Annotated in this window: 225 protein-coding genes, 1 riboswitch and 1 other annotated feature (2 of these 227 running past the window's edge); of the genes, 31 read left to right on the forward strand and 194 right to left on the reverse strand. The window is 50.3% G+C overall.

Features of this window, described 5'->3' with window-relative positions; all coding sequences use genetic code 11:
* The 13 genes from plsY to NYE70_RS26010 form a co-directional block, all read right to left on the reverse strand.
* Window positions 1–328, reverse strand: partial view of a glycerol-3-phosphate 1-O-acyltransferase PlsY gene (plsY, locus tag NYE70_RS07185; protein ID WP_213654035.1) — the 5' portion only. The gene continues 284 nt to the left of window position 1, outside the view; the window shows 328 of its 612 coding nt (coding positions 1–328); the start codon lies at window positions 326–328; its stop codon lies off the left edge, out of view.
* A 15-nt stretch (window positions 329–343) separates the two neighbouring features.
* On the reverse strand, window positions 344–1,666 hold the full coding sequence (gene der, locus NYE70_RS07190; RefSeq protein WP_211020901.1) for a ribosome biogenesis GTPase Der: 1,323 nt from the start codon (window positions 1,664–1,666) through the stop codon (window positions 344–346).
* A 184-nt stretch (window positions 1,667–1,850) separates the two neighbouring features.
* Window positions 1,851–3,086 carry a 30S ribosomal protein S1 gene (gene rpsA, locus NYE70_RS07195; RefSeq protein ID WP_211020902.1) on the reverse strand — a complete coding sequence of 412 codons (1,236 nt, stop codon included), beginning with the start codon at window positions 3,084–3,086 and terminating at the stop codon, window positions 1,851–1,853.
* A 116-nt stretch (window positions 3,087–3,202) separates the two neighbouring features.
* Entirely contained in the window at window positions 3,203–3,784 is a 582-nt protein-coding gene (locus NYE70_RS07200) for a lysophospholipid acyltransferase family protein (protein ID WP_211020903.1), read from the reverse strand.
* Window positions 3,781–4,488 (reverse strand): (d)CMP kinase, encoded by a 708-nt coding sequence (cmk, locus tag NYE70_RS07205; protein ID WP_211020904.1) that lies wholly within the window; start codon window positions 4,486–4,488, stop codon window positions 3,781–3,783. The genes NYE70_RS07200 and cmk overlap by 4 nt, the downstream gene beginning before the upstream one ends.
* 118 nt (window positions 4,489–4,606) lie before the next feature.
* A complete protein-coding gene (locus NYE70_RS07210; RefSeq protein ID WP_341045533.1) occupies window positions 4,607–4,816 on the reverse strand; it encodes a hypothetical protein in 210 nt (69 codons plus the stop codon).
* Window positions 4,817–4,902: 86 nt separating this feature from the next.
* Complete coding sequence (locus tag NYE70_RS07215) at window positions 4,903–5,556, reverse strand: flagellar brake protein (RefSeq protein ID WP_213654032.1); 654 nt, start codon at window positions 5,554–5,556, stop codon at window positions 4,903–4,905.
* 142 nt (window positions 5,557–5,698) lie between these two features.
* Window positions 5,699–7,060, reverse strand: coding sequence for a germination protein YpeB (gene ypeB, locus NYE70_RS07220; RefSeq protein WP_341045534.1), 1,362 nt, complete (start codon window positions 7,058–7,060; stop codon window positions 5,699–5,701).
* Window positions 7,061–7,171: 111 nt separating this feature from the next.
* Complete coding sequence (locus tag NYE70_RS07225) at window positions 7,172–7,321, reverse strand: hypothetical protein (RefSeq protein ID WP_213654031.1); 150 nt, start codon at window positions 7,319–7,321, stop codon at window positions 7,172–7,174.
* A 74-nt stretch (window positions 7,322–7,395) separates the two neighbouring features.
* The gene (prsW, locus tag NYE70_RS07230; RefSeq protein WP_211020908.1) at window positions 7,396–8,085 is read right to left on the reverse strand and encodes a glutamic-type intramembrane protease PrsW; all 690 of its coding nucleotides are present in this window, start codon (window positions 8,083–8,085) and stop codon (window positions 7,396–7,398) included.
* Window positions 8,086–8,163: 78 nt separating this feature from the next.
* Window positions 8,164–8,784, reverse strand: coding sequence for a genetic competence negative regulator (locus NYE70_RS07235; protein ID WP_213654030.1), 621 nt, complete (start codon window positions 8,782–8,784; stop codon window positions 8,164–8,166).
* A gap of 187 nt (window positions 8,785–8,971) precedes the next feature.
* Window positions 8,972–9,331 carry a hypothetical protein gene (locus NYE70_RS07240; RefSeq protein ID WP_341045535.1) on the reverse strand — a complete coding sequence of 120 codons (360 nt, stop codon included), beginning with the start codon at window positions 9,329–9,331 and terminating at the stop codon, window positions 8,972–8,974.
* A 59-nt stretch (window positions 9,332–9,390) separates the two neighbouring features.
* A complete protein-coding gene (locus tag NYE70_RS26010) occupies window positions 9,391–9,885 on the reverse strand; it encodes a hypothetical protein (RefSeq protein WP_445323840.1) in 495 nt (164 codons plus the stop codon).
* Between NYE70_RS26010 and NYE70_RS07245 the strand changes: the two genes are divergently transcribed.
* Together NYE70_RS07245 and NYE70_RS07250 are read left to right on the forward strand one after the other, a co-directional pair.
* Entirely contained in the window at window positions 9,778–10,314 is a 537-nt protein-coding gene (locus NYE70_RS07245) for a polysaccharide deacetylase family protein (protein WP_445323832.1), read from the forward strand. The genes NYE70_RS26010 and NYE70_RS07245 overlap by 108 nt on opposite strands.
* Window positions 10,315–10,433: 119 nt before the next feature.
* Window positions 10,434–11,342, forward strand: coding sequence for a polysaccharide deacetylase family protein (locus tag NYE70_RS07250; RefSeq protein WP_445323751.1), 909 nt, complete (start codon window positions 10,434–10,436; stop codon window positions 11,340–11,342).
* 306 nt (window positions 11,343–11,648) lie between these two features.
* Here NYE70_RS07250 and serS read toward each other — a convergent pair whose 3' ends face one another.
* From serS to NYE70_RS07265, 3 genes are all read right to left on the reverse strand, one after another.
* Window positions 11,649–12,950: a serine--tRNA ligase gene (gene serS / locus NYE70_RS07255; RefSeq protein WP_341045538.1), complete on the reverse strand. Its 1,302-nt coding sequence runs from the start codon at window positions 12,948–12,950 to the stop codon at window positions 11,649–11,651.
* A 268-nt stretch (window positions 12,951–13,218) separates the two neighbouring features.
* Entirely contained in the window at window positions 13,219–13,587 is a 369-nt protein-coding gene (locus NYE70_RS07260) for a hypothetical protein (RefSeq protein WP_341045539.1), read from the reverse strand.
* Complete coding sequence (locus tag NYE70_RS07265) at window positions 13,584–14,177, reverse strand: CPBP family intramembrane glutamic endopeptidase (RefSeq protein ID WP_211020915.1); 594 nt, start codon at window positions 14,175–14,177, stop codon at window positions 13,584–13,586. Before NYE70_RS07265 ends, NYE70_RS07260 begins: the two co-directional genes overlap by 4 nt.
* A gap of 697 nt (window positions 14,178–14,874) precedes the next feature.
* On the opposite strand from NYE70_RS07265, the gene serA reads away from it, so the two are divergent.
* Complete coding sequence (gene serA / locus NYE70_RS07270) at window positions 14,875–16,464, forward strand: phosphoglycerate dehydrogenase (protein ID WP_290406189.1); 1,590 nt, start codon at window positions 14,875–14,877, stop codon at window positions 16,462–16,464.
* 106 nt (window positions 16,465–16,570) lie between these two features.
* On the opposite strand, the gene NYE70_RS07275 is transcribed toward serA, so the two are convergent.
* From NYE70_RS07275 to ribD, 18 genes are all read right to left on the reverse strand, one after another.
* Entirely contained in the window at window positions 16,571–18,013 is a 1,443-nt protein-coding gene (locus tag NYE70_RS07275) for a HAMP domain-containing sensor histidine kinase (RefSeq protein WP_213654025.1), read from the reverse strand.
* Entirely contained in the window at window positions 18,014–18,730 is a 717-nt protein-coding gene (locus NYE70_RS07280) for a response regulator transcription factor (RefSeq protein WP_211020918.1), read from the reverse strand.
* 72 nt (window positions 18,731–18,802) lie between these two features.
* A complete protein-coding gene (ccsA, locus tag NYE70_RS07285; protein ID WP_211020919.1) occupies window positions 18,803–20,065 on the reverse strand; it encodes a cytochrome c biogenesis protein CcsA in 1,263 nt (420 codons plus the stop codon).
* A complete protein-coding gene (gene resB, locus NYE70_RS07290) occupies window positions 20,062–21,732 on the reverse strand; it encodes a cytochrome c biogenesis protein ResB (protein WP_211020920.1) in 1,671 nt (556 codons plus the stop codon). Before resB ends, ccsA begins: the two co-directional genes overlap by 4 nt.
* Before the next feature lie 21 nt (window positions 21,733–21,753).
* A complete protein-coding gene (locus NYE70_RS07295) occupies window positions 21,754–22,281 on the reverse strand; it encodes a peroxiredoxin family protein (protein WP_211020921.1) in 528 nt (175 codons plus the stop codon).
* A gap of 265 nt (window positions 22,282–22,546) precedes the next feature.
* Complete coding sequence (locus NYE70_RS07300) at window positions 22,547–23,311, reverse strand: pseudouridine synthase (protein WP_211020922.1); 765 nt, start codon at window positions 23,309–23,311, stop codon at window positions 22,547–22,549.
* Between the two features lie 69 nt (window positions 23,312–23,380).
* Complete coding sequence (locus NYE70_RS07305) at window positions 23,381–24,388, reverse strand: DUF2167 domain-containing protein (protein ID WP_341045543.1); 1,008 nt, start codon at window positions 24,386–24,388, stop codon at window positions 23,381–23,383.
* 211 nt (window positions 24,389–24,599) lie between these two features.
* The gene (locus NYE70_RS07310; RefSeq protein WP_280520360.1) at window positions 24,600–25,133 is read right to left on the reverse strand and encodes a spore maturation protein; all 534 of its coding nucleotides are present in this window, start codon (window positions 25,131–25,133) and stop codon (window positions 24,600–24,602) included.
* Between the two features lie 7 nt (window positions 25,134–25,140).
* Window positions 25,141–25,773, reverse strand: a complete 633-nt coding sequence (locus tag NYE70_RS07315) for a nucleoside recognition domain-containing protein (RefSeq protein ID WP_211020923.1) — start codon at window positions 25,771–25,773, stop codon at window positions 25,141–25,143.
* A 62-nt stretch (window positions 25,774–25,835) separates the two neighbouring features.
* Window positions 25,836–27,023, reverse strand: a complete 1,188-nt coding sequence (locus NYE70_RS07320) for a D-alanyl-D-alanine carboxypeptidase family protein (RefSeq protein ID WP_213654023.1) — start codon at window positions 27,021–27,023, stop codon at window positions 25,836–25,838.
* Window positions 27,024–27,186: 163 nt separating this feature from the next.
* Window positions 27,187–27,672 carry a GerW family sporulation protein gene (gene ytfJ / locus NYE70_RS07325; protein WP_213654022.1) on the reverse strand — a complete coding sequence of 162 codons (486 nt, stop codon included), beginning with the start codon at window positions 27,670–27,672 and terminating at the stop codon, window positions 27,187–27,189.
* A gap of 115 nt (window positions 27,673–27,787) precedes the next feature.
* Entirely contained in the window at window positions 27,788–28,486 is a 699-nt protein-coding gene (locus NYE70_RS07330) for a DUF2953 domain-containing protein (RefSeq protein ID WP_213654021.1), read from the reverse strand.
* A 176-nt stretch (window positions 28,487–28,662) separates the two neighbouring features.
* A complete protein-coding gene (gene scpB / locus NYE70_RS07335; protein WP_213654020.1) occupies window positions 28,663–29,325 on the reverse strand; it encodes an SMC-Scp complex subunit ScpB in 663 nt (220 codons plus the stop codon).
* Window positions 29,294–30,109 carry a segregation and condensation protein A gene (locus NYE70_RS07340; RefSeq protein ID WP_211020985.1) on the reverse strand — a complete coding sequence of 272 codons (816 nt, stop codon included), beginning with the start codon at window positions 30,107–30,109 and terminating at the stop codon, window positions 29,294–29,296. Before NYE70_RS07340 ends, scpB begins: the two co-directional genes overlap by 32 nt.
* Window positions 30,110–30,179: 70 nt before the next feature.
* Entirely contained in the window at window positions 30,180–30,647 is a 468-nt protein-coding gene (gene ribH, locus NYE70_RS07345) for a 6,7-dimethyl-8-ribityllumazine synthase (RefSeq protein ID WP_280520359.1), read from the reverse strand.
* Window positions 30,648–30,685: 38 nt separating this feature from the next.
* Window positions 30,686–31,930, reverse strand: a complete 1,245-nt coding sequence (locus NYE70_RS07350) for a bifunctional 3,4-dihydroxy-2-butanone-4-phosphate synthase/GTP cyclohydrolase II (RefSeq protein ID WP_211020928.1) — start codon at window positions 31,928–31,930, stop codon at window positions 30,686–30,688.
* Window positions 31,931–31,957: 27 nt separating this feature from the next.
* The gene (locus tag NYE70_RS07355) at window positions 31,958–32,641 is read right to left on the reverse strand and encodes a riboflavin synthase (RefSeq protein ID WP_213654018.1); all 684 of its coding nucleotides are present in this window, start codon (window positions 32,639–32,641) and stop codon (window positions 31,958–31,960) included.
* Window positions 32,642–32,659: 18 nt separating this feature from the next.
* A complete protein-coding gene (gene ribD / locus NYE70_RS07360; RefSeq protein ID WP_213654017.1) occupies window positions 32,660–33,787 on the reverse strand; it encodes a bifunctional diaminohydroxyphosphoribosylaminopyrimidine deaminase/5-amino-6-(5-phosphoribosylamino)uracil reductase RibD in 1,128 nt (375 codons plus the stop codon).
* Between the two features lie 272 nt (window positions 33,788–34,059).
* Window positions 34,060–34,257: riboswitch (FMN riboswitch) on the reverse strand.
* 169 nt (window positions 34,258–34,426) lie between these two features.
* Here ribD and tlp point away from each other — a divergent pair.
* Entirely contained in the window at window positions 34,427–34,645 is a 219-nt protein-coding gene (gene tlp, locus NYE70_RS07365) for a small acid-soluble spore protein Tlp (protein WP_290406179.1), read from the forward strand.
* Between the two features lie 93 nt (window positions 34,646–34,738).
* Here tlp and NYE70_RS07370 read toward each other — a convergent pair whose 3' ends face one another.
* The 16 genes from NYE70_RS07370 to fur all read right to left on the reverse strand — a co-directional run bounded on the left by NYE70_RS07370 (window position 34,739) and on the right by fur (window position 49,408).
* Window positions 34,739–35,176 carry a peptidylprolyl isomerase gene (locus tag NYE70_RS07370; RefSeq protein WP_211020932.1) on the reverse strand — a complete coding sequence of 146 codons (438 nt, stop codon included), beginning with the start codon at window positions 35,174–35,176 and terminating at the stop codon, window positions 34,739–34,741.
* Window positions 35,177–35,357: 181 nt separating this feature from the next.
* Window positions 35,358–36,689 carry a diaminopimelate decarboxylase gene (gene lysA / locus NYE70_RS07375; protein WP_341045544.1) on the reverse strand — a complete coding sequence of 444 codons (1,332 nt, stop codon included), beginning with the start codon at window positions 36,687–36,689 and terminating at the stop codon, window positions 35,358–35,360.
* Window positions 36,690–36,796: 107 nt separating this feature from the next.
* On the reverse strand, window positions 36,797–38,443 hold the full coding sequence (locus NYE70_RS07380; RefSeq protein WP_435530072.1) for a spore germination protein: 1,647 nt from the start codon (window positions 38,441–38,443) through the stop codon (window positions 36,797–36,799).
* Window positions 38,444–38,470: 27 nt separating this feature from the next.
* Entirely contained in the window at window positions 38,471–38,896 is a 426-nt protein-coding gene (locus tag NYE70_RS07385) for a stage V sporulation protein AB (RefSeq protein ID WP_341045546.1), read from the reverse strand.
* Window positions 38,893–39,540 carry a stage V sporulation protein AA gene (locus tag NYE70_RS07390; protein WP_213654014.1) on the reverse strand — a complete coding sequence of 216 codons (648 nt, stop codon included), beginning with the start codon at window positions 39,538–39,540 and terminating at the stop codon, window positions 38,893–38,895. The genes NYE70_RS07385 and NYE70_RS07390 overlap by 4 nt, the downstream gene beginning before the upstream one ends.
* 533 nt (window positions 39,541–40,073) lie before the next feature.
* Complete coding sequence (gene deoD, locus NYE70_RS07395; RefSeq protein ID WP_290406176.1) at window positions 40,074–40,781, reverse strand: purine-nucleoside phosphorylase; 708 nt, start codon at window positions 40,779–40,781, stop codon at window positions 40,074–40,076.
* 159 nt (window positions 40,782–40,940) lie between these two features.
* Window positions 40,941–41,696: an RNA polymerase sporulation sigma factor SigF gene (sigF, locus tag NYE70_RS07400; RefSeq protein WP_211019550.1), complete on the reverse strand. Its 756-nt coding sequence runs from the start codon at window positions 41,694–41,696 to the stop codon at window positions 40,941–40,943.
* Window positions 41,697–41,707: 11 nt separating this feature from the next.
* Window positions 41,708–42,160, reverse strand: a complete 453-nt coding sequence (spoIIAB, locus tag NYE70_RS07405) for an anti-sigma F factor (protein WP_211019551.1) — start codon at window positions 42,158–42,160, stop codon at window positions 41,708–41,710.
* On the reverse strand, window positions 42,157–42,510 hold the full coding sequence (gene spoIIAA, locus NYE70_RS07410; RefSeq protein ID WP_341045549.1) for an anti-sigma F factor antagonist: 354 nt from the start codon (window positions 42,508–42,510) through the stop codon (window positions 42,157–42,159). The genes spoIIAB and spoIIAA overlap by 4 nt, the downstream gene beginning before the upstream one ends.
* Before the next feature lie 89 nt (window positions 42,511–42,599).
* Window positions 42,600–43,796, reverse strand: a complete 1,197-nt coding sequence (locus NYE70_RS07415) for a D-alanyl-D-alanine carboxypeptidase family protein (RefSeq protein ID WP_341047538.1) — start codon at window positions 43,794–43,796, stop codon at window positions 42,600–42,602.
* A gap of 243 nt (window positions 43,797–44,039) precedes the next feature.
* Window positions 44,040–45,371 (reverse strand): pyrimidine-nucleoside phosphorylase, encoded by a 1,332-nt coding sequence (locus NYE70_RS07420; protein WP_211020183.1) that lies wholly within the window; start codon window positions 45,369–45,371, stop codon window positions 44,040–44,042.
* A gap of 21 nt (window positions 45,372–45,392) precedes the next feature.
* Complete coding sequence (locus tag NYE70_RS07425; RefSeq protein WP_211019554.1) at window positions 45,393–46,220, reverse strand: purine-nucleoside phosphorylase; 828 nt, start codon at window positions 46,218–46,220, stop codon at window positions 45,393–45,395.
* A gap of 18 nt (window positions 46,221–46,238) precedes the next feature.
* Window positions 46,239–47,426, reverse strand: a complete 1,188-nt coding sequence (deoB, locus tag NYE70_RS07430; RefSeq protein ID WP_211019555.1) for a phosphopentomutase — start codon at window positions 47,424–47,426, stop codon at window positions 46,239–46,241.
* Window positions 47,427–47,495: 69 nt separating this feature from the next.
* Complete coding sequence (gene xerD / locus NYE70_RS07435; protein ID WP_341045550.1) at window positions 47,496–48,506, reverse strand: site-specific tyrosine recombinase XerD; 1,011 nt, start codon at window positions 48,504–48,506, stop codon at window positions 47,496–47,498.
* Window positions 48,507–48,525: 19 nt separating this feature from the next.
* A complete protein-coding gene (locus NYE70_RS07440; protein WP_341045552.1) occupies window positions 48,526–48,762 on the reverse strand; it encodes a DUF4227 family protein in 237 nt (78 codons plus the stop codon).
* 169 nt (window positions 48,763–48,931) lie between these two features.
* Window positions 48,932–49,408, reverse strand: a complete 477-nt coding sequence (gene fur / locus NYE70_RS07445; RefSeq protein ID WP_211019558.1) for a ferric iron uptake transcriptional regulator — start codon at window positions 49,406–49,408, stop codon at window positions 48,932–48,934.
* A gap of 461 nt (window positions 49,409–49,869) precedes the next feature.
* On the opposite strand from fur, the gene NYE70_RS07450 reads away from it, so the two are divergent.
* Entirely contained in the window at window positions 49,870–53,805 is a 3,936-nt protein-coding gene (locus NYE70_RS07450) for a discoidin domain-containing protein (RefSeq protein WP_445323833.1), read from the forward strand.
* A 162-nt stretch (window positions 53,806–53,967) separates the two neighbouring features.
* On the opposite strand, the gene NYE70_RS07455 is transcribed toward NYE70_RS07450, so the two are convergent.
* The 4 genes from NYE70_RS07455 to NYE70_RS07470 all read right to left on the reverse strand — a co-directional run bounded on the left by NYE70_RS07455 (window position 53,968) and on the right by NYE70_RS07470 (window position 56,641).
* Complete coding sequence (locus NYE70_RS07455; RefSeq protein WP_341045555.1) at window positions 53,968–54,342, reverse strand: hypothetical protein; 375 nt, start codon at window positions 54,340–54,342, stop codon at window positions 53,968–53,970.
* A gap of 185 nt (window positions 54,343–54,527) precedes the next feature.
* Window positions 54,528–55,343 carry an ABC transporter permease gene (locus NYE70_RS07460; protein WP_341045556.1) on the reverse strand — a complete coding sequence of 272 codons (816 nt, stop codon included), beginning with the start codon at window positions 55,341–55,343 and terminating at the stop codon, window positions 54,528–54,530.
* The gene (locus NYE70_RS07465; protein WP_341045557.1) at window positions 55,340–56,356 is read right to left on the reverse strand and encodes an ATP-binding cassette domain-containing protein; all 1,017 of its coding nucleotides are present in this window, start codon (window positions 56,354–56,356) and stop codon (window positions 55,340–55,342) included. Before NYE70_RS07465 ends, NYE70_RS07460 begins: the two co-directional genes overlap by 4 nt.
* A 111-nt stretch (window positions 56,357–56,467) precedes the next feature.
* Window positions 56,468–56,641 carry a hypothetical protein gene (locus tag NYE70_RS07470; RefSeq protein WP_341045559.1) on the reverse strand — a complete coding sequence of 58 codons (174 nt, stop codon included), beginning with the start codon at window positions 56,639–56,641 and terminating at the stop codon, window positions 56,468–56,470.
* Window positions 56,642–56,800: 159 nt separating this feature from the next.
* Between NYE70_RS07470 and NYE70_RS07475 the strand changes: the two genes are divergently transcribed.
* Complete coding sequence (locus NYE70_RS07475; protein WP_341045560.1) at window positions 56,801–57,229, forward strand: GNAT family N-acetyltransferase; 429 nt, start codon at window positions 56,801–56,803, stop codon at window positions 57,227–57,229.
* Between the two features lie 116 nt (window positions 57,230–57,345).
* On the opposite strand, the gene spoIIM is transcribed toward NYE70_RS07475, so the two are convergent.
* The 3 genes from spoIIM to NYE70_RS07490 all read right to left on the reverse strand — a co-directional run bounded on the left by spoIIM (window position 57,346) and on the right by NYE70_RS07490 (window position 59,826).
* On the reverse strand, window positions 57,346–57,984 hold the full coding sequence (gene spoIIM / locus NYE70_RS07480; protein WP_341045561.1) for a stage II sporulation protein M: 639 nt from the start codon (window positions 57,982–57,984) through the stop codon (window positions 57,346–57,348).
* Between the two features lie 79 nt (window positions 57,985–58,063).
* The gene (locus NYE70_RS07485; protein WP_445323752.1) at window positions 58,064–59,260 is read right to left on the reverse strand and encodes an endonuclease Q family protein; all 1,197 of its coding nucleotides are present in this window, start codon (window positions 59,258–59,260) and stop codon (window positions 58,064–58,066) included.
* A 2-nt stretch (window positions 59,261–59,262) separates the two neighbouring features.
* Entirely contained in the window at window positions 59,263–59,826 is a 564-nt protein-coding gene (locus NYE70_RS07490; RefSeq protein ID WP_341045562.1) for an NUDIX hydrolase, read from the reverse strand.
* 83 nt (window positions 59,827–59,909) lie between these two features.
* Between NYE70_RS07490 and NYE70_RS07495 the strand changes: the two genes are divergently transcribed.
* Window positions 59,910–60,056, forward strand: a complete 147-nt coding sequence (locus tag NYE70_RS07495) for a Z-ring formation inhibitor MciZ (protein WP_211019566.1) — start codon at window positions 59,910–59,912, stop codon at window positions 60,054–60,056.
* A gap of 76 nt (window positions 60,057–60,132) precedes the next feature.
* Complete coding sequence (locus NYE70_RS07500; RefSeq protein WP_341045564.1) at window positions 60,133–60,918, forward strand: tetratricopeptide repeat protein; 786 nt, start codon at window positions 60,133–60,135, stop codon at window positions 60,916–60,918.
* Window positions 60,919–61,003: 85 nt separating this feature from the next.
* On the opposite strand, the gene NYE70_RS07505 is transcribed toward NYE70_RS07500, so the two are convergent.
* Window positions 61,004–62,140 (reverse strand): M20/M25/M40 family metallo-hydrolase, encoded by a 1,137-nt coding sequence (locus tag NYE70_RS07505; RefSeq protein ID WP_341045565.1) that lies wholly within the window; start codon window positions 62,138–62,140, stop codon window positions 61,004–61,006.
* 79 nt (window positions 62,141–62,219) lie between these two features.
* Between NYE70_RS07505 and prli42 the strand changes: the two genes are divergently transcribed.
* Complete coding sequence (gene prli42 / locus NYE70_RS07510) at window positions 62,220–62,318, forward strand: stressosome-associated protein Prli42 (RefSeq protein WP_280520358.1); 99 nt, start codon at window positions 62,220–62,222, stop codon at window positions 62,316–62,318.
* Here the strand turns inward: prli42 and lipB are convergent.
* The 5 genes from lipB to lpdA all read right to left on the reverse strand — a co-directional run bounded on the left by lipB (window position 62,315) and on the right by lpdA (window position 68,001).
* On the reverse strand, window positions 62,315–63,001 hold the full coding sequence (gene lipB, locus NYE70_RS07515; protein ID WP_290406157.1) for a lipoyl(octanoyl) transferase LipB: 687 nt from the start codon (window positions 62,999–63,001) through the stop codon (window positions 62,315–62,317). The two genes, prli42 and lipB, sit on opposite strands and share 4 nt — an antisense overlap.
* Before the next feature lie 19 nt (window positions 63,002–63,020).
* Window positions 63,021–64,424, reverse strand: a complete 1,404-nt coding sequence (locus NYE70_RS07520; protein WP_341045567.1) for a dihydrolipoamide acetyltransferase family protein — start codon at window positions 64,422–64,424, stop codon at window positions 63,021–63,023.
* Between the two features lie 19 nt (window positions 64,425–64,443).
* The gene (locus tag NYE70_RS07525) at window positions 64,444–65,430 is read right to left on the reverse strand and encodes an alpha-ketoacid dehydrogenase subunit beta (protein WP_213653999.1); all 987 of its coding nucleotides are present in this window, start codon (window positions 65,428–65,430) and stop codon (window positions 64,444–64,446) included.
* Window positions 65,431–65,432: 2 nt separating this feature from the next.
* Window positions 65,433–66,455, reverse strand: coding sequence for a thiamine pyrophosphate-dependent dehydrogenase E1 component subunit alpha (locus tag NYE70_RS07530; protein ID WP_341045568.1), 1,023 nt, complete (start codon window positions 66,453–66,455; stop codon window positions 65,433–65,435).
* A gap of 124 nt (window positions 66,456–66,579) precedes the next feature.
* A complete protein-coding gene (lpdA, locus tag NYE70_RS07535; protein WP_341045569.1) occupies window positions 66,580–68,001 on the reverse strand; it encodes a dihydrolipoyl dehydrogenase in 1,422 nt (473 codons plus the stop codon).
* A gap of 152 nt (window positions 68,002–68,153) precedes the next feature.
* On the opposite strand from lpdA, the gene NYE70_RS07540 reads away from it, so the two are divergent.
* Both NYE70_RS07540 and NYE70_RS07545 read left to right on the forward strand, forming a co-directional pair.
* On the forward strand, window positions 68,154–68,447 hold the full coding sequence (locus tag NYE70_RS07540) for a DUF2627 domain-containing protein (protein ID WP_211019574.1): 294 nt from the start codon (window positions 68,154–68,156) through the stop codon (window positions 68,445–68,447).
* Window positions 68,448–68,501: 54 nt separating this feature from the next.
* Complete coding sequence (locus tag NYE70_RS07545; RefSeq protein WP_341045570.1) at window positions 68,502–68,891, forward strand: potassium channel family protein; 390 nt, start codon at window positions 68,502–68,504, stop codon at window positions 68,889–68,891.
* A gap of 164 nt (window positions 68,892–69,055) precedes the next feature.
* Here NYE70_RS07545 and NYE70_RS07550 read toward each other — a convergent pair whose 3' ends face one another.
* The 36 genes from NYE70_RS07550 to NYE70_RS07725 all read right to left on the reverse strand — a co-directional run bounded on the left by NYE70_RS07550 (window position 69,056) and on the right by NYE70_RS07725 (window position 98,861).
* Window positions 69,056–69,271: a hypothetical protein gene (locus NYE70_RS07550; protein WP_211019576.1), complete on the reverse strand. Its 216-nt coding sequence runs from the start codon at window positions 69,269–69,271 to the stop codon at window positions 69,056–69,058.
* A 57-nt stretch (window positions 69,272–69,328) separates the two neighbouring features.
* The gene (locus tag NYE70_RS07555; protein WP_341045571.1) at window positions 69,329–69,925 is read right to left on the reverse strand and encodes a methyltransferase family protein; all 597 of its coding nucleotides are present in this window, start codon (window positions 69,923–69,925) and stop codon (window positions 69,329–69,331) included.
* A gap of 12 nt (window positions 69,926–69,937) precedes the next feature.
* On the reverse strand, window positions 69,938–70,915 hold the full coding sequence (locus NYE70_RS07560; protein ID WP_341045573.1) for a cation diffusion facilitator family transporter: 978 nt from the start codon (window positions 70,913–70,915) through the stop codon (window positions 69,938–69,940).
* Window positions 70,908–71,237: an ArsR/SmtB family transcription factor gene (locus tag NYE70_RS07565; protein ID WP_211019579.1), complete on the reverse strand. Its 330-nt coding sequence runs from the start codon at window positions 71,235–71,237 to the stop codon at window positions 70,908–70,910. Before NYE70_RS07565 ends, NYE70_RS07560 begins: the two co-directional genes overlap by 8 nt.
* A gap of 248 nt (window positions 71,238–71,485) precedes the next feature.
* On the reverse strand, window positions 71,486–72,286 hold the full coding sequence (gene spo0A, locus NYE70_RS07570; RefSeq protein ID WP_211019580.1) for a sporulation transcription factor Spo0A: 801 nt from the start codon (window positions 72,284–72,286) through the stop codon (window positions 71,486–71,488).
* A 228-nt stretch (window positions 72,287–72,514) separates the two neighbouring features.
* Window positions 72,515–73,846, reverse strand: coding sequence for a SpoIVB peptidase (spoIVB, locus tag NYE70_RS07575; protein ID WP_341045574.1), 1,332 nt, complete (start codon window positions 73,844–73,846; stop codon window positions 72,515–72,517).
* A gap of 125 nt (window positions 73,847–73,971) precedes the next feature.
* The gene (recN, locus tag NYE70_RS07580; protein ID WP_341045576.1) at window positions 73,972–75,696 is read right to left on the reverse strand and encodes a DNA repair protein RecN; all 1,725 of its coding nucleotides are present in this window, start codon (window positions 75,694–75,696) and stop codon (window positions 73,972–73,974) included.
* Window positions 75,697–75,740: 44 nt separating this feature from the next.
* Window positions 75,741–76,190, reverse strand: coding sequence for a transcriptional regulator AhrC/ArgR (ahrC, locus tag NYE70_RS07585; RefSeq protein ID WP_211019583.1), 450 nt, complete (start codon window positions 76,188–76,190; stop codon window positions 75,741–75,743).
* Window positions 76,187–76,687 carry a hypothetical protein gene (locus NYE70_RS07590; protein ID WP_211019584.1) on the reverse strand — a complete coding sequence of 167 codons (501 nt, stop codon included), beginning with the start codon at window positions 76,685–76,687 and terminating at the stop codon, window positions 76,187–76,189. Before NYE70_RS07590 ends, ahrC begins: the two co-directional genes overlap by 4 nt.
* A gap of 283 nt (window positions 76,688–76,970) precedes the next feature.
* On the reverse strand, window positions 76,971–77,444 hold the full coding sequence (tnpA, locus tag NYE70_RS07595; RefSeq protein ID WP_213656720.1) for an IS200/IS605 family transposase: 474 nt from the start codon (window positions 77,442–77,444) through the stop codon (window positions 76,971–76,973).
* A gap of 156 nt (window positions 77,445–77,600) precedes the next feature.
* Entirely contained in the window at window positions 77,601–78,446 is an 846-nt protein-coding gene (locus tag NYE70_RS07600; protein WP_341045577.1) for a TlyA family RNA methyltransferase, read from the reverse strand.
* A 131-nt stretch (window positions 78,447–78,577) separates the two neighbouring features.
* A complete protein-coding gene (gene dxs / locus NYE70_RS07605; RefSeq protein ID WP_211019586.1) occupies window positions 78,578–80,488 on the reverse strand; it encodes a 1-deoxy-D-xylulose-5-phosphate synthase in 1,911 nt (636 codons plus the stop codon).
* A gap of 113 nt (window positions 80,489–80,601) precedes the next feature.
* Entirely contained in the window at window positions 80,602–81,513 is a 912-nt protein-coding gene (locus NYE70_RS07610; RefSeq protein WP_445323754.1) for a polyprenyl synthetase family protein, read from the reverse strand.
* On the reverse strand, window positions 81,506–81,763 hold the full coding sequence (xseB, locus tag NYE70_RS07615) for an exodeoxyribonuclease VII small subunit (protein ID WP_341045579.1): 258 nt from the start codon (window positions 81,761–81,763) through the stop codon (window positions 81,506–81,508). The genes NYE70_RS07610 and xseB overlap by 8 nt, the downstream gene beginning before the upstream one ends.
* A complete protein-coding gene (gene xseA, locus NYE70_RS07620; RefSeq protein WP_445323834.1) occupies window positions 81,738–83,066 on the reverse strand; it encodes an exodeoxyribonuclease VII large subunit in 1,329 nt (442 codons plus the stop codon). The genes xseB and xseA overlap by 26 nt, the downstream gene beginning before the upstream one ends.
* 93 nt (window positions 83,067–83,159) lie before the next feature.
* Window positions 83,160–84,017: a bifunctional methylenetetrahydrofolate dehydrogenase/methenyltetrahydrofolate cyclohydrolase FolD gene (gene folD, locus NYE70_RS07625; protein ID WP_211019590.1), complete on the reverse strand. Its 858-nt coding sequence runs from the start codon at window positions 84,015–84,017 to the stop codon at window positions 83,160–83,162.
* A gap of 35 nt (window positions 84,018–84,052) precedes the next feature.
* Entirely contained in the window at window positions 84,053–84,508 is a 456-nt protein-coding gene (gene nusB, locus NYE70_RS07630) for a transcription antitermination factor NusB (RefSeq protein WP_211019591.1), read from the reverse strand.
* 205 nt (window positions 84,509–84,713) lie between these two features.
* The gene (locus NYE70_RS07635; RefSeq protein WP_211019592.1) at window positions 84,714–84,947 is read right to left on the reverse strand and encodes a DUF2273 domain-containing protein; all 234 of its coding nucleotides are present in this window, start codon (window positions 84,945–84,947) and stop codon (window positions 84,714–84,716) included.
* A gap of 11 nt (window positions 84,948–84,958) precedes the next feature.
* On the reverse strand, window positions 84,959–85,501 hold the full coding sequence (amaP, locus tag NYE70_RS07640) for an alkaline shock response membrane anchor protein AmaP (RefSeq protein WP_341045581.1): 543 nt from the start codon (window positions 85,499–85,501) through the stop codon (window positions 84,959–84,961).
* A gap of 79 nt (window positions 85,502–85,580) precedes the next feature.
* Window positions 85,581–85,988 (reverse strand): Asp23/Gls24 family envelope stress response protein, encoded by a 408-nt coding sequence (locus NYE70_RS07645; RefSeq protein WP_211019594.1) that lies wholly within the window; start codon window positions 85,986–85,988, stop codon window positions 85,581–85,583.
* A 128-nt stretch (window positions 85,989–86,116) separates the two neighbouring features.
* Window positions 86,117–87,460: an acetyl-CoA carboxylase biotin carboxylase subunit gene (accC, locus tag NYE70_RS07650; protein WP_213653987.1), complete on the reverse strand. Its 1,344-nt coding sequence runs from the start codon at window positions 87,458–87,460 to the stop codon at window positions 86,117–86,119.
* 59 nt (window positions 87,461–87,519) lie between these two features.
* Entirely contained in the window at window positions 87,520–88,002 is a 483-nt protein-coding gene (gene accB, locus NYE70_RS07655; protein WP_290406145.1) for an acetyl-CoA carboxylase biotin carboxyl carrier protein, read from the reverse strand.
* Between the two features lie 209 nt (window positions 88,003–88,211).
* Window positions 88,212–89,024, reverse strand: coding sequence for a SpoIIIAH-like family protein (locus NYE70_RS07660; protein WP_290406144.1), 813 nt, complete (start codon window positions 89,022–89,024; stop codon window positions 88,212–88,214).
* Between the two features lie 31 nt (window positions 89,025–89,055).
* The gene (gene spoIIIAG / locus NYE70_RS07665; RefSeq protein ID WP_211019598.1) at window positions 89,056–89,700 is read right to left on the reverse strand and encodes a stage III sporulation protein AG; all 645 of its coding nucleotides are present in this window, start codon (window positions 89,698–89,700) and stop codon (window positions 89,056–89,058) included.
* A 19-nt stretch (window positions 89,701–89,719) separates the two neighbouring features.
* Window positions 89,720–90,538: a stage III sporulation protein AF gene (spoIIIAF, locus tag NYE70_RS07670; RefSeq protein ID WP_290406143.1), complete on the reverse strand. Its 819-nt coding sequence runs from the start codon at window positions 90,536–90,538 to the stop codon at window positions 89,720–89,722.
* A gap of 34 nt (window positions 90,539–90,572) precedes the next feature.
* On the reverse strand, window positions 90,573–91,766 hold the full coding sequence (gene spoIIIAE, locus NYE70_RS07675) for a stage III sporulation protein AE (protein WP_211019600.1): 1,194 nt from the start codon (window positions 91,764–91,766) through the stop codon (window positions 90,573–90,575).
* 17 nt (window positions 91,767–91,783) lie between these two features.
* Entirely contained in the window at window positions 91,784–92,173 is a 390-nt protein-coding gene (gene spoIIIAD / locus NYE70_RS07680; RefSeq protein WP_211019601.1) for a stage III sporulation protein AD, read from the reverse strand.
* Between the two features lie 12 nt (window positions 92,174–92,185).
* Window positions 92,186–92,389, reverse strand: a complete 204-nt coding sequence (gene spoIIIAC, locus NYE70_RS07685; protein WP_009225775.1) for a stage III sporulation protein AC — start codon at window positions 92,387–92,389, stop codon at window positions 92,186–92,188.
* Between the two features lie 60 nt (window positions 92,390–92,449).
* Window positions 92,450–92,968, reverse strand: coding sequence for a stage III sporulation protein SpoIIIAB (spoIIIAB, locus tag NYE70_RS07690; RefSeq protein WP_211019602.1), 519 nt, complete (start codon window positions 92,966–92,968; stop codon window positions 92,450–92,452).
* Window positions 92,961–93,953 (reverse strand): stage III sporulation protein AA, encoded by a 993-nt coding sequence (spoIIIAA, locus tag NYE70_RS07695; protein WP_211019603.1) that lies wholly within the window; start codon window positions 93,951–93,953, stop codon window positions 92,961–92,963. The genes spoIIIAB and spoIIIAA overlap by 8 nt, the downstream gene beginning before the upstream one ends.
* A gap of 105 nt (window positions 93,954–94,058) precedes the next feature.
* Window positions 94,059–94,325: a YqhV family protein gene (locus NYE70_RS07700; protein ID WP_211019604.1), complete on the reverse strand. Its 267-nt coding sequence runs from the start codon at window positions 94,323–94,325 to the stop codon at window positions 94,059–94,061.
* A gap of 196 nt (window positions 94,326–94,521) precedes the next feature.
* Window positions 94,522–95,775 carry an aspartate kinase gene (locus tag NYE70_RS07705; protein WP_211019605.1) on the reverse strand — a complete coding sequence of 418 codons (1,254 nt, stop codon included), beginning with the start codon at window positions 95,773–95,775 and terminating at the stop codon, window positions 94,522–94,524.
* 240 nt (window positions 95,776–96,015) lie between these two features.
* The gene (gene efp, locus NYE70_RS07710; protein ID WP_211019606.1) at window positions 96,016–96,573 is read right to left on the reverse strand and encodes an elongation factor P; all 558 of its coding nucleotides are present in this window, start codon (window positions 96,571–96,573) and stop codon (window positions 96,016–96,018) included.
* Window positions 96,574–96,651: 78 nt separating this feature from the next.
* Window positions 96,652–97,725 (reverse strand): M24 family metallopeptidase, encoded by a 1,074-nt coding sequence (locus NYE70_RS07715; RefSeq protein WP_341045582.1) that lies wholly within the window; start codon window positions 97,723–97,725, stop codon window positions 96,652–96,654.
* 47 nt (window positions 97,726–97,772) lie between these two features.
* On the reverse strand, window positions 97,773–98,219 hold the full coding sequence (gene aroQ, locus NYE70_RS07720) for a type II 3-dehydroquinate dehydratase (protein ID WP_290406141.1): 447 nt from the start codon (window positions 98,217–98,219) through the stop codon (window positions 97,773–97,775).
* Between the two features lie 129 nt (window positions 98,220–98,348).
* The gene (locus NYE70_RS07725; protein ID WP_211019609.1) at window positions 98,349–98,861 is read right to left on the reverse strand and encodes a YqhR family membrane protein; all 513 of its coding nucleotides are present in this window, start codon (window positions 98,859–98,861) and stop codon (window positions 98,349–98,351) included.
* Window positions 98,862–99,008: 147 nt separating this feature from the next.
* On the opposite strand from NYE70_RS07725, the gene NYE70_RS07730 reads away from it, so the two are divergent.
* Together NYE70_RS07730 and NYE70_RS07735 are read left to right on the forward strand one after the other, a co-directional pair.
* Window positions 99,009–100,010: a DUF1385 domain-containing protein gene (locus NYE70_RS07730; protein ID WP_244861400.1), complete on the forward strand. Its 1,002-nt coding sequence runs from the start codon at window positions 99,009–99,011 to the stop codon at window positions 100,008–100,010.
* A 7-nt stretch (window positions 100,011–100,017) separates the two neighbouring features.
* Window positions 100,018–100,341: a hypothetical protein gene (locus tag NYE70_RS07735; RefSeq protein ID WP_211019610.1), complete on the forward strand. Its 324-nt coding sequence runs from the start codon at window positions 100,018–100,020 to the stop codon at window positions 100,339–100,341.
* Here the strand turns inward: NYE70_RS07735 and NYE70_RS07740 are convergent.
* The 20 genes from NYE70_RS07740 to adhE all read right to left on the reverse strand — a co-directional run bounded on the left by NYE70_RS07740 (window position 100,338) and on the right by adhE (window position 127,843).
* Window positions 100,338–101,306 carry a patatin-like phospholipase family protein gene (locus tag NYE70_RS07740; protein WP_341045583.1) on the reverse strand — a complete coding sequence of 323 codons (969 nt, stop codon included), beginning with the start codon at window positions 101,304–101,306 and terminating at the stop codon, window positions 100,338–100,340. The genes NYE70_RS07735 and NYE70_RS07740 overlap by 4 nt on opposite strands.
* Window positions 101,307–101,391: 85 nt before the next feature.
* Complete coding sequence (locus NYE70_RS07745) at window positions 101,392–103,035, reverse strand: family 10 glycosylhydrolase (protein ID WP_341045584.1); 1,644 nt, start codon at window positions 103,033–103,035, stop codon at window positions 101,392–101,394.
* 170 nt (window positions 103,036–103,205) lie between these two features.
* Window positions 103,206–103,631 (reverse strand): transcriptional regulator MntR, encoded by a 426-nt coding sequence (gene mntR, locus NYE70_RS07750; protein WP_211019613.1) that lies wholly within the window; start codon window positions 103,629–103,631, stop codon window positions 103,206–103,208.
* Window positions 103,632–103,763: 132 nt separating this feature from the next.
* Complete coding sequence (locus NYE70_RS07755) at window positions 103,764–104,477, reverse strand: cytochrome c biogenesis CcdA family protein (protein ID WP_211019614.1); 714 nt, start codon at window positions 104,475–104,477, stop codon at window positions 103,764–103,766.
* Window positions 104,478–104,512: 35 nt separating this feature from the next.
* Window positions 104,513–105,316 (reverse strand): metal ABC transporter permease, encoded by an 804-nt coding sequence (locus NYE70_RS07760; RefSeq protein WP_211019615.1) that lies wholly within the window; start codon window positions 105,314–105,316, stop codon window positions 104,513–104,515.
* A 42-nt stretch (window positions 105,317–105,358) separates the two neighbouring features.
* Window positions 105,359–106,147 carry a metal ABC transporter ATP-binding protein gene (locus NYE70_RS07765; protein WP_211019616.1) on the reverse strand — a complete coding sequence of 263 codons (789 nt, stop codon included), beginning with the start codon at window positions 106,145–106,147 and terminating at the stop codon, window positions 105,359–105,361.
* Window positions 106,148–106,183: 36 nt separating this feature from the next.
* Complete coding sequence (locus NYE70_RS07770) at window positions 106,184–107,242, reverse strand: metal ABC transporter solute-binding protein, Zn/Mn family (protein WP_213653978.1); 1,059 nt, start codon at window positions 107,240–107,242, stop codon at window positions 106,184–106,186.
* Between the two features lie 152 nt (window positions 107,243–107,394).
* Window positions 107,395–109,401, reverse strand: coding sequence for a methionine--tRNA ligase (metG, locus tag NYE70_RS07775; RefSeq protein WP_445323835.1), 2,007 nt, complete (start codon window positions 109,399–109,401; stop codon window positions 107,395–107,397).
* A gap of 449 nt (window positions 109,402–109,850) precedes the next feature.
* Window positions 109,851–110,117, reverse strand: coding sequence for a membrane protein insertion efficiency factor YidD (gene yidD, locus NYE70_RS07780; protein WP_211019619.1), 267 nt, complete (start codon window positions 110,115–110,117; stop codon window positions 109,851–109,853).
* Window position 110,118: 1 nt separating this feature from the next.
* Window positions 110,119–110,583 (reverse strand): Fur family transcriptional regulator, encoded by a 465-nt coding sequence (locus tag NYE70_RS07785; RefSeq protein WP_211019620.1) that lies wholly within the window; start codon window positions 110,581–110,583, stop codon window positions 110,119–110,121.
* A 242-nt stretch (window positions 110,584–110,825) separates the two neighbouring features.
* On the reverse strand, window positions 110,826–113,072 hold the full coding sequence (locus NYE70_RS07790) for a copper amine oxidase N-terminal domain-containing protein (RefSeq protein ID WP_213653976.1): 2,247 nt from the start codon (window positions 113,070–113,072) through the stop codon (window positions 110,826–110,828).
* Between the two features lie 229 nt (window positions 113,073–113,301).
* Window positions 113,302–114,930, reverse strand: a complete 1,629-nt coding sequence (gene nagZ / locus NYE70_RS07795; protein WP_341047541.1) for a beta-N-acetylhexosaminidase — start codon at window positions 114,928–114,930, stop codon at window positions 113,302–113,304.
* 24 nt (window positions 114,931–114,954) lie between these two features.
* A complete protein-coding gene (locus tag NYE70_RS07800; RefSeq protein WP_213653975.1) occupies window positions 114,955–116,553 on the reverse strand; it encodes a response regulator transcription factor in 1,599 nt (532 codons plus the stop codon).
* Window positions 116,550–118,376: a cache domain-containing sensor histidine kinase gene (locus NYE70_RS07805; protein ID WP_211019624.1), complete on the reverse strand. Its 1,827-nt coding sequence runs from the start codon at window positions 118,374–118,376 to the stop codon at window positions 116,550–116,552. The genes NYE70_RS07800 and NYE70_RS07805 overlap by 4 nt, the downstream gene beginning before the upstream one ends.
* A 95-nt stretch (window positions 118,377–118,471) precedes the next feature.
* A complete protein-coding gene (locus NYE70_RS07810; protein WP_211019625.1) occupies window positions 118,472–119,299 on the reverse strand; it encodes a carbohydrate ABC transporter permease in 828 nt (275 codons plus the stop codon).
* Window positions 119,299–120,183, reverse strand: a complete 885-nt coding sequence (locus NYE70_RS07815; RefSeq protein WP_211019626.1) for a carbohydrate ABC transporter permease — start codon at window positions 120,181–120,183, stop codon at window positions 119,299–119,301. The genes NYE70_RS07810 and NYE70_RS07815 overlap by 1 nt, the downstream gene beginning before the upstream one ends.
* Before the next feature lie 132 nt (window positions 120,184–120,315).
* Window positions 120,316–121,692, reverse strand: coding sequence for an ABC transporter substrate-binding protein (locus tag NYE70_RS07820; protein WP_341045588.1), 1,377 nt, complete (start codon window positions 121,690–121,692; stop codon window positions 120,316–120,318).
* A 206-nt stretch (window positions 121,693–121,898) separates the two neighbouring features.
* Window positions 121,899–122,642 (reverse strand): pyruvate formate-lyase-activating protein, encoded by a 744-nt coding sequence (pflA, locus tag NYE70_RS07825; protein WP_341045589.1) that lies wholly within the window; start codon window positions 122,640–122,642, stop codon window positions 121,899–121,901.
* Window positions 122,643–122,706: 64 nt separating this feature from the next.
* Window positions 122,707–124,977, reverse strand: coding sequence for a formate C-acetyltransferase (pflB, locus tag NYE70_RS07830; RefSeq protein WP_213653974.1), 2,271 nt, complete (start codon window positions 124,975–124,977; stop codon window positions 122,707–122,709).
* 250 nt (window positions 124,978–125,227) lie between these two features.
* On the reverse strand, window positions 125,228–127,843 hold the full coding sequence (gene adhE, locus NYE70_RS07835; RefSeq protein ID WP_341045590.1) for a bifunctional acetaldehyde-CoA/alcohol dehydrogenase: 2,616 nt from the start codon (window positions 127,841–127,843) through the stop codon (window positions 125,228–125,230).
* A gap of 403 nt (window positions 127,844–128,246) precedes the next feature.
* Here adhE and NYE70_RS07840 point away from each other — a divergent pair, with 403 nt between their 5' ends.
* A complete protein-coding gene (locus tag NYE70_RS07840; RefSeq protein ID WP_211019631.1) occupies window positions 128,247–128,963 on the forward strand; it encodes a Crp/Fnr family transcriptional regulator in 717 nt (238 codons plus the stop codon).
* Window positions 128,964–129,090: 127 nt separating this feature from the next.
* On the opposite strand, the gene NYE70_RS07845 is transcribed toward NYE70_RS07840, so the two are convergent.
* The 11 genes from NYE70_RS07845 to NYE70_RS07895 all read right to left on the reverse strand — a co-directional run bounded on the left by NYE70_RS07845 (window position 129,091) and on the right by NYE70_RS07895 (window position 140,129).
* A complete protein-coding gene (locus NYE70_RS07845; protein ID WP_341045591.1) occupies window positions 129,091–129,981 on the reverse strand; it encodes a GNAT family N-acetyltransferase in 891 nt (296 codons plus the stop codon).
* A 200-nt stretch (window positions 129,982–130,181) separates the two neighbouring features.
* Window positions 130,182–130,961: a formate/nitrite transporter family protein gene (locus NYE70_RS07850; protein WP_211019633.1), complete on the reverse strand. Its 780-nt coding sequence runs from the start codon at window positions 130,959–130,961 to the stop codon at window positions 130,182–130,184.
* A 53-nt stretch (window positions 130,962–131,014) separates the two neighbouring features.
* A complete protein-coding gene (gene nirD / locus NYE70_RS07855) occupies window positions 131,015–131,356 on the reverse strand; it encodes a nitrite reductase small subunit NirD (RefSeq protein WP_213653972.1) in 342 nt (113 codons plus the stop codon).
* Window positions 131,357–131,389: 33 nt separating this feature from the next.
* A complete protein-coding gene (nirB, locus tag NYE70_RS07860) occupies window positions 131,390–133,825 on the reverse strand; it encodes a nitrite reductase large subunit NirB (protein WP_341045593.1) in 2,436 nt (811 codons plus the stop codon).
* A 228-nt stretch (window positions 133,826–134,053) separates the two neighbouring features.
* Entirely contained in the window at window positions 134,054–134,761 is a 708-nt protein-coding gene (gene ric / locus NYE70_RS07865) for an iron-sulfur cluster repair di-iron protein (protein ID WP_290406213.1), read from the reverse strand.
* Between the two features lie 193 nt (window positions 134,762–134,954).
* Window positions 134,955–135,524: an FAD-dependent oxidoreductase gene (locus tag NYE70_RS07870; protein ID WP_211019636.1), complete on the reverse strand. Its 570-nt coding sequence runs from the start codon at window positions 135,522–135,524 to the stop codon at window positions 134,955–134,957.
* Between the two features lie 59 nt (window positions 135,525–135,583).
* On the reverse strand, window positions 135,584–135,901 hold the full coding sequence (locus NYE70_RS07875) for a winged helix-turn-helix transcriptional regulator (protein ID WP_211019637.1): 318 nt from the start codon (window positions 135,899–135,901) through the stop codon (window positions 135,584–135,586).
* Between the two features lie 210 nt (window positions 135,902–136,111).
* The gene (locus NYE70_RS07880; RefSeq protein WP_213653969.1) at window positions 136,112–137,080 is read right to left on the reverse strand and encodes a sugar phosphate isomerase/epimerase family protein; all 969 of its coding nucleotides are present in this window, start codon (window positions 137,078–137,080) and stop codon (window positions 136,112–136,114) included.
* Between the two features lie 62 nt (window positions 137,081–137,142).
* Window positions 137,143–138,225 carry a Gfo/Idh/MocA family protein gene (locus tag NYE70_RS07885; protein WP_211019639.1) on the reverse strand — a complete coding sequence of 361 codons (1,083 nt, stop codon included), beginning with the start codon at window positions 138,223–138,225 and terminating at the stop codon, window positions 137,143–137,145.
* Window positions 138,218–138,988: a sugar phosphate isomerase/epimerase family protein gene (locus NYE70_RS07890; protein WP_341045596.1), complete on the reverse strand. Its 771-nt coding sequence runs from the start codon at window positions 138,986–138,988 to the stop codon at window positions 138,218–138,220. Before NYE70_RS07890 ends, NYE70_RS07885 begins: the two co-directional genes overlap by 8 nt.
* Window positions 138,989–139,016: 28 nt before the next feature.
* Window positions 139,017–140,129: a Gfo/Idh/MocA family protein gene (locus NYE70_RS07895; RefSeq protein WP_341045597.1), complete on the reverse strand. Its 1,113-nt coding sequence runs from the start codon at window positions 140,127–140,129 to the stop codon at window positions 139,017–139,019.
* A 145-nt stretch (window positions 140,130–140,274) separates the two neighbouring features.
* Between NYE70_RS07895 and NYE70_RS07900 the strand changes: the two genes are divergently transcribed.
* Window positions 140,275–141,099, forward strand: a complete 825-nt coding sequence (locus tag NYE70_RS07900; RefSeq protein WP_373316772.1) for an AraC family transcriptional regulator — start codon at window positions 140,275–140,277, stop codon at window positions 141,097–141,099.
* A 97-nt stretch (window positions 141,100–141,196) separates the two neighbouring features.
* Here the strand turns inward: NYE70_RS07900 and NYE70_RS07905 are convergent, their stop codons facing one another.
* The gene (locus NYE70_RS07905) at window positions 141,197–141,904 is read right to left on the reverse strand and encodes a TerC family protein (RefSeq protein WP_211019643.1); all 708 of its coding nucleotides are present in this window, start codon (window positions 141,902–141,904) and stop codon (window positions 141,197–141,199) included.
* 377 nt (window positions 141,905–142,281) lie between these two features.
* On the opposite strand from NYE70_RS07905, the gene NYE70_RS07910 reads away from it, so the two are divergent.
* Window positions 142,282–142,986: a TVP38/TMEM64 family protein gene (locus NYE70_RS07910; protein WP_341045598.1), complete on the forward strand. Its 705-nt coding sequence runs from the start codon at window positions 142,282–142,284 to the stop codon at window positions 142,984–142,986.
* Window positions 142,983–143,951 (forward strand): peptide-methionine (R)-S-oxide reductase MsrB, encoded by a 969-nt coding sequence (gene msrB / locus NYE70_RS07915; RefSeq protein ID WP_341045599.1) that lies wholly within the window; start codon window positions 142,983–142,985, stop codon window positions 143,949–143,951. Before NYE70_RS07910 ends, msrB begins: the two co-directional genes overlap by 4 nt.
* A 104-nt stretch (window positions 143,952–144,055) precedes the next feature.
* Here the strand turns inward: msrB and NYE70_RS07920 are convergent, their stop codons facing one another.
* On the reverse strand, window positions 144,056–144,637 hold the full coding sequence (locus tag NYE70_RS07920) for a CGNR zinc finger domain-containing protein (protein ID WP_341045600.1): 582 nt from the start codon (window positions 144,635–144,637) through the stop codon (window positions 144,056–144,058).
* Window positions 144,638–144,775: 138 nt separating this feature from the next.
* Here NYE70_RS07920 and NYE70_RS07925 point away from each other — a divergent pair, with 138 nt between their 5' ends.
* Both NYE70_RS07925 and NYE70_RS07930 read left to right on the forward strand, forming a co-directional pair.
* On the forward strand, window positions 144,776–145,270 hold the full coding sequence (locus NYE70_RS07925; RefSeq protein WP_341045601.1) for a DinB family protein: 495 nt from the start codon (window positions 144,776–144,778) through the stop codon (window positions 145,268–145,270).
* Window positions 145,271–145,343: 73 nt separating this feature from the next.
* A complete protein-coding gene (locus NYE70_RS07930) occupies window positions 145,344–145,526 on the forward strand; it encodes a hypothetical protein (RefSeq protein ID WP_211019648.1) in 183 nt (60 codons plus the stop codon).
* A gap of 29 nt (window positions 145,527–145,555) precedes the next feature.
* Here the strand turns inward: NYE70_RS07930 and NYE70_RS07935 are convergent, their stop codons facing one another.
* Window positions 145,556–146,212 (reverse strand): YitT family protein, encoded by a 657-nt coding sequence (locus NYE70_RS07935; RefSeq protein WP_213653961.1) that lies wholly within the window; start codon window positions 146,210–146,212, stop codon window positions 145,556–145,558.
* A gap of 446 nt (window positions 146,213–146,658) precedes the next feature.
* Between NYE70_RS07935 and hmpA the strand changes: the two genes are divergently transcribed.
* The gene (hmpA, locus tag NYE70_RS07940) at window positions 146,659–147,861 is read left to right on the forward strand and encodes an NO-inducible flavohemoprotein (RefSeq protein WP_341045603.1); all 1,203 of its coding nucleotides are present in this window, start codon (window positions 146,659–146,661) and stop codon (window positions 147,859–147,861) included.
* A 70-nt stretch (window positions 147,862–147,931) separates the two neighbouring features.
* On the opposite strand, the gene NYE70_RS07945 is transcribed toward hmpA, so the two are convergent.
* The 12 genes from NYE70_RS07945 to NYE70_RS08000 form a co-directional block, all read right to left on the reverse strand.
* Complete coding sequence (locus tag NYE70_RS07945) at window positions 147,932–148,432, reverse strand: Crp/Fnr family transcriptional regulator (protein WP_213653959.1); 501 nt, start codon at window positions 148,430–148,432, stop codon at window positions 147,932–147,934.
* 133 nt (window positions 148,433–148,565) lie between these two features.
* Window positions 148,566–149,483: an SGNH/GDSL hydrolase family protein gene (locus tag NYE70_RS07950; RefSeq protein ID WP_211019652.1), complete on the reverse strand. Its 918-nt coding sequence runs from the start codon at window positions 149,481–149,483 to the stop codon at window positions 148,566–148,568.
* 31 nt (window positions 149,484–149,514) lie between these two features.
* A complete protein-coding gene (locus tag NYE70_RS07955) occupies window positions 149,515–150,879 on the reverse strand; it encodes a nucleotide sugar dehydrogenase (protein WP_341045605.1) in 1,365 nt (454 codons plus the stop codon).
* A gap of 81 nt (window positions 150,880–150,960) precedes the next feature.
* Complete coding sequence (locus NYE70_RS07960) at window positions 150,961–151,770, reverse strand: response regulator transcription factor (RefSeq protein WP_244861398.1); 810 nt, start codon at window positions 151,768–151,770, stop codon at window positions 150,961–150,963.
* A gap of 95 nt (window positions 151,771–151,865) precedes the next feature.
* Complete coding sequence (locus NYE70_RS07965) at window positions 151,866–153,242, reverse strand: glycosyltransferase family 2 protein (RefSeq protein ID WP_213654065.1); 1,377 nt, start codon at window positions 153,240–153,242, stop codon at window positions 151,866–151,868.
* Window positions 153,243–153,285: 43 nt separating this feature from the next.
* Window positions 153,286–154,374 (reverse strand): HEAT repeat domain-containing protein, encoded by a 1,089-nt coding sequence (locus tag NYE70_RS07970; RefSeq protein WP_341045606.1) that lies wholly within the window; start codon window positions 154,372–154,374, stop codon window positions 153,286–153,288.
* 171 nt (window positions 154,375–154,545) lie between these two features.
* A complete protein-coding gene (locus NYE70_RS07975) occupies window positions 154,546–156,765 on the reverse strand; it encodes a hypothetical protein (protein ID WP_213653956.1) in 2,220 nt (739 codons plus the stop codon).
* 690 nt (window positions 156,766–157,455) lie between these two features.
* Complete coding sequence (locus NYE70_RS07980; protein WP_211019657.1) at window positions 157,456–157,947, reverse strand: hypothetical protein; 492 nt, start codon at window positions 157,945–157,947, stop codon at window positions 157,456–157,458.
* The gene (locus tag NYE70_RS07985) at window positions 157,944–159,197 is read right to left on the reverse strand and encodes a DNA polymerase IV (protein ID WP_341045607.1); all 1,254 of its coding nucleotides are present in this window, start codon (window positions 159,195–159,197) and stop codon (window positions 157,944–157,946) included. Before NYE70_RS07985 ends, NYE70_RS07980 begins: the two co-directional genes overlap by 4 nt.
* Window positions 159,198–159,482: 285 nt before the next feature.
* On the reverse strand, window positions 159,483–160,229 hold the full coding sequence (map, locus tag NYE70_RS07990; protein WP_211019659.1) for a type I methionyl aminopeptidase: 747 nt from the start codon (window positions 160,227–160,229) through the stop codon (window positions 159,483–159,485).
* Between the two features lie 46 nt (window positions 160,230–160,275).
* Window positions 160,276–160,947, reverse strand: coding sequence for a helix-turn-helix domain-containing protein (locus NYE70_RS07995; protein WP_341045608.1), 672 nt, complete (start codon window positions 160,945–160,947; stop codon window positions 160,276–160,278).
* 194 nt (window positions 160,948–161,141) lie between these two features.
* The gene (locus NYE70_RS08000; RefSeq protein ID WP_211019661.1) at window positions 161,142–161,429 is read right to left on the reverse strand and encodes a stage VI sporulation protein F; all 288 of its coding nucleotides are present in this window, start codon (window positions 161,427–161,429) and stop codon (window positions 161,142–161,144) included.
* A gap of 167 nt (window positions 161,430–161,596) precedes the next feature.
* Between NYE70_RS08000 and NYE70_RS08005 the strand changes: the two genes are divergently transcribed.
* On the forward strand, window positions 161,597–162,076 hold the full coding sequence (locus NYE70_RS08005; RefSeq protein WP_211019662.1) for a hypothetical protein: 480 nt from the start codon (window positions 161,597–161,599) through the stop codon (window positions 162,074–162,076).
* A gap of 91 nt (window positions 162,077–162,167) precedes the next feature.
* Here NYE70_RS08005 and recG read toward each other — a convergent pair whose 3' ends face one another.
* The 4 genes from recG to NYE70_RS08025 form a co-directional block, all read right to left on the reverse strand.
* The gene (gene recG / locus NYE70_RS08010) at window positions 162,168–164,213 is read right to left on the reverse strand and encodes an ATP-dependent DNA helicase RecG (protein WP_341045609.1); all 2,046 of its coding nucleotides are present in this window, start codon (window positions 164,211–164,213) and stop codon (window positions 162,168–162,170) included.
* A gap of 70 nt (window positions 164,214–164,283) precedes the next feature.
* Window positions 164,284–165,153, reverse strand: coding sequence for a DegV family protein (locus NYE70_RS08015; RefSeq protein WP_341047542.1), 870 nt, complete (start codon window positions 165,151–165,153; stop codon window positions 164,284–164,286).
* 51 nt (window positions 165,154–165,204) lie between these two features.
* The gene (locus NYE70_RS08020) at window positions 165,205–166,965 is read right to left on the reverse strand and encodes a DAK2 domain-containing protein (RefSeq protein ID WP_341045610.1); all 1,761 of its coding nucleotides are present in this window, start codon (window positions 166,963–166,965) and stop codon (window positions 165,205–165,207) included.
* A gap of 14 nt (window positions 166,966–166,979) precedes the next feature.
* Window positions 166,980–167,339, reverse strand: a complete 360-nt coding sequence (locus NYE70_RS08025) for an Asp23/Gls24 family envelope stress response protein (protein ID WP_211019665.1) — start codon at window positions 167,337–167,339, stop codon at window positions 166,980–166,982.
* Window positions 167,340–167,576: 237 nt separating this feature from the next.
* Between NYE70_RS08025 and rpmB the strand changes: the two genes are divergently transcribed.
* Entirely contained in the window at window positions 167,577–167,765 is a 189-nt protein-coding gene (gene rpmB / locus NYE70_RS08030) for a 50S ribosomal protein L28 (RefSeq protein WP_068781907.1), read from the forward strand.
* A 108-nt stretch (window positions 167,766–167,873) separates the two neighbouring features.
* On the opposite strand, the gene spoVM is transcribed toward rpmB, so the two are convergent.
* The 22 genes from spoVM to NYE70_RS08140 form a co-directional block, all read right to left on the reverse strand.
* Window positions 167,874–167,954, reverse strand: a complete 81-nt coding sequence (gene spoVM, locus NYE70_RS08035) for a stage V sporulation protein SpoVM (protein ID WP_036621610.1) — start codon at window positions 167,952–167,954, stop codon at window positions 167,874–167,876.
* Between the two features lie 183 nt (window positions 167,955–168,137).
* Window positions 168,138–168,800, reverse strand: a complete 663-nt coding sequence (rpe, locus tag NYE70_RS08040) for a ribulose-phosphate 3-epimerase (RefSeq protein ID WP_211019666.1) — start codon at window positions 168,798–168,800, stop codon at window positions 168,138–168,140.
* Window positions 168,801–168,804: 4 nt separating this feature from the next.
* Entirely contained in the window at window positions 168,805–169,713 is a 909-nt protein-coding gene (gene rsgA, locus NYE70_RS08045) for a ribosome small subunit-dependent GTPase A (RefSeq protein WP_341045611.1), read from the reverse strand.
* Window positions 169,714–169,767: 54 nt separating this feature from the next.
* Complete coding sequence (pknB, locus tag NYE70_RS08050; protein ID WP_341045612.1) at window positions 169,768–171,924, reverse strand: Stk1 family PASTA domain-containing Ser/Thr kinase; 2,157 nt, start codon at window positions 171,922–171,924, stop codon at window positions 169,768–169,770.
* Window positions 171,921–172,694: a Stp1/IreP family PP2C-type Ser/Thr phosphatase gene (locus NYE70_RS08055; protein WP_211019669.1), complete on the reverse strand. Its 774-nt coding sequence runs from the start codon at window positions 172,692–172,694 to the stop codon at window positions 171,921–171,923. The genes pknB and NYE70_RS08055 overlap by 4 nt, the downstream gene beginning before the upstream one ends.
* A gap of 6 nt (window positions 172,695–172,700) precedes the next feature.
* A complete protein-coding gene (gene rlmN, locus NYE70_RS08060) occupies window positions 172,701–173,747 on the reverse strand; it encodes a 23S rRNA (adenine(2503)-C(2))-methyltransferase RlmN (protein ID WP_211019670.1) in 1,047 nt (348 codons plus the stop codon).
* Between the two features lie 208 nt (window positions 173,748–173,955).
* Window positions 173,956–176,802: a DUF5704 domain-containing protein gene (locus NYE70_RS08065; RefSeq protein WP_341045613.1), complete on the reverse strand. Its 2,847-nt coding sequence runs from the start codon at window positions 176,800–176,802 to the stop codon at window positions 173,956–173,958.
* Between the two features lie 477 nt (window positions 176,803–177,279).
* On the reverse strand, window positions 177,280–178,191 hold the full coding sequence (locus tag NYE70_RS08070; RefSeq protein WP_213653950.1) for a copper amine oxidase N-terminal domain-containing protein: 912 nt from the start codon (window positions 178,189–178,191) through the stop codon (window positions 177,280–177,282).
* A 239-nt stretch (window positions 178,192–178,430) separates the two neighbouring features.
* Entirely contained in the window at window positions 178,431–179,879 is a 1,449-nt protein-coding gene (gene rsmB / locus NYE70_RS08075) for a 16S rRNA (cytosine(967)-C(5))-methyltransferase RsmB (RefSeq protein ID WP_341045614.1), read from the reverse strand.
* Window positions 179,876–180,820, reverse strand: a complete 945-nt coding sequence (gene fmt / locus NYE70_RS08080; RefSeq protein ID WP_341045615.1) for a methionyl-tRNA formyltransferase — start codon at window positions 180,818–180,820, stop codon at window positions 179,876–179,878. Before fmt ends, rsmB begins: the two co-directional genes overlap by 4 nt.
* A gap of 7 nt (window positions 180,821–180,827) precedes the next feature.
* On the reverse strand, window positions 180,828–181,310 hold the full coding sequence (gene def / locus NYE70_RS08085) for a peptide deformylase (RefSeq protein WP_211019675.1): 483 nt from the start codon (window positions 181,308–181,310) through the stop codon (window positions 180,828–180,830).
* Between the two features lie 167 nt (window positions 181,311–181,477).
* Window positions 181,478–182,452 (reverse strand): IS3 family transposase, encoded by a 975-nt coding sequence (locus NYE70_RS08090; protein WP_341047544.1) that lies wholly within the window; start codon window positions 182,450–182,452, stop codon window positions 181,478–181,480.
* Window positions 182,407–182,727, reverse strand: a complete 321-nt coding sequence (locus NYE70_RS08095) for a transposase (RefSeq protein ID WP_211020868.1) — start codon at window positions 182,725–182,727, stop codon at window positions 182,407–182,409. Before NYE70_RS08095 ends, NYE70_RS08090 begins: the two co-directional genes overlap by 46 nt.
* Window positions 182,728–182,907: 180 nt before the next feature.
* Window positions 182,908–185,472 carry a primosomal protein N' gene (priA, locus tag NYE70_RS08100; protein ID WP_341045616.1) on the reverse strand — a complete coding sequence of 855 codons (2,565 nt, stop codon included), beginning with the start codon at window positions 185,470–185,472 and terminating at the stop codon, window positions 182,908–182,910.
* On the reverse strand, window positions 185,469–186,689 hold the full coding sequence (gene coaBC / locus NYE70_RS08105) for a bifunctional phosphopantothenoylcysteine decarboxylase/phosphopantothenate--cysteine ligase CoaBC (RefSeq protein WP_341045617.1): 1,221 nt from the start codon (window positions 186,687–186,689) through the stop codon (window positions 185,469–185,471). Before coaBC ends, priA begins: the two co-directional genes overlap by 4 nt.
* 113 nt (window positions 186,690–186,802) lie before the next feature.
* On the reverse strand, window positions 186,803–187,024 hold the full coding sequence (rpoZ, locus tag NYE70_RS08110; protein ID WP_211019678.1) for a DNA-directed RNA polymerase subunit omega: 222 nt from the start codon (window positions 187,022–187,024) through the stop codon (window positions 186,803–186,805).
* A gap of 24 nt (window positions 187,025–187,048) precedes the next feature.
* On the reverse strand, window positions 187,049–187,648 hold the full coding sequence (gene gmk, locus NYE70_RS08115) for a guanylate kinase (protein WP_341047546.1): 600 nt from the start codon (window positions 187,646–187,648) through the stop codon (window positions 187,049–187,051).
* A 13-nt stretch (window positions 187,649–187,661) separates the two neighbouring features.
* Window positions 187,662–187,922 carry an extracellular matrix/biofilm regulator RemA gene (gene remA / locus NYE70_RS08120; protein WP_005548256.1) on the reverse strand — a complete coding sequence of 87 codons (261 nt, stop codon included), beginning with the start codon at window positions 187,920–187,922 and terminating at the stop codon, window positions 187,662–187,664.
* Between the two features lie 51 nt (window positions 187,923–187,973).
* Complete coding sequence (locus NYE70_RS08125; protein WP_341045619.1) at window positions 187,974–188,861, reverse strand: YicC/YloC family endoribonuclease; 888 nt, start codon at window positions 188,859–188,861, stop codon at window positions 187,974–187,976.
* A gap of 35 nt (window positions 188,862–188,896) precedes the next feature.
* Window positions 188,897–190,813, reverse strand: coding sequence for a bifunctional homocysteine S-methyltransferase/methylenetetrahydrofolate reductase (locus NYE70_RS08130; protein ID WP_341045620.1), 1,917 nt, complete (start codon window positions 190,811–190,813; stop codon window positions 188,897–188,899).
* Between the two features lie 998 nt (window positions 190,814–191,811).
* On the reverse strand, window positions 191,812–192,648 hold the full coding sequence (dapF, locus tag NYE70_RS08135) for a diaminopimelate epimerase (RefSeq protein ID WP_341047548.1): 837 nt from the start codon (window positions 192,646–192,648) through the stop codon (window positions 191,812–191,814).
* A gap of 113 nt (window positions 192,649–192,761) precedes the next feature.
* Window positions 192,762–195,560 (reverse strand): calcium-translocating P-type ATPase, SERCA-type, encoded by a 2,799-nt coding sequence (locus tag NYE70_RS08140; RefSeq protein WP_341045621.1) that lies wholly within the window; start codon window positions 195,558–195,560, stop codon window positions 192,762–192,764.
* 366 nt (window positions 195,561–195,926) lie between these two features.
* On the opposite strand from NYE70_RS08140, the gene NYE70_RS08145 reads away from it, so the two are divergent.
* Window positions 195,927–197,705: an Rqc2 family fibronectin-binding protein gene (locus NYE70_RS08145; protein WP_341045622.1), complete on the forward strand. Its 1,779-nt coding sequence runs from the start codon at window positions 195,927–195,929 to the stop codon at window positions 197,703–197,705.
* A gap of 56 nt (window positions 197,706–197,761) precedes the next feature.
* Here the strand turns inward: NYE70_RS08145 and NYE70_RS08150 are convergent, their stop codons facing one another.
* The 9 genes from NYE70_RS08150 to NYE70_RS08190 form a co-directional block, all read right to left on the reverse strand.
* Window positions 197,762–198,631: a PHP domain-containing protein gene (locus NYE70_RS08150; protein ID WP_213653941.1), complete on the reverse strand. Its 870-nt coding sequence runs from the start codon at window positions 198,629–198,631 to the stop codon at window positions 197,762–197,764.
* 18 nt (window positions 198,632–198,649) lie between these two features.
* Window positions 198,650–199,555 (reverse strand): selenium metabolism-associated LysR family transcriptional regulator, encoded by a 906-nt coding sequence (locus NYE70_RS08155; protein ID WP_341047549.1) that lies wholly within the window; start codon window positions 199,553–199,555, stop codon window positions 198,650–198,652.
* 88 nt (window positions 199,556–199,643) lie between these two features.
* The gene (locus NYE70_RS08160; protein WP_290406105.1) at window positions 199,644–200,081 is read right to left on the reverse strand and encodes a hypothetical protein; all 438 of its coding nucleotides are present in this window, start codon (window positions 200,079–200,081) and stop codon (window positions 199,644–199,646) included.
* Window positions 200,082–200,323: 242 nt separating this feature from the next.
* Window positions 200,324–200,587: a YlbG family protein gene (locus NYE70_RS08165; protein WP_211019687.1), complete on the reverse strand. Its 264-nt coding sequence runs from the start codon at window positions 200,585–200,587 to the stop codon at window positions 200,324–200,326.
* A 43-nt stretch (window positions 200,588–200,630) separates the two neighbouring features.
* Window positions 200,631–201,071 carry a YlbF family regulator gene (locus NYE70_RS08170; RefSeq protein ID WP_211019688.1) on the reverse strand — a complete coding sequence of 147 codons (441 nt, stop codon included), beginning with the start codon at window positions 201,069–201,071 and terminating at the stop codon, window positions 200,631–200,633.
* A gap of 110 nt (window positions 201,072–201,181) precedes the next feature.
* Complete coding sequence (locus NYE70_RS08175; protein WP_341045626.1) at window positions 201,182–203,056, reverse strand: helicase-associated domain-containing protein; 1,875 nt, start codon at window positions 203,054–203,056, stop codon at window positions 201,182–201,184.
* Window positions 203,053–204,741 carry a DNA repair helicase XPB gene (locus NYE70_RS08180; protein ID WP_341045627.1) on the reverse strand — a complete coding sequence of 563 codons (1,689 nt, stop codon included), beginning with the start codon at window positions 204,739–204,741 and terminating at the stop codon, window positions 203,053–203,055. The genes NYE70_RS08175 and NYE70_RS08180 overlap by 4 nt, the downstream gene beginning before the upstream one ends.
* A gap of 117 nt (window positions 204,742–204,858) precedes the next feature.
* Window positions 204,859–205,284, reverse strand: coding sequence for a CBS domain-containing protein (locus NYE70_RS08185; RefSeq protein WP_211019691.1), 426 nt, complete (start codon window positions 205,282–205,284; stop codon window positions 204,859–204,861).
* A 44-nt stretch (window positions 205,285–205,328) separates the two neighbouring features.
* A complete protein-coding gene (locus tag NYE70_RS08190; RefSeq protein ID WP_341045628.1) occupies window positions 205,329–206,513 on the reverse strand; it encodes an amidohydrolase in 1,185 nt (394 codons plus the stop codon).
* Window positions 206,514–206,721: 208 nt separating this feature from the next.
* Here NYE70_RS08190 and NYE70_RS08195 point away from each other — a divergent pair, with 208 nt between their 5' ends.
* Together NYE70_RS08195 and ftsW are read left to right on the forward strand one after the other, a co-directional pair.
* The gene (locus NYE70_RS08195; RefSeq protein WP_213653936.1) at window positions 206,722–207,063 is read left to right on the forward strand and encodes a YugN family protein; all 342 of its coding nucleotides are present in this window, start codon (window positions 206,722–206,724) and stop codon (window positions 207,061–207,063) included.
* 12 nt (window positions 207,064–207,075) lie between these two features.
* Window positions 207,076–208,323 carry a putative lipid II flippase FtsW gene (gene ftsW / locus NYE70_RS08200; RefSeq protein WP_211019694.1) on the forward strand — a complete coding sequence of 416 codons (1,248 nt, stop codon included), beginning with the start codon at window positions 207,076–207,078 and terminating at the stop codon, window positions 208,321–208,323.
* 130 nt (window positions 208,324–208,453) lie between these two features.
* Here the strand turns inward: ftsW and NYE70_RS08205 are convergent, their stop codons facing one another.
* Window positions 208,454–208,816: an Asp23/Gls24 family envelope stress response protein gene (locus NYE70_RS08205; protein ID WP_211019695.1), complete on the reverse strand. Its 363-nt coding sequence runs from the start codon at window positions 208,814–208,816 to the stop codon at window positions 208,454–208,456.
* 131 nt (window positions 208,817–208,947) lie between these two features.
* On the opposite strand from NYE70_RS08205, the gene cax reads away from it, so the two are divergent.
* Window positions 208,948–210,018: a calcium/proton exchanger gene (gene cax, locus NYE70_RS08210; RefSeq protein ID WP_211019696.1), complete on the forward strand. Its 1,071-nt coding sequence runs from the start codon at window positions 208,948–208,950 to the stop codon at window positions 210,016–210,018.
* Window positions 210,019–210,094: 76 nt separating this feature from the next.
* Here cax and NYE70_RS08215 read toward each other — a convergent pair whose 3' ends face one another.
* The 5 genes from NYE70_RS08215 to NYE70_RS08235 all read right to left on the reverse strand — a co-directional run bounded on the left by NYE70_RS08215 (window position 210,095) and on the right by NYE70_RS08235 (window position 215,118).
* Window positions 210,095–210,382: a DUF1507 family protein gene (locus NYE70_RS08215; protein ID WP_211019697.1), complete on the reverse strand. Its 288-nt coding sequence runs from the start codon at window positions 210,380–210,382 to the stop codon at window positions 210,095–210,097.
* A gap of 153 nt (window positions 210,383–210,535) precedes the next feature.
* Window positions 210,536–210,781 (reverse strand): HPr family phosphocarrier protein, encoded by a 246-nt coding sequence (locus NYE70_RS08220; protein ID WP_211019698.1) that lies wholly within the window; start codon window positions 210,779–210,781, stop codon window positions 210,536–210,538.
* Between the two features lie 80 nt (window positions 210,782–210,861).
* Window positions 210,862–211,977, reverse strand: a complete 1,116-nt coding sequence (locus NYE70_RS08225; RefSeq protein WP_211019699.1) for an aminopeptidase — start codon at window positions 211,975–211,977, stop codon at window positions 210,862–210,864.
* Between the two features lie 140 nt (window positions 211,978–212,117).
* Window positions 212,118–212,960: a hypothetical protein gene (locus NYE70_RS08230; RefSeq protein WP_341045631.1), complete on the reverse strand. Its 843-nt coding sequence runs from the start codon at window positions 212,958–212,960 to the stop codon at window positions 212,118–212,120.
* Between the two features lie 154 nt (window positions 212,961–213,114).
* Complete coding sequence (locus NYE70_RS08235; RefSeq protein ID WP_341045632.1) at window positions 213,115–215,118, reverse strand: GGDEF domain-containing protein; 2,004 nt, start codon at window positions 215,116–215,118, stop codon at window positions 213,115–213,117.
* A gap of 466 nt (window positions 215,119–215,584) precedes the next feature.
* On the opposite strand from NYE70_RS08235, the gene rpsD reads away from it, so the two are divergent.
* Entirely contained in the window at window positions 215,585–216,184 is a 600-nt protein-coding gene (rpsD, locus tag NYE70_RS08240) for a 30S ribosomal protein S4 (RefSeq protein ID WP_341045633.1), read from the forward strand.
* A 114-nt stretch (window positions 216,185–216,298) separates the two neighbouring features.
* On the opposite strand, the gene tyrS is transcribed toward rpsD, so the two are convergent.
* Window positions 216,299–217,552, reverse strand: coding sequence for a tyrosine--tRNA ligase (tyrS, locus tag NYE70_RS08245; protein ID WP_211019705.1), 1,254 nt, complete (start codon window positions 217,550–217,552; stop codon window positions 216,299–216,301).
* 62 nt (window positions 217,553–217,614) lie between these two features.
* Window positions 217,615–217,881, reverse strand: a binding site (T-box leader).
* Between the two features lie 154 nt (window positions 217,882–218,035).
* On the opposite strand from tyrS, the gene NYE70_RS08250 reads away from it, so the two are divergent.
* A complete protein-coding gene (locus tag NYE70_RS08250; protein WP_341045635.1) occupies window positions 218,036–221,134 on the forward strand; it encodes a transglycosylase domain-containing protein in 3,099 nt (1,032 codons plus the stop codon).
* A 110-nt stretch (window positions 221,135–221,244) separates the two neighbouring features.
* On the opposite strand, the gene acsA is transcribed toward NYE70_RS08250, so the two are convergent.
* Complete coding sequence (gene acsA / locus NYE70_RS08255; protein WP_211019711.1) at window positions 221,245–222,969, reverse strand: acetate--CoA ligase; 1,725 nt, start codon at window positions 222,967–222,969, stop codon at window positions 221,245–221,247.
* Between the two features lie 302 nt (window positions 222,970–223,271).
* Here acsA and NYE70_RS08260 point away from each other — a divergent pair, with 302 nt between their 5' ends.
* Window positions 223,272–223,904 (forward strand): GNAT family N-acetyltransferase, encoded by a 633-nt coding sequence (locus tag NYE70_RS08260; RefSeq protein ID WP_211019712.1) that lies wholly within the window; start codon window positions 223,272–223,274, stop codon window positions 223,902–223,904.
* A 32-nt stretch (window positions 223,905–223,936) separates the two neighbouring features.
* A complete protein-coding gene (locus tag NYE70_RS08265; RefSeq protein WP_341045636.1) occupies window positions 223,937–225,127 on the forward strand; it encodes an acetoin utilization protein AcuC in 1,191 nt (396 codons plus the stop codon).
* Between the two features lies 1 nt (window position 225,128).
* On the opposite strand, the gene NYE70_RS08270 is transcribed toward NYE70_RS08265, so the two are convergent.
* The 4 genes from NYE70_RS08270 to NYE70_RS08285 form a co-directional block, all read right to left on the reverse strand.
* Window positions 225,129–225,839, reverse strand: coding sequence for a 5'-methylthioadenosine/adenosylhomocysteine nucleosidase (locus tag NYE70_RS08270; protein ID WP_290406092.1), 711 nt, complete (start codon window positions 225,837–225,839; stop codon window positions 225,129–225,131).
* 170 nt (window positions 225,840–226,009) lie between these two features.
* Window positions 226,010–227,014: a catabolite control protein A gene (gene ccpA, locus NYE70_RS08275; protein ID WP_213653923.1), complete on the reverse strand. Its 1,005-nt coding sequence runs from the start codon at window positions 227,012–227,014 to the stop codon at window positions 226,010–226,012.
* A 109-nt stretch (window positions 227,015–227,123) separates the two neighbouring features.
* Window positions 227,124–227,468: a bacillithiol system redox-active protein YtxJ gene (gene ytxJ / locus NYE70_RS08280; protein WP_341045639.1), complete on the reverse strand. Its 345-nt coding sequence runs from the start codon at window positions 227,466–227,468 to the stop codon at window positions 227,124–227,126.
* Between the two features lie 109 nt (window positions 227,469–227,577).
* Entirely contained in the window at window positions 227,578–228,021 is a 444-nt protein-coding gene (locus NYE70_RS08285) for a hypothetical protein (protein WP_290406090.1), read from the reverse strand.
* Between the two features lie 165 nt (window positions 228,022–228,186).
* Here NYE70_RS08285 and NYE70_RS08290 point away from each other — a divergent pair, with 165 nt between their 5' ends.
* Window positions 228,187–228,717: a type 1 glutamine amidotransferase domain-containing protein gene (locus tag NYE70_RS08290; protein WP_290406089.1), complete on the forward strand. Its 531-nt coding sequence runs from the start codon at window positions 228,187–228,189 to the stop codon at window positions 228,715–228,717.
* Between the two features lie 60 nt (window positions 228,718–228,777).
* Here the strand turns inward: NYE70_RS08290 and ptsP are convergent, their stop codons facing one another.
* Together ptsP and NYE70_RS08300 are read right to left on the reverse strand one after the other, a co-directional pair.
* Window positions 228,778–230,514 (reverse strand): phosphoenolpyruvate--protein phosphotransferase, encoded by a 1,737-nt coding sequence (ptsP, locus tag NYE70_RS08295; protein WP_290406088.1) that lies wholly within the window; start codon window positions 230,512–230,514, stop codon window positions 228,778–228,780.
* A gap of 154 nt (window positions 230,515–230,668) precedes the next feature.
* Window positions 230,669–230,686, reverse strand: partial view of a CoA-binding protein gene (locus NYE70_RS08300; protein WP_211019720.1) — the final stretch only. It continues 408 nt past the right edge of the window; only the last 18 of its 426 coding nucleotides appear in the window; its start codon lies off the right edge, out of view; it ends in the stop codon at window positions 230,669–230,671.

Consider the following 230,686-nt stretch of genomic DNA (forward strand, 5'->3'; position numbering starts at 1 on the left):
TGGCGATGCCTTTACCTCCGCGAAAGCGGAAATAGAGCGGCCAGTTATGCCCCATAATGGCGGCGATGCCGCACAGCGCTGCCGCCCATTCCGACCCGCCGCCGAGCCAACGGCCAATCCAAACGGCCGCGATCCCTTTCAACACGTCAAGTGCCAGCACGAGGATCGCCGGTCCTTTGCCCAGCACGCGCAGCGTATTGGTCGCGCCCGCATTACCGCTCCCGTGCTGACGTATGTCGATTCCTTTTAAAGCCTTCGCCAGGACGACGCTAAAACTGACCGAGCCCAGCAAATAGCTTGCAATGATTCCAATGATGGGTAAAATCACTTGATTTCTACTCCCCTAACCTTCATCAGACTTACGCCGCGTAAACAACCGGATCGGCGTTCCTTCAAAATCAAAAGCTGCTCTGATTTTGTTCTCCAGGTACCGTTCGTACGAAAAATGCATGAGCTCCGGATCATTGACAAACACCACGATCGTCGGAGGCTTCACGGTAACCTGGGTGACGTAATTGATCCGCAGTCTCCGCCCTTTGTCGGTAGGTGGAGGGTTAATTGCAATCGCATCGGATACGACATCGTTCAACAGATGCGTCTGCACCCGCTTGTTATGCTGATCGGCAACATGCTGTACGACCGGAAGCAGCTTGTGGAGCCGTTGCTTCGTTTTCGCGGATAGAAATACGACCGGAGCATAGGTCATGAACAGGAAGTGATCGCGAATTTTTTGTTCAAACTGGTGCATCGTCTTATCGTCCTTCTCGACGACATCCCATTTATTGACTACAAACAGCGATGCTTTACCCGCTTCATAAGCATATCCGGCAATGTGCTTGTCTTGCTCGATGATGCCTTCTTCGCCGTTAATCAGGACCAACACCACGTCCGCCCGCTCAATCGCCTTCATCGCCCGCATCACGCTGTATTTCTCGGTCGTTTCATATACCTTGCCGCGTTTGCGCATCCCAGCCGTATCGATCAGGACGTATTTCTGGCCATCCTTCTCAAACGGCGTATCGATCGCATCACGCGTCGTTCCGGCAATATCGCTAACGATAACGCGTTCCTCGCCGAGGATCGCATTCACCAGAGAGGATTTGCCGACATTCGGACGACCGATCAAGGCGACGCGGATAACATCGTCTTCATATTCATCATCCGGCAATTCCGGCAATTTATCGGTGATGGCATCGAGCAAATCGCCGATTCCCGTACCATGGCTCCCGGATACCCCGATCGGGTCCCCGAAACCTAAATTGTAAAATTCATAAATATTGTCCATCCGGCCGATGTTATCCACTTTGTTTACCGCAACGACAATCGGTTTACCCGAACGGTATAGCATCCCGGCGACTTCTTCGTCGGATCCGGTAACCCCGGCTTTGGCATCACACATAAAGACGATGACGTCCGCTTCCTCAATAGCCAATTCCGCTTGCATGCGGATCGATTTCAGAATCGGTTCCTCATCGTCCAGCTCTATGCCTCCGGTATCAATGATACTGAAAGGCTTGCCGTTCCATTCCGACGCGCCATAAATTCTGTCGCGCGTAATCCCCGGCTTGTCTTCCACAATGGCCAAGCGGTCGCCGATGATCCGGTTGAATATCGTGGATTTCCCGACATTCGGCCGGCCTACAATGGCCACAACAGGTCTTGCCATGCACATACCTCCTACAAAATGTATTTATATTTTAATCTTTCATGACGATTTCAGGTTATACCTAGAACATCATAGCAAAAAAAAGATCAATTGGCTAACGGTGCCATGAATAAAACAAAGCTAACGAAAAATCGGCGAACCCGCTTCAAAGGGTCCGCCGATCCGTAGCCTGCCTATGTCAAGACTATTTCAATTTGCTCAGCTTGTCGCCGAAACGTTCGCCCAGCGTGATGCTCAGACCTTGGTTGCTCAACGAAACATTCGGGTTGTCTCCCAAATCTTCTTTTCTTACGCTGCTGCCCTTAGAAGGCTTTTCGCTTCTTGGAGTCGGAGCAGGAGCTTCCTCGGTTTCCTTGATGCTGAGGCTTACCCGTTTCTCGCCCGGATTCACATCCAGTACTTTCACTTGAACGGATTGACCTTCTTTCAGCACTTCATGCGGTGTGCCAATATGTTTATGCGAAATTTGAGAGATATGAACGAGTCCTTCTACGCCCGGTGCGATTTCAACGAATGCACCGAAATTGACAAGACGCTTCACTTCGCCGCTCACGATGTCGCCGGTGTGGAATTGCTCGGCAGCCGTTTCCCAAGGACCTGGAGTAGCCGCTTTGATGCTAAGGCTGATTTTGCCTTTCTCAGGATCCACTTTCAACACTTTTACTTTCACTTTGTCGCCTTCGGAAAGAACGTCAGCAGGCTTATCGACATGATTCCACGCGATTTCGGACACGTGAACCAAACCGTCTACTCCGCCTACGTCTACGAATGCGCCAAATTGAGTCAGGCGTTGAACAGTACCTTCGAGAACTTCGCCTTCTTTCAATTGTCCCATTACTTGAAGCTTGTTAGCTTCAAACTCTTCGTCAAGTACATCCTTTTGGGAAAGGATGACCTTGTTGTTCTCACGGTCGATTTCCTTCACTTTAACGCGAAGAGTCCGGCCTTTGTAGTCGCTGAAATCTTCAACGAAGTGGCGTTCAACCATCGAAGCAGGAATAAATCCGCGTACGCCTACATCCGCTACGATTCCGCCTTTAACTACGTCGGCTACCGTTACTTCGAAAGTTTCTTGGCTGTCGAAGCGTTTTTGCAACTCATCCCAAGCGTTCTCGCTGTCGATCGCACGTTTGGACAGAACAAGGCGTTCTTTCTCGTCGTCGATGCTGACAACCTTGGTTTCCACTTCTTGACCAACCTCAACGGCATCAGCTGCGCTGTCCAGGTGGACAGAGGACAACTCGCGAATAGGAATAACGCCGTCGTATTTATATCCAATGCTTACATAAGCCTGGTTATCTTCGATTTTGACGATCGTTCCTTTAACGGTGTCCCCTTTTTTCAAGGATACGATTTGTTCCAATTCTTCCTGGCTTGCCACCTCAGCGGCTTCCAATTCATTCTTTGTTTCTTCCGACATGTGAATACCCTCCTCAATTCAGAAAAACCCATTTATTTAAACCCGCTGATAGCGAAGTTCAAAACTATTCAATCCTAGCTTTCCAAATGCCCCCTGCCTTCATGCATGAGACATCCTTATCCTCGTGATTTAAGCTCCGCAATCCGGGACATGATCGCCGCGGTTGCCAATTCAGCTGAATCCGGGCCCTTTTCTTCCTTAAAAACCGTCAGGTCGACAGGAGCTCCGTAAACCACTCTCATTTTTCTAAAAAGCTTATAATTTCCAATGATAGCTACCGGAATAACGGCCGCATCGCTTCGGAGCGCAAAAGTTGCCGCACCCCTCTTGCCGACCCCTTCGTCTTCACCCTTGTTCCGGGTGCCTTCCGGGAAAATTCCCATTACATGTCCTTCGCGGAGCAGCAACAGGGAGGTTTTAATCGATTCCTTGCTTACGCCGCCACGTTTGACGGGAAATGCTCCCAGCTGCTTGATAAGCCAGCCGAATCCGAAAATATCGAACAGTTCCTTTTTCGCCATAAAATGGACCTTGCGCTTCAGCAATATGCCTATAGTAGGCGGGTCCAATAAGCTGATATGGTTGGAACAGAGCAGAACGCCCCCTTCTGCGGGGATATGTTCCAAACCGCTTGCCTCCAAACGGAACAGCAGTTTGTAGATGAGGCGAAGCGCGCCTCTGCAAAAACCGTAGATCATCCCAGTTCTCTCTCTCTCACAAAAGTTCTGCACATGGAAACGATGGATTCGACAACTTCTTCCAGCGTCATGTTCGTGGTATCCAGCAATACGGCATCCTCTGCCTGGCGCAGCGGGGAAATTTCCCTTTCCTGATCCAGCCGGTCCCGTTCGGACATATCCGCAATGAGTTGCTCCATTGTAATCTGATTCTGTTCCTTCATTTCCTTGTAGCGCCGCCGCGCCCGTTCTTCGACGCTGGCTGTCATGAATATCTTGACTTCAGCATCCGGAAGAACCGTAGTGCCGATATCGCGTCCATCCATCACGACGCCTTTACGCAAAGCCATTTGCCGCTGAAGAGAGACAAGCCTGTTGCGCAGCCCCTCGATTTGCGCATATCGGGATACTTTGGCATTGACCGCCAAGGAACGAATTTCTTCCGTCGCTTCTTGACCATTGACCCGTACCCGCTGTCCATTCTCTCCTGGTATTAATTCAATAACCAGATTGGGTAAAGTTTGAAGCACTTTTTCTTCATCTTCAGGTTCAATCCCCAATTGATTAAAATACCAGGTCGCCGCACGGTACATCGCACCGGTGTCGACGTATACATAAGACAGCAAGCCGGCAACCCGGCGGGCTATGGTGCTTTTGCCTGCCCCGGCAGGCCCGTCAATCGCGATGTTGATCTTGCCATAAGATGATGACGCTCCGCTTGCCAAAAGGGCATTCCTCCTCAAAACACGGTCTCAAGAAAAAAGCAGGCATTGCCTGCGACGTGAAAATTATACCACACATAGCAAATGGATGCAAAAGCGTTGAGTACATTGGAATTGTTTACTAGTGACGATCAAGCCGCTGAACGGGCACTCCTTCAAACTTCTCAGCCGAAGAAAGCAAGTGCCGAAAACCCGGTATCGTCAACGCCGCCTGGAATAGACATAGGGCTATAATGAGACAGATCAGCAATCGCCTCATCCATAATTCGGCTTGTTGCGAGAAGCTTATGAACAGCGCCGTATAGTCTTGTTCCTCTTCGCCTTTATGCATGGAAGCCCTCCATCATTCGATCGCTATAGTCTGCATTCATAGCATATCCAAATGAAGGAAATACGCTTCCTTTCTTAAATAAAAAATTACCGGTTCCGGAAGTCGAATTGGCGTTCGAAGCAATAGCGGATAATTTTCTGCCGCTCCATATCCGAAATGCTGGCGAATTTCAACATAACCAACATTCGCCCGGTCTCCAGCATTTTAGTCCTGACCACTTCCGCTTCAAAGGGCGCATGCTCGATTGAACCGTTCTTATATGGTATCAACAGCCAGCAAAACAACTGATCCCCTTGAGTCAATTTATATTTGCCGTCACACAAAAAAGAAACCCCGCCACCGCCGACATCGTCGGTATGCGCCACAAAACGGGTATTGTCCTTCAACTTTACGGCAATTTCCAATTCAGCGACGACACGCAAAAAATTCCGGCGCTGGATCTTGGTAATCGATTCCGGCTCCGGCTTGCGGATCCGGATCAGTTGCACGACATCGTCAACGGACCCAAGCACATATGTATTGAAATAATTTTTTACACCGGCATCAGTCAAGAAATAAACAGAGAGCTCGTCCCCGACAAACAGTCGCTTGATTCGCCCGCTTCCGATTTCGATCGGCATCTCGATCAGAAAAAACTCTTCCTCGACATCGGCAATTCGGGACTTGCATTCTTTATCCGTTTCCTTATTATCCGCAGAGGCGACTTGGATATAGACCAGATCGTTTACTTTAGGCAACAACTTTCCCACCCACCCCTTAATGAAATCTTGCTGCATATTGAACAATTATATCATGAGGGCGAGACTTTGGAGCGAGATTTTTAATCGGGGTCGAAAAATACAAAAAGGAGAGCATCCGACAGCGGATGTTCCCCTTCTTGGCTTATGATCGTGCAGGCGCAGCCTGACGGGCATTGCGAATTTCTTCAATCGTCTCTTCGCCGCCGGTCTCGGCATTGATGAAAATTTTGTAATCCGAGCCGTTGATCGACCCTCCGAATTCGTAAGTCGTCACTTTCTCCGACATATCGTTTTCGATTTGCGCAAGACGGTGGTATTTCTCTTTGTAATCCGAGTTCAAAAACTTACGTGCCTGTTCCAGCGTCAATTTCGGTTTTGCCGGAGTCTCCCGATTCTCGCGCTCGTAAACGTAGTCGCTGGCTTGCATGCCTGATACCTGGCCGTTATCTAACGCTACCCGGACGGTAATCTTCTCGGGATAGATCAGGATATCACCCTGTTTACTTACAAAGGTAAAGGTCCCGATATTGTCATACTCGTCATACGTAACCGGCGTCATATCCTGGAAGCCTTTATCTTTCAGGAATTTCTCCGCTTGTCCTCTCGCTGCTGCGACGTTCACGGATTTCGGCCCGATCGTCCGGCTGTCGGAGTAAGAGATCAAATGACCTCCGTTCTTTGTGAAATCGAGAGTCTTAACATCCCCCTGATTTCCATGAACTTGAGCCGTAAATGAAGCCCATTCCGTTCCGCGGCCGTTTTCCACCACTTTAATGGCTCCATGATCGTTATGACCCGTAAAACGTGCAGCATCAGCTTTGACATTATCCACGGTGACCGGAGTTCCGCCCAGCTTTTTTACCGAGCGTTTGTTGTACATGCTGGAAACCGACGGTCCCCAGTCCAGTTCCGGATATTCGCTCACTTTTTTGTCCACGGTTTTAAAACCGTCGATGATCGTATTGTCCCGCGGCTCTTTTTCGCTCGCCAGTGCGGTCTCTACGTCCATCCACCGCAAGCGGTTATTGATAACCTTGTTCTGAACGGCCTGAAGATCCTTTGAAATTTGGGCGGAGCTTTTGTACAGTTCTTTCAGATTTTTAACCTCTCCATCCGAAAGCGGCTCTTTCGTCAAATCACGAACCCCAGTCTGGTAAGAAAACTTGGAGATTCTCGATAAGAATTCCTCGGTCTTGTTGAAAGGCAGCAATGTCAGCGGCAGCTGGTTAATTTCATTTTGAGCTTCGCTCGTAATTCTCCAAACGTTGACGAGTCCCTTGCGATGGGCCCCTGTAGAAGCGGAATGGACGGCAAGCGTATTGCCGAGTTCGCTATGAAGCCTGTCCACGTGGTACGACAGATCATGGAACGCCCGTTGGTATTGGTTCTCCGCTTTAATCAAAATCGCGTTTTTCTCCTGGTTCTCCTGATAACCCCAGACCAGCGAACCGATCAATAGAATCGCGGCGATCGGAAATAAAATAGCACTCAATCGTTTATACATCCTTAAACGCACTCCCTTCTTCAACTGTCTGAGGATAGTTTGACAAGAAGATAGAAGGTTTATGCATTCAGAGCGTGCAGTTAATAAACAAGAAGAGGAGGTCGCCGTTTATTACAGCGCCTCCTCCTCAATATCAAACCGATGACGATTGTCGCAGATGCACTGCTTAAAGCCCGTATCGACCTGCCCCTTTTCTTTTTTCCCCCGGAGAATAAAACGTTCCCCGCAATTTTTACAGATGATTTTCACTTTTACCCGCACCAAAAAGGCACCCCTTCCAGAACAGCGGCCCGTAGCCTTGCTTCTAAAATAAGGATGCCCTCTTTAAGACAACTTTAATCTTGCCCTCTCGCCTCTGTAATCCGGAAAGGCGAACGATTGTTAGCCCTGTACATCTTACCGATACCTCCATACCATAAAAAGGCCATCAGCGGAATGATATACCAGATCCAGTACAGCGATACGTTCTCAAGAATCCAGTCGTATACCCCATGCCAAAACAAGGGGAGCAACAGTGAGTACAGCAAAAACTTTCGGCTCTTCCTGCCCGTTGAAAACTTGGCACGACCCAGGTAGTAGCCCATCATGACACCGAACATCGCATGCCCCGAAACCGGGAGCAAGGCGCGTACGAGCATCGTCCCGATCGAAGCATGACTCGCCAGGGCGAAAATCACATTCTCAACGGTTGCAAAACCTAGCGAAATCGCTGCGGCGTAGACGATTCCGTCGTATGGCTCGTCGAATTCCGTATGATTATAAATCATATGGAACAATACGAACCATTTTAACGACTCCTCGACACCGGCTGAAATACCGAAAGCCGATATCAATGGACCGTCACCGAGCCAAAGGGCTAATCCACGCTGCACGATCATAACCGGCAATACAATCAAGAAACCAAGCAAAAAAACTTTAATGACCATAGAGAGCGGTTCGGCATCATACTTGTCCTTCAGATAAAAGTAGGTCAAAAGCGCGATACCGGGAGCAACCGCTGCCGTGGCAATCGAGAAAAAGAGCAACGGTTATCCCCCCTTACAGTCATCCGACCGTCCCTTATCTCCCATGTTGTATGCCATCCCTATTTTCATGGAATGACATTAATCCTGACGTTTAAAATGGCTGCAGATGACGTCGATCGCATTCTCGGCCATGATTACCTCTCCGTATTCGTCCAGCATAGCCGGGGTAACCGAGGTTGCCTCGCCGAATTCGGCCAAAACGGCAATCAAAGCCGGGATCTTCCCTTCGTCAAGCTCGTCAGGTTCCAGCCTCAGAACCCATTTCCCGTTATATTTATACAGTCTGCCGGCTTCATCATGCATATGCCGCAGAACGTGAGCCGCTTCGATCAATACTTCAAAATCATCGAAAGAGTAGAGAATTGTATCGCTCTGCTCCAGCGTCACTTCCATTTCATATACTTCTTCGGGCAGTTCATCCTCATATGGCGATCCGACCCCAAAATGATGGTGATCGTATTTGCCTCGTGTAACGATGACGACCATTCCCTGGGCAGGAAGGGCGAACACTTCCACTGCAAGAGGTCCAGTTGCATCAAAGCCCACTTCGTTATATGCCTGGTCCATCATCTCGGTGAACAGGTCGTGGACTTTCGGAATTTCCTGCCACATATCCTCTTTTTGAATACCGCGTTCGCTTAGATCGTCAAACGTGAGGAAAATCCGTATTTTATCCTGGCCAAGTCTCTCAATCCTCATACAGGATCCTCCTCTCCATACCTTGTTATAACAGATTATGAAACCTGCTCTAATGTGTGCTGGAAATGGTTCTTTGTAAGTATGTTATCATTTATTTTCGGTAAATGCACGTAATAAAATAGTCAAAAAAAGAATCACTTCCGGTTCCCCTAAAGAGAAACCGAAAATGATTCATGCAGGGCAAGGATTACAAACCGGGGATTGTGGAATGAGTTTCCTTCAATATGGCGTCGACCTCGCGGCGGACATCCGGATTGCCTTTAATAAAATCAGTAATCTGCTTCAGATTGTATTCCTTCGAATGATTCTCATGGGTCGAAGAAACCGGACTGGGATGCACCTGGGCCGTTGCAGCGGCACCGATCTTATCCTGGCCTGTGGCGGCCTGCGACGTTTTGGGTTGCGATGAATTCGAGTTCGTCTCGTGCGTCTTCAGAACGGACCCCGCTCCGTTTATCATGGACATCAGACCACCTTTGCGGCGCGATGCCCAGACGGCGGCTACGGCACCAAACAATACACCGCATAAAAATGAGGAAGATTTCACCTAAACAACCTCCTTGGATATGTTAGAATCAATTGTAGTGTTCGCGCAATGAAACAAACTCATGCGGAATAAATACAGGAAAGCGAGATGATAAAGTTGATCAGCAAAAAAGTTCTGCTGTTTGCAGCCGTATGCCTGCTGCTAAGTGCATGCGGCCAAAAACAGGAAACACCGGAACCGACTCCCTCCGCAACTGAATCCAATGCTGCCGCTCCTTCCGGAGGCACCTCGGCAACGTCAACGGACTCGGAACCGGTCAAAATCAGGAGAATGGAACCGATCCAGCAGGACCCAACGATCAAAACAACAATGACAAACAAAATGGGCAAGAGCAGCCGGCCAACCTTTACTATATCGACCATACCAACAATGTAGTTCCCCTTGAAGAGGGCGCCGAGAAGAAAGTGGTGCTTTTGACGTTTGACGACGGTCCAAAGGAAAAAGAAATGATCGACGACCTTATCGATACATTGGACAAGCACAACGCCAAAGCTATATTTTTTGTCAATGGCTACCGAGTCAAAGAGAAGCCCGAACTCTTGAAGCTGATCCATGACCGCGGTCAAATCATCGGGAATCATAGCTGGGACCACATCGATCTAAATATAGAAACGGAAGACAGCGTCCGTAAGCAGATCGAGGACGTACAGAACATCGTCGAAGATACGATCGGTGAAAAACCCCGGTTTTTCCGTCCGCCATTCGGCTCGGTGAACGACACGCTGCAACAAATCGTCGGAGAGAACGACATGATCTACACGACCTGGTCCAACGACTCGCTTGATTGGGATCCCAAGAATAACAAGCCGGAAGCTGTGATCCAGAACATCATGGATCAGATGCATCCCGGCAGTAACATACTTATGCACGAACTCCCTTGGACCGTGGAGGGACTTGATGAGCTCCTGACCAAACTGGAAGCTGAAGGCTACAGTTTCGTGGATCCGCGTACCATTTCTGATAATCCGGGAACGGGCAATTAACTTATCCATCCCTGGGGAACAATTCTCTCTTCCGACTCACAAATTACTAGTATCTCCACTTTATTCGCACTTTAAAACAAACTCATACTGCATAAATACAGGAAAGCGAGATGATCCACTTGATCAGCAAAAAATTGGTGTTGTTTGCAGCCGCATGCCTGCTGCTAAGCGCCTGCGGCCAAAAACAGGAAACCCCGGAACCGACTCCCTCTGCAACCGAATCCAACGCTGCCCTTCCGTCCGGAGGCACTTCGACAACGTCACCTGAATCGGAAACCGGACAAAATCTGGAGGCTGAGCAAGAACCTGAGAATGGCACCGATCCGGCAGGAACCGACGGGCAAAACAAGGATGACGAGCAAAATGGGCAAGAACAGCCGGCAAACCTCTACCATATCAACAAAGCCTACAATGTGGTTCCCAATGAAGAGGGCACCGAGAAGAAAGTGGTGCTGCTGACCTTTGACGACGGACCAAAAGAACAAGAAATGATCGACGGTCTTATCGATACCTTGGATAAGCACAACGCCAAAGCGATCTTCTTCGTCAACGGCTACCGCGTCAAATCGAAGCCCGAACTTTTGCAGCTGATCCATGACCGCGGTCAAATCATCGGGAATCATAGCTGGGATCACATCGATCTAAAAAAGGAAACGGAAGCCAGCGCCCGGAAGCAAGTCGAAGACGTTCAAAACATTGTCGAGGAAACGATCGGCGAGAAACCCCGTTTTTTCCGTCCGCCATTCGGCTCGGGGAACGACAAGCTGCATCAAATCGTCGAAGAGAATGACATGATCTACATGACCTGGTCCAACGGCTCTCTTGATTGGGATTCCAAAAATAAAAACAAGCCGGATGCAGTGATCCAGAACGTCATGGATCAATTGCATGCCGGCAGCAATATACTGATGCACGAGCTTCCTTGGACCGTTGAGGCACTCGATGAGCTCCTGACCAAGCTGGAAGCCAAAGGCTACAGTTTCGTGGACCCGCGCACCATTTCTGAAAAACCGGAAACGGCTAAATAATGAAAGGCCATGTTCTTCAAATAACTGGATTTTCTATAGTTAATTTCACGTAATTTATTCAAAATTCAAAAATAGATGTAAAACCTCCAGTTAATTAGCCGCTATCCCTGTTACATCGGGAAATGGGGCTGAATAGCTGGAGGTTTTACAGTTAATTCACTCAATTTGCCTTTCTATCGGATAATAACTGTAAGTTTTACAGTTATTTGCATCCAGCACGAATCCTGAAATTCTTGTACTTCAGTTCCGTGTTGATCCATCCAAGCGCTGCGCTTGAGGTCCCCTGGGTTTGAATCTCTTTAGAAGTCAGTCGTTCCTTGCTTCAACAAGACCGGGAACCAACAACTCTCTTCCGCCCAAATATTTACGAAGCGCCTCCGGGATATAGATCGACCCATCCTCTTGCTGATGATTCTCCAGCAGCGGAATCAGGATGCGCGGCGACGCTACCGCCGTATTGTTGAGGGTATGGCAGAATACAAGCCGTCCATCTGCATCACGACAGCGGATATTGGATCTACGCGCCTGGAAGCTATGCAGGTTCGAAGACGAGTGGGTCTCCCCGAAATCGCCCCGGCTGGGCATCCAGGTTTCAATATCATACTGTTTGAACGTCTTAGGCGACATGTCGCCGGCGCAGACAGCCATCACCCGATAAGGCAGCTCAAGCAGCGAGAGTAGCCGCTCCGCATGGCCGGTAATTTCGCGATGCAGCGAATCCGAGACGGCATCGTTCGGCTCACAAATCACTACCATTTCTACTTTAGAAAACTGATGAACCCGGTATAATCCCCGAACATCCCGTCCCGCCGAACCGACTTCATTACGGAAGCAGGTCGACACGGCTGCCAATCTGATCGGCTCCTTCACATCTAGAATTTCGTCCCCGTAATACGATACAAGCGGCACCTCCGCTGTTCCAGCCAACCATGCTCCTTCATTATCTACCGAGTAGGCCTGGTCCCTCCCCGATGGAAAATACCCCGTATTAATCATTTGCTCCTCTTTCATGAGCAAAGGCACCTCAAGCGGGGTGAAACCCGCATCAAGCAGCAGATCAAGTGCAAGCTGCTGTACGGCCCGATGAAGGAGCAAGCCCGGTCCTTTCAAATAGTAGCTGCGGCTGCCAGCCACCTTTACCCCTCGGGGAATATCAATCATTCCGTGCAGCGCGCCAAGCTCCACATGATCTCTAGGCGAAAAATTCCATACCGGCAGATCCCCCTCTCTCCGGATCTCCACATTGTCGGCATCGCTTGCCCCAGCCGGAGTATCGGCCGAAGGTACATTCGGAACAAGCAGCATCAACCGGTTGAATTCCAATTCCGCGGTTTGTAATTCCTTATCCACTTCTTCCAATTGCCCGTTCAATTCCTTCAGCGATACTTTCATGCTCTCCATCTTGGACAATTCGCCAGCTTGGGCCGCTATAGCTACCTCCTTCGACCCTTCATTTCTCCGTCTTCGTAACTCCTCCGATTCCTGCAACAGCTGACGCCGACGTTCATCCCACGTTAAAAGTTCCTCCACCGACAGGTTCAACCTTTTTGCATCGGCCGCTTCCTGTACTTGTGTCGCGTTTTCGCGAATCCACCGAATATCAAGCATTACCACCGCTCCTTTTCTTAAAAAAACACAAAGAGCGCCCTCATCCTTGGGACGAGGAGCGCTCTGCTCGCGGTGCCACCCAACTTATTGCAGCGCATACGGCTGCAATCACTTTGGATCCGCGATAACGGGCGGGCCGGTAAACTTAGAAAATTCGGTTTGATTTTCTTGGCGAAAACGCCTCCGAGTTGGATGCTCATCATCGGCATTTTAAGAATTTTAAATTTTTCACAGTATATCCGATTTGCAAATCAAGCGCAACCCCGGATTAGAGACCATGGCTTTCTCCCCAAGGAGAGTCACTGATCCCCCACCACAGCAAATAAATCATGATCGCGATGAATATGTACAATAACGAATTGTAAAACCATCTGGTAATTTTGATACGCTGGGAAGGGAACATCTCTTTTCTCGTCGGCAGTTCGCTTACGTCAGATTCATTGCCTTCCGTGAAATATTCGGTATCACTGATAATTGGTGCGGTTTCTGAAGACACCGCCATTTCAACATAGGATGTCCCCGATGCTTTACGCTCAAGCGTTTCGGACGCCTCGGTTCGGCGCGTCCTTTTACGCGTCCCATTAGCGGAGCTGCGGTTTCGAGCATGCCGCTCCGATCTGCTCAGCCTTTCGTTCATGTTTCCCTCCGATATTTGATAGCTAGTCCTGAGATGAGGTCGATGAGAAAATGACAGACGATCGGGGCCCAAAGCGTCCCTGTCTGTACGTAGATAAATCCAAGGCCATAACTGCTGGCAAACACCCAGCCCGTCGGGATCCAGTGCTTCAGATAACGGATATGGATCACGGCAAACAGGATGCTGGTCCAGTAAGGTCCCAGACCGTGCTGAATCGCTCCGCGAAACAAAAGTTCTTCACAAATCGACACAACGAAAGCGATCAAAACGATATGCCACACGGGGCGGGCTTGGAACAGCTTGGTATTGATTCCCCCATCATCCAAAGCTTCCTCAAGGACGATTTTTGAAAGCAGCAAGTCAATGACCAGCATGCACCCCGCAAGCCCTACTCCCCAATAAAGGAATTCCGGGGTCTGCGGAAATTTCAGCACGGTAAGCGGATTTCTTTTTTGAAAAAAGAGAATAATCAGTCCAATAAACAAAGCTAAACCTTGAGTAAAATAAAGATTGATCAATAGCAAACGGTCATCAATCTGAGCGGGATCCACTCTCTGGATCTTCACTTTGCCGAATTTGAATTTTTTCATAATTTTGTCAAACCCTGTCTATTGTAATAGAAATACAAGTCAATAAGTCAATCAGTTAGCCAAGGGCAAAAAAATACCCGGCTCGTCCGGAAATGAGCAAATTCGACATTAATAAAATCATACCCAAAAAACCGGTCGGATTCAAGGCCGCTCCCTGCGCCCGAAACCGATCGGACGAAATAGTATTGACACCTCTGACGCCGCATGATACATTATGAAAAATTAGATTTCGCAAAATACTGTGAAGGAAACAAAGTCGTCCGGAAGCTCCCAGAGAGCCGGTGGTGCTGGAAACCGGCAGTGGAACGACAACTTTAGCGATCCTGAGTCACTGCGTTGAACCTCTTATCAGATTGTAGGCGCAGTCGGAATAATTCCGTTATCATTCCGTCATTATGACATTGAGGCTGTGACCTGCAAAGGTCCAGTGAATTAGGGTGGTACCACGAACAACTCTCGTCCCTTACTACGGCAGTAGTATGCGGATTGGGAGTTTTTTTAGTACCTTTCGCCCAATCGCGCCAAATTCTTTGTTTGCGGTGCTCATCTATCTCTATCCTTTGGCACAGTGTAACGGTAATGGAGAAAAGCAAGTGCGTATGGTAATGCTTTCAGGGGTATGCAGGCTGCTGCGGGCAGTCCGCAATCCCGAAGAAGCAATCCTATAAACAAAAGACAAATTAGGAGGCTAGAAATCATGTTTAAAGTATTAGTTTCGGATCCAATCAGCGACATGGGAATTCAGCAGCTCATGGACGCAAGCGACGTCGTCGTGGAGAAAAAGACAGGACTTAGCGAGGATGAGCTTGTTGCTATCATCGCCGAATACGACGGCCTGCTCGTCCGCAGCCAGACCAAAGTGACCGAGAAGATTATGGAAGCCGGAAAAAACCTCAAAGTTATCGGCCGCGCAGGCGTCGGCGTTGACAACATCAACCTCGAAGCGGCTACTAAGCGCGGGATTGTCGTCATCAATGCTCCCGATGGCAACACGATCACAACTTGCGAGCATGCTTTCGCAATGATGATGGCGCTGGCCCGTCACATTCCGCAAGCGTACGCCAAGACGATCCAAGGCACATGGGACCGCAAGTTCCTGGGCGTGGAATTGCGCAACAAGACGCTCGGCGTTCTCGGCATGGGCCGGATCGGCAGCGAAGTCGCAAAGCGTGCAAAAGCGTTCGGCATGGATATTCTCGGCTACGATCCGTTCCTGACGGAAGAGCGTGCTGAGAAGCTCGGAATTACGCTGGCTTCGGTGGACGATATCGTCCGGAACGCTGACTTCATCACCGTTCACACACCGTTGACACCGGAAACGAAGCATATGATTTCGCGTCCTCAATTTGAAGTTATGAAAAAAGGCATGCGCATTATCAACTGTGCCCGCGGCGGTGTAGTTGACGAAATGGCGCTTGTTGAAGCGATCGATCAAGGGATCGTAGCCGGTGCGGCGTTTGACGTATTCGAGAAGGAACCGCCGGAAGCGGATCACCCGTTCCTGAACAATCCGAAAGTCATCGTTACTCCTCACCTCGGCGCATCCACGATTGAGGCCCAGGAAAATGTGGCTATCGACGTCTCGGAGCAAGTTCTGCATATTTTGCGCAACGAACCGTTCAAGAACGCCGTGAATATGCCTCCGGTAGCTCCTAGCGTAATGAATAAGCTTCAGCCTTACTTTGAGCTCGGTGAAAAGATCGGCGCATTCGTGGCTCAGCTCAACGATGTGGCGGTTCAAGAAATTCATGTCGATTACGCTGGCGACTTGGCGGAAGTCGACACTCAGCCGCTGACTCGTTATATCATTAAAGGTGTGCTTTCGCGCCACTTCGGAAATGACGTCAACATCGTCAACTCGATGCACCTCGCCAAAGCCCGCGACGTGAACGTTGTCGTATCCCAGGCTTCGGCTACCAAAGGCTTCACCAACCTGATCAGCGTATCGCTTAAAACTCAGGACGGTGCAGAACGCCGCATCGCGGGTACGCTGTTGAACGGGTACGGCGCACGGATCGTTCAAATCGATAAGTTCCCGGTTGACATCGCTCCGGAAGGACATCTGATCTTCATCTCGCACAACGACAAGCCGGGTATTATCGGCAGCGTAGGCACGTTGCTCGGCAAAAACGATGTCAACATCGCTTCGATGCAGGTTGGCCGGAAAATCGTTGGAGGCGAAGCGATCATGGTGCTCACCGTTGATAAGGAAACGCCTAAGGAAGTCCTTGCTGAGCTGACCAAGCTGGCTGAAGTCAACAAAGCTCAACAAATCGCTTTTGAATAATAAGTCTCTGAACTAAGATTCAATCCAATATGTTCCACGTTGAACAAGATTAATCTCTTCGGTTCAACAAAAAAACACCCTTTTTACAAAGGGTGTTTTTACATTTTTACGATAATTGCGGCTTTTCGACAGGCAGCAGCATATGAAATGCGGTTCCCTTCCCCACTTCGCTCTCGGCATAGATCGAGCCGCCATGGGAATCGACAATGTTCTTCACAATGGACAAGCCTAACCCCGTTCCTCCGGTTTCACCGCGGACGCGTGCTTTATCGGCTTTATAGAATCTGTCGAAGACGAACGGCAAATCGTCCGCCGGAATCCCGACTCCACTGTCTCTAACGGACAAGTGCAGCTCGGATCCATGTCCCCCTTCAGCCATTCCCGCTTCAATAGAGATCGTGCCCCCTTCAGGAGTATGACGGAAAGCATTGTCCAGCAGATTCGTCAGCACCTGCTCCAGACGATCCTCGTTCGCCTCCTGGAGTTCCAGGGGACCGTCCTTAAGCTCCAGCCGCAAAGCGATGTCATTCTCCTTCGAGCGTACGAGAAATTTGCGGTATACGCGTTCGGCGAGCTCCCGAATATCCACAGATTGCATAGTCATATCGGTATGACCAGCCTCCATACGGGCCAAGTCCAATAAGTCCCGGACAAGCCGCCCCATTCGAAGCGATTCATCATGAATAACCTGGACCAGCTCTGCGCTCTCCTCCGGAGATGTCGCCATTCCGTCAAGCAACGCTTCGCTGTATCCCTGCATCATCGAAAGCGGTGTCCGGATTTCATGCGAAACATTAGCTACGAAATCCCGGCGCATTTTTTCCAGCTTCACTTCTTCGGTAACATCGCGCAGAACAGCTACCGCCCCGCGAATGCCTCCATCCGAAGCAAGGGGGGCCATATGCACGGACCAGACGCCTTTTTTTACATGGATGTTCATGCTCTGGTCGCCTTCCTGATCCAGCACTTTACGAAACATCTGCTGAAGCGGACGCGGAATCTTTTGCAATGAGCCCTGAACAGTTTCTGCCGTTTCGCTTTCCTCATCCGGCAAATCGCCCCACATCTGCAGAATGCGTTCACCCGGGGGATTGGTCAATATGACATAGCCGCTCCCGTCCAAGGTAATAACCGCATCATTCATGCTGCGAAGCACGCTGGATAGGTGCTCTTTTTCATGGTTCAGACTTCGGATCGTCTTCTCCAATTCCTCGGCCATATGGTTGAACGTATTAGACAACACGCCGATCTCGTCGCTGGTTTTCAGCGAAAGCCGGGTGTCGTAATTCCCTTTGCGAATCGAATCCGTGGCTTGAATAAGCCGCTGCATCGGCTGCGTAATTTTGGTGATCAAAAATAACGCAAAGAACGTTGTCAGCGAGAAGCCGATCATCGAAACGAGGACGAACAGTTTTTTGATGGCTCCCGGATTCGTAAAATTCGTATCGATATAGGGAAGAAAAAACAATCCCACGGAAAGGAGGACAAATGCCACCAGACAAATGATCGTAATCCACAGCTTACCGACAAGCGTTCTTAAGAAATTCACTTATTTCGCTACCTCCAGCTTGTAACCTACGCCCCATACCGTCGTGATCATGGCAGCGGATTCCGGAGATACTTTGTTCAACTTCTCGCGAAGGCGTTTCACATGCGTATCGACCGTACGCAGGTCGCCGAAAAATTCGTAGTTCCATACATCTTTCAAGAGCTCTTCCCGGGAGAACACTTTATCCGGGGAGACTGCCAGATAATGCAGCAGTTCATATTCCTTCGGCGTCAAGCTGACTTCCTGCCCGCTGGCCGTAACCCGGTGAGCGTCATGCTCAATAACGAGATGAGGGAACACGATATTGTTGCTAGTACCGTTTTCCTTGGTCAAGTAGGCTGTCGCCGAAGCGCGGCGCATAATCGCTTTGACCCGGTAAATCACCTCGCGGGGACTGAACGGCTTGACGACGTAATCATCGGCACCGACTTCAAATCCCTGCACCCGGTTGATCTCTTCCCCTTTGGCCGTCAACATTAACACCGGCGTCGACTTCACTTGTCTAAGACGGTTACATACCTCTACCCCGTCGATTCCCGGCAGCATCACATCGAGGAGAATCAAGCCGTAATCGTTGGCGGTCGCTTTTTTCAGAGCTATTTCTCCATCCTCGGCTTCATCGATTTCATATCCTTCTTTTTCCAGATACATTTTAAGCAATCGGCGGATGCGTTCTTCATCGTCGACTACCAGAATACGGTTTTCTTGATCTGACATGGACAACAACCCCTTCATCTTCTTACGCTTGAGCACTGAATGTAGTTCATTATTGGTTAGATTATTATATCATTAGTCTGTGCCCGCATAGGAATGCAAACCCGCAATGATGAGATTGACCCCTACGAGGGTAAACATAACGACTAAGAAGCCGAGTACGGCGAGCCAGGAAGCCTTGCGCCCCTGAAAACCGCGCGATAAACGAAGATGCAGATATGCACTATAGAAAAGCCAGGTAATGAGAGCCCATACTTCTTTCGGGTCCCAGCCCCAGAATCGTCCCCATGCCTGCTGCGCCCAAATCATCGCAAAGATGAGAGCTCCCAGCGTAAAGATCGGGAACCCGATTGCAATCGCGCGATAGCTGATCTCGTCCAGATCATCCGGATCTATACTCTTCACCGTCGGTGCCAGCAATTCGCTGAGCGAACGGCGGAGAATCAAACGAAGCAGGACGTAAATGATTACGCCGGAAATCAGCGCCCACAACACCGTGTTAAGCTTGCGGCCCGAGTTATCGCCTTTCATCCACGCCGGCGCTTCAAACAACGGTTTATCCAGGCCGAGGAACGGTTGAATGGATTCTACACTGCTGTCATGCGGAGCCACAATCGGAGGCATAGAGTACATCTTCTTGTCTATTGTACTATCTTGCTCTACTTGGCTGTCAATCTTTGTCGCATTTTGCGTGAAAACAGCTTCATAACCGGAAGCGCGGAATGCGAATACGGAGACAATGAAGCCCACTACTATAATAATAGAAAAAAGCGTAAATTCAACCCACCATTTTTGCCGGCGGGATATTTTGTCTTTTGCGCTGAAGTCGATTGTCCGTAGCAAATACATTAAACCGGCGGCAAAACCGACCGCAAAGAACGATTCTCCCAAAGCCGCCAAAGTAACGTGTATGTACAACCAGATGGATCTAAGCGACGGAATCAAAGGCTGAACATCCTGCGGAAATACCGCTGCATAAGCCATAATAATTATGGCGATCGGTAAAGCAAACATACCGAGCAAAATTTTACGGTAAATCAAGAAGACGACCGTAAAGGCTACCATAACCATCATGGACAAGAAGGTCATGAATTCGTACATATTACTCACCGGAACATGCCCGCTGTACGCCCAACGCGTACCGCAATAGACCAGATGGGCTAGCAGTCCAAGGGAAGAGGTCGCAAACGAGATAATCCCCCATTTGCGTTCATGCTGCTTCGGATCGCGATTTCTCCAGGTTTTCCCCGTTACGGCCACTACATAAAAAATAAAAGATAAACAATATAAATAAAACGCAATTACAAAAGCCTGTCTACTGACCTCTAAAAAACTCATGACCGATTCCCCCCGTTATCCAATTGCTTCTCATCCACTTCCACATTCATCATTTTGAGAAATGAAGCCACTTCGCGGCGCAAGCCGAACCAGTTCTTCGAAGTGTGGCCCCCCACGGTCAATACGCCGTCATCGATGCGAAGCCAGATCCGCCGGTGCTGCCAGTAAAATCCCATAACCAGCCCGAGCATTACGATTCCAAGACCCGTCCAGACATAAGGCATCGCCCGGTCGATACGGATATTTAAGTAGCTGGAGGACTCGATAAAGTCGACATCTTCCATTCCGATTACATCCAGCTGCAGTTTGTTCTGCAGACCGCCGAGCTTTTCGTTAATGGCATCCTGCTGAAATCGTTCTTTATCGATCTGTTTGGGAAAATAAATGTACTGGCTTCCCTTTTCCGGTAAATCCGGTCCCTTGACCAAAAACAAAAATGCCGGAGCATTCGGATCTTTGGATTTGGAAATCGGCTGACCTTGATCATTTAAGGCAAAATCCATGAACTTGTTTTTCAGCTCCAGCGTATAAGGGCCAAGAGTGAAATTCTGCTGCGGGTTCGTCATATCAAGCTTGAACTTTCCGTATTGCTCGCCTGTCTCAACATTAACAAGCACGGGTTGTACCGACCGCAGCTTCGGCGTCAAGTCAAAGTCGAACTGATACGCCTTAAAGCCTTTATAGTTCAAGGGGTCATTGACCCGGATCGCATGCTGTTGAACCTCTTTCAGCTTCGGCTCCTTAGAAGGATCGCCGCAATCCGCCGTGCATTCATACAGGATCGCCTTTGTCTCAAACAGCTTCGGAACGATCTTGCCGGTACCACGGAAATCATCGGACATTTCTTCTTCGGTGTAGTATTCGACCGTGAATTTGTCGTTCTTCAAGTAAAGATTCGTGTCGGGAATTTTGGTGATCTCCCCTTCAGGGAACCAGTAATGCTTGTCGAGATGCAGACCCGGCAAACCCCGGAATAGCACGGCCAGCAAAAACACGATCAGGCCGATATGAATCACGTAAGGGCCCCAACGGCTGAACCGCTGCTTCTCGGCCAGGAGGGCGGAACCGTCCGTATGCACACGGTATCCCTTTTTCTTAAGCGGCTTCACGGCCTGTTGAACCCATTCCTCGCCGTTTCCCTCGACCGGCCCTTGGTAAACCACCTTTTGCCGGGTAAGAAATTGCATGTGCTTGCGAATCTTCTGTTTTGAAAGCGCTTTGTAAAGCGGAAGCACCCGGTCCAGACTGCAGATGACAAGAGAGGCTCCGATCATCACGAGCAGCAAGACGAACCACCAGGACTCGTAAGTGTGGGACAAGCCCAGCTTGTAATAAATATCGCCGATCGTTCCATACTTATCCTTGTAAAAGGTTGACGGATCAAAACTCACGAAATTGCTTTCCTGTTCAAAAATTGTACCGAAAATCGCCCCGATCAAAGTGAATATGATTAGATAAATAGCCACCTTGACCGAGGAAAAGAAGTTCCAAATCTTATCGATAAAGTTCGGGTTTGCGCGTTGCGAACGCCGGGCTACGCCGTCGTAACGCATCTCCAGCAATTCCTTGGAATCCGCATGTTCGTCGAGCGGCTTGCCGCAGGCTTCGCAAAGCACCGTGCCGACCCGATTCTGGTGCCCGCATTCGCACTTCGTATTTTTAATCAAAAGAAAGTCCCCCTATCTCCATCAAGGATTCACCAGCCGCTTGATTTGATCGTCCAAGGTCGCCAAATTCAGCTCGCCTTCATGGATAGAGGCAATTTTGCCTTTCTTATCGACAAAGAAAGTCGTCGGCATCGGCACAACGCCGTAATCCTGAACCGCTTCATTGTTCGTATCGTAAAGCACCGGAAAATCGATGCCGAGCTGCTGCGTAAAATTCCGCACCGTCATCTCGTCTTCGCCAGTGTTGATGCCTAGCACCACCACGCCCTGATCGCTCCACTTCTTCCACTGCGCCTGAAGCGCGGGCATTTCATTAACGCAATACGTGCACCAGGTAGCCCAGAAATTAACGACCACCGCTTTACCTTTGTACTCTTCCAGGGTATGTACCTTACCATCCATCCCAAGCAATTTGATCGCGGGAGGTTTGTCACCCATCTTAGGTTTACCGCTTCCGCCGCCGGATACAGCCGATCCGATGGCATAGACGCCAAGGATGACGATAAAGATTAAAATGACGATTTGTACCGGACGTCTCGCCTTCCCCATAACCAACTCTCCTTCTATGACAAATATCATAATCAATGGACAAAAAGTGAATATCCTATGAACATTATAACGAAAATTGCCATAGTTTCAGCCGGGGGAAATTTGAATATTATGTGTCCTTATCATTATATAATAAATTCATTTTTCTGCAATTTACGAGGCTGGAGTGCAAAAAAACCAGCTTTTCCTAAGCGGTAATCTTCGATCCGAGCCAAGCGCAAAAAAACAGGGCACAGAATCTTTACGGATTCCATGCCCTGCATTTCTATTTCGATCTGTCCGCTTGTCCTTTTGCGGACTTATTGCCTGCAATTCTGGCCTGTTTGAGCAGACCCTCAATCTCTTCCTTGGTCAGATGACGATAAAGGCCTCTCTTCAGGTTGCCGAGGTAAAGATCGCCGAAAGAAATCCGTTTCAATTTAGTAACAGGATGCTTAATCGCATCGAACATTCTCCGCACCTGCCGGTTTCTGCCTTCGTAAATCGTAATGGAGATGGTGGAGTGCTTCTGTTCGGGATCAATATCTTGATATTCCACTTCCGCCGGAGCCGTCATGCCATCCTCCAGCATTACACCCTTCTTCAGCTTGTCCAGTTCAGTTCCATGAGGAACGCCTTTTACGGTTGCATGGTACGTTTTCGGAACATGATGCTTCGGATGGGTCAGCAAATGGGCGAAATCTCCGTCATTCGTCAAGAGCAGCAGACCTTCGGTATCATAATCCAAACGGCCAACCGGATAAAGCCGTTCGGTAATGCCCTTTAAATAATCGGTGACGATTTTGCGGCCTTGGGGATCCGATGCGCTCGTAATAACGCCTTTCGGTTTGTTAAATACGATGTAAATCTTCTTTTCCGCGCCGATCGTTTTCCCGCCGACGGTAATCACATCTACAGCCGGATCAGCCTTGGTCCCAAGAGTAGTCACGGTTTCCCCGTTGACCTGCACCTTCCCGCCGAGAATCAATTCCTCACATTTACGGCGTGATGCTACTCCGGCTCCCGCCAATATTTTTTGCAATCTTTCCATGTCTATAAGTCACCTCATACACATGATACCCATAGGAAACGAAAATCACAATAGCAGCCGTCAAGCTAATCAGTCCGCCGGGGGAGCCGGAGGAGTCTGGGGCGGCTGACCTTGCCCGGAATTTGGTGCTGCAGGTGCATAGGGATCTTGATTTCCCGGCGCTGTTCCGCCAACTGGGGGATCTTGCGTCAGATTACTTTGGAGTTCCTGTTTCTTTTTCTTCTTACCGGTAATAAATCTCCATACCACGCCCAACGCGGCAATAATAACTACCCAGAACTTCCGGATAATCAGGACCAGGGCGCCGATCAGTCCGACCTTCTTCGCCACGGCCAGGCCGGCGCCGCCTACGATCAAAGCGGTGAGGCCATACTCCGCTTTTTTATCCACTTTGGGATCAAAATCCTCATACCGCTGCCCATCCTTCAGAGTAAACGCCGTCAGAATCTGATCCTCCATAATCTGCTTCGACTGAGCAAGCTCTGCCGGATCGGAGATCAACACAGCGGATACATTGCCTTCGCGCGTCAAAATTCGAACGTTATAATTAATAATCTGTTCATCATAGGCATCATGCCCGATGAGCGACCAAGTCAGGCTCCGCAGCTTCTCATCATATTTCGGCGGCGTTTCCCAGCCGTCCACGAACATATGATTCGCTTCATCACGATTCTTATTGCTCTCTTCCGTTCCTTTTATATAACTTTCAAGCAGCGCATCCGCATCGATATCATTCTTTTCTTTATCGGATATATGTCCGGAGTCTTCATATTCAAACATGACCGCCCAATTCTGAGCATCATCCATCGGAAATACCATCCCGATCTCCATCCCGCTTGGAACTCCGCCGGATTCCTGTTGGAAAGTTTGAGTGTCGGCTCCGTTAAGAAACACGAAATCCTCGCTCAGCTTCAGTTCAGCCAGATCATCCCCGAGCGTAACACTTTGTCCCGTTCCTTCAATCCAGTTCAATTCCGTTTCGGCATAGGCGCCGTTAGACGTAAAAATGGTTGCGAGCATCATGACAGTAATGGAGGCCGCTCCAAGCCTTCCTATGAATCTTTTCTTCTTCCACATGCTGTGAATTCCCTCTCTTTTCCTTATGTATTTTGAAAAATGCAGACCCGTTCTATATACCCACCAACTTCCTGATTAAATCGAATTTTATGAAAATCTTTAATATTTGAGACTTTAGTCACACAAGAGAGCACAAAAAACACCGAACCGGGAGTCTCCCCGGAACGGCGTTCAACTTGATGCAAAAGTTATGAAAGTTATGTATGATGCCCTATCCGAACAAAAGCAAGCAAACCGCGATCGCGGCAATAAAGCCGACCACATCGGAAAAGAGCCCCACCTTCAAGGCATATCTTCCGTTTCTGATTCCAACCGCTCCAAAATATACGGTGAGCACATAAAGCGTAGTATCCGTGCTGCCCTGTATGGTAGAAGCAATGCGGCCGATCATCGAATCGGGACCATAGGTTTTGATCAGATCGGTCGTAAAAGCCAAAGAGCCTGTACCCGTCAAAGGCCTCAGAAAACCGAGAGGCAGAATTTCAGCCGGTACCTGGAGCTTCTCAAGAAACGGAGTCATCCACCCTACAAAAAACTCCAGTGCTCCCGATGCGCGAAACACACTGATCGCCACCATCATACCGACCAGGTGGGGGATAATGCCGATCGCGGTAGAAAATCCGTCCTTAGCCCCGTCGACGAAGGACTCGTATACCGGAACCTTTTTCAATTGAGCATATAAAGGAATAAATGCTATCATGACAGGCACGGCCCAGGCGGACAACATATTAATCCAGTTCAGCAATCGGGTCTCACCTCTTTAACGATAGTGTAGACGCAGGCGGAGGAATCACCGGAGGCTGCTTCCAGGCATGCCGCTTTCGGTACCATCGATCCGCCGCGATCGCCGCGATAGTGGCGATGCCTGTAGCGAGCAGAGTCGATCCGACGATTTCAGCAGGATTCGCCGAGTTGAAATTCATTCGGATGGCAATCAGCGTAGTCGGAATCAACGTAATGCTTGCCGTGTTAAGCGCCAGCAGCGTACACATGGCTGGAGAAGCCGTTTCCTTATCCGGATTTAGCTCCTGAAGCTCCTGCATGGCCCGTATTCCCATCGGCGTGGCCGCATTGCCGAGCCCCAGCAAATTGGCGCTCATATTGGAAAGAATGTAGCCCATGGCGGGATGATTTTTCGGCACATCAGGAAACAGATAGGAAACGACCGGACCAAGAATCTTGGAGATGCCCTTTACGAGTCCGGCTTCCTCAGCCAGCTTCATGATGCCCATCCAGAACACTAGGACGCTGATCAAGCCTAGGCAGACTGTAACACCTGTCGCGGCTCCCTCAAACGCGGCCTGGGTCACGACATTGATATCTCCCTTCACCGCAGCGAACACAAAACCGATCAAGATTAGGGCCAGCCAAATCTTATTGATCATTATTCTCCCCCCTCTCCACAATTGCTTGGCGTTGCTCTTCAGACTGTCTGTGCCACTGAAGATTATCCTGCAAGCAGCATTGTTTTCAGGACCATTTCAAACGAATCCGACCATCCGCCCGGAACAACCTTGGCCCCTGTCCCGGTCGGCATGGCAACCGGATTCCCGAATCCCGCCTTTGCGGACGGACTCGATGTCCCCTGCGCCACTTCATATACGGGGACCGATCCGACTTCGCTATTCCCGATAGAAATCGCAATCTTTCCACGGTAACCGAATGAATCCGACTTTCCGCTCTTTAATATCAGCCTAAGCTCCACTTCATCCTTCTCCTCCTCGGAGAGCGGATAACGGAAGCTTGTGCCTGCTCTTAATCCGTCTTTAACGGCTTGCCCTTCTTCCACCAACGATTTGAGCGGGTAATGGGCAAACGCATAATCCAGCAGCTTACGATGATCACTCCAATCGTCGCCGTCGTTGATCGTAACGGCCACAACTTGCTGTCCGTTCCTCGTTGCCGAGCTGACTAGGCAGCGTCTGGCAATTTTGGTATAGCCCGTTTTAACGCCGTCTGCGCCTTCATAGAACCGCAGCATTTTGTTTTTGTTGTCCCAGCGGTAATCCCACGGATCATTCGGGTTTGGCGCTTTTCTGGAAGGAGTGCGCACGATCTCTTTGAACAGCGGATTATGAAGCGCATAGGCTGTCAGCTTGGCCAAATCATTGGCAGACGAATAATGCCCTTTCGCATCCAGGCCATGCGGATTCTGAAACTGTGTATGCTCAAGTCCGAGCATCTTTACTTTTTCATTCATGAGATGAACGAAACCTTCTTCGGAGCCCCCGACATGCTCGGCGATCGCTGTCGCTGCGTCATTACCGGATCGAAGCATTAAACCGTACAGCATATTCTCAAGGCTCATTTCTTCGCCGAGACGCAGATAAATGGAGGAGCCTTCCTTGCCGAAGGCATTTCGGCTGACTTTCACATTCTCCTTGGTTTGTCCGTGTTCGATAGCGACTATGGCGGTCATGATTTTGGTCAAACTTGCAATCGGAAGCTCGTCATCTCCGTGGGAGCTGTACAAAATTCTTCCGGAAGTGACATCAATCAGTGCAGCCGCTTGCGCATGGGTGGACGGTGCAGCAGGTGCCTTCTCCTTAGCCCCGGCGGCCGGCGGAATGGCCAGCAGCAGGCCGAGCGTCAGCAATCCGGCTAATTTTATCTTGGATGAAATTCTCATCGTCATCTTCCTCCGACTCTCGCTTGCGCGAACTAGTAATTACTATATGCAGCAGGCTCCTGGAGTATGTCCAAGCCAGGTAACCGTAGTAAAGCCGCAATTTATTAATTTATTCCAATCATTTTCTTCAAAAAAAGTCCCCTCCGGGGTTCCGGAAGGGAACGGCTCTTTAGGCAAAAGGATGGATAGCCGCTTCCGCGGCACTTGCAACATCCGGCTTGCCTGTGGTTACCGAACTTGTCACGGTTTGGACCGAGCCATTCGGAAACATGGTCTGGATTTTATCGATCAGCATGGGAACCGCATCGATCACCTTCTCCATCAAGTGGGTTTGATTATCAAGCGGAACGATGTGAACCCCCTGTTTACCGACCACGAGAAATGCGATCGGATTGATCGACACGCCGCCGCCGCTGCCGCCGCCAAACGGCCGGGCTTTGCCTCCTTCAGAGGTCGTCCCGCTCTTTTCGGGTTTCTCGTCAATGTTGAAATCACTGCCCCCGGCTGCAAAGCCGAAACCGACCCGGCTGATCGGAAGAATGACGCTGCCGTCCGGCGTTTCGACCGGCTCCCCGACAATCGTATTCACGTCAACCATATCCTTGATGTTTTCCATCGCGGTTTTCATTAGCCCTTGTATCGGATGCTCAACCATAAAAATTCCTCCTCAGTGCGATATAGATAAGTACTTACCATCGCTTTTTCGTATTGTGGGCACTTTGAAGGAGGAGTATGCACCATCCCTTTTTATTCCTAAATCGTAACGGGACTTACTCTCCTGATTGATTGCCCTTCGAAAGGAGGCTTCTCCACTTCTTCACTCCGCCCTTAACTTTCAATACGCGGACCACCAGAACCATTCCAGCATAAACAGCATTCCCGAGACGTATTTCAGCCGTACAGTTGAGCTCGGTGGAAAATAACGGGGAACCGCCGAATACGGGAACGACAAACAACTTCGGACGTTGCCGCAAGGAAATATGGTAGGAAAGCCATCCGATCAGCGTAGTTTTCAAAGCCCATAACGCGCCGGTAAGGGTTGCCGTATGGGCTGCATCGGTAAGCGCCACATTTGTAGACCATTCCATGCTGACCAAGGTGACCCGGCGAAGTGTCGTATTCAGCCACTTTTTCAATCCTCTGGTTGCCCGGATCATATCGCGAAATTGCTCCGCCCAGAGGTTTACTTTTTCCTTATCGATTTCCTGCTCCCCGGCCGAAGTATGCGTCTTGAAGAAATTATCGCTACTATTGTTCTCGACCCATAAGCCGTCCTGCAGCTTATTCAGCCCAAGGGCCGGAATCCGATAATGATATGTAAGCAGCCCGAACAATAGCGTTACATCAATCATAATCGTCTCATCCTTGTTTTCCTTCTTGAGCTTGATATGAAACGTTATTTTGGATAACAAAATCAGCGTCAGGACCAGCAGCAACAGGACCAGGATGCTTCCGAGCCAAATCCACACGGGAGTGCCCTCCAAGCCATAATCAGATAACAAGCTCCGAATAGTATGGCACGGTTATCATTAAAAAATTCCAAGTTTGGCATTTTGGCGTAGTATGCAACACAAAAAAGCCGCCCGTAAGGGCGGCTTGAGCAGACTATTCATTTGCGCTGATACGGGTACACGATCATTCCCCATCAACTCTCTTGTTCTTGTTCCTCTTGCTGCTGTTCCTGTTCCGGATTAGCTTCCTGCCCCGTCTTGTCGACATCGTCAAAAGTGAGCTGCTGCTCCTCAAGCTTCTGAAATAACAGCTGAGTCTCTTCCTCTAATTGCTCAGCACTTTCGAAATCGGCCAGATCCGGCAGATCCTTCAAACTGGCCAGACCGAAATAATCGAGGAAAGCTTTGGTCGTTCCGTATAAAATAGGACGTCCGATCGCCTCCGCCCGGCCGACCTCTTCAATAAGATCTTTGTTTACCAGGGTGTGGATGGCTCGTTCCGACTTTACGCCCCGAATTTCCTCCACCTCAATTCGGGTAATCGGCTGACGGTATGCGATAATGGAGAGCGTCTCCAATGCCGCCTGGGACAGAGAGGAACGTGAGGGTGAATAGGCAAGCTTCTCGAAATAAGGCGCGTGCTGCGGCAACGTAGCGAGCTGATAATTACCGGCGATCTGGACGATTTGCAAGCCCCGACCTGCCCGCTCGAAGGAATTCTTCATATCTTGAAGCGCATCCGCGACTAAATCCTGCCTTTGCTCAGTCACCTCCGCAAGCTGCTTCAAACTGATTCCTTCCTCACCTGCTAAGAATAGCAACCCCTCAATAATCGATTTCAATTCCTGATAATTCATCTGCCTTTACTACCCCTCTCCACTCCATGACAATATCATCGAACAACTTGTTTTGATAACATACGATTTGTTTCATTTTCATCAGTTCTAAAATCGCCAGAAAAGTAACTACAATTTCATGCCGGTACATTTCCTGATGCAGCAGCTTGGAGAACAGGAGCCTGCCTCCCTTTCCTACACTTTCCAGCGCGGAAACGACTTCCCGGATCCGGTCCTTGACCGAAATTTCATCCCGGTGAATACGAGCTACCGTGTTGCGCTTGACCGCTTTCCGGATCGCCTTCTGGAAAACCGCAATCAGGTCCGCGGCATGCAGGCCTTTGACGGGATTCTCTTCGATTTCGGGTAAATACGGTGTCAGATCCTCCGGCTCCTTGGAAAATATCAAACTGCGTTCCCACTCGCGCTCGTGAAGATGCTCGGCAATCCCTTTATATTTGCGGTATTCGATCAGTTGGCGGATGAGTTCATCCCGGGGATCCTCTTCGTCCTCCATCAAATAATCGAAATCATCGTCAAATTCGATCACTGGCGGCTTGGGCAGCAGCTGCTTGCTCTTGATCGACAGCAACGTCGCCGCCATGACAAGAAATTCACTGGTCACTTCCAGTTCCAGCTCCTGCATATTGTGTAAATATTCGAGGTACTGGTCCGTAATTTCACTGATCGAAATTTGGTGAATATCTATCTCCGCTTTATCGATCAAATGCAATAGAAGGTCCAGCGGTCCTTCGAATGATTCCAGCTTGTATAATACTGTCGTCAATGAACTTCCCCCACCCATGACATGCAAAATAGCTTATAAAAGAAAAATGCAGTACCCCGAAAAAGAAGGGTACTACATTAAATAAGCACTATTTTAGCTGATTCGTCAAGTTCGCCATTTCAATGGCTGCCATTGCGGCATCCCATCCCTTGTTCCCGGCCTTGGTGCCGGCACGTTCGATCGCCTGTTCAATGTTTTCGGTAGTCACGACGCCGAAGATAGTAGGAACTCCCGTTTTTAGTCCGACCGCGGCAACGCCTTTAGCCGCTTCGTTGCATACATAGTCATAATGCGAAGTTGAACCGCGAATGACGGTGCCCAGCGTGATCACTGCATCATACTTTCCGCTTTCCGCCAGCTTCTGTGCCGCAAACGGAATTTCGAATGCACCTGGCACCCAAGCTACGCTGACCTCTTCGTCCTTAACGCCATGGCGCTTCAGCGCATCCAGCGCTCCGCCCAGCAGCTTGCTGGTAATAAATTCGTTGAACCGTCCAACTACAATCGCGTATTTCAAGCCGTTTGATACTAGATTTCCTTCATATACATTCATCATTTTGAATACCATCCTTCCACTATTAGGAAATTATTATTTTATATTTCAGAAGACTCGTTTTGCTCCAGGTCATCGAATTTCAACAAATGCCCCAACTTCGATTGCTTAGTATGAAGGTAACCGGAATTATCTTCATTTTCCTCCATTTGAATCGGTACGCGCTCCACCACTTCCAGGCCATAACCCTCCAGCCCTTTGATCTTGCGCGGGTTGTTGGTAAGCAGACGGATTTGGCGAACGCCAAGATCCTTTAATATCTGGGCACCGATGCCGTAATCGCGCAGGTCGGCCGGAAAACCAAGCTTGAGGTTGGCGTCCACGGTATCCAGGCCTTGCTCCTGGAGTTTGTAGGCCTTCAGTTTGTTAATAAGACCGATACCGCGTCCCTCTTGCCTCATATAGAGCAATACCCCTCTGCCTTCCTGTTCGATCTGTTTCAGCGCCGCTTCGAACTGCGGCCCGCAGTCACAGCGATGCGAATGGAATACGTCTCCCGTCAGGCATTCCGAATGCACCCGCACCAGCACCGGTTCGTCTCCGCCGATTTCCCCTTTTACCAGGGCGACATGCTCTTTCGTATCGACGTCGTTTGTGTAGGCAATTGCCCGGAATTCCCCATAATCCGTTGGCATACGAACCTCGACTTCCCGGTTGACCAGCTTTTCCTTTTCATTACGGTAATGAATCAGGTCTTTGACACTGATCAGCTTGAGATCAAAGGTTTTGGCGATCTCCATAAGGTCGGGGAGCCGAGCCATGGTTCCGTCCTCCTTGATCACCTCGCAGATGACTCCTGCGGGATATGCTCCGCACATCCGCGCCAGATCCACCGCGGCTTCCGTATGGCCGGCCCGCCGCAGAACGCCGCCCTTCTTGGCGATCAGCGGAAACATGTGACCCGGACGGCGGAAATGGGCCGGTTTGGCCTCGGGGTCCATAATCCCGCGTACTGTCAGGGAACGTTCATACGCGGAAATCCCCGTCGTAGTGTCTTTATGGTCAATGGAAACCGTAAAGGCTGTCCCATGATAATCGGTGTTTTGCGCTACCATCGGTTGTAATTCAAGCTCATCGGCACGCTCTTGCGTAATCGGCAGACAGACCAGCCCGCGCCCCTGAGTAATCATAAAATTGATGACTTCGGGCGTAGCTTTCTCGGCTAACGCAACGAAATCCCCTTCATTTTCACGATCTTCATCGTCGACGACTATAATCACTTTTCCGCGCATCAATTCATAAATCGCTTCCTCAACGCGGTCCAACTGGATATCACTATCACTCATCTAAATCCCCTCCACTCTCAACTTTCTTCACGCAAATCCATGCTCCGAGAGGAACGCAAGATTGATGCCGCCTCTACTATCTTCCGATTCGTCGTCCTGAGCAGTTCCGTTTTGGGCCCTTCCGAATTTGAGCAAGTGCTCCACATATTTGCCCAGGACGTCGCATTCCATATTTACCGTATCGCCGGGACGTTTGAATGCAAGCCCCGTTTCGGCGAGAGTATGAGGAATTATGGATACCGAGAACCGCCCGCCCGAAGTCTGCACTACAGTAAGACTTATTCCGTCAACCGTAATCGATCCTTGGGGAATTATATATTTGAACATGGACGATTCTGCCGGTTCAATCTCATATACGACCGCATTTTGATCTTTGCGGACCCGGATAATCGTCCCTATTCCGTCCACATGCCCCTGAACAAGATGGCCGCCGAATCTTCCGCCTGCCGCCATGGCCCGTTCCAGATTGATCCGGCTACCCGGCTTCAAATCCTTGAGGTTCGTGTGGCGGTAAGTTTGCGGCATCACATCGACAGCAAAAGAAGAAGAGTCAAAGGAGGTGGCCGTCAGGCAAACTCCGTTGACGGAGATGCTGTCTCCCAGCTTCAAGCCTTCCGTTACCACGCTGGCCGAGATGCCAAGGACCATCGCTTCTCCTTTGCGGCTAACCGATTTTATTGTCCCGATCTCCTCTACTAGTCCGGTGAACATAAGCTCCCCTCCTTACTCCTAAATTTTGAGTCCTTCCTTAGTAGCGCCTGACCAGACAGGTGTTCCTTTGATGCACACATTATCCCCCATTTGCTCCACTTCCAAATCGGTTAAATGAACTGCGTCTTTCATCAGGCTGTAACCGTCAAACATAAAATTCCCGGGAGACTCGAGCCCTCCTATCAGCTTAGGGGCAAAAAACATGACAACTTGATCGGCCAATTGCTCTTGAATCAAAGAGCCGTTCAATCTCCCCCCGCCCTCTACGAGAATGGATGAAATCTCCTGCTCGCCAAGCTTTGCCATAGCCAATTTCAAATCAACCTTCGGTCCCTCGCCGCACGGAATGACCTTAATCCCCCGCTCACGCAAAGCAAGCACCTTGTCCGGGTCAGCTTTATCCGTCGTTAGAAGGACTGTCGGAGCTGCGCCGTCGTTAAGCACTCTGGCGCTTTCCGGGATCCGCAGCTGCGAGTCGACGATAATACGAACCGGTGACAGCCCCGGCACCGGAAGCCGGGTTGTCAACTGCGGATCATCAGCTATGATAGTTCCGACCCCGACCATGATGGCCTGATGCCGGTGCCGCATCGTATGGACCATCTCCCTTGCTGCTTCGTTCGAAATCCACTTGCTGTCTCCGGTTCTCGAAGCTATTTTGCCGTCCAGCGTGCTTGCGGTTTTGATCGTGACGTAAGGAAGCCCTGTTGTAATAAATTTGATAAATGCCTTGTTGAACCTAATTGCTTCTTCGCGGAGAACGCCGACATCCACCTGGATCCCATTTTCCCGCAAGCTCCGTATTCCCCGTCCCGCCACTTGCGGATTGGGATCTTCACTGGCAACGACGACCCGTGCCACTTTTTCCCGAATCAAGCGTTCGGAACAAGGCGGTGTCAACCCATGGTGACTGCATGGCTCAAGAGTTACATAAACCGTGCTGCCTTCGGCCATTTCGCCGGCCATATTAAGAGCGTGTACTTCTGCATGCGGCGTACCGCGCCTGAGATGCGTACCCAAGCCAACGACCGCGCCTTCCTTTACCACAACCGCCCCGACGACCGGATTGATGCCCGTCTGGCCTTGGGATCGTTCCGCCATTTGAATCGCCAGTCCCATATAATACTCGTCGTTGATATTGTTCAATTGAATGTCCTCCTTCCTTGCGAAAATGTAAAAAAACCCGCCGGAGCATTCCGGCAGGGTAAATTGAGAGAAATGTATGTACGCGAATAAAGCAAGCAAACGCAAATAGAAGATGTCAAAGCTGATGCATGACAAATCAAACGTCTGCCGTCCTCATAAAGCAATATTTTCCCAACGCAAATATGACATTGTGAAAACAATTACTTTAAGAACTGCTTCCTATATTTGAACACATGGCGTGTCTAAAAATTCATTAAACCCCATGCGTTCCGCGTCTCCTTCTCCCATCCAGACTATACTGTCGGTCCCGGAATCACACCGGCTCAGCCATATGCTGCTGGTTAAGCTCGCATACGGGTCACGGACTCGTGCTTGCTCCGATTCAAATCACATCCAGTCAAAGGATGCCACGGTCATCGAAGCCAGCCATCACCGTCGGTAGGGAATTTCACCCTGCCCCGAAGGAATGCTATTCAGTTAATTATTTGTTGCAACCCGAATGTTATCACTAACCCCTAAAAAAATCAAGGACATTGCTCCCGCCCCCGTCCGGGAATAAAAACTCCGCCTCTGAGCGAAAATAACTCCGACACCCGTTAATTCAATAAAAATTTCATCTACATTAGGAGGAATTCATTCGTGGCAAAACCTGATGATCGCTCTGATAATGTTGAAAAACTACAGTCCAGCATTCAAAATACGATTAAAAATTTCCGGGAAGGCCAGGATTATTTAAGTGAGCATGCCGACGAAATTTCCGGCGAAGAAAAACACCAAATAGAGGAAAAGAACGCCCGGCGCCTCGACAGCATTCGCGGGTTCCGCGAAGAGGTTAAGGACGAAGCGGCAGACCACTAACAGTTAAAATATGCCGAAATTGTGCAAATACGAAACCCCTCTGAGGAGTAATCCTTCAGAGGGGTTATTGTTGTTGATTCTATTCTATTTCAATTACGCTTCGTCCCAAACCGTAACTTCTTTCATTTTGTCGCCAGGGCGAACCTGATCGACAAGCTCCATGCCGGAAGTTACTTTGCCGAATACCGTATGGACGCCATTCAAATGCGGCTGCGGCTCGTAGACGATAAAGAACTGGCTGCCGCCGGTGTCTTTGCCTGCATGAGCCATGGACAATACGCCGCGCTCGTGCTTTGTCGTGTTAGTCGACGTTTCACATTTGATGGTGTAGCCAGGGCCACCCGTGCCGTTACCGACCGGGCATCCGCCTTGAGCAACAAAGCCCGGAATAACGCGGTGGAAAGTCAAGCCGTTATAATATCCGGAATTCGCCAGCTTTTCGAAGTTGGCTACCGTTCCTGGCGCTTCTTCGGGCAGAAATTGAATTTCAACCTCTCCGCCTTTTTCCAAAACAATTTTCCCTTTTTTCATATGGGTCACTTCCTTCTTCGAATTATCATTGTATTAACTTCAGACAAACCTCTTCAAGTGTACTATGAAATGACGTCCGTAGCAAAATATGGCGCAAAAAAAATGCAACAGCATCATCCAATCCGGCCTCCCGGCCAGTCGTATGATGCTGTTACACCTGTATTTCACAGTTCAGTTCCGTTTACTTGAACGACGGCTGCTTTGCAATCCGCTCGGGGATCACGTCGCAGGAAGTAATATCCTGTAAGCTTTCACGCTTTACGACAAGATCGCTTTGCCCATTTTGAACGAATACGACCGCCGGACGACGGATCCGGTTGTAGTTGCTGGCCATAGCATAGTTGTACGCGCCCGTGCATGCAACGGCGAGCAAATCGCCCGAATTCACTTTAGGCAGCTCCAAATCCCAAATCAGCATATCCCCGCTTTCGCAGCATTTGCCTGCAATGGATACCGTTTCTTCGGCAGCATCCAAGCTGCGGTTCGCCAACATAGCTTCATACTTGGAGTCGTACAATGCAGGACGCGGATTATCCGTCATTCCGCCATCGACGGACACGTATTTACGAACACCCGGAATATCCTTGCTCGTTCCTACGGTATACAACGTCGTACCGGCATCTCCGACAATGCTCCGGCCCGGTTCCACCCAAATTTCAGGGAGCTGCGGATATGCGCTTGCAAATGACGATTTTACGGCATCGGTAATCGCTTTTACATAATCCGAAACCTGAAGCGGCGTGTCTTCTTCCGTATAGCGGATTCCGAATCCTCCGCCTAGGTTGATCACTTTGAATAAGACATCCAGTTTTTCCTTAACTTGAATGGAGAACTCGGCCACACGTTCTACCGCCAGTTGGAAGCCTTCCACCTCGAAAATTTGCGAACCGATGTGGGAATGCAAACCGAGCAGACGAAGATTCGAACTGCGTGAAGCCAGCTCTACCGCTTCAAATGCAGATCCGTTACCGATATCGAAACCGAATTTCGAATCCGTCTGGCCCGTAGAAATATACTCATGCGTATGAGCTTCCACACCAGGGGTTACGCGCAGGAGAATATTAACCGAGAGTCCTTTGTCTGCGGCCAACGCCTGCAGCATATGAATTTCAGTAAAATTATCAACGACAAAACAACCAATATTGGCCTGAATCGCCATTTCAAGCTCTTCAGGAGTCTTGTTGTTCCCGTGAAAATGGATTCGCTCTGCAGGGAAGCCAGCCTCGAGGGCGGTGTACAATTCTCCCTCTGAAACGACATCGAGGGACAGTCCTTCTTCCTCGACCAGACGGCACATCGCCATCACGCAAAATGCTTTGCTGGCATAGGCCACCTGAAACGACAATCCCGAAGCACGGAACGCTTCCATATATTCACGGCATCTTTGCCGGATGAGCGCTTCATCCATGATATACAGCGGGGTGCCGTAAGTTTCTTTCAACTCGACCGTGTCGACGCCGCCGATCTCCAGATGTCCTTTAGGATTGATTTTGCTGGTACCATGTAAATACATCTATGCAGTCCTCCACTTTCAATTTTCACCAGTATATCAAACAACCCGCGAACTGAAAAATGGATTTTTTCGATTATCATTTGTGTTTTTTTCTGGACACGCCCAAATCATCTCTCACTGCGCGGCATACGGGTATTATCTCGCGTCTTGGTGAAGGACGGTCTTTGCTTCGAGGTAAGCACCGGAACCCGGATCAGAATTCCAGCCATCGCCTTTGCATTAAACGGAATAAACGGCCACAAATAAGAGGAGTTAAACGAACGTTGGGTACTGAGGAAAATAATGAACGCCGTGACTCCTCCTACAAGGCCAGGTACGCCGAATATGGCAACCAGTACCAGCATGATCAGCCTGACTACCCTATTGGCAAGTCCGAGCTCGTAGCTCGGCGTCGCAAACATCCCGATGGCGGCCACAGCCATATATAGCACGACTTCGTTCACGAACAGGCCGGTCTTAACGGCGATATCGCCTATGAGGATCGCCGCGATCAGACCCATGGCTGAGGCGAGCGGAGTCGGCGTATGTACGGCTGCCATCCGCATCAAGTCGACCCCGAATTCCACCAGTAAAAACTGGGCGATAATCGGGATTTTGGCCATTTTTTGCGGGCCGATGAAATCCAGCATCGCCGGCTTCAGCTCCGGATGGATTACCATAAGCATCCATATCGGAAGCAGAAATAAGGAGGCAAAGATTCCGAAGAAACGCACCCAACGCAAATAGGTGCCCATGAACGGGGTTTGCCTGTTTTCCTCCGCATGCTGACATAAATCGAAGAACGTTGTCGGCAAAATCATGACGCTTGGCGAGGTGTCGACGAAGATGACGACCCGGCCCTCCATCAGATGGGAAGCGACCACATCCGGACGTTCGGAGTAACGGACCAGCGGGTAGGGATTCCACCCTTTTTTCACGATCGCTTCCTCAAGCTGCTTGTCGGCCAAGGGAATACCGTCCATTTCAACGCCCTTGAGTTTCTCTCTCACCGCATCCACGAGTACCTTATCCGCAATGTCGTCAATATATGCGATACAAACATCGGTTTGACTTCGCCGTCCCACCTTCATCGCTTCGAATTTGATGCCGGGATCGCGGAGCCTTCTCCGTACAAGCGTTACATTCGTCAGCAGCGTCTCGGTAAAACCGTCACGAGCGCCACGAACAACTCTTTCCAGCGACGGTTCCTCCGGGCTGCGGACCGGGTAAGAACGAGTATCCATGACAATGGCCGATTGTTCACCTTCAATAAACAGAACACTCATGCCGATCAGCACATTGTTAACCGCCGAGCTGAGATGCTCCGTTTTTTCCACTTGAATATGCGGGATGTAAAGATCGAAGAAGGATCGAAGCGCACCTGTCGTCAGATTTTCCGGTGTCAAGTAGGTCAATCGCTTGATGATTTCCTGCATTATCGTATCTTTGGCAAATCCATTGATAAAAAAGAGACCCGTTCGTTTACCGCCAAAAGTCATTTCCCGGAAAACGACATCAAAACCTTGACCGAGGCCGACGACTTCCTCCAGCGTTTTCTTAGTCGTGGTCAAACTGCGGCTGATCTTGTCGTTCTTCTGCCAATATTGGATCGACTCCTTTACAGAATCCGATCGTTCGGCCTCCACCTTATGCCTCCGGTCCTCTTTCGCCTGATCTTCATCCTCCGGCCAGGCAAACTCTCCGGTTCCGGGCATGAATTCCGGAATATCCTGGGATTGGCCCTCCTGCCCTGTTCCACCCCGTTCGTGATCCATCATCGCTGACATACCTCCTTAACTGTATTAACGCCTGTACACGAACCATTCAAATAAAGATCCTGCTACCTTTCCGAACACCATCGCCATCAGGAGCCCGAGCAAATACTTTTGCATATGCAGTCTTTTGGCCAATATCGGCAGCACATTGAGCACTTCAGTAAGCGCGGCTGCCAGCATGCCGACGAAAATGCCATTGAACAGGCCGACCACACCGGTTCCTATCCAGGGACCGTGAATGTTCCAGTTCCAAAAATCCGCGATCGTACCGAGGAATGAGCCGCTTACCATCGCTCCCTCGTACCAGTGAACCTTGTCATAGGATCTGGTGATTTGGGCCAGACGCGGAATCATGTCCAGCACGATATAAAGGGCAATCACCCCGCCTCCGACCGCAATGCCTCCCGCCAGTCCGAAGAATATAGAAAAGATCAGGGAGAGCGTTGGAGTCAATGCCTTTTCTCCTCTCCAGGCGCTTCGGACCGGCGCATTTTTTCGTATTCCTCGGCAATCACGTACTGATTCAAATTTTCCTGATAGAGATACATTTCCACTTCCAGAGGGGTAGGTTCCTCATTCCATTTTTTCTTGAACAAATGGTTAAAAAAGATGATCATCCCAAGCCCGAGCCCGACAGAATATGCCACTTGAAATAAATAAGGATGCTCGTCCCTTTCCCCGGTAATCATTTCTACGATCCGGACCTGGACCTCGGGCATGCTGACATCGGCGTGGAAATTCATGATCGTCAGACCGGCACCGAAAAACAGAAGCAGCCAGACGAGAACAAAAAGAGAGATGGAAGGCTTTTTCTCCCGGGTTATCATTTCAACGAGAACATGCGGTTCCCCCAACACTTCAACCTTCAGCGAAGGGAACTTTCGACGGATGCAAGCTATGACCTGAAGCATGTCGATGACGATCAAGTTACCGTCGCTATACTCCGGCCTGTCCATGATGAGCCCAAGGAGCTCCTTTTCATAACGGGGATCGGCCAGTATGCGCGCAATATCCCCCAACCGGACAGGTGCGCCAATCGGAAGCTTTACCTGCTTGCGCAGGCGCAGATAAACGGGAGAGATCGTCCCTTTCTCCATAATGGACACCCCTTTACTGCCGTATTGCCCATAGTATGCCAAGCCCGCCTGCGATTTACTCTTCGAGGGGCTCCGCTATATAAGCTGAACAATTGAAAAGAAGAGCACTCCGATACCTTCGGCAGTCCTCTTTGCTATTCAGAGCTATTCAATCGACAACAACTTAACTGTAAAACCTGCAGTTATATTTGTGAAATGAGCTCATTCGAGCTAAATAACTGGAAAATGTACAGTTAATTCAGCGGTTTCAGCTCGGAATGACCTAAATCCTCTGAAATAGCTGTAGCTTTTACAGTTAAATTAGCCTAGGTAGCATTTGGAGTAAAAATAGATGTAGGAATTACAGTTAATTAAGCAGGGGGAAGGCTCCCTAAGCGAACTCTTATACGAGCTCAAGTACTCTGATAGCATAGTTTACTTGAACCGAAGGTTCTAAAGGTCCTGGGAGAATAGGATGCACTTAAACAACGAAAAAAAGCACTGCCGATCACCTCGGCGGTGCTTTTTTTAATATTCGTGGAATTCCCGTTGCCTTATAGCGCTGCAGCTGTATCCAAAGCAACTTCCATCATCTGGTTAAAGGTAGTTTGCCGTTCTTCCGAAGTGGTCTCCTCACCGGTAAGCAAATGATCGCTAACAGTCAGAATAGTCAACGCATTGACTCCATATTTGGCGGCCAGAGTATATAGTGCGGTCGTCTCCATCTCTACGCCAAGCACGCCGTATTTCATCAGCAGTTGAGTCACGGTCGTATCGTCCCTATAGAACATGTCCGAGCTGAAAATATTCCCGACATGCAGCTTCAATCCTTTTTCCACCCCGCGGTCATAAGCCGCTTTCAATAGCGGGAAGCTCGCAATCGGAGCGAAGTCGAAGCCGCCGAACACATGACGGTTCATGCTGGAATCGGTGCAGGAAGCTTGAGCCAGAATAACGTCGCGGACATGGACATGCTCCTGCATGCCGCCGCATGTGCCGACGCGAATCAGGTTCTTCACTCCGTAATCCCGAATCAGTTCATTCGCATAAATCGAAATGGACGGAATCCCCATCCCGCTGCCTTGCACAGAGATTCTTTTCCCATGATAGGTGCCCGTGAATCCCAGCATCCCCCGGACTTCGTTATAGCAAATCACGTCGCTTAAATACGTTTCGGCAATATACTTGGCCCGGAGCGGATCCCCCGGTAAAAGAATAGTTTCCGCGATCTCGCCTGGTTTGGCTGCAATATGTACGCTCATGTTATGATCTCCTTCTGTTTTAGATGGCGAATCTACTTCTAGTATATAAGATGTCCTCTTTCCTTGCGAGTATATCCGTTCATTGACGCTGAAAAATCCCCTTCACAAACCGCCGCTTATTGCGACGATCTGCTTAAAGGGGATCCTGTAAAATTGGTGCTATTGCGCGATCTGGTCGCGAATGCTCTGCAAAATTTTCTTCTCCAGCCGCGATACCTGTACTTGCGAGATACCAAGCCGGTTGGCAACTTCGGATTGAGTCTGGTCGCGATAATACCGCAAATATACGATCAGCCTTTCCCTTTCCGATAATCCGTCGATCGCTTCATGGAGCGCCAATTTATCGAACCAGCGTTCCTGCGACTCGTCGGCGATTTGATCCATCAGCGTGATCGGATCCCCGTCATTTTCAAATACGGTCTCATGAATGGACGCCGGCGGCTTGTTCGCCTCCTGGGCAAACACGACGTCTTCCGGGGTGACTCCCAGCTCTGCGGCCACTTCCTTTACGGTAGGAAGCCGATTCAATAGCTTGGACAGCTCATCTTTCTTTTTGCGTACCTTGTTCGCCATTTCTTTGAGCGAGCGACTTACCTTAAGGGTACCATCGTCACGCAAAAAGCGCTGGATTTCACCGATAATCATCGGAACCGCATAGGTTGAAAATTTCACGTCATAGCTGAGATCGAACTTATCGACCGATTTCAGCAGTCCGATACATCCGATCTGAAACAAATCTTCAGGCTCGTAACCCCGGTTCATAAAACGCTGCACGACTGACCAAACCAGCCGGATGTTGCAGTTTACAAGCCGGTCTCTGGCCGCGGAATCCCCGTTCTGGCTCAGAGCAATCAACCGCTTCACTTCCGTGTCGTCCAAATACTCTCTCGAGGCTTGCTTCACTTCGGCATCCATAGCTCCAACCCCTAATTGTACAAAGCTTTCTTAGATACAATCCTCTTCTTCATCCGGATGGAAGTACCCCCGCCCATCTCGCTGGTGACATCAAATTCATCCATAAAATTCTCCATGATCGTGAAACCCATGCCGGACCGCTCCAGCTCCGGTTTCGACGTAAACAACGGCTGCTTGGCTAACTCCAGATCTTCGATCCCCCTGCCCTTGTCTTCCACCACGAGAGTCACCGTATCTCCTTCGATAGACGCGGAGATCGTAACGATACCTTCCGGATCTTCGTCATATCCATGAATAATGGAATTGGTGACCGCTTCGGAGACCACCGTCTTCAAATCGGTGATTTCATCCATGGTCGGATCCAATTGAGACACAAAGGCAGCGACAGTCACGCGGGCGAACGATTCATTCTCCGACTTAGCGGCAAATTGCAGCGTCATGAAATTGCGGTCGGTCTGACTCATAGGGCGACCTCCAATTCCGAAAGAGCGGTGCTCTCGTTCTCGTAGACGGACATGATCTTGAACAGACCTGACATCTCAAGCAGCCGGTAGACCGGCGGATTTACCCCGCAAACGACCATACGGCCGCCCTTTTGTTTAATCAGCTTGTATCTGCCCAAAATCACTCCGATGCCCGAGCTGTCCATAAACTGCAAAGACTCGAGGCTGAGAACAAGATGGCGGCAGACCCCGCGGCCGATCTCTTCATCCAAAGTCATTCGGACATCGTCCGCCGTATGGTGATCCAGCTCTCCGACTAAACGAACTACAAGTGTTTCCCGGTGTCTTTCCATTTCCATTTTCAAATTCACGTCTGTTCACTCTCCTCCCTGACATGAACACAACAATTCTACAGCCCGGTTGCGGATTCCTCCCCTGTGACAAAACTAGAAGAAAACCGCTACGAATCTACAAAAAACAAATGAGAGGCCGTTCGTTTAAACATGGTCCACCAGCCGGCCTTTTTGACGTCGGAAGCCGCCTTCAGTTCAAATTCCGTCAGCGCTTGCCCGTTCTGATAGACAACCAGCTTGCCGATAACTTGCCCCTGTTTAACCGGTGCGGCCAGTTTCTCTGGCGCTTCCAGCTTTTGCGTAATCGAACCCGGCTCGGTTCCCTTCTTGATGAGCACGCTCATCGTCTTAGAAGCAGCGAGTTCCAATTGGGAAGCTTCTCCTTTAGTCACTTTAACCTTGCCGATAATTTCGCCTGCCTTGTAGATCGGATGCAGGGCATATTGGGAAAATGCATAGTCGAACATAGCGGATACTTCGCTGTTCCGTGTCTTCGTGTTCGGTTCCCCGAGAACTACGGCTATCAACCGGAGTCCGTCCCGTTTGGCGGTTGCCGCCAGACAAAATTTAGCCTCCGAAGTATACCCGGTTTTCAGACCGTCCGCCCCGCTATAAAACCGGACCAGCTTATTCGTATTCACCAGCCAGAACGGTTTCTCGGATTGTTTACGGAGGTAGTCCTGATAGGAACCGGTATACTTGGTGATGCCCTCGTATTTCAGCAGCTCCCTGCTCATCATGGCAATGTCATGCGCGGACGAATAATGATTGTCCGCCGGCAATCCGTTGCAATTGGAGAAATGGGTGTCTTTCAGCCCAAGCTCCTTCACCTTGTCGTTCATCATCTGAACGAAGGCCTTTTCCGTACCGGCGATCTTCTCGGCAAGCGCGACTGAAGCATCATTGCCGGAAGCCATCGCTACGCCTTTTAACAATTCATCGACCGTCATTTCTTCGCCGGGCTCCAGAAAGATCTGCGAACCGCCCATAGAGGAAGCATATTCGCTTGCCATAACTTTGTCGGTCATCTTCAGCTTGCCCTTATCAATGGCCTCCATCGTAAGCAGCATCGTCATGATCTTGGTAATGCTGGCCGGTGGCAGCTGTTCATGACTCTTTTTCTCGTAGATTACCGTCCCCGTATCCGCATCGATTAAAACGGCGGATAGGGCGTTCCCGGCCAATGCGATCTCGTCTGCCGCGACTTCCTCATGCGGTCCTCCGTGATTGGCAAACCCGGTGGCAGGCCAAAACTGGAACGCGAGAATCAATGCTGTAAATCCAATTAACAACCGCTTTTTCAACATTAGTCCCCCTTTTCAATAAAAATCAGGATTCTGCTAACCTAGTATGGGCTAATTCTTGTCATATTATTCCTGATAGGGATCATTAAAGAGTTTAGTTGAACGAAAGGGGAGCTAGCGAGAGAAATTAAGATGGGTTCAACCGCCTATGTATTAAAATTTGCATAAAAAAAGGCGCAGGAGTAACTTCACTCCCGCACCTTTGTATCCACGAACCTGTGTTGCTTAAAGCCCCTTATTCCGCTAAAATCTCCGAACGCCTTCCGGCGTTACCAACGCAAACACTAACGGTCTGCGAGGCACCTTGTCTTCGGATATTCCGTAAGCTTCTCTCACCTTGCTGCTCGCCTCTTCCAGCCGACTCTCGTACGGAGTATTCAAGTGAAGAACCGCCAGCACTTCGCCGACCTCGACCGGATCGCCGATTTTCTTGCGAAGCGTAAGGCCTGCCGCCAAATCGATCACCGAATCCTTGGTCTCCCTACCAGCTCCGAGGAGCATCGCCGCAATGCCGATTTCTTCAGCTTGAATCGACTCGACGAAACCGCCTTTCTCGGCCTTCACTTCCACTTGAAGCTCGGCCTGTGGCAATAGTTCGGGGTTCTCGATTTGCGTGATATCCCCGCCTTGGGCTTCTACCAACATTTTCAGTCTGTCCAGCGCGGTTCCGCTGGCCAGCTTCTCCTGAAGGATCGCCCGTGCAGCTTCTTCCGTCTCTGCCTTGCCGCCAAGAACGAGCATATGGGAGGCGAGAATCAGACAAACTTCCTCCAAGTCTTTCGGCCCTTCTCCGCGCAGCGTCGCAATCGCTTCCTGAATTTCGAGCGCATTGCCGATCGCATAGCCAAGCGGCTGATCCATATCGCTGATGACAGCGATGGTGCTGCGTCCAACCTGGGTGCCGATATCGACCATAGCTTTGGCCAGCCGGATCGAATCGTCCAGCGTTTTCATGAACGCGCCGCTGCCGGTCTTGACATCAAGCACAATCGCATCCGCACCCGCAGCGATTTTCTTGCTCATGACCGAACTGGCGATCAGCGGAATTGAATCCACTGTAGCCGTTACATCGCGCAGGCCGTACAGCTTCTTGTCGGCAGGAGTCATATTTCCGCTTTGCCCGACCACGGAAAGACCGATCTCGTTCACCTGGCGGAAAAACTGCTCCTGCCCCAGTTCCACGGAGAAGCCGCTAATCGCCTCCAGCTTGTCGATCGTGCCCCCGGTATGACCGAGACCCCGGCCCGACATTTTGGCGACCGGTACCCCGGCTGCCGCTACAAGGGGACCAATGACGATCGTTGTCTTATCCCCAACACCGCCGGTCGAATGCTTATCAACCTTGATTCCATGAATGGAACTGAGGTCGATCATGTCTCCGGACGCGGCCATGGACAGCGTTAAATCGGCAGTTTCCCGGGCGCTCATCCCTTGATAGTAAACGGCCATTGCCCAGGCTGCCATTTGATAATCCGGGATTTCTCCGTTACTGTAGCCTTTGACCAGGTAACCGATCTCTTCGCCGCTTAGCTCTTGGCCGTCTCTCTTTTTGCGGATCAGATCAACTGCTCTCATCTTCATCCTCACCTCCCGTAATTACATTGCAGGAATAATCGCGAGCACCAGGCTCAGGAATTTCTCCCGGACACGGTCTGTAGTTTCCATAACTTCGTCATGGGACAGAGGCTGGTCCAAAATTCCCGACGCCATATTGCTGATGCAAGAAATTCCAAGCACCTCGAGGCCCGCATGTCTTGCAACGATAACTTCCGATACCGTCGACATGCCGACCGCGTCACCACCTAAAGTGCGCAGCATACGGATTTCAGCCGGAGTTTCGTACGATGGGCCAAGCAACCCCACATAAACGCCTTCCTGAAGCGGAACCCCGTTCTGCTCCGCCGTTTTACGGGCCAATTCCCGCAGTCTGCGGCTATAGGCTTGCGACATGTCAGGGAAACGAGGACCCAGTTCATTATCGTTTTGTCCAATGAGCGGGCTGGTCCCCGTCAAATTAATATGATCCGAGATCAGCATGAGATCGCCCGGCTGGAAGGACGTGTTAATCCCGCCCGCTGCATTCGTAACCAACAGCGTCTGCACCCCGAGTTCTTTCATAACCCGGACTGGAAAAGCCGTCAATTCCGGGCCGTATCCTTCATACATATGGAAACGGCCTTTCATTAGAACAACTGGAGTTCCGTTTAAGGTGCCGATCATCAATTCACCGGCATGTCCCTCCACGGTGGACTGAGGGAAATAAGGGATTTCGTGGTAAGGAATGCTTGTTGCTTCTTCAATATGGTCCGCAAGCACGCCAAGCCCCGATCCGAGGATCAGCCCTACTTTTGGAGTGGTTTTCGTTTTTGAGCGGATATAATCCGCAGCTTCCCGTATCATGCCAATCGTGAGTATCGTAGTCATCGTCATCTCTCCCGTTTCTTATTTCAATAGCTGCAAAAAGCTCTTTCCGTGCTCGCTGGCATGTACGCCGAAATTATCGGCGATCGTCGCCGCCAAATCCGCATAGGTCGCTCTGACGCCAAGGCTTCCCGGTGCGGACAACCCTTTTCCGTAAACGAGCAACGGCACATATTCACGTGTATGATCGGTGCCGGAGTGCGTTGGGTCATTCCCATGGTCCGCCGTAATAACGAGCAGATCGCGTTCGCCGACTTGCGCCAGCAAATCCGGAACCGAAGCGTCAAACTCCTCCAGCGCCCGCGCATAACCTTCCGGATCGCGGCGGTGCCCGTACAAGGAATCAAAGTCGACAAGATTCGTAAACAGCAAGCCGTTGAACGATTCGCCCATTAGGCGAATTGTCTCGTCGATACCATGTCTGTTGCTCTTCGTCGGATAGGAAGCGGTGATGCCTTCGCCGGAGAAAATATCATTGATTTTCCCAACGGAGATCACATCCTTGTCCGCATTTTTCAAAGCGTTCAGGACAGTCGGTTCAGGCGGGCTTACCGCATAATCATGACGGTTTGGCGTCCGCTTGAAAGCGCCCGGCTCTCCGACAAAAGGCCGCGCGATGACGCGTCCAACCGAGTGCTCCGGCTCGAGCGTCAACCGGCGGGCAATTTCGCACGCCCGGTACAATTCCTCCAGCGGAATGATCTCTTCATGGGCTGCAATCTGAAACACACTGTCTGCGGAGGTATAGACAATCCACGCTCCCGTTTTCATATGCTCTTCGCCGAGCTCGTCCAAAATTTCCGTTCCCGAAGCCGGCTTGTTTCCGATCATTTTCCGGCCCGTTTCCTGTTCAAACCGGGCAACCAGATCGCGCGGGAAACCGTTCGGATACGTTTGGAACGGAGTTTCGATCTTAAGGCCCATCAGTTCCCAATGGCCTGTCATCGTGTCCTTGCCGGACGAAACCTCGGCCATTTTCCCAAAATAAGCCGCCGGTTGCTCCGCCGGAGCAAGTCCGGGAAGTTCCGCTATATTTCCGAGGCCGAGTTTCTGCATATTGGGCAGACGAGTGCCGGGCACCTTCTCCAGAATGTGACCCAGGGTATGGGAACCCTTGTCCCCGAATTTATCAGCATCGGGCAGTTCGCCGATACCTACGCTGTCCAGCACAATCACGGTAATTTTATCGAAGCCGTTCTCATTATGCATGTCTTTCACTCCTTCAATCTTTGCTTGTTAGTTATCCCTGCTTGTCCCAAATCCATTCTCTTTCCCGGCTTATTGCGATGTTGACGATTGACCGGTCCAAGCTTCAACGCTGCCCTTGGCTCTTGGATGAAATTGATCATAAACCGTTTTGATATTGGGACGGGTATGATTAAGGTACATCTGGATCGTGGCAAGATCGGCATGTCCGAGCATCTCCTGCACCGAACGTACATCCGCCCCGCCTTCAAGCAAATGGACAGCGAACGAGTGCCGCAGCGTATGCGGCGTAATTTCTTTGGATATCCCCGCAGCAACGCCGTACTTCTTAATCACCTTCCAAAAGCCCTGCCGACTCATCTTCCCTCCGGAACGGTTTGGAAACAAGGGGTCTTGCGGTCCGCTGGGGCCTAAGCCAGGCCGGACCTCGCGCAAATATCGGCCCACCCAATCCGCGGTCACTATTCCAAATGGCAAGATACGTTCTTTGCCTGTATCCCCTGAGCAGCGTAAGAAGCGGACATTCGTATCGATATCTTCCATATTCAGCGAGATCAGTTCGCTCACCCGGACTCCGGTAGCATACAACAATTCAAGCATGGCTTTATCCCTAAGCCCTAGTGGGTGATTGCAGTCCGGCATACGGAGCAGCAGCTCCGTTTCTTCCACCGTTAGCACAGCCGGCAGACTTTTGTCGAATTTCGGCATTTTAACTGTAATAAGTGGATCTTGATCAATGACCCGCTCTTGGAGAAGATACTGAAAAAAGGCCTTCAACGCCACGGAAATCCTCGTAATCGTTGCCGGGGCCTTGCCCTCTTCCCGAAGCGCGGAGAAATAGAGCAGAATTCCCGCTCTGGTAACTTCCCGTAAATCTTCGGTTTCCTTGTCGTGCAAATAGTCCAGAAACTGGCGTATGTCACGTTTATAGCTTTCCAGTGTCGAGTTGCTTAAATCTTTTTGCCCGGCCAAATATGAAATAAAAGAGGCTGCATATCGTTCTATGTTCAGCGCCTCCTTTCGTAACGTCGAATGATGTCTTACCCGTGGCACTCTATTGTTCAATTCCACACATGATCTCATTTCCCTGCTGCCAAAGTCGCTATTCCCCGTACCAAAAAAACAGGATTAACTGTTCTGCCATCGTTTCCGCTTCATGGCCCTCCGCACTCCCGGCAAGGAACACTTTAACGGCGGATCCGTCCGGTACCCGGTATTTATCCAAGGGATAAACATACGCATCAAGTAATCCCAGACCTTTATATAAAGTATAGGCCAATGCGACAAAAACGAGCAAATATTTCAGAGTTCTCAGCATTCTGCGAACCGAGATAACCATAACTCTCCCTCTTTCTTTACCCATTTTCCTATCATTGCAATAGGAGCCTGGACACTATTTGTAACAGTATATAAAGAGAGCTAGGTGTATATGCAGGTTTTGAAGATCCCTCGAGCACGTTAAAAAAAGCCCCTAACGGTCCGGCCGTTCGGAGCTTGCATTCATGTTATTATGATTTCTTGCCGCCGTTACCCGGCTGATCCCCGTTCTTGTCTTTGCAACGGTAGCAAATGCCTTGAAAATCCAAACGATGATCAAGCACCGTAAAATTGAATTCCTTCTCCAGCCGTTCCTCTAATGGACCCAGCCAGTCTTCACGGATTTCGTCCATCGCCCCGCATTGCACGCAAATCAAGTGATGGTGGTGATGCTTGGTCGTATCGGTACGCAGGTCATATCTGGCAACCCCGTCCCCAAAGTTAATCTTCTCAACCACATGAAGCTCGCTAAGCAGCTCCAGCGTCCGGTATACGGTAGCCAGGCCAATCTCGGGAGCCTTATCCTTTACCAGCATGAATACATCTTCCGCGCTGAGATGGTCATCTTCATTTTCTAGCAGAACTCGAACCGTGGCTTCCCGTTGGGGCGTCAATTTATAACCGTGGGATTGCAGCTGCTGTTTAATTTTATCGATCTTTGCTTCCATGTTCTCCCCCCCAGGATTGCCGCAACTTGCGCTATAAATCACTTCTTTCATTATAGGGGGTCCGAATCAACAAAGTCAAACATTTACTGGAGCCTGCGCCGGATGTAAAGCTGGTCCAAGCCGAAGCTAGGAAAATAAATTTGGCAAAAGAAGTTTCTCTATGAATTACTTCACTGCAAGATTCTTAATCTTGCACATCTTTTCAATAGAATCACTACTATATTTGGCATCCTCTCCCGATTTATGATCTTTATGTAAATGATTTATTTCAAAATAATAGAAGGAGGGATTTGAAGTTTTATGGTATCGCTTACATTGGAATTTAGTCGGTAAAAATGTAAATAAGGGTGGTGATGGAATTTAGTGTTGGAGTTTAAGCTGCAAAGTTATTTTAAATATGAAAGGAGAATAACATCGTGAAAAGCCAAAGAGTCTTTATCGCGTGGGTTTGCATCGTAACTATGCTTGCCGGATCGTTCCTTGTCTCTTTAGGGTCACCCGCTTCTGTTCACGCAGCAGGCGGCCCCAATTTGGCCGCAGGCAAACCGGTGGCTGAATCCGGACATGCCGATGTATATGCTGCGTCCAATGTAACTGACGGTAACTCAGGTACGTACTGGGAGAGCACGAACAATGCCTTTCCGCAATGGGTACAGGTCGATCTTGGCAACACAATCCGAATTGACCAAGTTGTACTTAAACTTCCGGCCGGATGGGAGAGCCGTTCGCAAACCCTGTCCGTACAAGGCAGCACAGACGGAACAAGCTTCACGGATCTTAAGCCAGCGGCCAGCTATACGTTCGATCCAAACAGCGGGAATAAGTCGACTGTCGATTTCCCGGCAACCGACACACGCTACGTGCGGATCAGCGTAACCGCCAATACCGGCTGGCCGGCGGCGCAGCTCTCCGAACTGGAAGTCTACGGAGCTTTGCAAGCCGAGGCATCGGTTATTCCGGGCAAGATCGAAGCGGAAAACTACAGCGGGATGAACGGAATCGAAACCGAGCCTACCGGGGATAGCGGCGGCGGCCTTAATGTGGGATGGATCCACACCGGCGATTGGCTGGACTATAATGTAAACGTGCAAACCGCTGGTATCTACACCGTTGAGTATCGGGTAGCCAGTAACTCAGGCACGGGTGAGATTCAACTCCAAACCGGCGGAACGACGCTAGCTACCACAGCGATCCCGAACACCGGGGGCTGGCAAAATTGGCTAACCGTTACTGCCACCGTGGCGCTTGGTGCCGGGCCGCAAACGCTTCGTATTTATGCCAGTGGATACGATTTCAATATTAACTGGATCAATTTCACACCGGGCGGAACCCCCGCCGATAATCAGCCACCGACGGCTCCATCCAATCTCGCTTACACACAACCAACTTCGGAAACTGTTCAACTCTCCTGGAGCCCGGCTACCGACAATGTCGGCGTTACCGGATATGACATATTCGCAAACAACCAGCTCCGCGTCAGCGTCAACGCTTCTACGCTGACGTATACGGACCAGCAACCTCCAAACGCGACTGTCACCTATTACGTAATCGCCAAAGATGCCGCAGGCAACGCATCCTCTCCAAGCAACTCAGTAACGCGCAACGGGTCGGACAGCGGCACTGAGAAGAACCTTGCTATCGGCAAGCCGATTACCGCCTCTTCCTCCACCTTCACCTTTGTGGCGGCCAATGCCAACGACAACGATACAAGCACTTATTGGGAAGGCAGCGGACATCCAAGCACACTTACCGTAGACCTTGGAGCCAATGCCAATGTGAGTAAGATCGTAATCAAGCTCAATCCCGCCAGCTCATGGTCAACGCGCACACAGAGTATTCAAGTCCTTGGACATGCTCAAAATTCCACGACTTTCAATAATCTGGTCTCCTCTGCTTCATATACATTTAATCCTGCTTCGCAAAATACAGTGACGATTCCCGTCAATGCGACGGCGAGCAGCCTGCAACTCCGGTTTACGGCTAATTCCGGAGCTCCAGCCGGACAAGTCGCCGAATTCCAGATCTTCGGTACACCGGCTCCAAACCCGGATCTAACAGTCAACGGAATCTCCTGGTCCCCTGCTTCTCCGAGTGAAACCGACGGCATTACGCTGCAAGCCACCGTCCAAAATATCGGCACAGCGGCTGCCTCGGCAACGGACGTGAACTTTTATCTGGACGGCTCCTTGGCCGGAACGGCTTCCGTCAGCCCGCTCGCCGCGGGGACATCTACCGTTGTCTCAGCCAACGTCGGACCCCGGAACGCCGGTTCTTATGAAGTGATCGCCAAAGCAGACGAAAGCAACGTCGTCGTCGAGATCGATAACAGTAATAATAATTACACCCATTCCTCCCCGCTCGTAGTCGGTTCGGTTCAAAGCTCCGATTTGATCGGAACAACTTCATGGACGCCGAGTAATCCAAGCGCGGGCAATACCGTTACCTTCACCGTGAACCTCAAAAACCAAGGGAATATCGCTTCCGCCGGCGGAGCCCACAGCATTACAACCGTATTAAAGAACGGAGCGGGCAATACGGTTCAAACTTTTAACGGGGCCTATAACGGGGTTCTGGCTGCGGGAGCGTCCGCCAACGTCACTATGGGCACCTGGACTGCCGTCAACGGCAGCTATACGGTGACAACAACGATCGCGAGCGATGCAAACGAAGCGGCCATCAAGCAAAGTAATAACATCGGCACGGCCAGTTTATATTCCGGTCGAGGTGCAAATATGCCGTTTACCATCCTTGAAGCAGAAGTCTCCTCAAACGGCACGAACGGGACAAAGCTGGCTCCGAACTTTACGCCGGGCGACTTTGCCGGGGAAGCATCCGGGCGTTCAGCCGTTTATTTGGATGCCCCTGGTGAATATGTGGAATTTACGCTCACCTCGCCGGCTAACGCCTTCGTTCTTCGCAACGCCGTCGCGGAAAACACGACCGGAACGATCAGCATTTATGCAGACGGCATCGACAAAGGAAACTTTACCGTCACATCGAAATTCTCCTATCTCTACGCAACCCCCAGCACGCTTGGGGATCTCGGATACAAAAATTCAGGCTCCAAAGCTTACTGGCTCTACGAAGATGCCCAGTTGCTGCTTGACCAGGTCTATCCGGCCGGGACCAAAATCAAAATCCAGAAGGACGCCGGCGATGTCCCATGGATTTATGTGGATATGATCGAAACGGAAAACGTCGCCCCGCCGGCTTCAAATCCGGATCCGGATAAATACGTCCAGGTTTCCGGGACGAAATCCATTGAGCAAGCGCTGAACGAATTCCGGCAAGATCCCGGCAAGAAAGGAATTTTCATTCCGGCCGGCGAATGGACGATTTCGTCAAAAATCTTTTTATACGGTCGAGCCACTGAAATCATTGGCGCGGGTCCTTGGCATACAAAGCTGACAGCCCCTCAGAATCAAACAAACACCGATGTCGGTTTTAATATTAGCTCCGCCGCCAACGGATCTACCATCAAGAACCTGTCCGCTTGGGGCAATTATATCTACAGGGTAGACGGACCCGGCAAATTCATTGACGGGAATGGCATGCAGAACGTTACCATCGATAACGTCTGGGCCGAGCATTTCGTTTGTCTCTATTGGGGAGTGAATTCTTCACATAATACTTTTAAAAACAACCGGATTAAAAATATGTTCGCCGACGGCATCAATATGACCAACGGATCTTCTTACAATATTATCGATAACAACTATGCCCGGGGAACCGGGGACGATTCATTTGCCTTATTTAGTGCGGTCGATGCGGGCGGCTCCTACAATGTCGGCAATAAGTACACCAATCTCACAGCAACCAACGTCAGACGCGCGGCCGCATTTGCCGTCTATGGCGGCCAAGATAACCTGTTCCAAAACTTGTACGGCGCGGACACGCTGACTTACCCCGGCGTTACCATCAGCAGCTTGAGCTTCGGTTATAATACGTTAGGGTTTGGAGCGCTGGATACCGTCATCGACGGAGTGACTTTAGACCGTACCGGCGGTGATTTCTGGACCAGCAACGGTGCCGATGACAAAATAAACGATTACCAAAACTTCGGAGCCATCTGGTTCCATGGCGGCGACAGAGACCTTAAGAACATCCTGGTGAAAAATGTGGACATCAACAATCCGGTATATTTCGGGCTGATGTTCCAGTCCAAGTCTCCGGAAAACCTCCCGATGCAAAATATCCGCCTGGAGAATATCACGATCAATAACCCGACCCGCTATGGCATCAAACTGGTAGCCAAGGCGGAAGACGGGCAAGGACCGGCGGTAGGGTCAGCGAGCTTCACCAATGTAAAAATCAATAATCCGGGGATTACGGCGATTTACGGTGAAAACAAGAGCCCTAATTTCAACGTAATCAGAGTGTCAGGGAATAACTGGTGATTTATTAATTTGACTCTGTTAAAGTTTAATGTTGATATTACTTATAAAAATGGAAGTTCCCAATTTGCGGGACTTCCATTTCTATAATATTTGCTTGTTAAACTAACGAACCCTTTTAGTTTAAGTGTAATTGTTCACAACTTATTAACTAAATAGTTATATCTATTTTTTTTCAATCGCCATTCGCAAGTTCGAGATAACTCCAATAAGCAATACTAACGAACAAACCATTTTTTCAAAAGGTGTTCCAAACAATTGTTGTATAAATCCAAAAGACCAAAGTACAACAAAAAACCAACATATAACGGTTATTTCTCTTTTGTATTTATATAATTTAATTCTACCAACAATCAACGTAAAAACTACACCTATAATAGATATAACCATATTTATAACAGATATTGGTAGCTGTTCAGCGAATGATTCAGACCTTCCACCATTAACCCATGTGAATGGAATACTTTTGCTTATAATAAGAAAGTGGATTAAGATAGTCAAAGAGTAAAAAACAATTCCCATAAATACAGCAGTTTTCAAATTAATTTTCCTCAGTTTTTCTAAAATAAAATCACCTCATTTTCTTCCCGTTTCAATTTTATTAATCCAGTAATATACTATTCCTTATTTCTCTTACCGTCTGACAGGTAACTGAAAGTAAGATTTTGAAGAGTTATCAAAAATGTACTGAAGTCCCTTCCGCCAAACCGGCGGAAGGGACTTTCTTATGTGCGGCGCATATAAGCGCGTACTGTCAGCGGTGCAAAGACGACTACGATGGCTGCTGCGCTTACGATAGAAAGGATGAACTCGGTGCCGATTATACCGGTATTGGCCAGTTCACGGACAGCGCTGACAAGATGCGAGATTGGATTGATCTGCACGAACCACTGCAGCCAATTCGGCATGGTTTCCACAGGTACGAAAGCGTTGGAAAGAAACGTGAGCGGGAACAGGACCATCATGGAAATCCCCTGCACGCTTGCAGCCGTACGAGCGATGACGCCGAAGAAGGCAAAAATCCAACTGACTGCCCATGCACAAACAATAACTAGTAAAGCGGCGATAACGATGAATCCAAAACCGCCCTCGGGACTGTAACCCATGAGATACCCCATAACAAAGGTAAGAACAGTGGCAATCGCATAGCGAATTGTATCCGCGAGTAAGGCCCCCGCCAATGGCGCTATACGGGCGATCGGCAGCGATTTGAACCGGTCGAACACGCCTTTGTCCATATCCTCGCGAAGCTGAACGCCTGTGACGATGGAAGTGCTAATGACCGTCTGCACCAGAATCCCCGGGATGATAATCGGCAAGTAACTTTGTACATCTCCTGAGATGGCGCCGCCAAATATATACGTAAACATTAGAGTAAAAAGAATGGGCTGAAGCGTCACGTCAAACAACTGCTCGGGTGTGCGGCGGATCTTCAAGAGCCCCCGATAGGCCATCGTCAACGAATTACGAAGCGCCTGACCGAAACTTGAGTGATTTTTTAATGGACGCCCGGTATTTTTCATGATTGATGCTTGTTTCATACTCTTACTTCCTCCGCCCTTTTCGATGATTCTGAAGTTTGTGGACCGATGTTATTCTCGTTTCCACCTTGTCCCGTGATCGTCAGAAATACTTCGTCCAAGGTCGGCTTTTGCACACTGATTTCGGTTAGCCGTATTCCACGGTTACGAAGAGCTACCAGCAGGTCGGTCACTTGATCGGGATCCGTCAAAGGCGACGTAATCTTGCCGGCTTCCGCCGTTACACTGGCTCGAACATCAAGCACCTGTTCAACAATTTCACGGGCATAGGCGATATCCTGTTCTTGATCGACACGTAAATGCAACGCCGAGGTGCCGACGGATGCTTTCAAATCATCGACCGTCCCCTCCGCCACGACCTGTCCCCGATCGATCACCGCGATGCGGTCTGCCAATTGGTCCGCTTCATCAAGGTATTGCGTGGTCAGAAGCACGGTCGATCCGGTGTCCACCAAACGGCGGATCGTATCCCACATTTGCGAACGCGTTCGCGGATCCAGCCCGGTCGTCGGTTCGTCCAGGAATATGAGCGGAGGCTGCGCAATGAGACTGGCGGCCAAATCCAGCCGACGTCGCATGCCTCCTGAGAAATGCTTCAGCGGACGTTTCGCCGCTTCGGTCAGACCGAATTCCTCCAGCAGATCACTTGCCTTGCGCCGGGCTTCCGCACTCCCCAGTCCGAGTAATCGTGAGAAAATAATCAGGTTCTCGGTGGCGCTTAACGACTCGTCGACCGAAGCGTATTGACCCGTTACCCCGATCAGCTGCCGTACGATATGCGACTCCTTTACGACATCGTGTCCGAAGATACGCGCCTCCCCGGCATCCGGCCGCAGCAATGTCGCTAACATGCGAATCGTCGTTGTTTTACCCGCACCATTCGGACCTAGCACACCGTAAATCGAACCGGCGCGAACGTTCAAGTCCACGCCGTCCACAGCGCGATTGTCATCGAACAGTTTTACAAGTCCCCGGGCTTCGACGGCCCACTCGTCGTTATGTTTTTTGTTCATTCCCACATCTCCAATCACTGTTTATGCTTGAAACAATAACCCGCAAATATAAACTGAATTTAAACAGGTTCGTGTTTGTATGTCTGAATTATATGGCTTCTTAGCCAGCCCCTAAAACCTTCTTGAGGCTGGATTCGGATCGGTCTGCAGACGGAAAACGTCGGCTTGTTTCGTTGAGAATCTTTGGAAAAACATGCGAATAGCATCAAATAAATAAGGAAGGCTGCCGAGATTATCTCGACAGCCTGTAAGTGACACCTCATCCACTCTATAGTCAATTTTCATAAACACAAAAACCCTCCTGAAAATTGCTAAACAATGATAATGTGTTGATGTATGTAGTTTATCGAGGAGGGGTTAGAATGCTGAAAAAAGGTTTTATGCCTTTATTCCTGTTTTTGCATTTTGGATTACATAGAAAAGACGAAGGGAAATGATCTAACAGTGAATTACAGACTAGCCACTTCCAATGACTATGAAGATATATTAAAACTGTGGGAAAAGTCAGTGTTTGCCACTCATGATTTTGTTAAATTTGAGGATTTGCAAGATATAAAAGAAGAAATCCCTTCGTATTTACCTCATCTTGACGTGCTGATTTGGTATATCGATGATTTAACCATTGGATTTTCATCCATTAACAACCATCATCTTGAAATGTTATTTTTGGATCCTGATGAAATTGGAAAAGGATATGGAACCCAAATTCTAAGAAAACTTATCAATGACTTCAAAGTAGAAACTGTTGATGTAAATAAGGACAATGAGCAAGCAAAAAGATTTTATCTTAAACATGGATTTATTGTTGTAAGCGAAGATGAAACTGATAGTTCGGGCCGGCCGTATCCTATTCTTCATCTTAAAGTTGAATGAAAAAAATGCTTCTGAAAGTGAAAGTTCACTCCGGAAGCATTCTTGATTCTGAGTATTCGCCGCAAATGTGATTTTTCTTATTTTAAAGGAGTAGTCAAGTCCTGATATACCAGCACTTACAATGCACTCTGCCCGATCATCGGTGTAACCCACGCCATCATCGTTGGGGTAACCCAGGTTTCAAAAGAAGAAACCGCCATAAGCACCGCCGCCATGGCCAGCGTCAGACCGGTATAAGACAGGAACGGACGTGAGACGTTTCCGTTACGGTGGAGCAGCACCCTGCTGCGGATGATCCCCAGAGAAAAGCTCACGGCGGCCACACTGCTGATCAGCAGGGCCGGAATAACGATCAGATTATGCGGAGCGACGGAGACCAGCGCGAACAGCAGCCCTTTCCATGTATATTGGCCGACCAGGCATCCTACGGTAAAACCAATCAACACGCCTTTCAGAAAATCCAGGATCAGAATGCCCGGCAGACCGATCACGGAAAGCCCGAGCAGCCAGATCAAACCGAGCCATTTCAAGTGCAAACCGGCTACTTCCCAGTAGGTTTGAGGCATAAAGCCTTCTCCCCCTTCGTTCACCGATACGAAAAAGTTGCCTAAATAACGGGATAAATCCTGCTGCTGCTCCAACGTCAGCGCATTTACCATCAACGCTCCAAATACGACTCCCATTAAAAATAGTACGCCGACAAATATATAGAGCGGTGTTTGATCCTTTAGAGTGTGGCGGATAGGTTGAAGCATACGGTAGGCCCCCTGTCTTGTTCACGATTAAGCTTATACTAATCTATGAACAAGCCTTATTCCGTATGCTATATTTCCGTCACTTCTGCGTTTTGGAGACTTTGCCGTAAATTCCGCCGCCGCCCGATTCAAGCTGAAGCTTACCGGAGCGTGCCGCAGTGATTTTACCGGCCAATTCCTCACCGACAACTCCGGCAAGAGCGGTCTCAGGTACCTGGTGCAAAATGTTCATCTCCGTGCCAAAAGACTTCAGCAAGAGCTCCAGCTTGGCCGGGCCCAATCCGGGGATGAACTCAAGCGGCACCTGGTAATGGTATGCCGGACGATGGCTCGGCACTTCCGGCGCAGAGCGGTCTGCGATCGAGATGATCCGGTCCAGCACGCCTCGGACGAGCTTCGGACTTCCGCAATAAGGGCAGCGCTCGACGGCCGTTTCCGATTCGTCAATAATGTAGCTGCAGCCCCCGCAATAAGTTCTATGGTATTTCCCCAGCCGGGGATTCAGTCCATAATTTCCGGCAACCTTTCTGCCCTCGACGCCTTTCAGCGCCTTTTCGAATTCCCTGTAGTTCGGCTCCCGCAGGATCAGCTCGTTGTATTCCCGCCCGATTTTACCAAGCGAATGGGCATCCGAATTGGTCAGAATCGTATAGTTGTCCAGTTCGCTGATCCATCCCGCCATCTCGTGGTCTGCACTAAGACCAAGTTCAACGGCGCTGATCAGATCCGGGTCAAGCACATGGTCCAACCGGGGAGCACAGCTGCCATAAATACTCCGATGCGGCGTGAAAATATGCGCCGGAATCACCATACCGCCTCTGGCATATACCTCTTCCTGCAAAACCTTGGCCGGAGCGTATACCCGCTGGGAGCTGAGCGTAATATTTTTCATTCTTTTCTCCAGCCAGCCGGTAAAGGAAGTCATTGTCGCAAGGTCCGGGAAAAACACCAGCAAATGGGCCGGCCCCATGCCGGGCTCGCGAATTTCCAACTCACTGCCGAGCAAAATGGTAGTTCCTTTGTAAGCAATTCCGCCCTCTTGCAATTCCTCCATTTCTCCGGTTTGCAGGCTCAACCTAATATCCTCCTGAACCCCTGGTGAGTGGCAATCGATAATTCCGACCAGATTGATTCCCTTACGATCCGCCGCCTCCTTTGCGATATTCGCAAACGTCAAATCCCGGCTTCCGCTTATTTTGACCGGCGCCCCTTGCCCGGTTCTTCCGATATGAATATGCAGGTCCGCGAAAAAGGACGACAGTTCGCTATTCATCATCGTCATTTCCGTCCTTGACCCGATGTTTGTGCTAGCTGAAGCTGCCAGATATATGCCGCCAAAATCGTTTTGGCATCGGCGATCCGGCCTTCTGATATATACTGCTGCACCTCATCGAACGAGGCTTCGATAACCTCCAGAAACTCGTCCTCATCCGGCGTCATTTCTCCTGCCGTCAAATCCTCAGCCACATACAAATGTATGATCTCATCCGCGAAACCCGGAGAGGTATAAAAAGAATGCAATTTCGTAAGTTTACCGCACCGGTATCCGGTCTCTTCCTGCAATTCCCTTCTAGCCGCTTCCATCGGATCTTCATCTTTCTCCAGCTTGCCCGCCGGAATCTCCAATTCGCAGCGAGCCATCGCCTGCCGATACTGATCCACAAGCAGTAACCGTCCATCCTTCACCGCCAGAACGGCCACGGCGCCCGGATGGCGAATGATTTCGCGCTTCGCCTTTGTTCCGTCAGGCAATTCTACCGTATCGATTTGCAAAGAAATCACTTTACCACTGAATACCGGCTCGGTGGAGATTGTTTTTTCCTGCAATTTCTCGTTTGTCATTTCAAATCATCCTCCCTGTCATAACTTGTCCGTTTCGAACATATGGTGTTATTATACCAAACCTGCAGAAAAGGAGCAGTTCCATGAAAAGTCATTTTTCAAGCAATGTGATGACCGCAAGAGGCAAAGCCTGGCAAGTTCGAATTCTTCTGTCCCAATGGAAAAAAGAAGCCGGCGGAAGCACTAAAGTCAAAGACTTCATTCAACTGCATAGCTCCGGCTTAAAATAAATCGACTTGAATCGACAATATTAGTGTTCAAATGACAAATAGATGGTTAATGGTTAAAGGGGTGAATTTGAAATCTATGTTGAAAGACGAAGAAACACATCATTCGGTTTCCGTTTCGCTTGGTGACGATATATCTTTTCTAAATTTGGAACGTCTCATCCGTTGCGGAGAGCATAAACAAGCCTTAGATACAATTCTGGAATGGAAAAACAACGATCGGCCATTCTCCGAAGAATTTGCTGAATCATTGGAGCAGCTTTCGCTTCTGGCCCGTTTATGCCTGGGAGACGTCACCGTCCAGTCTTTGACTCATTCCGGAGCCAACACCTACGAATTCATCTCCTCCCTCATTCAGCGTTCCGTCCAGTTGGGTCTGTTGGATCTTGCAGACGAATTAACCGGAGGTAACGATACATATCATCTTTGCGAATCAATTATCTCACTATATACTGAAGGTTACGTAGAACGCGCTAAGTCCAAATTAATGCAACTGAATGCTGCGTTGTTGACGGAGGCACAACCTCCCTTTACACGCCCCGCCTATATTTTTGGCGAAATACTGCATGACGAAGGTCGATTTGAGGAAGCTGCCGTCATTTTTGAACGAATTGCTCAACAATTCCCGGATATGGCAAAAGCACGTTTTGCAGCAAGCTCCTGCTATTTACATACGACGATGAACCGACTGATGGGACGCATTGAACTTTATCGCCCCGGAGAAGAAGAACAGCTCAGGATTGAGAAGTATTTGAACGATATTTCCGAAGCCCTGAACATTGTTCAACGTACGAATTGGCATACAAGCTGGAGCCCCGCTCAAAGCCGGAACCTCCCTCCTCAGCCGTCTAAAGTTATTCATTAGCGAAATACAATAGGTTAAATCATAACAGCCGCCAATCAGCGAATAGCTAACTGGCGGCTGTTTGTAACTTAAATGAAGCGATTCATTAATTGACTTTCAGGGACTGAGCGACAATTTCCAAAGCATATTCAGCCACTTTTACAATGTCGGCAGCTTTGATCCGCTCTTCGGTGGTGTGGATATTTTCGTATCCGACCGCCAGGTTGACGGTTGGAATGCCGAAACCGTTAAATACATTGGCATCGCTGCCGCCGCCTGAAATGAAAGTGCTGCCTGACAGCCCAAGCTGAACGGCCGCTTTTTTCGCCAGAACGACTACATCGTCGTCATCGTTAAAGTGGAATGCCGGATAGGCAAGATCACTGCTGAATTCAAATTTCGTTCCATACTCCCGGCAGACCGCTTCAACCGCTTCCTTCATGCTCTCGATCTGCTTGTTGATTTTCTCAAGCGAGGTGCTCCGGGCTTCCGCATACAGTTTAACGTAATCCGGAACGATATTCGTCTCGCCCCCGCCTTCGAATTTTCCAATATTCGCGGTTGTCGTCTCATCGATCCGCCCCAAATTCATTCTGGCAATCGCTTTGCCCGCAACTTGGATCGCGCTGATGCCATCCTCCGGATTTACGCCGGCATGCGCCGATTTGCCGTAAATCTCAATATCGATTTGTGCGCGGGTTGGCGCCCCAATGCAGATGGACCCCACTTCCCCGTTGGAATCGATCGCGAAGCCGTACTTCGCATCCAGCTGGCCGGCATCCATCGCTCTGGACCCGGTAAGCGCTGACTCTTCGCCTACTGTAATGACGAATTGAATTTGTCCATGCGGCAGATTGTTCTCCCGCAGCACCTGAATGACTTCAAGTAACGCTGCAACTCCCGCCTTATCGTCCGACCCGAGAATTGTCGTGCCGTCGCTGCGGATCCATCCGTCTTCGCCAACGATGGGTTTGATTCCGTTTCCTGGTGCTACCGTGTCCATATGGCAGGTGAACAAAAAGGGAGCTGCGGAAGATCCCGTTTCTCCGCTAGCTTTCAATGTTGCGATCAGGTTCCCTGCCGCGTGACCGGTCCGGGATGCGGAGTCATCCTCTACAACTTCAAGTCCAAGCTCCGTGAACTTGGCTTTCAGCATGTCCGCAATTTGACGCTCATGTTTGGTTTCGCTATCGATTTGCACCAGTTCCAGAAACTGGGCAATCACTCTGTCCTTGTTGATCACTGGACTTTCCTCACTTTCATTTTTACGATAAAATAAGATAGACTGTTCAAAATCAATCCAAGAAGGAGTTATATACATTATGCAAAGAAAGTGGCTTAAAGTCGTTGTATATTTAATGCTGTTCGCGATGGTAGCTTCTACACTACTTGCTTTATTGGAACCTATTTTCCTTCGCTAAACCAGGTTTAAAGATCCGGAATAGCCAAACAGGTCATTAAAATAAGGGACAATCCCCTCTGCGGCCTGCTCTACCGTGAAATTACGTCCGGTAACATCCTCCAAGGAAGTAACGCCGTATTCCTGAATGCCACACGGGATTATTCCCCGAAACCCTTCTTCCTGAATCCCCTGCTTGACATTAAAGGCAAAGCCATGACTCGTTATAAACCCTTTGCGGTGGCGGCATTTATTGAATTTCACGCCGATAGCGCAAATTTTTTCGTCCCCGACCCAGACGCCGGTATATTCCGGCTTTCTTGATCCTTTAATTCCGTATGCTCCCAAGTAATCAATGATAACCTGTTCCAGGTCCCGCAAGTACCCGTGCAGGTCAAGCCCTTTACTGCTGTCGAGCCACAGTAACGGATAACCGACAAGTTGACCGGGACCGTGGTATGTAATATCCCCGCCCCGGTCGATTTCAAACAGGGAAATGCCCCGTTCGCGAAGCTGGTCGGGCCCAAGGAGCAAATGCTCGGGATGCCGCTGCGAGCCGATCGTATAGGTCGGCGGATGCTGAAGAAGCAGCAGGTGTTCCCCCTGCTGCTGTTCATCCATCGCTTTTACAATTTGCTTTTGCTTGTCCCAAGCTTCCCCGTATTCCATTTCTCCGATATATGAGATGCTAATGGATTTCGTCATGCTGATTTTGTCCTCCAAATCAATAGACTTGAGTGTCCAGGGAGTAGCTCTCCATATTATCTTTAACCCGCTGCATAAACCGTCCGCAAATGACGCCGTCCAGAATCCGGTGATCCAGCGACAGGCACAAGTTGGCCATCGAGCGCACCGCGATCATATCGTTGATGACGACCGGCTTCTTCACAATGGATTCAAAAGTCAGAATCGCAGCTTGCGGGTAATTGATGATCGGCTGGGTCAAAATAGATCCGAAAGATCCGGTATTGTTCACGGTAAAGGTACCGCCTTGCATATCGTCCAGCTTCAGCTTACCGGCACGCACCTTGGTGGCAAGCTCATCGATTTCACGAGCCAGACCTGCGATGTTCTTCTGATCCGCTTTCTTGATAACCGGCGTCAGCACGGAATCTTCCGTACCTACAGCCAGAGAAATATTAATGTCCCGCTTCACGATAATTTTGTCAACGGCCCAGACCGAATTCATGATCGGATAATCTTTGATGGCGCTGACTACCGCTTTAAGCAAAAAGGCGAGGTAGGTCAGGTTGACGCCTTCCTTTTTCTTGAACTCGTCTTTGATTTTGTTCCGCAGTTGGACCAGATTGGTCACGTCGACCTCGATCATCATCCAGCCATGAGGAATTTCCGAGACGCTTTGGCGCATCCGGGTTGCGATCGTATTGCGGATCGGGGTTACGTCGATAAAATACTCCGAGCGGTCCCCACCCTCTACCTCGATCGTCGGAATCCGCGGCGTTTCGGTCAAATGCAGACCGGAATGGCGGACAGGCTCGAAGGCTGCGCGGCTCAAGTCTGCGGAAATGCCGCCGGGATTGGACGTCGGTACAGCCGATTGCTGTGCTTGAGGCTGTTGAGCGGAAACGGATTGCACTTGCTGCGTCGGCGCTTGAGCCACTGGGGCCGAAGATCCGGCTCCGCCGTTCTCGAGATAATTCAATACGTCTTTCCGTGTAATGCGGCCGCCCAAACCGGTTCCCGGTACGTTGCGCAAATCAATGTTATGCTCCGCGGCCATCGTTTGTACGGCCGGAGAGTAACGACTCCGTTGCGACTGATCCGCGGATGCCGAAGCAGTTGACGCAGCAGCCGGGGTTCCGGCCGATGTCTGAGAATGGCCTCCTGCAGCAGTTGCAGGAGCGGAGTCTGCAGACTCCGTTTCAATCCGGCAAATGACCGTGCCGACCGAAATCTCCTGGCCTTCCTCCGCAAGCAATTCGCCCATGATACCGTCCAGCGTGGACGGAATCTCGGCATTAACTTTATCCGTGATGACTTCACAGATCGGTTCATATTGTTCTACTCTGTCGCCCGGCTTCTTCAACCATTTGCCGATTGTAGCCGATACGAGCGATTCCGCAAGCTGCGGCATAAGGACATCGGTTAATTGTTTATTGGATGACATATTTACTCACTCCCATTTGTTAAAAAAGCGCCAATTGCGTCATAGCTTCTTTAACTTTATCCTTGCTCAGCATAAAGAATTTTTCCATCGGCGGACTGATCGGCATCGCCGGTACGTCCGGACCGCAAAGTCTTTGGATCGGCGCATCCAGCTCGAACAGGCACTCTTCGGAGATGATCGCCGCCACTTCGGCGCCGACGCCGCCCGTTTTATTGTCCTCATGAACAATAAGTACCTTGCCAGTCTTGCGAGCGGCTGCAATAATCGCTTCGCGGTCGAGCGGCTGGATCGTGCGAAGATCCAGAATGTGAGCGCTGATGCCTTGCTCGGCTTCCAGCTCAGCTGCTGCCTGCATCGCAAAGTGCAAAGGCAAACTATAGCCGATTACCGTGATATCCGTACCTTCGCGCAATACATTCGCTTTACCGATCGGCACGATGTAGTCGTCTTCCGGTACGTCTTCCTTAATCAGCTTGTAGCACTTTTTATTCTCAAAGAACAGGACCGGATCCGGATCTCGGACAGCCGCTTTAAGTAATCCTTTGGCATCATAGGCCGAATAAGGAGCGACGATCTTCAATCCCGGTGTCCCGAAAAAGATCGACTCCGGACACTGGGAGTGGTACAACCCGCCGAAAATCCCGCCGCCGATCGGTGCGCGGACCACGACAGGGCAGTTCCAATCGTTATTGGAGCGATAACGGATTTTGGCCGCTTCGCTGATAATCTGATTTGTAGCCGGAAGCATGAAATCGGAGTACTGCATTTCGGCAATCGGCTTCATACCGTACATCGCGGCACCGATCGCCACGCCGGCAATGGCCGATTCCGCAAGCGGAGTATCCATCACGCGCAGTTCACCGAACTGTTCCTGCAACCCTTTGGTGGTCGTAAATACGCCGCCTTTTACACCGACGTCTTCCCCAAGTACAAATACGTTCTCGTCCCGCTCCATTTCTTCCTTCATTGCGAGACGGATCGCATCGATATATTCCATAACCGGCATGATTAAACCTCCCCTTCGCTGGCATACACATGCAGGAGCGTATCTTCCGGTTTCGGGAACGGAGCCGACTCGGCCGATTCGATCGCATCTTTAAGCTGTTGGGAAATTTCCCTGCTCAGCGCCTCATCCTGTTCTTCACTCCACAAGCCATGTTCAATCAAATACTGTCTCATCTTCGGAATCCCGTCTTTTCTCCAGTTCTCATCGACTTCTTCCTTCGTCCGGTAAGCCAGATCGTTATCGGAAGTAGAGTGAGGTGAAAGCCGGTACATCATCGCTTCGATCAAGGTAGGCCCTTCGCCGCGGACAGCACGTTCACGAGCCTCTTTAACGACTCTGTACACTTCGAGCGCATCGTTGCCGTCGACGCGGATTCCCGGGAATCCATAACCTAGCGCCCGGTCGGACACTTTACCGCCGAGCTGCTTCTTGATCGGTACGGAAATCGCGTATTGGTTGTTTTCACACATGAAAATGACCGGCAGCTTCTGTACCCCGGCAAAATTCAAGCCTTCGTGGAAATCCCCTTGATTGCTGGAGCCTTCCCCAAAGGTTACATAAGATACGATGTCTTTCTTCTGCATTTTGGCAGCCAATGCTATCCCCACCGCATGCGGTACTTGCGTTGTTACCGGACTGGACCCGGTTACGATACGAAGCCGCTTGGAACCGAAATGGCCCGGCATCTGACGGCCGCCGCTATTCGGATCATCCGCCTTGGCAAATGCCGACAGCATCAATTCCTTTAGACTCATGCCGACAGTAAGCACAAAGCCGTAATCGCGGTAATATGGCAAAAAATAGTCCCGTTCGCGGTCAAGCGCAAACGCCGCAGCGACCTGCGCCGTTTCCTGTCCGATACCGGAGACGTGAAAATTGATCTTGCCCGCCCGCTGCAGCAGCAAATTCCGTTCATCGAATTTCCGCGCGAGCAGCATATATTTGTACATGTCGACCACTTCGGCATCCGACAATCCGAGCTGCTCATGTTTTGGCTGAGTTTTAATTGAACTTTTTGCATTCATGGGAGTTACCTCCTTTAATTGGCACCCTCGCCTGATTTTAATCTCATCTTAAAACCTGGTACTAAGACTTGGGTTAACCTTATTATAATCCCTTTCGGCCTAAAAAGAAAATATAATAGTTCCATCAAAGGGATAATGAGCGTCCTTCCACGGCGAGCGCCGCTTCTCCGATAATTTCGGAAAGCGAAGGATGGGCAAATCCCGCTTGTCCGATTTCCCAAGGCGTCGCATCCAGCAATTGTGCCAGAGCTGCCTGTGCGATCAATTCGGTTGCATGTGCACCGATGATTTGAACGCCGACAAGATCATTGGTGACGGCATCGGCCACGATTTTTACGAAGCCTTCGCGCTCTCCCTGCACCAGCGCTTTACCGATAGCTGAAAAAGGTACTTTGGCGGTTTTCACTTCCCGGCCTTGCTGCTTGGCTTCCTTCTCGGTGATTCCTACAGATGCAACTTCCGGACGCGTATACACGCAGCGCGGTACCTGGGACGCCTCGTAGGCGTGGGATGCCTCGCCAACCAAGTGGTTCACGGCGACCAGACCTTCGTGACTGGCCGCATGCGCAAGCTGCAGCCCGCCGATGCAATCGCCGATCGCGTAAATATGCGGCTCCGTCGTCTGCATATGCTCGTTGACACGGATGAAGCCTTGCTGCAGGCCGATATCGGTGTTTTCGAGTCCGATATTTTCCACGTTGGCCTGCCGGCCTACCGACACCAGCAGCTTGTCCCCTTGCAGGATAGTCACATCATCCCCGCGCTGCGCGGAAATATGTACGAGGCCGTCCTTCACTTCGTACGAATCAGTCAATACTTTAACTCCGGTCATCACCGTAACTCCGCGCTTTTGCAGCTGTTTCTGCAGCTCGCGTGCCACCTCTTCGTCCTCGGCCGGGAGCAGTTGATCCGCCGCTTCAACGACCGTGACCTGAACGCCAAAATCATTAAGCAGGGATGCCCATTCTACGCCGATGACTCCTCCGCCGACAATCAACATCGATTCCGGAAGCTCCTCCATGGACAAAGCTTCATCGCTGCTAAGGATATGCTTGCCGTCCGGGATCAAGCCGGGAAGGAAACGAGGCCGGGAACCTGTGGCAATGATCAGATTGGCCGGAACTACGGTCTCCATTTCGCCGTCACTCAGTTCAACCGCCACGGCTCCGCTCTTGGGCGAGAAGATCGAAGGTCCGATAACCCGGCCTTTCCCTTGGAGAACCTGGATTTTATTTTTACGCATCAAATATTGAACGCCTTTATGTAGCTGATCGACGATTCCCTGTTTTCTCTCCTGCACTTTCGGGAATACCAGAGTAACGCCGCTCGTCTCAATTCCGAAACTGGCGCTATCTTTCATCTGGGCATAAAGCTCCGCGCTTCTAAGCAGCGCCTTGCTTGGAATACAGCCTCGGTGCAGGCAGGTTCCGCCAAGCTTGTCCTGTTCTATAATCACGACTTCCTTGCCAAGCTGGGCCGCGCGGATCGCCGCGATATAACCTCCGGTTCCGCCGCCGAGTACCGCCACATCGCATGAAATAGTCATAATTTACACTCCACCATTCTTATTGAATAATAATCTTTTACCATTGTACCTTGTTTTTAGCCTAATACAAATAAGCTCCTAAATGGACAGAATTTAAAGAAAACGGTATGATAATAAAAATAAGTTTTGACGAAAGGAAGTAGCCTGATCCGATGAAACTGATGATCTCCAGGTTTATCGCCGTCATCATTTTGGTCATCCCCGGCATCGCCGCCATGACCGGCTTTTTAAAGATGAAGGACGCTTTGTTTATATATATGTCCGATCATGGAGACGATACTCTCTCCGCCGTTACGTTCGACTGGTTGAACTTTACGGTCGGCCTGCTGCTGTTTGCAGTCGGTATCGGATTTCTTGGAGGCTGGATTTTCTTCAGGGACCGCAAGCGGAATTATGTCGGACCTAGAAAAAAAGCCCGCAAGCAGGCTGCAGAAACACGGCCCTGAATTGCCGGTTGAATGAATCTTAAGTCTAGCTGAACGAGCCGTAAGGAGTGGGACATGCTATCTTTTGTACTGACATTAAAACGCCTGCTCAGCGGCCTGCGTCATTCGTTCAAGAAGCATCATTTTCAAGTGCTGATCTTCCTGATCGCAGCCACTTTGTTATCGGGTACCTTATTCTATGTTAAAGCGGAACATCTACCTTGGCTCGACGCCCTTTATTTCTGTGTAGTTACCCTGACTACAGTCGGCCATCCCGAATTTGTCCCTCAAACCTCGCTTGGAAAAGTATTCACGATGGTTTACGTGTTCGCAGGTATCGGTCTTACCTTTGGCACGATCTTCGAAATTGCGGCCGGGATTATGTTCCCGCGAACGGGAGGTCAACGCGGCCTTCGAACGAAAGACGACCCAACTGAACAGGAACCGGACAAATCCTGCAATTAAAAAATCTTTCCCGCGCAATTTCGTGGGAAAGATTTTTTTTAGATGTCAGAATGTATAAACTTCGTAGCATTAACTGCCTGATATCGCAAGAAAAACTTCCGCTAAACGCGGTCTGGCTTCCGTGAAAGTACATCGATAGACGTTTTTCTTATGATGGTTTCGCCTTATTCATACAAGGCGTCTCTCAGCTTGCTGGACATTCTCGGGCTGCTCCCTGCGGAAAGCCGGAGAATTGTTTTACGCAGCCTGACATTCTCCGCATTCAGGCTTTGCGTCTTTTCAATAAGCTCCTTAATCAGGTCCTGCTCTTCTTTGTTTAAAGCGGGATGCTGCAATAACTCCAGATGGGGACCCAAGTTCAAATCGTTGTTGTCCGGCATCTTATCCCCTCCTCAATCTCTGGCTCAAAACATGTTCATTGTACCACGTACAATTGTTTATATAAACCACAGATAACGGGGCGTATTGCGGACATACCGGTTGTAAGTTTCTCCAAAGGTTTGCTTCAAATGTCTTTCTTCCTGAATGATCAGCAGATGGAAGAAGAACAAATTGCAGACACCGACTATAAGCGCGAGCAGGTTTGGGTACATCATCATGAAGCCGATAAACATCAGGTCGAAGCCGGTAAAAGCCGGGTTTCTGCTATAACGGTATATACCGTTCGTTACTAGTGACGTTTCGGTGGATTTATCGATGCCAACACGCCAGGATGTTTTCATATACAGCATCGCCGCGATAAACACGCTCAAACCGATACCGGCTACGATAACCCCCATCCATCCGACAGGACGGGCAAATGAGATGGAACGATAATTCCCAATCCCCAAGCTGTTCAAGAACCATAGGATAGCCCAACAAAACGAAGATATTTTGACGGCCGTTTCAACGATCACAGTAGCAGGCGGCTTGTTTCCTTTGCCCAATACATTGGCGGAAATCTCATTTTTTCTGGATAACAGAACGAGTTTCATGAAGTAACTTATAACGAAAGTAAAAAATAGAATTAGACTGATCACGTCTTTGATATTCATTTCCTTCATCTCCTACACCAGCAGTGGTGAATGGCGAATCAACGGAGTTTCAATTTGAACCGTGGCGTGAGTAATCCGATATTGCTCCTCCAACATCGATAACGCCTCCTGCAATATCCTTTGCTGATCCTCTTGCTCACCGATCACTAAATGGCAGCTAAGAGAATCCATACCCGAAGTAATCGACCAAATATGCAAATCGTGAACCTCTTGGACACCCATAATACGCTCCAAATCTACCTTGACCTTGTTCTGGTCGATGGATGCCGGCACTCCTTCCATCAGCACGTGCAGCGACTGGGCTATAACGCCCCATGCCCCTTTAAGAATCAACAATGCGACAAGAACACTTATGATCGGATCAAAAATATACCAGCCGAAGGCCCACATTACGATACCGCCCAAGATAGCCCCCACAGATCCCAGCGCATCACCCAGGACGTGCAAATAAGCGCTCCTGTAGTTGATATTTCCTTTAACATCGCCTTTCTTAAGCAGCGCCCAGGCACTTGCCAGATTTGCAGCCAAACCGATAAAGGCAATCAGCATCATCGGCCCGGTGGACACAGTCGGCGGATCGAAAAATCTGCCGTAGGCTTCCCTGATGATAAAACCGGCGATGACGAACAAGGTAATCCCGTTTAGCAGAGCGGCGAGAATCTCGGTTCTGTAATAACCGAAGCTTCTCCGGGAAGATGCCGGGCGTGCGGCAAACCAGATCGCAATAAGACTTAACACCAGAGAACTGGCATCGCTGAGCATATGACCTGAGTCGGAGAGCAAGGCCAAGCTGTTGGTAATCAACCCTCCAAAAAACTCAAGAACAGCTATCGAGGCCGTAATTAGCAGTGCAATGAGAATGCCTTTCTTGTTGCCCGATCTTGCTGAATGATGATCTCCGTGATGATGCCCATGAGCATGGCTGTGAGAATGACCATGGGAATGGTTATGATGGCCATGATTGTGATCATGATTTTTATGATTATGCATGTCCTTCGCCTCCCTCATCACAATTGGCATGCTCGATCGCTTGACTTAACAACGAAATAACATGATCATCATCGCAGCTATAATACATCGTATTCGCGGATCTTCTGAATTTCACAAGCCGCAAATTCCGCAAAAAGCTTAGTTGGTGAGATACGGCGGATTGCGATAATCCCAAAACCTCAGTCATGTGCGTAACGGAGCACTCTTCCTCCGACAGCAAGTATAGAATCCGGATACGCGTCGGATCGGCCAATGCTTTAAAAATCGTCGATACACTGTCAATGGTAGTGTCCGTTAAAAAAGAATGCGTATTTTTATCCATCATGAATCACTCCTGAATTCGTATATGAGCATATGCTCATATATACAATAATCCTAACGGGATATATTGTCAATCCTTGAATAATAAAAAATCTCCTCTACTGGTTGAGTAAGCCTTAACCAATAAAGGAGATTCACAGCTAAAAATACGGCATGCAACATGATATTGATATCTGTATGCAAAGTCGTTCTGGATGTCTGCATCATTTTAACCCGTTATTCCTTATCCCTTTTGGGGATCGGATCCTTTCACGACACCTTATGCTCAATTCTCAGCTTATCAGCCACCATCGCGATGAACTCGGAGTTCGTCGGTTTGGATTTGCTGATGTTGATCGTATATCCGAAAAGATGGCTAATGGAGTCGATATTGCCGCGCGTCCAAGCGACTTCGATCGCGTGACGAATGGCGCGTTCGACGCGGGATGGTGTCGTTTTGAACTTTTCTGCGATCGCCGGATACAAAGTTTTTGTAATAGCCCCCAAAATTTCGATGTTATTGTAGACCATCGTTATAGCTTCGCGCAAATACTGATATCCCTTAATATGTGCAGGAACTCCGATTTCATGAATGATTGACGTAATATTTGCATCCAGATTCTTTCCTTTTCCTAACGGTACCACATTGGATTTCGTAAATGGCGTGGATGTAGTTCCACTGGACGTCTGTACGCCGACAAGTTGGCGAATCCGGTTAGCCAGAACTTCCATATCAAATGGTTTGAGGATGTAATACGATGCCCCGAGCTGGACGGCACGTTGTGTGATATTCTCCTGGCCGAAAGCGGTCAACATAATGATTTTCGGCTGCGGGTTCAAATTAAGGTCGCGCAAACGCTCCAGTACACCGAGTCCATCCAAATGCGGCATGATGATGTCCAAAATCAACACGTCCGGAACTTTTGGAGCATTGTCGATCATCTCCAGCACTTCTTCACCATTGTAAGCAATCCCCGAGATGACCATATCGTCCTGCCCCGAAATATATTCCGCGAGCAAATTTGTAAATTCCCGATTATCATCCGCCAATAACACTTCAATTTTCTGCACCGACTTTTGTCCTCCTTAAGTAAAATGATTAAGTATTTTTATTTTCTCTTCTTCCAGAATAAGGATTCGACACGCAAAAGTAAATTCCTTCTGTCGAAAATTATTTTTCTTTATTTTTTTATTATGATGATATATAATGATACATTTATTTACACAATTTTATCTGATTCATTTTTATTCGACAAAAACCATCGTCCAATCCGATTTAAAGCAAAAATCTTAAGGCGATTAACCCGCCTTAAGATTTTGGGAAGAGCTCTGATTTCCTTGCAAAATGCCGGCATCTTGAAGCATCCATTCAATAAAGCATCCGTAACCGGAACGCGGATCGTTGACAAAAACATGGGTTACCGCGCCGATTAACTTACCGTTCTGAATGATTGGACTTCCGCTCATTCCTTGGACAATCCCGCCGGTCTTATCGATCAGTCTCGGATCGGTAATTCTAAGCACGATCCCTTTGGTCTCCGGGGCGTTTTGCTTAGATACATGAACGATTTCGACCTTGAATCTTTCCACCTTTTGCCCCTCGACGACCGTCAAGATTTCAGCCGGACCCTCTTTGACCTCATCAGAGAAGGCGACCGGAATCGGCGCTTGATACACGCTATGGTCAGGGTTCTGCCCCATCTTCCCGAAAATGCCGAAATGCGTGTTGCGCTCAATATTCCCCAATGTCTTTCCTTCCTTAACGAAGTGCGCGCGTTTTTCACCAGGTTCGCCGCTCTCGCTCTTGGAAATCGAAGTTACGCTCGATTGAAGAATTTCTCCGCTGCCCACGACAATCGGAGTTTGGGTATTCATATCCGTAATAATATGTCCCAAGGCCCCGTACACGCCCTGATCCGGCGCATAAAACGTCAACGTGCCGACACCGGCCGCCGAATCCCGGATGTACAGACCCATCCTCCAGGCACGGTCCTGCCCGTCAAAAGCGGGGGTCAACGACGTGTTAAACGATTTTCCGCTCCGCTTATAAGTGATTTTCATCGGTTTGTTTGCTTTTCCCGCTTTTCCGGCAATTTCGGCAACATCTTTAACGTCCTTCAATTGAACGCCGTCAATGTGCGTAATTAAATCGCCGACCTGCAATCCAGCGGCTTCACCCGGGGAGACTCTCCGGTTATTGTCATTTACTTGGTGATGGCCGACAATCAAGATTCCGGCCGATTTCACTTTGACGCCGATGGTTTGACCGCCGGGGATGACTTTCAAATCGGGAATTACATTAACCTTTACGGTTTTGAGGGGGATTTGACCGAATAATTTCATGCGAAGCTTGGCTTCTCCGCTGTGTAAGGACGATAAGTTTAGCGGGTCTCCTAAGGATACCTTCATGGTCGGCACCGCTTGACCGTTCAGCATGACGACGTCGGGCCGATCTACACTGACGCTTGCCTGTACCGGCAAAGCCAAATGGATTTGCCGGCCCTGCCCTTGAAACAAACGAAGTTCATCGGGCAGTTGCGGTAGGCGGCCTTCAGCCGCGGAGGTACCAAGAAAACAAAAGAAGAAGGCAAATAAAAGGCCGAGCAGTCTTTTCCTGAGGTTCGGGTTCAACGGCTTTCACGCTCCCTTAGCTTCTTTCGCTTGACGAAAAGGTGGTCGCCAATTGCGTACCTATAAGATACCCCGGGTCAGGCCTTTTATTACTGTCAATCATTGTCCCGGCACACCACTTCCCTTTAAACCGGGAACTTCTGCGCCTTGGCCAAATTCAGCATTTCCTGGGCATGATGCTTCGTTTTTTCCGTAATTTCTACGCCTCCGAGCATGCGGGCCAGCTCCATTACCCGCTCTTCTTCCGAAAGATGTTCAACACGGGTCATCGTCCGGCCTTCCTCGACAACCTTCTCGATCAGATACTGTTGATCCGCCATGCAAGCCACTTGCGGCAAATGCGTGATGGAGAACACCTGGCATGTCTGAGACAGACGGTACAGCTTCTCTGCGATCGACTGAGCCGCACGCCCGCTGACACCGGTATCCACTTCGTCAAATATAAGTACGGGCACCTCGTCATGCCTTGCAAAAATGCTCTTGAGCGCCAGCATAATCCGCGACAACTCTCCTCCGGAGGCAATTTTGCTTAACGGCCGGAGCGGCTCGCCCGGATTCGGGGAAATCAGAAACTCAGCGTTGTCGATCCCTTGCTTGCCCGGACGCAACTTCTGACCATTCCATTCAATACCGTGAGGATCTTCATTCCAAGCCAACTTCACTTGGAGGGAAGTTCTGCCCATTTGCAGGTCCTTCAGCTCGTTCTCAATCTGACCGGCTAATTCGTCTGCCTTTCTGGCGCGTACCTCGCTTAATTTAACTGCCTTTTCCATCAATCCTGTAAGCAGCTTTTCCCGACGGAGTTGAAGCTGTTCCAAAAGTTCGTCTTTATTTTCAAGTGTATCCGTTTCTCGCCGGATTTTATCGTAATATTCCAAAATCCCTTCCACGCTGTCCCCGTATTTGCGGCGTAAGGTGGAGATCATATTCAGCCGGTCTTCCACTTCTTCCAGTCTTTCGGGATTAAATTCGATGTTCTCGCGGTAAGACCGCAAACTGAACGAAGCATCCTCCAGCTGATAATAAGCGGATTGAAGCTGCTCAAGCAGCGGATTAACCTGTTTGCTGTCGTAAGACGCAACTTCGTTTAACCGTGAGATCGCCTTGGCTACCGCCTCAAGCCCCTGAGCTCCGTACAACATGTCATAGGCCTGAGAGATGGAATCCATCATTTTCTCGCTATGGGATAGTCTGACCTTTTCTTCCGAAAGCAATTCATCTTCTCCGAGTTTTAAACCCGCCGCAGAAATTTCCTCCAGCTGAAAACGATACAGATCCAGCATCTGCAATGCCTGCTGGCTCGTATTACGGAGCTCATTCCATTCCTTGTTTACCTTTACGAAACCCGAATAAGCTTCCTGGTATTCCGCTTTAACGGGCCCGATCTCATTCGCTCCGTAGGCATCCAGAAGCTCAAGATGGCGTTCGGGTCGGAGCAGGGTTTGGTGTTCATGCTGTCCGTGTAAATTAATCAGGCTTTCCCCGATTTGACGGAGCATCGTTAAATTAACGAGCTGTCCATTGATTCTGGCCGTGCTTTTCCCTTGGGCACTGATTTCCCGCCGGATGATCAGCGACTCGGCAGGGTCGCCCCCGATGCCGAACTCTGCCAGAGTGGCCCAAACAGAGTGGCCTTCAGGCAAGTCAAATGAAGCCTCCATTTCGGCCTTATCGCAGCCGTAACGGATCAAATCTGCTGAGCCGCGGCCGCCGGCAATAAGCCCGAGGGCATCAATTATGATCGATTTACCGGCGCCCGTCTCCCCGGTCAATACATGAAACCCCGGATGGAACGTAATATCCACCGCTTCAACCACAGCCAAATTACGAATACTTAAATGGACCAGCACGCAACGACAACTCCCTTCGAACGCAAAAATATAGAAGGTATTACTTATGAAATGAAGTTCATGATCTGTTTGATCACGAACTGACTGTATTCCTCATCCCGGCAAATCATCAGGATCGTATCATCCCCGCATATCGTACCGAGCAAATCCGGCCATTCCATATTGTCGAGCAGGACGGCGACCGAGTTGGCTGTCCCTGGAAGGCATTTCACGACGACAAGATTGCCGGTATGATCGATATGAACAAAGCTGTCGACCAAAGCGCGTTGGAGCTTCTGAACCGGATTGTACCGCTGTGCGGTCGGCATGGAATACTTATATCTGCCGTCATCCGTCGGAACCTTGATCAGCATAAGCTCTTTAATATCCCTGGACACCGTGGCTTGGGTTACTTGAAAACCCGCATTCCTTAGCGCTTCGACCAGCTCGTCCTGGGTTTCTATTTCCTTGTTTGCTATAATCTCACGTATTTTGATATGTCTTTGACCCTTCATAACGTCCTCCATGGCCCTTCATGGGCTGATTCGTCTTCATCTTCGTCTGTCGTTAAGGCAATTTCTTTGAGGGTTCCCTGCTCACTGTCCACATACAGCAATCCCGCACACTCGGGATACAGCAGCAGATAAGGTAACAGATCTCTTCGGAGGCCGCTGCCTGTCCATTCGATGGGCAATCGTTCCCGCGCGGTTCTTACCAGATAGAATTCCCCATCTTTGACCGCGATATAGTCGATAAACAATCGGCTGTGGAGAATTTGGCCATCCACTTTAAAAGCAAGCGGTACCTTCAGCTTGTCGCTGACCACCTCATAACCGGCTGTCTCCAGCACATCTACGGCCGGATGCTCCACAATCTCCTCGTTCATCATGAATCCGATCCCGGAGCGCAAAGTAAACGGCTTGCGGACCCATGAGCGGAAACCGCGATAGCCGAGATACAGCGCGATCCCCGCAATGACAACCATCAGCAGACCGTCGGAATAATCCCCCATAACTCAATCACCTCAACTGACTTATTCGACGCAAGAATCCTCAGCTCCTGTCAATCAGAAACAATATATAGGTCAGCAATAAAGTCATGTCTCGAGATATTTATATTATAGGGGAACGCCTGTTCCGTTGGCAATATCCAAAAATCATAACCACCCGTCCAACGGGTGGTTTGCTCTTGGGGTATAACCCCCTGTTGCCAAACTGCGCCTAAAGACGCTAGCCTGACAATAAAATTGTTCAGGCTCAGTGTTTTTGTCACTTTCACTTACCAGTTAAACTGGTTTACTTCTTCTTGTTACTGTTTCTGCTGAATGGATCCTCATACTCTTTCACACTCAGTTTATCCATTGCTTGGTCATGTGCTTCTTGCTCACGTATATATTTAGCGACAGTGGCCTCATTCAAGCCTACTGTGCTGACGTAGTATCCCTCTGCCCAAAATTTCCGGTTTCCATATTTATACTTCAAGCTGGCATGCTTCTCAAATATCATCAGCGAGCTTTTTCCCTTCAGATATCCCATAAATGAAGATACTGAGATTTTTGGGGGTATCGCTACTAACATATGTACATGATCTGGCATCATGTGGCCTTCTATTATTTCTACCCCCTTGTATTTACATAAACGTTTGAAAATTTCGATTAAGTCTTTCCTTACTTGATTATAGATCTCTTTCCGTCTATACTTCGGGGTGAACACAATGTGGTATTTGCACATCCACTTCGTGTGAGCTAGACTATAGCTCTTGTTTGCCATTTAAGACCATTCCTTTCATTGTTGAGCCTGAACATCTCAATTTTATCGGAATGGTCTTGGTGGTCAAACCTTCGATCCCTCCACCCGCATAGCGGGTGGTTTTTTGTTTCGCACGCTTCGCGAGCTCAACTGGCTAAAGCCGTAATCAAAAACCCGTCATTTTGACGGGTTCGCATGAAATGTCCGCGCGGCTTCCTCAATCACGCGCCGTGACATTTCGGTTATTTGCCCCGGTCCTGTTTCGTCTGAACCCGGCTCTTCGTTCAGGCCGAAATGCGCCAAAAACTCAATGTTGCCTTCACCGCCGGTAATCGGGGAAAACGTGAGTCCTTTCAGAGCAAAACCAAGCTCCACAGCGAAACCAAGCACCGTTTCCAGCACCTCAAGATGCACTTTGGAATCGCGAACTACGCCGGATTTCCCCACCTTGTCACGTCCCGCTTCAAACTGCGGCTTGATCAACGCCGCGACATCTGCCGGCCGCTTCAGCAATTCCAGCAAGGGAGGCAGAATGATTTTCAGCGAAATAAACGAAACGTCGATGCTTGCGAAATCCGGTGTCGGCCCATCCAAATCATCGGGCGTCATATACCGGAAGTTGGTCCGTTCTTTCACATTGACGCGCTCGTCGTTCCGAAGCGACCAATCGAGCTGATTATATCCGACATCGATGGCATATACGTAATCGGCTCCGTTTTGCAGAGCGCAATCCGTAAAGCCTCCGGTCGAGGATCCGATATCGAGCATAGTCCGCCCTTTCAAATCAATGCCGAATGTTCTAAGCGCCTTTTCCAGCTTCAGCCCGCCCCTGCTCACATAGGGATGGACCGATCCTTTTACGGTTAGCGGAATATCACGGGGGACCTTTGTTCCGGCTTTCTCGATCCTCTCCGACCCGCTGAGAACGAGACCCGCCATGATCGCGGCTTTAGCCTTCTCCCTGCTTTCAAAAAAGCCCTGCTCCACAAGCAGGACATCGATACGTTCTTTGGATACAGACATCGAATTCTCCTGACTTTTCCCGGTGAAAGGAGAAACTCGCGGACGGAGAGTCCGTCTGCGAGCATTCACCATCCCTATTTTAAAAGCTGTTGAATCATTCTTGATTTATGGTTCTTCATATCTCGTTTAGCTTAAAAAGGCTTCGCTTTCTTGCCGAATGCAAACTGCTGGCCGGAGCGGTACTTAAGAACTTCACCGACAACATTCTCCGCCGTCAGACCGACTTCCTGCAATTGCTCCTTGATGCTTCCGTGTTCAATGAATCGGTCCGGAACTCCCATCAGGCTGATATCGAGACCTGAAAGTCCGTGCTCCGCATAAAATTCCAGCACCGCGCTGCCCAGACTGCCGGCTTGGGACGCCTCTTCCAGTACGATCATTTTTCCGGGACGACGAGCCAGACTCAGCAGCATGTTATCATCCAGCGGCTTCAAGAACCGGGCATTGACCACCGCGGCCTGAATGCCTTCCCGTTTCAGCATTTCGGCGGCTTCCTCAGCGACCTGAACCATCGGTCCAACAGCCATGATAACCAGCCCTTCCCCTTCGCGAAGCATTTCCCAGCTTCCGATTGGAATCGGAACCAGCTTTTCGTCCAGAGGAACACCAGGAACATTGATGCGTGGGTACCTATATGCGATCGGCCCGTCGTTGTATTCCAGAGCCGTCTTCATCATATGGCGCAGTTCATTCTCATCTTTTGGCATCATGAGTACCATGTTCGGAATGTGGCGCAAAAAGGCGATATCGAAAACGCCCTGATGCGTTTCCCCATCGGCTCCGACAAATCCTGCCCGGTCGATGGCGAACATGACATTCGCATTATGGCGGCAGATGTCATGAACGATCTGATCATATGCACGCTGCATGAAGGTGGAATACACGGCAAAGACCGGCTTCATCCCTTCCAGCGCCATCGCCGCACACATCGTGGCTGCATGTTGTTCGGCGATCCCTACATCGATCATTCGTCCAGGGAACCGCTCGCCGAATTTAACCAATCCGGAGCCCCCAGGCATAGCCGGAGTTACCGCAACGATCCGGTCATCCTGTTCGGCCAGCTCGATCAGCGTCTCCCCGAATACCTCGGTGTACATCGGATTTCCAACGGCCTTCAGCAGCTGGCCCGATTCGATTTTGTACGGGGAAGTAATCCCATGCCACTTAAAGGAATCTTCCTCCGCAGGCGTATATCCTTTACCCTTCGTAGTCAGAACATGAACGAGTACAGGGCCTTTGACATTGTTAGCCTGATTAAAAGAGTCGATAAGCCCCGGAAGATCATGCCCGTCGACCGGTCCTAAATACTTGAACCCGAGCTCTTCGAACAGCACGCCGGATACCATCAAATACTTCAGGCTGTCCTTTACTCTTTCCGCCGTTTTCGCCAGCTTGCCGCCAATGGCAGGAATCTTCTTGAGCAATTGTTCCACTTCGTCCTTCGCACGCAAATAATTGCGGTCCGAACGGATTTTGGTCAAATAATTGTGCATGGCGCCGACATTAGGGGCGATCGACATTTCATTGTCGTTCAGGATCACCATGAGATCCTTCTTTTCGTGCCCGATATGGTTCAGTGCCTCGAAGGCCATGCCTCCGGTAAGCGCTCCGTCTCCGATAACGGCTACCACTTTGTGCTGCTCACCTTTAAGATCACGAGCCAAAGCCATACCCATGGCCGCCGACAAAGAAGTGCTGCTATGACCGGCTTCCCAGACATCATGCTCACTCTCGCAGCGCTTCACGAAACCGCAAAGTCCGTTTTGCTTCCGCAGCGTATCGAAACGGTCCATCCGTCCGGTTAAAATTTTGTGCACGTAAGCCTGATGGCCTACGTCGAAAATAAACTTATCCTGCGGGCTGTTATAACAATAATGCAGCGCGATGGTCAGTTCGACCACACCCAGATTGGGAGCTAAATGTCCACCCGTGATTGAGAGCTTTTCAATTAAAAATTGGCGAATTTCGGCCGCAAGCGGAGTCAATTCCTCAATCGAACATGACTTCAAATCGCCGGGCCCTTTAATTTGCGAAAGCAGCACCCAAATTCCCCGCTTTCCTATATGGATTTCTGTCTGTGTAAGTTTAAAACATCAACTTGTTGATAATAGCCTTTATTATAGCACATGATCCGGAATTGTCGAAAATGACCCCATTAATGATCTCTCTGCAATAAATAATCGGCGATGGCCAGCAGATGATCCGGGTTCGGAATGTTACCTTCGGTTATTGCGACTTTGGCGGATCGGGTCAACCGGTCCACTTCGGCGCGAGATGCCTCCAGGCCTATAAAATAAGGATAGGTAACCTTTCCTTGCTTCACGTCGCTCTGCGTTTTTTTGCCGAGCTTGGTCTCATCGCCCACAAGATCCAGAATGTCGTCCTGAATTTGAAAAGCGAGACCGATCGAACGCCCGTAAGTTTCGAGTGCGGCGAGCTGCGTTTCCGAGGCGGACGCGATCCGGCCTCCGGCCTTCAAACAAAAGACGATGAGATCCCCGGTTTTATGCTCGTGGATATACCGAAGCTGTTCCAGATCGGTAATTCCCTGTTCCCCTTCCATGTCCGCAACCTGGCCGCCTACCATACCGGATGGTCCGGCATATACGGCAAGTTCTTCAATGATCGACAGAACGCTTTCGGCGCTGACTCCATACTGGCGCGAGGCTTGAACGACACTGTAAAAAGCATGGGTCAACAGTCCGTCACCCGCTAGGATCGCCATTGCTTCCCCGAACACCTTATGGTTCGTCAGCTTGCCGCGCCGGTAGTCATCGTCATCCATTGCCGGTAAATCATCATGGATCAGCGAGTAGGTATGTACCATTTCCACGGCGCAGGCGACGGGCAGCGCAGCCTCACGGCTCGCTCCCAGCGACTCCGCCGCGGCAACGACGAGCAACGGCCGCAGCCGTTTGCCCCCGGCCATCAGTGAGTATTGCATCGACTTCGCAAGCCGTTCAGGTACGTTCCAGGCTCCCGGCAGAAACTCCTCGAGCCGGGAACCGACCAGCCCCGAAATCTCTCCGATATAGCTTTGAATCGAAGTACCCGAAGCCTTATCCAAGCGAATCGCTCTCCTCTGCCAATGAATTGAACGGCTTCTTGGTGATCTCTCCGTCCGTTTCCACGATCATTTCGATCTTGCGCTCCACCTGTGACAGCTTCTGGCTGCATAGCTGTGACAGCTGCATACCTTTTTGGAACAGATCGATCGCCTGTTCCAACGGCACGTCTCCCCGCTCCAGTTGGGAAACGATATCTTCCAGTTGATTCATCGCCTCTTCAAAATTAAGACTCTGTTGTTCCTCCGCCATCGTCACCTGCTCCTTTCCGCATGCCCCATACTTGGCAATCCAGTTCCCCGTCGGTTACTTTCACCTTCACCATATCGCCGGGTTCCACATCATTCATCGATTTGATCAGCTTTTTGCCTTGCTCGTCATACACCAGGCTGTATCCCCTTCCCATAACCTTCAAAGGACTCAACATATCCAACTGACGGATTCCGGACGTCAGCTGCTGCGATTTGTCCCTCAGGAGGGCGGTCATCGCCTGGCGGAGCAGCCGGTCTCCTTCGCTCTGGCGACGCTTCGCGAAGAGCAAGCTCTCCTGCGGATGGTACCGCAGCAGACGCTGATGCAGCCGGCCGTGCCGGGCATCCGTCAGCTCCTTGCGGGACATCATCCGCGCCTGCAGCCGCGTCTTCAGCGTATCCAGCCGCTCCGCGTGCTGGAGCAGCGCCCGTTGCGGCTGCCGCATGGCCGGCGACTGCTGGAGCCGGCGGAGCCGCTCGCGCGCCTGAGCCAGGCGATGCTGCAGGCCCTGCTGCAGCATCTGCTCGCGTTGGCGCAGCTGCGCCTTCAGCTCGGCCGTGTGCGGCACGGCGAGCTCGGCGGCGGCGGTGGGCGTAGCGGCGCGCAAATCCGCGACGAAATCGGCGATGGTGAAGTCCGTTTCATGCCCTACGGCCGAAATGACCGGGATCTCCGATTCGTAAATCGCTCGCGCGACCGGCTCTTCATTGAACGCCCACAGCTCTTCCAGCGAGCCGCCGCCCCGGCCGACGATCAAGACGTCGGCCTCGCCGCTCTCGTTCATCGTCCGGATCGCCTTGACGATCGAAGGAGCCGCTCCCTTCCCCTGCACCAATACCGGGTACAGGACGACGGAAGCCTGCGGATAACGGCGCTGCAGCGTCGTAAGAATGTCGCGGACAGCCGCTCCGGTCGGCGATGTAATAACGCCGATCACATGCGGAAACCGCGGCAACGCCCGCTTCCGTCCCGGTGCAAACAGACCTTCGGCTTCCAGCTTGTTCTTTAATTGTTCGTAAGCCAGGTACAAACTGCCGATGCCGTCCGGCTGCATATGCGTCGCATAGAACTGGTATTGGCCGTCCCGCTCGTAAACCGTGACGTTCCCCCGGGCGATTACCCGGGAGCCTTCCTTCGGAATGAAAGGAAGCCGCCGGTTATGCGTTGCGAACATGATACTCTTGATCCGGCTGCTTTCATCCTTCAACGTAAAGTACATATGTCCGCTCGAGTGGTGCGTGAAATTCGAAATCTCGCCGCGAATCCACACCTCGGACAATAAGGTGTCCGACTCCATTTTCATCCGGATGTACCGGTTCAATTCTTTGATGGATAAAACGCGCTGTTCCACGGGGCATTCCCCCTTTCCGCTCTGGCCTGGGTCCTAATATTCTTACTAAGCCAGTCCGCCTAACCGTTTTGCCGCGATCAGCGTATTTTGCATCAGCATCGTGATCGTCATCGGTCCCACACCGCCAGGTACCGGCGTAATCGGACCGGAAACTTCCTTCACGGATTCAAAATCCACGTCGCCGGCCAGTTTGCCGTTCTCCAAACGGTTCATGCCCACATCGATAACCACAGCACCGGGCTTCACGTACGACGCGTCAACAAAGTTGGCCCGCCCGATTGCCACTACTAGAATATCCGCCTGCTGCGTCAATTCCTTCATGTTGGCCGTCCGCGAATGACACATCGTCACCGTGGCGTTCTCCCGCTGCAAAAGAAGGGATACCGGCTTGCCGACAATATTGCTGCGGCCGATAACTACGGCATGCTTTCCGGCCATTTCAATTCCTGTCCGCTTGATGAGTTCAATCACTCCTGCCGGTGTACACGGCAGCAGGCTGTCGTCCCCGATCACGAGGTTTCCGACGTTCACTGGATGGAAGCCGTCTACGTCTTTTTCCACAGCAATCGCATTGATCACGGACTTCTCATCTATATGGTTAGGCAGCGGCAATTGCACGAGTATGCCGTGAATATTGTCTTGGCGGTTAAGCTTGTCCACAAGAGCCAACAACTCTTCTTGGGTCGTCGATGCAGACAGACGATGAACCTCCGAGTAATAGCCGAGGTCATGACATGCCTTCTCTTTATTCCGGACATATACCTGAGAAGCCGGATCTTCCCCGACGAGAACAACCGCGAGACCAGGGGTTAATCCCTGCTTCGTCAGAAGCTCGACCTCGCCGCGAAGCGCTCCCCGGATCTCTTCCGAAACTTGTTTACCGTTAATGAGTGGTGCTGACATGATATCCTCTCCTTTTATGGCTTGTTTATATATGTTTAGATCTTGGCCTTAAGCTGATCCAGGTCCTGTATCATCTTACCGAGCACACCGTTGACAAATTTGCCGGACTCCGTTGTACCGAAATGTTTGGCAAGCTCAATCGCTTCATTCACCGCTACTTTCCCGGGAACATCATCACGGAAAATCATTTCATACACGGCTTGACGGAGTACTTGACGATCAACCTTGGACAAGCGGCTGATTTGCCAGCCTTTCAAATAATCGGACAACAGTCCGTCGATCGCTTCCTTCCGGCTCCACGTTCCGTTCACGAGCTCCAAAATGAAATCCTTGGCTTTAGCCCCGGTCAAATCGGTAACCTCGACTTCTCCCTCATTCTCGCCGGCCGCTTCGGCCAACAGCATCGTCACCGCTTCCTCAGCTTCAACCTCGTTCATTTCCATATGATACAAACTTTGCACCGCAATTTCTCTCGCCAATCTCCGTTTCATGGACTGCCTCCTTGATTAAGTTGAACCTATCTTAATGATGAGCCAAAAACGCTTGGATCATCACAATTTCCTTATTTTAAAAAGATGAGCCTTCTGAAAATTTACAACGGCCTTCATTACGCAAAAAAACCTGTAACATGCTCTCTCCACAAAACGGGCAAGATGAAGACGGTGCTCTTTTTCCGGAGAAAGCATATCACAGGAATCATTTAAATGGGCGCCAGCGCGAAGCCAGCCAGTTCTTCAGTTCCCCCCATGGCAAGAAGGACCCTTGGTCCAAATCCTTGTACTTGCCGACGGTATACCCGACAAACAGTAAGAGGGCGCAGAACATCATGTTCCAAAATCCGAAAAACAGATAGATCGGGCATAAAAACACGGCCGCCGCCAGCCCGAGCAGGCGCCCCCTGTGACTCTCCCACAACTGCTTCCAAAACACGGCGCTTCCCCCTATTCAACCCGGCTTTTCATGACAGGCGACTGGACAAGGTTCGCAATATACACCGACACATAAGACACCGGTATCCCCGTAATTTCCTCTACATGATCATGAACTTGCTTTTGCACTTCTTCGGTCAAGGCCGGTATGGAAGAATCGCCGTCAACCATCGCCCGGACCATAATGTCCAGACCCGCTTCCGTAATCCGGATTCTCGTTTTCACTTCACGGATGCCACGTACGCGGGATGCCGCTTTATAGGACAGATTCTCGATCGTCTCGGTGGAAATCTGAATATCGCCGTATTCGGTCCGCTGATCAATCGACGTAAGCGAGCGCCGGTCGCGGCGAATTGAAATGTAGAAGAACCGGATGCTGATTAAGAAGAGGATCGCAGAAACCACAATTGTCGCAATAAAAAGACCTTTGTCTTCCTCCAGACTGCTTAGGGAAAAAGGTACCATATCCGTAAGCAGAAGGATGGCTAATACGGATAGTATTGCGATACTCAAGCTGTATACAAACAGCAGAAGTCTGTCCAAAATTTTGGCCACGACGGGAACAGCCCCCTTATCAAATGTCTGAAACTATAGTAAACCCCTGACGCGGAGGTCGGGGGTTTGGTGCCAGGTATTATTTCACCCGATGGCTCAATTCAATTTCTTCGTTACGTTCCGCTGCTTTGAAAATAACGTCATGAATATGTACGTTGACTTCCACCACAGTCAGCCCGGTCATTGTTTCAATAGAACGCTTGACGTTAAGCTGGATTTCCGTAGCCACTTCAGGCAGCCTGTGACCGTATTCTACGATAACGGATACATCGACGGCCGCTTCTTTCTGGCCTACTTCCACTTTGACGCCTTTGGACAAATTCTTCCGTCCGAGCAGCTCGACAATGCCGCCGGCAAAGCCGCCGCTCATGCCCGCTACACCTTTTACTTCGACGGTGGCCAGACCTGCAATTACTTCAATCACTTCAGGTGCGATTTGAATCTCGCCGATCTCTGTCCGTTCGAATTCCGTAGGTAAAGAACTCATTCTATCATCCGCCTCTCAATAAGTATGACGCTCCCTTTATAGCTCTCAATTTTACAGCTAAAGACCGCGCACTTATTATAAATACTATATCATTTCGGGGTCATTATGACAAACCGGAAGACTTGTTTCTAAATCTCGTGTTCTTCCAAAAATTTAATGTCAAAATCCCCTTTTAGGAACACGGGATGCTCCAGCAATTTCTGATGGAACGGAATGGTGGTATGAATTCCCTCAATGGCGAATTCGGCCAAAGCCCGCTTCATTTTGGCAATCGCTTCTTCCCGGGTAGCTCCCCATACGATCAGCTTCGCGATCATGGAATCATAGTATGGCGAGATGGTATATCCCGGATAAGCCCCACTGTCAACACGAACGCCCGGTCCGCCAGGAGCGAGGTAAAATCCGATTTTGCCCGGAGAAGGCATGAAATTGCGGGAAGGATCCTCCGCATTGATCCGGCATTCGATCGACCAGCCGTTCAGCTTGACTTCGTCCTGTGTAAAGGAAAGCGGATTGCCTTCGGCAACCGAAATCATCTCCTGGATAAGGTCGATTCCAGTGACCATTTCCGTAACGGGATGCTCAACCTGGATCCGCGTATTCATTTCCATGAAGTAGAACTGGCCGTCCGGACCAAGCAGAAACTCAAGCGTACCCGCACCGGAGTAATTTACCGCCAGCGCCGCCCGTACGGCAGCTTCGCCCATTTCTTTACGCTTTTCGGGAGAGAGCACCGGACAAGGGGCTTCTTCGACCAGTTTCTGGCGACGTCGCTGCACGGAGCAGTCCCGTTCGCCAAGATAAGCGGCATTCCCGTGCTTATCGGCTATAATTTGAATCTCGACATGCTTCATACCCGTCAAAAATTTCTCCAGGTAGACACCGGCATTGCCAAACGCTTTTTGTGCCTCTTGTTGAGCCGTCGTGATCTGCTTGACCAGCGACTCCTCATCCTCGGCAATACGAATGCCTTTACCGCCGCCACCGGCCGTAGCTTTAATGATGACCGGATAACCGATTTCGCGGGCTACCGCCATCGCTTGGTCCAGATCGTCAACCAATCCGTCGGAGCCCGGAATGACCGGAACGTTCGCTTCCTTCATCGTCTGCTTCGCCACCGCTTTATCACCCATTTTGGTGATCGCTTCGGGAGACGGACCGATAAAGGTGATGTTGCAGGAGCCGCAAATTTCCGCGAAGTCCGCATTTTCAGCCAAAAATCCGTAACCCGGATGGATGGCGTCGCATTCCGTCAACGTGGCCACGCTCATCAGATTCGTAAAGTTCAGGTAGCTGTCCTTTGATAAGGTCGGGCCGATGCAGTACGCTTCGTCCGCGAGCCGGACATGGAGAGAATCCTTGTCCGCTTCTGAGTATACCGCGACGGAGGAAATCCCCAGCTCGCGGCATGCACGAATAATTCGAACCGCAATTTCGCCGCGGTTCGCAATCAGTATTTTATGAAATTTCACTAGTTCCCATCCTCCTTGAAAGCTAACCGCGCTTCATTAAGCAGCCGCAGGTACGCAAATTACTCCGGCTTCACCAGAAAGAGAGGCTGTCCGTATTCGACGAGTTGTCCGTTCTCTACGAGAATATCGGTAATTTCGCCTTTGATTTCGGCTTCCAGTTCGTTCATCAGCTTCATCGCCTCAATAATACAAACCGTCGTTTTCTCGCCTACCTTATCTCCGATGTTCACAAACGCATTAGCGTCTGGAGATGCTGCCCGGTAGAACGTTCCAACCATTGGGGACACAATCGTATGTAGGTTTGCTGCCTTTTCCCCAGGACTTACAGCTGCTTCGGGCTCTGTAATTACTGCCAGAGCCGATACCGCCGGTACTGCTGTAGGCGCGGTTCCGGAAACAACCGTCGGCTGCACTTGGACCAATTCGGTCTTGATAGGCTTCCGAATGCATAGACGAGCGCCTTCGTTCTCAATTTCAAGTTCTTGCACGGACGTTTTGTCCAACAGTTCAATCAATTCCTTGATTTCATCCAATTTAAACATGTGCTTTTTCACTCCTTCAGCTTTTTCAAACAAAGCCTTGGCCTTCTCAAATCAAACATTTTGAAGTAACCCATCACTTAACTTTATGTATTATATCACAATCGACTAAAATGGAAAGAGTCCAAGATTTCCTTGGACTCTTCTCCATACGACACGGTTTTCGCATGTCGCCATTATTCGATATTCTTGTATTTACCGCCCAATGTTCACTATTGCGTTATATATTGGACACTGACTTTATCTTGGGAAACGCCGAGTTCCTTGATAACCAGGTCCATAATGCCTACTGCGTCTTTAGCCTCCAATTTTTCGCTAACGACAAGCACTTTATATTTGTTATCCGTTTCTTCGACAACGGCATTCGCGTATTTTTGTTGTAATTTTTCTTCGATCGAATATATTTTTTCTTCTCGTTCTTCTAATGCACTGAGTTCTTTTTGAGCCATAGCCGCTTCTTCCAGCGTTTTGCTTCCGTCATTGATCGCTTGCACCAATTCATCCTGCTTTTTCATGTTCTCGGCATTACGCTGGAACTGATAAGCGGTCAGAGAATCTGTCGCAGTTACCCCCTGCGTTTCCAGCTGCTTCAGCACATCTTCATCACCGGTGCCCGTATTTCCGGCAGTGGAGGAATCGCCATCTTTCCCAGCCGCTTCTTCCTTTTTGCCATCCGATTCTTTTACGGCACTGTCTTTGCCTGGATCTGAGCTATCGGCAGTTTTTTCAGTGTCTGGAGCGCCCCCGGAATTTGCAACAGGATCCGTGGCGGCTTCTTCGTCCGTGATAACCGGGCTTTGCTCGCCATCGGTAACGACTTCCGAAAGAATCACTTCTCCATCTTGGCCTAAGCCGCTGTCAGTTACTGTTTCCTGAGTCATCCCCTTATCCATGGTGGACACCTGTTTGCCGTCGGCTGCCTGATTTTTCGCCGGGCTGTCCTCGGTGAAGAGATAGTATGCGGATAAAACCACCATCAAACTAAGCATAGATACCAGCCATACCGTTTGTCTTTTCGATCTCATTGAATATTCCTCCTAATAAATAGATTGGATATTATTGCGCTTGCTTCCGCGGAACGACGGAAATCCGGTAAGCCGGAACATTCAGTCCTTTCTCGACGGCATCGACAATCAATGCTTTGACGGTCTTGTTTTCGGCGCCCCTGGCAACAATCAGCACCCCTCGGACCTTAGGTTTAATCTTCTTTGTTACGATGGGCTGTTCATTCCCGGAGGCGTCGTAAGTGACGATTTGGCCATCGCGGGAGTACTGAGTGACATTTCGTTTCCCACCGTCCGCGTCAGTCTCCTCCGTCATTTCCTGGGTATCTTTCATATTGCGCTGGACGATGATCTCTTCCGTGGAATCGATCGTGACCATCACATCGACTGCGCCGACGCCAACGATCTTTTCCAATATCTCTTTCGTTTTGCTTTCCAAGGAAAGTTCAATTTTTGAGAAGGAGCTATCATCCGGACTGCCCCCGGCAAAGGTTGAATCCGGCATTTCCTGCATAACCGGAGGCTCTCTCCCCTCCCCGCCGGGCTCCACCCGTTTCACATTGACAAAAGAATTGAACAGCATGATCGCCAGCCCTATCAGGCCTACGATCAGCAGCAAACGAAAAGTCTGGCTCCGTTTTTTACCATCAGCGCCTTTGCCGATCCATTGCTCCAGTTTCTTAAGCCATCCCGGCATCAGCCTCACCCCCTTTACGTTATTTCCAGTTTTCACTCTTTACGGTAACGAATTCCGGGGATATCCCCCATTCCCGATACAGCAGCTCTTCGACCTTCCCTTCCAGGATGGACTGGAGTTGCCGCTGCTCGAGCTGATCTTCACGGTTCGATGATATGGCGTTTTCCGTTTCGGCCATTGCCTCGCTGGCCTGAATATCATCGCTTTCTGTCACTGGATCCAAATTCTTGCTATCACTTGGATTGACGGACCCCTCGGAACCACCGTCAATATCCACTTTCACTTTCTCAACGGGCTGTATCTCGATTTTTCGGCTTTCCTCGGCTTCGGCCTGCTCCGATCCTTCCGAGACCTCTCTCATGACGACTTCCACTTGCTTAATAGAAGGCCCGGTCCCTTCCGTTTTTGTGTCAGCATCCTTCTTTGAAGCAGCCTTCTCTTCCGTCAAAGTAACCGTCACCCGTTCCACCGGCTGTCCCGTTGTCCGCTCTATCTGTTCCTTCATTTGCCTCGCAGCCTCTTCGCCCGCCCACTGCAGGGCTTCCGCTTCTTGTTGCTTTCTAAGCTGCTCTCCCTGTAGAAGGATTGCTTCTGTGCTGTTTGCAGTATTCCCGCCGTCCTGGTCGCTCCAGCTGCCCGCAAATGCGGTTTCAATCTTCTGCTTCGCGTCGGAGGAGAAGATTCGCAGGACCGGAGACAGCAGGGTCAACAAGATCAGCAAGCTGACCACAAATTTTACATACCGTTCCATCGCGCGGTTCGGTAACAGCAAATCGATAAACACCGCGATCAAAACTACGATTATAATTTCTTTCAGCCATTCCGCTAGAAAGTCCACTCCACATTCACATCCTCGCCCGAACTTTTCCGGGTCATCTCATCATCACCGTGACATTGCCGGCCGTAAGCATGATCGTAATCGCCAGAAAAAACATCATTCCCACCGCCGCCAGCGCCGCAAACACGTAAAGCATGCTTTTTCCTATCGTCTCGAGGCAGGTTACGATCGGCGATCCTCCCAGCGGCTGCATAACGGCGGCCGATAGATTGAAAATTAGCGCCAGCGTAAGGATTTTGATCGCCGGGAAGGCGCAGAGGAATAGCAGGATGATCACTCCGACAAGCCCGATGGAGTTCTTGACAAGAAGGGAAGCTGAGATAACGGTATCCGTTGCATCCGCAAATACTTTACCTACCACCGGAACAAAATTGCCGGTAAGATACTTAGCTGTTCTCAGTGTGACGCCATCGGCTACAGAACCCGTAATGCCCTTGACCGAGATCACTCCCAGAAACACCGTCAGCAATATGCCGAGCAATGCCATCGCTATGGTCCGCAGCATGTTGGCGAGCTGAGTCAGCTTATATTTGTCGGACAAGGAGCTCACGATGTGAAGCACAGCAGAGAAGAACAACATCGGAAACACGACGGAGTGAACTACCGTGCCGACGGTATGCACCATGAAGACGACAAGCGGATGTGTTACCGACACGGTCACCACATTTCCCATGGAAGCCAGCAGCGTGAACAATAGAGGGACCATCGCCATCATAAAGTCGATCATGCCGGTAATCGCACCGGTAGCGTACTTTATCGCTACATTAAAGCTGTTTATGGCCAAAACAAGAATGACCATGTAGCAGATCGAATAGGCTATCTTGCTGACCTGATTGCGTTCGAAAGCGGATTGGAGCGTTTCGAGAATCATGCTGAATACGGAGAGGAGGACGATCGTCACGAGAATGTGTCCGTTATACAGCACCTCCTGCCACATGTAGCGCAGCAACCCCGTCAATCCCGACTGCACCGAAAAACCTTGATCCTGAGAAAAGAGCATATCCATAAAGGAAGGCATGTTCCCGTCCGGGAAGAACCCGCCGTAATCTTTCATCAAACTCTGCCAGTACGTCTCCACCTGATCGGTGGGAAGTTCCTCCGCCTGGCGCTGCATCCAATCCCCGGCCGGACCTTCAGCCATCGCCCGGACGGGCGTCCAGAGAAGCAGAAAGCCGAAGATAATCAGGAACATTGTTTTCAGCCGCCATTCGGAATCCTTCGTTTTCATTCTTGTCCCACCTTCGCTTAAGCCGGCAACAGTTTGATGACTGTCTCGATAATGATGCTAATAATCGGAATGGCCAAAACCATAATTAACACTTTGCCTGCCAGCTCGATTTTGGAGGCGATGCTTTCCTGTCCGGCGTCTCTCACGATTTGCGCTCCGAATTCTGCGATATAGGCAATACCGATGATTTTTAGAATTGTCTTCAGGTAAATCATCTGTACTCCTGAAGATTCCGCGAGATGTTCCAGCACTTCAATAATTCCGCCAATCTTGCCGATCAGGTACATGAATATATAAATGCCGGTGCATGCGGCGATCAAGAAAGCGAACAACGGCTTTTGTTCTTTAATGACCAGGATCAGCACCGTCGCTACGAGTCCAAGTCCTACGATCTGAATCATTTCCACGGTTTATATCACCTACTGGAACAGGAAGATCGATTTTATTTCCTGAAACAGGCTGTCGAGCAGCCGGATGACCATAAACAGTACGACCACGAAACCGATCAGTGTCACCCAATGGGCCATGTCTTCCTTGCCCATCTGCTTCAGTACGGTGTGAATCATGGCGATAATGATTCCGATGCCCGCGATTTGAAAAATGGCGTTCACTTCTATGTTCATTGATTTGGCACCTCGCTATCATATTCACAGGCGATAACAGGAGTAGGGAGGGTTGAGGATTTAGTAGAACAAAATGACGATGAACGCTCCGCACAGCAGCCCCAGGCTTTTGAACATTTTTTCATAGCGGTTTTGCTCTTCCCGTGCCGCAGCTTCCTCGCTTTCCAGTTGACGGACCGCAGTCGCGATGTGACCGAGCTGGTCCTTCCGGTCGCTTGTTCCTAAGGTGAAGCTCAGTTGGTTCAGCACATCCTTCTCCGCCGCTTTCATTGCCGTATACTTCCAGTTGCTCTCAATGGCGGCCTGAAGACTGTCCTGCGCCGTCCGGTTGAACGGCGGATTCATGTCGGTGGAAGCCCCGGTGAAGATCGACTTGATCGGATCACCGCTCTGTTCCCCGATGCGCTGGAGCGCGTCAGGCAGAGGCGTAAAGCCGTACATGATCTCCGTCTGAAGACGCCGGAGCGCCAGAATCAGCTTGCGGATCTGGGTAGGCCGGTTCGCATACTGCCGGGCCTGAATCCAGCCGGAGAGCGTGGCTGCCGTTATGACTAGGACAGCTCCCAGAATTTTAAGCATGATCTTCCCTGCCCTTCCATTCCGGATCCTGCACCCTTCTCCTCTTTCCGTCCCAAAGGCGGAAAGCCATTCCGCGCTCACTTCGCCTCACCACGGCGTACATCTGGAAGAAAGAGGCCTCGAACAGTTTCGACAGGGCGGGGCGGGAAGCCAGATCCTCGATGCTTGAGCCATGCGCCGTGGCGATGACCCGAACTCCGGCGTGAAGCGCTTCGGCCAACGCTTCCGCATCTTCCGGCCGTCCCACCTCGTCCACAATCAGTACGTCCGGCGACATAGAACGGATCATCATCATGATGCCTTCCGCTTTCGGACAGCCATCCATGACATCCGTCCTCGGTCCGACATCGAAGCTCGGCACTCCCCGCTTGCTTCCCGCAATTTCGGAGCGCTCGTCGATGACCGCAACCTTGAGGCCGGGCCACTTCGCTTCGGAGTGTCCCCAGGTTCCGCTGCTGATTTGGCGTGCCAAATCTCGGATCAGGGTCGTTTTTCCGTGCTGGGGAGGGGATAGAATCAAGGTGTGAAATACACTGTGTTGTTTAAAATCCAGAAGATGCGGCATCATGGGATCGGCGATCCCTCGGATTTCCCGCGCTATCCGGATATTGAATCCGCTAATATCCCGGAGGTGCTCCACCTTGCCCCCGCTTAAGACAGTCCTGCCAGCCAGTCCGATCCGATGCCCGCCCGCGATGGTGATAAAGCCCTTGCGCAGCTCTTCTTCCATCGTGTAGAGCGAATGATTCGTAATCAGATCCAGCAGCCGGTTTCCGTCCTGCTTCCCCGGAATGAAAGCGGCGCCGGGCTCACGGGTCATTCCTCCCTCTGGAGTCACAAAATAGTAACGTCCGCCGGCGTTCACTTCAAGCGGGCGCCCCTCCCGGATTCGAACCTCCTCCAGACCTGCGTACAGACTGGGCGGAAGCTTGGCCAGCAGGACGCGGAGATTGTCGGGAAATACGGTTAGCCAGCTTTGGTCCATAGGCGTACCCCCAAACCTTCTTTCTCGTAAATCAAAATGTGTAATCATTCTCTGGGTTATACATCATATTTATGCTTGTACTTCATGTTTATGACGGTAAATCTATCATTTCTTCAAAATGCCGATTAAGAGACACGCGACGCCGCAGCCGATCCATATCATTTTCCCCCAGGAGAGCTTATCCGCCATGCCGGCCAGCCCGATCGAGGTCGTAATAATCAAAACGCTAGGACCAACAAAAGCTAGTGCGGAGTTTACCGCAAGCGCTTTGTCGACACGCCCCAATTTCAGCATGAGCAGTGCGGCCAATATTTCGATGGTCCCCGAGAATATTCGGAGCGAAGCCATGCCGGTTACGAATTTATCAAGCATAATAACCTCCTTCTTGTCCCTATGTGCTCTTATATCGATATGCCCGAGCCCCCCATTTTATTTCTATTAGTATGCAGCGCTCCTGCCAGAATCCAAGAAAAGAGAGTCTAAACAAAAAAAGCTGTTCCTTGAAGCGGAATACCGCTTAAAGGAACAGCTTTACTCTAGTTATTAAATTGAAGAAAAACTCCGGTAATTACCGGCGGTCCTGTGGGCCGCCCACAAATACTTGGCTTTCCGTATCGAGACCATAGGCAGTATGAAGCGCCTTAACGACTTCATGCAGTTTGTTTCCTTCAATGACGCAGGACACTTTGATTTCCGAGGTGCTGACCATTTTAATGTTTACACCCTCTTTGGAAATGACGTCGAACATTTGAGCGGCCACGCCAGGGTGGCTTACCATGCCGGCGCCGACGATCGACACTTTTACCAGATTGTCTTCGGAAGTCACTTCCTGGAACGGCAGCTCTCCGCGAATACCGCTCAATACGTTCAGCGCCTTCTCACGGTCGGACAGTGCCACAGTGAAGCTGAAATCCGCTTTTCCGTCCGTAACGCCGCTCTGTACGATAATATCGACGTCGATTTTAGCTTCGGCAAGAGATCCGAATACTTTGGCTAGTACGCCAGGTACGTGGGACACGCCGAGAATGCTGATCCGGGCTACATTTTTATCGTAAGCAATACCGCTGACAACTACACCTTGTTCCATATTGACTTCCTCCTTGACTACTGTACCTTCATTATGGTTAAAGCTGGAGCGAACGATGAGGCAAACCTGATTATGCTTGGCATACTCCACCGCACGGGGATGGAGGACCGCCGCCCCCAGGTTAGCCAGTTCAAGCATTTCATCATAAGAAATTTCATCCAGCTTGCGAGCATTCTTAACAATTCTGGGATCTGTGGAATAAATACCGTCGACGTCCGTATAAATCTCGCAGAAATCTGCATTTGTCGCCGCCGCAAGGGCTACGGCCGTCGTATCGGAGCCGCCGCGGCCGAAGGTGGTGATCTCTCCGTCTTCCGTCATGCCCTGAAAACCGGCCACGACCACAATGTTGCCTTCTTCCAGCGCACGAATGACGCGTTCTGGCCGGATATCCGTAATCCGGGCTTTCCCATGTTCTGATTCTGTGCGGAATCCCGCCTGCCAGCCCGTAAACGACATAGCTTTCTTGCCAAGCTGATGAATCGCAATCGACAGCAGCGCGATCGAGATTTGCTCGCCCGTCGTCATCAGCATATCCATTTCCCTCAAAGGAGGCTCATTATTCAGCAGTTTTGCCTGGTCGATCAGGTCGTCCGTGGTGTCTCCCATAGCGGAGACTACTACGATCACCTGATGTCCTTCCTCTTGTTTAGCCACGACGCGTTTGGCGACGCGCTGCATCCGCTCCGTATCCCCAACAGAGCTTCCTCCGAATTTCATTACATATAAAGCCAAATCGGACCCTCCCTAATATGCTCATCCTATCCTGCAAGCTTAACCTGCGGGTTTCTTTGCATTTTTCTATCGTAACGCTTTAACCCAGTATAATACGAAAGCCCGGAAAGAAGTCAATGCTTTTGATGACAATACAATAAAACTTCGGAATATAGAAAAAATTCCCCCACCCGAAAAGGATGGAGGACGGCGCCGGAACATAAGTCCTGTATAATTCCGGCAGACCTGCCGAACTTACGGCTATGCGCGGGAAATATATTTTCCTTCGCGGGTATCGATCAGCAGCACATCGTCTTCATTAATGAAGAGCGGCACCTGAACGTTAAGTCCAGTTTCAACCTTGGCGTTCTTGGTAGCCCCTGTTGCGGTATTGCCTTTAATCCCCGGCTCGGTTTCCACGACGCGCAGCTCAACGCTGTTCGGCAAGTTGATACCGAGAATCTCGCCTTGGTAGCTGACGATCTTCACGTTCATGTTTTCCTTCAAGAAGTTCAGTTCCCATTTCAGTTGTTCTTCCGACAACGTGAACTGGTCATAGGTTTCGTTATCCATGAATGCATGGTCTTGACCACTGGCATACAGATACTGTACGTCACGGTTCTCAATCAACGCACGCCCGATCGTTTCGCCTGCACGGAACGTTTTCTCTACTGTGTTGCCGTTACGGAGATTTTTCAATTTGGAGCGAACGAAAGCCGCACCCTTACCTGGTTTAACATGCTGGAAATCGAGAACTGTAAAAATATCGCCGTCTACCTCAACGGTTAAGCCTGTTTTAAAGTCGTTTACTGAAATCACTAAAAGAACCTCCTCAAGTGGGTTAAACTATTTATTATTAATTTAAAATTACCCATTCCTCAGTATTGCATGACATTCCTAGCCTAAAACGATAAAATCCTTGGTCGACTCCGTCAAACGCCTTACTCCGGTCTCGGTAATTACGACGTCGTCTTCAATCCGAACGCCGCCGAAGCCAGGAATGTAAATACCGGGCTCCACCGTTACAACCATCCCCGGCTGCAATACCGTATCGCTCAGTTTTGACACCCGCGGATTCTCGTGCACTTCCATCCCAAGACCATGGCCTGTACTATGTCCGAACTGGTCGCCATGCCCGTAACGAGTAATTATATCGCGAGCCAGTGCGTCCCCTTCCCGGCCTGTCATGCCTGGACGAAGAAATTCCAACGTGTGAAGCTGTGCTTCGAGAACAATGTCATAAATTTCACGATGCTTCGCGGTGGGTTCACCGATGAACACGGTACGCGTAATATCCGAACAATATCCGTTCATCAACGCGCCGAAATCCAGCGTCACGAATTCGTTCTTTTGAATGACTTTGCCGCTCGCCACCCCATGCGGCATGGCCGAACGTTCTCCTGAAGCGACGATTGTATCAAAGGAAGGGCCTGATGCGCCGTTCTTGCGCATAAAGGTCTCAAGCTCGAGCGCCATGTCCCATTCCGTAACACCCGGTTTAAGCTGTTCGAGCATATGCAGATAGGTCCGGTCGGCTAAATCTGCCGCCGCTTTCATCAAAGACAACTCGCCTTCGTCCTTAAATTGACGCAAGCCTTCCACAAGTCCGGTCACGGGTACCAGCTCGCAAGGCTGCAGCTCGCGCTCGTATGCGCGATAAGTGGAGAATACCACAATATCTTCCTCAAAACCAAGCCGGTTGATGCCTTCTGCGGCAAGAAGCTGCTTAAGACTATCCGTTACGGAAGCACCGTGCTCCACGATTTCAAACCCGGCAGCCTGTTCGGCAGCTTGAGTCATATAACGGAAATCCGTCAACAGAAAAGCTTTATGCATCGTGATCAAAACATATCCTGATGAACCGGTAAAGCCCGTCAAATAGCGGCGGTTCACATCACCGGTAATCCAGACGGCTTCGATGTTCTGAAGCTTCATCGCTTCGCGAAGCCCGATAACACGTGTGCTCGCCATAATTAACTCTCCTTCATGTTCGACTTACAAGCGGTCGCACCGGGCATTCATCCCTGCCGTTGATCCAGATGACGCAGGATCGCCTTCAAGCCCATATCATATCCGAAAGAGCCAAACCCGGCGATCTGGCCCACCGCGATCGGAGCGATCACGGAATGATGCCGGAACTGCTCACGGGCATGGATATTGGACAAATGAATCTCGACGGCCGGGATACCTACCGAGGTAAGAGCGTCCCGAAGCGCATAGCTGTAATGGGTTAATGCTCCAGGGTTGATCAGGATTCCGTCGCAATTCCCGTACGCCGCATGAATCCGGTCGATCAACGCTCCTTCGTGATTCGACTGGTAGAACGAAAGCTCTATTCCATCTTCCTCCGCAAGCTTTTTCAGCCTGTTTTCGATATCGCCCAAGCTTTCGGAGCCATAAATTCCGGGCTCGCGAATCCCGAGAAAATTCAGATTCGGTCCGTTCAGCACTAGGATGCGAAACATCCTGCTCACCCTTCCTGTTCAAAGATACTTCAAAAGAGCTGAAAACCCGGATTTTTTGAACACGCACTGTAAAAATAACCAAAAGTTATTTTATCATAGGTTAGCGGATGTTGAGAAGCTTTTTTGTCCCTATTGAAGTGCACCCTTGGCCTTCCGGGCTCCCTTCGGTTCGCGGGCTCTCTCGTTCGTATACTCTTCGGCCGCCGTATAACCGATGAATAATCCCCATAACAGAAACAGGCAAAATTCACTGAATACCGTATTAAATGACAACTCCCGGATCGGGGAGGTCATTTTCAGCATCGGGCCAAGCAGCAGAAAAATGACAGCCCACCATACGATTCCGTAAATCATACCGGGGAGAGGACCCTTCAGCTTCCTGAAGGCTAATGTATAAATCAGCGTTGCGATGACGGAGAACAAAACAAAAAACAGCCATCCGACATAGTAACCCCGCTGAGTCTGCAAAAATTGATGCTTAAAAAACGGTTCCACCAGATATCCAGGCAGCACAGTCGTGAATTTCAAGTAGTAAAACAGGCCTTGGACAGCCCCCCAAATAAGCCCCGCAAAAATACCGATTTGCAGAGAGAAACGCAACAAGTTTGTACCCTTTTTTCGCTTATTCCGTTGCCGATTCATTTCAATCTTCCCTTCCTTGAAATTCCGATCACATTGCCGATTAGTATGCGCAAATTGAAAAAGACTAAACAAACTAGAATTTGCCCCCAAAGTTCGTTACAATGGATACAGAACTACCTCTATTACTACTCTAGGAAGGTGAATTAGTTGCCTGAGCAATCCACACCAACGATTTATGGCGGCCAAGCCGTTATGGAAGGCGTCATGTTCGGCGGAAAACACGTCAATGTCACTGCAGTTCGCCGCAAAAACGGAGAGATCACCTTCTTGGAAGTTCCCAAGAGTGATAAGAACTGGGTGAAGAAGCTTCGCAAAATTCCGCTAGTCCGAGGTCTGGTCAGCATTATAGACTCCAGCGCCAAAGGCTCGAAGCATTTAAACTATTCGGCCGAAGCCTTGGCGGATGATGAGACCGAACCGGAAGAACGGGCTAAGCAGAAGGAAAAAGAGGAATCCGGCTTTTCTCTTTCGATGATTGTAGGCGTAGCGGTCGTAGGCGTCCTGTCCTTCGTAGTCGGAAAGCTGATCTTTACGCTTGTCCCGGCACTTCTGGAGCAATTCCTCTTCCAGCATGCATTCAGTAATCAGACCCTGCATACGCTGATTGAAGGAGTTATCAAAATAATTCTTCTACTGACTTACCTTTGGATTATTTCACAAACGCCTATGATTAAAAGGTTGTTTCAATATCACGGCGCGGAGCATAAAGTCATCAGCGCATATGAGGCTGGCGAGGAACTGACTCCGGCCAATGTTCAGAAATACAGCCGCCTGCATTACCGCTGCGGCAGCAGCTTCATTATTTTGACGGTCATTGTCGGTGTCATCATTTACTCTTTGCCCATCTTCAGTTGGGACAATGTATGGGAACGGATGTACATCCGGGTATTGCTTCTTCCCGTAGTCATCGGAGTGTCCTTTGAACTGCTTCGCTTTACGAATTCGGTTCGCGACATCCCGGTACTTCGTTACCTCGGATATCCCGGCCTATGGCTTCAGCTTCTGACGACCAAAGAACCAAGCGATGACCAGGTCGAAGTGTCGATCGCTTCCTTCAACCGGATGCGTGAGATTGATGCCGGTATGGAGCAGACTTCGGCTACGGAAACAACGGTCGGTCGTTCTTCCTTGGATCCCGTGAAAGGATGATGCACGCATGAAAAAACAGGCCATTCTATTCTGGATCGTAATCGCACTTGCCGTATTCAACATTTTAGATGGACTGTTTGGCAAAAGGTCTTTGAATCTGGGGAGTGTGCTGGTCCCGCTTGTTCTTGTGGCCATTGTCTTCCTGCTCTATAAATATCCTCCGCGAAAATACAAAAAGACGGCTCCGAAGATCAAGCCGTCAGCCCGTACGATGGCCAAGGTCGCTGCCGAACGCCGTCCGGCAACCGGAGGTAAACGCAAAACCTATCCTTTCCAGGTGATAGAAGGCCAGAAGGGAAAGAATGACGACGATCTTCCGAAATACCACTAAATCAATTTAGCCTGCTGATACTTTATGAACTGTTCTTCGTAATACTGGGCATTCCAGTCCCCGAAGAACCGGTTTCCGGACCTCAGTCCGGATTCATAAAGCAGCAGGCTTTCTTCTTGTCCGATATCGAATTGCGTAGTAGAAATGCCAAGCGTCGGTATTTTTACGGTCCGATATCGGTTGGATTGCTCAATATACCGTTCATCGTGGGCGGACAGCATCGTTTCAACCAGCGCTTGAAGCATGGAGAACGGGCCCCGAATGACATGCGGCTGGTTCGTATTTTTGCCTACCATTTGAAAACCCACGGTCGGAATCAATTTCTCCTCGTTAGGCGACTGGTTGCGGTCAAACAGCCATAAAGGGAAATTGCTGAGAAGACCTCCGTCAACGATATGAAGGAACTGGTCGCTGAACTTCTTTCCTTTAGCCATTTTCGCCGGCAAACGCAGCAATACGGGATCGAAAAAGTAAGGAATACTGCAGCTCATCCGAACCGCTTTGGCCACTTCAAAAGTTTCGGGACGCAGACCGATCTTCGGCAAATCATCCGGGAGCACCAGAATTCTGCCTCCGGTAATATCTGAAGCAATGATCTTTAGCTTGCCCCTCTCCAAATCACCGAACGTTCGAATCCCTTTTGCAAGGAGAATTTGACGTACCCAATCTTCCAAAGCCTCGCCGGAATACAACCCCTTTTTTAACAATACCCGAAATGCCGGGCCAATAATTGCCGTATTAAATATAGGAGATCTCTTCAGAAAACTGGTAAACGAAGTTTCCATAATAATGGTCTTCATCTCTTCAGCGTTATATCCGGCAGCGATGAGAGAAGCCACGATGGAGCCCGATGACGTTCCCGCTACCTGATGAAAGCGAGCTCCATGGCATTCCGCAGCCCGCACGGCTCCGGCCAGTGAGATCCCTTTCACTCCTCCGCCCTCGAACACTCCGTTCATGAGCATAAAAAAACCCCCATCCCACACACAAGTCTAATGCTTATGTATGATGACGGAGGTTGTCAGTATGCTAATTATCGTTGATATGAGCTCAATTTGCAGAGTAGTAGGATTGCAACAGCGGAATAAGTCCCAGCGGATTTCTTCTCAAGTCTTTTGCGCTAAAGAAGATGCTGCCCGAAATTTCCGGGATAGTGCGGTTATATTCAAGCTGATTGATAATTTCTTGTGCATTGCCCCACCCGATTTCCGGAGTGGCCAGCTTATACGGAGCATGGCCGATATAGAGCTTGACGCCCGTACCTCTTACTTCGCCCGCCCACCAGTCGGCAAGAATGTCATAGCGAACTTCTTTACGCGTCAGACTCCAGTAGAGTTGCGGAGTTACGTAATCGATCCATCCGTTCCGAATCCATGTGCGGACATCGGCATAGGTGCTGTCGTAGGCCGATATGCTGGCCTTCGTGTCCGAGCCGGTCACATCGCTCGCTTTGTTGCGCCACACGCCAAATGGACTGATTCCGTAGGAAATGGACGGATCGGCCTGACGCACGCTATGCCCGAGATCCCGGACAAACTCATTGATATTGTCGCGCCGCCAATCGCCTTTGTTGGATATCTTGTTGGCATTATAGCTCTTATAGGTGGTATCATCATTAAATTTCGAGGAGGACGTCTCCCCGGTCGGGTAAAAATAATCGTCCAAATGGACCCCATCGATATCATAGCCCTTTACCACTTCCATGATAGCGTCGATGACATGCTCCCGTGCAGCGGGAATTCCCGGATTGATGTACAGCTTGCCTCCGAATTTAACGATCCAGTCCGGATGCTGCTTCGCTACATGGTTTGCCGGCAATTTGCTGGCATCGCTGCCCGTGCTGGCCCGGAACGGATTGAACCAGGCGTGAAATTCCATGCCCCGCCGGTGAGTTTCCTCAATCAGGAACTGCAGCGGATCGTAACCCGGATCCTTGCCCGCAGTGCCGGTCAGGAATGTGCTCCATGGAACCAGCTTGGACGGGTAGATGGCATCCCCGGAAGGACGAACCTGGACGAATACGGCATTCATCCCCATTCCCTGTAAATCATCCAGTAGTTTAATATATTCGGCCTTTTGGGTTTCCTCTTTTCCGTAGGAGGCTTTGCTAGGCCAATCCAGATTGGAGACGGTCGAAATCCAAGCCCCCCGTAGTTCATCGTTAGTGGTCGGTGGTACCGGTTCGACTGGATTCGCAGGTTCCGGTGGCGGTTCTGTTACCGGCGGTTCAACGATTACCGCATCCGAGGATGTTAGGGAAATCGTCTTCGTCTTTTGATTCCAATCGACTACCAGACCGAGCTGTTCGCTTACGAAACGTAAGGGTGCCATGGTCCGGCCGGCTTTATTCTCCACAGACACTTCAAGCGGAACGGAGTTCCCGTTGACCTGTGCCTTCTTCTGGCCAATTCCGAGCACCAGAAGATTCCCGTCCTTGCGGATTGTGGCCGATTTGGAAGCCGGAGACCATTCCGCCTGGGCCCCCAGGCCTTCGCTGATCACTCGAAGCGGGACCATCGTAACGTTCTCGGCCGCCTTGATGTAAGGAGCGGAATCGCTCGGAAGCAGCACGCCGCCCAGATAGATTTGAATATCGCCGGCGGTGGCAGCTGCAGCGTTGTTCCGGGTTCCCGCAACCGGCCAGATCAGCATCAGAATTAGCAGGGGAATCATCCAAGTACGTAAAAATTTCATCAGTAACCTCCAAATGATGTGATAGACATAATGACTCTACTATCTGTAAACGCTCCCTGTACCGGAAGAGTTGCGCAAAATTTGTATTTTTCAACAACAATTAAAAAAACACCTGTCTCTGGCCGACAGATGCTTTCTCTGATTCACGTATTTTACTAGAAAAGATTATTTCAAGATTCGCCCAGCAGCTCCTGTTGTACTTTCCGCAAATCCTGGGTCCGGGAATCTTCCCGCTTGAAATATTCGACGAGGCCTGCGATGCATGTGATGGAATCCCAGCTTAAATGGTGCTCGATCCCTTCCACGTCCTTATATATGTTCTCATGATCAACGCCGATCATCTCCAAAAATTCTTCGAGCAGTTCATGACGGTCAACGAGCCGTTTTCCGACTTTCTTCCCTTTATTGGTCAGAACCAATCCCCGATATTTCTCATAAATCAAATATTCATCTTTATCCAGTTTCTGAATCATCTTGGTGACGGATGAAGGATGAACCTCCAACCCTTCCGCAATGTCGGAAACCCGGGCATATCCCTTTTCATCAATCAATTTGTAGATACGCTCCAAATAATCCTCCATACTGGGCGTTGGCATCTGGTATAACCTCTTTTCCATGAGTTCACGCGGACCTGCCACATAGGAATCCCGCTACTTGTATAATGATACATGTTATGCTTGTCTGTTGGCAAGTCCGTAACCCCTGCAAGCGGGAGTCCGCCCGGAGAATTAAAACTTCAACCAGTCCGGAGTCAACTGCTGAAGCCAGATTGTAATCTTCGCCATCCGGTTCGTAAATAACAGCACGCCCATCAAGAGCATCAGGGCGCCTCCTATTTTCATCATCAAGCCGGAGTATCGGAGAATCCATTTGGTGGAGCCTACAAAAAACGCCAATACAAAGAAAGGTAGAGCAAATCCGATTGTATATGCCGTAATGAGGCCAATCCAAGTTCCCGGCTCGCTGACAGCGAGCGCGATAATGGCGGCCAGGATCGGACCGACACACGGCGACCAGCCGGCCGAAAAGCCGATCCCGAAAATAAAGGAGCCTATGTATCCCGTCGGCTTAAATTTCAAATTCATTTTCCGTTCGCGCATCAAAAAACGCGGCTGAAAAATCCCAAGCAAAAACAATCCCATCAGGATAATCAGAATCGCGGAAAGCTGGCGAATCAATGCCCGGTTATTGTTGAAAAATTCGCCAAACAGGCCTGCACCGAAACCGAGGGTGTAAAAAACGGCCGAGAACCCTAGAATAAAAGCCAACGTATGGGTCATCGTCCGAAAACGGACCTCACGTTTGTTTTGCTCGGTCTTCAGCGTTTGTACCGACATGCCCGTAATATAAGATAAATAGGATGGGTATAAAGGCAGGCAGCACGGCGAAATAAAGGAGGCAATCCCCGCGCCGAAAGCGACCCAAATATTGATGTCAGCCATAACGACCTCCTGGCAATCTTCTCGTGATTATTGTGTCAGGCGGAAAACCCCTTTTTCCCGATCAGCGTCAAAATGAGCATCGCGATGAGCAGCAGCACAATGGTGGCTCCAGGGGCCAAATTCCAAATCCCCGCCGTCATAAGGCCGGCAACGACGGCAATTTCCGCTATGACAACGGAAAAAATGACCGAGGTTTTGAAGCTCCTGGCGATCAGCAAGCTGCAGGCGGCCGGAATAGTCAGCAGGGCGGAAACTAACAGCGCCCCGACTATCTTGATCGCCGTACTGACAACCAGCGCGGTCATCACGGTGATCAACAGATTAAGCAGTTTCACCGGCAAACCGCTGACCGATGCCGCATCCTCCTCGAACGTAAGCAGGAACATTTCTTTGAAAAAGACCGAAATGATTGCTACGACAACGATAGTAACTGCTCCAACCACGTACAAATCTGTCGTATCCAAGGTATAGATGCTGCCGAACAGGTAACTGACCACATCGTTATTGTAACCCATCCCCAGCGTAAAGAACAGCGAAGCCAGCGCTACTCCCCCCGCCATAATGACGGCGATGGACAGCTCGGCGTAACCTTTATAAGCTTTCCTCAATTTTTCGATCGCAAATGATGCCACGACGGCAAACACGAGCCCTACTCCAATGGGATACACCTCGATGAGAAATCCTAGCGCTACCCCGGCGATCGTCACGTGAGCCAGCGTATCTCCAATCATGGACAGACGCCGCAAAACGAGAAAAATGCCGATCAAGGGAGCCGTAAGCCCGATGAGCAGCCCGCCTGTCAGCGCTCTTTGAAAAAAATCAGCTGTTAAAATTTCCAAGTGTCACATCTCCTATCACTTCAAAAAAAGTGCACATCAACATCATTTACTGGCCAGAGGGACCTGCGCATCTTCCAAAAGGGAGTGCTGCAAGCCCGGAATCTCACAGCTCTGATCATGCGAGTGGCGCACATAAAACTTGATGCCTCCGCAGCGGTCGCGGGGTTCTTTTCCGAGATAACCTTCAATCATTTCAATATCATGGGACACCATCAAGAAGGTCATTTGGTGATGGGCATGCATATGGAATATGAGTTCAAAAAAATCGGCCTGGGTTTGAGCATCGATTCCTACTGTCGGTTCGTCGAGGATCAGCAAATCCGGCTGGTTGATCAGCGCCCGGGCCAAGAATACCCGCTGCTGCTGACCTCCTGACAACTGGCCGATCCGTTTGCCGGCGATATCGACAATGCGCATGACCTCCATCGCTTCTTCGCATTTCTGCTGGTCTGCTTTGCCGACCCGTCTAAACAGCTTCTTGTTGCTGTACAGGCCAGACATGACCACTTCCCGGACGGTAGCCGGGAATAGCGGATTGAATGCATTCTTCTGAGGTACATAACCGATTCGATCCCAGTCCCGGAATTTCCGGATCGGTTCCCCGAACAACCGGATTTCCCCCTGAGTGGGGCGGAGCAGGCCAACCATCATCTTCAGCAATGTCGTTTTGCCGGCTCCATTTGAGCCGATAACACCCATAAAGTCACGTTCCTTGATGACCAGATTGAGATCGGTAATGACCTGCTGATCCTTGTAGGCGAACGAAACCCCGTCCAGCTCGATGATGTTATCATGGCAGTATGCCGCCGGAGCGGCAGTCTCTGATTTCATTAGTCCTCGTCCTTCCGGTTCTTAAAATTCCTCTCTTTATTGTAGAGCGAGAATCAGATTTTGCAAATTGTTCTCCATCAGCGTGAAATAATTGTCTCCCGCTTTCTGCTGTTCCTTGGTCAATCCTTCCACCGGATTCAGTACCAGAGTCTCGACTCCGGCTTCACCCGCCAAAGTTTTAGCAAGTTTATCGGAGACCAGCTCTTCAAAAAAGATATATTTGATATCTTCTTCCTTCACCATCTTGGACAGGGCCACCAAATCCTGCGCTCTCGGCTCGGCTTCAGGCGACAATCCCATAATGGCGTGCTGCGTAAGCCCGTAATCCCGGCATAAATATCCGAATGCTTGGTGGGATACCACGATTTCCTTCTTAGCCGTCTTTGACAGTTCTTCGGTGAATTTGGCATCCAGAGCGTCAAGCTTTTGACTTAGCTCCGTATAGCGTGCTTCATAGTTTTCCTTGTGAGCCGGATCTACTTCAATATAGCTGTTTTTGATATTCTCAGCGATAATTTTGGCGGATTTCGGACTGACCCAGGTATGCGGATCGATGTGATGAGCCGGCACATCACCTGCTTGAGAAGAATCGGCACCGTCTCCGCCTACTTCTTCGTCGTGATGTTCTTCGTCTGCACCATGTTCCTCATGTGTCGCCTCAGTCTCAGTACCTTCATCCCCATGCCCGTGATCATGCCCGTCATCCCCTTCGGCATAAATGAGATCGATGCCCTGGCTGACCTCCACGGTTTTAACGGCGGCATCCTTGCCCATTCCTTTCAGGAAGTTCGGCGCCCACCCTTCCAATCCGGCACCATTGTACAAGAATAGCTGCGCTTTAGAGGTGTTCAGAATATCCTGGCTACGCGGCGTCCAGTCATGGGGTTCTACACCCACGGGCAGCAGGTTAATAACATTGGCGTCTTCACCGCCGATCGCCGTAGCAAATTCATATATCGGGTAAAAGCTGGTTACCACGTTCACCTTGCCTTCCACGATTTCGCCGCCCGCGCTTTTCCCGCAGCCCACCATCAACACCAGCACTGCCGCCAGTGGAAAAATAAGTTTCAAGCCTCTCTTTATGTATAAAGCCATCTCTCTCACTCCTCTTAATCGTAATAATTACAAATATGATTATAGGGTCATATTAAATCAGGTGTCAACCCTCTTTTCTTTTCCATAGACTTATCTTGCCACCGTACACAATAAAAAACCGCCAAGGGTAAGCCCTTGGCGGTAAATCTTCTTTATTTAACAATCGCACCGTTCGGCATCGTGGCCGGTACGGTGGCCAACGTCAATTGATCTCCCTGCGATGCTGCGAGAATCATGCCTTGGGACAGTTCTCCGCGCAGCTTCACCGGTTTGAGGTTGGTCACGCAAATCACTTTGCGGCCGACAAGTTCCTCCGGTTTATAGAACTTCGCGATGCCGGAGACCACTTGCCGCTGCTCGAAACCGAGATCCAGCTGAAGCTTGAGCAGCTTATCGGCTTTCGGTACCGGCTCGCAAGCCAGCACCTCGGCCACGCGCAACTCAACCTTGGCGAAATCATCGATCCCGATTTCGGCCTTCAGCTCCGGCTTGGCGGCAGCTTCTGCCTCCGCAGCCCCGCCTGCCGCGGCAGGCTCAGACGTCGGCTGAGCTTCCGCCGCGGCCGAAGCTGCGGCTCCGCCGGACATCGAGTTCGCGATGAACTCGATTTCAACTTCCGCATCGAGCCGCGGGAAGATCGGCTCGCCCTTGCCAACCTTCGTTCCGGCCGGAACGAGGCCAAACGTCTTGGCGCTCTCCCAGCTCGTCAACTCGCCGGGCGCGAGACCCAGTTGCGCCCAGATTTTGGCCGGCGCCTGGGTCAGGAACGGCTGCAGCAGAATCGAGGCAATCCGAAGCGATTCCACGAGATGGGCCATAACGGAGGCCAACTCATCTTTTTTCGACTCATCCTTCGCCAAAGCCCAAGGCTGCGTTTCGTCGATATATTTATTGGTCCGTCCGATAAACGCGCCAATGGCGGAAAGCGCTACGGAGAACTCCAGATTCTCCATCACTTCCTCCACCTTGACTACCGTCTCTTGCGCAAGCTTCGACAGATCGGCATCGAACGGAGTCACGTTAGGCCGATAAGCCGGAACCTCACCGTCAAAATACTTGCCGACCATAGCGACCGTACGATTGAGCAGGTTGCCCAGATCGTTGGCAAGATCGGAATTCACCCGTTGAACGAAGCTCTCCGGCGTAAACGAACCGTCCGAACCGAACGGCACTTCGCGTAGCAGATAATACCGCGTCGAGTCCAGTCCGTAGCGGTCGATCAGCACGGACGGATCCATAACATTGCCTTTGGATTTGGACATTTTGCCGCCCTTCATCAGAAGCCAGCCATGGCCGAATACCTTTTTCGGCAATGGCAGATCCAGCGCCATCAGCATGATCGGCCAGTAAATCGTGTGGAAACGTACGATTTCTTTGCCCACCAAATGCACGTCCGCCGGCCAATAGCGGTTGAACAATTCATCATGATCCGTTCCGTAACCCAGGGCTGTAATGTAATTGGATAATGCATCGATCCACACGTACACCACATGCTTCGGATCGCCCTTGACCTTCACGCCCCAGTCGAACGTAGTCCGCGAAACGGCCAAATCCTCAAGACCCGGCTTGATGAAATTGTTGATCATTTCATTTTTACGGGATTCCGGCTGGATAAAGCCCGGATTCTCTTCGTAATACTTCAACAATCGATCCACATAGTTGCTCATCCGGAAGAAGTAGCTCTCTTCCTTCACCAACTCAACCGGACGTCCGCAATCGGGACAGTTGCCGTCAATCAGTTGACGCTCCGTAAAAAAGGACTCACAAGGCGTACAATACCAGCCTTCGTATTCCCCCTTGTAGATGTCACCCTTTTTAAGCAACCGGTCAAAAATCTCCTCAACCACTACCTTGTGGCGCAGTTCGGTCGTACGAATGAAATCGTCGTTGGAAATATCGAGTTTTTTCCAAAGATCCTTAATACCCGCCACGATATCATCGACAAACTTCTGCGGCGTTTTTCCGGCTTCTTCAGCTTTCCGTTCAATCTTTTGGCCGTGCTCATCCGTACCTGTCAGGTAGCGGACATCATATCCCCGAAGCCGTTTGTAACGAGCGATGGCATCCCCGGCAACCGTAGTATAGGCGTGCCCGATATGCAGCTTGTCACTGGGATAATAAATCGGGGTTGTGATGTAAAATGTCTTTTTGTCTGACATCATCTTCATCTCCTTTTTGAACACACACTTTTTAAAACAAAAAACTCCCGTCCCATTCATGGGACGAGAGAGTTCTCACGTGTTACCACCCAAATTCCCCGCCGCTTTGCAGCGAACGGGCTCAGCCGGTCAGTTACTGACCCTCCTTTAACGCCGGATGCCGCGCCGCCCCCTTATCGTCAATGTTCCTATAGAACAAGACGGCTCGAAGGCAGATTCTCCCGGACCATCTTCCAAGACCGTTCCAGACCGGTTTGCAGCTACCCCGGCTCTCTGTTGCTGGACCTGATGCCCTGTACTTATCCGTTCATCGAATTGAATGTTATGATCTAATATTAAGAAAAGACAATATCTCTGTCAAGCCGCCATATACAGCACTGCTATCACCGGCTTATTTCTCCATCCCGAATCTATCTCGTGACCGGCTCCTGAAAAGAACCAGGTCATGATTATTGTCGATCATCGAGGTCCGGAACCGGTTCCCCTTTTTGTCGCTTCGGCGGTACCGGATCAAGCCCTCCCGGATGAAAGGGATGGCATTTCGAGATCCTGACCGCAGCCAGCCAGGAACCCTTCAACGGTCCGTGAACCTCGATTGCCTCCAGCGCATAGGCGGAACAAGTCGGATAAAATCGGCAGGTCGGCGGCTTCAGTGGAGAAATGAATTTACGGTAGAAGCGAATCGGCCCCTGAAATGTCTTGCGTGCAAGGCCCATCTTACTTCCCTCCGCTTTGCTGGACGACCTTCTCTTGCTCCCCGGCCCCGTCCTTTCTGCAATCCTTACAATAGCCGAAAACTTCAAATTTATGCTTCACCACTTGGAACTCGTCCGGCGCATCCGTGAGCGGCATCGGGCAAAAGTGGATCGGGTATGTTTTTTGACACTGCAAACATATTAAATGATGATGATGATGTCCTTCGCTGCTGCAGCTTGCCCGGAACTTAAGACCGTCTTCAAAAACGATCTGTTCAATAGCTCCAAGCTCCTCCATCACTCTCAGATTACGGTACACTGTATCAAAACTGAGCCCGCTGTACTGCTTGCACATATATTCATATACGTCCTTCGGCGTCAAATAACCGTCCCGCTCGGCAAACAGTTTAGCCAGACTTCTGCGCTGATCGGTAATCCGCAAGCCCTGGGCGGACATCACGGCTATGATTTCCTCTGTCGACAGCATGCGACATTCCTCCCGTCATAAGCCTTCCATGAATCTCTTCTAAAGGTAGTTCAAAAAGTCATCAATTCAAGATGAACACATCTTTAATAATGAACCAAAATGATCTCTCCGTCAATGAACCGGAGAGCGAGCCGGAAAGCGGCCCCGATAAGTAAACAAACCCAGTTCGTGTTTGAGTTTCCCAGTAAAAAAAGTCCGGGACAAGGTCCCGGACTCTATCCTAGCGCGCTAAGGCGCTGGTCTTAAGGCTGTTTTACTTCCGGCAATGGCTGGAAGAGCAGATTGACGGACAGATTGCTGCCCGGTGCCGCTGTAAACAGGAATTCTACGGTCTGTTCCCGGTCTCCGGACCGGAACAGCACGCTGTTCTCATTCGGCGCACTCAAACCGCTGCTCAGGGCAACCGGAACGATGTTTCCGTTGACCATGATATTACCGGTATAGAATCCGCCGCGCGGATTAAAGGTAATCAAAGTATTTGGAGCTACACGATACAGCTTGATGGTGTATACAACGCCGAAGTTACCGGCATTAAGTTTGTATTCTCCGGTCGGTCCATCTTCTCCAACCAGGAACGGATCGCTTGAATTGTCCCCAATCAGGAGTCGAACCGGTTTAGTACCGATCAGATCGCCATATTCGATATGGCGCGTTGCATCGCTGTACGTCCCGCGGTTGTGGATATCCGAAGGAAGCACGCTCAGATATGGAAGGTACACAAACGGATCCTTGCTTGAGTCAATCATGATCACGTCATATTGAAGCGTATGGTCACTGTACAGATCCGCAAACAGGGAAATTACTTCTCCCTGCTTCATGGCCGTTGCACTCAGGTCGTTAAGAATGATTTTGCTCTCGCCCGGTGCAATCCACATATCCTTGTATTTGCTGCCTGTCTGCATCGACTGATAATAACGCTCTACCGACGCCTTACCCACCCCAGTCGCATACTGGTTAGGTCCTGCGAATCCGAAATTGGTCTGCGTTAAACGGGCGGTTTCGGTCGTATTTTTGTTCGTTGCGATCACATACATCTTAACGTTCTTGCCTGTAGCATTTGCGTGATGGATCATAAAGCGGGTATCCCCGATCGCCGATTCTCTGTACACAACCCCTTCGGAGAATACTGTTTCCGGGCTGTTACTACGGATCAGCGTCGTAGAATCTGAAGTAAACGTATAGTTTACTTTCTCCCAGGTAGGAACCTGAGTACCGTCAAAAGCATATTTATCGCCGACCGGCGTGAATATTTTGTTAAAATCATCTCGAGTGTACAGCGTTTCATTCGTGATCGTAATCGTCTTCTCAATCGAAGAAGTCAATCCGAATTCGTTGGTTACGGTTAATTTGATAGATACGGGACCCGGTGAAAAGAAAGCCAGTTGCTTGTTCTCCCAATCCCGGTCCTTGATACCTACTTCATCCGTACTGAGATCGTTATAAGTAATAAGTTCGCCCATTTTGTAAGTATCTTTATCTGTAGTGAAGTTAGCTACTGGAGGCGTATGCGGCTTCCTAACGTTCACTGTCAGCGAGAACGGATCGCTCCACTGGCCGCTGGAGTCTTGAACCCGGTAAGTTACGGTATAGGCCCCAGGAGTCATATACATTTCTTCGCGGCCGATCCACTCTTCATTAACGATTTGCAATCCAGAAGGAGAGTAGGCGTTCGTTAAATACTGAACTTGAGTTTCTCCGGAAATGACCTCTTTGTTCCCGATCGAGAACGAAGCGATCGGTTTCGTCGAGACGCTCACAATAACCCGTTTTCCTTTTTGATCCCATTCATAAGGCATGTTCAATGCTTTTGTAATGGCCGTCAGCGGAACCATGAAATTATTTTTGGCGGAATAAGAAGTACCGCTCATTTTCGTCGTAACGCCGTTCACTTTGTAATTGGAAGCATTCACTTTAAAACGAAGCTCATCGGCTCCCCGTTGAATAATCGTTTCTTTCGTTTTGTTATCGTAAGAAATTTGAAGTCCGGCGCGTTCAACGATAGCGCGGATCGAGACGTAGGATACTCCCTTTTTAACTTCCATCGGATAACCGGCGAGATATTCCTTACCGTTTTGATACATCTTTTTGCTGTCCATCATCAAAATGAGCTGTCCGGCACCGGTGCCGTTCGACAAACTATTAGTCGAAGGCGTGGTTGTCGTGGTACTTCCTCCGGTAACAGTGCTGTCTGTCCCTGTACCTTCCTGCTCGTTCCCGGGAACAGTGGTTCCACCGTTTTCCTCGGTTACTTGACCTTCAACCTGTCCTTCGGTTTGGCCTTCAACCTGGCCTTGATCCGGATTCACCGTTTCACCCGTTACAGCGTTTGGGTCCTGGTTTCCGTTAGCCGGATTATTCACCGTCTGTCCGGATACGTTCGCCTCGCTCGGGGGGGTATTCGGGACAGCCTCTTCCGCACTGGCGGGAAGGACCATCGCTACTTGCGAAGCCGCTAAAAATGTTGCAATAACCAATCGTTTGAAATTCATGCTAGACTCCTTCTCTACTCCCATTTTATAAATTCTCTCATCATTCGCACATACTATTAAACGCGCAAATTCGGGAAAAGTTGCTACTAATATCATAGCAATGTAAAATTAAATCCCCTTGGCATCTTAGAGCCGTCTTCTAAAAATATACTATCCTAAACTCAAAAAAAACCGGCATCCCTGCGCCAAAGCGAGAGATGCCGGTTTTTGCTTAAATTTCGGATTACAATTATGACAATCCGTATCCTACTGGATACCGGTCATTTAGACCTACAGGGAGTTTCCCAGTGGGTGCGAGCTTGCCGGTCAGCACTTTAGCCAGCGCATCCAGGGAAAACGACCGGTTCTCGTACAGGCAAAGATAGGTTCCCGTATCCGGGAAGGCATTGATATCATACGGATTTCGTGTCGAAACCACGATGACCTTGGACCCGTGAGCCCGGTTCAAAGCTTCGATTAACCGGGACTGCCCTTCCGGAATTTCCCCTTCCGCCGTATAAGTGACGACGACGATTTGCTCATAATCGGCGCTTTGCTTCAGGGCCGCAAGAATTTCTTCATCGTCAGGGTGCGTCCCTATCACGGATAACACGACTCCATCCCCGTAAGGCCGCAGGGCATCCGCCAAATTATACCGGTGTACCGCCGGTTCATCCACTTCTGTCCGGTGTCGAAGTTCCGGCCAAATGACGAGTACCGGTTCGGCGCAGTTCAGCGGCAGGTTCCCTTCATCCTTGACGAGCGTAACGCTGCCTTCGGCGATCTTGGCGAGCAGCGCTCCGCTTTCCTCCGAAGGAGTCAACGGAACAGGGACAAACGCCGGGTCCCCACCATAAGAACTCGCAGATCCAGCAAGACGCTTCGCTTTTAATCCTAGCACCCGTTCCACGGACTGGTCGATCCGCTCCTCACTAAGACGTCCGCTCAAGACAGCCTCGCGGACCGCTTCGATTGCTGCGATCTGATCACTCAACGTGTGGCTCACCAGAACGATGTCCGCGCCAGCTTCGATCGCCCGCACCGCACCTTCCGGAATCCCGCAAGATTTGGAAATAGCGTGCATTTCCAGGCAGTCCGTTACAATGACACCGTCATAGCCGAGCTCATCTCTTAGGAGATCGGTAAGAACACGGCCGGACAGGGTAGCCGGTATTTCCTCCGGCTCAAAAGCCGGAAAAATGACGTGAGCCGTCATAATAGCGTCAACCCCTGCGCTAATCGCTTCCCGGAACGGAAGCAGCTCGATACAGCTCAAGCGTTCCTTGTCATGCGGGACTACGGCGAGTCCCCGATGGGAATCCACGGCCGTGTCTCCATGCCCCGGAAAGTGCTTGGCGGTCGCGATGACTCCGGTTTGCTGATACCCCCGGATCGCTGCGTTACCATGCTCCGCCACTTTCACAGGATCTTCTCCGAACGATCTGACGCCAATGACCGGATTGGACGGGTTATTGTTGACATCGATGCAAGGCGCGAAATTAAAATTAATCCCGAGCGCAAGCATTTCTTTGGCAGCCAAGATCGCCGCTTCCTCCGTCAATCCGGCATCCCCAGCAGCCCCCAGCGTCATATTGCCCGGAATCCGGCTCATTCCCTCATGGTCCAAGCGCGCAACCATGCCGCCCTCCTGGTCGATGGAGATAAACAACGGAAGCTCCGGATTGTTGCGTGGAAGCACCTGCAAACTAGCGGACAATGCGGCAAGCTGCCGCACCGATTCCACGTTTCGGCGGAAATAAACCGTTCCGCCGATATGGTAATCCTTCGTTAATGTTTTGATCTGCTCGTCGGCCTCAAGCCCGTGAAAGCCGCAAATAAACAGCTGACCGATTTTTTCTTCTAAAGATAATTTGGACATTTTCAAACCCATCACCTTCTTTGCTCAAGATACGGACGATTCCTTGATTCGGAATTCCGAAGGAGTCATCCCAGTGTACTTCTGAAACACCTTAGTGAAGTAACGCCGCTCCTGATAGCCAACCACGGAGCCAATTTGAGTAACCGACTTGTCACTGCCGCTTAGCAGACATTTAGCCATCTCGACGCGCTGTTTGGTCAAATATTCGACAAAAGTCTCTCCGAAATGATTCTTAAACAACAAGCAGAAGTAGCTGCAACTAATCCCGAGATACTCGGAAATGTCCTCGATGCCAAAATCGTCGCCCAAATGATGTTGAATATAATTTTGCGCGGACATCATCAGCGTCTCCGAGGACTTCTTGGTTGAAAGGGATTCCCTGGAGCGGTCCAGCATGGATACGACAAGAGACATTAAGTCCTTCAAGCTAAGCGATTCCTGCAATTTGAGCCAAACTTCTTTTTCTTGGTCGCCTGACAGCATTTGCAGCTCGCGCATCTCCCGGAGCAGGTGAATCAGCAGGTAATGCAGCAGCTTTTCCGCCGCCCGGTTTTCCGACGAGTGACCTACATAATACTTCAGTTCCGTAACGACTTGAACCAGCAGTTCATGACTTCCGTTTCTGAGGCCGCTTCCGATTTGTTCAATAAACCGCCATTGGGAGCCTTCCTCATTCGAATGAGCTTCGGTCGATTTTGCAAAGATCTGGTCAGCATCCAAGAACCACTCCTGCGGCGGGCTTAAAATGAGCATCTGCTGCATGCGCTGGTAAATGAAGGACATCTCGGTTACACCGACCGGATTTTGCTCCAAACACATCCGGATCAAGATGCCTTCCTTCTCGCTGACGATTCCTTGCAGTTGATCATAGCCCGGCTTCAGATCATCCCTTGTAATCTGCTCTTTCCCCAAGGAATGAAAAATGAGACACCATTCCCCTTCTCTTACCTGCAAAACCGTATACTCCTTAATTATCGGTTTAAACAGATCTTTCAACAGGTTTTTGATATGCAGATTCCAAGCTTTACGTTCGTGCAAAGTCCAGGATATCGACCTGTGGGCGTAACCCTCCAGATCCAGGAGCAGCACCCCGCGATAATTCCGTTCGCCGGCCCGCTCCTCTTCATCCCACAATACGCCTTCTTCTTCCGTCTCCTGTCCCAATAAAGAATGAAGCATATAGTTCTCATTAGCTAAAGAGGCCACACGGTTTAAACGCTGCTCTTTGCTTCGCTTCTTCCTATTCTCCATTATCTGGTCTGCGATCTTCTTTACGATCTCTTCCAGTTCAAAATAATTAATCGGCTTGCAAATATAATCCCTGACTCCATACCTGATACCGGTGCGCGCATACTCAAATTCCTGATATCCCGTCAGGAGCAAGATTTCGCTGTCGAGACCTTCTTCGCGCAGCTTCTGAATCAGCGTCATTCCATCCATGATCGGCATGCGGATATCGCATAACACCAAATCAGGCCGGTGCTGGATTGCCGCTTCTAACGCCTCTACGCCGTTTTTGGCCAACCCGACAATCTCGAATCCCATGGCTTCCCAAGGAAGAACCTTGGATAAGTTGTTTAAAATATGAATCTCATCGTCAACCAGCAATGCCTTCAGTTTCATATTTTATCACCCAATTCATATTTTGGAATTACGCACTGGATCACTGTTCCGTGCCCAGGCTGCGAGCAAATGAATAGTCCGTATTTACTGCCGTATTGGAATCTTAGCCGATCGAAGACGCTTCTGAGTCCGAGTCCACGTCTCTCATGGCTTGGATAGGCTTTGGCGGTTTGCAGATCCAGTTCGGGGTCCGCATATTGTATGGAAGACAGCTGCTCGTTCGACATCCCGATACCGTTATCCTCCACTCTCAGCAATATCCGGTCTTCTTCAAGGATTCCCGTTACCTTGATCATCCCTTTATAATTAATGCCTTCAAACCCATGCTGAATGCTGTTCTCTACCAGCGGTTGCAGCGTCAGCTTCAACAGCATGCAATTTCTCATCTCTGCCGGGAGATCGATTTCGTATTCAAACAATTCTTCGAACCTGAATTTTTGGATCTCCAGATAACTGCGCAAATGCTCGATTTCCAAACCAAGCGAGATTTCTTCCTTGTCCTGGATACTAATTCTCAGAATACTCGCGAGTCTCAGCACCATCTCACTCACTTTTCGCCCTTCATTTTGAACCGCCAATACATTGATCGACTCCAGCGTGTTGAACAAAAAATGAGGCTTGATCTGCGCCTGTAGTACTCGAAGCTCTGCATTCGCTTTTTGCAGCTGCTCTCTTTTTACCTGATCGAACAATTCGTTAATCTTATCCATTTGGCTGTTAAACCCTTGCTGCAGCAGGAGCAGCTCATCATCGCCCTTTTCATCCACCCGTGCATTCAAATCGCCGCTCTCCACTTTTCTCATGAATCTGACAATGACCCCAATAGTTCCGGTAATCCGGTTCATGAAAAACACGTTAAAGAGCATAGCCGTTAGCACGCATACGAGGATAATAGCCACAAACCATTTGGCAAAGGTCGTTACCTCTTGGGACAAGTAGTGCCATGAAGTGACGGATACCAGCTTCCAAGGATATTCCTTCAAATTGTAAATCGAAATAACGCTCTCTTCCCCGTTGAACTTCCCTTTAAAGCTGAGGGAGTCGCTCGTTAGCGCCAGTTTTTTTTGAATGGAAGGCTGCAAGGTCTGTCCGTTGAGCTCCGAATGAAAATCATAGAGAACCTTCCCGTCGTTATTCACCAGAAAGAAACGGGTGTCTTGCATTTTACTTCCCAGCGTTAAGTTTTGGAAAATCTTCTCGAATTCCCAGTTCTTAATCTGTACGACCAGCACCCCTACACGTTTGAAACTGTCCAAGTCCTTAATCAGCCGAATTTGTGTGAATACATTATCCGAGCCGGTCAGTTCCGGATATTCGTGAGGCGCGATCCATCTTGGAATCCCGTTCAACTTCATAACTTCGCGATACAAAGGATGATCCTTGAATTGCTCATAGGGCAGAGTCTCAAAGTTTTCCTTATTGAAGATGGTGATCACTTTGGAATCCTTATAACCATGAACATTGTACAAAAAAGCATAATCAATGGCAGGATGGTTGTATAACAGGGAACGAAAATTCCGCTGGTTAGCATTCAGTTCTAATTGATTGGCAGCAGCATCCGTCAAATCCTGCGAATCCGGGTCCTGGGATACCAACGCTTCCTGAAAAACGCCTTTGGCAATCCCGTTGTCCGTCACGTTATCCAATTCATGGAAGATATTCTTGATGCTATAGCCGATCGCCTTCAGCGAATATTCGGTCTGCTCACTGTAATTTGTCTCAATCGATCGGAACGTTACCAGAAAAGTGATGATTCCCAGGATGAACAATGGAATAATGACTAGCCCCAGAAACGCCGTAAACAGTTTGATTCGCAGATTCATTGGATGTATTCTCCCATACCGGATTAGTGCGTGGACAATCATATAATAACAATAGTATTTTAATATATTATCCTATGATCTTGAACCCGCCACTATTATCCTTTGACACTGCCTGCCGTAACTCCTTCAATAATCTTTTCCTGAAGAATTGCGTAGATAATCATAACCGGCAGTACGCTGAAAATAATCCCTGCGGACATTTGCGCATAGTTGGTATTGTAGGCGTCTCTGAAACCTACCATCCCTACAGGCAGCGTTCTTAACTCTTCGCTGGACAGGAAATAGTTGGCTAGCAAGAATTCGTTCCAGTTACCCAGGAAGTTGATGATGAAGACTGTAACGATCGCCGGCACCGTAAGCGGGATAATAATTCTCGCAAACAGCCCTGCCGAACTTAGTCCGTCAATGACAGCAGCCTCTTCAATTTCCCCCGGGAGCGAACGCATAAACGCCGCCAGAATAATGACAGAGAACGGAATGGCGTTGGCTACATAAGGTAAAATAAGCGCCATATGCGTATCCAAAATATCCAGTTTTCTCATGATTCCATAAATCGGAAGCAGTAAGGAGTTGTTCGGAATCAGCATCCCCAGCAAGATCAGCTGGAACACGACGGCACTGATTTTGTTGTAGCGCATCCGGGTAACCGCAAAGGCCAGCATCGCCGCAAACAGAATCGATAAACACGCGGAAAGGACACCGATGTACAAGCTGTTAAAGAAGTATGTGCTGATCTTAGCATTGACCCAGGCGTTAATATAATTGTCAAACGTAATGGAGCCCGGGAGGCCGAACGGATTCGAAGCGATATCCTGGTTGTTCGTTTTGACGGATGAGAAGAGCACGAACAGGAACGGATACAGGATGACGAGCAGGTAGGCCATAAGGAAAATGTGCGGAATCGTTTTTTTGAGTGCTCTCATCAGTATTCAATCCTTTCTGTCCGTTTGGAGATCAACACTTGATACAGTACCGTAATGATGATCGTGAATATGAAGATCAGAACGGCAATAGAGTTGCCAAAGCCATGTCTAAAGCTTGTGATGGCATACCGGATCATGTAAGTAGCCATAACGTCAGTCGACCCGGCAGGTCCGCCCTTCGTCATAACGAGAACGATATCGGCAGCCTTCATGGCACCAGCGATGGACAGCATGATAACAACGGAAATAATCGGCATAACGAGCGGAATCGTAATTTTCGTAGCTCTTTGGAAGCCGGTCGCTCCATCAATTGCAGCCGCTTCTTCCAGCTCTTTCGGAATGGCCAGAATCGCGGCCAACACCATAACAATGTAGAAACCTGTCCATTGCCAAGCGTTCGTAATCAGAATCGATATCATCGCCCAGTTTTTGTCGGACAGCCAATAGATCGGAGATACCCCGAATACGCCTAAAATTTTGTTGGCGAGGCCAAAGTCCGGATTGTAGATAAAGCCCCACAAAATCCCGATAACGGCCGTTGACATGATCGACGGCATAAATACCGCGGTCTTATACAAGCCCTTGAATTTCTTGACGTTTGCAATGAGCAAGGAAAAGATGACGATCAAAGGGACCTGAACCAAGCAGGAAAACAAAATGAAGTAAACGTTATTTTTAACGGATTTCCAAAATGCGACATCATGGAAGGCTGTTACAAAGTTGTCGAAGCCGATATAAGTAATATTTTTGGATATTCCGTTCCAGCTCGTAAAACTGTTATTGACCGCCGTAAACACCGGGTAGATGAAGAAGGCAAGAAACAGTACGAACGCCGGGATCACAAATATCAGATAGATCAGCGGATTTCTAAGCGCTTTATTCATGATAAACCTCCGTAGCTTATGCAGGATTAACTTCGTGCTACATTTTATTTAAGATGTTAGTTCTTAATTTAGTGGAAAAGGACGCCCCCACATACTTGAGACGGGTGGCGCCCTTTCGTCATTTGCTAAAGATTATTGCCCAGCCGCATTAGCCGCATCTTGAGCTGCCTGTACATTTTCCAGCATTTTCGCCGGTTCGATTTCCCCGCCGATAATTTGTTGGATACCCATGCTAAGCGCCGTATTCACTTCCGCTTGTACAAGGGCGTCGAACGCTGGGAACGAAGTTCCGATTTCGCTGACAGCCTTGAAGATATCTTGCATGAGCGGGTCATCGGACGTAGTTTTCATTTGCTCCAGATCCATCTTCATGGCAGGGAGCACACCGTCTTCTTTCAGACCGCGAAGCTGCATTTCGTCTGTCCACATGTTCTTGATGAATTCTTTAACCGCTTGCATTTTGCGAGGATCTTCAGCAACTGCACTGGAGAAGCCGTAACCGTTGTTAGCGTCCTGCATAACTACAACCGGATCGCCTGCATTAACAGGAGGCATATTGAAGTATCCGATTTTGCCAACCATGTCGCCGGCTTGTTCAGCGTCTCTGAACACCGAGTTAGCCCACGAACCGTCCATCATCATGATCGCTTCGCCAGTAACGATTTGGTTTCTCATGTCGGCGTATTCAAAGCCGAGTTCGCCTTTTTTGTAGTAGCCTTTGTCAACCCATTCCTTATGCTTAGCTACAGCTTTAACCACGTTTTCATCCGTCCACTTGGTTTCGCCTGATTTGAAGCCATAAGTGATTTCAGGTCCTGCATAGTAAGACCACAGATTGTTTGTTGTCATCAATGGGATCCAAGCATCCTTCGAAGATTGAGCGAAAGGAATTTTGCCGTCTGCTTTGATCGTTTCGGCAAGCTTATCCAGTTCATCCAGCGTCGCAGGCACTTTCAGACCTTTTTGTTCAAAGTACTCTTTATTGTAGAAGAAACCTTCGATGGATCCCCCGATCGGAAGACCGTAAATCTTACCGTCAAGAGTAAATGGTGCCAGTGTAGTAAATTTGTCTTTGAGGCCCAGCTCATCCAAAATCGGAGTAATGTCGAGCATCAAACCTTCTTTGGCATATAGCGCTGCATCCGGGCTGCCGAATACGTCGAATACTTCCGGCGGTTTCCCTGCTGCCATCTCGCCTCTCAGCTTCTCTTTCCGGTTGACTTCGGAATCAACGGCATCAAGCTTGATCGTCAAGCCTGGTACTGCGTCTTGGGTCTGTTTAACCACATCTTCGAGCAATGCAAGACGGAATTTCTTGGACTCCCCTACTTGTGTGTGGCGAATGGTGATTTCGAACGGCGAATCATCCACCTTTGCCGCTTCACCATTGTTTGTCGCCTTTTGGCCTTCGTTTGCGGGTGTGTTTTTATTGTCGGATTTACCGCACCCAGCGAGCATTGCGGACGCTACGAAAATCAGCGTCATTAGCAGCATCAAACTTTTCTTCATATTTCTAAGACCCTCCTCAAGAGCAGTTTGTGTTACATCTTTATTATAGAAAGCGCCTCCAATTCTGATAAGGAGGACATTTTTCTTTTCAGGGGATAATATCATCTAACCGACAAAAAGAAAGCGGTTAAACCTGACATGTATTGTCGAGTTTAACCGCTTTTTCTCATTTAGTAAATATTAATGTCATATTAGCTGACACTTAATTATTTCACGGATGTCTCTGCCTGCTGCATTCCTTCTTCAATCAAGCGATTTGCACGCTCGATTTCCTCCTCCGTTGGCGAAGGTACGCCCTCTAACGGATAGTCCCAACCTAATTCTTGCCACTTGAATACACCCATCTGATGATACGGAAGAATTTCGAATTTCTCTACACCGTGTAAACCACCGATAAAGCGCCCGAGGTTTAGCAAATCCTGCTCATCGTCATGAATGCCAGGAACAAAAACATGCCGAATCCACATATTTCGTCCGTGTTCTGACAACCATTCGGCCATTTTCAGCATCCGGTCGTTCGGTTTACCCGTCAGCTTGATGTGCTTCTCATTATCGATATGCTTCAGATCGAGCAGGACAAGGTCTGTTACGTCCAGGAGATCACGAATTTTGTCGCCCTCGTTGTATCCGTTCGTATCCAGCGTAGTATGCAGATTCCAGCGTTTCTTCACTTCGCGGAACAATTCGGTTACAAACGGAGCTTGCAGCGTTGCTTCCCCGCCGGATACCGTCAACCCGCCGCCTGAAGAACGGTAGTAGGTGAGGTATGGCTCAATTTCAGCCAATACCTCCTCTACTGTCATTTCTTTACCTTCCGTGAGGCTCCAGGTATCCGGGTTATGGCAATACTGGCATTTCAACAGGCAGCCCTGCATAAAGAGTACGAAACGAATACCCGGGCCATCGACCGTTCCGAAAGTTTCCAATGAATGTATGCGACCTTTAAGCATTTTTCGTCACCCTTTCTGATTGCACTGCCTTAACAAATGTTGTGATTTCTGTACCCGTTTCTATTTACATCGAACCGTGGAAAGTCCGGTTAATTACATCGAGCTGTTGCTCACGGGTCAATTTAATGAAGTTTACCGCATAACCCGAAACACGGATCGTCAATTGCGGATAGTTCTCAGGATGTTCCATGGCATCCATCAACTGTTCGCGGTCAAATACGTTGACGTTCAAGTGATGGGCTTTGCTGCCGAAATATCCGTCCATCATTGATACGAGATTCGATTTGCGGATCTCAGCTTCTTTGCCGAGTGCCTTAGGCACGATCGAGAAGGTGTTCGAGATCCCGTCCAAGCTGTGTTCATACGGCAGTTTGGCAACGGAACTGAGCGAAGCAAGCGCACCCTTCTTGTCGCGTCCGTGCATTGGGTTAGCACCAGGAGCAAACGGTTCGCCCGCTTTACGGCCATCCGGTGTTGTTCCTGTTTTCTTACCATATACAACGTTCGAGGTAATCGTCAATACCGATTGTGTCGGCATCGCATTACGATAAGTTTTGTGTTTGCGGATCATGCTCATGAACGATTCAACAAGACCCACGGCAATTTGGTCGACTTTATCGTCGTTGTTACCGTAGCAAGGGAATTCGCCTTCGATTTCAAAATCAACGGCAATGCCTTGTTCGTTGCGGATCGGTTTAACTTTAGCATATTTGATCGCGCTCAGCGAGTCGGCCGCTACGGACAAACCGGCGATCCCGCAAGCCATCGTACGGAGAATGTCGCGGTCATGCAGCGCCATTTCGATCCGTTCGTAGCAATATTTATCGTGCATGTAGTGAATTACATTCAGTGTGTTCACATACAGTTTGGCAAGCCATTCCATCATCGGTTTGAACCGTTTCATAACTTCATCGTAATTCAAGTACTCGGAAGTGATGGCCGGGAATTCAGGGCCGACTTGTGCGCCGGATTTCTCATCTTTACCGCCGTTAATCGCGTACAACAGTGCTTTCGCCAGGTTAGCGCGTGCTCCGAAGAACTGCATTTGCTTACCGATTTCCATAGCGGATACGCAACAGGCGATACCATAGTCATCACCATAGATAGGACGCATCAGATCGTCATTTTCGTATTGAATCGAGCTGGTTTCAATAGATACCTTAGCGCAATATTTCTTGAAGCCTTCAGGCAATTGTTCGGACCAGAGTACTGTCAAGTTTGGTTCTGGAGCAGGGCCCAGGTTGTAAAGAGTGTGCAGGAAACGGAAGCTGTTCTTCGTTACTCTAGTTACGCCGTTTACCGACATGCCGCCGATCGATTCCGTAACCCATGTTGGGTCGCCGCTGAACAGATCATTGTAATCCGGAGTACGCAGGAATTTGACGATCCGCAGTTTCATTACGAAATGGTCAACCAATTCTTGTGCTGTTTCTTCAGTCAAAGTTCCTTCAGCCAAATCGCGCTCGATGTATGCGTCAAGGAAAGAAGATACGCGGCCAAGCGACATTGCCGCCCCGTCTTGTTCTTTGACTGCTGCAAGATAACCGAAGTAGAGCCATTGGAAAGCTTCTTTCGCATTTTCGGCCGGTCTCGAAATATCGAAGCCGTACATTTCACCCAGTTGTTTCAATTCGCCCAGTGCGCGAACTTGCTCGGACAGTTCTTCGCGAAGACGAATTACGTCTTCGTCAATTACGTCAACTTCCAGGCTCTTCAGTTCGTTATTTTTTTGCTTGATCAGGAAATCCACACCGTAAAGCGCTACGCGGCGATAGTCGCCGATAATACGGCCGCGGCCATATGCATCTGGGAGGCCAGTAATAATGCCGGCTTTACGAGCAGCTCTCATATCGGATGTATAGGCATCAAATACGCCTTGGTTATGAGTTTTGCGAATCGTTGTAAACATATCTACGATCTCGCCCGGCAAGTCGAATCCATAAGCCTTGCAGGCGTTAATTACCATATTTATACCGCCAAAAGGATGAATCGTACGTTGGAAAGGAGCTTCCCCTTGTACACCTACGATTTGTTCCTTCGTTTTGTCCAAGTAACCGGGAGCATGGGATGTGATCGTGGAAGGCTTGTTGACTTCAACGTCAAGTACGCCTCCGGCTTCTCTTTCTTTCTTGGTCAAATCGGAAATAATGTCCCATAATGCTTTGGTATTATCCGTTGCACCCTTCAAGAAAGATTCGTCGCCTTCATAAGCCAGGATGTTGGTCTCGATGAAATCGCGGGTGTTCACTTCTCTCATCCATTTCCCTTTTTTAAAACCTCTCCAAGCTGTTTCAACTTCTTGTTTTGGTTGTACTTCTCTCTCAATCACCGACATCTGTAATCCCTCCATATAGTTTAGAAGTACGCGGTTTGAAGGATATATCCGCGTCTCATGATCCCTAAAATTTGTGATAATTTTCACAACTCTGACACTGATAAGTTCTTAGCTTTTAAAACATCATCCGCTGTACTTACCACCGTACCGGGGATCATTTATATCATTATCTTATATCAATACCCCATTAAAGATTGTGACAAATATCACTTTTGAAGTGATATTTGTCACGTTAGCCTTACATGTTCACTTATTCTTCAAATCTTCCATAGAAAGCGTCACGATAAACTTCAGCAAGCTCTGTCACAAGCGGGAGCTTCGGATTCGCAGTTGTACATTGGTCTTCGAAAGCACGATCCGCCAAGTAATCTACACGCGATTCGAAATCTTTCGCATCGAAGCCGAGTTCTTGGAATGTTTCCGGAATGCCGAGCTTCTTATTCAGATCACGGATGGCGTTGATCAGGCTCTTCACGCCCTCTTCCGTCGTTCGGGCAGGCAATCCCAAGATGCGTGCGATTTCCGCATAGCGTTCGTCAGCTACGAAGTGAGTGTATTTCGGCCATGCTGCGAATTTCGTAGGTTTCTTCGCATTGTAACGGATTACGTGCGGCATCAGAATCGCATTCGTACGGCCATGCGCGGTGTGATACTGTCCGCCCCATTTATGCGCCAAGCTGTGGTTGATGCCCAGGAATGCGTTCGCAAAGGCCATACCGGCCAAAGTCGATGCGTTGTGCATTTTCTCGCGAGCCAGTTTGTCGCCGGTCAGCGCCGATTTCTCCAAGTATTGGAACACCAGCTGGATAGCTTTGATTGCAAGGCCATCCGTGTAGTCGCTCGCCATTACCGAAACATAAGCCTCGATAGCATGAGTCAGTACGTCCATACCTGTATCGGCTACAGCAACTTTAGGTAAGCTGTATACGAACTCAGGGTCAATAATGGCTACGTCCGGAGTCAGCTCGTAATCAGCCAAAGGATATTTCGTGTTGCCGTTGATTTTATCCGTAATTACCGCGAACGAGGTCACTTCCGAACCTGTACCCGAAGTGGTCGGAATCGCAACAAACTTCGCTTTACGTCCCAGGCGCGGGTATTTGTAGATCCGTTTGCGGATATCCATGAATTTTTGTTTCAGGTTGTTAAAGTCGGTATCCGGATATTCGTAGAACAGCCACATGCCTTTCGCGGCATCCATTGGCGAACCGCCGCCGAGTGCGATAATGCAGTCCGGTTGGAATTTAGCCATCAGCTCAGTACCGCGCTCTACCGTTGTAGTCGATGGATCCGGCTCAACATCCGAGAACACTTCGATCGCTACCGGAGTTTGGCGTTGACGGAGATAGTGCTCCACTCTTTCCACATATCCCAGTTTAACCATCATTGGGTCAGTTACAATCAGTACGCGGGTAATATCCGGCATTTTGGCAAGGTATTGCGTCGAGTTTTTCTCGAAATAGATTTTGTCAGGCACTTTGAACCATTGCATATTCACGGTACGACGATTCACCCTTTTCACGTTGATCAGATTGACAGCCGTTACGTTCGACGAAGTCGAGTTACGTCCATAAGATCCGCAGCCCAGCGTCAGCGAAGGCAGGTTCGTATTGTAAATGTCGCCGATCCCGCCTTGCGAAGACGGTTGGTTGACGAGAATCCGGCAAGTAGGCATCCGATCCGAATAATTTTGAATAATTTCTTCATTATTACTATGAATTACCGAAGAGTGCCCCATACCTCCGAATTGAACCACTTCAAGCGCGCGTTCGATGCCTTGGTCGGCTGTTTTAACTTTGTAGCAAGCCAGAACCGGGCTCAATTTCTCAGCGGACAACGGGAATTTTGGACCTACGCCTTCGATTTCGGCAACCAGAATCTTCGTTCCGGCCGGTACATCGATACCGCACATTTGAGCGATCTTCACGGCAGGTTGGCCGACGATGTTCGGGTTCACTGCGCATTTGTCTGCAATAATGGCTCCGGCTGTCAGTTTAGCCGCTTCATCTTTGTTGACGAAGTAACAGCCGTTTGCAATCATCTTCTTCTTCACTTGATCGAACACCGGCTCTTCGATGATTACCGCTTGCTCGGATGCGCAAATCATGCCGTTGTCGAACGTTTTCGAAAGGATCAGGTCATTGACCGCTTGATCCAGATCCGCGCTCTTTTCAATGAAGCAAGGCACGTTACCAGGACCTACGCCGAGTGCCGGTTTGCCGCAGCTGTATGCCGCTTTAACCATCGCCGATCCGCCGGTTGCCAGGATACAAGCAACGTCAGGATGGTTCATCAAGCTGTTCGTACGATCCATGGAAGGATTCTCGATCCATTGAATGCAATCTGCTGGCGCTCCGTGCTTAACGGCAGCTTCGAGCAGGATTTTTGCGGCTTCCGCGCTGCACTTTTGAGCGGATGGGTGGAAACCGAAGATGATAGGGTTACGAGTTTTGATAGCAATGAGAGCTTTGAAAATGGTAGTCGATGTAGGGTTGGTTACAGGAGTGATCCCCATGATGATACCAACCGGTTCTGCGATTTTTTGGAAATTGTCATAAGGGTTATCTTCAATTACGCCAACCGTTTTGTTGTTCTTGATGCTGTGGTAAATATACTCGGTCGCAAACATGTTCTTAATGATCTTGTCTTCGTACACACCGCGTCCGGTTTCTTCAACCGCCATCTTCGCCAGATACATATGTCTGTCAAGTCCGGCCAGCGCCATAGCCTGCACAATTTTATCAATTTGCTCTTGATCCATGCCCATAAAAGCTTCGGATGCTTTCTTACCTTTGTCGATCAAGGTTTGAATGTAATCTTGTGCAGTCAGCTCGGCTTTTGTCGTAACTTCGTTCTTAACGGCCATTTCTCTCATCCTCCTAAGTTGGGTAATGGACAACCCTTTTCTTTCTAGTGAATTATTTCACGTTCGGGTCCATCCTTGTGAAGCTTTGCGCTTCTCTTATGGTCTTAGCATAGCACAGCTGGTTTGATTTGTATAGTGAATTTTTTCACGTACTTTAAAATAATGAAATTTTTCATTGTTCTTTGATTGTTTTTTCAGTTCAAATTTGCATTCCAGCCTTTCTAGGCCTATATTCCCAACCTATTTAGTGAGCAATATTACACTCGGTAAAAAAGTGAAATTAGTCACAATGTTGAAATTTCGACACTTTTTCAGGCTTTACAGTCCCCTCAAACCTCTAAAAACGTTATATAATTAATTTAAAATTTTCAGAAAAATTTGGAACACAAAGGGGAAATCAATGATGAGTGAAATCGTGAGCGCTACGCTGCCCCGCGGCAATACGAGCTGTTTTACAGAGCAAAACTTCAACCGTCTTCTTGTCACTATGAAAGAAAAAGCATATCCCGAAGGAACGCATTTGTTCTGGGAAGGCGACTTTTCCGATAAACTGTTCTATGTTAAACGCGGACGCGTCAAACTGACCAAATCGACCGATGAAGGAAAAGAGCTCATCCTCTATATGTATGGACGCGGAGATATGGTGGGCCAAGCGGATCCCTTCTTTAGCACTAAGCACAGCTTCACTGCAGAAGTTATTGAAGACAGCGAGATCGGAGTAATTGAACAAAAAGACCTGGAAATCATGATTTGCCAGCATTGCGATTTTGCGATCGACTTTATGAAATGGATGGGGATTCATCACCGTCTGACACAAACCAAGTTCCGCGACCTGATGATGTACGGTAAACCGGGTGCCCTCTGCTCGACCCTGATCCGCTTGAGCAATACTTACGGCGAACAACATGGTGACAATATCCTTATCAACAAAAAAATCACCCATACCGACCTGTCGAACATGATCGGCGCCACCCGCGAAAGCGTCAACCGGATGTTGAGCGATCTGCGCAAGAAGGACGCACTCGAATATGAGAACGGCATGATCGTAATCAAGGACCTCGTGATGCTGCAGGACATTTGCCATTGTGAGCTCTGTCCGAATGAAATTTGCCGGATCTAACAAAATGAGATGTCTATGGGGAAACAACTTTATAACAAGGACGGTGCAGCCTTAGTTTATCTGCCCCGTCCTGTTTGGTATAGAGGTAATATTAACCTTGCCATTCTATATTCTGAACAGCGGTGCCTTAAGTGGTAGACGTAATCGGGTATTTTATGTTGTGGAACGAGGAAATATCGCTGCTACGCGTCCTGACAAATAGTCCCCCATCATACGCTTGCTGATTAAGATACATATTTTTATAATCCGGAGTATAGTGAAACACGATTTTCCTAACGTCTTTGTCTGCAATATGCGATAGGATATCCTGAATTTCAAACTCCTTTGCACTTATGATATCGAACAGATCGATACGATCCTCTTCTTTCTTATAAATAACGATGATATTCTCCTCTTCCAAATAATAAATCTCCTCACTAAAAACATTCAAACCATAGAACATGAGTATCCCTTCCGAATTAGCAGTTCCCCAGCGTTGAGAATTGGGGAGCCTTTCCAGAGATCTTTGATACATCAATGCCCGGTCAGCCTCATTTTGCATATCCAGCTTCCTGACATTTTTATTTGCAGCTGGACCAGATCGATATTCCGATATATTTTCCAGTGAAAAAAGCTGTTCCTGAACCGGACGAAATCCGAATTTCGGGTAAAAATCCAATACGGATTCATTCGCGAAAAGATATATGTATTCACACTTATGTTCATAATCATCAAGGACTTTTGTCAGCAAACGTGACGACAAGCCTTTATTGCGATAATCCGGGTGCGTCATCACCGTGCCGATTTGAACAGCCTGGCTGACTTCCCCGTTTATAATTAAATCCATAATACTTACGGACACATTCGCAATAACCCGATCTCCATCCAAATAAGAGTAAGGGATAAAGCGTTCCTTCCAATACCCTTTTTGATACCAGTCCTCAAAACTTATGCCAAACGTGCCTTGGGCTAAATCTGATAAGCTCTTTCTAGCACGGTCATTATTTTTATAATCCTGAGCAAATCTAATATTGTGCATCACATTCGTCCTCCTATAATAAGCTAGCCCGCTGCATTTTATAATAGAAACTAGTTTAATAAAAAGCCAGTTAAATATTGATTTTAATCATCAATTCCTGGAGGAGACTAACCATTTTTAGTCAACAAAAAAGCTGCATCAGCAGTCACTACAGACCGTTAATGCAGCTCTTAAGCAGCTTTATTTGCTTTTGAACGGGGTTATTTCTTGCGCACCGGTGAGATAAACCAGTAGGCCATACCTACGAATACGGCGCCGCCGATAATGTTGCCGAGCGTGACGGGAATCATATTATGAAACCATCCGGCAAGCGATATCGTTTCGGGGTGATTCGGCAGCATCATGGACAAGCTGAGCAGCGTCATGTTAGCCACGCTATGCTCATAACCACTCGCGATAAAGGCATAGAGACACCACCAGATCAGGACAAGCTTGGAAATGTCATCCTTCGCCCGGTTGGCCATCCAGATGGCCAGGCATACAAGCCAGTTACACAAAATGCCGCGGAAAAACAGTTCCATGACCGGGGCGCCCATTTTCTTGGCTGCAGCCGCAAAGATCAGATGTTCCGGAGCGGCGGTTTTGAACAAACCGGAGCCTACGATCAGTAAACTGAGGATAATCGCCCCCGCTAAGTTGCCGAGAAAGACGATTATCCAGTTTTTGAGGGTATCCGATACCGTGGTACGCTTAGCCAAAGTACTGGCAGTAAAGAACATGTTGTTCCCCGTAAACAGTTCGGAACCGGCAAAAATGACAAGTGTGAGGGCGAGCCCGAACGACATCCCCATAACCATACTCTGAAACGGTGACTTCACCGCGGCCAGCGGCGCACCCACGCTAAATATCAGGATGATGCCCAGTCCCACGTACGCTCCCGCCAGGAGCGTTGATACAAAGTACCGGGGCAAACTTTCATTCATCTTCTCTTTCTTTTTAACGGCTGCTTCCACAATGGATTCTACGCTTTGTGTAAACATTTGACTTTCCCCACTCTCTCTCCCAAGTGCGTTGCTATGCAGCAATCAAGCCGCTATACAGTTTGTAATTCCCCCGCGCCAATCCATACCTGCCCATCCTCTATCTTGACCGGCACCATTTGCGCCTGGCCGGTGTCCGGAGCTTGAACCAGACCGGTGGTCAGATCGATTTTCCAGTCGTACAGCGGATCGTACAAGTAATGTCCCGAAACAATCCCTTCCGCAAGCGGTCCGCCTTTCGGATGAGGATTCTTATTTACAGCTGCGAAAATCCGGTTATCGGAGAGGCGGAAGACGGCAATCTGCCGCCCCCCGATCTCCACTACACGTCCGATCTGTACCAGAAAATGATCCACAGCACCTACAGAAATAAATTCGTTATTCTCTTTAGTCATGTATCGTACTCTCCTTTCACTATTAACCAATGTTTACAGTTGATTACCAACTTCCAAGCGATTAAACAATTTGTCGCTGTTCTCGTTGTCGCGAATCGCTTTCTTCCACGGATCCTCTACTTGCTGCAGAGCAAATTCAATCCGTTCCATAAGCGCCTTCCGATTCTCAGGATTATCTACTACAGCGGTCTTGATCTGTTCCAGACCGATGCGTTCCACCCATTCCGAGGTTCTCTCAAGATAGTTGCCGGTTTCACGGTAGTACTGCATAACCGCACCGACAATTTCGATCAGTTCTTCATCGGTCTTCACTTTGCAGAGCGAATCCGCAAGCCGGGCTTTGATCCCGCCGTTACCGCCGACGAAAATTTCCCATCCGCCGTCATTACCGACGATCCCGATATCCTTCGTGCACGATTCCGCGCAGTTCCGCGGGCATCCGTTCACAGCCAATTTGAATTTGGCAGGGAAGTCGAGACGCTCGAATTTGCGTTCCAGCGTAGCCCCCATTCCCATCGAATCCTGGGTACCGAATCGGCAGAACTGCGAACCGACGCAGGTTTTCACCGTGCGCAGCGATTTAGCGTACGCATAGCCCGAAGGCATGTCGAGTTCTTCCCAGACTTTTGGCAAATCCTCTTTTTTGACGCCGATCAAATCAAGCCGTTGGCCGCCGGTTACTTTAACGACCTTCACATCGTATTTCAGCGAAATGTCCGCAATCCGTTTCAATTCTTCCGGTGTAGTCACACCGCCATACATGCGGGGAACGACAGTATAGGTTCCGTCCTTCTGAATATTCGCGTTCATCCGCTCGTTGACAAAACGCGATTCCTTTTCGTCTTCATGCGTATCCGGATTGATCATCCCGAGGTAGTAGTTAATGGCCGGCCGGCACTTCGAGCAGCCTTCCGGTTGGCTCCAACCCAGCACATTCATTACTTCTTTAGTTGTTTGCAGGCCCTTCTCCTTGATTTCGGCCACGATTTCATCACGGCTCAAGGTAGTGCAGCCGCAAATTCCTTGTTTGGCTGTTGACTTGAAGCCGTCCCCAAGCACATACTGCAAAATTTGCTCAACCATCGGTTTGCAGCCTCCGCAAGAACGGGTGGCTCCGGTACATGCTTTGATTTCATCAACCGTTGTCATACCTTGATTCGTAATTACATCTACGATCGTACCTTTGGTAACGCCGTTGCAGCCGCAGACGATTTCTTCATCCGGCATGCTTTCCACGGATGTGGTCTTCTTGGCCCCGCCGCCGCAGCAGCCGGTTCCCATCAATGTACCGTACAATTCATCCGTCATGACCGTTTTCTGTTTAATCAGCTTTTGCAGTTCAGCCGAATCCGTAATATCACCGAAGAGTACGGCACCGACCATAACTCCGTCTTTCAGCAAAATTTTCTTGTAGGTACGTTTCCAATCATCTTTATTCGCAATCACGGTGTGCTCCGGACCATCGATGAATTCACCGGTCGAGAACACGTCAACGCCCGAAATTTTAAGCTTGGTCGATACGACCGAACCTTCATACGGAGGGGCTTCGACGCCGCTAATGTGTTTAGCCAGCACCATGCCCTGTTCGAATAAAGGAGCAACCAGGCCGTAGCAGGTGCCACGGTGTTCCGTACATTCGCCGACCGAGTACACGCCTTCCATCGAGGTTTGCATATAGTCGTCAACAACAATCCCGCGATTGACGGTAATTCCGCTTTCCTTGGCAACCGCGACATTCGGTTTGATCCCTACCGCCATTACGACAAACTCGGCATCCAATACCGTATCGTCGGCAAACCGCAGGCCGCTGACTCTCGTTTCGCCCAGCAATTCGGCCGTTTGCGCGCCCATTTTGAATTTGATTCCCTGGCGCTCGAGCTCCGATTTCAGCATCGAAGCGGCTTGGTGATCAAGCTGACGCTCCATCAAGTCCTCCATCAAGTGAACGACCGTAACATCCATCCCAAGCTGAACCAGCCCTTTAGCTGCTTCAAGACCAAGCAATCCTCCGCCGATGACGGCTGCTGTACGGCAGGTTTTAGCCGCTTCAAGCATTTGATTGCAGTCTGCAATGTCGCGGAAACCAACTACGCCTTCTTTGTCGCTGCCTGGAATCGGCAAAATGAACGAGTTGGAACCTGTAGCAATCAGCACCTTGTCATAAGGAACCCGCATTCCGTCCGCGGTAACTACTTCTTTAGTCTGCTCATCGATTTTGGCAACCGTAGTTCCCGTATACAGCGTAATTCCATTCTCCCGGTACCAGTTCAAATCATTAAGCACGATATCATCGATCGTTTTGCTGCCTTCCAAAACATAAGACAACATAATCCGGTTATAGTTGGGGTGCGGCTCGCTCCCGAACACCGTAATATCAAATCTCTTCGTCAATTTCAAAATTTGTTCGACAGCGCTGATTCCCGCCATCCCGTTACCGATCACCACGAGCTTTTCTCTATCTGTTCCCATATTGGAATTGCCTCCTTCAAAATGCAATCGTTTCTTTGTCCACTAACATTTTCTTTTTCTTTAATAACTTAATTATAATTTAAAATTCAAAATACATTGTGATCTATTTCACACTAAATGTGAAACTTATCACAATATTGTTCATACATTTTTATGTTTTTCTATTGAAAAACACAATTTTTTCCCTCCTGCTCAAGGAGGGAAGGTCCATATTCCACTTTTCTCTGCTTATAAAGACGTGTAACGAGGAAACAAAATGTTATTTTCAAGGTGAATATGACTAAATGTCATCCCTTCCAGCTCTTCCAATCGTGCATAAGTCGTACGGTACGTCGTACAAGCATGCGCCGGCGGCTGAAAATCTCCGGTAATATCTCTCAAGCGTTTCAAAATCTTGCCTGCCCCGTCATGCTCCGCTTCCAATTCTGTAATCGCCGCAAGCATTTTATTTAGAACTTCTTGTTCTTGACCCAGTTCCCAATTTATCATTTTCGGAAAAACTTCCGCTTCTTCCTTGGCTGTATGTTCAAGCAGTTCGTTTCGGAGCTGGCCGTACAGTTGTTCTACTTCGACTAAATGAGGATCGTGCCCGCCATGTACGCGAGAGACCTTGATTACACTCTTATGCAGCTCCGGCAATTCTTCACGCAAATAAGCGTGATGCTTATTCACGATATGCCCGATAAGGGTTTGCGAATCCGCATCGGTCCAGGAATCCCTCTCCTCCGCATTCGGATGATCCACGGCCAGTTTTGCCAAATCGGATAGCAGTTCATCGACTTCCAGATTTCTTTCCTTTGCCGCCTCTTGAAGAGGCCGGTTACCACCGCAGCAAAAGTCAATTTTGCGGCGACGAAAATAATCTGCTGATTTCGGGAATTCAAGTACGATATCCCGGACTAAACTTTTCTTGTCGAATAGCAGCTTCTGCTCCATCACACCTATTCCCTCCTGTTTAGCATCTCTAATCAAACTATATTCAATTTAGCGTACCTTTACCCCCTGCTTTGTGATTGGCGTCACAAACCTTTTGTCCATTCTGCGCAAAAAAGCTTCCCAAGAGACATTAACTCTGGGAAGCTTTGAATCTGCCACTATTCATTTATGTGTTTTGGTGGATGTTATAACGTTATGACTTTAATACATCGTGGTCCACGTAGCGTTCGCCATTCAGTTCACTGATCAGCTCGATGGCTACTTTAGCGCCGTCACCCGCCGTAATAATCGTGTGAACGCTTACGCCGGCGACCGTACCAGCAGCCCATATCCGCGGATTGCTTGTGCGTCCGTTTCCGTCGGTATCGATCACGGTCTTGATTCTAGGTTCTCTGCCTTCCTTAAGCTCAAGGCCGATCGCCCCCGCCAATTCCGTCAATGCTCCGGTTGCCAGGATGACATGGGATGCCTCATAGCTTCGGCCGGATTCCGTCTTTACGGTCACTTTGGATCCGCCGTTCGTATCCACTACCGTAACTTTCTCCTCAATGAACTTGGCTCCGAACTTCTGGGCCTGCTCCCGACCGATTTTTAGCAAATCCGGTCCGGAAATGTCCTTGGCTCCATAGTGATTCTCAATCCATGCCCGTTTCGTCATACTGGCATTGCTGTCAAGAACCAGGGTTTCCTTCCCTGCCTTGGCCAGAAATAATGCTGCGCTAGATCCTGCTGGTCCCGCTCCGATTACTATTACCTCAGCCACAAGTACACCCACTTTCTATATAATTCGTGCCGCTCCGCTGCGGGATAACGGCACGTAGACTACTCGATCCACTGCTCAGCCCAGCATTGCACCTGTTCCATGACCGGACTTAGCGCTCTTCCTTTTTCCGTCAGTTCGTATTCAATGCGTACTGGAGTTTCGGGATAGACATGCCGGTCAACGATCCCCTCGTTCTCCAGATCCTTCATCCGTTCGGAGAGCATCTTATCGCTCATGGCCGGAATCCCGTTAGAAATGTCCTTAAAACGCTTGGGTCCGCTCATCAATGTATGAATGATCAGACCGTTCCAGCGTTTGCCGAGAATCACAAACGCGGATTCAAAACGTGGACACATCGCGAAATTATTATCTTCCATCTGAATTCACCTCTTAATATATAAACCGATATTGGAGCCGTATGAGACTTACAATTAGTTAGTATATTTCATCATAGCATATTTGATAAGGAATGAACACCTGCGTTTCACGCCACGTCTATCTTGAATTATACAACAATTCCTTGATATGAAAAAGCGGCTGCCGGGCGGCAGCCGCTACATGCTAAGTATATTTCGGTACCCGGAAACTTATACCCACCACATATCTGCGGCGGAATCCTCAATCAGGATTTGCTGTAGGTTTCGAACCGCTTTGGTAAATCCTTCTTCTGTGGACATCAATCCGTCCTCATGCTCGATGCTGACCACATAATCGTATCCGTGCAGTCTTAGAGCGCTGATGATATCGGCCCAGGTCTTGAGGTCATGACCGTAGCCTACCGTGCGGAATTGCCATGCACGGTCCAGCATTGCCGTATATGGCTGCATGTCCGTAATGCCATACCGGTTGACATTGACCGGATCGATCGTTGTATCCTTGGCATGGAAATGATGGATCGCGTTCTCCCGGCCCAAAATGGAAATCGCCTGCACCGGATCGATTCCTTGCCACCACATGTGGCTTGGGTCCAGGTTGGCACCGATGACCTCGCCGGCCGCCTCGCGCAAACGAAGCAGTGTAGCCGGCGTGTGCACGGAGAACCCGCCGTGCAGCTCAAGTCCGATTTTCACATGATGATCTGCGGCATATTTGCCCCATTCGGTCCAGTAAGGAATCACTTTGTTCTCCCACTGCCAATCCAGGACTTCCTTGAAATCATTCGGCCACGGAGCGACCGGCCAGTTCGGATACTTGGCGTCCTCATGGTCACCTGGACATCCGGAAAACGTATTAACAACCGGAACTTCCAGAAGCTCAGCCAATTGAACCGTCTTCACATACGCATCATGGAACTCTTTGGCAATTGCCTTTTGCGGATGCAGCGGGTTGCCGTGGCAGCTCAGCGCACTAATGGTGAGGCCGCGGGATTCCACCGCCTTCTTGAAGTTATCGCGTGCCGTTTTGTTCTCCAGCAGTTCGTCCGGGTTGCAATGCGCATTGCCGGGATGGCCGCCGGTGCCGATCTCCACCGCTTTTAATCCTTGAGCGGCTACCAGATCCAACGCTTCCTCAAGCGGACGTCCTCCAAACAGTACGAGAAAAACACCTAATTTCATATCCATACCTCCTCAGGTAACTGAAATGCTCTTTTCTATATAATAAGTTCATGTGTGCTGCATTAATCAAAATAAACGGTTTTGCCTGTTCTAGCCGATTCATAAATCGCTTCAAGAATTTCCGTTACGACGAGTGCCTGCTCGGGTTTGACAAGCGGTTCCTTGTCTTCAAGTACGGCTTCCACCCAGGCTCTGGCTTCGCGTACCGCGTCCGTTTCCTGCTCGCCTTCAAAGAAAGCTACGCCGCCGGAACCGAAATCAACTTTCGTTTCATACAAACGGCTCATTTTTTCGCCATTCAGACGCAAACCGTCATTCATATCGGCTCCGCCTTCCGTTCCGCACAACAAAGTTCTCGCTTCTCCGAAATCCAGTACGTTAAGCGCCCAACTGGACTCCAGCGCAATCGTCGCTCCGTTCTTCATGGTAATGAAGCCGAAGGCGGAATCCTCTACTTTAAATTGCTCCGGATCCCAAGGACCGAACGCATTGGCCGCATTCTCTCGGCTGCCAAGCTTGTGGAATACCGAGCCGGTAACGCTTTTCGGTTCGTAATTGTCCATCAGCCACAGGGTCAAGTCCAATGCGTGGGTGCCGATATCGATCAGCGGTCCTCCGCCTTGTTTCTCTTCGTCGAGGAACACGCCCCAGGTTGGAACCGCACGGCGGCGGAGCGCCAGCGCCTTGCCGAAGTAGATATCGCCGAGCTCCCCGTTCTCGCACAACTGCTTCAGGTATAAGCTGTCGCTGCGGAACCGGTTCTGATAGGCGATGCTGAGCTTCTTGCCGGTACGTTTAGCGGCATCCAGCATTTGACGGGCTTGTTCAGCCGTTTTGGCCATCGGCTTCTCGCACATAACATGTCTGCCGGATTCCAGCGAAGCTACGGTAATCTCGGCATGGGAATCGTTTGGCGTGCAGACATGCACGACATCAACATCGCTTTCTTCAAGCAGTTTACGGAAATCAGTGTACACCTTTGCGCCTTCAATGCCGTATTCGGCAGCCGCCTTGGCTGCGCGTTCTTCAACGATATCGCAGAAGGCCGTCATTTCCACTTGCGGCTGCTTGGCAAGGCTAGGCAGATGTTTGCCGTTTGCGATGCCACCGCATCCGATAATTGCAACTTTTAATGTTTTAGACATTGAGTTTTCCTCCTTTTTGTGCGTAATCGCGTACCCATTTCATGCTTGTCGCGATACTTTCCAACGGTTCATTTGCGCAATAATCCTGTTCCACTACAATCCAGCTCACTCCCGCATCAATCGCAGCATCCGCAATGTCCGCAATAGGAATTTCACCCTTGCCGAGCTCCACCGTTTCCGCTGAGCCGTCAGGTTTTGTAATCATGTCCTTTAGATGGAGCAGCGGCATGCGACCCTTGTACTTGGAGATGTATTCCAGCGGACTGAACCCTGCGTAGCTGACCCAGCAGGAATCCAATTCCACTTGAATCAATTCAGGCGGAATCTGCGAATAGATCGCGTCGAGCACCGTCTCATCACCAAGCTTCTGGGTCAATTCAAACTCATGGTTGTGATAGCAGAGTACCATGTCCTCCTCGGCGCAGCGTTTGCCGATTCTTTTCAAATCCTCAATCACTTCCGCCCAGCGGGTGCGGTCAGCTTCCTCCAGGAAAGGAAATATAAGATAGCGGTTGCCGATTTCTTTATTGTAAGCGATTTCCCCATCCAGCGCATCGCGGAGCCTTGCATAAGGAGTATGAGCCCCCAGCGCGGCCAAACCGGTTTCCGCCAATATGGACTTAACCTGCTCAGCGGGACGTCCGTAATAACCGGCGAACTCCACACCTTGATAACCGAGACCGGCCACTTTGCGAAGGGTACCTTCGAAATCCTGTTCCATCGCATCGCGTACTGTATAAAGTTGCAATCCTAATTGTACCATTTTAAGTCACCCCGTATTTATTTTTTGACTATTTCATTTCAATAGCTCTGGCCTCTACCAAACGACCATCCTTATCAACCTGCAGCCGGCCCGCACTGCCCAGTTCAACATGTCGGCCCTCTCTGGAGGACTGCTCAAAGGCATGCATCGCTTCCAGCACATGATAGGCTACTATGCCGCTCGCCTGGTGCTCTACGCCTTCGAAGATGGCCCTCGCCATATCTTCAAGCCCTCTGCCCCGTTCATTCGGTCCGGACTCGAATACGGGCGCCAGTACTTCCCACTCCTGCGATCCATGACGGCGGACTTTGACTTCACCGTTAAAATAGTTCGGATCCGGAAGAGATAACGTTCCTTTGGTACCGTAAATTTCGATCCAGGGCAACGTGCTTCCGCCCGGAATGTCAAAGCTCATCACCATCGTGCCGACGGCTCCCCCGACAAAATCGAGTGTTCCGCTGTAGTGCGTTGCCGTCCGTACCGGAATGCTTTGTCCGGCCCGTGGACCCGATTGGATCACCCGCTCCGGAAGCGGGCTTCCCGCACTGCCGCTGATCCGGCTGATCGGTCCAAGCAGCTGCACAAGGGCCGTCAAGTAATACGGACCCATATCAAACATCGGCCCTCCGCCTTCCGCATAAAAGAAGTCGGGGTTAGGATGCCAATCCTCCGGGCCTGCTCCCATCATAAAAGCGGTTGCAGCTACCGGCTTGCCGATCCATCCGTCTTGGATAGCCCGGTGGCTCGTCTCAATGCCCGCTCCCAGAAACGTATCCGGGGCACAGCCGACACGCAGATGTTTTGACGCCGCCAAATCTAGGGTCGCTCTCGCATCCGCCAGCGAAACAGACAATGGCTTTTCCACATATACATGCTTGCCACTGTTCAGCGCACTCAGGTTTACCGATGCGTGAGAAGACGGAATCGTCAGGTTCAAAATAAGATCGATATCCTGCCGCTCCAAAAGTTCTTCCACAGTGCATACGTTTGCAATCCCGTATTCTTCTGCCCGCTCCTTCGCTTTCTCCGGCAATAAATCCGCCAGGGCGTGAACTTGGATCACGTCACTCTGCGAAAGATAAGTTAAATAGGCAGGGCTGATATTGCCGCAGCCAATAATTCCTAATTTCATTTTTGTCATTCTCATCACTCCTCCCGAAGCGATACGGATGTCAGTCGACTCTTCTACATGGTATTTCAATTTGCATCTTTGTAAAATGAATAATATGATTGAAACATGAACAATCTGGTCATTATTTTTTGAGAAGCACAGGAGAATGCCCCTTATGGATCATCTAAACCTGCAAATATTGCTAGCCGGTTATTCGGTGCACAGAAAGCCGTTCCATAGCATCCAGCCTGACGGATTAGATAGCCACCTGATTCGTTTCCAGACTGCAGGCCGTTGCCGGACCCGGATCGACGGACGTCTGGAATTGGTCGAGCCCGGGGACTTGCTGCTCGTTGAACCCGGAGAGCCTTACGAACTGCGGATCGAAGCCGAGAACAGCCCGCTTGGCGAAACCGTAGTCAACAGCGGGGATTATCATATCTTTTTGTCGGGAGATTGGGTGGATAACTGGTGGAAGAAGCATACCCGGCCCAAAAAAATCAGACTCCCGCTTTCCGAGGGGATACTGGGAGCTTTCCGGCAAATTATGCTGGAGCAGCAGCGGATCTCCAATCCATCTCCGGAAATTGCGGAATACTATTTGAAGATCTTGTGCATGGATATCGACCGCAACTTGCTGCAACAGCCGCTGCCGACCTTCCCAACCTATCTTGCCCATCAGATCAAAAGTTATATCGAGGAAAACGCCGCTTCCCCCTTTAAGCTGGAGGACGCCGCCGCCCATGTCGGGATCAGCGTGTCTCGCGCGGTTCATCTGTTCAAAGAAGCGTTTGATACGAGTATTATTCAATACACGCTGGAAGTCCGATTAAACATGGCCCGCGAGCGGATTATATTCAGTCCACTGACATTGGAGCATGTTGCCGAGAGCTCGGGATTTCCAAGCTACAATTATTTTCACAAAGTGTTCCGTAAAAGATACGGGATGTCCCCGAAGCAATTTCGGCTTGCCGCCAGGGGTTCAGGCGCAGCTAATTAAGCTATTTGTTCGTGCACTTCTATACATTAAAAAAACGCCACCGTACCCTCCAGCTTGGAGGTTGGGTGGCGTTTTCCTATGATTTAGGGTCTGCCGGTTAGGTCGGCTGATTCCCGTGCTTCAAGGTTTGCTCAATCTGGCGTCGGCGTTCCTTCTTTTTCTTGACCATGGTGCCAAGAGCTACGACTCCGATAATAGCGATGACTTCAAAACCATATTTGACCAATCCGTTTGCAAACCAGTCGTGAATGAGCGGTTCCTCGACCAGCATTTTTGCAGCCGTCCAGGCTAGCACCGCAGCCCCGATCGTAATAACTACCGGGAAGCGTTCCGTAAGCTTCAGGATCATAGTGCTGCCCCAAACCATAATCGGGACGGAAACGGCCAGTCCGATCACGACGAGCAGGAAATCTCCATGTGCGGCACCTGCCACGGCCAATACGTTATCCAGCCCCATCATCGTATCCGCAATAATGATAGTACGGATAGCCGCCCACATTTGGTTGCCTGCATTTATCTCATGATTTTTCTCGTCAATAAGCAGCTTGTAGGCGATCCATAGCAGCGCCAGTCCCCCGACGAGACGAAGTCCCGGAATGTTAAGCAATTCCAGTACAAGCAACGTCATGATAACACGTACGATGATAGCCCCGACGGTCCCCCATATAATTACTTTTTTCTGATCCGCCTTTTGTACGTTTCTTGCCGCAAGCCCGATCACGATAGCATTGTCTCCGGCAAGAACGAGGTCGATCAGAATGATGGATAGCAAAGCCATCCAAAATTCCGGGCTCATAAAATCCATGTTCTCTCCCCTTTCTGTTCTCTACATTTCTGTATACTCTGGTTTTCGGCATAAAAAAATACGCCGCGCTCATATTGGGCGCGACGCATTATCGCATCAAAAAAGACCTTTACCCAATACTCGCCGGGCAAAGGTCTCGCTAACAACGAAAGGTTGCCAATAAAGCCGGGGCGATGAACCCGTAATGACGACTTTATTGTATCTAGCTACTCCCCTTTGGGAACCATGCATGTTTTATTGAAGTTAGTATAGCATGAACAGAGCGATAACGCTAGATTTTTCATAGTTATTTCAGAGAAACCAGCCACTGTCTCATCAATTCCGCTCATTTCTCTTTTCAGATTTGATATGATATTAGGAGAGAAAAAGGAGGCACCATGAAAAAGTGGACAACTCTGGCGGTGTATGCCGCAGCTTTTGTATTAGCTTACACATATAAAGATGCGCTGATCGCTTGGGTTACCGGGAACCCTCCTTTGTGGATCCTGATCGTGCTTTCCACTGTGCTGGCCGTGTTCCCCATCATGCCCTACCGCCTGGTTATTGCTGCGGCAGGCTATATGTTGGGCGCCTTAGGCGGCGGCCTCGTGACTTTAATCGGTTCCACCCTGGCAGGCGCTCTGCTTTATTGGGGATCGGCCTACGGGTTCCGGGACGCGGCCCAAGCCTGGACTGCCCGGATCAAGCCGCTGAAGGCGATAAGCAAGGCCATCGATTCTCGGCCGTTTGAAGCGATCGTCATTTGCAGACTGATTCCCGTGCTTCCCCAGACCCCGGTCAATATTTATGCGGGGGCTTACGGTATCCCCTTTTTCACCTACCTCTCGGCCTCCGTGTTCGGGAAGCTGCCCAGCGTTTTCTTGTACGCTTTCTTGGGAGCGTCGCTATTCAGCAGGCCCTGGATCGCATTAGGTTCGGCATGCGTGTACATGCTGTTTCTTCTGCTGGTATTGTGGGTTTATAGAAAAAGAAGAAGAGGAAATCATATCGCAAGTTTTGGCTTTCTGGCAAAAAGCGATATAATGGAAGCCGAAGTAACGGGAGACATTTCATCTCCCAACGAAACGGAGGGATCGTCATGAATTCATCACAGGCTGCTGGCCTGGAACTCGCTACCTTTGCCGGAGGCTGTTTCTGGTGCATGGTGTCGCCTTTTGAAGAACTCCCGGGGATCCATGGGATTATCTCGGGGTATACCGGAGGACATATCGAAAATCCGACTTACGAGCAAGTCTGTACCGATGAGACCGGTCATTATGAGGCCGTGCAAATTACGTTCGACCCAGCCGTATTTCCGTACAGGAAACTGCTGGAAATGTTCTGGCAGCAAATCGATCCGACCGATGAGGGAGGACAATTTCATGACCGGGGCTCGTCCTACCGGACAGCTATTTTTTATCATAATGAACAGCAGCGGTTAGAAGCGGAACAGTCCAAGAAAGAGCTTGCGGAGAGCGGCCGGTTCGACAAACCGATCGTTACGCAGATTCTTCCCGCGTCCCCTTTCTATGCGGCTGAGGAGTATCACCAGGGATATCATAAAAAGAACCCGCTCCATTATAAACGTTATCGCAAAGGCTCCGGACGCGAGGACTTTATTGAGCGGCACTGGTCCGGCCCGGCCAATCCGGAGGAACTCAAAACCAAGCTGACGCCGATCCAATATGAAGTCACTCAGAACAGTGCCACCGAGCGCCCGTTTACCGGCGAATACTGGGACCATACCGGTGAAGGAATCTATGTGGATATCGTATCGGGAGAGCCGCTCTTCAGCTCGCGCGATAAATTCGATGCAGGCTGCGGCTGGCCGAGCTTCACTCGCCCCTTGCGCGATTACAGCATCAAGGAGAAGACCGATACCAGCCATTTCATGATACGCACGGAGGTCCGCAGCCGGGAAGGCAATTCTCATTTGGGCCACGTGTTCGATGACGGACCTCAGCCTACCGGTCTCCGCTACTGCATTAACTCTGCTGCTCTTCGCTTCGTACCGAAGGAGGATCTGGAGAAGGAAGGCTACGGGGAGTATAAACATTTGTTCCAATAAGTTTCCATTGTGAAGCTATCGTTAAACATAAAAATGCGCTCCTGCCGTCATGATCCGAGGCAAGGGCGCATTTTTCTTTATTTTAGGGATGGGATTCGGCGGGCTCACTTGTCCTCTTCGGAGTCTTGCGTCCTGCCTTGTTCCTGCTTCTTTTTTGCTCGAAAACGGCGTACCTTCATCAAATTACCGCACGTTTTATCATCGCAATATTTTTTGGTCCGGTTACGGGTATCATCATAGAAAACCCATCTGCAATCGGGATTTTCGCAAATCCGAATCCTTCCCCCTTCCCCTTCGATAAGACTCCGTAAAAAACTGGCGGCCACTTCCGCCATCACTTGATGCCAGTCCTCCCGAACCGGAGTCAGGCCAATCCCAAGTTCTCCGCCTTCCAACTTCGCTTTCCGCTTCACGGGACCCAAATCCAGCACGCGGTTAAGCTCATCCACATCCTCTGCGGGTAGTGTGGCGCCGGCGGCGCAACGCACCGACATGTCATGCAAGCGACTCCGAAACTGCCGCATAACACCGACCGTTTCATCATCCGCAGGCACCTGCGCTTTTAATTGCCATTGATTTAAATAGTAGGTTTGCCATTTTTCCTGACCCAGCCGATCTTCGGAGTATCCGCTCCCCTTCCAGTCATGCCACTCGCTATTCAGAAAATCGCTCCACAGCGTCTCCACGTCCACTACCTCCAAAACGCATGTAACTATCTATACAATAAATAAGTGGTTACATTCCGATGTTTGATGTGCTACAATCTCATTGTAACCTCTAAAAGCAATTTTAACCAGTTACCATCTTCCAAAGGAGATGAAACAATGAGCATCAATTCCGTAGATTTGCTGTCCATTCAAAAAGACAATACCTGGGATCGCGAAGAATGGATTGTTCCTCTTTCCGTAGCCCTTCAAAGCGTTACCGCCGAACAAGCCGAATGGACTCCTCCCGGCGGAGGCAATTCAATCCGTGAAACGGTGAACCATATCAATTACTATAACAAGCGGATCCTCAACCGGCTTAAAAATCTCCCCTCCGTTCCGGGAGTTCAGACTAACGAAAAGACGTTCTCCAATCTGGAGCATCCTGCGGGCGCCGAGGGCTGGATTGCGACTTTGGCCGAAACGGAACGAACCGCATACGAGCTTCGCCAGGCCATTTCCGGACTGAAGGATAGCGATTTGCAGGCTCCTTACTCGGACAAATCCGGCGAGGTAAAGCTCGGCGAGGAATTGTCCCGCTGGCTGCTGCATGACGCCTATCATGCCGGCCAGATTGTGCTGATCCGCAGACAGCAAGGTTCATGGCGGTCCTAGACATAGACAATAGTTTCTTTGCTTCGTATCGGGGTAATGACAAGATATAATCACCGGTAAGGAGGAGTTCGTCATGCCCTGGAAAAAAAATGATTACCCGCCGTCCATGAAGAACCTGGACCCCCGGGTGAGGAACAAAGCGGTCGAAATTGCCAATGCCCTGCTCGAAGAGGGCTATGAGGAAGGCCGGGCGATCGCCATCGGTACGGCCAAGGCGGAGGAATGGGATAAGAACCATCCTCAAGACGATCGGTAACATACAAAAAAACAGCTTGAGCCTGCGGCTCAAGCTGTTTTCTTCTTCATCCCGTAAGGGATTTGACGTGGTGCAATTTCTCTCCGTCCGTAATGGACGGTCCAGGTAATCATTTTTCCGGCAATCAACACTGCCATAATGGTAAACATCGTTTCTTTAAACGGTAAGTATAGCAATGAGACCATCAGCACTACCGCATCCATCATGATAAACACGGTTCCGATCTTAATCCCGGACCATTGACTTATCATCATCGATAAAGTATCATCTCCGCCCGTTGCTCCGCCCGTCCGGATGACGAGGCCTGCGCCCAGTCCTGTCAGGAGGCCTGACAATAGCGCCGCCAGCGGCAAATTTGCGCTTAAGTTCACCGTCAAAGGCGAGAACCGTTCACACAATTCATAAAATGCCGAGAACGCCATCGAAGCAATCAGCGTATTCACAATAAACTTCCGGCCTTTCAAGAATATGGCCAAAATAAAAATCGGAACATCCAATGCGATCATCGAAAGCGCTGGCGGTAAATCGAACAAATATTTGCCCAGGAGCGCTAGCCCCACGAACCCGCCTTCCGACAATCCGTTCTGAAAATTGATGTGGTAGTACGTAAAAGCCAATAAAAATGAACCGAACAACATCGTCAATAATTGTCTGCCGTCAACTTGCCATCCTGTCTTCTTCCTCATTCGGAATCCCTCTTATCGTAGTTTGGTTGACCTTACGGCCATTCCCTACGCAAAAGAAGGTCCTGGAGGGCTTCATCCTTCGCATTGTAGCACGCTTCTTTCGTAGGGTTGTTGGCCATAAACCGACGCTCCACGAAAAAAGCTAAGTGTAAGAGAGATCACAACGTTTCCAAATCGTCCTTTGGGGATTCGTCCTTCGGGGACACATGGTATCCTGATCCTTTCTATTTTTGTCTATTCATATTATACCACAGAAGCAATGATGACTAAACAGCTTATGTCTGCAAATAATAAATTATCGACGTTTATGTGATTTTCTTCATTGCATAATGAACATAGTTCACATTTCGGAAAATTTCCGTGTGATTAAGGTCACTATTGCGTGGGACTTCCCAACTCTATACTGGTTACGTACTCGATAATTTTTGAAGAAAGAAGGGTTACACGTGCTGGATGCAAAAACGATTGAAGTGATTAAGTCCACCGTTCCCGTGCTTGAAGTGCATGGACAAACCATTACCAAACAATTCTATCAAATGATGTTTAAAAATCACCCCGAACTGCTGAATGTTTTTAACCACGCTAACCAACGTCAAGGCAAACAGCCAGCTGCACTGGCCAATGCGGTATACGCTGCCGCAGCTCATATCGACCGGTTGGAGGAAATCCTTCCTGTTGTAAAAAACATTGCACAAAAACACCGCGCGCTTGGCATTTTACCGGAGCATTATCCGATTGTCGGCGAAAACCTGCTGGCTGCAATTAAAACCGTGCTTGGAGATGCCGCAACGGACGAGATTATCGATGCCTGGGCTCAGGCCTACGGCGTCATTGCGGACGTATTTATCAGCGTAGAGGCTGAAATGTATCAGGAAGCCGAGCAACAAAAAGGTGGCTGGCGCGGTTTCCGCCGTTTCGTAGTTGAGCGCAAGGTCAAGGAAAGCGACGTAATTACGTCCTTTTACCTGAAACCGGAAGACGGCGGCGAAATTGCATCTTACCTGCCAGGCCAATACATTACTGTCCGAGTCAAACCCGAAGGTCAGGAATTCACTCATCTTCGCCATTACAGTTTGTCTACATCCGCTGGCCATCCTTATTACCGGATCTCCGTGAAACGGGAGGACGCCATTGGTGACAATCCGGCAGGCGTCGTATCCACTTATCTGCATGAACAGATTCAAGAAGGCGATACCGTGGAGATCAGCGCACCGGCCGGCGATTTCACGCTGGATCAATCGAAGCAAATTCCGGTCGTACTGCTGAGCGGCGGCGTCGGGCTTACTCCGATGGTCAGCATGCTCGAAACGCTTGTCGAAGGCGACTCCAACCGCGATGTTGTCTATATCCATGCTGCACGCTGCGGAAGCCACCATGCCATGAAGGAACATATCGACCAGCTTACGCGTGAGCATGCCGACAGACTCCGCTCTTACCATGTGTACGAATCTCCGGGTGACGGCGAAAGCTGCGACAAGACCGGCTTCATCGATCTCCCATGGCTCAAGACGGTCGCCGATCCGGAAGCGGACTTCTATTTCTGCGGTCCCGTACCGTTTATGCGGGCCGTCAATCAGGCCCTCAAAGAATGGGGCGTACCGCAAGAACGTATTCATTTTGAATTTTTCGGCCCTGCCGACAGCCTGTAATAACAAGGACTAACTAAAGAACCCCCAAGGCTAACCGCAAATGAAATGCGGAATTCCTTGGGGGTTCTGCTCATGAATGATGCCGTAGCAGGCGATTAACGGTCTCCCGCCGGACGCCGATCAGCTGGCCGATTTCTTCCTGGGTCAGGTATTCTGTTAAAGGCACGCCGTGCGCATGCTGGCCCAACCATTTGGACAACAGTTCCAATCGTTCTCCCGGAGTGCCTACCGTTAAATGATCCAGCCGTTCCTGCATGAAACGCACCTTCTCTTGCAGCAGTCTCGCTACCTCAAGCGGCTTCTTCGGGTCTTCCTGCAATTCCCGGTACCATTCCTGTGCGGGAATTGTCTCCACTTCGCTGCGCACCAATGCGATCGCTGTCCCGTGCGTTTCTTTTGGCGAGATTAAGGAATGGTGAGGAACCATTTCGCCGGGATACAAAATATTAAATAATACCATATTTCCGTTCTCATGCAGCCGGGTCACTTTAAACAAGCCGCTCTTGATGTGATACAGGAACACGCCTTCGTCTCCCTGACGGAACAAAACTTCTCCCTTGTGCAATATCATTCTATCGCTCCATTCCCCATGTACACTACACTGTTATCTATCATTATAGCAAAAATTTCTCGATTCTATAAATTCTTATGTGACAACGCCAAAACCCCCGGGTTATCTACCCGGGGGGTTTTGGTATCTATTTTCACTTTTTTAGCGATTGCTCCCATTTGGCAAGCTTATCACGCCAGGGTTCATAGCTATGGATCGCAATGCCGGCAAAGGAGGAGTGTCCTTTAACCATCCTTACCAGCTTATTGATTTCCCCGGTTAGAAAGGTAAAGGATTTCCCATGAAAAGACACTCCAGGCCCTTCCTTGCTCTTACCGAGCTCCACGCCGACCCACACCGGTTTTTTTTGCCGGTCCCCTTCCTCCAGGGTAGCCTTGGCAGCCGTATAAATTCTATCCGCTTCATCACGGTAGGCCATAATGGCGACATAATCAAATTCTTCGACCATCCATCGATTCAGCGGCTTTTTCTTCTCCGCCCCGGGATAATCAATGTCGTTCAGCCAGAAAGGAACGGCCGCGCCGATTTCCAAGTCCATTTCTTTGGCGCTTTGGGTCCAGCTCCGGGCATTCTCCACCCACTCTTTGACGATGGCCGTTTGACGCTTCTGCCAATCATCCAGCAGGTAGGGCTCCACATCGAACTGAACCCCGGTAAACCTTTCTTCCTGCTGAGACGCCGCATTGTACTCTTTTACCCATTCGAGAAAAGCATCCGCCTCCCGGCGTTGTTCGCGCAGCGCCCATTCCGGCTTCCCGTCCAAGGCGTGCACCTCCAACCCGGCGGAGGAAGCCTCCCGGATAAAGTTCCGGTAGCTCTCCTCCTTAACATTTCCGCCAATTTGCAAAAAAATGATCTTCACTTTCTGCTTTTTGGCAAAAGCGATGATATCTTCACTATGCTGCTGAATCAGCTTCGTGTTCCAAAGCCAGGTCGCCTTGGCTTCGGAAGCGGAAGGTCGGATAACGAGAAGCAGAAAGAACAATACGATTCCCCCGCCCAGGATGAAGAGCTGTTTCTTGCGCCCAGCCTCAAGATTCCGGATCTTCATTGTCCGCCTCCCTTTAATTTAGCCGCTTGTTTTAACCTACGATCAGCGCCTCGTCCTGCTGCAGCACATGCTGCACCGAGTGACCGATCTTGTAAATATGCGGCAAGCGGAAGTCGCGGAACGCATTGCGCGTATCGACGATCGGCACGCCTAGATGAGCGATTGCCCCGTAATCAAGGCTACTATGATTGGTTACGAGTACGATGCAGTCATACGACTTGAATTTCTCCAGATCGTACTGCACGCCATAAACGGTTACGCCGTTCTTATCGCGGAAGCTTGACGCGTGAGGATCATAGTATTCCACCGCCGCACCGCTATCTTTGTAAAGCTCATACACTTCCAGTGCCGGCGATTCGCGAAGGTCAGCGATATCCGGTTTATAGGCCATGCCCAAAATAAGAATGTTCGATTTCTTAATGGACTTCGCATACTCATTCAAAATTTTGGACGTTTTGTTCACTACATAATAAGGCATATTGTCGTTCGTCGATTGCGCCAACTCGATGAATTGACTGTAGAAGCGGAAGCCTTTTGCTTTCCAGGACAGATACATCGGATCCAGCGGTATGCAATGGCCGCCGATTCCCGGCCCCGGATAAAACGGCATGAATCCGAACGGTTTCGTCTTCGCCGCGTCGATGACCTCCCAAATATCGATGCCCATCCGGTCGCACATCATCGCCATTTCATTGATAAAGGCGATATTGACACTGCGGAACGTATTCTCCAGCAATTTGGACATTTCCGCCACTTTTGGCGAGCTGACCGGCACGACCGTTTCGACATATTTGCTGTACAGCGCATTGCCGAGTGCCAGGCAGGCTTCGGTCGTTCCCCCGATTACTTTTGGCGTATTGAATGTATTGAATTTTGTATTTGAAGGGTCTACCCGTTCAGGAGAGAAGCAGAGGAAGAAGTCTTCCCCGACAACATGGCCGAGGGCCTCGAGCTCCCGCTGGATCAACTCCTCCGTCGTCCCCGGGTATGTCGTGCTTTCCAGGGTGATCAACACCCCTTTTTTCATATAGCGCTTAATTTGATCTACAACCGTCACAATGTAGGAAGTATCCGGATCCTGATTCTCGCTGAGCGGGGTCGGAACACAGATGCTGATGGCATCGATTTCCCGCAGGGAAGCATAATCCGCAGTCGGTTTGAAGCGGCCGGTACCCATCACCTCGACCAGAGTTTCAGGGGAGATATCATGAATATAGGATTCTCCGCGATAAATCTTGTCAATTTTGGAGGCATCCAGATCGATGCCGACGACCTTGAAACCCTTCTTCACCATTTCTACGGCCAGGGGAAGGCCGACATACCCAAGGCCTACCACTCCCAGTACCGCGTTTTTCGATTCGATGGCTTCTAGTAAAGTCCGATATTGTTTATTCACTGCTCCAACCTCCGTTTTATCTGTATAGGTCCTTTGCTTGTTCAGAATCACTGTTTGAACGGCTTGATTTTGTTAGATCGTTTAATGAATGCAGCGACGAATCCGGGCATCCAGCTCAACCGGCGAGAAAGGCTTCGTAATATAATCGTCAACCCCGTTTTGGAAGCACATGCTGATAGTCTGCTCCACCCGTTGCTCCGTCAGAACGACGATTTTAGGAACCTGGGCGACATCCAGCTGCTGAATATGATGAATATAAGGAAGGCCGTCAATCCCGTACAAATTCAGTTCGGTCAGCACCAGGTCCGGCTTCCACGACTCCATTAAATCCAAAGCGGAGAGTCCGTTATCCGCCACGGCGGTCTCGTAACCCTGCATTTGCAGGCGAATTTCCAAAAATTCGCGGACTGTGGCATCTCCCTCGACGATCAGAATTCGGCTCCGTGAAGCACGCACTTCTTCTCTCGTGAAAATATGGATTTCTCCGGAAGCATGATCCTTGACGGAATCCTCCATTTGGATCAGCACCTGCTGCGTAAGCTCTCCCTGCTCAGGGAAGCTCGCAAGCGTCATCCGCGGATCAAAATCCGCGATGATTTCCTGCAGGCGCTGTTTCAGCAGCAGCCCTTGAAAATGCACGGCATCCAACGTTTGGCCCGGCAGCAAGATAAACAGGCTTCCCGGCTCCTCACCGTTCCAAATTTTATAAGTCAAACCAGGTTGGGATTCCAGGATGCCACGCACCTGCGTTTCCATATAAGATGGACCGCCCGCGCAAGAAATGAACAGGATCCCGCTCACTTCCTGTGCGGTTTCTTTCACGCTTTGCTCAATTTCCAGATATATGCTGGTTTGCTCTTGCCGACTTTGCAATGTCGTATTTGGCATCATTCATCCCGCCTTCCTAAAATTTGTATTGATTAGCCATGGATTTGGCTGCGTTCCCTTGCTATCAACTCCCTTCCAGTCGGTAACCGGAACGTGGGTTAAGCCGATTTCGCCGTGTCGCTTTTCTCTTGCCAGCTTTGTCGGGTCATCGTCCCCCAGGAGTTGTTGTTGCGCAAATATTGAATATGGCCTTGAATCCGCCATAGCCCGCCAAGCTGGGCATATCCGAAGAACTTGATCGCAGAGTAGAACATCATGCGCACCAGGTCGGATAGTTTTTTAAACCTCTTGAATGCAAGCTCTTCCAGCAGCAGTGCCCCGATGCTGAGCAAATAACCGCTGAGGAAATTGACCAGCCAAAACACCGCGAGTACCCGCCAATGCGTCATATCGAGCATCGTATATCCGATCAGAGCCAATAGCCCTGTTATTTTAAAGTAAGGGTTGAGCGCCTCAAAAATAATGTTGTAAGGCATCGTCAACAAGCCCATCACTTTATACTTCGGATTGAAGGCCATGTCATAGTTCTCGATCATGTTCTTCAGATTTCCCCGTCCCCAGCGTTTGCGCTGATTGGACAGGATCCGGTACGTATCCGGAGCTTGGGTCCAGCATACCGCTTCCGGACAGAAGGCGATCCGGTATTTCAGCTTGTTCTCCAGCATGTAGCGGTGGAGCTTGATAATGATGTTCATATCCTCTCCAGGGTATCCGCCCCGGTAACCACCGACCGCAATAACGTAGTCTTTACGGAACAATCCGAAAGCGCCGGATACGATAATGAGCCCGTTGATGTGACTCCAGCCGATCCGTCCGCCGAGGAACGCCTTCAGGTACTCGACGGCCTGGAACATCGGCCACATTTTGCGAGGCAGCGATATTTCCTTAACCGCCCCGTTCTCGATAACACAGCCGTTGGCGATACGGACGTCGCCGCCGATCGCGACGGTTTCTTCCGGATTCTCCATATACATGCGGGCCATCCGGATCAACGCGTCCTTCTCAAGCAAGGAGTCCGCATCGATGGAAGAAATCAACGGATAATGCGACAAATTGATTCCGGCGTTCAGCGAATCCGCTTTACCGCCGTTCGGTTTATCTATTACATACAGATGCGGATACTGAGGATTATAATAAACCGAATTAATCGTCTGGCAGTCGATCGAGTTTCTCATTTCCGGATTCGGCAGCGGCTCCAGTCCGAACTCCCTCCGGAGTACGCCGAGCGTATCGTCGCTTGAGCCGTCGTTGATCACGATCACCTCATATGTCGGATAGTTCAGCGTCAGCAAGCATTTTACATTCTCAATGACCGTCACTTCTTCGTTATAGGCCGGAACCAGAAGCGAAATCGACGGGACGAGCTCCGAACCGGACAGGGTATTGAATTTTGAGTAAGCCGCCCGGCGGAAAATCGTCATAATGTTTCGGAAAGAGAATGCCATGATTGAAAAATAAACCACATTTACGGTCATCACATAGTACGTCGCGAACAGCCCGTAAATGAGCAAGATATCCCTAAGCAGTGTAATCCCCTCCGACTGCTGCAACCTGTCGAACCGGTTTGGATTCGGAAACCCCGAAATACCGTTCATACAGCAGCTTTTTTTTGTTGTAGGCTACCATTTGGTCGAGCTTCTGATGTTCGCCTTCTTCAAGCATAGCTTTCTCCACTTGGTGCAGGGCGGCTTCCCGCTCGATCCCCGACCCGTTCTTGGCGATCTGGCACAGTACTTCAAACCCCGTCTCACCCAGCTTCGCCAAACTCTCGGCGCTATTGCTCCGCACCCGCCAGTTGGAATCCTGCAGGGCGGTACGCAGCAGCGGAATGCTGCCGGCTGCGTGCGTGTTGCCGAGCGACTTGGCTACCGCGGCCCGGACTTCCCAATCACTGTCGGCCATGAGCTCGCGAATCGTATCGTCCTTCAGCACCGGATTGGAGCTCAAGTAGAGCTTAACCGCTTCGGCCCGCACATCCTTCTCTCCCGTGCCGACCAGCCGGTCGAGCGCCGGGACGACCTCGGGAACGGCCTGCCCCCACATGGCGACAAGCGCTACCTTGACCAGATCCGGGTTCTCGTCTTCCAGCAGCTTCAGAAGCAGCCGGCTTGAATCCAGCCCCGTCTCCATAAGAATGTCGGCAGCCATATTATGAATCGGCTTGCCGTGCCGGAGCAGATGATGCAGCATTTCCTTGAGTTGATCTCCCCGTTCCGCGCTTTTAGCGATGGCGCGGGCGATCACAATCGTCAGCGGGCTGTAGCGCTGCTTCTCCAGCATAAGCAGCATTCTCGGGACGGCTTCCGCCGCCCGCATGCCGCCGAGGCGGTACGCCGCCGAAATCCGGCGACCATAGAACAAGCTGTCCAGCAATTTGATGTCTTCGCTCACGAAGCCTGCGTCTTGACACAGCTTCACCAGCTTGTCGCGAATCTCTCCCTTAAACTGCTCGATCCATTCGATCAGCTTGTTCTGGATCACCCTCCGCTCCAGCTTCGTCAGCTTGCCGGGCGGCAGGGGCAAATCGGAAGCCCCGTTGAGATGTGTTTGGATAAACTTGAAATAGTCCTGATGCTTCTGAAGATAAAGCTCTTGCTTCTTCTCCATGCGGTTTGATCTGATTCTGAACCAGAACAATGACAGCATGCCTATCCCAATCAATCCTAGGCAAAAGTAAACGAAATAGATTGCCAAGGTAAGATGCGAGTCCATAAAGAATACTTCCTCCTTCCTGATACATGCGCAAAAGCAATTTGCATACCTACAAATTCGTTACCGCTATCTGTGATCCGGCAGACTTTCATAGTATGCCTTCAAGGCATAGTAGCCCGATTTCAGATGCTCGGTATACTTGACGGTCTCCCAAGGGGACCAGGTGTATTTCGGCTGGGTACTCAGATCCAGCGTTCCGCTTTCACCGGGCCATGACGCTTCGCCGCTGGCGCGGTCCACCATCCAAGGCACAAAAGTGATGCCCGATGTTTTTTCCGTGGTAAATGTGCGGTCCTTTTTCAGCGGTCCGTAGCTGATGACCTGCAGCGAGCTCGGATCGGCAAAGCCAAGCAGCATCCATGGAATGCGCAGCTCTACTTCATTGCCGCTGTATTGCCATGAAGTCAGCGAGTTGAACTGCTCGCTTTCGCGGTCCGATGTGCCCCTTACCAGCTTCCCGACCGTCATATCCTTAAACGGTTGGGCAAACCGGGTATCCGGCGGCGTCATCGTCAAGCTGACGGCCAATTTCCACGGTTGAAAATCAACTTTTTGCTCCTCCGTCTGATCGTCTAGCATCCAGTAGCCATACTGTCCGTACAAACGGCGGTGAAAATCGTACGTAGGCGCCACTTTGACCTGAGTTTCTTCATCGCTGCCAATTACGACCATATTTTCAAGGCCGTCGCTCAGGCTTTTCCCGGGAAGCTCGGTCTTCGGCTGATCCCCGCCGGACAATATATCCGTTCCGAGATAAATTTCTTTCGCGGCCGGATCGAACGGCTCATCCAGCGTCAACCCCACATATACGTAGGCTTCATCATGCGTCACGCGCAGCTGCTTCATGCCAGGCGAAGGATTGTCCCATACCTGCACTTCTCCTTCGGTGAGCGAGTTCCAGTCCTCCAGATTACCGTCAATCGTAATCAGGTCCTCCTTGCCCGCACCCATGGAGAGAATGCCGAACAACTTCTCGTTCGTCAGCACATTCAGCCAGTACGAGCGGCGGTCTTCCGGAATCTCGAAGCGCATCGTATTCCACGTCTTCTTGAACCATTCGTCCTGCCACATGAACAGAATCGCACCCGCATATCCCTCTTCGTAAATATCCTTCGTAAGGGATACGTCGATTTCGCCCTGCTCCTGCTCGCTGTGTCCGCCCTGATTACGGCCTCCACGACCCAGATGCGATACGCCGAGCGAAGAAGGAACTCCGTATTCCGTAACCATAATCGGAATATCTTTGTAATATGCCTTCAAATTTTTCAAATAGGCTTTGTACGTGTTGTAATCGTCGGCCCCGTCCGGAATCGTTTCCAGCGTTTCATCCAGATGGAAGAAATCCGGATAGTACGGGTATACGTGGTAGGCGGCGAAATAACCCGCTTCCCAATCTACCGGTTCGATATGGGTGGCATCCACGCTGGCCATGTCTTCCTCAAACAACGGCTCGCCCGGATGTTCCAGTACGTCGGTCGTCACCCAGTTCGTAAACGTAATCGGATGCTCCCAACCGTAGGAACGTTCCAACTCCGCCGTCTGGTCAACCAGCTCCGCCAGCCAGCTTTCGAACGGACTGGCTTCAGCGACAGCCGCAAAGTGCTTGCCTTGATACGGTTCCGTCCCCGCATGCACTTTGTTCGTGTTATCGACCATTTCGGGATCCCATTCCGTGCCGATATGCCAGCCCATGAGATAAGGGCCCGCATTGGCGGTATATTTTCCTCCCGATTCTCCCGGCGTCGCTTCGATCTTCAGATCGCCGTATACCGCTTTGACCGCTTTTTCAATTTCCTTGTGGAATTTCTGTTTAATCCCCGGGTTGTATGCGTCCTTGAGCTCGATCAACTGCTCCTCGGGGGACCAGATTCCCTGAATGAAATACAGCGGGTCCTTTTCTTTGTCCCGATTGTATTTAACCAGCGACTTATAGAATACAGGATTATGCACCGTGTAGATCCGAATGACATTGGCTCCCATTTCGTCGATCTGTTTAAACCAGCGCAAGTAATCGTCTTCGGTTATCGGGAATTCTCCCGGAAAATGTCCAGGAACCGTGGCACCCAGATTTACGCCTTTTACAAAAAGCTCATTCCAGGTTCCGTCGCCCTCGTACTCCATGAATTTGTCGCCCGAGGTCCGGAATTTCATCTCTGCGCCATCGGAAGTGGCGAAACTGACGTGGGCAGGAGGTAAAATCAAGGTTGCCAGAAAAATCCCGCCGGCGATCAATACGGCGCCCAGCCCTATCCAGATGGCTAGCTTTTTTCGCGCTAATGTAGTCATCGGTCTTTAATTTTTCACCTCGCTATTTTTTTGTATGCAGGCGATGAACAGTACGGTTACGGTCCCTCACGCACCTCCACTCTTCAAATTACTTCTATCATTAACCAAGTGAACCCATAATGTAACTAGGCTAATGGAAGTGTTTTGTTCCTGGGTCCTTTCCCCGGGACCTGTCTGCATTGTGGCCCATATTTCCCATAATCAGGAAAACACCGTTTGTCCCGCCGCGCCCTTCTCATTTTATGAAAGTTAGTCTGAAAAACCCTACATTCCATGAGCGGTTTCCAATTCATTGTTTTCATGGAACGGGGTGCTTGCGCCTTTCGCCCTTATTAGACGCACGAAAGATTTCGAAGTTTCGATCTATTTTTACACCCTTTTCCATAAAGGTTACAGAATTGATACAAAAGTCATGTTAGAAAATCGCTTAACGACGCGGATTTTCGCTGATATGGAAATTACATCCAACTTAACAATAAAGATACCCTGGTCCCATAATGGGCCTATTGGTTACTTACTTGAATTTCACTCCAATTACGGACCATGCCCTTATCGCCCAAATTGGTGACTAATTTCCCAGTTTCAGGTGGAATTCCTTCGCCTTTCTGTCCCGTTTGCAACCCGGAATTATTCTTGATTGGGACCCTAAATGCAAAAAAGAACAGCTATTCAGCTGTTCACGGATGCTATTCAGAGCGTCTTTCCCGATTCTTTGGCTTGTTCTTTCAGCAATGCGACCAATTCCGAGGAGTATTTTGTCAGCCGCAGGCTGATCTCGGACCGCATCACATCCCGGGTCATGCCGAAACGTTCCTGGTATCCCCGGCAATAATAATGGTAATAGACCACCATATCCGCCTGCTCTTCGTTAAGAATTCGGATATTCCGTTGTTTAAGCTCGCGCCGTAATTTATAGGAATCCCCGATGATCCGATTCAGAATGTACTGATTCACCATAAGATGCAGACGCTTGAAAAGGTTGTTGGAGTACTCCACATCGGAAATGCTCTTCTGCACCATCTTCTCCATGTGAGGCAGCAGGGTGTAGTCGCGGAGCAGCCTTCGTTCTTCCGCTGTAATAATGCTGCTTCCCTGAGACCGATGCTGGTCTTCATACTGTTCAGCGTGCTCGGTCAGCAGCATCTTGGACTTCCACCGCTCATTCCCGTCAAGCTTGCTCATTTGTAATGCCCCCCAATTTGCCCGGCTCTTTCCCGCGCGACGCCGGCTTCCGTCAGCGAAGAAGCGTGGATGATCGCACTGCTCCCGTAGCGGTCTTTGATGCTGTCGATAGCCCGCTCTTTAGCATAGGCACGGGGCCGGTTATCAAACAAAGTAAGCTGCATAGTGCTGTCTTCGGTCAGTTGGGATAATGATACGCTCAAGTTACTGACCGGCAGCCCTCCCCAGTGCTTCTTAAACAGCTTATGGACGGCGGCGGCAACCTCATGAGTCAGGGACGTCGGCTCCGACAGTGTCATCTGCCGGCTAAAGGAAGAGGAACGCGTGCCATCCGTCTCCACGGCCGAAACGGAAACCACGCCGCCCAGAAAATGATGCTGCCTTGTGCGGCGGCATACCTCCACCACCAACTCGAGCAGGACGATTTCAATGTCCTTAAGCCTGGAATACAGATTCCAGCGAAGCGCCTTGCCGTGGCTGACCGATTTCAATTGATGGCGTATTCCCGAAACGACAGGGCTCGGATCGATTCCGCGTGCGGTTTGCCAGTAATACTCCGCCTGAATATCGCTCTGCTTGCCCATTTCCCGCCGCATCCGCCGCTTAAACTCAGCGAGCTCCAAACGCGCAATATCCCCGATGCAGTACAGGCCCATCCGGGTAAAATGACGGGTCATCGCGGAGGCGACCATGAACATGTGATTTACGGGCAGCTTCCAAAGGGTGGACTCCAGCTTCTCGAATGAAAGCTCAAATATACCTTCGGGCATTTTCTTCGCATAATTATCGGTCGCCATTTTAGCCAGTACCTTCGTAGGGCCGATCCCCACCCTCGTCCAGACGCCGGTCGATACAAGAACATGGTCCTGAATTATCTTAGCCATCTCATAAGGAGATCCGAAATAACCAAGCGAGCCGGTAACATCCAGAAATTGTTCGTCAATGCTGAACGGTTCCACAAGATCCGTATACGATTCAAAAATTTCCGTAATCAGGAGCGAGATTTGAATATACGTCCGCATTCGGGGCCGAATCACAACCAGATCCGGGCATTTCGCCAGCGCTTCACCGACTCGCGAAGCGGTCGTCACGCCGCGGGATTTGGCGATGGGACAAGCCGCCAGCACAATACCGTTTAGCCTTGAAGGGTCGCCCACAGCAACAGGCTTGTTGTGATACTCCGGGTGGGCTGCCTTCTCCACCGAAGCATAAAAGGACTGTCCATCGATTAAAAAGATTTGTTTTGACATAGGTGACCCCTCCATAAAAGCTTGTGATACCCGCAAACCGAGTTTCCGCACTAAAACGGAACATTTGTTCTTATTATATTCATAATACGAACAAATATTCGCTTTGACAACAGGTTATTGCTGGATATCGTAATCCTGCTGCAAAAAATGGGCTCCCAGCATAGAAAAAACGGCCGAAGACATTTAAGGTCTCAGCCGTTTTATGGTGCAAAGTTCTATGTGATTAAAGATTCCAGTCTAAGCTTAAGCTTGGGACGGCAGAAAAGCGAACCCTCGCCAGGCAGCCTATTGAGCCGTCAAAATGAGCGGCCCGTCCTGGGTCAACGCAATCGTATGCTCAAACTGAGCCGATAGTTTACCGTCCGCCGTTCTGGCGGTCCACCCATCCTCGTCGATCGAAATGCGGAAGGTGCCTTCGTTGATCATCGGTTCGATCGTAAACACCATGCCTTCCTTAAGGCGAATTCCCTTCCCGGCCACCCCTACATGTTCGTAGTTCGGTTCCTCGTGCAGCGTTCTGCCTATGCCATGGGCAAGTAAATCGCGGACGACGGAATAGCCGTTCGATTCCGCGTGGGTCTGAATCGCCGATGTAATGTCTCCGAGCCGGTTGCCGGGAACCGCTTTGGAGATGCCGAGCTCCAGGCATTCCTTCGTTATTTTAAGTAACTTTTCCACGTCAGGGCCAGGTTTACCGATCGTATAGCACCAGCACGAATCCCCAAACCAGCCGCCGTATTGCGCCACGATATCCAGCTTGAGCAGATCGCCTTCCTGCAGCGGTTCCGAAGAAGGAAAACCGTGGGCCACTACGTCATTGACTGAGGTGCAGGTTTCGGCAGGAAATCCGTTATAGCCTTTGGTAAACTGTTTGCCGCCCAGCTTCGTGATATGTCTCGCGACAAAATCATTAATTTCCAGGGTGCTGATACCCGGTTGGATCAGCTTCTTAACCTCCCGGTGACAATCCGCCACAATCTGGTTCGCCGCCTTCATCTCTTCAATTTCTCTTGGCGATTTCAATATAATCATTTGGCCTTCGCTCCACTCTATAATCTAAATAATGCCGGTAAACCGGTTAAAATAGAAACCTTATAATTTGTTCCGCCTCTTTATGCAGTGTTCCGCGGCGGATCGACGGCAAAGCGCAGCCCGCCAGCGCGGCGAGCAGCCATTCCGCCTGCCGTCCCGGGCCGGGAGCATCCGGAGGCGAATGCCCGGAGTCCGCTCCATGCGTAGCCACATCAGCCGGGGACATCAGGCTGGCCAGCGGTAGCAGCACCTGCTCACGGTATGCGGCCGAAAGCTGCTCCGCTTCCGCCTGGGGCAGCGTCCGGAAATGATCGGCGCCCAGCTGGCAGGCCAAATAAAAGGCATGGTCGTCCGCCCAGGATGCCAGCAGCATCCCTGCAAGCTCCCTGCAAGATTTCGGACCGGCCGGCATGGCTGCAATCGGTCTTATCCGGCCGATCGAGCCGCTCCCTCCCGCTGCGGCCGCTGCCCCCACGGACGAAACACCCAAAATCTTTCCAGCCCGTTCAATCGCCTGAGATAACAAATCATGCAGCAAATCGGCTTTATTTTTATAGTAATGATATACCGTCCCATATCCCAGACCCGCTTCCGCGGCAACATCCCGGATCTCCATTAGCATGCCCTTGTCCAGGTACACATCCGCGGCGGCTTTTAAAATTTGGGCCATTCGCCGGATACGAATTTGTTCATTTTGCTCTTTGGTCCGTGGAGTCATTCATTGGCCTCCAGATTTTTTATTTTGACCTACTGTCATGTCAATTTAAAAATACAACAGGAATCCGGTAAATGCAAGCCGCATTATCCCCGGATCATTAACTCAGCGTAAAACAGGCTTATGCCCGAGGTTAAAAAAATCAGCCGGATTTCTCCGGCTGTCCGACTCTGCCCTTAACACACCGAAATAAACTATTAACGAAACATTCCCCACAGCTTGATTAAATGAAGCGTGCTTTTCGGATCGATTTTTTGGGCAATGACAAATTGAACGATCTGCTCTTCCTGAACCCCGGTCAACCGTTCATTCAGCAAGGTAGCCGCCGATTTAACAAGCCGTCTGACCTTCATGCGGTCCTGCAGGTCGGATTTAGTCAATCCCTCCACCAGTTTTTTGACGCGCTCCTTGGTAGCCGGATTTTTCATTTTCAGTTTAATCCGCTCCACCAGCTGCGGACTGATTCCATATTGTTGATAACTCAAAGGCGCTTACACCTCCCGTTCCTTAGGCCTTCTCTCTAATATATGAGCGGCAGGCTGTCCATAGTGCACAACTATTTTCCAAGGGCCCGTTTGAATGATTTTTCGTGAAAGAGGCCTGGAACAATTAGTGTCCTTTCTTCGTCGGAAATAGAAAAGGAGGGTATAGAATGAAAAAAAGAATGCTGCTCTCGCTAATCGCATTAATGGTGCTGGCCTGTACATTCGGTCTCGGATATATCGTCGGCAACCAAAGCCGTGACTCAGAGGACCCGTCCTCCTTTAATCAGGCCATCCGTTCAAAATGGGTGAAGGAGGAGCAACCGCCTTTGCCGGCTATTTCGATTAACGGGACTGCCATCGAGGTCGCCAGAGGGGGTTATAGCTGGTGCCCGTCACCGGGAAGTTGTGTAAGTGTGGACGCCTCCATCCCTGAATTGAAAGCGGCTATTGTTCCGGCAGGCTCCGTAATAGATACGACAGCCCCGCAGGGAATCAAAGAATTTACATTAACCAATACAAGCAAAGATTTCAGCGGGGATTCGTATATCGTGCCCGAAACCAAGGGGCAATACTTGTATAACATTCACTGCGAATGGTTCCTGGACCAAGGTCAGGCCGATTATTATTTCCTTGTTGAGGTCCAATAACACCGCAAAAAGAACCGGCGACATGCAACGTCGCCGGTTCCTCTATGTTAAATCCAAGTAAAATTTCTTCTATTATAATATGAAGTTAAAATTAATCGATCAGCTCACCTTGCAAAATTTGCTCCTGCTGCAAGAAGGTCCGCAGCGGCGCGTATTCCGGTGACGTCCAGAAGGACGGGTCGCCCACCAGCCGGGCGGCGTCGTCCCGCGCCGTCTCCAGCACCTTGAAATCGCTGACCATGTCCGCGATTCGGAATTCCGGCACCCCGCTCTGCTTGGTGCCGAAGAAATCCCCGGGACCGCGCAGCTCCAGGTCCCGCCGGGCCACTTCGAAGCCGTCGTCCGTGTCGGTCATGACCTTCATCCGCTCCTGACCGACCTCCGACTTCGGATCCGCGATGAGCACGCAGTACGACGCGTGCTCCCCCCGCCCGACGCGGCCGCGCAGCTGGTGAAGCTGCGACAGACCGAAGCGGTCGGCGTCCATGACGATCATCAGCGTCGCGTTAGGCACGTCGACGCCGACCTCGACGACCGTCGTCGAGACGAGCAGCTGCACCTCGTTATCGTAGAACGAGCGCATTACCTCGTCCTTCTCCGCCGCCGACATCCGTCCGTGCAGCAGGCCGACCTTGAAATCCGGGAAAGCCTGCTGCATTCCCACGTACAAGTCGATTGCATTTTGCACATCCAGCTTGTCCGACTCTTCGATCAGCGGACAGATCAGATACGCTTGCCGTCCGAGCAAGATTTCGCGGGAAATGAAGCCGAGGACCCGGTCCATCATTCCGTGCCTGACCCAGTAGGTCGAAATCGGCTTCCGGCCTTTCGGCCGCTCCGAGAGCGTCGAAACGTCCATATCGCCGAAGGCCGTGATGGCGAGCGTCCGCGGAATCGGCGTCGCCGTCATCGTCAGCACATCGGGATTAAATCCTTTGCGGCGCAATACGCTCCGCTGATTCACCCCGAAGCGATGCTGCTCGTCCGTTACGACTAAGCTAAGCGAGCGGAAAAAGACGTCCTCCTGGATCAACGCATGGGTGCCGACGATGATATCGGTCATCCCCATCTGCAGCGAGGCCAGCAGATCCTTGCGCCGCCGTCCGGTCACGCTGCCCGTAAGCAAACCGACCGTAATGCCGAACGGCTCAAACAGCTTGGTCAGCGATCGGACATGCTGCTCGGCCAAAATTTCGGTCGGCACCATGAACGCGCCCTGGTGCCCGGATTTAACCGCGGCGAACAAGGCGATAGCAGCGATGACTGTCTTGCCGGAGCCGACGTCGCCCTGCAGCAACCGATTCATGCAATAAGGCGAACGCATGTCTTGCAATATCTCCAGCTCCACCTTTTTCTGCGCATCCGTTAGTTCAAACGGAAGGCTGCGCACAAATTCGCGCACCGTCGCATTCTCGACCTCGTGCCGTACGCCGTCCATCCGTTCATGATTCATCGCCCGGTACGCCTGCAGCTTGAGTTGGAACAAAAACAGTTCCTCATACACCATCCGGCGGCGGGCTAGCTGCCCTTCCTCGCTGTCCTGCGGTTGATGAATGCGTTGAATCGCCCGCCGGCGCGGCATCAGATCATACTGCCGAAGCAATTCCGAAGGCAGATTCTCCGGAATCATCTCCCCGTACTGCGTCAACGCCTGTCCGATCGTCTTGCGAATCCAGGCCTGCGTGATCTTGCCGCCTACGGAGTAGACAGGCTGCAGGCTGCCGCTGCGCAGCGTCCCTTTGTCGGGAAACTCCGAGTCCGACACAGTCAATTGGCTACGCCGCATATCCCATTTTCCCGTTAGAATAATTTCACGCCCCGCCGTCAATTCCTCCCGCAAAAAGTGGCGGTTAAACCAGGTCGCCGTAAACATCCAATCCTCGGCAACCATTTTACAGGTCAGTCTCGACTTCTTGCCGTACCGCTGCAGCACGGGAACGCCCATAATTTTGGCCTGGACCGTGATCTTGTCACCGTCCTTGGCTTCCGTCAGGGAGCGAAGCCGGTAATCCTCGTAACGAAACGGATAATATTCAATTAAATCATTTACCGTAAAGACGCCAAAGGCGTGAAGCTCTCCTGCTTTAAGAGCGCTCACGCCGCTGACTTGCCTTACCGGGATTTCGTTTAAATCCACGTTTGATCCCTCACTTTAAAGCGCCCGATGATGTATTTCCCGCCATAACAAGATGGGTTCCATCGAACTTTTAGGCTGGCCAAACGAAAACGGCCACGGTGCCTGGTCCTACATGGGTGCCGACAACGGCTCCAATGCTGGTGCGAACCACCTCATGCAAAGTGAAATGCTCCGACATCAGGCGAATCATTTCCTCGGCGCCCTCCGGATTGACGGCGTCGCAAACCGCGATGTTCAAATCTTTTTGGTCCCCCAAATCGTTTATGAACAATTCGATTACTTTGGAAACGGCCTTCTTCTGGCCTCTCACCTTATCGACCGGGTAGATGCTGCCCTCCTGATCCACCGACAGAATCGGCTTGATATTCAGCAGGGAGCCGACAATCGCGGCGGATTTTCTGATCCGGCCGCCTTTTTGTAAATATTCCAGGACATCCACCAGGAAATAGAGCTTGCGTTCTTTACCGACCCGCTCCACTTCGACTTTGATTTCAGCCGGGGACATGCCTTGCTTAGCCAATCTGGCAGCTAAAACGACTTGCAGGCCAAACCCGTAAGTAGCGCACAGGGAGTCGATTACCGTAATATCGGCATCCACTCCGTCTTCTTCCTCAATCATACTCTTCGCAAGCAAAGCCGACTGATACGTTCCGCTCATGCCGGAGGAAATATGAATCGAAATAATAGGTGCCCCGGGGTGCTCCTGCATCAAATTTCTGTATACCTCAACATACTGGGATGGAGAGGTTTGTGAAGTCGTCGGCAGCTCGTTGGATTTGGTCAGTTTGTCATAAAACTCCTCGACAGTAATGTCGATGCCTTCCACAAAAGATTCCTCACCAAATGAAAGCCGCATAGGTACGATATGAATTCCGTATTCCTCAACCATTGCCTTAGGAACATCAGCCGTACTGTCGGCCACGATAACAGCCTGCTTCAAAGAGATCCCCATCCTTTCTCCTCCGCCCTTTTTCAAGGACTCCTTAGATCTTTAGGATTCAACCGAAAACAAATAATAATAAATCGGCTGGCCGCCGTCGTGAATTTCCACTTCAGCGTCAGGATATACCTCATGAATCCAGGCTGCGAGCGATTCTGTGGTCTCGGATGCTGCTTCTTCGCCAACCAGGATCGTAATGATCTCATCGCCGCCATCAAGCATTTTGGTCAGCAATTCCTTGCTCGTCTCCAGCAGTCCTTCTTCCGTGCTTACAATTTTGGAATCCGCGATTCCGATGTAGTGCCCGGCCGTGATCTCGAGATCGTCAAACACCGTGTCACGGACGGCATATGTAACTTGTCCGGTCTTCACGTGCTGGACGGCATTCAACATGTTATCCGTATTGCTCTCGGCACTCTCATCTTCCTGGAAGGCGAAGGCCGCGGCAATCCCTTGCGGAATGCTCTTGCTTGGAATAACGGTTACGCTGCGCTCCCCTTCAAGAAGGTCGCGGGCCTGCTGAGCGGCGAGTACGATGTTCGAGTTGTTCGGAAGCACGAAAATATGCTGGGCCGAAATCGAATGAATCGCCTTTACAAAATCCTCCGTGCTCGGGTTCATCGTCTGTCCGCCGGACAATACGACATCAACGCCAAGGCTCTTGAAGATATCCGAAATTCCTTGGCCCGAGGCCACGGCGATAAATCCGTAAGAAGCCATCTCATCGGCCGGAAGCGATGCCGGATCAAGCGAGCGAACCGGTTCCGCCGGAATCTCGGCAAACAGTTCAGGCATCGGAGCCGCATCCATACCGGTAGTCAAGAGATCGCGGTGCTGCTCGCGCATATTTAAAATATGAATTTGCGTAATTTCGCCGTAACGCAGCGCAAGATTCAGAACCTCGCCGGGCGCCTTGGAGTGGACATGCACTTTAATAACTTCATCATCCGCTATAACAATAATGGAATCTCCATTAATTGACAGCGCTTTCCGGAATTGATCCTCATCAAATACCGAACTTGGGCCTGCGCCCAGTTTGCGATTAATAAAAAATTCCATATCATACAAGAACTCGATATCTTCGGTTTCCAGCTTGGCCTGCGCGGAAATCGCATGCGCAGCGTCGAACGCCGGATGGGGCACTTGAGACGCACGAACGGTAGCGGTTGCTTGAGCCGGCACGTAAGTCGGCACTTTGCCCGTCAACTGTTCCAAAAAGCCTTCATAAATATAAACCAGTCCCTGGCCGCCGGAGTCTACAACGCCGACTTGCTTCAAAACAGGCAAAAGCTCCGGGGTATTGGCAAGGGCTTCTTTAGCTTTGGCCAACACTTCGGTCATAAGTTCCGTAATATCCGTAGTCCGTCTGGCATAAAAGACGGCATGCTTGGCAGCTTCCTTCGCCACCGTAAGGATCGTTCCCTCCACGGGCTTTACAACCGCTTTATAAGCGGTATCCACCCCGCTTTGCAGAGCGGCCGCGAAATGAACCGTATTCAGTTCTTCGTACGATGCGGCATAACGGCCAAATCCGCGGAACAACTGGGACAAAATAACCCCGGAGTTCCCCCGCGCGCCCATCAGCAGCCCCTTGGACAAAACGCCCGCCCGGCTGCCAACGCCTCCCGCTCCGTTGTTCTTCAGCTCGGTTACGCCGGCTGTCATCGTCAAATTCATGTTGGTTCCAGTATCCCCGTCGGGAACCGGAAACACGTTCAGCGAGTTGACATGCTCGGCATGCTGTCCAAGCCGATCCGCCCCGGCCAGTACCATGGCGGTAAAATCTGTTCCATTTATAGAACGCTTACTCAAGAGAATTCCCCTTCCTAGCTTGATACACGTACGCCTTGAACTACGACTCCCACCTCGGCAACTTCGAGTCCAACGACTTCACTTAATACGTATTTTACTTTTTGCTGTATGTTGTGTGCGACCTCGGAAATTTTAGTGCCATAACTGACTATAATATAAAGATAAATTGCCAATCGGTTATTCTCAAGGCTCACTTCTACACCTCGGGCTAAATTTTCGCGTCCAAGCAACTCGGCTATGCCGTCTTTAAATTGCTTTCGGCTTGCCATTCCTACCAGTCCATAACATTCCATGGCGGCCGATCCGGCGATAACCGCTATCGCTTCTTCCGAGATATCGATGTGTCCATATTCGGTATCCAATTGTATAGCCACGCCTGCACTCACTCCCCCCTAGAAATTATTATGGACTAAACAATATTGTACTATAAGAATAAAGAGAAATAAATAAAAGAAGGTCAAGGAGAAAGAAATATTGTTTGACAATCGGTTGACGGGGCTTTTTTTACTATGATATTATATTTAAGTATTGTTTTGTTTGAACAATAACTGTGAACTTGCTAATAAGCTGTTATTTTCAAGACAGGTGTATTGGAACAGGAGGTGTAATGAATGTCTCGCAAATGTTATGTAACAGGTAAAAAGCCTAGCAGCGGTAACCATGTTTCCCATGCTAACAATCGCAACCGCCGTTCTTGGGGCGTAAACGTACAGAAAGTTCGGATCTTGGTTGACGGTAAACCGAAACGCGTATACGTCAGCACCCGGGCTTTGAAATCCGGTAAACTGACCCGTGTATAAGAATCAAATCAGCATATAGACAAAAAGCACCTTTTCTAAATAGAGGTGCTTTTTTGGTGTTTCTTTTGTCTCTCTAAATCTTGTTTTTCGGCCAGGCATCCGCTCGATCTAGTTTTTGTGGAATGTGTTCAACACAGCCTTAACGAATCCTCCCAAAAATTTAGGCAGCTTGAATGTGTAAAATTTCATCGTTCACCCTCCCCATCATTCTCATGCCTTCACCACAGTCTATGTTCCGAGCCTTTTACCCGTGTATTTCCACTGCAAAAAAAAAGGCTACATGAGAACCCTGCTCATGTAACCCATTGTATGCGAAGCGATGTATCCCTATGCCAACGGACAAGACGAGAAATACTCGCCGCCTCCGGCAAATTACTTAAGACTATTTCTTAGCTCGGCGATGGCGGCGCTCCGGTCAGATCGGCCGAATACCGCATTCCCGGCGACCAGCACATCAGCTCCCGCTTCCACGACGAGCGGTGCGGTAGCGGCGGCAATGCCCCCGTCAACCTCGATGCGCAAATGATCCAGGCCAAGCTCCGTCTTCAATTGTTTCAGCTCGCGGATTTTCCGCAGTGTTCCGGGGATAAAAGCTTGTCCCCCAAAGCCCGGATTGACGGTCATAACCAGTACCAGATCCAAATCAGTCAACACTTCGCGGATCGCGGAAACCGGCGTAGCCGGATTGATCGCGACGCCTGCTTTGACGCCATGCTCCTTGATCAGATGGATTACCCGATGCAAATGAACGCAGGCTTCGGCGTGCACGGTAATGACATGCGCTCCTGCTTGCGCGAAGGCCGGCACGTACTCCTCCGGTTTCTCGATCATCAGGTGCACATCCAGCGGCAGCTTCGTCAGCGGCGCAATCGCCCCCATCACTAGCGGCCCGAATGTCAGATTCGGCACAAAATGCCCGTCCATAACATCCACATGGAGCCAGTCGGCTCCGCCGCGCTCCACCTCAGCCACTTCTTCGCCGAGTTTGGCAAAATCCGCCGATAAAATAGACGGTGCGATATAGATATTCGACATGATGCTAGTACCTCCGTTTTTTCTCTTTCATCTCTTCGTGAAACTGAACGTAATGTTCGTAACGGCTATTTGCGATAACACCGTCGTCCACTGCCTGTCTCACTTTGCAGCCCGGCTCATGAAGATGGCTACAGCCGCGGAATTTGCATCCCTCGGCAAGCTCACGGAATTCGATGAAGCAAGTGGATAACTCCTCGACCCCAAGCTCCAGAAAATCAAGCTGACTGAAGCCGGGAGTATCCGCCACATAGGCTCCGTTTTCCAGTTCGATCAGCTCGACATGGCGGGTCGTATGCCGGCCACGGCCAAGCTTCATGCTGATTTCGTTGGTCTCGAGCGACAATCCGGGAAGCATGGCGTTAAGCAACGATGATTTCCCCACGCCCGATTGGCCGGAAAAGACGCTGATTTCGCCAGCCAAACGGGATTTAACCTCTCCGGTTCCCGATCCCGTCATGGAACTCGTCACAATGACCTCGTAACCGATTTGTTCATACAGTTCTTTGACCTGAGTCGTCAGATCCTGATCCCGGGCGCCCTCATCTTCCTCCAGAAGGTCTTCCTTGGTCAGACAAATCAGCGTTCGCAATCCGGCGTGCTCAATATGAACCAGAAACTTGTCCAACAGCTGGAGGTTTAAATCCGGCTCTTTCAAAGAAAACAGCAGAACGGCAAGCCTCGCATTGGCCACGGGCGGACGAATGAGCTCCGTCTCCCGGGGCAAAATTTCGTCGACCGTTCCCTCTCCGTTTTCCGTAGGCGTATACACAACGCGGTCCCCTACCAGCGGACTCAAGCCCTTCTTCTTGAAAATGCCGCGGCCGCGGCACTGGACTGTTTCTCCAGGTGCCGCGGCATCGGGCTTCACATAGTAATATCCGCTTAACGCTTTTACAATCAAGCCTTCAGGCATACATGCTTGGCCTCACTTTCATGTCTGTCTGCCTTATTGGTTATTGCATCTTTATCACTTGTTTCCTTTAGCTTTTCCGTTCCCTTTCCCGTTTCCTTTGCCATTCGGTTTCCCTTTATTATTCTCCGCTTTGGAAACGGAATTGGCATTAATCATGCCGGTTTCGGGAATATTCTCATCATCTTCCCAATCCATAACACCATCGTCCTGCTGTTCTTCTCCAGGTAGCGGCAGCTCAGGTACAGTCCCCTGCTTGGCATCGATGTACGAAATCGGGTACGTATCCTGAAGCACGCCGTCGCGCATCACGGACACATAACCATTCTTGTTAGGGGCCAGTACCAGGTCGACGGATAAGTATTGCGGTTTGCCGACCGTTTTGGTGCCCCAATCCAGATTTTCGCCGCGTGCATCGCCGTACATAATTTGAATCTTGCTCTTCTGTCCATCCACGGCGGGACCGACCGGCACTTCAAATGTATATTCCAGCGCCTCTGGCGGATAGCCCGAACTTACGGTTATCCTAACTCCTTCGGAATAGTCAGCCGGCACTTTATCGTTCGGGTTGAACGGCCACTGTTCCATAACTAACCCGGCTTTAGTATCGAAGCTCGATTTTTCCTGAATTCCATCCTTGGCAAGCGGAATATTGCGTTCTTTCAGAATCGCTTCAGCTTCCTTCTGAGTCTTTCCGATCAAATCCGGCATATCGACGCTATCCTGACCCTTGCTGACTTTCAAGACCACATCCACTGTAGCGGAATCAAATTCCTCACCGACATTCGGACTTTGCCCAATGACTTCGCCGATTTCTTTCTCGCTAAAGTCTTCCGTTTTGCTGATTCGGTCCTCATCAATTCCTAATTGAACGAGCTCCGCAACGGCTTCCTCGTAGGTCTTTCCAGTCACAGTGATCATTTTGGCAAGCGGCTTGGCCGTACTGACGGTAAGATCGATTGTTGCCCCTTCTTTGACCGTCGTCCCTTCCGGCTTACTCTGATCGTAAACGATGCCTTCGTTGACGCCTTCCTTATACTCTCGCTTGACGTCTCCAACTAGCAGGCCAAGTTCGGTAAGCTTTGTGGTTGCCTCTTGTTCCGATAAATTTAGCACGCTCGGAACCTTCGTTTCAGGAACGGTAACCATCTTGTTGACATACCAGGCAACACCAAGCATAGCAAGCAGCAGAATCACTGTAAGACTAATCCACAGGGCTGCTTTGCCTTTTCCTGACCCGTTCTTCTGCGGCTTTCCTTCATCGGAGCCCTGGGAATCTCTCGAAAGCTTGGACCCTGAGGCCGCGGCTTTGCTCTGAGGTTTAATCGCAGGAACGACTCGCGTACTGTCTTCATCGATTTCATCGGCAAAAGACAATTTCGATTCCAACCGTCTTTCCGGCAGAAGACAAGTTTCCAGGTCGCGCAGCATTTCTTTGGCCGATTGGTAGCGTTCGGCAGGATTTTTGCGCATCGATTTCAGAATAATATTCTCGACACTTTGAGGAATCATCGGATTAACCTTCCGGGGCTCTTCAAAATGTTCCTGCAAATGTTTAAGCGCTACGCTAATCGGGCTTTCGCCAAGGAAAGGCAATTGTCCCGTTAGCATCTGGTAAAGCACGATCCCCAAAGAATAAAGATCGGACTTCTCTCCGGTGGTTACGCCTTTGGCATGTTCCGGGGAGAAATAATGCACGGAGCCTACAACCGAGCCTGTCTGAGTGATTGTGGCCGAGGTCACCGCCCGGGCGATACCGAAATCCGTTACTTTTACCCGTCCATTGCGACCGATCAAAATATTATGAGGTTTAATATCACGGTGAATAATTTGATTATGATGGGCATGATCCAGCGCGTCAGCGATTTGCGAGGCGATCCGGATGGACTCCTCCACCTGCAGCGGTGCGCGCTCTTTAATAATTTCGTTTAAATTTTGGCCTTCCACGTACTCCATAACGATATAATGAATATCTTCTTCCTGGCCTACATCGTACACGCTAACAATGTTCGGATGTGACAAAGATGCCGCCGATTGCGCTTCCCGGCGAAAACGGCGGATAAACTCCTCGTCATTCACAAATTGTTGCCGCAGCACTTTAATAGCTACAAACCGGTTCAGAAGGATGTCTTGCGCTTTATAAACAAGGGCCATCCCGCCTCCGCCAATTCGCTCGATAACCTGGTAACGACCACCCAGCTCATGTCCGATCATGAATTCCACTCCTTTGCGCTTGACCCTTCTTCTCCGCAATGCTCGAGTAATGCGACGGTAATATTGTCGTCGCCACCGGCCAGCAGGGCAAGCCGAAGCAAACGGTCGGCGCGGTCATTGAGCTCAAGTGCTTCCGATCCGAGCGTTTGGGTCATTTGTTCCAGTGTTACATAATTGCTAAGTCCATCGCTGCAGAGCAACAGGATTTCCCCTTGCTCCAAAATTACAGGATACAAGTCGACAACGACTTGCGGGTCCGTTCCAAGAGCACGCGTGACCACGTTGCGGTGCGGATGCACGTTGGCTTCCTGTTCGCTGATCTGCTTCGTCTTAAGCAGTTCGTTTACCAGGGAATGATCCTCGGTCAATTGGGTCATTTCGCCCCGACTGAACTTGTAAACCCGGCTGTCGCCGATATGGCCGATCATTCCTTCCCGGTCCCCGATCAGCACGGCCACGACGGTCGTGCCCATATTGTGATACTCTTCGTGTTCCGATGCTTCCCGATAAACTACATCATTTGCATGGAGGATCGCCTGCTTTAACTTTTCCCCGCAAGTCTCGACGGAAAGTCCCGAAGGAAGATTATGCAAATCCTGCACAATCGTCTCTACCGTTAACCGGCTAGCGGTGTCTCCGGCTTGATGGCCGCCCATTCCGTCGGCAACGATCGCCAGTGTGTACCCTTGCTCCAAACGGGCAACCCAGGAGCTGTCCTCATTTACCGAGCGAACACGCCCTACATCACTTACGTAAACCGTCTTAATCAAATTCGATCACCTCGTACCAGTCTCCATGTGCTTCGCCCGCAATTGTCCGCAAGCCGCCGCAATATCATGGCCTTGCTCTCGGCGGATGGTCACGTTAATGCCGTTTTCCGCCAAAATGCGTTGAAACTGAAAAATGTCGTTTCTGGATGTTCTAACATACTTGCGTTCCGGCACATGATTGACCGGAATCAGATTGACGTGGCAAAGCATGCTTTTCAGTACGCCAGCCAGTTCTTCGGCATGTTCGGGGCGATCGTTTACCCCGCCGATCAGGGCATATTCGAAAGTGATTCTCCGACCCGTTTTGGCGATGTAATATCGAAGGGATTCCATGACATCGTCAAAAGGAAAGCGCCGGTTTACCGGCATGAGCTTGGATCTTAAAGCATCATTTGGCGCGTGGATCGAAATGGCCAAATTGATCTGCGTATCCTCATCGGCAAATTTATAAATATTCGGGACGATCCCGCTCGTTGATACAGTAATATGCCGTTGTCCGATGTTCAAGCCCTTTTCATGGATCATAATTCGCAAAAATTTCATCGTGGCTTCATAATTTTCAAACGGTTCCCCGGTACCCATGATGACAATGCTGCTCACCCGTTCGCCTCGAGGATCGAGTATTTTCTGTGCCTGCACGACCTGGGCAACAATTTCGCCCGCCGTCAGATTCCGCTTCAGGCCACCCAGGGTAGAAGCGCAAAACGTACATCCGACCTTGCAGCCGACTTGCGTCGTCACGCAGATACTGTTGCCGTAATTATGCTTCATGATGACCGTCTCGATCGCATGATCATCATGCAGACCGAACAGGAACTTCACGGTGCCGTCTTTGGATTCATACTTCGTAATTTCATTCAGCGTCACGAACGCAAACTGCTCGTCCAACTTCTGCCGCAGTCCCTTGGACAGGTTGGTCATTTCCTCAAAGGAATTAACCCGCTTCACATACAACCAATCAAAAATCTGACCTCCGCGGAAAGCGGGCTCACCTTGCTGAATCGCCCATTCCTGCAGTTCTTCCAAGCTATAATCATATATAAAGGGTTTCACTTTTCACACACCTATTCGTATAAATTTATCTGCTGTTTTCCATTCATTCCTCCTATTTTAGCATAAATCGCGATTACACTAAAGAGCAGCCCTTTTTCACGATCTTATGGAATACTTCCCAGGAAAAGAAGAGAGCCGGCGAGCACCCCTTAGACAGTGCATTCCGGCCCCTCTTCATTAAGCTCTTCAAACCCGAATCGTCCTAAACTCAATGCGTAACCATAGAACTGAAATCATCCCGGCTCGAACGGTTCGCATCATAAAAGACTACATCTCCGTCCCTAAGCGCAAAAGACCTACCGTAAGGATCGGTCACCGTGCGGGCAAACCCTTCCATCTGAGTCCACTGATTCATGAGGGGAGCGTTAATATATTGCAAATAAGGATTACTCCCGTCCCCGTTCCTTACAGTTTCAATATTGAAATTGACTACGATATACCCGTCCTTTAAAAAAACCGGGGAATGATCGCTCAGTCCGTTATGCGTCCGGCCATATTCGGCAACATTCGTTCCTGCTTTCACGACATAGAGATCTGCGGGAAGACTGTATTCGCCGTACCATTTTTGCATGGAAGCATTGACTCTTGCCGGATCAACTCCTGAGGGAATCCCACTCTTTGGCCCGATCCATGTGCGAATTCGCTCATTCAACTCCAGCATGCTTAAACTGCCAATCGGCGTCTTTTGCCCGGAAATTCTCCGGATATAATTCTGTACATATTGCGTCCGGCTGATCCCGGATATTTGATCAAAAGTAAAATCATGATCATATTTATAAAGTGCGGTATCGATCAATTCCTCCATCGGGACGCTGCGCAACCGTTCGTTCAGAATAACGTAACGCTGTACTTGATCCCGAGGCGATCCAATTTTGACATAGCTGCGGTTGCCCGCATGATAATACAAATCGGCTTTCATCCGGGTACCGTCTTTGGCGCTGACAAAATAAAACGAAGGAGTGATGCGGATGCGGTCGTTCGGTCCAAACATATTCCCTTTTGTTTTTAAGTCAAATTTGAAATGGTATCCGGTTTTGATGACCACGTTTTGATAGAGCGGATGGCTGCCGGGCCGAATCGGCAGTGTGAATCTGCCCGTATTTCCTCGTGCGGCGCCGTCAATGCCGTTTAACCCGACCCAGTAGGACGTGCCAGTAGGCAACGCAGAACCCGCCGAAGTGCGGAATACCGTCTCCCAGTTATAATCGGAAATATCCGTAATCCGAAAATCATATACCCGTCCGATAACATCCACGGGCACCGTATCATAAGCAATATGATGCGCAAGATCCAGATTCGCATGGTTCTGTTGACTCGCGCCGGCAGGCGCATTATGCGCTATCGTCCGAAACTCGACTTCGTAAAAGCCTTCATCGACCCATACCGGTAGAAAGTAAGTGAATGACTCTCGCGTTTTATCGACTTCGATCCATGTGTTTTTCGGATAAAACGTTGTCCGGCTCCCGTCATACACATCAAAAGGAAAGCGGACCTGCTTGCTGCCTATGTATTTGAGATAGTTATTGTACCCATAGCCCCTGTAGTTGGCATGTTGTCCGCTGTTAGGCATTTCAACACTGAACGGACGGTCAAGGATGACCGCGGACCGCCCTGCTGCCGGACGGGTCTTCTGGTTATGCTCGGCATCATCCGAAACCTCCGGATATATAACTACAGGAGTATGGACCGTCACCGGGTTGATCCCGTAAATAGCGTAATTCACATTTGCTCCGCCATTAATATTCCCGCTCATTAAGCCGTAATAAATCGTTCCCGTGCTGGGTTGGCTCGGTTGGTTGATTTTACTCGTTGGAATCGTATTTCCAGGACTATAAAGCACATTTTGGCTGATTTCCGGTGGCAGCGGCACTTGATTTGGTGTTGGCCCGCTTTCATTACTTTGAGCCCCGTTCATAATAGTAGAGCCGTTAAATGTGAGATTGTCATTTTTGACTTTAACCTTTTCAACGGCCTGTTCCGCGTAGGACTCCAGATTTTCATTCGAAATATCCGGCTTTTCCTTACCTCCCGACTTACTTCCTTTAGGCGCATCTACCGAACTGGGAGGGTTCGGGGGCGTATACCCGCTTGACTTCGATGCCAAGAAGCTTGGCGGTGAATACCCGCTGGGCGTAATCGTGATGCCGCCGCCATTAAAGGCGTAATTCCACAGTTTCGCCTGATCGATCTGATATATCTCAAGATTGTCAATTACCCAAAAAGAATAAGGCCTCTCGATCGTATATGACTTCGTCAGCGTCTCCGTTGCCGTTTGCGGATCTGGCGCATCCATTTCCCCGGTACCATCCGGCTTGGGCACCTTTTTTCCGGGATCCCACTTCAGCTCAAATTCCCGGTTTACCGTAACCTCATATGTACATTTCCCGCTCATTTGCACGAATTTATTTTTTGAAAGATAGCTCTTAGCCCATACATTCCCGTACAAACTTTCCGAAGTAGGAATTCCATCAAGCACATCAAAGTGCTCATTCCCCCGAGCATCCGCCTTGATTACGGCCCTGACGTCAGGAGGCGTTAGCGAGGATTCCTTGACTTGGCCGCTTGGGCTTGGCTCGGTGCAGCCGCCCGGGTTCGTGGTTCCTCCACCAGGGTCGGGAGGTCCACCGCCGTCGCTGTAATACAAGTTGAGGTAGTAAATCGGAAAATCCCCTCTATAAGTAAATGACATAGGATCCCCGTAAAGCGGGGCAGTTTCAGATGGATCTCCCATTGTACTCTTACGGTAATATTCATATTTGTACTTTGTAGTTCCCGGAGTAGCCATAATACTATAAAACTCGTCCACTTCTAATTTTTTTTCGTAATCTTCAAAACCTTCAATCCCATCCAGCGGTTGTTTACTTGTCGTGAAGTGTTTAACAATGGCTTTGCCTTCTTGAGTGATTTCGGGTTCGAGTTCGATGGTTAGCAAGTTAGGAAAAAAATAACGCCGCCCCTCTACACCATCTGCTAAACCATCGCCGCCTTCTTCAGTAATATCTTTGTGAATAATGTGAGCAGTTAAAAGTCCATTCGTATATACCGTAAAACTCACTGAGCTAGAACCTTTACCGCTGATAGGCCCAATGGTAGTCCTGTAGTCCTTACTAACAAACTGATAATTGTCAGCCCACTTTTCACGATATCTTGAATTCTCATATACCTGAGTGGCTCCTGTTAAACCTTCTCTAATATTAGCAATTGTTAAATTTTCATTTTCATCGAACGCCTTAACATTTACACTTTTAATTTTTCTTCCAGGAAACTCAAATGAATAGTTCCAATCCAATGGCTTTATCGTATTAGGAGATCCATCCGATGTCCATTCACCATTTGATCGCATCCAAATATCATGGCTAAAATTCCCTACAAAATAATAAATATTTGGATTGTTTTTATCCTGAGTTGTCTGTAAACTTCCTGCAGCAAAAACCGAAGCAGGCATAAAAATAACGGAAATAGATGAATACAAAATACAAGATATTAGTGAGTATAATAGAATCATTTTTCGCACTCTAAAAATGCACCTTCTTTATTTCAAAGGATTTTCCAAAAAGTACATATATTCAAACGAAATATCGAACGCTATATAATCCACCTCATTGATTGTGAAGTTTTTATAGTTGTTATCATTAATTAAGTCCTTATCTTTTCTAGAATCCACGCGATAAGTTAATGTAATAGATCCATCTGCATTTTTTATCCGCATACCTTCGACATCATACCGGACACGTGCTCCTTTAACATTCTCTGATAGATAATAAATTGTAGACTTGCCTGAAGAATATCTAATTCGAATTCCGCTATTTCCTGCTTGTTTAACCTGCCATATGTCATACACAACCCGATCACCGATTTTTAGTGGTAATTGATCATAAGAAAATACATATGCATCTTTTCTCCCATCGTATAATCCATCTACCGGGTCTATAAGGTCTTTAAAACTCTCAATTTCTTGAGATTTTATCCCAATCTCCTCCAGAGTCGGCACTTCCTTCGACCCGATCCAAACCCAGTTGCCAACCTGGTCCCAACTCACCGGCTCTCCAAGGTTCTCGCTTACAAAGCGCAAGGGTACGTAAGTACGTCCCTTTACCGCCTTGGCAGCGGTGTCCATCATTACGTTCTTGCCATCGACAACGGCTACCTTACTTCCGAGTGTAAGGACAATCTCCTTACTCTCCTTCGTATAGGTCACCATGTTTCCATTAAAATTCACTTTCGCGCCAAGCGCTTCGCCAATCCCCCTGAGCGGCACTTGTACTCGCCCATTTTCAGATACAGGGTCTCCCCCCTGAAACTTTACTTTTCGGCCATCAACCAAGACCGCAAGCTTAGGACTACCGATGACCTTATCCGAGGGTGCTGCTTCTGCAATAGACTCCCCAGGGAATGAAGCAACGCAAATTGAAAAGCAAAGTAATAATCCGAGCATTTTTTTCATGATAAAATCTTCCTCTCCGAAAAGTATCCTAAATACCTACTCTTTCGTGAATCGCATCACACATACCTCCTTTTGAATTACTAATTTGATAATATTAGGAAAATGAAACAACAAAAAAACACACCTTCATCCATCGCAATGCGACAATAAAGGTGTGCTTCACCAAATCCAGTATATACCAGTAAATGAAATTCGTAAATGGTTATATCATAAACAGACTTTACATCACATCACAATGCTTAGGCCTTCTTGACCAACCGTGCAATGTAAAATCCGTCCGAGTGCGCATCCTGGGGTAAAATTTGCAGCCCCACCGATTCGCGTGATCTAGCTTCCCGCAAATGATTCCAGCTCTCCGGCTGCTCTTCAGCCGGCTCGAACTCCGGATGGCGCTCCAGAAATGAGCGGACCATATCCTCGTTCTCCGCTTTTTCAATGGTACAGGTACTGTAAACCAGCACGCCTCCGGGTTTAACCAATCCGCAAACAGCATCAAGCAATTCACGTTGAACTCCAGAGATTTCCTTGATATCCCCCGGCGTTTTGGCCCATTTCAAGTCCGGCTTGCGGCGAATGACGCCAAGTCCTGAACAAGGCGCGTCAAGCAGTACACGGTCAAAAGACTCCGCCTCGAACTCCTCGGCAAGCTTGGAGGCGTCCCCGGACAACGTCTGGATATTCTCGAGTCCCAAGCGGATTGCATGATCTTGAATCAGCTTCGCTTTGTGAGGATGGATGTCATTTGCGATAACCTTACCACTGCCATCCATGATCTCCGCCATATGGCATGTCTTACCGCCAGGTGCCGCACAACAGTCCAGCACGCTCATTCCAGGCTGAGGACTCACGGCCTCTCCAACCAGCATGGAGCTTTCATCCTGAACGGACAACAGGCCTTCCTTGTACCAAGGGGTAAGCGCCATATTCCCTCCGCTTTCCACCAGAATCCCATCCGGCGACATAGAGGAAGACACAGCCTCAAGCCCTTGCTTTTGCATCAGATTAAGCAGCCCTTCCCGGCTAACTCGAGACCGGTTGACTCTAACGCTGACGGAAGGCGGTTCATTGTTAGCGCGGCAGATGTCCTCTGCCGTTGCTTCATCGTACTGCTTTACCCACCGGGCTACCAGCCATTCCGGATGAGAATGCTGCAGCGCGATCCGCTTCACCGGCGGCAAATCCTCCGGCAGCACCAATTCTTCCTTCCTGCGCAGCACATTACGCAGCACGCCGTTCACCATTCCCGAAATCCCCTGATGTCCCCGGCGTTTTGCGATATTCACCGCTTCATTGACCGCAGCGTGAGGTGGAATCCGATCCAGGTAATACAGCTGATAGAAACTGAGTCTTAACAAATTCCGAACCCAAGGCTGCAGCTTGGCCAATCCTTTGGCAATAAACGGCTCCAAAAAATAATCGATCGTGTTCATCCGGGAGATCGTCCCGTACACAAGTTCCGTTGCAAGTCCCGCATCCGCGCCGGACAAGCCGGATTTTTGGAGCGCACCGTTCAGGAGCAAGTTGCTGTAGGCCCCCTCTTGTTCTACCGCCGTTAATACCTGAAGCGCTGTGTCCCTAGCAGTCGTTTGAACGGATTTAGTCCGTCCGCCGCCCGGTTTGGAACCTCCCCCGCTTCCTGCTCCACTGCTTTTTCCTTGTTTCCGGTTTGGCCATTTGTCTGCGCTCATGACAGGACCGTGCCTTTCTTCATCACGCCGCCGCGGATAAATTCGGATGACTCCATCGCCTTTTTGCCCGCGGGCTGAACCCGGGTCAGAAGCACGGATCCGTCACCCGTTTTAACTTCGATTCCTGCAGGAGACAGTTCCAGCACCGTGCCTGGAGCTTGTCCGGAAGCTGCTCCCTTCCCGCTTTGCGAAGGATTTGCGACAGACCATACCTTGAACACTTCGCCATCCCAAGTCGTAAATCCGCCCGAAAAAGGAACCAGCCCGCGTACCCGATTGAAAATATCCCGCGACGATGCGCTCCAATCGATCCGCTCATCTTCACGGGACAGATTGGGTGCGTAAGTGGATTCGGCATCATTCTGCGGAATCCGCTCCGCCTTTCCGTCTACAATGAGCGGAAGCTGTTCGATTAGAAGCTCGGCCCCAGCGACGCTCAACTTTTCAAAAATAGAGCCAGCCGTATCCTCGTCTTCGATCGGTACGACCGATTTAGCGATCATATCGCCCGTATCGAGACCTTCGGCCATATACATCAACGTAATGCCGGTTTCTTGTTCCCCGTTAATGATCGAACGCTGGATCGGCGCCCCGCCTCGATACTTAGGCAGCAAAGAACCGTGGACATTCAGACATCCGTATTTCGGCAGGTCAAGCACCGCTTTGGGCAAAATCTGGCCATAGGCAGCCGTCACGATAAGATCGGGCTTCAGCGCAGCCAGCTCTTCCACAGCCTCCGGGGCGCGCATGCGTTGCGGTTGCAGCACCGGAAGACCGTGTTTCAAGGCAGCCTCTTTTACCGGGGTCGGGGTAAGCACTTTTTTCCGGCCTTGCGGACGGTCCGGCTGCGTCACGACTCCCACGATATGATAACCTTCCTTCAGCAAAGCCTCCAGGGAAGGGACCGCAAATGCCGGAGTTCCCATAAAAACAATATTCACGGAGAGATCACTCCTTCTCTTCTTCCTCAGGGGGAATTTCATATACATGTTCCGCGATGTCGGTATACAGAACACCGTTCAAATGGTCGATTTCATGCTGGAATGCTCTGGCGAGCAAATCGGATCCCGTATAGGTAACTTCGTTGCCGTTGCGGTCCAATCCCTTAACGGTCACCGTTTGCGCCCGGCGAACATCCCCGCGGTAGCCCGGAATACTGAGGCAGCCCTCGGGACCAAATTGCTCTCCATCTTTAGAGACAATTTCCGGATTGATCAGTTCGATCAGTCCGTTGTCGTCACCGACATCAACGACGATTACTCTTTTAAGAATCCCAATTTGCGGTGCGGCAAGGCCGACTCCCTCTGCTTCGTACATCGTATCAGCCATATCGGTCAAAAGCTTTTGCACGTTCGGCGTAATTTTTTTGACTTCCTTCGCTACCTGGTGCAGCACTTCATCGGGTTCCATTACGATAATTCTCAATGCCACAATATCCACCATCTTTCAAGAAATTATTCCTAATATATTATTTAGTAATACGCCCCAGAGGTTCCTAACGCATCTCTTCTAATTGGAAATACGGCTAGGCCCCTTAAATCCGGAGTCTTACCCACCAAAAATGGCTCGTTCGCATAATAGCTCACTATTTCAAACAATTACATCGCTTTATGAAATTCAGACGTATCCTCCTGCGTTTTAACCCAAACAGAAAATACCGCAGGAGGCATTCTTTTTAAACTGCCATGCATTTTTCTGTTGTTGTAAAAGTCCATGTAACCATCTAAAGCCTCGTAAGCTTCCTCAAAAGTCATGAAGTCTCTTAGACTGAATAAATGTCGCTCAAGTACACTGTGGAAGGATTCAATGTAAGCATTCATGTTTGGTGTGCGTGGCGGTATTCTTTCATGAATGAGTTCCAGACTCTCGCACATATCCCCAAATAATTTACTTACAAATTGCGGCCCGTTATCTGTGCGAATTACAGGCATGGGTTCTCCTGGCTGTATGCGCTTCTGCAATGCATGACAAAGCGTCTGCACGGCATGTTTTGCCTCACACACAGGACCTCTATATTGACCAACCACGACACGATCAAATACATCAATAATGCTAAGTACAAAAAAGAACCGTTCGCGTCCGATTACATAACCATACTTAATATCCATTTGCCACAATTGATTCGATCCTGTGACCACCCGATTTTTCGGTAATCTCCGTGGATGGGCCGGCTTACGTTGGCGTGCTTTTTGTAGGATCCCTAGTTCCTTGCATAAGCGATGGGATTTCTTTTTATTCAGCCTTACGTTATATCGGTCACGGATGCAATGTCCAAGAAATTTGTAGCCATAAACATGCTCTTCACCCTCAATAAGCTCAAGAAGCCAACTGTTAATTTGGTCGTCACTTACTTGTTCTCCGTTAAAAGTATATGAGTATCCGGGCGCTGGACGTCCACTATGTCTTGCTCTGGAACGTCTTTCCGGGTCACTCATCCGCTTTTTACGATCGTAATAGGTGGATTCCGAGAGTCCCATGATCCGCAGAACGACTGCTGCTGCTTCTCCCCGCTTAATAAATTGCTCTGCTATTTCGAATTTTTCGGATAAGCGGGGTTCTGCTTTTTTAATAATTCACGAAGTATCTCTATTTCGAGTTCCTTCTCCCCGAGCACTTTAACCGCCTTTTCATAGCGTTGCTCAACATCTTGCAGTCGCCGTAGTTCTTGCAAATGCTCATCTGTTGCAGGGATTTCTTCTGTTGGAATTGAATCACGATACTCTTTAACCCACAAACGAATGGTTTCAGGATGCAAATCATACATGCGGGCCAACACCCCCACCTTAATTCCAGACAATGCTTCTTTAACGATTTGAATTTTGATTTCTTCTTTCCGCTTTTTCCCCATACTGGATCCTCTCCCTTACTTCTAGTATAAATTTTTTGGGTAGGAGGACTCCAGTTTTATTAGGGGGCCTAAGAGAATATCCAATAAAAGCCTCACTTCGAGCAACTTGGCACACTCCCCATTGGATATTTCCAATGGGCTTTCGCTGAGCCAGCCAGATGGTCGGTCAAAAACGACCGCCTACATCAACATTTGAGGGTCTACATCGATGCTGATTTGCAGCGATGCGTCGCGCAGATTAGCCAGCGTGTCCGCCGCCGTTTCCCTAACTAGCCGGACAGCGTCGAGCGGACCGCGGTACTTTACCATACACTGGAACCGATAGCGGTTCTTGATGCGCGGAATCGGTGAAGCAACGGGTCCCAGGATGTCGAGCGCCTCCGCCGCAAAGCGGTCCAGGTTGCCGTACCAGCCGAGCCGCTGGGCCTTGCCCCGCAGATCTCCGGCAAAATTCTCCGCCATCCGCAGCAGCAGCGGCAGCTTTTCATGCGACAGCGTCACCAGAATCAATCGGCTGTACGGCGGATAATGCAGCGCTCTGCGATGATTGAGCTCCTCCCGGACGAACGATCCGTAATCATGCCTGCTGGCATGAATGACGGAATAGTGATCCGGCATGTAGGTTTGGATAAACACTTCGCCGGGAAGTTGATGTCGACCGGCGCGTCCGGCTACCTGAGTAAGCAGTTGGAACGTTTTCTCCGCAGAACGGAAATCCGGAAAGTTCAGCGCCGTATCCGCCGCGATTACGCCAACCAACGTCACGTCGGGGAAATCCAACCCTTTCGCAACCATCTGGGTACCGAGCAGGACGTCGCCCTTTTTTTCCCGGAAGGTTTGCAGTAATTTCTCGTGAGAGCCTTTCTCCGTTGTCGTGTCCACATCCATCCGTATGACCCGGATTCCCGGAAACAACTTCGCAAGCTCTCCCTCAACCCGCTGCGTCCCGGTTCCGAAATACCGGATATGCTCGCTGCTGCATTCGGGACAGATCGATGGTGCCGGAGCGGCGTAACCGCAATAATGGCAGCGCAGATTGTTTGATTTTTGGTGATAGGTCAGCGAAATATCGCATTCCGGACAGCCGGCCACATAGCCGCAAGTCCGGCACATGACAAAGGTGGAATGTCCCCTGCGGTTCAAAAGCAGAACGGTCTGCTCACCCCGTTCCAGCCGAGCTGCGATTCCCTCATGCAGCGCCCGGCTGAACATCGAGCGGTTGCCATCCCGCAGTTCCTCCCGCATATCCACGATATTTACCCCGGGCAAATGGCTGCCGGAAGGACGCTGCTTCATCTCCAGCAACAGCGGAGCAAAGTTGTCGTCCGCCTGCGAACGCGCCGCATGATAGCTCTCCAGCGACGGTGTCGCCGAGCCGAGAATGACTGCAGCGTTATGTTGATGTGCCCGGTATACCGCCACATCCCGCGCATGGTATTTCGGTGTTTCCTCCTGCTTATAGGAAGTCTCGTGCTCTTCATCCATCACGATCAAGCCCAAATCCGCAAACGGAGCAAACACCGCGGACCGGGCACCGATTGCGACCTGAACCCGGCCTTCGCGGATTTTGCGCCATTCATCATAACGCTCCCCAGTTGATAGACGGCTATGCATAACAGCCACCTTGCCGCCAAAGCGTCCTTTAAAACGCTCGACCATCTGTGGTGTCAGCGAAATTTCCGGCACCAGCACAATAGCTTGGCGCCCCAATGAGATGCAGCGTTCGATCGTCTGCAAGTAGACCTCCGTCTTCCCGCTGCCGGTCACGCCATGCAGCAGAAACACGCCATAGCTTCGCTCATCCAAAGTTTCGGTTACCTTGCCGTACACGACCTCCTGCTCAGCCGTCCGCTCCAGCGGCTCGGAACCCTTGAAATGACGATTCCGGTAAGGATCTCGGAACACTTCGACGTCCTCGATGACCGCAAAACCCTTTTCAGCCAGCTTGGCTACCGTCCCCGCGGTTACCCGCAACGTTGACAACACTTCCTGCAAGGATAACGGAACACCGACCTCGAGCAGGAATTGCAAAACCTCTTTTTGACGCCGGGCCTGTCCGCTAAAGGAAGCCAACGCTTTCTCCGCTTCTTCGCCGCTCACTGCGGCAGACACCGTCTTTACCGTCTTTTTGCGGACCTTGTCCTTGATCATCTGCGTTTCCGCCAGAATTCCGCGTCGGATAAGTCCCTTAAGATCACCGGCCCGGTCTGCAAAACGGGCGCTCAAATGATCCATCGTCACCTGTCCTGCTGCTTTGACATAGGCGACGATCTCCTCTTCTTCTCCCGTAAGCAGCTCAGGAACAGCGAACAAACCGTCCGAATAGGCATTTCCAGCCGATGTATCAGCCTCCGACAAAGCGTCTTGTCCGCCTTCATCTTCAGCCACGGAAATATATCTTTCCGCCTTGCCTTTAAGCGCGGCGGGGATCATCACCTGCAGTGCCGAGATCATGCTGCAGGCATATTTCCGGCTCATCCACTCTGCCATTTTAACGAGGTCCGGCGGTAGTGGAGGCATTAAATCCAGCAGTTCCTGGATCGGCTTCATCCGAGCCGGGTCCATGTCCGACTCCCGGTGCAGCGACAGAACAAATCCCTGAACCGTCCTCCGTCCAAACGGAACGCCGACCCGGCTTCCTACTTCAATCCAACCCTTCAGCTCATCCGGGATTAAATAGTCAAAAGGCCGATCGGTCTCCCGGCTCGGCACATCGACTATGACCTTGGCAACCTTGTACGTCATTGAATCACTCCCGGTAAACGTGCCGCTGCTATCTCCATGATCCGCATCCCCAGCTCATCCTTGGATAAAAGCGGCAGCGATTTCACCAAACCGGACTTGTCGTAAATATTCACCAGATTCGTGTCAGTACCAAAGCCGGCGCCTTCCCGGGTCACGTCGTTTGCAACGAGGAGATCGCAATTTTTCCGCTTAAGCTTATCCATGGCATACTTCTCCAGGTCATTTGTTTCGGCCGCAAAGCCGATTAGCAACTGCTTCGTCTTTTGTTTGCCCAGCGACTCCAAAATATCGATATTTTTCACCAACTCCAAAGTCATCGTATCTCCGGATTTTTTGATTTTACGGTCGGACACTTCCTTGGGCCGGTAATCCGCTACGGCAGCAGCTTTTACCAAGATATCGGTATCGTTCCATTCCGCCAATGCCGCTTCATACATCTCCTGTGCGGATTCCAGACGAACGACCCGGACTCCAGCCGGCATAGGCAAATGTGTGTTTGCTGCAAGCAAAGTGACGTTTGCCCCTAATGCATGCGCCGCTTTCGCTACCGCAAAGCCCATTTTACCCGATGAGTCATTGCTAATATAGCGGACCGGATCGATCCGTTCGACGGTTCCTCCTGCGGTCACTACCACTTTTTTGCCTGATAAAGGCAGTGTATTCCGCTGTTCCTGACGTTCAAAATAAGAACGCACCACAGCCACGATGCTCTCGGGTTCTTCCATCCGCCCTTTACCGGTGTACCCGCAAGCCAGCAGCCCTTCCCCCGGCTCCACCATCATAACGCCGCGAGCGGCGAGCTCGGCAAGGTTCCGGGTTACCGCCGGATGCACATACATGTGCACATTCATCGCGGGCGCCAGCATAATTGGCGCCTGGGTAGCAAGCAGCGTCGTCGAGAGCATATCATCGGCGATGCCCGCCGCCATTTTCCCGATGATGTTGGCCGTCGCCGGTGCGATCAATACCAGATCGGCCCAGTCGGCCAAATCGATATGGGCGATAGCCATCGGATTCTTTTCATCAAAAGTATCGGTGTACACCGGATTTTTAGACAAGGCCTGCAAGGTCAGCTCCGTAATAAACTTCGTGGCCGATTCCGTCATAATAACGCGGACCTCCGCCCCTTGCTGTACGAGCTTGCTGCACAACGAAGCCGCTTTAAAGGCGGCAATGCCTCCGGTTACGCCAAGCAGAATTTTTTTTCCGTTCATCAATGCCGTTCCCCTCGCTTTCTCCCAAAACCTTAACGACAGAAAAAAATAACAACCTCGCGGTTGTCCTAAAGAGGTTGTTATTCTAATTCCTCGACCCACGAGGTCATATGAAACTATTTGTTTTCGTCAGGCTCAACCTGGCTGCCTTGTCTAAGCTGCACGTAGTCACCATAAATTTCTTCTAAAGCCACGCCGACCTGCTTATGGGATCTAGGCTGTTTTAATTCGCTCTTCTCGCCTTCTCTCAGTTGTCTTGCTCTGCGGGAAGCCGCTACAACCAGGGAGTATTTACTGCCGACCTTGCCCAGCATTTTATCAATCGATGGATACAGCATTAAGAAACACCTCTTCTATTAGACTCATTTGCCAATCTGTAATTCTTTAGCCTTGTTCTTGACCTTACAATGTTCGGCCACGATAATCGATTCTATTCTTTGGCATGCCAGTTCGATTTCGTCATTCACGACCGCGTAATCGTAATTCTCAAGCAGACCGATCTCATGGGCTGCCACAGACATCCGGTGATCGATCGTTGCCTGATTTTCGGTTCCCCGGCCTTGAATCCGGCCTTTCAGTTCATCCAGCGACGGCGGCAACAGAAAAACAAAAACGCCTTCGGGAAATTTTTCTTTTACCTTAAGCGCCCCTTGAACCTCGATCTCCAGAATGATGTCCTTACCGCTCTCGATCGTCTGTTCTACGAAATCCCTTGGTGTCCCGTAATAGTTTCCAACATACTCCGCATGTTCCAGCAATTGATCCTTTTCGATCATTTCCAAGAACTGTTCGCGGGATTTAAAAAAATAATTCACTCCATGCTCTTCACCGAGCCTAGGACCCCGTGTAGTCGCCGAAACGGAATAGACGAGTCCGGGCAAACGACGCCGCAACTCGTTACATACCGTACCTTTTCCTACACCCGAAGGTCCTGATAATACAATGAGTAACCCTTTAGCCATATTTCTCTCCATTTTATTCGTCGTTGTCGTCATCTTTAGTGGAAAGGCGATGGGCGACCGTTTCCGGCTGTACCGCCGACAGGATGACATGATCGCTGTCCGTAATGATCACCGCACGGGTGCGGCGGCCGTATGTAGCGTCGATCAGCATATGCCGGTCCCTTGCCTCCTGAATAATCCGTTTGATGGGAGCGGATTCCGGGCTCACGATAGAAATGATCCGATTGGCCGATACGATATTACCAAAGCCGATGTTAATAAGTTTAATAGCCATGTTAAGGTAGTTCCCCCTATTTTACTTGACTCACCAGTGTCAAATGTGACGCTATTCGAGATTCGCCGCCTGCTCGCGAATTTTCTCCAGCTCCGCTTTCATTTCCACGACACGGTTGACCAGAGCCAAATGATTGGCTTTCGATCCAATCGTATTCGTTTCCCGGTTCATTTCCTGTATCAAAAAATCAAGCTTGCGTCCCACCGGCTCGGAAGCTTGCAGCAGCGTCCGGCATTGTACGAAGTGGCTTCCCAGCCGGGTCAGCTCTTCGTCGATATTCGAACGATCTGCAAACACCGCAACCTCCATAGCGAATCGGTGTTCGTCAAAAGCTCCCTCGAGCAGTTCGGATAGACGTGACTTAAGGCGGCTCCGATAGTCGCTTACCACCTGAGGAGCCATAGCGATAAGCTCCACATGAATCTGCTCCAGCCTGACTAAGCGCTGCTCCAGATCGGCGGCCAAATGAAGGCCTTCCTTTCTGCGCATCTCCAGCAGTCCGGCCAAGGCTTCTTCCAGTCCGTCGACGAGTACGCTCTCCCAGGCCTCGCCCGCGGTATCCCCATCAAGTGCATGATCCGGCGATACCAAAACATCGGGAAGAGACAGCAGATCCTTGGCATTCAGCGAACTTTCCAATCCGTATTTCACCTTCAGATCTTCAGCTGCCCGTAAATAAGACTCCACCACGCCGGAATTCAGAACAAAAGGCAGGGAACTGTCGTCATCCTGCTCTTTGCTGATATATACATCAACCCGTCCCCGTTTTAAGTCACGCTGAACCAATCGCCGTAATCCGTCTTCATAACATGTCCATTCCCGCGGCATGCGCAGGACGACTTCGGAATAGCGGTGATTGACGGATTTTATTTCAAATTGAATGATATATCCGCCGAAGATTCTGGCGGAACTACCGTATCCTGTCATACTGTGAGACAAAGGCATCACATCCGTTACCCTATTGTAATTGATAATTATGAACGAGACAAGTGGCCCGACATCTGTTTCGATTTCTCGTAAACATAATTCGTTAAAGCGACATTCATTTCATAGAACATAAATGGTGTCATCAAATAAATCCCGTTAAAATGCTCCATCGCGGTATCGAGCAATTCCTTGGCAATCTCCACGCCCATAGCTCGCCCTTCCGGACCCTGTAATCCTTCCATCCGCTTGCGTACCTCGTCGGAAAGCTGAATGCCGGGCACCTCATTATGAAGATATTCCGCATTTTTGCCGCTCGCCAGAGGCATGATGCCGATAAAAATCGGAATATCCAAATGAGCCGTCGCTTGTTTGATCGCCACGATAAGCTCGGGATCATACACAGGCTGAGTCATAATATAGTCGGCGCCGGAGGCGATTTTCTTCTCCAGTCGTTCCACCGCTTTATGCAGATGCTTCACGTTCGGATTGAACGCCGCGCCCACGACGAACTTCGCCTTTTGCTTGAGCGGCTTGCCCGAGAAGGCCACGCCCTCGTTCAACTGTTTGATCATACGGATGATCTCAAAGGATGTCGTGTCATACACCGAGCTAGCGCCCGGCAAATCTCCGAACCGTGCCGGATCCCCCGTTACCGCAAGAACATGATCGATGCCAAGTGCATCAAACCCCATCATATGCGATTGGGTCCCGATGAGGTTGCGGTCGCGGCAGGCGATATGAATGAGCGGACGCAGACCCAGCTGGAGCTGAACCAAATGGCCGAGCGCCATATTGCTCATCCGTGTAACGGCAAGCGAATTGTCCGCCAGCGTCAGCGCGTCCACGCCGGCTTCTTTAAGCGCGGCGGCCCCTTCCATGAATTTGCCGATATCCAGGTCCCGCGGAGGATCCAGCTCCACGATTACCGTATGACGCTCTTTGACGAGCTCCGTAATAGGGGGATTGGAATTTAGCCCCTGATGGAAAGTCGTATCTGCTGCGTTGCCGGAGGCGGAACTTGAACCGGAATTGGAGCCAGATAGAACAACCGATTCCCTTGGTTTCGGCAAAGGCTTGCCTTCCTGGAGCGGCTTCGCCCGGTAGCCTTGCAATGCTTGCGCCGTAGCCGCAATATGCTCCGGCGTCGTTCCGCAGCAGCCCCCGATCAGTCGGGCGCCCAGATCAGCGAAAGAGCGTGCGCTTTCCCCGAAATATTCAGGAGTAGCTCCATATATATATTCTCCATCCACATAATCCGCCAAACCCGCATTAGGGAAGACGGAGAGCGGAACATTCAGCGGACCGTCCAGTCCGGACATTACGCTCATAATGCCCTTCGGGCCGGAATGGCAATTGAAACCAAGCACATCGGCGCCTTCATTTTGCAAAATAGCGAACGCGTCGGAGATCTCATAACCGTCCAGCGTACGTCCGACCTGATCGACGGCGAATTGGCAGATGGTCGGAATATCGGACAGTTGCCGGGCCCGTCCCAGCGCCAGCCGCATTTCGCTCAAATCATAGAACGTTTCAAACAGGAGCGCATCCACACCCTCAGCCAATAAGGCTGCAATCTGTTGCTCGTAATACTGGTTCAATTCCTGATCGGTCACACTTACGCGTCTTCCGCCGCGGATCGAACCGACCGCACCAGCCACGTAAGCGTCCTCACCCGCAGCTTGTCTGGCGATGCGGACAGCGGCTCGATTGATCTCTTCCACTTGTGCTTCCAATCCGAATTTGGACAACTTATAATAATTGGCGGAAAAACTGTTCGTTTCTATCAATTCTGCCCCGGCATCTATATATTGCCGATGTACGTCGCCAATCACCTCAGGTTGCAGCAAATTCAGTTCTTCGTAAGCGATCCCTACAGGAAAACCGAATTTGTACATATATGTGCCCATCGCTCCGTCTCCAACCAGCACCCCGTCTTCCCATCTCTTTCGCAAATCAAGTCTCATTGTCCGTACCTCCAGAGGCTTATAATAATATTTAAAAGAGCCATGTAAGCCCATTCTGTTCATAATTTCATTCTAATGTATCATAAATCAACCTGAATGATAAGAATTGATCACAAATTCGGCTTACTTCACGTTCGGCGTGTGGCGGGGCTGCTGTTGGTTAATTTTTGATTCGGTTGTTTTCTCATAGCCCGCATAATCCCTCGATTTTACTTTCTATAGGTACTAACGGACATGGAGGACGTTAATCCCCCGAATTTGCACGCTCTCCCGAGCTAATGGACATGGGAGATGTTAATCCCTCCAATTCGTACACTTTCTAACTGACATGAGGACGCCAAAGCCACCAATTCGAACACTTTTCAGCTGACATGAGGTCGCCAAACTTACCAATTCAAACGTTCTCCAGCTGACAAGAAGTCGCCAGATCCACCAATTTCTCCACTTTTCAGTGCTAACGGACATAGAGGACCTTAAATCCCCCAGTTTGCGCATTTTCCCGATCTAACGGACACAGCGGACCTTAAATCTAGTGAACAGGCTGTAATTTGAGGATTTAGCCCCGATTAACGGCTCTCATGTCCGTTAGATTTGAAAAACAGCGTGTAAGGTCAGTTTAAAGGCTCCTATGTCCGTTAGAGTTCATTCGTCAGTCATTGGTCATCATAAATCTGTAGTCAGGATCCAGCAGCTATCAACTATCGCTCATCGATCATCGATTATCGATCATCGATCATTACTCATCACTTACCAGTCATTGGTCATCATCAATCAGCAATCATCTGTCAGCATTTAGCAACTCTCAACTCTCGACCATCAATCACGACTCACGAATCATTACTCATCAATCTTTACTCACTACTCATCAGTCATTGGCCATCACCAGTCAGCAACCGCCAGTCACCAGCCATCATCTATAATCCATCAACCATCATCACTCAATCCATCAGCCACCATCAAAACAAAACCGGACAACCCCTCGGCTGCCCGGTTCTTACTTAAATATCAATACTTCCTTCAAATACCGCTTCCGCCGGCCCGGTCATATACACGTGATTGTCCTGCGCGTTCCATTCGATAAAGAGGTCCCCGCCCTTTAATCCGATCCAGGCGGCCCGGTCCGTTAGCCCGTTAAGCACCGATGAGACCAGGGTCGCGCACGCCCCGGTACCGCAGGCAAGCGTCGGCCCCGCGCCCCGTTCCCATACGCGCATCTCCACACGGTCCCTGGAGGTGACGGTAGCGAACTCTACATTGATTTTCCGCGGAAAATAAGGATGCACCTCCAGCTTCGGCCCCCAAGTATCAAGCTCAAAATTAGGAGCGTCCTCTACATAAATGATACAATGCGGATTTCCCATCGATACTGCTGTAAAGTCGAACTTCCGGCCGGCCGTTTCAATCGGCTGCGCCAGCACGGGGCTGCCCTCCAGCACCGTAGGAACCGATAGGCCGTCGAGAATGGGCTCACCCATATCGACCCGTACTTGCTGGACCGTTCCCTGTTCTACCTGAAGAACTACCTGCTGTACACCGGCTCCGAGCGTTTCGATCGTGATCCGTTCCTTATCCGTATACCCTTGGTCAAACACGTATTTGGACACGCAGCGGATCGCGTTCCCGCACTGCTCGGCTTCCGTGCCGTCCGAATTAATAATCCGCATCCTAAAATCAGCTTTGTCCGAAGGCAGAATAAACACCAATCCGTCCGCGCCGATTCCAAAATACCGGTTGCACCACTGTATCGCCAGCTCAGAAACATTCTCCGGCAGTTCTTGCTGCCCGTAAAAAACGAGAAAATCATTTCCAAGGCCATGCATTTTCGTAAATTCCATCATACCTTCCACCCCTTAAAAGGCTTTGCCCGCCTCATATCCTATCGGATCAACAGGCAAAGCTTGCTTATTGGGGTAAGTCTAACTTTCAGCGGGGCGGAATGGTATTGATTCTATGCACGAATATTTGTACTTTTCGCGGTGACCATCGGACGCGGCCCGTTGTATTTGCGGCGGCGTTTGCCGGACCATACGCTGCCCGCACCCATCAGGAAGGTCGGAATGCCGGCGGCTACCAGGGAAATCGCCCATTCGCGGGTGCCGAGCGGCACGGTCTTGAAGATCGGCTGCAACGCCTCAATATACATAACTCCGAGGAGCAGCAGGACGGATGACAGCACAGCCACGACGAGATAGCGATTTTGCAAAATATTACGGTGGAAAATCGAGCGGGAGCTCCGGCAGTCGAACACATGGATCAATTGCGCCATGACCAGCGTGGCGAAGGCGACCGATTGCGCCAATGCCAGTTGTGCCGGATCGTCCGGAGCAATCCTTAAAGTCACCCAGAACGCGCCCAGAGTACACAGCCCGATCAACAACCCGCGGCTGAGAATTTTCCAGCCGAGCCGTCTGGCAAATATATTCTCGTTAGCCCCTCTAGGCTTGTGCTCCATCAAATCCTTCTCGGGCTGATCCACCCCGAGCGCCATCGCAGGCAATCCGTCCGTGACGAGATTGACCCATAATATTTGAATCGGGAGAAGAGGCAGAGGCAAGCCCGCCAGCATGGCGAACAGCATCGTTAAGATCTCACCGACATTGGAGGCCAGCAAATAACGAATAAATTTTCGTATGTTCTCGTAAATATTTCTGCCCTCTTCAATCGCCGCCACAATCGAAGAGAAATTGTCATCGCTGAGAATAAGCGAGGAAGCTTCCTTGGATACGTCCGTTCCCGTGATGCCCATAGCGATGCCGATGTCCGCAGCCTTGATTGCCGGCGCGTCATTAACCCCATCGCCCGTCATCGCCACGACATGTCCTTTGCGTTGAAGCGATTTGACGATCCGGAGCTTATGCTCCGGGGAAACCCTGGAATAAACATAAGTTTGATCCACCTGGCGATCCAGTTCCTCGTCACTGAGTAAAGCCAGCTCCCTGCCCGACATGGATGCTCCTCCGCGAGGCAGGATGCCGAGATCGTTCGCAATCGCCTCTGCGGTCAGTCGGTGGTCGCCGGTAATCATCACTGTCTTGATGCCCGCCCGGCGGCAAACCGCAATCGCATCCCGCGCTTCGCGGCGAGGCGGATCGATCATCCCGGCCAGACCGACAAAGATGAGCTGCGATTCCACGCACTCCTCGTTATCCAAGTTCTCATGCGGTTTTACATCCCGATAGGCAAGCCCCAGAACGCGCAGCGCACCGCGCGCCATCTCTTCGTTTTCCGCTTGCACTCTGCCCCGCAGCGTCCCCGTAAACGGTACGACTTTGCCTTCCCATAAAATGTACGAACATTTATCGAGCAGCATATCGGGAGCGCCCTTTACAAGCGCCATTTTCCCGCCTTGGTGAGCAACGACGACCGACATCATTTTCCGCTGGGAATCAAACGGAAACTCCTGCTGACGCTGGTATGACGCGCTTAATGATTCCGGGGAAAGCCCCATTTTCGAAGACAGAACGACTAGTGCTCCTTCCGTAGGATCCCCCTTGAGCTTCCACTGGGTTACAGGACCTTCTTCCTTCGCCTTCCTACGTCCGCGTACATCCGGATCCGCTTCGAAAATGACCGCGTTCGAGCACAGAGCGCTGACTTGCAGGAGACGGCGGAGACTTTGATCCTTCTTCAGGTCGACAGGATGTGAATTTTCCATAATATGTCCGACGGGTTCATAGCCTTCCCCGGTGACTTCCATGGAACGGCCCTCTACCCAAACTCTAGTGACCGTCATTTTGTTCTGCGTCAGCGTACCCGTTTTATCCGAGCAAATGACGGAGGCGCAGCCCAGCGTTTCAACGGAAGGCAGCTTGCGGACGATCGCCTTGCGTTTGATCATTCGCTGTACACCCAAAGCCAGCGCGATCGTGACGATGGCGGGAAGCCCTTCCGGAATGGCCGCTACGGCCAAGCTTACACCTGCAAGGAACATCGCTCCGGCCGGTTGGCCGTGCATGATTCCGACAAGCACCACCATAATCGTCAGACCGAGAGCCAGGTAGATCAAAATTTTCCCGAGCTGCTCCAGCCTTCTTTGCAGTGGAGTCTCTTGGCTGTCGGTGCTTTGGATCAAATCGGCGATTTTGCCCATTTCGGTGTCCATGCCCGTACGGATAACAATGCCCCGTCCGCTGCCGCGCGTAATCATCGTGCCCATGAACCCGATGTTCTTCTGATCGCCCAGCGGAACTTCAGCTTCACTGAGCGTTCCCGCGTGCTTGCCAACCGGGTGCGACTCCCCTGTCAGCGCCGACTCTTCCACGTCAAGACTGTGCGTAACCAGCCAGCGGATATCCGCCGGAATCCGATCTCCACTCTCCAATGCCACGATATCGCCCGGTACCAGATCCCTCGCCGGGATATGCCTAACTGTCCCGTCCCGCAGCGCATTCGCATGCGGAGCGGACAATTCCTTAAGAGCGCGAAGGGAGCGCTCGGCCCGGAATTCCTGAATGAAGCCGAGTACGCCGTTCAAGACGATGATGGCTATAATAGTAACGGCGTCCAGGTATTCGCCAAGAATGCCGGAGATTAATGTGGCGCCCATCAAAACGAGCATCATAAAATCTTTAAACTGGTTCAAAAACAGCAGCCACGGGGAAATCCGCTGCCCCTCCGACAGCTCGTTCCATCCGTACTCCTCATGTCTTCGAGCCGCTTCTTCCTGGGTCAGGCCCTGTTCACGCTTGACGCCGAACCGCTCCAGAAGCTCTTCCCCACTCCACTGGTGCCAGTTTTTTTGTTCCATCCTCCCAATTCCCCTCCCGTATTTTGTGCGATATACAGCGCGAAGGCTTTTCCACCTAGGGTAAATGTATTCCGGCCAGTCCCAAATTATCACAGCGGGGCACTTAAGTTTTTGCCTGAAGTTATGTATCATAAGAGAGAGCATGAATCCTCTATAAGAGGTTGTTCAAAAAGTCATCTTTCCACGACGAAGCAGATCATGAAGCGGATTCGACGTCGAATCTTGAATTCAGCCGGGCCTTCCGTTGCTCACGTACCCCATGTACGCTCCGCTACTCATGCCCTAACTTCATCCAACCTTCTCGGTCCTGAAAACCTGACTTTTTGAACATGCACTATAAGAGAATAGACAGGAGATTATCACTTTATGGCACTTGATGGAATCGTAACACGCTCGATAGTTCATGAACTGCAAGCGGTCGTTGGCGGCCGCATCAATAAAATACATCAGCCTTCCCCTAACGACATCATCATCCAGCTGCGTTCCGCAGGCGGAACACGGCGGTTATTGTTGTCCGCGAATCCTACGTATCCGCGCGTTCAGCTGACGGAGCAATCTTTTCCGAATCCGATGGAAGCCCCCATGTTCTGTATGCTGCTTCGCAAGCATTGCGAAGGCGGGGTCATCGAGGCGATTACCCAGGTCGGGATGGAGCGGATCATTCATTTCGACGTGCGCCAGCGCGATGAACTGGGCGACGTTTCGCAGAAACGGCTTGTCGTGGAATTGATGGGCCGTCACAGCAATATCATCCTGCTTGATCCCGCAACCGGGACGCAGCTCGACGGTATTCATCATGTCACACCGGCCATCAGCGGCTATCGCGTCGTTATGCCGGGCTTCTCATACACGGAGCCGCCGCAGCAGCATAAGCTGGATCCGCTGAGCACGAACAAAGAGAACTTTCTCTCCGCCTGGAAAACAGCCAAGGAAGAAAATCAAGGTCCGGGCTGGCTGGTCGGCACATTCAGCGGCCTCAGTCCGCTGATTGCGGAAGAAGTCCATTTCCGCGCTTACGGCCATTTGGCCGGGCAGCAGCAGGATCAGAATGAAGAGCCAAGCCCGGATGAGAGTCCGGAGCAGCTCTGGGCCGCTTTTGAGGCATTGATGAAGGATGTCCGGGAGAACCGGTATTCCCCCGTTACCGGGGAGAATGCCAAAGGAAAGAGCGTATTTTCCGCCGTCCGGCTGACGCTAATTCGTGGAGAAGTACAGACCTATGACTCCATCAGCGAATGTATGGAAGATTATTTCGGAGAGAAAGCCCTTCGGGATACGGTCAAACAGAAGACCAGCGACCTGCTGCGTTTCCTGCAAAATGAACGGAATAAGAACATCAAGAAGATGTCCAATCTTGAGAAGGACCTGTCGGAAGCGGAAGACGCGGAGCGCTACCGGATTTGGGGCGAGCTCATGCTGCCCTCCTTGCACAGCATCTCCAAGGGAGACCGGAGCGTCGATCTGGTCAATTATTATGACGAGGATCAGAAGACGGAGACGATCCCGCTCGATCCGCTGCTCACCCCGTCGGAGAACGCTCAGCGTTATTTTAAAAAATACAACAAGTTTAAAAACAGCTTAGCCGTCATTGACGAGCAAATGGGAAAAACGCGCGAGGAAATCACCTATTTGGAAGGATTGCTTCAGCAGTTGGCCTATGCCACGCTAAGCGATGTCGATGAGATTCGGGAGGAACTGATCCAGCAAGGCTATTTGCGGGACAGAGCAAAGAAGGGCAAAAAGAAGAAAAAGAACGACCGTCCTACTCTGCACGTCTATACGTCTTCGGAAGGCATCGAAATCTGTGTCGGCAAAAACAATCTTCAAAACGAGTATGTGACCAATCGGTTGGCAGGTCCTAACGATACTTGGCTGCATACGAAGGATATTCCGGGATCCCATGTAGTGATCCGCAGCTCCGACTTCGGCGATCCTACCCTGAACGAAGCAGCCCAGCTCGCCGCGTATTTCAGCCAGGCCAAAGAGTCCAGCAGCGTACCGGTGGACTGCACTTTGATCCGCCATGTCCGCAAACCGAGCGGGGCCAAACCCGGCTTCGTTATTTACGATCATCAGCGCACTCTATTCGTGACGCCGGATGAGAAGCTGATCAAAAGTCTGCCCCATACCGTGAAAAACGGCTGAGATATCGAAAAAGCGCCCAATAAGGGCGCTTTTGTTCGTTTATCCGGCAGGAGCACTTATTTTATTCCCGCGGCTTCTTTCAAAAGCCCGACGCATTTATCCGAAACATGGCGGCTGCCGAGATCGCCGTGAAATACGACGCCCTGTCGGACACCATGGTAATCCGATCCTCCGGTCGGAATCAATCCGTAACGCTCGGCGAGCAGCAAATACCGTTCCACATCCTCCGGTCCGTGATCGGAATGATACACCTCCACGCCCGCTGGCCGTCCGCGCTCCAGGATCGCACTCACGAGATCATCATCCCCGTACAGTCCCGGATGAGCGAGCACAGGGACTCCGCCCGCATCGCGGATCCAATCCATCGCTTCTTCGGGCGCAATCCGGGGGAGCGAGGCATATCCCGGCTTGCCTTCGCCCAAGTAGCGGTCAAAAGCATCCCGCAGATCGGCAGCATACCCTTTGCGTACCAGCGCATCCGCAATATGCGGTCGGCCAAGGCTTTCATCCTCCCGTAGCGTCCGGTCGAGCCCGGCAACGACTTCGTCCAGCGTAATTTCAATCCCGAGATCTTGAAGCTTCCGGATAATCAATTCGTTCCTTGCGTCCCGCGTCGCTCGGAGCCCCTCCAATCTCTCCAGCAGCACCGAATTGTTGAAATTCAGGAAGTACCCGAGCACATGGATATCCTTACCGCCCGCCCTGGTACTGATCTCAACTCCGGGTACAACGATAACCCCTTGCTTCTCGCCCTCTTCCATAGCTTCCTGAAGCCCGGCCACCGTATCATGATCGGTAATGGCAAGGCCGGTCAAGCCCTTTTCCTTGGCGAGCCTAACGTTCTCGGCAGGGCTGTTCATCCCGTCGGATGCCCGGGTATGGGTATGTAGATCATATCGCTCGTTTTGATTATGTTCTCCATTCATGGAATCCGCGCCTCCTAATTAAAAAGATTTTTGATGAGCCTTCAAAAAGGTCAGAAACGTCACCGCCGAAACCGGCAATAGCGTGGATTTTAAATGAATCGAGTAAAATTTCCGTTTGAATTCCGCGTCCTCGATGTCAACCACCTTAAGCAAACCTAACGCCTGTTCGTGTTTAACCGATGACGGAGAGATGATCGTAATGCCGAGGCCGGCCTCAACCGCCGACTTTACGGCTCCGGTGCTGCCAAGCTCCATTACCGTTTCCAGCCGCTCCGGCTTGATTCCCTGGCGTTCCAGCTCCGCTTCCATCACTTGTCTCGTTCCCGACCCCTTCTCCCGGAGTACGAACGGATAAGCCACGACCTCATGAAGCTTGACCCGCTCTTTGCCGGACAAAGGATGCCCGGATGGAACAATTAGCTTCAACTCATCCTCCATCACCGGCTCGGAAACCATATCGGGGTGATGCACCGGGGCCTCGACCAGACCAAAGTTGAGCTGGTGACTGACGATATCTTCTATAATTTGCGTCGTATTCATTACTTTTAAGGCAATCGAGATATGGGGATGCTTTTTTCCAAACGGACCTAATAACCGGGGAAGCACATACTCCCCAATCGTCAGACTGGCTCCCAATTGAAGCCTGCCCTCCAGCATGGACGTAAAACGGGACATCGTTTTTTCGGTCTCCCGCATCAGCTCCATGCTTCGCCGTGCGAACGGAAACAGCGTCTGCCCCGCTTCCGTGAGTTCAATTTTCTTGGTGGATCTGACCAGCAGCTTGCTGCCGAAATAATCTTCCAGCGCCTGAATCTGCATCGTCACCGCGGGTTGTGTCATATGAAGCGCCTGTGCGGCTGTCGAAAAGCTTCCCCGCTCCGCGACCGTATAAAAAATATGAAGCTGGTGGTAATTTAACGCCATGGTTAGCCACTCCTTCTCTCTTAACAATATCATGACGGAAAGCGCAAAAAAAGCATGCTCCCCCGGGAACATGCCTTTGCATTAGATATTATCGCCTTTTGCGACTGTTCTTCATCAATGTCATGCGCCGCGAATGACGAAGCCAGGAATAGTAAGACTTCAGGTCCCGCAGTTCGATCGTTTCCGACATTCGGCCCAAAAACGTAACGATAATCATACGGTGCACCGGATTTCCATTGACGTCAAATTCACCCGGAATTTCTGAAAACTCCGCCACCATAACAAGATCGTCGTCCACAAGGTAGACGTCTTCTTCTTTTCGGTAATAAGGCTCGATTCTCCCTTGCTTCAAACAGTCCCATGCCCATCGGGCTATGTAATCCACACCGGCGCTGCTCCGGTCAATCCGGTCCTGATACCGCAGCCTGGCATGATGAGTTATGACGATATCAGCGACTCTCTTATCCCCTAGTAGAACATGAAACGCTTCATAGGTATTCCATCGCTCCGTAACCTTGTCTCTCATGCCAACACCTCGCATTCAAATAGGTCTTTATAACTAAGTATATTTACCTACTATACTACAACATTACCTTCAATTCGACAATAAAATTTCCCGCTGGCTAAGACTAAATTAAGAAAGACGCCTAACGGCGTCTTAGGGGGTCAAACTTCTATTTATAGTGCGCGGGGAAGGACGGATAATATTAAAAAAAGCGGCCGGTTGGCCGCTGAATCGATGTAAGGTGATGCAATTAGTTTAGAGACCTAGAGACCGTAATATTGGGTCTTGTCTTCCGTATCCTTGCTGTATTCCGTTTTGATTTCATTGCGGTAGGAACGTTCGATTTTACGAACATAAGGAAGCTTTCTCACATTCTTCATCGTCTCTTCCGCCCGCTCGGCGTTCACATACATCACAACATAATGCATTCGGCGGGATAAATAATGCACGCTCCCGTATTTGTCCAAATTTCTTGCGGCCTTCAAATCGCTGACCCAAATGATATAGCCTGTACGCTCCGGAAACATGTTTTTCCCCTCCACTGCTGATGATTCAATATCCTTCTTGCTTTTAACCGCAGCCACAGCTTCCGCCGCTGCCGCATCCCCCGCCTTTTGGATTCGGATCGTTGCTCGGCACTTTAATGCTCTCCGAAACGGCATAAGCGATCGTTTCCGACATTTGATGCAGGAGATCGTCCAATTCTTTCTCCGCAGCCTTGAACCGGCGCACGGCCTCGAATTGCTCCAACTCTATCTCGACCTCGGTCACCTTATCCTTGGCCTCATGATAGTTGGGATGAAAATGGCCGAAACGCTGAGTTTCCTCGAAAAGCTCCTTCTTCGACGCCAACTTCTTGACGAGGACCTGAACATCGGCATCCTCCTCCACCTGGCGCTTCCAATATAAATACTCGGAAACGGCGGCGGACTGATTTATCATATCGCCTAATTCATAGGCGTTTGTAAGCAGCTCGGCCATGTCGACCGTGTTGATCTCCGTTACGCTCATGAATCTTCAACTCGATTCTATTCAAAGTATTCCACCCGAAAGTAGACGAATTCATCATATCACAAACTGCTTTCAAGAAGAAGAGGGGGGATTTCCGGTTTTTATCCAATTCATTCATTACCGGCGACCATTTCCGGCAGCATTAGGCGCATTGATTCCCATTGGCCCGGGCCTAGTTCGGTCAGATTTCCCTGCACACCGTCCCGCCCGTCAACTTGTGAAAAAAGATGTCCCTTCACGGTCCACTTCTCTTCTCCCGTCAAAGTGATCGGGATAAATTCCATAATCGTCCCGTCTATTCGCAGCGATACTTTGGTCTTCCATGCTATGGCCTGGGACATCATTTTCCTTGCGGTCGATGCATGATAATCCCTCATCTCGCTTCGCCACATGACAGGAATATCATTCAAGCCGGCAAATAATTGTTCCGCCCCGGGTACCTCATCAGACCGGTCGTAAAAATGAAGATTCTGACCGCTAAAGATCCATGCCCGCTCTTCGGACTTGCCGCCTAACAAGTCCGATACGGTCGTTAATCCGGGTTCCTCCAGCTTTGGATACTCCGGACCCGATGTACCTGCAGTGCGCTGTTTGGGCAGAGACAGGTTTGCTTCCTCCAATGCTCTGCGAACCTTGGCATCTTGCCCGGCATCCACGATAAAATCACGCGGCCCGATCCGCTCCAGCACTCCTGCAAGCGCCGGCAAAGCGGCGACAGTTTCGGCTGCTTCCTCATCTCGACAACGCAGCAGGAGCTTTTCCTCGAGCACAATCCGGCCCATTTCACCGGCCCACTGCTCCAGGGCCAGCGACACATTTTCCGGAACTCCCGTCGCCGAATGGGCTTTAAGAAGCTCCAGCACCACATCTGGGGTCCGGCCGAGTTCAGCAGCCCGCGCCACGCTGGATTTGCTGATCCGATAAACGGACATCGCATCCATCGTCTGATTATCGCAGCAAGCTTCGAGCTCCCAACGAATCCGGTAAGAGACATCGGGCGGAACCAATATTTCATAATCCGGTTGAACGAAAAACACACCGGAGGGCCGTGCTGGCTCTTCATAGTTTGCTGCCGTATCCTCTATGTGGTCTACTTCGGCCGTTTTCTCCGGCAACTCATGCTGCGGCTTACGCCGCCAGCGGACTAACGTTGATCCTTTGGAATTTTTACCGATATCCAGCCAGCCGAACCCGCTTAATGCATCCACCCAGCTCTCGATCCATTCCGTGACCCGATCCGGCAAATCTTCCGAAGTCATCCCCATCGTTTGAAGGGAAGCATACATATCCTTTAGCGCGTACCAGTTCCCTTCCCGGAAATCTCGCTGCGTCAGCCTGTAAACGGCATGCTGGATGACCGCTTCGTCAGGAACATACCTGTGCAGCAACTCGCGGAACAAGACGGCCTCCATGATCTCCGGCTCCAGATCCAGCCAAGCTGTCAGCCGGCTTGAATCCAGCCCCCATAAGGCCCGTTCCTTTGTGAGGAGCCCGAGTGACTGGAGTAAATCCAGCACGACGGCGAGCCCTGGAGGATATACTTCCTGATGTGGGTATCTGAGTCCAAGGCCGGCAACATCCCGGTCCTGCAAATACAAGTAGGCCGACAGCTTACCGACCGATTTTTGGTGAATTGTACCCTTGGAGGTCATGGGCAGGCCGTTCCGGGCGATCCAAGTCAACGCCCGGAACAAATCAAGCACCAGCCCCGGACCAGCCTCCTTGTGAAGGTGCACAGAACCGCCGTCATGGGGGGGCATGACGGCGAGCTCAACCTGCTCCCATAACAGCGGCAAACGCTCGGGAGGGATGTAGTAAAGCTTTTCGCCCCAGGCCTTCCTGACCGCAGCCAGTTCCCCGGTTCGAAGAAGCCCGGGTAGGGCCGCTCGCAAATCAGCCCCGGTAACCCGGCCTGACGCCGCCTCATCCAACCGTTCCAGCTTGAACGGAAGTCCGGCGAAGCGCCGGAGAATATGTCCGATCATGCCCCTTCCTCCCGTTCGAAACTCACCACATATTCATAGCCCTGCTCAATCAGAAACAACTGTCTGCGCATGGCAAACTCCTGTTCACGCGTCTCTTCCGATACAAGCGAATAAAAAAATGCGCCGCTGCCATCCTGTTTCGGCCGCAAAATCCGCCCTAGCCGCTGCGCTTCTTCCTGGCGTGAGCCGAAGCTCCCGGAAATCTGGATCGCTACCGAGGCATCGGGCAAATCAACCGCGAAATTAGCCACTTTGGACACGGCAAGCACGGGAATTTCCCCTTTGCGAAATTGCGAAAACCATTTCCCCCGTTCTTCCTGCGGCATACTGCCGGTAATTAACGGAACGTCCAATGATCGGGCAATTTCCCGCAGCTGGTCCAAATACTGCCCGATGATCAAAATCTGCCTTCCGGCATGGCGGTCCAATAGCCGCTTTACAATTTCGGTTTTCCGGGGATTTTCCGCAGCAATCCGGTATTTTTCTCTGCCTTCAGCCTGGATGTATCGCTCTTTCAAACCGTCAGGCATGCTTACCCGGACCTCCTCGCATTCCACCTGGGCAATAAAACCGCGCTCCTCAAGCGCCCTCCAAGGCACTTCATAACGCTTCGGACCGATCAGCGAGAATACGTCCCGCTCGCAGCCGTCTTCCCGAACCAGGGTTGCGGTAAGCCCGAGACGGCGGGTTGCCTGGATATCCGCGGTAGCGCGAAACACAGGGGCAGGGAGAAGGTGAACCTCGTCATAAATGATGAGTCCCCAGTCCCGCTCGTTAAACAGACTCATATGCTTGAATCCTTCCTCTTTCTTTCCGCGATGGGTCAATATTTGATACGTCGACACCGTTACCGGACGGACATGCTTTCTCTCTCCCGTATATTCGCCTACGGCATCTGGTGATAAAGTCGTCTTGTCCGCAATTTCGGTAATCCACTGGCGTACCGAGGTAACGTTAGAGGTCAATATTAAGGTTTCGCATTGAAAATGCGCCATCGCCGCAAGACCGATCACCGTCTTTCCGGCTCCGCAAGGGAGTACAAGCACGCCGCTTCCCCCGCTGTCCTGATCTCCGGCGAAAGCCTCCACGCCCTCCGCTTGATAAGGTCTAAGGTCAAATCGCTTTCCTCCGGCAGTTACAGGCTTTAACTGGATAGATAGAGCTTGTCCCTGGTGATACCCTGCCTCATCCAGAACAGGATAGCCGAGACGAGCCAGCTCCTGCTTTAATGCTCCACGCCACAAGGATGGAACCAGCGCCCGTAAAGGGTCGATCAGATTCATGTGGAATCCGGCCAACCCTTTCTCTCGGGTCAACGACTCCAGCACTCCGGGGTCACCCGTAACGCATTCCAGACATAAGCGATCCGGTTCCTTATCGTAGCCGTATAGCTTTAAACTTCCGTATCTGGACATCCATTTGACGATATCCTCCGTAATTCCGCCGGGGATTTCCCATCGGGACAATCGACGCAGTCCCTGGATGACCTCTTCGGCTGATCTGCCGGCCGCGGCGGCATTCCATAGTGATAATGGCGTGATCCTGTATGTATGGTAATGAGCAGGGCTTTTTACCAGCTCGGCAAAAAGCGCCAACTGTGCCCGGGCGTCCTCAAATCCGGGGTGATTCTTTTCCAGCAAAATCGTCAGATCCCGCTGCACAATGCATGCTCCGTTCGTATTCACCGTCTGTCACCCTCCAATCCAAAATCGAATCCATGAATCTCTATATATTAAAAAGAAGCCCGACAGCCATCGGCCGCGAACTTCTTATCCCGCGCCTATCAATCGGGTTAAGCTGGATTAGTGCACATGTTCCGAAATTTCAGCCAACGCCTCGCCCGCGTTGTCGGCAAATATGTTTCGTACCGCCAGATCGCCGATCGAAACGATGCCGATCAGCCGGTCCCCCTCAGTTACAGGAAGGCGGCGGATTTGCTGTTCTGCCATCAATTCGGCCGCTGCATCCACCGAGGTATCCGGCGAGGCTGTTTTAATTCCCTTGGTCATCACGGCTTCAACCGCCGTGGATCCCGGGTGCTTCTCCGCAATCCCCCGCACTACCAAATCGCGGTCCGTGATCACGCCGATCAGCTTGTCGCCGCCTTTTTCCACCACCGGAATAAATCCGGTCCCATGCTGCTTCATTTTAACGGCAACCTCGTAGACATTGTCTTCAGGAGTTACCGTAACTACATCGTGGGTCATAATTTCGCTTACTTTTTTCATGTTCATCCCTCCTTCGGACATAGAATTCCAAAGAGGGAACATTTTTATGCGCCAGAGGATGAGTCATGTTCAGCGCAGTATGAATCTCGCATAGCGATCAATAGCGCAGCCGCATGCAACATTGCTGCTTCATCTATATCGAATTTGGGATGATGATGCGGATAAATAATGCCCTTCTCCGGATTTCCGGCCCCAACAAGCATAAAGCAGCCCGGTATCTCCCTTAAATAATAGGCGAAATCCTCGGCCGGCATAATTTTTGGCGAAACCTCAGGCAGTAGGCCAGCCGCAGTAGCCGCAGTTCCATAGAATCGTTCGAACTCTTGATGATCGTTGACCAGGCTCGGATAGCCCAGCATATAATCCACAGCCGCTTCAGCTCCATAAGCCGCAGCCGTACCTTCGGCCATCTCATGAATCCGGGAACGGATCAACGCTCTTGTCTCTTCGTCAAAGCAACGGACCGTTCCGGCTAAACGGCAGCGATCCGCGATAATATTCTGCGCGGTCCCTCCCTGAATCGAGCCGATAGTGACCACCGCCGGATTCAGAGGATCAACCGATCGGCTAACCACACTTTGCAGTTGAAGCACCAAAGCCGAAGCGGCCACCACGCTGTCAATCGTTCTATGCGGCATCCCTCCGTGTCCGCCCCGGCCTTGAATATCGATGAAAAATTCATCGGTCGAGGCCATTAGCGGTCCCGGTGCGCTGCCGGCAACACCGACAGGAATCGGCGTCCATAAATGGACACCATAGATGACGTCCGCTCCCTTGAGCGCTCCCGCTTCAATCATCGACACCGCCCCTCCGGGGCAGACCTCTTCCGCGGGTTGGAAAATCAGCCGGATCTCTCCCTCTAGCTCTTCCTTTTGACGACTATAGTATTCCGCCACCGCAAGAAGGACCGCCGTGTGCCCGTCATGACCGCATGCATGCATAACGCCGGGCATCAGGGAAGCGTAGTCGCACTGCTTCTCGTCCTGAATCGGCAGGGCGTCCATATCCGCCCGCAATGCCACCGTTTTGCCGGGCTTCGAGCCGCGTATCATGCCGATCAATCCGAATCCTCCGATGCCGGATGTAACCTCAATCCCGAGTCCGCGAAGCCGGTCCGCGACAAATGAGGAGGTTTCCTTCTCCATAAAAGACAGCTCCGGATGCCGGTGCAAATAACGTCTGTGCTCCACCATGGATGGAAACAAAGCTTGAAGCGCTTCCTTTTGCATTCTGCCTCACTTCCTTTTCAGCAAATCCCTTCCCCCATTGTATCAGAAAACGGACTTCCTTAATATGAGGCGTTCAATGCGGCAAATTGGAGAAAACGTCACTTTCTTCAAGGCTTTCCCATGCTTGCACAAGTGATGGAAACATAATATCATGGGAAGAGAACTTTCATGACTTTTTTACGAACTTTTGGAGGAGGCCTTCGGAAAGATGATTGTTGAAAATACAGGTTTGGATGGACTTAAGAGCGATTTGGCCTATTTGGATGAATCTGCCGAGAAGGTAGGCTTCATTCGCTGGCAATGGGAATATTACAGAGCTACATACGATTATAAAATTGAGTTTAACAATGAAGAATACTTCCTTCGCATTAATACGCGTGCCGTTGAAGGCAAATTGGAGCGTCCGGACACGGTTCTGGCCATTGAAGCGGTCTACATGGGGCGGGCCACTTTCCCTCACGGTCTGGAATACGAATCCGAAATTCCTGCGCTGGTTATGAAGACCGCCAGCCATAAGCTTGCCGAGCTGAAGCAACTTTTGGAGGCCTAAGGCATAACATCCATGAGAGACAACAAAGAAGAGCCCCGGCGCGGAACTCCCGATTTCCAGCTTCTCATTCTCACTTTGCTGATGGTGGGCTTCGGGATTGTCATGGTGTTCAGCTCCAGCTCCAGCGTTGCTCAGGTCAGCGAAAAGTTTAATTACGACCCGATGTACTTCACCAAACGTCAGATCGCCTTCGGGGCGGTCGGCCTCATCGGTATGTTTATCTCGATGAACATTCCTTATGAGAAGTATAAGAAATTGTTTGTACCGATATTTATTCTGGCGATCATCCTGCTGATGATCGTTCCTTTTTCCGGGAGCATCAACGGTGCCAGCAGTTGGTTTAAAGTCGGGACGCTGGGCATTCAGCCGACGGAATTGGCCAAGATTACTACCATCATGTATTTGTCGGCTCTTATTTCCAAAAAGGGCGAACGCTTCCGAGATCTGCGGACCGGTTACATTCCGGTCATGGTCATCGTCGGCTTTGTCGCCGGGTTGATTATGCTCCAGCCGGATCTTGGCTCCTGTCTCATTCTCGTCGCAACGGCGGGACTGATCATTTTTGCGGGCGGCGCTAATCTGAAGCATATTATGGGATCGATCGCCCTGCTGATCCTGGGCGCCAGTATCGTCATGGGCGTCGGAGCGCTATGGGACAAGATCAATCCGAGCGAATCAGCCGCTGCGGAGAATAACTACAAGATGGGAAGAATTCAAGCATACCTCGACCCATGGGAAGATCCCCAACATACGGGTTATAACCTGATCCAATCCATGACCGCGATCGGGCACGGCGGATTTGCCGGGACAGGATTCGGACAAGGCATTCAGAAGCTGCATTATCTGCCGAATGCCTATAACGACTTTATTTTCTCCGTGATCGGGGAAGAATTCGGATTTATCGGAACTATTATCTTCCTGATTTTTTATATTTACTTTATTTGGCGAGGCCTGCTTGTATCCCTTCGCTCCCACAGCACCTTCGGTACTTTGATGGGCGTCGGCATCATGGGTCTGATCGCCATCCAGGCGTTCATTAATATCGGCGGAGTCACGAGAACGATTCCGGTGACCGGAGTCACGCTTCCTTTTATCAGCTACGGGGGTTCATCCCTGCTCGTTATGATGGTAGCTATGGGGATCGTCCTGAGCATTTCGCGGGAATCCACACTTCCCACCAAGCAGGAGAGAACGAAATCCGTCGTTGTTAAGGAATCCGCTTCATACGACTGGAGCCACCGGAGACGCCATCAGGGCTAACCACATACTCAAGTAAAAAGCGCGAGCAATCGGGGACCCCCGTTACTCGCGCTTTTGCATTTGTCAAAAATAATAGGTTGCCCCATGTTATAGAGGCAACCCTGTCTGAATTGATCGTTTACCCGTTCTATCAAAGCTCGTCGTCCTTAAAAGCGACGCCTTCCACCTTGACATTCACTTCAACAACCTTCAGTCCGGACATGTTTTCCACAGCTTCCCGTACATTTTGCTGCAGCATCCGGCATACTTCATGAATCGGAGTCTCGTACAGCACGATGATCCGGAGATCGATCGCCGCTTCCAATTGACCGACTTCCACGGTAACGCCCTTTTGCACGTTTTTGCCGCTTAATCGTTTGGCCCATCCTTCAGATAAACCCCCGGACATAGCAGCTATACCAGGAGTTTCCAAGGCAGCCATTCCGGCAATTTTGGAAACAACGTCATCTGAAATCCGAATAAGCCCCATATCGAGTTGCAACTGCTCGGTCATGGTCATTCCTCCTTCAACCTCATTATTCTTCATTGTAAATGCTAATTTCCTTTTAAGCAAATATAGACCATTTTCTAAGTTTCGTTTATAATCACTACGTTATTGGTTATATTGAATTTGGAGGTGTTGAAATGAAAAAATACTTATCTCCCGGACTGCTCGTCCTTTTCTTCGTACTAAGCGCCATTGGACACTACGCTCATTGGTCGGCAACATTGGAATTCATCATCTCCGCGGTTGCGGTCATCTTTGTCGCCGGTTTCCTGGGCAAAGCAACAGAAAGCGTAGCTCATTACGCGGGACAGCGCCTGGGCGGCTTCTTGAACGCCACCTTCGGAAACGCAGCCGAGCTGATCATTGCCATTATGCTCATTAGGGAAGCCAAATTCGATATGGTTAAGGCAAGTATCACCGGATCCATCATCGGCAACCTTCTGCTTGTACTTGGGCTCAGCCTGTTCGCAGGCGGATTGAAGTACAAAGTTCAGAAGTACAATGTTTCCCTTGCCGGAATGAACGGCTCCCTGATGATTGTGGCCATCATCGCCCTGTTTGTTCCCGCCATCTTCCTGAATACACACGTCTTGCACGAAGAAGACCGGAATGTCCTCAGTCTCGTCGTTGCGGGTGTGTTGATTGTGGCCTATATCCTTTGGCTGGTCTTCTCCATGATAACCCATAAGAATTATCTTGCCGAGGTTACCGAAAGCCAAGATCAGGAGCTTCCGCATGAGCACGAACCGGCTTGGTCCAAGAAGCGTTCGATTTTGTACCTGGTCGTCGCTACAGTCATGGTGGCGTTTGTCAGCGAATGGCTCGTACATAGTCTCGATACCTTCTCAACCAAGTTCGGCTTGAGCGAAATATTCGTTGGCGCCTTCGTCGTAGCGATTGTCGGTAATGCCGCCGAACACAGCGCAGCCATCATGCTTGCCATGAAGAACAAAATCGGTGCCGCCGTCGAAATCGCAGTGGGCAGCAGCTTGCAAATCGCCTTGTTCGTTGCACCGGTACTGATCTTCATCAGCCATCTGTTCGGCAAACCGATGGACATTGTCTTCACGGTCATCGAGCTTGCCGCGATCGGCGTCGCTGTTTTTATCGCGAAATCGATCACCCAGGACGGCCAGACCAACTGGTATGAAGGCTTACTTCTGATTGCGGTTTATTGCATTCTCGGTTTCTCTTTTTATCTGGTATAGTTCCATCCGCCTCGCGGCAAAAAAAAGCGCATGCCCTTGATTTCAAGGTCATGCGCTTTTTGCTATATGCCGGCTTTTAATTTTTATTGTTCATGGCCTCATAAAGCGTAGCCAAATTACGTTCCAGTCTGCTCAAGATCTGTTTGCCTACCGTCTCCTGAACCAATCCGATGCGCACTGCATAATCGACCTGCCTGGAGAACCCGTACATCTGGGTATCCAATACTTCCTCATAGAGTGGGCAGTAACGCGTAGCCAGATTCTCCATCTGAACTTCGATCAGCTTTTCTATTTTATCCGCATCTTCTTTCAGAAGATTGAGCGCTTTGAGATTCAGTTGCTCCTGTAAATCAGATGAAGTCATGTTCATCCCCCCTATGTCCTCCAAAATCCACACATCTACTCTATTCATAATATTAGACGAAATCGGGGACCAATACAAGAACCTCGCCAAATAAACGGCTAACATATAAAAATACTCCCGCCCCGATAGGGCAGGAGTATTTCCAGAACTAGCTTATTCAGCCACTATTTTCACGTCCAAGCCGTGTTTTGCGAATACTTCAGCTACAGCAGCTTTAGCTTCTTCCGCATCCGGTCCGTGAACATGCAATTCATAACTCTTCGTGTTCACCAGGGTAGTAAAAAGACCGAGGATACTTTTAACATCAATGTACTTGTTGTCCGCTTGCAGTACAATGGATGAAGTATACTTTCCTGCTGTTTGAGCAATTTCCACAACTGCTTCATTGTTAGTGGCCATAGCGATCCCTCCGTGTCTAACTTTGAAATAACATAATCTTATGATACATTGAATCCGCTTTCCAGGCAAGGGATTTTCTCTTATTTCAGATTCTCGGGGTTAAGCCCTTCAAGCTCCGGAAGCACGAAGATCCCATCCTTACGAATAAGAACATCATCGAAGTAAATTTCCCCGCCGCCGTATTCCGGCCGCTGAATCAGCACGAGATCCCAGTGGATCGACGAACGGTTGCCGTTGTCGGTATCCTCATAAGCCTGACCCGGTGTGAAGTGAAGGCTGCCGGCGATCTTTTCGTCAAACAGAATGTCCTTCATCGGATGCAGAATGTAAGGGTTGAAGCCAATAGCGAATTCCCCGATATGTCTGGCGCCTTCATCGGAGTCCAGAATATCATTCAGGCGTTTCGTATCGTTGCTGGTCGCTTCCACAATCTTTCCGTTCTCAAACCGGAATTTGATGTTTTCAAAAGTAACGCCATTATACAGCGTGGCCGCGTTGTAGCTGATCGTCCCGTTTACGGAATCTCTCACAGGTGCGCTGTACACTTCGCCGTCCGGAATATTTTTTTGTCCCGAGCATTTCTCAGCCCCGATCCCTTTGATCGAAAAAGAAAGCTCTGTTCCCGGTCCGGTAATCCGAACTTTATCGGTACGTTTCATCAAATCCGCCAGCGCGTCCTGAGCGCGATCCATCTTCGCATAGTCCAGGTTGCATACATCGAAGTAGAAGTCTTCGAACGCTTCCGTGCTGACATTAGCCAGTTGAGCCATGCTTGCATTCGGATAGCGGAGCACGACCCATTTCGTACGTTTAACCCGCTGCTCGCTATGTACAGGATGGGAATACAGCGAATTGTATAGCTTCATTTTATCTTCAGGCACGTCGGACATGTCATTCACGTTAGCCCCCGCACGGATGCCGATGTAGCAATCCATCATTTTCATCCGGACAAGATCGTATTCCGCCCACGCCTTGATTCCTTCCTCCGTGGCATTCATCAACTGGGTACGCTGAACGGTTTTGTCCGTCAACTCAACAAATGCATTGCCGCCCTTCTTGCCGATTTCCTCGATCACGGCTTTAAGCAGATCCCGTTCATCGCCGATCATTTCTACAAGTACATTTTCTCCAGGCTGGACATCAACCGAATACCCTACCAGGTTTTCCGCCAGTTTCTGTATTCTTGGATCTCGCATAACAGCACTCGCCTCCTCAAAAAATAACGGGCTCTGAGCCCGGAGCGGCTTCAAAAAAGAATCCGCAGAAAGTTGAACATTGGTTAATTATACCCTTCTATTGTAACACGGTGTTTCTTTGAAGTCAGCCCATCCCCGGTTCAGCGGAATTGTTCAAACCGACTGTCCGTCCGCAACACCTCCGTTTCGGGATTTCCCGATGCGTTTATATAGGTCAACTCCGTTTCGGAAGAAAGCCGGATCGGCAGGCCGGAATTTCGATTAATGGTTAAATGATAAACGACCCTGGCATCCGCCTGATCCAACATAGACATTAACTGGCCCCTTCCCTCCGACCATATGCGTTCCAACTCCAGTTTCACTTTCGGACGACGTTCAGCCTTAACTTTAAGAAGCTGTTCTTCCCAACCCGCTTTGACCGCCTCCATTTCGTCCGCCAATTTGGCCTGCAACCTCTGTGCGGATTCTTTCGGATCAAGCTCGATTCGCAGCACCTTCGTTCCCCTTGCAGCCCCGCTTTCCACATTGATCGTTTTCTTTTGGGATCGGATTTCCTCTAATTGATCCAGCGGGTTCAGCCGCGCAATGCCGAGGTTATTGACATCCGTTTTATTGGATTTCAGATTCCAGCTTCCTTCGTTCCATTGAAGCTCTGCCTTATATACCGTATTAAGATGGGTTCCGGCCGCTTGTACGCCGTCGGTTCCACCTTTATTGCCCGTAGAAGACGGCAAGGTGGTTTGAATCGCCAGTTGGTGATGATCTTTCAACTTCCCCGTAAAATTCACGGCATCCTCCATCTTGGAATTCTCTCCGCGAAAAATCGCCGCACTGCCGCGAAATGTCAGCGAATCGCATCCAGCCAACCCCGCCCAGGAAAATTTGAACCATTCTTCGGGCGTTTTCGCGTCTTTGAGGCCACAAGCCGACAACATCAGAATCACGCACCACACCAAGCCCGTCTTGAAATATGTCCTTTGCATCGTGATTAGCGCCTCTCTATCTCCGGGAAGCAGACTCTGCAACCGGAAAAGGTATGTTAGCTGTAGCCTAACCCGACAAAAGGAATCTATTCGCATATCAAAATAAAAAGAACGTCCCGAGGGACGTTCTGAATCATCAAACATTTCAGATAAGTCATTCATTAGGAGGAAATCCGATTACAGTCCGGTTCCTGCCATTCTTCTTCGCTTCGTATAAAGCCATATCCGCCAGATAAAAAAGGGATTCAACGCTGATTTTCTCGCTGTCATGGTTCCATTCCGCAATTCCGCAAGATACCGTAACCTGGGGTTCCGTTTCCATCGCCACCCGGAGACGGATCATTTCGGCGATCTGGTAGCCGCTGTGCACGTCCGCTCCAGGCAGGTAAATCGCCAGCTCCTCACCGCCCCAGCGGGCCGCAATATCCGTTTTGCGAACCGTGCTTTTAATGATGGAGCACACCTGCTTCAATATTTTGTCCCCGGTCTGATGGCCGTAAGTATCGTTGACTTGTTTGAACAAATCGATGTCTACGATAATCAGGGAGCCGCCCTCATCCCGCTTCATCAGCTCTTGAATCCGGTCATCCAAATAACGCCGGGCATACAGCTCGGTCAACATATCGTGATTGGCCATCCGCTGTACTTCGGCATGCAGCGAAGCGTTGGCGATCGCCAGCCCGATATGCGAGGATAACACCTGCAGCAATCTATAATTCTCGTAGGAAAAAAAACGATCCGCCCGGTGCGCCAGCATAATCGCGCCGATGACTTCGCCCCGAACGACCAGGGGAGCTGCGATCAGCGAGCGGGCACCAGTTTCGTCCATCAGTCTGGACGTTATGTTACCGTAAGCCTTGTAGTCGGACAGAATGATAGGTTCCCTGGTAGAGAACACAAGTCCGCTAAAACCGTAATCTTTCGGAAAATTCTCTTTGGAGAGCGACGGAATGTTGCAGGCCATAATTTCAAAGAAATCGCTGTCTTTGTCGATTTGAGAAATACAGCAATACTCCGCCCGAAAGATGGACAACAATTCCTCTGTAGCGAACTTGAACACTTCTTTGAGCCGGAGGCTCTGATTAAGCCGTTTGGTCAGCTCGTTAATGAGCCGGAGTTCACTGACCAGCAGATTGGACTGCTCGTACAATTTCGCGTTCTCGAAAGCCGAGCCCGCCGTGTCCGCCAGCATTCCGATCAGCTGCAGATCCACCTCTTCGACTTCCTCGCGGGGCATCACCAAATGAAACACCCCGTAAACTCCCTGCTTGCCTACCAGCGGAGCCGCGATTTCCAGGTAAGTATTGTCATCCTTACCCCGCTTCTCCGTCCGCAGCATCCGGCCTTCCATAAACGCCCGGACGCACATATGGTCCCGTTCTCCCTGAAGCTGGAGCGATTTGACCCGGGGATCGCGGCTAAGATGATCCTGCGACATGAGCAGCTCGACTTTCGCTCCGGGATACATGCCTGCAATCCGTTCGAACACCTCGGTAAGCACCGAATCAACATCTATTTGGTCATGCAATTTTTGAACTACCTGGAACAGGATGGACCTTCTGTATTCCTCCCGCTTGGCCTGCTTCTGGACTTGAAGCAAGTCCAATACGAATAAAGATTCAAATCTCTTGTAGAAGCATGTCCGGAAATATCCGGCAGCCATCTTTACCCATCCTTGCGCAAAACTGTTTCCGGCCTCATCCATGTTTGCGATTTGACACCCCAGCACCGCAAATACTTCCTTCGTATGCCGTGTCACGATCGGAACCGCGATGCAATGCCCTGTTCCTGAGGAGGTGGAGGTAACCTCCCGGCGAATCAGACAGGCCTGGGCTACCTCAGGAGCGATATCGAGAGCCCGCTCATCCTCTGGATAGGTTGTCCCCGGTTTCAGGAGTTCACCTTTAAAGTCCGCGGCAAACCATTCAACGGGGCAAGGAGCTGGAACATCTGTCATTTCCACAAGCCAGTCGGCGTATGAAGTCTGAAGCAGGGAAGCTATATAAGGAAAGTCATAGGATGTTATGTCAAGCAACCCCAGCCAATTTATCTGGTCCTCCTGCTCTTCTCCTTCAGTCAAATGCGGCAAAGAAATGCTTGTACTGCTTATATTCGGCTTAAACGACTGCGTCGGGTCATCTCTTGATTGTTTTGTCATGAAAAAGCTCCTTTTTCACTGCGTCCAGCCCGCAGCGACATAATGTAAACGAAGCCGTTTGACTCTGCCTTGAGTTGCGCCTTTATTACAGTAAGCTTTGATCCGTTCCTTGTTTATATGTTATTTTACTATCATCCAGATGGTTTTGCATTAAAATTCCTTCATTTTACCCAATTATTTTAGGACGTAAGCCCTATCGACACGATTCTTCCTTTTAAAACAAAATCCCCCGCTTGACTTTACCGCCCAATTTCATATAATATTTATTGTTGATAAAGATCTGGATAGGATCTTGATTAGGGCGTAACGCATGCGAAGCACCCTCTCGGTTTTTGTTGCTGACAGGACAGCGGCTGAACTCTCCTGGCAGAGAGCGGATTAAACTATCCTCCGCCCGCCCAAACAAAACCCGCGCAAGTAGAACCCTACACCGAAAATTTCAATTTAAAAGGAGTCTACCTATACAATGGCACGTTACACTGGTCCTAAATTTAAACTCAGCCGTCGTCTCGGCATTTCCCTGAGCGGCACTGGCAAAGATTTGAAGCGCCCTTTCCCTCCGGGACAACATGGTGCTAACCAACGGAGAAAAGTATCCAACTACGGCATGCAGCTTTTGGAAAAACAAAAATTGCGCCACATGTACGGTTTGGGCGAGAAGCAATTCCGCACTTTGTTCGCTAAAGCGCAAAAAATGCCTGGTATCGCCGGTGAAACATTCATGGCGCTGCTTGAAAGCCGCCTGGACAACCTGGTATACCGTCTTGGTTTTGCAAATTCCCGCGCTGGCGCTCGTCAATTGGTTTCCCACGGTCATATCACCGTAAACGGCAAGAAAGTGGATATCGCTTCTTACCGTGTAAGCCTTGGCGACGTAATTGGTCTTCGTGAAAGAAGCCGCAGCCTTTCTTCTGTTAAAGAAGCTTTGGAAAACCGCTCGCATCTTCCAGCTTACCTGGAATTCAACGACAGTGCAGTAGAAGGCAAGTTCATTCGTCTGCCTGAGCGTTCCGAGCTGTCCCAAGACATCGACGAAAAACAAATCGTCGAATTCTACAACCGTTAAGAATTCAAAACCGGCCAACTCCCTTGGGGATTGGCCGGTTTTTTTGGTCCTATTAATGCTCGTACGGCTCAATTTAATAAAATCAAAGAAAGGGGCCTCAGGGCCCCTTTCTTCTTATTTCACGAGCAGCTTGGCAAATTTGCGTTTGCCTACCTGGATGACATCTCCATCCGCAATAGCGATTTCGGCATTCGGATCCGTAAGCTTCTCTTCGTTCACCTTGACCGCACCCTGCTGAATACTGCGCCGGGCTTCACTATTGGAAGCCGCAAATCCAAGGAGCGACAACAGCTTGATCAGACCGATTTTACCGTCATTCAGTTCTCCGGCAGCAACCGTAATCTCTTGAATATCCTCCGGAAGCGCCCGCTGTTGGAAGACGGTAATAAAGTGCTCCTGTGCCGCTTCGGCTGCGTCGACGCCATGGTACATGCGTACGAAGGTGTAAGCCAGCTGCATTTTGGCATCACGTGGATGAACAGCCCCTAGCTTAACGCCTTCGCTAAGCACGGCCAACTCCTCATTCGTCAAGTCAGTCGCCAGCTCGAAGTATTTCAGCATGAGGTCATCCGGTACGGACATCGATTTACCGTAAATTTCATTCGGTTCCTCGTCGATGCCGATGTAGTTCCCAAGGCTTTTACTCATCTTCTGCACACCGTCAAGACCTTCGATCAGCGGTGTCATAATAGCAATCTGAGGTTCCAGGCCATATTCCTTCTGCAGCGTTCTGCCCATCAGCAGATTGAATTTCTGGTCCGTCCCCCCAAGCTCGATATCGGTATGCAGCGCAACCGAATCCATCCCCTGCATGAGCGGGTAGAAAAATTCATGAATACTGATCGGCTGGCCGTTCTGATAACGCTTGGTGAAATCGTCTCTTTCCAGCATCCGGGCTACGGTAACTTTTGCCGCCAGCTTGACCACTTCTTCAAACGTCATCGGCGCGAGCCATTCCGAGTTAAAGAATACCTTCGTTTTTTCCGGATCCAGAATTTTAAAAATTTGCTGGCGGTACGTCTCGGCATTCCGCTGCACATCCTCCTCGGACAGCTGCTTGCGGGTTTCCGATTTCCCTGTCGGATCGCCGATCTTCCCGGTGAAATCGCCGATAATGAGCTGAATCTGATGCCCGAATTGCTGGAACTGACGCAGCTTTTGCAAAACTACGGTGTGCCCCACGTGAATGTCCGGCGCTGAAGGATCAAGGCCAAGCTTCACATTCAGCGGTGTTCCGGTAACCACCGATTTCATGATTTTCTGTCTTAATTCGTCTTCCGGCACAATTTCAACAACCCCGCGGGAAATCACCTGCAGTTGGCGTTCTACTTCTTCCTGCTGAGCCAGTGTCAATTCATCCCATTTCATCTTCAATCATCCTCCACAATTAATTTATATCTGCCGAAAACGACAAAAAGCTCCTTCTCATCCCAAGGGACGAGAAGGAGCTGCTCGCGTTACCACCCTAATTAAAACCGCTGCTTAATCAATGCCCATAACCCGAGCACAGGCAAACAGACGGTTTTCACCTCATTTCAATAACGGGTCTTCCCGGTACCGGACTACTGACAATTCTGCGTTCCCCCGGACGGCTCCAGACGGTAATTCAAAAGGGATCCGCCCATTCGGTTCGCAGCGACCACCGATTCTCTGAGCGGCGGGATTCCGCCTTCTACTAAGTCTTTCCAAGCCTTTGACGATATGCAATTAGCTATTTTATAACACAGAAACTTTCGTCAAGTCAAACCTCGGCTTCTCCCGAATATCGGTCGGATCGTGTCCGAATGGGTGGAAAAAGCGGTCAAACGCCCTTTTTTATGCTATAATGTTGCTGTTAAAAGGAGGAATTCCATGGTTCATGAAAACGATAACAACTCCGGCAAGGGAGGGCAAAGAAAGTCGCGAAGCGAATCCAGAAACAAGAAGCCCGTACGCAAACGCAGACGCGGCCGCTGGGTCTGGACTACGCTGGGATGGCTTGTTTTGCTCGGTTTTGCCGGGGCCTTGTTTGCCGGAGGGGCAGTATTCGGATACGTCTCCTCAATCGTCATAGACGAACCCGTGAGATCACGTACCGATATTGAACAAAAAATCGATCATAACGAAATCACCGGATTCGCCTACTTCCGCGACGGCCAGCCGATCGGCCAGCTGCGTTCGGAAGAGGACCGGCGGCCCGTCAGCTTCGACGAAATCCCTTCTTCCGTCATAGACGCTGTCATCGCTATTGAAGACAATCATTTTGAAGAACATAAGGGTGTGGACCTGAAAGGGACCATGCGCGCCGTAAAGCAAAAGCTGCTCAAAGAAGACATCCAGACCGGCGGGAGCACGCTCACCCAGCAATTGGCACGCCGGGTATTTCTGAATCTGGACCGGACAGACAACCGGAAGGTAAAAGAAATTCTGCTCGCACTGCGATTGGAACGGTTTCTGAGCAAAAATGAAATTTTAACGGCATATCTGAACAAAGTACCGTTCGGGAACGGCTCCAACGGTTATCAGGTTTACGGGATCAAAGCAGCAGCCAAAGGTATTTTCAATATTGTTAATCTTGATGATCTGAACACTGCCCAGTCCGCCTATCTCGCAGGGTTGCCGCAGCTTCCTTCTTCTTATTCCGCCTATAACGGCAAAGGAGAGTTCAACCAGGAAGCCTTCGACCGAGCGCTCAAACGGCAGCGCCTAGTGCTTCAGCGGATGCTTGAGGAGAACAAAATAACGAAAGCCCAATATGACGATGCGCTGGCGTTTGATATTAAAGGGTCGCTCGCACCGCAAACAAAGAAAGCTTACGAGACGTTTCCGTACCTGATGCTCGAAACGGAACGTCAGAGCGCAATTACGATCGCCATGCTGAACAATCCGGAGATGACCAAAGAAGAGGTCGCCAAAAACTCGCAAATACTTGAAGAAGCTCGTCAAGAGCTGCTGACCGGAGGATATCGGGTTTACACGACGATCGACAAAAAAGTCTATAACTCCATGCACAAGGTTTCGGAAAACGAGAAGAACTTCTCCAAATACAGCGAAACCAAGGGGCTTGAGCAAGTCGCCGGCATGATGATCGACAATCATACCGGGGCCATCCTCGGAATGATCGAAGGTCGGGATTTTTATACGGAGCAAATGAATTACGCAACGCAAATGATACGTCAACCGGGGTCGACCATGAAGCCGATCGCCGCCTATTTGCCGGCCATGGAAGAGGGGCTGATCCAGCCCGCGAGCATCATTGACGATTCGCCGATGATTCTACGCGATTACCAAAAAGGATATCACATCCCGGTCAACTCCAGCGGCGGCTATAAAGGCCTTGTAACCGCCCGGACCGCACTGAACGAATCGCGCAATATTCCGGCCCTGAAGCTGTTTAACGAAACTGTGGGCATCGAAAAGGCTTGGGATTTCTCCAAGAAACTGGGCATCACCACCCTCGATGAACAGGATTACGGGGCGCAAACCGGCGTACTCGGCGGCTTGAAATACGGGGTTACCGTGGAGGAACTCACTAACGCGTACACGGCAATTGCCAACGGCGGTGAATTCAACGACGCCTACATGATCGCCAAAATTACGGATTCCAAAGGAAAGATCGTGTATAAGCATGAGGTTGAGCCGAAACGGGTCTTCTCCAAGCAAACGGCTTATCTCATGACCGACATGCTGCGGACCGTAATCAAGGACGGAACCGGGAAATCGATTAAGAGCGATTTCAAGAAGTACGGGGAAATTCCAATCGTCGGAAAAACCGGAACGACGCAAAATTACGCCGATGTGTGGTTTATGGGCTATTCGCCCGACGTTACCCTCGGGGTATGGATCGGTTATAAAGAGCCGGTCAATACGCTGTCGGAGCCCGGCAAGTCCCGGGCCCGCTCGATTTGGGCCATGGTCATGAACGAAGTGACCGAGAATGAGCCGGATCTGTTCGTCACGCCGGAATTCGTCAAACCCGACGGCATCGTATCCGCGACCGTATCGGGCTTCAGCGGCAAGCTGCCGACGGAGCTTACCAAACAGGCGGGAAAAATGGTTACCGACATTTTCAATGCCAAATACGTCCCTAAAGAACCGGATGATGTTCTGGTCCGGATGAAATACATCACTTATGAAGGAGTCAACTATATTCCGCAGGAAGCTACGCCGGCGGATATGTTGCTCGAAAAAGTAGTGATGAAGCGCGAAAAACCGATCAAGGAACTGATCGATGAGCTTGAAAATGCCTTTGCCAAAATGAAAGGCGGTCACAAGCCGCTGAGCTACTACATGCCGAAGGATGCCGGCGAGGACGCACCGACTAAACCGGATCCTCGCGTCGATGACGGAGCCGCGCCTGCGGCACCCACGAACGTAAAGCTTACGTCATCAGGCGGAAACTCGAAGGTCACATTTAGCAAAAATGCGGAAAAAGACGTGGTAGGCTATCGCCTCTATCGTTCCGAGGACGGCGGTTCCTTCAAGTATACGGGCCATGCAGCCCTAACCGGAGGGAGTACCGAGATCTCCGATTCCGGAGCCGGCGGGTTTACCCATTCCTACTACGTAACGGCTGTCGACGTAGCCGGCAAGGAATCCGAGCCTAGCGCGATCGTCAGCTCAGACAGCTGGATTCCTGATTTCCCGGGGACGGAAGGAGATCCTTCCGGGATGGAAGGCGAACCAGGCCAGGAAGGCATTATGCTGCCGCCTACCGCTCCCGCCCAGGTAGTCGTTCAAGGGAACGGCGGCGATATTTCAATCCAATGGGCAGCGTCTTCTTCCATTGAGCAAGTTTCAAGTTATAACATCTATTATTCAAATACTTCGGACGGACAATTTGCTCTGCTCGGTTCGACTTCGGGCACATCGTTCTCCTTCAAAAGCGATACGACCGGCTGGGTTCAAGTCACAGCGGTCAATGCGCTTGGAGAATCAACGCCGTCCAGTTCCGTCCAGTTTGGCAAATAGCAAGCGCCGTCGTTTTTACCTTTGCTTTCAGATTCTGACAGAAAACGGAGCTATCCCTCGGCAGCCAATGGCTGCGGGATAGCCCCGTTTTTTTTGCTCTATTAGGATTATTAGTCCTCGATCGTCGACAGATCGCCTGCCGGGAGATTCAGCTCCCAGGCCTTTAACACGCGCCGCATAATTTTACCGGAACGCGTCTTTGGCAGTTTATCTTTAAACTCAATCTCTCTCGGAGCGGCATGCGCCGATAAGCCTTCCTTTACGAAACGGGATATTTCGGCCTTCAGCTCTTCGGAAGGTTCGAAGCCTTCTCTTAACGAAATGAACGCCTTGATAATCTCGCCCCGTGTCGGATCGGGTTTACCGATGACACCGGCTTCGGCGACCGCCGGATGCTCGACCAGCTTGCTCTCCACTTCGAACGGTCCGATCCGTTCGCCTGAGGAGTTGATCACGTCATCGATCCGGCCCTGGAACCAGAAATATCCGTCCTCGTCCATATAGGCCGTATCTCCGGAAATATACCAGCCCGGGATTCGGAAATATTCCTCGTATTTGGGGGCGTTGTTCCAAATGAGCCGCATCATGGACGGCCATGGCGTGCGCACAGCCAGGTTGCCCATCCGGTTAGGCGGCAGCTCCTTGCCGTTGTCATCGATAATAGCCGCCTGAATGCCTGGAACCGGTTTGCCCATCGAACCCGGCTTAATCGGCATGGAAGGATAATTACAGATCAGTTGTCCCCCGGTTTCGGTCATCCACCAAGTATCATGGATCCGGTGTCCGTAGACTTTATATCCCCAACGAACGACCTCCGGATTCAGCGGTTCGCCGACCGAGAGAATATGCCGCAGCGTGGACAGATCATATTGTTTCACGATATCTTCCCCTGCACCCATGAACATCCGGAAGGCGGTAGGAGCGCTGTACCATACAGTGACCTTATTTTTTTGAATCGTATCATACCAGTCCCCGGGGCTAAAACGTCCCCCACGTACTACATTAGTGGCGCCGTGCAGCCAAGGAGCGAAAATCCCGTAAGAAGTCCCCGTCACCCAACCTGGATCGGCCGTACACCAGTAGACATCTCCTTCTTTAAGATCAAGGACTACCTTGCCCGTATAATAGTGTTGAAGCATGGCGTTATGAACATGGTAAACCCCCTTCGGCTTGCCTGTCGATCCGGAAGTGTAATGGAGAATTAGTCCGTCTTCACGGTTTACCCATTCGATTTCGGCATCACTCGAAGCATGCTCCATCTCTTTAAAATAATCAATAATGCCTGCCTCAGGCTCAATGTCCTTTCCCACCAGAAAAATATGATGCAGCAGCGGCAGCTCATCCCGTTTCACCCTCGGCAGCAAAGTCGTTGTCGTTACAAGCGCAACCGCTCCGCTATCCTCCAAACGGTCTTTGACCGCGGTCTCCATAAACGCCTCGAACAGAGGACCGACTACGGCCCCGACTTTCAAGATTCCTAGAATACTGACGTATAATTCCGGGCTGCGCGGCATAAACACAAATACGCGATCCCCTTTGGAGATCCCCTGACTGCGGAGCACATTGGCAAATTGATTGGATTTCTCCTTCAAATCTTTGAACGTGTAAGTTTCTTCCCGGGTCGGGTCGTTAAACCGCAATGCGATCCGGTCGCCTCTTCCCTCGTCTACATGACGGTCGATCGCTTCATAAGCCATGTTGACCTTTCCGGTTTCATACCAGGAAAACTGCTTTTCTACGTCCTCCCAGTTAAAGTTGGCATACGCTTCTTCGTAGTTCCCCAGGTTTGATGAAGGGGCTCCCGCTGAAATAATTTCTCCCTGCATTTGACTCATCGTTCCATCCTCCCTTGATCTGAACAAAAGTTTAATAGAATAGATCAAAATCATGAAAACGGATACAAAGAACATGTGGTTGAAAGATCACTGAGCGACGGCTAATAGGACGGCATCCGTTTGATCAGAAACGCGAAAAAGACCGCAAAGAAAAGTATGCAACAAAAATCACGATGTCAAGTGAAAATTGTGAAAATTTTATGTCGGAAACATTATAACATACGTCTTACATAGCGGCTATACTTTTCAAATTTTCATTTTTCTGTTATAAGAGAGTGGAACGAGCAAAGGAGGCGGCAATGATGGAACACCGAAAAACGTATATCCGCCATACCCTGCCCCATGAAAACCACGAAATTGTCCTGGAAGGCCCCGTAACGCCATCCCATCTCCGTACCCTGCGGATGCATCCCGAACTGGACGCCTTCCGCAAACCGGAGGATCAGCACCTGGCTCTGATTGAAATCGCTGGCCTTCCGGAAGGGCGGATTATTTTGGCCCGGGAAAATGACGTGATCATCGGCTACGTGACTTTTCACTATCCCGATGAGATGGAGCGGTGGTCTCAAGGGAACATGCCTGACCTGATCGAGTTGGGCGCGATTGAAGTGTCCAATGAATACCGGTCCCTGAAAATCGGCTCCCGCATGATCTCCACGGCGTTTGAAGACGGTCAGATGGAAAAGTACATCGTGTTTACTACCGAGTATTATTGGCATTGGGATCTTAAAAGCAGCGGCTTATCCGTTTGGGATTACCGCAAGATGATGGAACGGCTGATGCAAACCGTTGATATGGTCTGGTACGCGACCGATGATCCGGAAATCTGCTCCCACCCCGCCAACTGCCTGATGGTCCGGATCGGCAAGGAAGTTCCGATCGAATCCGAAGAACAGTTTGACAGAATCCGTTTCCAGCAGCGCTTCATGTATTGATTATTTACTCAAGAGGAAGGACGCGTGACGCCATGTCTGGAAGCGCTTTATTTGTTCATCACGATAAATCGATGAATTACCGGTTTCACGATCATCATCCCTTCCATCCGATCCGGCTGCAGCTCACGCTTGACCTCTTATCAAGCATAGGGGCGCTTGCGCCCTCGCAAATGCTATTGTCCCGTCCGGCATCGGATGAAGAGCTGATGTGGATCCACCAACCGGCCTATATCGAAGCGGTAAAAGCTTTGAGCCAAGCTACGCCCGAGCCCGACTGGATCGGGCGGGCCGAACAATACGGCCTGATGGACGAGGATACGCCCTATTTTGCCGGAATGCACGAAGCGGCCTCTTATGTAACCGGAGGCACAATAACGGCCGTGGAAGCCGTTATGTCCGGGAAATCTACCCATGCCCTCCATTTGGGCGGCGGTCTGCATCATGCCTTGTCCGCGAAAGCGGCCGGGTTTTGTGTATACAATGATGCCGCCGTAGCGATCTCATATGCCAGACGGCATTATAACGCCAGAGTCCTTTATGTGGATACGGACGTACATCATGGGGACGGGGTGCAGTGGAGTTTTTACTCGGATCCGGAGGTATGTACATACTCTATCCATGAGACGGGCAAGTATTTATTTCCCGGAACCGGGTATCTCAACGAAAGAGGGGAACACCAAGGCTACGGAGCATGCCTGAACGTCCCGCTACAGCCTTATACCGAGGACGCTTCCTGGATGGAATGCTTCGAGCAGTCCATCTCACGTCTGACGGCTTACTTCAAGCCCGACCTCATCGTCAGCCTCCACGGCTGCGATGCCCATGCGCTGGATCCGCTGAGTCATATGCATTGCAGCATGGATATTTACAACCGGATGCCGGCGATTCTGCACGAGTTGGCCCATACTTACTGTGAAGGACGATGGGTCGCCGTGGGAGGCGGGGGTTACGACATGTGGCGGGTAGTTCCGCGCGCTTGGGGGCTGTTGTGGCTGGAAATGAGCCACCACCCTTTGAAGCAGGCTCTGGACGAGGGGGATCCCGCCCATGCGCACCTGCCCCGGAGCTGGATAGACAAATGGCAAGGGCAGACGCAACAGACGCTGCCTACCGAATGGCTGGACGATTTGTCCCGGTGGGAAGGAATTCCGCGAAGAGACGAGATCACAGCAAAAAACCGCGAGAATCTCGCGGTTGCGTTGCAGGAATATCCTGAGACGTGATCTAGGATGCCTCGAAATGGCGGATCATATCTTCCACGATCTCGAAAGAACGTTTCGAGGCGGCTACGGTAAATTCGGCGAAATTCACATTGGCCGTGCCGTCCGCCTTGTCCGACATCGAGCGGAGAATGACATAAGGCACCGAGTTCGTATAACATACTTGCCCGATTGCGGCGCCCTCCATCTCCACGCAAGCGCCGCCCATCGTTTCGTGCAGCAGGCGGACCTTTTCCGAATCGGCGATGAACTGATCGCCGGATAACACTCTGCCGATCACATAGCCTTGTTCCTTGCACACGCGGGAACAGGCTTCCTCGGCCAGCTTGATAAAGCCGTGATCAGCGGGGAAATCCGAGGTTTCCTGAAAAGGGATAATCCCCCGACTGAAGCCGAGCGGGGAGCAATCCATATCGTGCTGCTGGCAAGAAGAAGAGATTACGATATCCCCGATATTAAGACTCGGGTCCAACGCTCCCGCCACGCCCGTGAACCAGACCGCTCCGATATCAAAACGGTCGATCAGGATTTGCGTCGTAATCGCCGCGTTTACCTTCCCCACCCCTGATTTGCAAACTACCACTTCCTTGCCGTGAAACCGGCCTTTTACAAAAGAAATGCCCGACTGCATGACCTGTTCCTGGCCTTCTATCCCTTGCAGAAGCAAGGCGATTTCCTCATCCATGGCTCCGATAATTCCGATGGTTGTCGGCACTCGTGCTTCGCTCCTTTACTTTCAGCATCAATTTATAATGTAACCCGAACCCTAACTCCGGAAACGTTATTTTATAACATATAAAAAGCTCCTGAATCAGGAGCTTTTTGCCGTATAACCTTTTTCATATATTTGTCTGTTGTATCTCTCTTTATAATCAAAACCAGCCTTTAAATGTGGCTGACGGACAACCGCAAAATCGTTTCGTGCGGCAGAATCACGCGAGGGTTCTCTACCGTTTCCTTCTTCATCAGCTTGGTAAGTAGACGCATGGCCACCGCGCCAAGATCATACATCGGCTGAGCTACCGTGGTCAGCTGAGGCCGTACCATGGAAGCCATACGAATATTATCAACGCTGATAATGGAGAAATCGTCAGGCACTTTAAGACCTTCGTCCTGGATGCTGTGGATCGCTCCGATCGCCATCTCATCCGTAGCCGCAAAAATCGCGCTAGGGCGTTTCTTAAGCCCAAGGAAATATTTCATCGCTTCAACGCCGGATTCGTAACGATAGTTCCCGATGCGAACCAGATCCTCATCGTACGGAATTCCCGCGGTTTCTAACGCGCGTTTATAACCTTGGAACCGAGCATAGCCGTTCGCTGGATCCTGCAGCGTACCGCTGATCATCGCAATATGCCGGTGCCCGTGTCTTACCAGCGTGCTCACCGCATCAAATGCAGCGGCTTCGTGGTCGATATCGACGGAAGGGATCGCCCCGTTCTCATCGCTCGTAGCACACAAAACGATCGGCACAGCCGAGGTCTGGAATGCCTGCACGTGCTCTTCCGTCACCGTTCCGCCCATGAACAGAAGCCCGTCCACTTGCTTTTCAAGCAGGGTGTTGATGACGCGAATTTCCTTTTCCTTCTTCTTGTCGGCATTACACAAAATAATATTATAGTGGTACATGTTAGCGATGTCTTCGATGCCTCTCGCAATCTCCGCAAAAATCGAATTAGATATATCCGGGATCACCACTCCGACCGTGGTCGTCTTCTTGCTGGCAAGCCCTCTTGCCACCGCATTCGGACGATATCCCAAACGTTCAATCGCTTCATAAACTTTCTTCCGGGTTTGCGGCTTCACGTTGGGATTGTTATTCACAACCCGGGAAACCGTTGCCATCGAGACGCCCGCTTCACGTGCCACATCGTAAATGGTAACCGTCACATTCTTCTCTCCATTGCCAATAGATTTTCAATCGTTGTCCAACCAAAGTCCCTGCTGCTCAATTAAATTTATGATACGACAAAATATTACTTTACGCAATGATAACGCTTCATTTTGCAAGAATTCCTCTTATTGCATCCGCGGTAATTTTAGAATGGGAAGCATGCCATACCGCTTGGCCGTCTTTAACCAACAGCGCTTGAGGAGATTCGTGCTTGACGCCAAGCTTCTCCGCCGCCGCGTTGGATACTTCGCGGTCTTCAACCACATAGATCAGCCCATATGTAATCTTCTCATTCGGAGCGTCGTTCAGGTAATCCGCCAGCTCCCGGTGAGCTCCGGCGCTAATCGGACATCTTGTGCTATGCTTGAACAGCAGCAGCGGCTGGTCCGCCGATTGCTCAAACGCCTTCTGAAGATCCTCAGTAGTAGTTATTCTCTTCAATTCGGACATCCCGCATCCGTCCCCTTTCAGAAAATAATTTTCACGTTTTCTATTCATATCTTACCAAAAAGGGAAAGCTAAAAACAACTTATAACGACAAATTCATATCATTTTCATTTTATTTCGCGCTAAGGGACTGTCCTTTTTTAACAAATTTCGACAAAGGTGCCAGCCGGACGGCGATTTCATTCATCCAGGCGGTGTCTTCCATTTTTTGTGCGCATCCGTATAGATCGAGCAGCAGATTGATCCGTTCGTTGCAGCTTTGCTCCAATAACACCCTAAATGCGGAAGGGTCCAGCTTGGCTGCTTGTGAAGACAGACCGTATAGCACGTCCGCCAATTCGTTGATTTCGGTAAAATAAACACGCACGCTCTCGCCTTGCTCCTTCAATTGGCTTAACAAGTCGATTACATCCGCCTTAAAGGAAGGCAGCACTTCATAGTAATTGCATTCTTCGCACTCTAGAATCGGAACCCGGTCGACCTGGAACTTGTTTTCGAAAATAACCAGCCTGAAACCGAGGTTCATGTTTTGTCCGCAGCGGCAAAGCTTGCGCACAGGATCACCTCATTTAATTCTCAACATTTTATTTAATGTAATAATCGCTAAGTAAAGAATAAATAACCATGCGACAGCATCATGAAAGAAATCTTTATTTTTGATACAATTAAAATATCGAAAACGATTTTCGTCAAGAGTTTCAATAGACAGGAGGAGAAAGTTTTGAGACTTACTGGAAAAAAAGTGATAGCTCTGGTGGATGAAGAATTCGAGGATTTGGAGCTTTGGTACCCGATTTACCGCGTTCGGGAGGAAGGTGCCGAGGTGCATTTGGCAGGCGCCGAGAAAGGCAAAAAATACATCGGTAAATATGGCGTACCCGCTGAGGCCGAATTTGCGTTCGAGGAAATCCGTGCCAGCGACTATGACGGAATCCTGGTTCCGGGCGGATGGGCTCCGGACAAGCTGCGGCGTTACGGGAAAGTACTGGATATTATTCGCGAGATGCATAACGACAAGAAGCCGATCGGCCAGATCTGCCATGCCGGCTGGGTGTTGATATCGGCAGGCATTCTGAAGGGAGTCACAGTCACTTCAACGCCGGGAATCCGCGACGATATGGAGAACGCCGGAGCCATCTGGAAAGACGAACCGGTCGTTAGCGACGGGCATATTATTTCGGCAAGACGTCCGCCCGATTTGCCGGAATACGGCAAGGCGTTCGTGGATGCTCTGGCTGCTGCCTCAAAATAGGATAAAGAACGAAAAAGCCGGAGGGAGATCACTCTTCCCCCGGCTTTAATATTGCTTATATTAGCGGCCCGCTACCGGGTCCTTGCCCAGAAAACCGGACAGCTCTCTTTCGATCTCTTCGCTCGTGGTAAGCCGGAAGCAGAGTTTGCCTTCCTCTTGCCCCTCCTTGAGCGTGCTGTTCAAAACGCGATGCTTCACGCGGAGCAAAGCTTGCGGCGACATGCTGAGACTGTCCACACCAAGGTGAAGCCAGATCGGCAGCGCTCTCTCATCGCCGGCCAATTCTCCGCATACGCTGACGGGTATCCCTTCTTCCTTCGCTGCGGACACGGTCTGGCGCAGCAGGCGAAGTACGGCAGGATGAAAAGGATGATACATATGTGCGATTTTTTCGTTCATCCGGTCCACGGCCAGCACATACTGTACCAGATCGTTTGTCCCGATGCTGAAAAAATCGGCTTCCTTTGCCAGCAGATCCGCAATCGCCGCGGCGGCCGGCACTTCAATCATAATACCCGCCTCGATGTCGGAACGGAACGGAAGGCCGCGGACCGCCAAATCCAGCTTAGCCTCCTCCAGAATCCGCTTGGCGCCCCTGAATTCCTCCAGGGATGAGATCATCGGGAACAAAATTTTCACGTGGCCATGCGCGCTGGCCCGCAGTAAGGCGGTTAGCTGGGTTTTGAACAGCTCGTTGCTGTCCAGGCTGATGCGGATACCGCGATACCCAAGCACCGGATTCTCTTCCTCCGGCAGCGCAAAATATTCCAATTGCTTATCTCCGCCAATATCCAGTGTCCGAATGACTACCGGATATCCTCCTGCCTTCTCAACGATCTGGCGGTATACCTCATACTGCTCCTCTTCCGTTGGAAAAGTGGGGCGGTCCATATATAAAAATTCCGTACGGAACAGTCCTACCCCATGAGCTCCGTATTTCATTACCTGCTCCAGGTCCTTCAGCGAGCTGATATTCCCAGCCAGCCGCAAATGGTAGCCGTCTTTCGTCACCGCATCGACGGAGGCGAGCAGTTGCAGCTGTTCTTTTCTGCGGCGCTGACCTTCGGCAATCTCGGTAAACCGGTCGATCAATTCCTGCTCCGGATTCAGATATATCCGGCCATCATCCCCGTCAATAATGAGGAAATCCCCTGTTTGAAGCGGCTCGACAAGCTTGTTTTCCAGGCCGGACACCAGCGGAATTCCGATGGCACGGGCCATGATCGCGGAATGGGAAGTTTGCCCTCCCGCCATCGTGACCATGCCCAGCACATTCTCCGGATTCAAATGCACTAATTGGGACGGCGAAAGCTCCTTGGCGACAAGAATGTACGGCTGTGTGTCGGCGGGCAGAGTAATCTCAGGCGTGCCGAGCAGATGCTTCAGCAGCCGGTTGCCGACATCCTTAATATCAAGCGCCCGCTCTTTCATATATTCATCATCCAGAAGATCAAACATCGTTACAAAATGGTCGATCGCTTCCTTAACAGCCACCTCGGCCGCTTTGTACTGGCGTTCGATGATCCCCTGAATTTCACTCATAAACACGGGGTCCTCTAAAATGGCGATATGCGCGTCAAAAATGCTGGACTCCGCTACCCCGACCGTCTCCTTGATTTCATTCTTCATGAACTCGATCTCGGTTTTGGACGTGCGGATTCCCTCATACAATCTCTCGAATTCCTTGGCGAGATCCACCTTCTCCATCCGGCGATCCTGCACATCCCACTCCCAGGCGGGCAGCACAAAAGCTTTGCCTATCGCTACGCCCGCGGCTGCACCGATACCCTGTATCATGTTTCGACCCCCTAATGTCCTACTTTCGTAATATAGGATACCCTCTCTCTAATACTTTATGGTAAGCCCAGGTTTGCAAATTTGTCAAAGGAATTCGGAATACATAAATAAAAAACCCGGCCCCGCAGGGGCCGAGTCTCTCGGTAGTGATAAATTATCTCTTTCCGATCAA

Source organism: Paenibacillus sp. FSL R5-0407 (assembly GCF_038009185.1).
Lineage (GTDB): Bacteria > Bacillota > Bacilli > Paenibacillales > Paenibacillaceae > Fontibacillus > Fontibacillus vini.

Coding starts and splice junctions, on each gene's coding strand:
- der (WP_211020901.1), bottom strand. CDS start 1,666: ATGGCAAGACCTGTTGTGGCCATTGTAGGCCGGCCGAATGTCGGGAAA.
- rpsA (WP_211020902.1), bottom strand. CDS start 3,086: ATGTCGGAAGAAACAAAGAATGAATTGGAAGCCGCTGAGGTGGCAAGC.
- NYE70_RS07200 (WP_211020903.1), bottom strand. CDS start 3,784: ATGATCTACGGTTTTTGCAGAGGCGCGCTTCGCCTCATCTACAAACTG.
- NYE70_RS07210 (WP_341045533.1), bottom strand. CDS start 4,816: ATGCATAAAGGCGAAGAGGAACAAGACTATACGGCGCTGTTCATAAGC.
- ypeB (WP_341045534.1), bottom strand. CDS start 7,060: ATGTATAAACGATTGAGTGCTATTTTATTTCCGATCGCCGCGATTCTA.
- NYE70_RS07235 (WP_213654030.1), bottom strand. CDS start 8,784: ATGAGGATTGAGAGACTTGGCCAGGATAAAATACGGATTTTCCTCACG.
- NYE70_RS07245 (WP_445323832.1), top strand. CDS start 9,778: ATGATCGACGACCTTATCGATACATTGGACAAGCACAACGCCAAAGCT.
- NYE70_RS26010 (WP_445323840.1), bottom strand. CDS start 9,885: ATGGATCAGCTTCAAGAGTTCGGGCTTCTCTTTGACTCGGTAGCCATT.
- serS (WP_341045538.1), bottom strand. CDS start 12,950: ATGCTTGATATTCGGTGGATTCGCGAAAACGCGACACAAGTACAGGAA.
- NYE70_RS07260 (WP_341045539.1), bottom strand. CDS start 13,587: ATGAACGAAAGGCTGAGCAGATCGGAGCGGCATGCTCGAAACCGCAGC.
- NYE70_RS07265 (WP_211020915.1), bottom strand. CDS start 14,177: ATGAAAAAATTCAAATTCGGCAAAGTGAAGATCCAGAGAGTGGATCCC.
- serA (WP_290406189.1), top strand. CDS start 14,875: ATGTTTAAAGTATTAGTTTCGGATCCAATCAGCGACATGGGAATTCAG.
- NYE70_RS07280 (WP_211020918.1), bottom strand. CDS start 18,730: ATGTCAGATCAAGAAAACCGTATTCTGGTAGTCGACGATGAAGAACGC.
- ccsA (WP_211020919.1), bottom strand. CDS start 20,065: ATGAGTTTTTTAGAGGTCAGTAGACAGGCTTTTGTAATTGCGTTTTAT.
- NYE70_RS07295 (WP_211020921.1), bottom strand. CDS start 22,281: ATGGGGAAGGCGAGACGTCCGGTACAAATCGTCATTTTAATCTTTATC.
- NYE70_RS07300 (WP_211020922.1), bottom strand. CDS start 23,311: ATGGAAAGATTGCAAAAAATATTGGCGGGAGCCGGAGTAGCATCACGC.
- NYE70_RS07305 (WP_341045543.1), bottom strand. CDS start 24,388: ATGTGGAAGAAGAAAAGATTCATAGGAAGGCTTGGAGCGGCCTCCATT.
- NYE70_RS07315 (WP_211020923.1), bottom strand. CDS start 25,773: ATGATCAATAAGATTTGGCTGGCCCTAATCTTGATCGGTTTTGTGTTC.
- NYE70_RS07320 (WP_213654023.1), bottom strand. CDS start 27,023: ATGACGATGAGAATTTCATCCAAGATAAAATTAGCCGGATTGCTGACG.
- ytfJ (WP_213654022.1), bottom strand. CDS start 27,672: ATGGTTGAGCATCCGATACAAGGGCTAATGAAAACCGCGATGGAAAAC.
- scpB (WP_213654020.1), bottom strand. CDS start 29,325: ATGAATTATCAGGAATTGAAATCGATTATTGAGGGGTTGCTATTCTTA.
- NYE70_RS07340 (WP_211020985.1), bottom strand. CDS start 30,109: ATGGGTGGGGGAAGTTCATTGACGACAGTATTATACAAGCTGGAATCA.
- ribH (WP_280520359.1), bottom strand. CDS start 30,647: ATGATGAATGTATATGAAGGAAATCTAGTATCAAACGGCTTGAAATAC.
- NYE70_RS07350 (WP_211020928.1), bottom strand. CDS start 31,930: ATGAGTGATAGTGATATCCAGTTGGACCGCGTTGAGGAAGCGATTTAT.
- NYE70_RS07355 (WP_213654018.1), bottom strand. CDS start 32,641: ATGTTCACCGGACTAGTAGAGGAGATCGGGACAATAAAATCGGTTAGC.
- NYE70_RS07370 (WP_211020932.1), bottom strand. CDS start 35,176: ATGAAAAAAGGGAAAATTGTTTTGGAAAAAGGCGGAGAGGTTGAAATT.
- lysA (WP_341045544.1), bottom strand. CDS start 36,689: ATGTATTTACATGGTACCAGCAAAATCAATCCTAAAGGACATCTGGAG.
- NYE70_RS07380 (WP_435530072.1), bottom strand. CDS start 38,443: ATGGATCACGAACGGGGTGGAACAGGGCAGGAGGGCCAATCCCAGGAT.
- NYE70_RS07390 (WP_213654014.1), bottom strand. CDS start 39,540: ATGGAGAAAGGGACGATCTCTCCCGTTTATCTGCGCCTGCGCAAGCAG.
- deoD (WP_290406176.1), bottom strand. CDS start 40,781: ATGAGCGTACATATTGCAGCCAAACCAGGCGAGATCGCGGAAACTATT.
- sigF (WP_211019550.1), bottom strand. CDS start 41,696: ATGGATGCCGAAGTGAAGCAAGCCTCGAGAGAGTATTTGGACGACACG.
- spoIIAB (WP_211019551.1), bottom strand. CDS start 42,160: ATGAGTCAGACCGACCGCAATTTCATGACGCTGCAATTTGCCGCTAAG.
- NYE70_RS07420 (WP_211020183.1), bottom strand. CDS start 45,371: ATGAGAGCAGTTGATCTGATCCGCAAAAAGAGAGACGGCCAAGAGCTA.
- NYE70_RS07425 (WP_211019554.1), bottom strand. CDS start 46,220: ATGACTACGATACTCACGATTGGCATGATACGGGAAGCTGCGGATTAT.
- deoB (WP_211019555.1), bottom strand. CDS start 47,426: ATGCATAATGAGAACGGCTTCGATAAAATTACCGTGATTGTGCTGGAC.
- xerD (WP_341045550.1), bottom strand. CDS start 48,506: ATGAGATCATGTGTGGAATTGAACAATAGAGTGCCACGGGTAAGACAT.
- NYE70_RS07440 (WP_341045552.1), bottom strand. CDS start 48,762: ATGGTTATCTCGGTTCGCAGAATGCTGAGAACTCTGAAATATTTGCTC.
- fur (WP_211019558.1), bottom strand. CDS start 49,408: ATGGAAGCAAAGATCGATAAAATTAAACAGCAGCTGCAATCCCACGGT.
- NYE70_RS07450 (WP_445323833.1), top strand. CDS start 49,870: ATGCTTGCCGGATCGTTCCTTGTCTCTTTAGGGTCACCCGCTTCTGTT.
- NYE70_RS07460 (WP_341045556.1), bottom strand. CDS start 55,343: ATGAAACAAGCATCAATCATGAAAAATACCGGGCGTCCATTAAAAAAT.
- NYE70_RS07465 (WP_341045557.1), bottom strand. CDS start 56,356: ATGAACAAAAAACATAACGACGAGTGGGCCGTCGAAGCCCGGGGACTT.
- NYE70_RS07470 (WP_341045559.1), bottom strand. CDS start 56,641: ATGAAAATTGACTATAGAGTGGATGAGGTGTCACTTACAGGCTGTCGA.
- spoIIM (WP_341045561.1), bottom strand. CDS start 57,984: ATGCTTCAACCTATCCGCCACACTCTAAAGGATCAAACACCGCTCTAT.
- NYE70_RS07485 (WP_445323752.1), bottom strand. CDS start 59,260: ATGATGAATAGCGAACTGTCGTCCTTTTTCGCGGACCTGCATATTCAT.
- NYE70_RS07490 (WP_341045562.1), bottom strand. CDS start 59,826: ATGACAAACGAGAAATTGCAGGAAAAAACAATCTCCACCGAGCCGGTA.
- NYE70_RS07495 (WP_211019566.1), top strand. CDS start 59,910: ATGAAAAGTCATTTTTCAAGCAATGTGATGACCGCAAGAGGCAAAGCC.
- NYE70_RS07500 (WP_341045564.1), top strand. CDS start 60,133: ATGTTGAAAGACGAAGAAACACATCATTCGGTTTCCGTTTCGCTTGGT.
- prli42 (WP_280520358.1), top strand. CDS start 62,220: ATGCAAAGAAAGTGGCTTAAAGTCGTTGTATATTTAATGCTGTTCGCG.
- lipB (WP_290406157.1), bottom strand. CDS start 63,001: ATGACGAAATCCATTAGCATCTCATATATCGGAGAAATGGAATACGGG.
- NYE70_RS07520 (WP_341045567.1), bottom strand. CDS start 64,424: ATGTCATCCAATAAACAATTAACCGATGTCCTTATGCCGCAGCTTGCG.
- NYE70_RS07525 (WP_213653999.1), bottom strand. CDS start 65,430: ATGCCGGTTATGGAATATATCGATGCGATCCGTCTCGCAATGAAGGAA.
- NYE70_RS07530 (WP_341045568.1), bottom strand. CDS start 66,455: ATGAATGCAAAAAGTTCAATTAAAACTCAGCCAAAACATGAGCAGCTC.
- lpdA (WP_341045569.1), bottom strand. CDS start 68,001: ATGACTATTTCATGCGATGTGGCGGTACTCGGCGGCGGAACCGGAGGT.
- NYE70_RS07540 (WP_211019574.1), top strand. CDS start 68,154: ATGAAACTGATGATCTCCAGGTTTATCGCCGTCATCATTTTGGTCATC.
- NYE70_RS07545 (WP_341045570.1), top strand. CDS start 68,502: ATGCTATCTTTTGTACTGACATTAAAACGCCTGCTCAGCGGCCTGCGT.
- NYE70_RS07550 (WP_211019576.1), bottom strand. CDS start 69,271: ATGCCGGACAACAACGATTTGAACTTGGGTCCCCATCTGGAGTTATTG.
- NYE70_RS07555 (WP_341045571.1), bottom strand. CDS start 69,925: ATGAATATCAAAGACGTGATCAGTCTAATTCTATTTTTTACTTTCGTT.
- NYE70_RS07560 (WP_341045573.1), bottom strand. CDS start 70,915: ATGCATAATCATAAAAATCATGATCACAATCATGGCCATCATAACCAT.
- NYE70_RS07565 (WP_211019579.1), bottom strand. CDS start 71,237: ATGGATAAAAATACGCATTCTTTTTTAACGGACACTACCATTGACAGT.
- ahrC (WP_211019583.1), bottom strand. CDS start 76,190: ATGAAGGGTCAAAGACATATCAAAATACGTGAGATTATAGCAAACAAG.
- NYE70_RS07590 (WP_211019584.1), bottom strand. CDS start 76,687: ATGGGGGATTATTCCGACGGTCTGCTGATGGTTGTCATTGCGGGGATC.
- tnpA (WP_213656720.1), bottom strand. CDS start 77,444: ATGGCAAACAAGAGCTATAGTCTAGCTCACACGAAGTGGATGTGCAAA.
- NYE70_RS07600 (WP_341045577.1), bottom strand. CDS start 78,446: ATGTCTGTATCCAAAGAACGTATCGATGTCCTGCTTGTGGAGCAGGGC.
- xseB (WP_341045579.1), bottom strand. CDS start 81,763: ATGGCGGAGGAACAACAGAGTCTTAATTTTGAAGAGGCGATGAATCAA.
- xseA (WP_445323834.1), bottom strand. CDS start 83,066: ATGAAAATGGAGTCGGACACCTTATTGTCCGAGGTGTGGATTCGCGGC.
- folD (WP_211019590.1), bottom strand. CDS start 84,017: ATGTCAGCACCACTCATTAACGGTAAACAAGTTTCGGAAGAGATCCGG.
- nusB (WP_211019591.1), bottom strand. CDS start 84,508: ATGAAACGGAGATTGGCGAGAGAAATTGCGGTGCAAAGTTTGTATCAT.
- NYE70_RS07645 (WP_211019594.1), bottom strand. CDS start 85,988: ATGAGTTCTTTACCTACGGAATTCGAACGGACAGAGATCGGCGAGATT.
- accB (WP_290406145.1), bottom strand. CDS start 88,002: ATGTTTAAATTGGATGAAATCAAGGAATTGATTGAACTGTTGGACAAA.
- NYE70_RS07660 (WP_290406144.1), bottom strand. CDS start 89,024: ATGAGATCGAAAAGACAAACGGTATGGCTGGTATCTATGCTTAGTTTG.
- spoIIIAG (WP_211019598.1), bottom strand. CDS start 89,700: ATGCCGGGATGGCTTAAGAAACTGGAGCAATGGATCGGCAAAGGCGCT.
- spoIIIAE (WP_211019600.1), bottom strand. CDS start 91,766: ATGAAAACGAAGGATTCCGAATGGCGGCTGAAAACAATGTTCCTGATT.
- spoIIIAC (WP_009225775.1), bottom strand. CDS start 92,389: ATGAACATAGAAGTGAACGCCATTTTTCAAATCGCGGGCATCGGAATC.
- spoIIIAB (WP_211019602.1), bottom strand. CDS start 92,968: ATGCTTAAAATTCTGGGAGCTGTCCTAGTCATAACGGCAGCCACGCTC.
- spoIIIAA (WP_211019603.1), bottom strand. CDS start 93,953: ATGGACCAAAGCTGGCTAACCGTATTTCCCGACAATCTCCGCGTCCTG.
- NYE70_RS07700 (WP_211019604.1), bottom strand. CDS start 94,325: ATGCTTGATAAATTCGTAACCGGCATGGCTTCGCTCCGAATATTCTCG.
- NYE70_RS07715 (WP_341045582.1), bottom strand. CDS start 97,725: ATGGCGAGCACACGTGTTATCGGGCTTCGCGAAGCGATGAAGCTTCAG.
- aroQ (WP_290406141.1), bottom strand. CDS start 98,219: ATGTTTCGCATCCTAGTGCTGAACGGACCGAATCTGAATTTTCTCGGG.
- NYE70_RS07725 (WP_211019609.1), bottom strand. CDS start 98,861: ATGAATCGGCAACGGAATAAGCGAAAAAAGGGTACAAACTTGTTGCGT.
- NYE70_RS07735 (WP_211019610.1), top strand. CDS start 100,018: ATGAAAAAACAGGCCATTCTATTCTGGATCGTAATCGCACTTGCCGTA.
- NYE70_RS07740 (WP_341045583.1), bottom strand. CDS start 101,306: ATGCTCATGAACGGAGTGTTCGAGGGCGGAGGAGTGAAAGGGATCTCA.
- NYE70_RS07745 (WP_341045584.1), bottom strand. CDS start 103,035: ATGAAATTTTTACGTACTTGGATGATTCCCCTGCTAATTCTGATGCTG.
- mntR (WP_211019613.1), bottom strand. CDS start 103,631: ATGCCAACGCCCAGTATGGAGGATTATTTGGAGCGTATCTACAAATTG.
- NYE70_RS07755 (WP_211019614.1), bottom strand. CDS start 104,477: ATGGCTGACATCAATATTTGGGTCGCTTTCGGCGCGGGGATTGCCTCC.
- NYE70_RS07765 (WP_211019616.1), bottom strand. CDS start 106,147: ATGAAATCAGAGACTGCCGCTCCGGCGGCATACTGCCATGATAACATC.
- NYE70_RS07770 (WP_213653978.1), bottom strand. CDS start 107,242: ATGGCTTTATACATAAAGAGAGGCTTGAAACTTATTTTTCCACTGGCG.
- metG (WP_445323835.1), bottom strand. CDS start 109,401: ATGTCAGACAAAAAGACATTTTACATCACAACCCCGATTTATTATCCC.
- yidD (WP_211019619.1), bottom strand. CDS start 110,117: ATGGGCCTTGCACGCAAGACATTTCAGGGGCCGATTCGCTTCTACCGT.
- NYE70_RS07785 (WP_211019620.1), bottom strand. CDS start 110,583: ATGCTGTCGACAGAGGAAATCATAGCCGTGATGTCCGCCCAGGGCTTG.
- NYE70_RS07790 (WP_213653976.1), bottom strand. CDS start 113,072: ATGAATTTCAAACGATTGGTTATTGCAACATTTTTAGCGGCTTCGCAA.
- nagZ (WP_341047541.1), bottom strand. CDS start 114,930: ATGTCCAAATTATCTTTAGAAGAAAAAATCGGTCAGCTGTTTATTTGC.
- NYE70_RS07800 (WP_213653975.1), bottom strand. CDS start 116,553: ATGAAACTGAAGGCATTGCTGGTTGACGATGAGATTCATATTTTAAAC.
- NYE70_RS07805 (WP_211019624.1), bottom strand. CDS start 118,376: ATGAATCTGCGAATCAAACTGTTTACGGCGTTTCTGGGGCTAGTCATT.
- NYE70_RS07810 (WP_211019625.1), bottom strand. CDS start 119,299: ATGAGAGCACTCAAAAAAACGATTCCGCACATTTTCCTTATGGCCTAC.
- NYE70_RS07815 (WP_211019626.1), bottom strand. CDS start 120,183: ATGAATAAAGCGCTTAGAAATCCGCTGATCTATCTGATATTTGTGATC.
- NYE70_RS07820 (WP_341045588.1), bottom strand. CDS start 121,692: ATGAAGAAAAGTTTGATGCTGCTAATGACGCTGATTTTCGTAGCGTCC.
- pflA (WP_341045589.1), bottom strand. CDS start 122,642: ATGCTTAAAGGTCGCATACATTCATTGGAAACTTTCGGAACGGTCGAT.
- pflB (WP_213653974.1), bottom strand. CDS start 124,977: ATGTCGGTGATTGAGAGAGAAGTACAACCAAAACAAGAAGTTGAAACA.
- adhE (WP_341045590.1), bottom strand. CDS start 127,843: ATGGCCGTTAAGAACGAAGTTACGACAAAAGCCGAGCTGACTGCACAA.
- NYE70_RS07840 (WP_211019631.1), top strand. CDS start 128,247: ATGAGTGAAATCGTGAGCGCTACGCTGCCCCGCGGCAATACGAGCTGT.
- NYE70_RS07845 (WP_341045591.1), bottom strand. CDS start 129,981: ATGCACAATATTAGATTTGCTCAGGATTATAAAAATAATGACCGTGCT.
- NYE70_RS07850 (WP_211019633.1), bottom strand. CDS start 130,961: ATGTTTACACAAAGCGTAGAATCCATTGTGGAAGCAGCCGTTAAAAAG.
- nirD (WP_213653972.1), bottom strand. CDS start 131,356: ATGACTAAAGAGAATAACGAATTTATTTCTGTAGGTGCTGTGGATCAT.
- nirB (WP_341045593.1), bottom strand. CDS start 133,825: ATGGGAACAGATAGAGAAAAGCTCGTGGTGATCGGTAACGGGATGGCG.
- ric (WP_290406213.1), bottom strand. CDS start 134,761: ATGGAGCAGAAGCTGCTATTCGACAAGAAAAGTTTAGTCCGGGATATC.
- NYE70_RS07875 (WP_211019637.1), bottom strand. CDS start 135,901: ATGGAAGATAATAATTTCGCGATGTGTCCACGTTTTGAATCCGCGTTT.
- NYE70_RS07880 (WP_213653969.1), bottom strand. CDS start 137,080: ATGAAATTAGGTGTTTTTCTCGTACTGTTTGGAGGACGTCCGCTTGAG.
- NYE70_RS07885 (WP_211019639.1), bottom strand. CDS start 138,225: ATGTCTAAAACATTAAAAGTTGCAATTATCGGATGCGGTGGCATCGCA.
- NYE70_RS07890 (WP_341045596.1), bottom strand. CDS start 138,988: ATGGTACAATTAGGATTGCAACTTTATACAGTACGCGATGCGATGGAA.
- NYE70_RS07895 (WP_341045597.1), bottom strand. CDS start 140,129: ATGACAAAAATGAAATTAGGAATTATTGGCTGCGGCAATATCAGCCCT.
- NYE70_RS07900 (WP_373316772.1), top strand. CDS start 140,275: ATGGATCATCTAAACCTGCAAATATTGCTAGCCGGTTATTCGGTGCAC.
- NYE70_RS07905 (WP_211019643.1), bottom strand. CDS start 141,904: ATGGATTTTATGAGCCCGGAATTTTGGATGGCTTTGCTATCCATCATT.
- NYE70_RS07910 (WP_341045598.1), top strand. CDS start 142,282: ATGAAAAAGTGGACAACTCTGGCGGTGTATGCCGCAGCTTTTGTATTA.
- msrB (WP_341045599.1), top strand. CDS start 142,983: ATGAATTCATCACAGGCTGCTGGCCTGGAACTCGCTACCTTTGCCGGA.
- NYE70_RS07925 (WP_341045601.1), top strand. CDS start 144,776: ATGAGCATCAATTCCGTAGATTTGCTGTCCATTCAAAAAGACAATACC.
- NYE70_RS07930 (WP_211019648.1), top strand. CDS start 145,344: ATGCCCTGGAAAAAAAATGATTACCCGCCGTCCATGAAGAACCTGGAC.
- NYE70_RS07935 (WP_213653961.1), bottom strand. CDS start 146,212: ATGAGGAAGAAGACAGGATGGCAAGTTGACGGCAGACAATTATTGACG.
- NYE70_RS07945 (WP_213653959.1), bottom strand. CDS start 148,432: ATGATATTGCACAAGGGAGAAGTTTTGTTCCGTCAGGGAGACGAAGGC.
- NYE70_RS07950 (WP_211019652.1), bottom strand. CDS start 149,483: ATGAAGATCCGGAATCTTGAGGCTGGGCGCAAGAAACAGCTCTTCATC.
- NYE70_RS07960 (WP_244861398.1), bottom strand. CDS start 151,770: ATGATGCCAAATACGACATTGCAAAGTCGGCAAGAGCAAACCAGCATA.
- NYE70_RS07965 (WP_213654065.1), bottom strand. CDS start 153,242: ATGACCGTAAATGTGGTTTATTTTTCAATCATGGCATTCTCTTTCCGA.
- NYE70_RS07970 (WP_341045606.1), bottom strand. CDS start 154,374: ATGGAGAAGAAGCAAGAGCTTTATCTTCAGAAGCATCAGGACTATTTC.
- NYE70_RS07975 (WP_213653956.1), bottom strand. CDS start 156,765: ATGACTACATTAGCGCGAAAAAAGCTAGCCATCTGGATAGGGCTGGGC.
- NYE70_RS07980 (WP_211019657.1), bottom strand. CDS start 157,947: ATGAGCAAGCTTGACGGGAATGAGCGGTGGAAGTCCAAGATGCTGCTG.
- NYE70_RS07985 (WP_341045607.1), bottom strand. CDS start 159,197: ATGTCAAAACAAATCTTTTTAATCGATGGACAGTCCTTTTATGCTTCG.
- map (WP_211019659.1), bottom strand. CDS start 160,229: ATGATTATATTGAAATCGCCAAGAGAAATTGAAGAGATGAAGGCGGCG.
- NYE70_RS07995 (WP_341045608.1), bottom strand. CDS start 160,947: ATGACTCCACGGACCAAAGAGCAAAATGAACAAATTCGTATCCGGCGA.
- NYE70_RS08005 (WP_211019662.1), top strand. CDS start 161,597: ATGAAAAAAAGAATGCTGCTCTCGCTAATCGCATTAATGGTGCTGGCC.
- rpmB (WP_068781907.1), top strand. CDS start 167,577: ATGTCTCGCAAATGTTATGTAACAGGTAAAAAGCCTAGCAGCGGTAAC.
- spoVM (WP_036621610.1), bottom strand. CDS start 167,954: ATGAAATTTTACACATTCAAGCTGCCTAAATTTTTGGGAGGATTCGTT.
- rpe (WP_211019666.1), bottom strand. CDS start 168,800: ATGTCGAATATCTATATCGCACCGTCTATTTTATCGGCGGATTTTGCC.
- rsgA (WP_341045611.1), bottom strand. CDS start 169,713: ATGCCTGAAGGCTTGATTGTAAAAGCGTTAAGCGGATATTACTATGTG.
- pknB (WP_341045612.1), bottom strand. CDS start 171,924: ATGATCGGACATGAGCTGGGTGGTCGTTACCAGGTTATCGAGCGAATT.
- NYE70_RS08070 (WP_213653950.1), bottom strand. CDS start 178,191: ATGAAAAAAATGCTCGGATTATTACTTTGCTTTTCAATTTGCGTTGCT.
- rsmB (WP_341045614.1), bottom strand. CDS start 179,879: ATGAGCGCAGACAAATGGCCAAACCGGAAACAAGGAAAAAGCAGTGGA.
- NYE70_RS08095 (WP_211020868.1), bottom strand. CDS start 182,727: ATGGGGAAAAAGCGGAAAGAAGAAATCAAAATTCAAATCGTTAAAGAA.
- priA (WP_341045616.1), bottom strand. CDS start 185,472: ATGACGTACAAGGTTGCCAAGGTCATAGTCGATGTGCCGAGCCGGGAG.
- rpoZ (WP_211019678.1), bottom strand. CDS start 187,024: ATGCTGTATCCATCGATTGATAAAATGCTGGGCAAGGTCGGCAGTAAA.
- gmk (WP_341047546.1), bottom strand. CDS start 187,648: ATGGCTAAAGGGTTACTCATTGTATTATCAGGACCTTCGGGTGTAGGA.
- remA (WP_005548256.1), bottom strand. CDS start 187,922: ATGGCTATTAAACTTATTAACATCGGCTTTGGTAATATCGTATCGGCC.
- NYE70_RS08130 (WP_341045620.1), bottom strand. CDS start 190,813: ATGAGACTTGATTTGCGAAAGAGATGGGAAGACGGGGTGCTGGTTGGA.
- dapF (WP_341047548.1), bottom strand. CDS start 192,648: ATGGAATTTACGAAAATGCATGGCCTTGGAAATGATTTTCTCGTTTTT.
- NYE70_RS08140 (WP_341045621.1), bottom strand. CDS start 195,560: ATGGAACAAAAAAACTGGCACCAGTGGAGTGGGGAAGAGCTTCTGGAG.
- NYE70_RS08145 (WP_341045622.1), top strand. CDS start 195,927: ATGGCACTTGATGGAATCGTAACACGCTCGATAGTTCATGAACTGCAA.
- NYE70_RS08150 (WP_213653941.1), bottom strand. CDS start 198,631: ATGAATGGAGAACATAATCAAAACGAGCGATATGATCTACATACCCAT.
- NYE70_RS08155 (WP_341047549.1), bottom strand. CDS start 199,555: ATGGCGTTAAATTACCACCAGCTTCATATTTTTTATACGGTCGCGGAG.
- NYE70_RS08160 (WP_290406105.1), bottom strand. CDS start 200,081: ATGAGAGACAAGGTTACGGAGCGATGGAATACCTATGAAGCGTTTCAT.
- NYE70_RS08165 (WP_211019687.1), bottom strand. CDS start 200,587: ATGTTTCCGGAGCGTACAGGCTATATCATTTGGGTCAGCGATTTGAAG.
- NYE70_RS08170 (WP_211019688.1), bottom strand. CDS start 201,071: ATGAGCGTAACGGAGATCAACACGGTCGACATGGCCGAGCTGCTTACA.
- NYE70_RS08175 (WP_341045626.1), bottom strand. CDS start 203,056: ATGATCGGACATATTCTCCGGCGCTTCGCCGGACTTCCGTTCAAGCTG.
- NYE70_RS08185 (WP_211019691.1), bottom strand. CDS start 205,284: ATGAAAAAAGTAAGCGAAATTATGACCCACGATGTAGTTACGGTAACT.
- NYE70_RS08190 (WP_341045628.1), bottom strand. CDS start 206,513: ATGCAAAAGGAAGCGCTTCAAGCTTTGTTTCCATCCATGGTGGAGCAC.
- NYE70_RS08195 (WP_213653936.1), top strand. CDS start 206,722: ATGATTGTTGAAAATACAGGTTTGGATGGACTTAAGAGCGATTTGGCC.
- ftsW (WP_211019694.1), top strand. CDS start 207,076: ATGAGAGACAACAAAGAAGAGCCCCGGCGCGGAACTCCCGATTTCCAG.
- NYE70_RS08205 (WP_211019695.1), bottom strand. CDS start 208,816: ATGACCGAGCAGTTGCAACTCGATATGGGGCTTATTCGGATTTCAGAT.
- cax (WP_211019696.1), top strand. CDS start 208,948: ATGAAAAAATACTTATCTCCCGGACTGCTCGTCCTTTTCTTCGTACTA.
- NYE70_RS08215 (WP_211019697.1), bottom strand. CDS start 210,382: ATGACTTCATCTGATTTACAGGAGCAACTGAATCTCAAAGCGCTCAAT.
- NYE70_RS08220 (WP_211019698.1), bottom strand. CDS start 210,781: ATGGCCACTAACAATGAAGCAGTTGTGGAAATTGCTCAAACAGCAGGA.
- NYE70_RS08225 (WP_211019699.1), bottom strand. CDS start 211,977: ATGCGAGATCCAAGAATACAGAAACTGGCGGAAAACCTGGTAGGGTAT.
- NYE70_RS08230 (WP_341045631.1), bottom strand. CDS start 212,960: ATGCAAAGGACATATTTCAAGACGGGCTTGGTGTGGTGCGTGATTCTG.
- NYE70_RS08235 (WP_341045632.1), bottom strand. CDS start 215,118: ATGACAAAACAATCAAGAGATGACCCGACGCAGTCGTTTAAGCCGAAT.
- rpsD (WP_341045633.1), top strand. CDS start 215,585: ATGGCACGTTACACTGGTCCTAAATTTAAACTCAGCCGTCGTCTCGGC.
- tyrS (WP_211019705.1), bottom strand. CDS start 217,552: ATGAAATGGGATGAATTGACACTGGCTCAGCAGGAAGAAGTAGAACGC.
- NYE70_RS08250 (WP_341045635.1), top strand. CDS start 218,036: ATGGTTCATGAAAACGATAACAACTCCGGCAAGGGAGGGCAAAGAAAG.
- acsA (WP_211019711.1), bottom strand. CDS start 222,969: ATGAGTCAAATGCAGGGAGAAATTATTTCAGCGGGAGCCCCTTCATCA.
- NYE70_RS08260 (WP_211019712.1), top strand. CDS start 223,272: ATGGAACACCGAAAAACGTATATCCGCCATACCCTGCCCCATGAAAAC.
- NYE70_RS08265 (WP_341045636.1), top strand. CDS start 223,937: ATGTCTGGAAGCGCTTTATTTGTTCATCACGATAAATCGATGAATTAC.
- ytxJ (WP_341045639.1), bottom strand. CDS start 227,468: ATGTCCGAATTGAAGAGAATAACTACTACTGAGGATCTTCAGAAGGCG.
- ptsP (WP_290406088.1), bottom strand. CDS start 230,514: ATGATACAGGGTATCGGTGCAGCCGCGGGCGTAGCGATAGGCAAAGCT.